The organism is Yersinia sp. 2545 StPb PI (assembly GCF_052217125.1).
Lineage (GTDB): Bacteria > Pseudomonadota > Gammaproteobacteria > Enterobacterales > Enterobacteriaceae > Yersinia > Yersinia enterocolitica_E.
Genome location: NZ_JAZGPY010000001.1, coordinates 4,145,437 through 4,376,122, shown reverse-complemented (window position 1 = coordinate 4,376,122; position 230,686 = coordinate 4,145,437). Strand labels below are relative to the sequence as shown.

Sequence of the window (230,686 nt, the reverse complement as noted above, 5' to 3'; positions counted from 1 at the left end):
ATTTCGGCGGGGAGCACGCTTTATAGCGATTATCTGCTGACCACTCCGGGCATCAACACCTCCTATTTAAACCGCCGTTATGAACAGAGTGGCATCTATTTGCAAGATGAAATGACGCTGGATAATTGGCACCTGAATCTATCAGGTCGTTATGACCGGATGAAAACTGAAAACATTAATAAGACTGCCAATAGTACCGATGAACGCACCGATAAACATGCCAGTGGGCGCGCGTCATTACTGTATAGCTTCGACAGCGGCATTTCACCCTATGTCAGCTACAGTCAGGCCATCACGCCAAGTCTGTTCCCAGATGCACAACAAAACTTATTGAAACCGATGACCAGCGAGCAGTATGAAGTCGGTATCAAATATCAGCCGCCGGGCAGCACTTCACTCTATTCCGCCGCTTTATATGACCTGACACAAAATGATGTGGCAAACCGTGCCGTGCCGGCGACCTATTTTGTACCAGCCGGTAAAGTTAATTCACAGGGGTTGGAATTGGAGGCCAGAAGCCAGGTTAATGACCGGTTAAGTGTGATTGCGGGCTATACCTATAATCGGGTGAAATTCAAAGATGCTATTGATGGTAATGATGGCAATACACCGGTGTTAGCACCGTCAAATATGGCATCACTGTGGGCGCAATATGAGGCAGGTTACGGCATCAATATTGGTGCGGGTATCCGCTATATTGGCAAGCAGTGGGCTGATGATGCTAATACTTTGCGCGTACCCTCTTATACACTGGGCGATGCCTCTGTCCGTGCTGATTTAGGCACTTGGGCTGCGTCGTTGAAAGGGGCATTTGTTCAATTGAATGTGAATAATATCGCCGACAAAAAATACGTCGCAGCCTGTTACAACACCTCTTATTGCTACTGGGGTGCTGAGCGCTCAGTGCTGGCAACCGTCGGTTATGATTTCTAACTAATAATACTGGCTTCGGTACGGTATTACACCGAAGCCAGTCTATTCAGCTTTAAGCTTATTTACTGCCATGAGAACCCTAACTCAGCGCCAGAACGGGCGGCTGTAATCCCGTTTGATATCATCCCGGCTTAGGCCAATATCCTTTAATTGATCTGAATTCAATCTTGACAGTGTATTCGCGGTTTTACGTCGTTCATTGCACTGGTATAGGTATCTGTATGCTTTCAGCCACACTTGAATAAAAATATTGTGGCGGCTTTTCGTTGCTCGAGCAGCCGACGAACAACATTCATCTATTTGATCTTCAATTATATTATTCATCATCGACTCCCCGTCATTAGGTGAGCCACTAGCATGAAACTTTGGCGAAAAACATTACAGATGCAAATGGGGACTATTATTTCCATACAGATATGCGATATATAAACTGAATGGTACAAATAAGCGCCATCTGTACTGGTCCCACTCAATTTATCAGGTGATATCAATGACTCGTTACCAACAACTGGCTGATATTCTTAGTCAACGGATTAAAGAGGGGCTGTATATTGCAGGGGAGCGGCTGCCTTCTGTCAGAGTATTGAGTGACGAGCATGGTGTCAGTATCAGTACCGTCCAGCAGGCTTATCGGCAGTTGGAAGAGTGCCTGCTAATTGAAGCGCGCGCGAAATCGGGCTATTTCGTGCGTTGCAGTTCAAACCTGCCTTCCTTACCGGCGACATGCACCCATGCCCAGCGGCCGGTAGAGGTATCACAGTGGGAAAATACGCTGGCATTTTTGACCAGGGGCGATCAAGCGAATGTTATCCATTTGGGCGTCGGTTCGCCCGACCTGTCTGGGCCGGGACTAAAAATACTCAGTCGATTGCTTAGCCGGATTAGCCTACACCAAAGCGAGGAAGTGCTGGAGTACGACAATATTTATGGTACCCCGGCTTTGCGTGAGCAAATTGCCCGGCTGATGCTGGATAGCGGTAATCATCAGTCGGCTGAAAATATCATTATTACTTCTGGCTGCCATGGCGCATTGGCTATCGCATTGGGGGCGGTTTGTCAGGCCGGTGATATTGTTGCTATCGATTCCCCCAGTTTTCACGGTGCGATGCAAACCCTGAAAGGGATGGGAATGAAGGTGATTGAGATCCCGACCGATCCGGTGGTGGGGATCAGTCTGGAGGCATTGGAAATGGCACTGGATCAATGGCCGATCAAAGTGATTCAGCTTACTCCAACCTGCAATAACCCTCTGGGCTACAATATGCCGGACGAACGCAAGAAGGCTTTACTGACCTTAGCTCAGCGCTATGATGTGGCGATTATTGAAGATGATGTATATGGCGGGTTGGCTTATCAATACCCGCGCCCACCGACCATTGCCTCATTTGATGATGATGGTCGGGTACTGCTGTGCAGTTCTTTTTCTAAAACGGTGGCACCTGGTTTACGCATTGGTTGGATTGCACCGGGGCGCTATTTAGAGAAAGCGCTGCACATGAAATATATTTCTGCTGGGCGGGTGGCGTCGTTGCCACAACTGGCGATGGCTGAGTTTATCAAGCAAGGGCATTACATGCAGCACTTGCGCCGGATGCGCCGCCAATATCAACGTAACCGCGATATTATGACCAGTTGGGTAATGAAATACTTTCCACCGAGTACCTGTCTGAGCAGGCCGCAGGGCAGCTTTATGCTCTGGGTCGAGTTGCCTCATGGATTTGATAGCTTGCGGCTTAATCGCTGCTTATTACCACAGGGGGTACAGGTTGCCGCTGGGTTTATTAGTTCAGCTTCAGGGAAATACCGCAATTGCCTGCGGCTCAGCTACAGCAAACCAATGACCGCAGAAATCGAACGAGCAGTGCAAATTGTGGGTAAGGCAATTTATGAATTGTTGGCTGATGCAGAACCGAAGGTGGCGTTAGAAAAGCAAAGCTAGCCTTAGACGGGTGAGGTTAATGGCAAAGTGCCGGCGGCGCAGAGAATAGGCAGATGGTAACATCGCCCTTGGTGGTTCGAGCTGCGCCATCCCAGGCGAGACGTTTTACTCTTTTGCCTATTCTCACGGCTTCAGATCGCATCATCGTGATTTGTCGTCAGTCTGACTGGCCGCTCGCTTTGAGCCTCGCAATGTGTATCATTTACTGGCGCAGATAGATCTGTGGTAGTGCGGTTTCAGGGTGGCGTGAAATCCCCAAATCTGCCTGATACCAGCGAGTCAGCGTCTCGGCATTGAGCACTTCCGCTGGTGTGCCACAGGCCACCAGTTCGCCCTGTGCTAGCAGCAAAATACGATCGGCATAGAGTGCGGCCAGATTCAAATCATGCAACACACAGCACACCGCCAAGGGTTCTTGGTGGGTGAGCTGGCGCAATAGGCGCAGGGTATGCTGTTGATGATACAAATCTAATGCGGAGGTCGGTTCGTCAAGGAACAACCAGCGTGGTGTCGGTTGTGGTTGCCACAATTGTGCTAATACGCGGGCTAATTGTACCCGTTGTTGCTCACCACCAGACAGTGCGCGATAGTCACGCTGTGCCAGTGACAAACAGTCCGTTTGAGCCATCACCTCTTCTAAAGCTTGCCTATTTTGTGCCGCGCCATAAGGGGCTCGGCCCATCTGAATCACTTCGCTAACACTAAATGGAAAAGCCAGACTGCTGTATTGCCGCATGACTGCACGGGTACGGGCCAATTCCTGCGGCTGCCAGCTCTTCAGATCTTTGCCGAGCAATTGGCATTCGCCATCAGAAGGGGTGAGGTAGCCGGTTAACAAGCGCAGCAGGGTTGATTTCCCCGCGCCATTCGGCCCGATAATGGCTACCATTTCGCCGCTGGCAATTTGTAGCGAAACATTCTTGATTAGCCTCTGGCCCTGCACATGATAGGCGAGCTGATTAGCCTCTAATAACGCCGGCGGTGTTACTGCCTGATTAACTCCAGCTATATTAATCCCTGCTATATCAACCACTGAGTTGCTCCCGCTGACGTAAAATCAGCCATAGAAAATAAGGGCCACCCAGTAGGCTGGTTATCAACCCGACCGGCATTTCAGCCGGGGCGACTAAGGTACGGGCCAGAGTATCGGCGGTCAGTAATAGACAAGCCCCACCCAGTGCGGCACCGGGCAGCAACCAGCGGTGGTCAGCACCGATACGCATGCGGATAAGATGTGGCACGACCAGCCCGATAAAACCGATAACTCCACTGACAGCCACCGCGGCACCGATCAAGATGGCGCTCAGTAATAGCAAACGCAGCTTGGCTTTGCGTACATTAACACCGAGGTAGTGTGCCTCTTCATCTCCTAGCTGCAACAGATTCAACTGACGCGCCTGTAATAATCCAAGAACACAGGCGGGTAGGATCAGAGAAGCCGCCACCATCAGTGTTGACCATTGAGCCTGGCCTAAGCTCCCCATACTCCAGAGTGAGAACTGGCGTAATTGCTGGTCATCACTGATATAAGTCAGCACCCCGACCGCCGCACCGCACAGCGCATTAATGGCGATACCAGCCAGTAGCAGGCGGGATAAGTTGCCATGGCCCCAGCGGCTGAGGGTAAAAATAATGGCTGAGATGGCCAGGCTGCCAATAAACGCGCCGACCATATGGCTATAAAGGGCTAATAGTGGCGGCAGGCTGAATGGCATGACAATAATTAGCCCGACACACAAAGCGGCACCACTACTGATACCCAATAGGCCGGGATCAGCCAGCGGATTACGGAATAACCCTTGCATGATGGCACCGGAAACCGCCAGCGCGCAGCCGACAACCACCGCCAACAACACGCGCGGCAGGCGGATATTCAACCAGATATGCCACATAGCATCATCTAATGATGCATGCCACAAGGTACGGAACGAGAGCGTCAAAGCCCCCATATTGGCCGAGCCGAGTGCTAATAAGATTAGAACCATCAGTAAGATGCTCAGCATCAGGCGTGGATGGATACGGCAATTCATTGCGCTTGTTCCATGCCTTTGCGCAGCAGCGCCAGCACTTGCGGCGTTTCCAAGCCAAAGCCAAGTAATGCCATGTCATCCACCACTAACAGGCGCTTATGTTGACCCGCGGGTGTCAGGGCTATACCGGGTAATTTCCAGACCCCCTCATTGCCACCCAGTGCTTTCACACCGGCACTGGTAATCAGCAATAAGTCAGGTGCACTAGCGATAACCCCCTCTTGTGACAGTGGGCGGTAGCGGCTAAAGCCTTGCATGGCATTGCTACCACCGGCGGCACGGATCATGGCATCTGCGGCAGTATTCTGACCGGCAGCCATCGGTGTCAGGCCACCGTGACTCATAACAAACAGCACTTTTACCGGCAGTGGCGTACTACTCACCGCAGCTAAACGTTGTTGGTAGTCTTTAATCAGTTTTTGGCCTTGTTCTGGCTGATGAAGCGCTGTGGCGACCGCACTAATCTTCGCCGTTACACTTTCCGGCGTGATTTGTCCCGGTACGGTAACCACGTTAACCCCGCTGTCGGCAACCTGTTTGAGTACCAATGAGGGTTGAGCCAGTTCGCTGACCAACAGCATGGTCGGCTTCATCGCCAAAATCCCTTCGGCATTGAGCATTCGCATGTACCCCACGTCAGGCAGCTTCTGCACTGCCTGCGGTTGTAGACTGGTACTGTCACGAGCCACAATCTCGCCACCAGCACCGAGTGCATAGGCGATTTCTGTTACATCACCACCAATGGTGACAATACGTTCTGCGGCGAATGTATTTAGCGGCAGAATACCGGCGCTCAGTGACAGAATGAAAGGGAGTGACAGCAGCCTTAGTCTCATGCAGCGATATCCTTATTGATCAGGCGGGCAATCTGCTCACGCCATTGATTTTGTTCTGGTTGCCCTTCGGTGCGTTGACCATAAAGTTGAGCAAGTTGGGTACCATCGGCGGCAAACAGTTCCAAACTGGTGACAAACCCATCTTTGGTTGGTTTACGGGTGATCCAGCTTTCAGCAATAGCAGTTTCAATCAGATGCAGCGTAAAGCGTTTATTGAAAACGTTAATCCAGTCTTGATGCGGGGCCACTTTCTCAATTAAACCGGTGAAAATTTGCACGCAGCCGCGGTTACCCACAAAAATCATGATTTCGTTCTGATCCTGCTGGGCGATATTCAGTAGTTGTGTCAGTGAACTGTTATCAACACGATAGGCGAGATCATCCCCGACGGCGCGGAATGCTTGCTGGCGGGTCAAATTATTGCGCTTAAGCAACTGGAAGAATTGGTGTACATCGGTCATGGCACGCCATTCGGTATCCACGGTGGCATCATCAACTGTTGGCTCGGCCACTTCAGGTGTGCTCAGTGCTTCTAATGGCAATGCTGGATTTTCTGTACTGATAAACTTCGCCAGCACGGCTTGCCAAGCCACCATATCCGTCTGTTCAGTAGCATAGACTTTATGTAACGCATCACCCTGCTGGTCAAAGAACTGGATACTATGGCGCACACCGTGGCGTGTCTCTTCTGACAGTGTGAATGCACTGGCCCACTGATTGAGGAACAACCGCAAATCCAATTCACGCGGGTTAAGGATTAAACCCGCATGACCGTTCAGATGTTGATTCTGGTAACGGCCCATCTGCTCATGCACGGCATAGGTGTTGCGGGTGATAGCTTTGGCTTCCCCCACCGCCTCCAATGCGGCCAGTAGGGTGCGGGCATCGCCTTGTAAGCGTTTTGCATCATGACCCACACGGCTATGAGTCAATTCCGCTTCTGAAATACCCATTAGTGTCGCTAAATCACGCGCGTATTTGCCTGGGTTATCCGCTTTGGCTTGTATGTACTGCTCATATATAGATTTGCTCATTAATGACATCCTCGTTCTATTGATTTTTTATATGCAGGTGACAGCGTTAAATGATAATCCGGTAACCCATAAATTGGATTACCGGATGAGTAGTTTCAGACTATCTTTTTTTAATGAATTACCACTGGTAACTCACAAATAGCTTCGCGTTGCGGCCATCTTGTGGCACGCCTTGCGGCGCGTAGTACTCTTTGTCGAATGCGTTGCCCAGAACCACGGTAGTTGTGACACCTTTCAGTTGTTCCTGGCCTTTATAGCTGACATAGAAATCATTGAGACCATAACCGGCCTGACGTTTACCGGTGCTTAACGGTTTGGAGCGGTCAGCAAATGTGGCAATCCAACCCACCGCGAAACCACTGCTGGCAACCGGGATATCCACTACGCTGGTGACGGTATCCGGGTTAATGGACTCGAGCCATTTATTGGTGCTCTGATTTTTACCCCGGGTACGGTTATAGGCCAGATCCCAGTTAAACAGGGCTGTTTTATAGCTCATGGTGGCATCCCAACCCCAGATTTTTACCCGGTCGATATTCACTGATGTGGTGGTCATCGCCGTCATATTAACGCTGGTGTCGATATAGTCTTTCGCATTGGTATCGAAGTAGCTGGCCTTGAATTGCAGGTCATCTTCAGCCATTAGCAAATCATTGAAACGTAAACCAAACCCGTACTCTTGGGTTTCATTAGTTTCCGGTTTTAGATTCGGATTGGGCACCCAGTAGTTGGTGAGTGTCATTCCCGGGCGGATAGGGATTGAGAAGTGTTTTGAGTCGTTGTACATCTCGCCCATGGTTGGTGCGCGGAAAGCTTGGGCATAGGAGCCAAACAGCATCAACCAGTCAGTGGGGGTAACACTCACTGCGCCGCGTGATGACCATTTGTCGGCATCGACGTCAGCATAGCCTTCGCTGCTGCCGCTATAGTTGTCATAACGGGTACCGGCTAAAATGGACACTGGCAGGTCGCGCAGGGTGATTTCATCTTGTAGCCAGCCGGAGCCAAACCGAATATCTGCTTGTGGGAAGCTGGTCGTCGCGCCTCCCGGCGTCTGCTCTTGTTTATAGGCTTCTGTGCCGTAAGTCAGCAGGTGTGATGCAAAGCTGTCGGTAAACAAACGCGTCCGGTTTTCCAGCTTTCCGCCTTCCGTGGTTTGTTTACGTCCCTCTTCGGTTGCACCTTGTGGCCGTGCATTGATTTCCACTTCAGAGTAGTAAACCCGTGCGGTGGCATTCAACCACTCCTGATCCAGTGGCTTAAGGTGGTAACTGAGTTGGGCATCACGTTGGATCGTTGAACGATTGGTTATGACATTGCCACTGGAAGCTGCACTGGTTTGTGGATTTTTGGGTTCTATTGCGTTGTTGTTGTAATAGCGCAGATTGGCACTCAGTGATTGAATCTGGTCAATATGCCAGGTTCCTTTTGCCAGCACATTACTGATGGTTTCGTCATTTGGTGCATCAAAACCATTACTCTGACGGATATTGCCGATATCACGGGTACCGAAGGAGAGAATGCCATCAACATCATCGGTGCGGCCATAGGCACTGGCACCGAGGCCGAAACTGTGATCACCGGTAGCCGCAGAGCTGTAAACGCGGTAACCGGTATTTTGGCCCGCTAACAGCAAGTCAGCGGCATCGACAGTTTCAAAAGAGATAACACCACCTAATGCGCCACTGCCGTACAGCAGGGCAGATGGGCCACGTACTACTTCAACACGTTTCACCAGTGCCGGATCAAGGAAAGTGGCGTTCAGATGGCCGGTATCGGTACCTTGGCGAATACCATCAACCAGAGTCAATACACCTTGCTTACCGTAGCCACGTAGTGTCACATCCTGGCCGTTGACCCGCCCGCTGCCGGTGACGGTCAGCCCCGGTATTTTGCGCAGCATATCTGCCGCAGAGGTGGCGGTCTCGCTGGTCGGCGAGGTACCTTCAATCACGGTTACCATCATCGGTGCTTCAAAACTACTGCGCTCATTACCTGTTGCCGTAACCACCATGGTATCGGTAGTGTGCTTTTTACTGCTTGTCGGCGTGGTAGTGGTATCAGCCGCTTGAACGGCCAAAGGCAGCGTGCAAGCGATTGCCAAACTGAGTGGGGACCAGCGGAAACGGTCAGAAATGAAACGAGGCATGTCGGCAATTCTCCATATTTTCTATGCGAATAAAACAGATATATAGGTTGCTGGCTGCCTTGATTCGAGAATCTGGGTGGCTTGCTATCCCCTTCGTCTTTTGATGCTACAGCAGTATTAGCGGCCCGTTACTCGGCTCTGTACGGCTGCTGTTTTGCTGTAATACCCATGACGTGGGTTCTGTGTATGTTATTTGGTCAGTATTAGTTTGCCGGCCTTGGTCTGGCGCAGTTGATAGTGTTCGCCTTGATGGACGATAAAGGCGACACCGTGCTCTCCCAGCAGTTGTTCGCTGGTGACAGACAAGGGCTTACTTGCTGTCGGATACTCGACAGCAGGTTCGTCGTTCAACCTCGGTGTTTTATTCAACTGTGTGTCCATATATTTAGCACGGAAATGATAACGAGTATCAATATAATAAGCATTATCATGTATGATCGAATGTTACATCAAGACATATTTATTGTTAATTGATTTTTTAGCTGGCGAACTAAATCTGGCTCGACAAGTGCGTAAGTTTGATGCCAGTACCATCCGTGGCTCAAGGCCGTTAATGGTTGAATCAGGCAATCGCACGCGGGTCAGTCGTTGGCTTGGTTGGATGGACGAGATAATCGCGTAGCTGTACTTAGCCAAAAAACACCCACAGCCACGACGGTCTATGGCCTTCTGACGGCACTGGCAGAAAGTGAAGAAACTAAATATAATGAGGTCATACATTAACCAGAATTATATTAAGGAGGATTACTATGTTGACCCGTGAATTGTTTCTTTATTCACTCGTCTTTAGTGATCGTGATTGCTCAAGCGTTACCGGTATCGTGCTGCGATAACCTGCTTGAGCGAAGCTAACTAACACTCTGACAACTTCCCTCCGGCTTACCGGTTATCGTCGGCTTTATTGACGATAGGCATCTCTATGCCTGTAAAACTTGAGTAAGCAATGACCACATTACTTTCTGCAAAATCTGTCGGTTACGACAACACTTTCGGCCCACTGCTGGCTGAGATTTCCTTCGGCCTGAAAAAAGGTGACCGCATTGGTTTGATAGGCCATAACGGTTGTGGAAAAAGCACTCTGCTGAAAATCCTCAGCGGTGATCTTCCCGCCACGGCCGGTACTATCACTACCGCCAACCAGTGCCTGATGGCTCGGGTTGAACAACATCTCCCCGCCGCTTTAGATGATTGCACCTTACTGGATGCGGTGCTCAATCACCTCCCCAATAGCCTGCATCAACCAGAACGTTGGCAAGCAGAGGTTTTGCTCGTCAGCTTGGGGTTTGATGAACCCACTTGGACACTGACTGCCGGTACGTTAAGTGGTGGTCAGCATACGCGTCTGTTGCTGGCACGAGCACTGATCCGCCAGCCAGATTTGTTGCTATTGGATGAACCCAGTAACCATCTGGATTTACCTACCCTGCTGTGGCTGGAGCAGTTTCTCCTGAATTGGGGGGGCAGTTTTGTACTGGTTTCACATGATCGCAGTTTGCTGGATCGTGTGACCAACTGTACCTGGATTTTGCGTGACAAAAATCTGCAATTTATCCGCCTGCCTTGCACTCAGGCACGGCAGGCATTGGCGGAGAAAGATATCTCGGACAGTCATCGCCGTTTAGCCGAACAAAAGGAAATTGATCGGGTAGCAAAAAGCGCCAAGCGACTGGCCATCTGGGGCAGCGTGTATGACAACGAAAAGCTGGCGCGTAAGGCTAAACAAATGGAAAAGCAGGTCGATCGCCTCAAGGATGATCAAACTCAGGTTACCGCCGGTAATCAGTGGCAATTGCGCCTAAATGGCGAAGCTCTGGCGGCAGACCGAGTGCTGGCACTCTCAGATTTACGGGTTCGACCAGCGGCTCAGGCACCGGTGCTATTTGAATTGGCACAATTTCGGGTCAAAAGCGGTGATCGCGTCGCACTGGTAGGCCGCAATGGTTGCGGTAAATCTTCTCTGTTGCACTGCCTATGGCGGGCTTTTAGCCAACCAGAGACCGCCGACGTGGGAGTGACGTTCCATCCTAGGGTACGTGTGGGCTATTACGACCAAAGTCTGCAACAACTGCGTGACGAAGACACTCTATCCGAGGCTTTAGCCCCCTTTGCACCCTTGACCGAAGATCAGCGAAAAATGGCGTTGATCGGTGCCGGATTCCCCTATCTTCGGCATCAGCAGCAGGTTAGCACCTTGAGTGGTGGCGAGCGTTCACGCTTGTTATTTATCGGCCTGACACTGGCTAACTATTCATTGCTACTGCTTGATGAACCGACTAACCATCTTGATATGGAAGGTAAAGAAGAGCTGGCAAATACGCTGAAAACCTTCAGTGGTGCGGTGTTGCTGGTTTCCCATGACCGTACATTGATTGAACAAAGCTGCAATCGTTTTTGGTTAATCGATAAGCAGTGGTTGGAAGAGTGGCACCATCTAGAACCGGTCTATGCCATTTTGGCCGATAAACCCGCATCAGTTTCTGTGCCCGCCTCCACATTCGAACCTGAGTCGATAATGTTAGTGGAAAGTGAAGAAGAACAGTTGTTGGCTGAGTTGTTGGAATTAGAAAGTAAGCTGAAACAGGATCTGGCACGTAAGTTCAAGCATCAGAAGCCAGAGCTGCAATGCCAGTGGCGACAACAGATAGCGCAATTAAACACCTTACTTGATTTGACGTAATGCTCAAGCCGCAAGGATGCGGCTTGTTTTTGTGGCACGGCTAATCGAACTCAGTAAGCCCATTTTAGATTATAAAAACTAATCCAAATTCCAGAATGTCGACCGCGTTACATTTATTGAAATAAACAACTGGTTGAAAGATCAAGTTCACTTCTTTTTGCTGTAATCATCACATTAATGCAGTTTTTTGTGTCGTAGCATCCTGCCGAACGAAATACATAATTCTTAGGAATTTTAATCTGCAAGGCTATGAAAGATGAAAATTTACAGTAACTTACCGATAACTCTCAATGATGTAATTGATGCACAAAAACGATTGAGAGGTCATATCTACAAAACAGGATTAGCGAGGTCGAATTATCTGAGTGAGCGCTGTCATGGCGAGATTTATCTGAAGTTTGAGAACATGCAACGTACCGGGTCATTCAAAATTCGCGGCGCATTCAATAAGCTCAGCTCACTCAGCGAAGAGGAGAGAAGGCAAGGGGTTGTGGCTTGTTCTGCGGGTAATCATGCGCAAGGGGTTTCTTTATCCTGTGCCATGTTGGGGATTAACAGCAAGGTGGTGATGCCAAATTGCGCCCCTAAATCAAAAATTGCGGCGACCAGTGAATATTCTGCGCAGGTGGTGCTACATGGTGAGAATTTCAACGATACCATAGCAAAAGCCAGTGAAATTATTGAAATGGAACACCGTATTTTTATTCACCCTTTCGATGATGAGAAAGTGATTGCTGGTCAGGGCACTATCGGGCTGGAAATACTCGAAGATCTCTATGATGTCGATAATGTGATTGTCCCTATTGGTGGCGGTGGATTAATTGCCGGTATCGCGCTGGCAATTAAATCTATTAATCCAACCATTAATATTATTGGCGTCCAGTCAGAGAATGTTCACGGCATGGCGGCATCTTATTATAGCGGTAGTATTACTAATCATCGTAAAACCGGTACGCTTGCCGATGGTTGTGATGTGACTCGCCCAGGTACGTTACCTTTTGAAATCGTCAAAACATTGGTTACCGACATTGTACTGGTCAGTGAAGATGAAATAAGAAAAAGTATGATTGACCTTATTCAGCGTAACAAGATTATTACCGAAGGTGCAGGTGCATTAGCATCCGCAGCATTATTAAGCGGCAAACTAAAAGATTATATCACCGGCAAAAAGACCGTCAGCATTATATCAGGCGGTAATATTGATTTATCGCGCGTATCACAAATAACGGGATTAGGCAGTATTTCGTAAAATATATTAATAAGGAATTTATTAATGGATATCGATAATGCTATTACAACCACTACCGCAATCGAAACAAAAACGTGGCGCAAATCAGATACAACCTGGACTTTGGGATTATTTGGCACAGCAATAGGGGCAGGCGTTTTATTCTTTCCAATCCGCGCAGGTTTCGGCGGTTTAATTCCTATTTTAATTATGTTGGTGTTGGCTTATCCGATTGCCTTTCTCTGTCATCGGGCATTGGCGCGTTTATGTTTATCTGGCAGTAACTGTTCAGGCAATATTACGGAGACCGTGGAAGAACACTTCGGTAAAACCGGTGGTGTGGTGATTACCTTCCTCTATTTTTTCGCAATTTGTCCGTTGTTGTGGATTTACGGCGTAACCATCACCAATACCTTTATGACCTTCTGGGAACATCAACTCCAACTGGCTCCGCTAAACCGTGGTGTGGTGGCGCTGGCGTTGCTATTGCTGATGGCTGGGGTGATTTACTTCGGTAAAGACCTGATGGTTAAGGTGATGAGTTTTCTGGTATTTCCGTTTATTACTTGTCTGGTATTAATCTCACTCTCACTGATCCCTTACTGGAATGCCTCGGTTATTGAGCAGGTGGATTTGAGCCAGATTTCTCTGCTAGGACACGATGGCATACTGGTGACGGTGTGGTTGGGTATTTCCATCATGGTGTTCTCTTTCAATTTCTCGCCGATTGTCTCTTCTTTCGTGGTCTCAAAGCGCGAAGAATATGAACCGGAGTTTGGCCGGGATTTTACCGAGAAAAAATGCTCTCAGATTATTAGTAAGGCCAGCATGTTGATGGTGGCTGTGGTGATGTTCTTTGCCTTTAGCTGCCTGTTTACGCTGTCGCCGCAAAATATGGCAGAAGCTAAGGCACAAAATATTCCAGTGCTGTCTTATCTGGCAAACCATTTTTCTGCCATGTCCGGTAGCAAATCGACCTTCTCCATTACGCTGGAATATGCCGCTTCACTGATTGCGCTGGTCGCTATTTTTAAATCTTTCTTCGGACATTATCTCGGTACGTTGGAAGGTCTCAATGGTCTGATTATTAAGTTCGGCTACCAAGGCGATAAAACTAAAATATCCGGTGGCAAGCTTAATCTGGTCAGTATGTTTTTCATCATGGGATCAACCTGGGTGGTGGCTTATCTCAACCCGAATATCCTTGATTTGATTGAAGCCATGGGGGCACCAATTATCGCCTCACTACTGTGTCTGCTGCCTATGTACGCCGTTCATAAACTGCCTTCTCTGGCCCGTTTCAGAGGCCGGCCAGAAAACTATTTTGTTACCCTCGTCGGTCTGCTGACCATCTTCAACATCGTCTACAAATTAATATAATTACGGCGCTTAAAAGCCCGTGTTTTGCCCAAAAACGCGGGCGGAGTAATCACATGACATTAAATCCTACAGTTTTGGTTATTAATTGTGGTTCATCATCTATTAAATTTTCAGTGCTGACCGCCGACAATTGTGAAGCGGTAATCTCCGGGATTGCCGATGGTATTGGTACTGAAAAACCTTTTTTGCGGATTGATAGAGTCACTCAATTTCAATTGGCTAAATGGAATTACGTTGATGCATTGGCAGCGATTGCCGATGAGCTGGAAAAGCGTGGCCTTAATAAATCAATTTCGCTAATTGGTCACCGTATTGCCCATGGTGGTGAAATATTCAGTGAATCGGTGCTGATTGATGATTGGGTGGTGGAGGAAATCAAAAAGGTTTCGCCATTGGCTCCGCTGCATAACTACGCCAATTTGCATGGTGTTGAGGCGGCACGTCAGCTATTTCCTGGCATTAAACAAGTCGCCGTATTTGATACCGGTTTTCATCAAACATTAAAACCGGAGGCTTATCTTTATGCGCTACCTTACCGCTATTTCCGCGAACAGGGGGTACGACGTTATGGTTTTCATGGCACGTCGTATCGCTATGTGGCAGGGCTTGCCGCGAGTTTCTTCGGATTTGATGGGAGCGATTGCGGCCTGATTATCGCTCATTTGGGGAATGGTGCATCTGTCTGCGCGGTTCAGGACGGCAAAAGCGTCGATACATCGATGGGCATGACCCCATTGGACGGTTTGGTCATGGGAACACGTAGTGGTGATGTGGACTTTGGCGCACTGGCATATCTGGCGCGCCAGACCGGAAAAAGTTTGGCAGACCTGGATCATATGCTCAATAAGGAGTCCGGTTTATTGGGGATCTCCGGTCTGTCCGCTGATATGCGGACGCTAGAGAAAGCCTATCACGAGGGGCATGAAGCGGCGCGTCTGGCGATACATACCTTTGTGCACCGCCTTGCACGACATATTGGCGGGCATATCAGTTCGCTGCGCCGCTTCGACGGCCTGATTCTGACCGGGGGAATTGGCGAAAACTCATCGCTTATCCGTCAGTTAACGCTGGAGCATCTGGCCGTTTTTGGTGTCGACATCGATCACGGTAAAAACAACCGGCTACAGCATGGAACCTCTCATGTCATCTCTACCGCCCGCTCACGGGTCGTTGCCGCAGTTATCCCCACCAATGAAGAAAAAATGATTGCGCTTGATGCGGTCCGCCTTGGCTATGCGCAACAGGACGCAGCGGTTTCCGAGGCTGTTTTTTGACCCTCAACCCCATGAAATCACCAGCTATATTCTGTTTATTGGAGTTTGTTCATGAAGATTGATGTTGATGTAAATAATAAAAAATATGCCGATGCATGGCTCGGATTTAGCGGGAACAATTGGCATAGCGAAATTAATGTCAGAGATTTTATCCAGCAGAACTATCAACCTTATGAAGGTGATGAGTCGTTTCTCTCCGGCGCCACCCCTGCGACCCAAAAATTGTGGGAGCAGGTTATGGAGGGGATTCGTTTGGAGAATGCGACTCATGCGCCGGTAGATTTTGATGATGATATTGCCACCACCATCACTGCCCATAACGCGGGTTACATTGAGCAGCGGCTGGAAAAAATCGTCGGACTACAGACGGATAAACCGCTGAAGCGTGCGTTACATCCTTTTGGCGGTATTAATATGGTACAAAGCGCATTTGACGCCTATGGCCGTGAGATGAATGCCAACTTCAAATATATCTTCACTGATTTACGTAAAACCCATAATCAAGGCGTATTCGACGTCTATTCGCCTGAGATGCTGAAATGTCGTAAATCCGGCATTTTGACCGGCCTGCCGGATGGCTATGGGCGAGGGCGCATTATTGGCGACTATCGACGTATCGCACTTTACGGTATTACCTATCTGGTGCGAGAACGTGAGCTACAGTTCGCCGATTTACAGCCACAACTTGAGCAAGGTATTGAGTTGGAAAGTGTGATTCGTTTGCGCGAAGAGCTGGCTGAGCATCGCCACGCGCTGTTGCAGATTCAAACCATGGCCGCACGCTACGGTTGCGATATTTCAGGACCGGCCAAAAATGCTCAAGAAGCTATTCAGTGGCTCTATTTTGGTTATCTGGCCGCGGTGAAATCGCAAAATGGTGGTGCGATGTCACTGGGCCGCACCGCGACATTCCTCGATATTTATATCGAGCGCGATTTAGCCAACGGGGTGTTGAGCGAGCAGCAGGCGCAGGAGCTTATTGATCACTTCATCATGAAGATTCGCATGGTGCGTTTCCTGCGGACACCTGAGTTTGATTCACTGTTCTCCGGTGATCCGATTTGGGCCACGGAAGTGCTGGGCGGAATGGGCTTGGATGGCCGAACCTTAGTGACCAAGAATACCTTCCGTTATCTCAACACGTTGGAAACCATGGGGCCAGCGCCGGAGCCTAATTTAACCATTTTATGGTCGGAGGCGTTGCCACAGGCATTTAAGCGTTATGCGGCCAATGTCTCGATTCAGACATCTTCGTTGCAATATGAAAATGACGATCTGATGCGGCCAGATTTTAATAGCGACGATTATGCGATTGCCTGCTGTGTTAGCCCGATGGTGATCGGTAAGCAAATGCAATTCTTTGGTGCGCGCGCCAATCTGGCTAAAACGCTGCTGTATTGCATCAATGGTGGCATGGATGAAAAACTCAAAATTCAGGTCGGCCCGAAATGTGCCCCGATGACCGATGACGTGCTGGACTATGAACGGGTGATGGCTAGCCTCAACGTGTTTATGGATTGGTTAGCGGTGCAATATATCAGCGCCCTGAATCTCATCCATTATATGCATGACAAATACAGCTACGAAGCGTCACTGATGGCACTACATGATCGCGATGTTTATCGCACCATGGCCTGCGGTATCGCCGGGCTTTCGGTAGCGGCGGATTCGCTTTCAGCCATTAAATACGCCAAGGTTAAACCAATCCGTGATGCCGATGGGCTGGCTGTCGATTTTGCCATTGAGGGCGAATATCCTCAGTACGGTAACAACGACGAGCGTGTCGACACTATTGCTTGTGATTTAGTTGAGCGTTTTATGAAGAAAATCAGCAAGCTGCCAACCTATCGCCATGCAGTGCCGACGCAGTCAATTCTGACTATTACCTCTAATGTGGTGTATGGACAGAAAACGGGTAATACCCCCGACGGCCGACGCGACGGTATGCCATTTGCACCAGGTGCCAACCCTATGCATGGCCGTGATCGCAAAGGGGCCGTGGCATCACTCTCCTCTGTCAGCAAGCTGCCGTTCAAATATGCCAAAGATGGGATTTCTTACACGTTTTCGATTGTCCCTGCGGCCTTGGGCAAGGACTCGGCGGTGCGTAATAATAATCTGGTCGGCCTGCTGGATGGTTATTTCCACCATGATGAGTCGATGGAGGGTGGGCAGCATCTTAATGTCAATGTCATGAATCGCGATATGCTGCTGGATGCCATCGAACATCCAGAAAACTATCCAAATCTCACCATCCGTGTTTCTGGTTATGCCGTACGTTTTAACGCCCTGACGCCCGAGCAGCAGCAGGATGTGGTCTCCCGAACCTTCACCAATACGTTATAATTGTTAGCCCCTCCCTAACAAGAGGGGCCAATAGCTTATCTCTGCGTATTTCGCACTTTAATCCGGCTTTACGTTGTAGTGATGTTGAGCATAGCCGATTCGCCCTAGTCACTGTCACTTTCTGCCTGAGGCCATTCCCGCAGTTCGTATGCAATGACTGCCGGGTTGATATAAATCATATGCCAGCTACGGGCGCCTTGAACGGGTAGATCATCATGAATTTCAGCGGGGTTGACCATGATGATATCTCCGGCTGAAGACTCAACTCTGCCGATGTTACTCCATGAATGTTGTGATCCCTGAACAAAGATACCGATGCCAAACTCGTCATGGGAATGACGGGGAAAGGTGTGCTCGGTCAATAATGACATCGCTTCGGCCCCCGGAATCACCTGATGATGCAGTTTGATTTGGTGAATTGCGCGTTTTAACGTCATCTCTCAGCAAATTCGAGAATTAAAATCAGAGAGTTAGAATCAAGCTGACGATAAAACCATTACTTCATTCGTACGTGTCTTACGCTAATATTGAAATCCGAGAATGGATTATCTTTAAAGCTTATCACTCTCTGGTTCTCAGTGAAAATACGTGCAGTATAGTGTGACAAATATAATAACCTGTTGAAAAGGCAATTTCATAATCCTCCTGATTTTAGGATGTAAAATTAAGCTGCTGATAATCCATCTTTATTTCTGTCAGAGAGTATACTATCACTTGATCGAAGTACCTTTTTTCTGCCCGATAAACAAAATGGATTTTTTGTCAAAAGTGTCAAAATAATTTTTTGATCGACTAAAAAATGATTATATCTAAACTTTATATTTATTTTGCCGATAACTCATTATCAACTGGATGATGGCTTGATATTGTCGTTGTGTTAGGCGAGATAGGGTGGTTCATCATATGACATTATGAAGATAATATTATTATCTTAAGGGATACTTATGTTGCCAACATCTCATGATAATATAAAGATTGAATTTTTATTTGGTGGGTTTATATTTTTAATCGCATATTTTTTTGTGTTAATATTTAATTTAAGTGAGGTGCTGTTTCCCTATTTGTCAAAATATAAGAAATATAATCTAGATGCGGTTTTTATTGCACTAAATGTCACCGGATTGCTGGGGTTTATCTATAGCTCATTGCGAATAAACAGAATGTCAAAGGAGATAGAGAAACGTATTGAGGCAGAAAAGAGCATCAACTGGATGTCTAGCCATGATATCTTAACGGATCTACCTAACCAAAAATTTCTCGACTCTTATATTTCACGTTCTGCTAAGAATAAAGATGCACTAAATTATGTGGTTCTAAGTATAGAGATTAATAAGTTTAAAGATGTCAACGATCTGCTCGACTACGACCACCGAAATGAAATATTTAAGCTGGTTGGACAGCGCCTCTCTTATATGTTCCCAGATAATGTCTATAAATTACGTGGTGATGAGTTTTTGGTATTAAAGTCAAATAAAGATAAAGCGGACCTATCATTGCTGGGCGAACGCATAGTGAAGACTATTTGCAGCCTTATTCAAATTGGCGGCTTTACCTTTAATATAGCCGCCAATGTTGGTATCTCCCGCTATCCTGAAGATTCTGGCGATCTTCGACAAGCTATTCAGCAATCGGCCTGTGCTTTGTACATTGCTAAGAAGGCCGGTCGTGAGGAAGTCCGAGTCTTTACTCCCTTGATGCAGAATACACTTTTATCCCGAGCCCAACTTAAGAGTGATTTTAAGAAAGCGTTGGCGAGTAATGCATTCTCTGTCTATTACCAGCCGTTAGTGGACCTGAGAACCGAAAAAACAATCGGTTTTGAAGCCCTTGCACGCTGGGAGATTTCCCCAGGCAAATTCATTTCCCCTACTCTATTCATCCCTCTGGCAGAAGAGATGGGTAAAATCTCTGAGCTGACGGAGCAGTTGTTTCGGCGGGCCTGTCTCGAAACATTAAGCTGGCCTGCTCATCTGGTACTGTCATTTAATATTTCCCCGATACTGCTGTGTAATAAGCAACTGAGCACGCGCATCATGAGTGTCATGAATGAGTTGGGGCTGCCCGCAGATCGTCTGGAGGTAGAAATCACGGAAAGTGCACTTTTTCAGAATGCCAATGTAGCCCGATTTACGCTTAAAAAACTGAGGGATGAGGGAATAAAAATTGCGTTAGACGATTTTGGTACCGGTTACTCCAGTCTTTCTCAGCTTTGCAACTTCTCATTTGATAAGTTAAAGATTGATAAGAGCTTCATCGATACTTTCCAACACAATGAAAAAAAAGAAAAAATCGTACGTGCCATTATCTCATTGGCCAGTTCTCTGGGGGTGAAAGTCACCGCCGAAGGTATCGAACACACCAGTCAACTTGTGCGTCTACAGGATATTGGGTGTGATATTGGCCAGGGATATCTGCTTGGTATGCCCGCAGCGAAAGCGGTCCTATATCCGGTGGAATCCTTATTGATTTATAAATTTTCTCCAGAAGTCGCTGAGAAAGAGAGCGCATAAAAACAGGAGGATATACCGCTGAGGTATTGGCAGTGGGCAATATTTCTCTCTGGGAGTATGAGGGGGGAATCATTGAGGGTACGCTGTGCCCTTCGCTGGCAGGCAGCGAAGGGCGGTAACATTAAAACTTAGTCCAGCCGCCCTGTTCTGCGACTAATGCGACACTCTTAATTCGTGTCTTTGGCCTGAGCAGAGGGCCTGTTGAAACGCCAGGTGCCTTTCCTTTGATTTTAAATACCGAGACAATTTCTGTTAGTTGACGAGCCTGCTCTTCCAGCGAGGCAGCAGCAGCAGCAGATTGCTGCACTAAGGCGGCATTTTGCTGCGTGACGCTGTCCATTTGAACCACCGCAGAACCAATTTGGCTGATCCCTTTACTCTGTTCGGTCGAGGCTGCGGCTATTTCGCTCATAATGTCATTTACGTTGCTGACTGAGCTCACGATTTTGTCCATCGCATCACCTGCTCGCGTCACCTGTTCAGACCCGGATTTAATATTTTTAACTGACTCATTGATCAGCACATCAATCTCTTTTGCTGCCTGTGCGCTGCGTTGCGCCAAATTTCTCACTTCACTGGCGACAACGGCAAATCCCCGGCCTTGTTCCCCTGCTCGTGCTGCTTCGACCGCGGCATTTAACGCAAGAATATTGGTTTGAAACGCAATACTGTTGATGACGCCAATGATATCGACGATTTTATGTGAGCTGCTGGTAATTTTCGTCATGGTGGCAATGACGCCACTGACAATTACGCCGCCCTGTTGTGCTTCCCGAGTGGCCTGGTTCGCCAGTGTACTTGCCTGACCGGCATTATCTGCATTCTGCTGAACGGTTGAACCGAGTTGTTCCATGCTGGAGGCGGTCTCTTCCAGCGCCGAGGCTTGTTCTTCAGTTCGGGAAGACAAATCGGTATTTCCGACTGATATCTCACTAGAACCCCTGTAAATCGAATCCGCACTGTTGCGGATTTCAAACACCGTTTTGGCCCAGTTATCCTGCATCTTGTTAATATAAGGAATTAACTGGCCAATACAGTTTCTACCCTGATCTACGATGTTGTGGTCAAGTATGCCTTGTGCCAGAGATTCAAGATGAGCTTTTACTCTGTTCAAAGGCTTAACGAGAAAGTTAACCAGATAGCGGTCGGTTGTTACCATGATCAGCACACTGATTAATAACGCACTGACTAGGATATATTGACACCACACTAGCCATTGGGAAATCCGCTGATTTGCTTCTTCATTTAGGGATATAATTTTTGCGTTGTATTTGTCTATCGCTGCACTGAAGTTCCGTCTTAACGGAAGATATTTACCTGTTTTTATTACTTCAAAATTGTTTATATTTTTCTCTCTTGCTGATTCAAACATCGGCAAAACTGCACTGTTATAGAGATTAAAAGAACTGTTATAAATATCATCTATTGTGGTTGAGTCAATTTTCCCATGATCAATAGTTTTAAATTGACTGAGCCCATTTTTAAGGCCGTCTAATTCGGTAAGAGTTGCCTTCATCTCAAGATCGAAAACTCCAGTGTCATTTTTCGCCATTGCTCCCATAGCACGTTCCATCGCTGTTGTCGCGCGGTAGTATTGTGCATTGGCACTATTAATAATATCGCCATTTTGCTGCTGAGTATGGGTTACACCTAGCTCTTGGTTTAATTGCTGAAGAGAGTATAAAGCAAAGCCTGATGCCCCGGCCCACAACAGTGAAAACACGATGAGAATGAGTATAAGTGCCGTTCTTATTTTAATATTTTGTATGAATCTCATGTTATTAAACCTCAAATGTCGGACACGGGAAAGATACCTTGGAAAGGCAGTTAATAACTAATTTCGGTGTCTATAAAACAGTTGAGTAAATTGTTTTATATTTCATCTTTATTATTATCGGCGGTTGAGATTTTATCTTGAGTTGTTTTTTTGTTATAGAGTAAATAATGTGTTTTTAATGAAGTGATAAAATTATATTTATACATTAGGCCATCAAGATTAGACCTATTAGCTCACTTGATTAAATGAGTTGGTTATAATTAGTACAATAAATAAAAGGTGAAATACTCATGTTTATCATGATCTAATGTGGTTTATTAAATTTAAAATTGAATTGCTCAATAGATATCACATAACAAATTATCAAGAAGTGTCATTCTTTATAAGACTTAATTATTCAAAAATAGGATGTGTTTTCTGAATAATTTGAATTTATGGGCACGGCCAATATCACTTTCTTCTTGGAGAAATCAGCACGATTGGAAAAGTTAAAGATCAAAGTGACATTATTTTAGGGTGGATTCACTGAGTTTTTTGAAAAACTTGCCGAAAACTTATAAATTTCATAACACAGGTATGATTTATAATGACAGAATTAAATATCTATGGGCAAGCACTGGGCAAATCATTACCCGACTGGTTGCCTCGAACAACTCCCCAACGGATTATCCTCAAAGGAGACTATTGCCTCCTTGAACCTATTGATATCAAGCATAGCAAGGATCTATTTGAAGCCTGGCACAGCATTGATGACGAGCGTGACTGGACTTACTTTCACATTAATCGCCCCATCACAATTAGGCAATGTGACCATTATATTGCCTCTCTTAGTGCAAGTAAGGACCCTCTCTTTTATTCAGTCATCAATTACTCCACCGGAAAAGCAGTAGGTTTTATCGCGTTACAACGCATTGACCCCGAGAATGGGGCGGTAGAAATCGGTTGGATTAACTGGTCACCGTTGATGAAACGTACTTTATGCAGCACTGAGGCAATATTTCTTTTGCTATCCTATGCGCTGGATACTTTGCAATACCGGCGATGTGCGTGGAAGTGTGACAGTTTGCACCAGCCAGCGATTCAAGCGGCAGAACGCTTGGGATTTCAATACGAAGGTACTTTCAGACAAATACAAGTATCCAAAGGGCATAGTCGTGACACCCGTTGGTATTCTATTATCGAGAGTGAATGGCCAGGGATTCGGCGAGCTATACAGCTTTGGCTAAGCTCAGCTAACCTGGATGACCGGGGTAAACAGAAGCAGAAATTGGCCGAGTTTATGCCAGTGACAGAAGAGTAGTTATTTTCAATTAGCGTAATGCTGGCTTCACATCACCGAAGCCAGTGTATGGCATCTTATTGTTTATTATAGTATAAATCGTAATTCTGGTTAGTTATGCTGCTCATTTAGAGGTTAGCGTCAAATCATGGGGTGATTTTACTCAATGTGAGACGTAATAGTCATTTTGGTCTTCAATCAGCGCAAGGATTGGAAGACGATGTAGAAAATAGTTTGGCTATATAATAAATTGATATTGAAAGTTATTTTTTGTGTGACTTTTCGATGATGTAGTGAGCACAAAATCTCTACATGAGTGAGTGACAGTGCGGAGTGTCCTACCATTTACTGCCGAATGGTATTTGTCAGCCTGGGTGCACAAAACGGAAATCGATAACGCCTAATGCTAGAGCTAAAATGTGGAAGCAATACCGCCATCGTAGTACTACATGAGATTTATGGTATTAATCCGCATATCAGGCGGGTGTGTCATGAATATCATGCGATGGAGAGGGACGTTTATTGCCTCAATCTTATTGGGCGTGATGAGCCATTTAGCTATGCACAGCAGAATGAGGCATATCGCTATTTTATTGAAAATGTAGGTTTTGACACATCCCATATCGTTACTCTGCTCCAGACTCTGCGGCCACAGTATGACAATCTTATCCTCGTAGGATTTAGTGTTGGAGCCACGCTTGCCTGGCTTGCGGCCAGAAGCGGGTTATGTGCAAGGGTTGTCTGCCACTACGGTTCACGTATCCGCGAGCACAGCGATATTGCGCCACCTTGTCCAGCCCTTGTCATCCTTGCCCGACATGAGGCTTCTTTCGACACGACAATCCTGCAAAGTGAACTAAAAAAATATCCTAATGTTGATAGCCGCATATTCAGCAGCCATCATGGGTTTTGTGATGGGGATAATGCCAACTTTGATGCAGAAAATGCCGATCTTGCAACTAGATTGGTACACCAGTTTATAGGGTAGCTTTGAAAAAATGGGCAAGTTTTCCATTAATACTCTAGCCCGCACGATTAGCGACTACTTTTGCGGTAGTGTATGTCCTATTACGTTAATGAGGCGCGCGGCTACTGACTTTCTTCTCTATATTATTAAATAATAAACATTTAAATTGTTAATGCCATATTTTCTACAGATACTACGACGATAGCCACTGACGGTTTTATAACTGAGTGATAACCTTTTTGAAATCTGAACAGAATTTAAACCTGATATAATACATTGTAATGTTTCATTTTCTCGTTTAGTTAATTTATTTTTAACAAGATTATCGTCATCAAGAGGTATGAAATGACCGCCATAGCGGTTGTGACATATTGTCCCTATTGTTTTTTTGATGTAAGGCATATTACTTTTTCTGTATATGACTGCATGATATATATTAGGGAGGTTAGACAGGTCAGAGTAGTTGTCACAAAATAAAATAATCCCTACATTGTGGGATGACTTTATTTTAATTAATAGATCATGAACTTCACTATGTTTGAATCCAGTAATGTCAAGTAGTATCAGCTTGAGTTTCCCATCTATATTTTTTATCAGTGAGGGAATAGAACGGTAAACCCTTATTACTGAGTCTTCTGAATGTTGGTATAGCACATCATTCAATAGTATTTTGAAAGAGAAAGACATAAGCCCGCACTGACTGAGGATAAAATAGTTCATATAATAATTCCTTTTATTTTTAACTAATGAATGAAAATAAGAAAATCCACTGCGAAATAGTGATGTATTTACTGATGATACTCTCGGAAAGATAAATATAGCCGTAGTGAACATCATTGCTAAAGGCCAAAAATCGCCATGCCTTCCCCCAATAATGCTTCGCTGGAAACAGCGGCTATCTAAAGGGAAAGTCAATTAGCCTGCCAGAAAAAGTGATAGCTAAGTTTATTAGAACTTAAGATTTCAGCTATTTGTAGCAGGCCATAATCATCTGATTTTTATTTACTTATATCTAATATAGAAATCTAGATTAGAAATTATATTTCACACCTAGCATTACAGCGGTATCACTGTAACCTTTGTTGCCGATTTGCTGGGCAACATTACCCCACAGGTTAACTTTTTTATTGATTTGGCCTTCAACACCCACTTTTAATTCACCGATATTGGCGGCCCCATCTTGCTTCACTGTCACGTTATCCATAGTGACACCAAAGTCTTTGGTATTATGGATCCAGTTTGCTTCTACAAATGGCTGAAATACTCGGTCTTTACCTTTATCCTGGCTGCTATAGCCATTCATAAAGGCTTTCACACCCAGACGGGTCTGAATATTGCCATCACCTTCACCAGAGACATTCGTGCCGTTAGCTTCTTTATGGTCGTCAGCTTTCACACCCATCCAGGTCACCTGCGCTTTAGGCTGGATAAAGTAGGTGGCATTTTTAGCGGCATTTTCACCGATTTTGAAGGTATAACCACTCTCAACCGAGGCAGTTATCCCCTTAGACTTATATTCTTCAGTATTCAAATCTTGACCGTCAACGGTGTTGTTGAACCAGCTGTATTGCGCCCAACTGTCGACATATAAGCCGGACTTATCGGCCTCGTTGGCATACCAGGTCCCGTAGACACCGGCGCTGTAACCGTCAGTTGACCCTTTAGCGTTGTAACCGGACACTTGTGAGATGGTGGTGCTTTTGCTGTTACCATACCCAGCCATAACGCCCAGATGGAAACGGTCCATGTCGTTATTGCTCCACTGAGCAATATCTCCGCCTAATTGCAGCACATAACGGTTAGCCTGTGTGCTCAGTTGATCTTGAGAATCACGGAAACGGTTATGCCCACCCTCGTTACGCAACCACATACTGGTTACTTTCTGTTCGCCAGTCAGTGCGTCGATATACTGAGTTTCGCCCAAACGATCATGCAAACGAGTGACAAACATATTATTAGCCGAGGCTAAGTTGGCAGTATAGCCGCCAGCTTCTGGACGCTCAGTCATAGCAGATGGAACTGTTGGGTCTGAAGGTGGCGTAGGAATAACAGCATTAGTCAGATACCAGTTATTGGCATTAGCATCAGAACCGCGCATCAATGAATAATCATAAGCACCGGCAACGATACGATCCTTTTGAATAAACTCACCGTCAGATAAGCCATTAACCTGAATCAATTCAATACCGTTTAACGTTGTCGCGCCAGTGCCACCCGCGTTAGTCACGCTGACGAAGGTGTTCCCTGAAGTGTTACCTTCGACGATCATTTTATCCGTTATGGAGTTGTCGTCATTTAATTCAGTATTAAACAATAAGTTACCGTTATTACCAATATAGTCACCATGGACAGTTAATACGTCGCCTGCAATAGGATTGGAGAAATTAATTGTCCCGGCGTTAGTCAGCTCAGCGACGTCAGAACTTGCCATCATATTCCACATGGCGCGACTATCAATATTCACCTGGCCGCCATTACGTGCAAGACCATTCCATTGTGTATTGTTAATGCTGAGATTAGCTTGGCTACCTAAACCTGACTGGATATCACCATTTAAAACCATATCGTTTGCATTAACATTAACGATACCAAAGTTCGCCAGGCTAGCATCGGTATCTGCATTTATTAATATGCCATTGTTAATAACACTACTGTTATCAAGGACTGCATTGATGGTGCCACCAAGAGCATTAAATGCTTTGCCGTTTTGACTATGTATATTGGCATTCTGTTGATTCATAGTCACAATTGCTTGTGTGTTACTATTCACTGCATCAGCGTTATTACCACTAGTAACTATATTGGTATTAGTCACATTAACAGTGGTCCCACTGTCATTAGCCTGAACAGCATACGCATTATTACCCACCGTACTGATGTTATTGCCCTGACTAATAATAGAACTCGCGGAACTGGCCATCATGGCTACTGCACCATTACTGGCTGTACTGATAGTGCTACCCGTAATATCAGCCTGGCCGCCTAAAACTGCCTGGATAGCAGTATTATTAGCGCCGAGGGTTTTAACCGATGCTCCTGGGTTAATAACAATTTTACCACCTGGCCCTCTCGCACTTACTGCGGTTGCCTGATGAGTGATAATTTGCGTATTTCCACTGACAGTAGCTAAAGATGATCCATTACCATTCAGTTCAGAAGAGACTAGCGCAGTACCCGCCCCGAATGTTTCCAGGGTACTGTCGATGATATCAAATTGAGTATTTGCACTATTTGTTGTTTCAACGAAGACCGCAGCGGCAGAGGCTCCACCGGTACTGGCGTATGAGCCGGTCATGCTCCCTCGTGAACCATTTGCTATTTGTAAAGCACTGGCACTTGAGCCAAGATAAGCACCTGTTGTTGTCAATCTAGAGTTATTGATAATTACTGAACTATTATTAGCAGCTATACCCTTGCCACCGGCACCTGTTGCTGAAATGGTACTGTTATTTAATGAAATTTGGCTATTAGAGACCAGTGACAGGCCTGAGGCATTTGCCCCTGAAACTGAAATATTTGCGTCATCCAAGTTAACACTGGCACCAGTTTGCGCATACACGCCGTGTGAGCCAGTCCCTGTAGTGGTTAATGTACTTCCGTGTAAAAAATCGACACGTGAGCCTGCCCCAGAAGCATATAAAGTATCAGCGGCATTACCCCCAGTCGTTAATGTGATATCACCGTCAGCAATTAATACGCCACCATTTGATACCGTTGCTGCATGCCCAGAAAAATCGTTAATCAAGCCAGTATCTACTACTGTCCCATCAGGAGCATTTACAGTTGTGCCATTTACTATAATTTGGGAAAAAGCAGGCGTTGTTATTGATGTAAAGGCAATAGCGATTAGAGTTTTTTTAAAGGCAGGCATATTATATTTCTCATTTTTTTAAGTAAAAATATGTTTATTAACAAGTAGTTATATTATTGGTGTTTTTAATGTAATTGAATCGTTCTCGATAACCATTTTTACTTTCGTAAATATGGAGTGTAGGCTACGCCACAGTGTATTTAATATTATATGGCATACTAATGATTGAGTTTTTATATCATGCTGTGATTATAGCTATAATTTATTTTGTTAAATATAGGATATGATACATATCGCTGTAGGAATTTTCTTGATTTGTTTTTTTGTAAAATGACATGGAAAATTTCTTTAGTATTATTTAACTAAATGATTAACATTTCATATCTACGAGGGGAAACCTATTTTTGTATCTAATGGGGGGATATTCTGGCGTTGACGTATTTTAACACTTATCCATTTGAGTTTTGTAGGAGAGTGAGCCAAGAACAATGTCTTCTAACTGAAAATAGACATTGTTGAGCATCAATGCTTAACGTCCTCTCAACTTGTCATTTTAAACGTAAATTATCTTATTAAAAATACAAAAACAAATGAGGAAACTATAGATGCGATAAATATAGAGATGCCGATTAGTATATCAGTCATGAGATCATTCATAATGAATCCCTGTTAAAATCACTCTAGCCTATTTTAATTTACGAATATATTGTCAACTTAGCGGCATTAGCATCCACACTATGCACCAGCGAGTAATCATAAACACCCTCCACGATCATGCCATTTTGAAAGCTCACTGTTAGAGCCAAAGCCATTAAACTTAATCAGCTCGAAACCATTTAGTGTCTTTTCACCACGATAACTAAGGTTATTTAACCTATCCGCTGTTATCTAATGGTGCTAACGTGCGATCACATAGGCTGCACATTAAACAGTATCAATTAAACAGACAGTTTGATTAAACTTTATTTAAAACTAAAATAGCCTACAGTTTTATACGTGATAGTTATGATTAACATCAGCTGTGTGGAGGATTTGAATAGTAAGAAATACTAAAATGTTAACACAGTTATAGGATTGGAAAAATAACGAGTCGTCACTCACCGATCTCATTATCTCCAGTTCCTATTATTTGCTAAAAAATGAATTTTCCTACAAAAATAACAGGAATTCCAATGTATTTATATTGCTATTTTAGCTGGAATAGTTAATTATAAATTTTTAAGTTATACCTGCGTTTATTTAAGTTCCCCTGTATTGATTGACAGATGGATTAACCACATCAATAGGGCAAAGCGTCGTGTTTATACGTCCCTTATTGTAATCAGAGAGTGAATAATTAAAAACTCATCACTATATTAACCATTGTTGCTGCATGTAGATCTCCTGCTTTGGCTCAAAATGGAGACTTTTATGAACCTAATACTTCTGCATCACAAACCAGTGTAAATGATGGTTTTATTGCATATGGCTTTCAATGTAACATCTGATAAACTGGAGCATCTCTTTATCTGGCAGGTTAATCGATACGCTAATTTCATGGTCGATATTTTCTGGGTATTATTATCCTCTGGAACCTACGCTGGTATTGCAAATAGGGTATCAACTGCCATAAACGCCAGATAATGTTCGCAGTACGTGCTACTGCGAGGGGGGAGATATTCTACGCTTAATCAATATGCCAATGAAATTGGTAGGAAATGTTAATGTCCACTTGAGGAGTTCAATGTGTCTTTGAGCAAAAATTACTTATATCAGGCTGGAGCTACCCAGGTAAGATGGGCTAGCGAGTTATTTTCGGCCTCTATTTTATTATTTTGTGGACTAATACTCTATTCAGTTAATTTGTGCGCGGCACAATCTCTTCCCCATAACGACTTACTCACTAAACCCGGCGATGTTATTCAAATTAAGCTCAGTGAGTTGCATCCGACCCAAATAACCGTAGGTAAGCTCCAGATTGCAGGTGATTTGGCTGATTATGCTAGCGATTCAAAGCACTTATTCAACGATTTGTGTAAAGTTCAAGGGGCAGGGAAACTGGCTAAATATAGCCTGTCATCAACACCGAAAGATCCCACTTCATATACCTGTAAACAGGCTATAGGAACCAATAAAGCTGATATGAACACGGTTGATATCGGACCAATGGGGAAACTTTACCTGACTGATGGTCATCATGCATTTAACAGCTTTTGGGATGCACCCGGTGGTGGCGGTGATGTGACCTTAAGCGTACTGGTCGGGCAGAATATAAGCCGTGACAACGACGGAACGTTATTTACTCAAGCTCAGTTCGAACAACAGATGACTGAACTTAAACATTTTCTCCCTATTGATGCCGAGGGGAAACCAATTACGTTCTCTCAATTGCCTGCAACCCTGGGCACGAGTGCTTTTCAGGACGATCCATATCGCTCAATACTCTATTATCTACGCGGTATATCTTACGATAAGTCTGATAAAAATCTTAACCCTGAAACGGGTAAGCCTTATAAAGAAATACCTTTCCTCGAGTTTTATTGGGGACAGCTATTACGCAGTAAGATGGATTTAAAACGTTATAATTTGCATAAGCAAGATGACTATATCAAGGCTCTGGAAGACGCCGCAACCCTGATGGTGAATGTACCCAAGCAGCAACTGATAGGGCATTCAGGTCAAACGGCAAGAGCTTTAGGCCAGCTGAACAGCATTGATGAAAAGCGTTTAGATAAACTGGCGAAACCAGATTCTCAATTAGCGAAGGCACTTAATTATCAGTCAACTAACTGAGTTATAAAAATAAGATCTTTGTTGAATAAATCGAACTTTTAGCCCTAATCAGGTTTGGATCACCACATTTCTGATGATATTGCAGTATCTCGTGGCAAAACAAAGGTTCGATATCATCCATTGGACAGCTTACAACAAGGCGCTCATCAGTCGCGGCTTGCTAACATTCTGGCTGGATGAGTCGGTCATCTAGACTTGGTGTCGATAGGAACAGGTGAGTTCGGTTGATATGGGGATGAGAATAATAAAAATAACGGAAAGATTTCAGCTGGCCCTGCCGGGCAGGGCCAAACCGTTTAGCACGAGATCAACTTAAATCGACATCCTTATGCCCGAAAAGCCACGTCAGGATAAACCCGGAAATATACGAAATAACCAGACCAGCCACATACACCAGCATCCCGGCGAAAATACCTTGGGCTGATGTCATCAGAGGAATAGATACCAAGCCAGATGGGCCAAACACGGTATTCAGGCCCACCGGTAATCCCAACCAGGCAACAAGGCCAATAAAGAAGCCGCCGACAGCACCGCCTAAACATGCGGTAATAAAAGGCTTCAGGCGTGGTAACGTTACGCCATAAATAAGCGGCTCACCGATCCCCAGTAGCCCAGGGAAAATAGCCCCTTTAATCTGTGTCCGCAGGACTGAACCTTTTGGCGAACGAGCATAAAGTGCCAGTGCCGCACCCACCTGACCGGCACCCGCCATGGCCAGAATAGGGAATAATGAGTTAAATCCTTGTGCATCCATTAAGGCGAAATAGACCGGAACAAACCCTTGGTGGATACCAAACACTACTGCAATCAGGAATAACCCTGCCAGAATGGCAGTACCAAACGGGTTACCATTCAAATGCATAAACAGCCATGACATCCCCTTAAACAGCTCGCCACCCACTGGCATGATAACAACGAAAGTGATTGCTCCTGTAGCGAGTAACGTTATCGCCGATGTCAGGATCATATCTAGATTATCAGGGATAAAACGGCGCACCTGTCGCTCAATCCATGCGCCCAAGATACAGGCCAACAGAACCCCAATGATATTGCCGCGCGGATCAATTGCCAGACCAAAGAAGTTTTCCATGCCACCGTAGTAGCCGACGGTACCTTCCGGCACATAGCGTAAAATAAATAGCGAAGCGATAATTGCGCCGTTGACCCCCGTCCCACCAAAGGCTTGCTGTGTATTAAAGCCAATCAGAATGCTAAGGAAAGTGAACAAGCCGATGCTAAATACTTTCATGTATGCAATCAGTGCCGCCAGCCATGGAGACTGAATAACGCCGTCCAATGCCAGTGTCTGCTGGAGTAATGTTGCTATCCCCAATAGTAATCCTGCGGCAATGAACCCTGGAATGAGTGGGGTAAAAATGGTGGCGAATTTGGCCAGAAAACTATGAACAGCGCTTTTTTGTTTCGCTTTCATTTGCTGTTTTGTCTGGCTGGCTAGCACCTGCAAATCAACATCCTGAGCACTTTCATGTCCCTGCTGCGGTTCAGAACCCAGGAGCTTGTTCATCATCTCGCTGGCGGTCTGGGCTTTGCCCGGCCCGAGAATGATTTGCAGTTGATCATCGCTGTTCACCACCCCCATCACTCCAGGGATTTTTTTCAGGTCGTCATGTTGTATCAGTTGACGGTCTTTTAAGGTGAGACGGAGCCTTGTCATGCAGTTTCCGCAGACAATGATATTTTTACTCCCGCCCGTGAAGAGTAAAATTTGGTCTATCGTAGTGCCGGTTATTTTCGCCATAGTTATACTTTAATCTCCTGTAGCGCTTTACCGATAAATCCCTTATTTTTGTTAAGGATAGCGCTAGCTTCCTCAGCAGACATACCACTTAGGATCATCATAATGGCTGTTTTACAGTGTCGGTTGTACTCATTTCACTATTTTGATTACAGGAAATAGCCACTACGCTAGTGCCAACATGGCGTGCATAGGCCATAGCCCCCAATACATAAGGTGTGCGGCCACTTGCTGCAATGCCCACTAACACATCATGTGCATTAAAATTGAGGTTATGCAGGTATTGCTCACCCATTTTGCGGCTATCTTCTGCATTTTCAACTGCCTGTAAAATAGCAGTATTACCGCCAGCGATCAGCCCTACGACCATTTCTCGCAGCGTACCATAAATTGGCGGGCATTCGCTCGCATCCAACATCACCAAGCGACCAGAAGTGCCTGCCCCACAGTAAATTAATCTGCCACCTTGCGCGAAAGCAGTACCTCTTTTTTGTTTTTATTATTTTGGATGGGTTGGCTAACCCCCGAGCTGCTCTTCAAAAAACGAATACACGGCTATTCTGGTAATAACTCATCCACAATATAAGGACATTGCTCATGAAGAGAGGTGTCTCCGCCGCACAAATCATCAATATGTCGAAAGATCTCTAAAATTGAATAGTTTGTTTGCGCGGGATGCTTACAGGGGGAAATCTATTGAAATCGTGTCAGTAATGGATAGGGAGTCGGAGCGGAAATAGAGCAGAATCCAGATACGAAAAAGCCCCGCTTTGCAGCGAGGCCTTATAAATAGTGGTGCCCGGACTCGGAATCGAACCAAGGACACGGGGATTTTCAATCCCCTGCTCTACCGACTGAGCTATCCGGGCAACGGGGCGCATTAAACCGTATTGGCCGCTGATCGTCAACGAATTTATGGTTTAAAACCACTAAAACTGTACTGACTGCTCTCTTTTCAGACAAAAGAACCAGAAATTATCTCAGGGCAGCGATAAAACTTAGTGGTAAATTACTTAACCCAGTGCGCCATTTTTACGGCATTGCGCGACTTCCAATACATCTTCAGCCAGGCGCTTGGCAATTTCAACATCGACGAGTTGACGTTTAACCAGCAGTTTGCTCAAACAACCTTCCAGAATCAGTTCCATCTGTTGTGCAACCATAGCTGCATCATCAGCGTCCATCTCTTGCAACAGCTCTTGGGTATAGAGTAGTGAGGCCTGTTTCTGCTGTTCAGCCAACTGGTGGATCGGGTGTTCATTATCGGGATAGAAACTGCATGCAGCAATAAATAAGCAACCGGGGTAACGCTGATTCTGCACTTGCTCACCTAGCGTCTGGTAACGCGCCAGTAACTTTTGTTTGGGTGATAAGGTCTCGTCCAGTTGCAATTGTCGCCGCCAGGTATCTATCTGCTGGCCATGAAAGCGCAGACAGTCATACAACAAAGCTTCACGATCCGGCCAGAAACGGGCCAGATCACTGACTTCAACTGACACCTCTTTTGCCAGCATCTCCAGCGTGGTGTTTGCCAGTCCTTGCTGCTCCAATAGATTGAGCGCACTGCTTAAAACTTGTTCACGTTGCACGTTGCTCTCCTCCAACCTCTTATCTGGCAAGTGTGGTTTACCACCGCCTATGGTGCAAATAGTCTATACCCTGCGTACTGATTAATAGACATCGGCAGGTATGGACATTTTCTGCCAGCAGACTCTGTACCTTATCATTACTACGGCGACATTTTTCTAACTCTTTACCCTTTAGTTGTTTGTTAATTTATAACGACAAAATCACCGCACGATTTTTGCTATTTAGCAGTCTGTGAAGCAGGGCGCATTTTATTGTGCATCTGCCTATAACGATTGGTGAATAACTCATAATTCCTGTTCTTTTGCCTGATGGTTTATTGGAACGGGGTTTCTATAATGATCATCGTGAACCGTAAATAGAAAAAATCTTACAAAACAGGCGCAAAATTAACGACTAACACCCACTGCCGTGTGCGCTGGCAACCTGAATTGCATCACGTCCTGCATCGAGCCGTCGTTCCATCCGGGCGTTCAATTATAAGGATCGAAAATGAGTCTGCAAAATTATCCTAATCAGTTCCGCCGCAACCTACAACAAGGGCAAACCCTTATTGGTTGCTGGAGTGCACTGGCAAATCATATTTCAGCCGAAGTGCTGGGCCTGGCGGGTTTTGACTGGTTGGTTCTGGACGGTGAACATGCGCCGAACGATGTTACGACGTTTATTCCGCAACTTATGGCGCTGAAAGGCAGTAATAGCGCACCGGTTGTACGTGCGCCCTGTAATGAACCCATCATTATAAAACGCTTATTGGATATCGGTTTTTATAACTTCCTGATCCCGTTTGTTGAAAGCGAAGCAGAAGCCATACGTGCGGTTGCCTCAACCCGTTATCCACCGGCGGGGATCCGCGGGGTTTCTGTGTCTCATCGCGGTAACAATTACGGCACCGTACCCGACTACTTTGCCACCATCAACGACAACATCACCGTACTGGTGCAAATCGAAAGCCAGCAAGGGGTGGATAATATTGATGCTATCGCCGCCGTTGATGGGGTGGACGGTATTTTTGTTGGACCGGGCGATCTGTCGGCGGCACTGGGTTATCTGGGGCAGCCCAATCATCCCGAAGTACAAAAAGTGATTCGTCATATTTTTGATCGCGCTAAAGCACAGGGTAAACCGAGCGGTATTTTGGCGCCAGTTGAAGTTGATGCCCACCGTTATCTCGAATGGGGCGCAACCTTTGTCGCTGTTGGCAGTGATTTGGGCGTATTTCGTAGCGCGACTCAGGCGTTATGTGACAAATTTAAAAAATAACCATCAGTCTGTTTTGACAGTTTAGTGCTGCCGTGTTGACGGCCTTCCGACTTAATTGAGGAGTAATAAATGAAAATCGGCTTTATTGGTTTAGGGATTATGGGAAAACCAATGAGTAAAAATCTGCTGAAAGCGGGCTACTCATTAACAGTCCTCGATCGTAATGCTGCGGTGCTGGATGAATTGATCACCGCTGGCGCGCGTACGGCAACGACACCAAAAGCGCTGGCAGCAGAATGCGATATCATCATTACCATGCTACCTAATTCGCCTCATGTAAAAGAAGTGGTACTGGGTGAAAACGGTGTTATTGAAGGTGCTAAACCGGGTTCTGTGCTGATTGATATGAGTTCGATTGCACCGCTGGTTAGCCGTGAAATCAGTGAAGCGCTGGCACTAAAGCAGGTTGCAATGTTGGACGCGCCAGTCAGTGGTGGTGAGCCAAAAGCTATCGATGGCACCTTGTCAGTGATGGTGGGTGGTGATAAAGCGGTATTCGAGAGCTGTTTCGAGGTGATGAAAGCCATGGGGGGATCGGTGGTGCATACTGGTGATATTGGTGCTGGTAATGTGACTAAACTGGCCAATCAGGTGATTGTCGCACTGAATATTGCCGCGATGTCTGAAGCCTTGGTGCTGGCAACTAAGGCGGGAGTGAACCCTGATCTGGTATTCCAAGCGATCCGTGGTGGTCTGGCAGGCAGTACCGTGTTGGAAGCCAAGGCACCGATGGTGATGGATCGTAACTTCAAACCAGGCTTCCGTATCGATCTACATATCAAAGACTTAGCTAATGCCCTCGACACCTCACATGGCGTCGGTGCTCAGTTGCCCCTGACCGCAGCCGTGATGGAGATGATGCAGGCGCTGAAAGCTGATGGTTTGGGCACCGCTGACCACAGTGCATTGGCGTGTTATTACGAGAAATTGGCTAAAGTTGAAGTCACTCGTTAATCGGTGGCACCGGTGCCTGCGGGTGCCGGGCTACTGGGTAACAGGGCTATACTGGTAAGCATTCCGTTATCCTGAGCGGCCGGTTTATAACGTCGGAGCCTGTGCGGTATTGGATAGCTCATGAGATTGAATCATTTATGAAAATAGTCATCGCCCCAGACTCTTATAAAGAAAGCTTATCTGCGCTGGATGTTGCGGTGCAGATTGAAGCGGGTTTTCGCACTCAATTTCCCGATGCACAATATATCAAATTGCCGGTCGCGGATGGTGGTGAAGGTACCGTTGAGGCCATGGTCGCGGCCACCACTGGCCGGATTATTCAGGTCAATGTGACCGGCCCGTTAGGTGACGAAGTTGCGGCTTTTTACGGAATATCCGGTGATGAAAAATCGGCTTTTATTGAAATGGCGGCCGCCAGCGGGCTAGAGCTGGTTCCACCAGAACTGCGCAACCCACTGAAAACCACTTCCTACGGTACCGGCGAATTGATTTGTAATGCGCTGGATCAGGGGGTCAAACATATAATTATCGGCATCGGTGGCAGTGCCACCAATGATGGCGGTGCGGGCATGGTGCAAGCGCTGGGTGTCAAACTGCTGGATAAGCAGGGTAAGCAGATTGGTTTTGGCGGCGGGAAGCTGGCTGAACTGGATGTTATTGATATCTCAGGACTGGATCCGCGGATTAAGCAGTGCCAAATCGATGTTGCTTGTGATGTCACCAATCCACTGACTGGCAGTGAAGGGGCATCGGCTATTTTTGGGCGGCAGAAAGGGGCGACACCTGAGATGGTTAGCCAACTGGATGACGGTTTGCAGCATTATGCAGGTATCATTAAACGTTATCTTGATATTGATGTTGACCAGGTTGAAGGCGCTGGCGCGGCGGGTGGTTTAGGCGCGGCATTACTGGCGTTTTGCGGTGCAATCTTAAGCCCCGGTATTGATATTGTTACCGATGCTCTTGGTCTGGATGCTTTGGTTAGGGACGCGACGTTTGTTATTACCGGCGAAGGGCGCATTGATAGCCAAACCATTCACGGCAAAGTGCCGATTGGTGTCGCGAGAGTTGCCAAACGTTATAATAAGCCAGTGATTGGTATTGCCGGTAGCCTGACAGATGATGTTGATGTGGTGTATGAGCATGGTCTGGATGCGGTATTCAGCGTGATCTACAGTATCTGTACTCTGGAGCAGGCACTGGATAATGCGGCAGCCAATGTGTTTATGACCGCACGCAATATTGCCGCCACGCTGGCGATGGGGATGGCTGTCGGTAAATCAGCGCAAGAAAGTAAATAACACGCTTTTGGTCATAACCATCCACCGGTAAATCTCTATCAGGGCTAACGATTGATTGGCCCTGATTTCCTCGTTGGCGCTCAACTTTGCCAGCAACATGCCCCCGGTCTTGCCATTTATGTGACCCGTCCCTCAACTCTCTTTCTTTGTGGTGTGAATTGGGCGTTTGTCCAATGTATTCCCCTTCCAGACCTCATATGCTGGTGCATCAGCCCAGACTGAGGCCCATTCATGAGTGTATATAATCTTGACCCCCGGCTAGCCCAGGATATTGTTACCCGTACCATGAAGATCATTGATACCAATATTAATGTGATGGATGGTAAAGGGCGGATCATTGGTAGTGGTGATGAAGAGCGCCTTGGCGAACTGCATGAAGGGGCGCTCTTGTCGCTGTCTCATGGCCGGATTGTCGATATCGATGAAGCTGTTGCTCGCCAGTTGCACGGGGTGAGGCCAGGGATCAACCTGCCATTGCGCCTTGAGGGCGAAATCGTGGGGGTGATTGGCCTAACCGGCAACCCGGGGCAACTACGTCAATATGGCGAACTGGTGTGCATGGCAGCAGAGATGATGATGGAGCAGGCGCGGTTGGTGCATCTGCTGGCGCAGGATAGCCGTCTGCGTGAAGAGTTGGTATTGAACTTGATCCGCACCGAAGAGATATCACCGGCACTGATTGAATGGGCGCAGCGCCTTGGGGTGGATATCAATGAACCACGGGTCGTAGCCGTGGTGGATGTGGACAGCGGCCAGTTGAGTGTCGACAGTGCTATGTCGGAATTACAAGAGCTGCAAACCCTGTTGACGACGCCAGAGCGCAATAATCTGATTGCGATTGTTTCACTGACTGAGATGGTGGTGCTTAAACCGGCGCTAAATAGCCATGGCCGCTGGGATGCTATTGATCACCGGCGGCGTATGGAGTCTTTGCTGTCGCGCATGACTGAGCGGGGCCGCTTGCGAGTGCGCCTGTCGCTTGGCAATTTCTTTACCGGGCCGGGCAGTATTGCGCGCTCATACCGTACCGCTCGTACTACCATGGCGGTCGGTAAGCAACGGATGCCGGAGCAACGCAGCTATTACTATCAGGATTTGGTGTTACCGGTATTGCTTGATAGTTTGCGTGGTGGCTGGCAGGCCAATGAATTAGCCTTACCACTGGCTAAATTACGGGCGATGGACAGTAACGGTCTGTTGCGGCGCACTCTGGCCTGCTGGTTCCGTAATAACGTGCAGCCAACGGCTACTGCCAAAGCGTTATTTATTCATCGCAATACCCTGGAGTATCGGTTGAATCGTATTTCCGAACTGACCGGTTTAGATTTAGCGAACTTTGATGATCGCTTGCTGCTGTATGTGGCGCTTCAATTGGGCGAGCAGGAGTAGAGATAGATGTGATAGCAAGAAGAGCAGGCCGAGTGAGTGTCACCCGGCCTGATGATTCACTGATACTTAGGTCACTGGTGCCGGATTAAACACCGCCAAGGCATTGCGCAGCCCCCATTGATCGGACCACGTCCGTTTGCGGTCACTGGCAATATCCAGAATAAATTCAAATAATTGCTGACCAACCTCTTCAATAGTGGCATCACCTGTCGCAATGGTTCCGGCATCGATATCCATCAGGTCATGCCAGCGGTTAGCCAGATCAGTGCGGGTTGCCATTTTGATTACCGGCACTGCCGCCAGACCATAAGGGGTGCCGCGCCCGGTGGTAAATACCTGAACGGTAATACCAGATGCTAACTGTTGCGTGCCGCAGACAAAATCACTGGCTGGGGTGGCTGCAAAAATCAGCCCACGCTTGGTGGGGCGCTGCCCCGGTGAAAGCACTTCCACAATGGCGCTGCGGCCGGATTTGGCAATGGAACCGAGTGCTTTTTCCACGACGTTTGCCAATCCGCCCTTTTTATTCCCGGGTGAAGGGTTGGCGCTACGATCGGTTTTGCCGGTTTCGAGATAGTCGTCGTACCATTTCATCTCTTCCAGTAACCTTCTGCCAACCTCCTCGTTAATCGCCCGCGGGGTTAACAGATGGATAGCATCACGCACTTCCGTGACTTCAGAGAACATGACTGTTGCGCCGCAACGCACCAGTAAGTCCGAAGCATAGCCCACCGCAGGGTTGGCGGTTACGCCAGAAAAAGCGTCACTGCCACCGCATTGCATACCGACCACCAATTCAGAGGCCGGGCAGGTTTCACGTTGGCGCATATTCAGGCGTTGCAGGTGCTTTTCCGCCACTTGCAGAATGTCATCGACCATGGAACGGAAGCCGACGTGTTTCTCATCCTGCAAGCGCACGATATTGCTTTCATCCAGTGAGATAACCTGCACGTCAGGTGTCCCTTCCAGCAGCCGCTCGGGTTGGAGCTTTTCACAACCGAGACCGACGACCATCACTTCGCCACCAAAATTGGGGTTAAGGGCCAAGTTATGAATAGTGCGAATGGGCACTACCGCTGCTGGGGCATTGATTGCCACTCCACAGCCATATAAGTGATTCAGTGCAACTACGCCATCGACATTGGGATATTTGGGTAGTAGGGTGCGCTCAATGATATTGACCACATAATCCACCACGCCAGCGACGCAATGTACGCTGGTGGTAATCGCGAGTAGGTTTTTGGTCCCGACACTGCCGTCAGCGTTGCGATAGCCCTCAAAGGTATAACCTTCCAGTGGTGGCAGAGCCTCGGGGACTGCGGTGGCAAGGGGTAAGGTCTCCAGTGCAGGTGCGGCAGGTAATTCAACCAACGATTCATCTATCCAGCCGCCGCGAGCGATATCCCGCACTGCCAGACCAATCACCTCAGCATAACGAATGATTGGGCCGCCTTTAGGAATATCGACCAAAGCCACTTTATGGCCTTGTGGCACATGCTCAATAAGTTCAAGGCCACATTTAAACCGGGTGCCAGCACATAGGCCATTGTTATTAACCACAATGGCAACATTATCCGCGTCCTGTACTTTAATATAAAGCGGGTTGTCTACAGGACTATTACAAGTGCTCATAATATTTCCCTTATATACCCTTTAATTTTTTTTGGGTACGATAATTATGTTGATAACATAACTGTTATTTTTATCAATACAGCCATTATTTGTCTTAAACATAATGCTCACTAGCTTGTAAATAAGTATACGCCGCTAAAAAGAGCAAGGCATTGTGCGGATGACCTAGATGCTAATGGGTTTAATGTCTATTTTTGTTCGCAAGCCCAAAAGCAGGTGAGCATTATCACGAAAAGGTCATTTATCGCCGACATACTTTGACATTAAAAACGCATATAAAAAAAGCCCTTCGACAAAGGGCTATGTTAAAAAGGGGTACGCGGGCTTTTATTATGCTGATGCTTTGATATCAAATGAGGCTATGCCAATATTAATAACAGAGGCGATATTGCGAGAAGCAGTTCTGATATTTTCAGTTGCCTGAGAGAGTGCATCGTCAAGTGTACAAATATGGTAAATAATACTGAAAATAGCATCAACACCATGTTGATGAACAATGTTGGCATCGGTAGCCAGGCTGCCGGCAATACCAATCACTGGTTTATTGTATTTTTTGGCTAATCGAGCGACACCGACCGGGACTTTGCCATTGATACTTTGGCTGTCTATCCGGCCTTCACCGGTCAGAACGAAATGACAGTCTTTGATATAGGTTTCCAGGTCTAATGCTTCCGCGACTATCTCCACGCCCTGGCGCAACTGTGCACCGCAAAATGCTAACAATGCGGCCCCCATACCGCCAGCGGCCCCCGCGCCGGGTATCCTATCTACGTCTATTCCCAGATATTGTTTAACCATCTGCGCGTAATGGACCAGGTTATTATCCAGTATCACAATCATTGTGGCCGTAGCCCCCTTCTGTGGGCCAAAAATAGCGGAAGCACCTTGCTCACCGGTCAGCGGATTGGTCACATCACAAGCGACTTCAATGCGGCAATCTTTAAGGCGTGGGTCCAGCTGCGACACATCTATCGAGGCAATGTTATGTAAACTGCCGCCACCAAAATCAATCTCTGCGCCGTAGGCGTTACGCAATTTGGCTCCTAGCGCCTGTACCATACCTGCACCGCCATCGTTGGTGGCACTGCCACCGATACCGATAATAATATGACGCACGCCTGTTTGCAGCGCCGCACGGATTAATTCACCGGTACCGTAGGAGGTAGTGTTTAACGGGTTCCTCAATTCGGGAGGGACCAATTCCAGTCCGCTGGCCGCTGCCATCTCAATAAAAGCCGACTTCCTATCACCTGATAATCCCCAGAAAGCCTGGATTTTATTACCCAGAGGCCCGGTAACATCAGTCATGATTTTTTGGCCGCCGGTTGCGCTGATCATGGCGTCGACAGTGCCTTCACCACCATCAGCCACGGGGATCTTGATGTATTCAGCATAAGGGAATATTTCTCTAAAACCTTGTTCAATAGCCTGAGCTACTGCTATTGCCGATAAACTTTCTTTATAAGAGTCTGGTGCGATGACTATTTTCATTAGGTGTCCTGTCGCTATATTTCAAACAACAAGTGCCCCATAAGAGGCACCTATTGTTATTCCCTTAAGATGTTTTCAATTCCAGACGTTTGATATCGCCTACAACAAATAAGTAGCAGAACATAGCCATAATGGCAGAGCATCCAACAAAGATTAATGCGGCATTAAAGGAGTGTAATTCTTTCACCAGATAACCGATAACCAGCGGTGTGACAATAGAGGCGACGTTACCAAATACGTTAAATAATCCGCCACATAAACCAACAATTTCTTTTGGTGCGGTATCAGCAATAACTGGCCAGCCCAATGCACCGAAACCTTTACCAAAGAAGGCCAATGCCATCAGTGCGACCACCACTACGTCACTATCGACGTAGTTACACAGAATAATGCTTGATGCCAATAACATACCTAACACGATAGGGACTTTACGGGCAAAAGTCAGAGAGTGACCACGTTTAATGAGTGAGTCAGAGAATACGCCACCTAATACACCACCGGCAAATCCGCACAATGCCGGGATAGAGGCCACCATCCCCACTTTTAAAATAGACATCCCTTTATCTTGTACTAAATAAATGGGGAACCAGGTTAGGAAGAACCAGGTAATGGTATTAATAAAGTATTGACCAAAGAAGACACCTAACATCATTCGGCTAGCCAATAATTGCTTCAGATAATCTAATTTAGGACCGCTTTTATGACCGTCAGGTTTCTTGTGGTCCATATCGACAACAGCACCACCTTGTTTTATGTATTCAAGTTCAGATGCAGACATACCCGGGTGATCGGTCGGGTTATGGATAAATTTAACCCAGGCAATGGTTAATACGAAACCTAGCCCGCCCATCACAGTAAATACATGCTGCCAGCCCCAGGCAAAGGTTAAATAACCTAATAACGGAGAGAAAAGGGCCAGAGAGAAGTATTGTGCAGAGTTAAAAATGGCTGAAGCGGTGCCTCTTTCTTTGGTTGGAAACCAGGCCGCGACAATTCTGGCGTTAGCCGGGAAAGAGGGGGCTTCAGAGAAACCTAACATAAAGCGCATGATAAACATGGAGATAGCGGCATACGCTATCGGGAACATGTCGACAAACCCTTGCGTAAAGGTAAATAACGACCAGAAGAACAGGCTATAGGTGTAGACCCGCTTGGAGCCGTAGCGGTCTAATAACCAACCACCCGGTATTTGCATTAGCAGGTAAGCCCAACCAAAGGCTGAGAAGATATAACCCATTGCAACAGCATCTAATTGCAATTCTTTTGCCACTTCGGTGCCTGCAATTGACAATGTTGCCCGGTCAGCATAGTTAATTGCAGTCACAATAAAGATAATCAATAATATTATATATCGGACGTGGGTCCGTTTTTCAGTCACAGCGGCTTCCAGACTCATTTTTATACCCTCTATAATCATTATTTAGGTTGCCGCATTTAAATTCGTTATGAATGAGATGCAATAACCTATTTTTTATTTGGTGTTATATAAATAAAAAATCAATTTTCATAAATGTCTTCGTTAGCGCCAGATACATTATATGGAGCGGAGAAATAATTCGCATTGTGCATAGGCCCAAAAAAATGCGGCTAAATTATTTAATTGTTGTGTGGCTGTACAGCGAAGTGGGGTTATCATCACAAATACCCGTCGGACTTGAGGTTGCGACGGTGCGAGCGGTCTTACCGCAACAGCAACTAGTTTGGTTATATCCCAATGAGATTATTTTTAATCCTGATAATAAACTGATCTAGATAAAAATTATCTTTAGTATTCAGATGGGGTAAATAAACATCTAATTAACATTGTCCGAGTTAAATCTCTTTATTATTGTAAATAACTGGGTAAAATAACTGTGCTTAATCGATTCTTCCCGCTATTTATTACTCTTTATCTTCGTGCATTTGCCTATTTAATTATCCCGAAATATCAGCAATGGCACGATTCTTTTGCATTAAAAATTAATTGTAATAATACAATATTATAGACACTATGTTTGTAAGGTTAATGATTTGATAGAGTTGTGAATAGTTGTTGCAAATAATAATTATTTATCCGGCAATGGCGTGACTTCTGGGAAGAAATAAGATGAATCCATTTATTGTGGCTGACGCCGAAAGTTGTATTGGCTGTCGGAGCTGTGAAGTAGCTTGTGTGGTCGCTCATCATGAGGGGACATTCCCTGATAAACCTGACTATTTCACACCTCGGGTGAAAGTATTTAAAGGTAACCAAAGTGCCACTGCGGTCTTTTGTCACCATTGTGAAGATGCCCCTTGTGCCAGCACTTGCCCGAATGGTGCCATCGTTGAGTTAAATAACAGTGTTCAGGTTATTCAGGAAAAATGTATCGGCTGCAAAACCTGCATGATCGCCTGCCCGTTTGGCATGATGACGGTGGTGACCGAGACGGTACAACCTGCGAGTCATCGTCTGGCCGATGCCTATCAACGTACTGAAGCACAGAAATGCGACCTTTGTATTGATCAGCCTGATGGCCCTGCTTGTATCAAAACCTGTCCGACGCAGGCCCTGACACTGGTTGATCAACATTATCTACTCCGGCAACAGCAGCAAAAGCGCCAGCGCACCGCATTGAATGAGCACAATGGCCGTTTGTTCAGTAGTGCTACTTCTGCTGGCGCGGCGCACTCATTCAGCCCACTGAGCAAAAATATTCGTGATGTGGCACCGGTTAATCTATTGCAGCGGCCACGAACACCGCGCCTTGAGCCTAAAAAAATCCCACTGGCGGAGCGTAAGGCAAGTTTTGCCGAGATCTATCTGCCGTTCACCGAAGGCCAAATCCATGAGCAGGCTGAACGTTGTTTAAATTGCGGTGATAAAACCATCTGTCAGTGGACCTGCCCGCTACATAACGCTATCCCGAAATGGATTTCATTGGCTCATCAGGGCCGTATTCATGAAGCAGCTGAGTTATCCCACCAAACCAGTAGTTTGCCAGAGATATGTGGCCGAGTTTGCCCGCAGGACCGTTTGTGTGAACAAGCTTGTACTTTAAACGACCACGATGGCGCAGTGACGATTGGTCAGATTGAACGGCATATTACGGAAACGGCATTAGCCACCGGCTGGCGGCCGGATATGTCGCAAGTCAAACCCACGGGTAAACGTGTTGCTATCATCGGTGCAGGGCCTGCGGGGTTAGGGTGTGCGGATATTCTGGTCCGTAACGGCATTACACCGGTGGTGTTTGATCGTTATCCCGAAATCGGTGGTTTGTTAACCTTTGGTATTCCGGCATTCAAATTAGAGAAAGGTGTGATGACCCGTCGGCGTGAGATTTTTAGCGAGATGGGTGTCGAGTTCTGCCTAAATACCGAGATTGGGCGGGATATCACCATGGAGAGCCTGCTTAGTGATTTCGATGCCCTATTCCTCGGCGTGGGAACATACCGTTCAATGCGCTCCGGGTTGGAAAATGAGGATGCTCAAGGGGTTTACGATGCTTTGCCATTCCTGATCGGCAATACCCAACACCTGATGGGGTACGCGGGCAGTGGTGCTCACCCTTATGTCAGCATGGAAAACCAACGGGTAGTGGTTTTGGGCGGCGGCGATACTGCGATGGATTGTGTGCGTACGTCGTTGCGCCATGGTGCTAGCAGCGTGATTTGTGCTTACCGCCGTGATGAAAAGAACATGCCTGGCTCCAAGCGAGAGGTGAAAAATGCGCGCGAGGAGGGGGCCGAATTTATGTTCAATCTTCAGCCACAAAAGATTGAGGTGGATGAACAGGGGCAGGTTACTGGTATCAAAATGGTTCGCACTGAAATGGGGCAGGCAGATGCTAAAGGGCGGCGGCAGGCCCGCCCAATCACCGGCTCCGAGCACATTATTCCGGCCGACGCGGTGATTATGGCCTTTGGTTTTAGCCCGCACCGTATGTCGTGGCTGGCAGAACACAATGTGGTGCTGGATAAGCAGGGGCGAGTGGTCGCACCGACGATTTCCGGTTACCCGTATCAAACCAGTAACCCAAAAATCTTTGCGGGTGGTGACATCGTGCGTGGCGCAGATCTGATTGTCACGGCCATTGCCGAGGGGCGCAAAGCGGCCGAAAGCATTGCTTATTATCTCAATGTTTTATAACCCCGGCGGCCAGGAGAGAAGATGAACCGATTTGTAATCGCCGATATGACGCAGTGCATTGGTTGCCGCACCTGTGAAATTGCCTGTGTGGTGGCACACAGTACCAATAATAACGCCAGCACCATTACGCCAGAGCAGTTCCATCCGCGCTTGAGCGTAATGAAAAGCTTTGCCGTCAGCACCCCAATTTTGTGTCATCAATGTGAGGATGCGCCCTGCGAGAACTCCTGCCCGAACGGTGCCATTGTCACAGGCATTCATGGGGTTCAGGTAATGGCATCTCGCTGTATTGGCTGCAAAACCTGCATGTTGGTCTGCCCATTCGGGGCGATGAATATGGTTGAGCAGCCAATCCATGACTCAATGGTACGGGCGCAAGCGCATAAATGTGATTTATGCCATTCCCGTGAGGCAGGCCCAGCCTGTATAGAAGTCTGCCCAACCAACGCATTGAAATTGGTGACGCCGATGGCGTTGGAAGCGCTACAGCGGGACAGGCAATTGCGCGCTGCTCGTGGTGCTGCGCCGGGTATCGTCCGGTAACCTTTGTGGTCATAAGGATAATAAAATGGAAAAGATCCTCACGGTCTGCCCTTATTGCGGTTCTGGATGCAAATTAAACTTATTGGTTGAGGATGGCGAAATTGTTGGCGCCCAGCCGGCCAATGGTGTCACAAATCAGGGGGAGTTATGCCTGAAAGGTTACTATGGCTGGGATTTCCTCAACGATACCCGGTTGCTAACCCCACGACTGACCGCGCCATTATTACGGCATAAGCGGGGTGAGGCATTTCAGCGTGTGAGCTGGCAGGAAGCCATTGCCTTTATTACCACCAAACTCAAAGCAATAAAAAAACGCCATGGTGCGGATGCCATCATGATGACTGGCTCCTCAAGGGGGCCGGGCAATGAGGCCAACTATGTGATGCAGAAGTTTGCACGTGCCGCCATCGGCACCAACAATATCGATTGTTGCGCTCGACTGTGTCATGGCCCCTCGGTAGCAGGATTGCAGCAAACACTGGGCAATGGGGCAATGAGTAACTCGATTGGTGAGATTGAAAATACCGATTGTGTGTTGGTGTTTGGTTATAACGCGGCTGACTCTCACCCGATTGTTGCCAGACGGATCCTCAAGGCCAAAAACAAGGGAGCCAAACTGATCGTTTGCGATCCGCGACATATTGAAACTGCCCGTATTGCTGATCAATGGTTGGCACTGAAAAATGGCGCGAATATGGCACTGGTGAATGCCTTTATCTATGTGCTGATTGAAGAAAAACTGTACGACGCTAATTATGTTCGTGCACATACGCGCGGCTTTGAAGAACTGCAAGCTGGAGTGGCAGATTACCGCCCAGAGGATGTTGAACACATTACTGGCTTGCCGGCACAAGCGGTACGACAGGCCATGCGCACTTATGCTGCCGCTCCGGCGGCCACTATCTTGTGGGGCATGGGCGTCACCCAATGGGGGCAGGCGGTTGATGTGGTTAAGGGCTTGTCTTCGCTGGCGTTATTAACCGGTAATCTGGGGCGGCCAAATGTTGGCGTCGGGCCGGTACGCGGCCAAAATAATGTGCAGGGCGCGTGTGATATGGGCGTGCTGCCCAATACCTTCCCCGGTTATGAGAAAGTGACTGATGATGAAGCCAGAAGCCGCTTCGCTGCTGCCTGGGGAGTGCCTGAGTTACCCGCGCATATCGGTTACTCGATTACCGATGTGCCGCATAAAGTTGCAGAAGGCAAGTTGAAAGCCTATTACGTGTTTGGTGAAGATCCAATCCAGACCGAACCTGATTTGGCTGCAATGCGCGCCGCGTTCGAGGCATTAGAGCTGGTGGTGGTGCAGGATATCTTTATGACTAAAACCGCCGAATTGGCGGATGTGGTACTCCCAGCGACCTCGTGGGGTGAACATGAAGGGGTTTATACCAGCGCCGATCGTGGCTTCCAGCATTTTAACAAAGCCATCGAGCCGAAAGGCGATGTGAAGCCTGACTGGGAAATAATTAGCCTGATATCCACGGCAATGGGTTACCCAATGGCGTATCAAAATACTCGCCAAATTTGGGATGAAATGCGCAACCTGTGCCCACCGTTCTATGGTGCAACCTACGAGAAAATGGCCGGTTTGGGTTATGTCCAATGGCCTTGCCCGACAGAAGATCACCCCGGCACGCCGTATCTCTATACTGATAGCCAGTTTGCTACTGAGGACGGTAAAGGCTTACTCAGTTGTGCACCATGGCAACCGCCCCATGAGCAGACTAACCCTGATTACCCACTGGCACTTTGCACCGTGCGGGAGGTGGGCCACTACAGTTGCCGCTCGATGACCGGTAACTGCGCCACATTGAAGATTCTGGCAGATGAGCCTGGCTATGTACAAATACACCCAGAGGATGCCAGCCAGCTCGGTGTGATTGATCAGGCACTGATCTGGATCTCTTCGCGGCGTGGCAAAGTGATCGCCCGTGCCAGTGTTACCGATCGAGCCAACCTAGGGGCGGTGTATATGACCTATCAGTGGTGGATTGGTGCTTGTAATGAGTTGACGGTGGATCATGTTGATCCGGTGTCAAAAACACCGGAATTCAAGCATTGTGCCGTTAAGGTTGAGGCGATTAGTGATCAAAACGCGGCGGAGCACTATGTTGAGCAACAATATAGCCAGATGAAAAAGCGCTTATCCGATGCGGCTACCGTGCAGTAATTGATAACCTACCGCGCCAGACCATTCGCATGGTTTAGCGCGGCATGGTTTGCTGCAAATGTGCTAAGAACTCAGCGGCGTTCATAAAACCGGTCACTCTGGCGGCGGGAACTTCTTTACCCTGCGCATCAAAAAATAGAATAGTCGGTAAGCCCAATACCTTGAGTTCTTTCAACATCGCCGCATGTTCGGCGCTGTTGCTAGTGACATCAGCCTGAATGAGCACAGTATCCGCGAGCTGGCGCTGAACATAGCTATCACTGAAGGTATATTTCTCAAACTCTTTACAGGCCACGCACCAGTCTGCATACAGATCCAGCATCACCGGCTTGCCCTGCGCTTGCGCTAATGCAGCCTGTAATTGCGGCAAATTAGCCACTGGCTGGAAGGTTAAGTGTTTGATTTCAATCTGCTGTGTGTTGCCATTAAAAGCCCAATCCTGTAACGGGCGGGCAGCGATTAACAGTGCTGCCAATAGCAACAACTGTAAGGCCCGCGCCCAGCCAGAATGAGCTTTAAGGCTGAGTACAAATGCCCAGCCGAAGAAGGCGATGGCCAGCAGGCTCCATAAACGCAAGCCCCAGACATCACCCAGTACTCTTTCCAGCAGAAATACCGGCAGCGCCAGAATCACAAAGCCGAAAGCTTCTTTGACATATTGCATCCATGGGCCGCTACGTGGGATCAGCTTGTTGCCAAACAGCGTTACAACTACCAGTGGAATACCCATACCTAACGCATACAAATACAACGTACCGCCACCGGCCAGCATATTTCCGCTTTGCGCGATATACAGCAAAATGGCGCTGAGGGGCGCGGTGGTGCACGGCGAGCAAATCAGGCCCGCCAGTGCGCCCATGGCAAAGACACCGGCCAGCGAGCCGCCACGTTGGCTGCTACTCCACTGCACCAACCGGGTTTGCAGTGACGAGGGCAGTTGCAGCGAATAGAGGCCAAACATCGATAGCGCCAATAATACGAACAGCACCGATAGCCCAATCAACACATACGGGTGTTGCAGCGCGGCCTGAAATTGTAAGCCAGCCGCCGCCACCACCAAACCGAGCAAGGTATAGGTCAACGCCATGCCCTGCACGTACACCACCGCCAGTATCAATATTCGCCGCTGGCTGTGGGGCTTTTCACGGCCAAGAATAATGGCGGAAATCAGCGGATACATTGGCAATACGCAGGGGGTAAAGGCGATGCCGATACCAATTAACAGCGCCCATAGTGGTGAGAAAGGTAATTCAGCCGGTGTGGGCGCGCTTTCTTGGGGGGGCTGTGCCGTGCCCTGTGGGTTAACGGCGGGGGTTGCAGAGCTTGCGATAACGGCATTAAGCGGCACCACCCGCACTTCTGGCGGGTAACAGAAACCAGCTTCGGCGCAGCCCTGATAGGTGACACTGATACTCGCGCCTTCCGCAGCCTGCGAAATCGGGATTTTCAGCACGAGCTGCTGTTTGAAAATCGCCACTTCACCGTAGAACTCATCATGATGCGCAATACCCTCTGGCAGAGTAAATTCCCCGAGAGTGGCGTGCTGTGGCACAATTTTTATTTGCTGGCGATACAGATAATAATCGGGATGAATCTGCCAACTCAGTGTGAGCTGGTCACCTTGTTGGCGAAAATCAAAGGCAAACGCCCTATCGACCGGAAGAAACCGGCTCTGGCTGCTTTTTTGGCCAAGAGGGGAGCTCTCACCAAATAGTGAAGCCTGTGCGCTGTGCGGTGCGAGTAAAGCACTGCACAGCAGCAGAATCAGAGTAATGAAGCGTTGAGCCATGACAGGTAATCTTTATCTCCGCCCTGTACCGGTAACACCAGTAATTCTGGCGTCTGGTAGGGGTGATGTTGTTTGATGTAACTGAGAAGGGCTTGCTGATGATCTGTATCGCTCTTAAACAAGAGTTGTACTTCATACTCTTGCTGGAGCTTACCTTCCCAGTAGTAAATCGAGGTTGCACCGGGCAACAGCGTGGCACAGGCGGCCAATTTCTCACCCAGAACCTGCGCGGCTAAATCTTGCGCGCTGGCTTCATCAGGGGCGGTGCACAATACCACAATTGCATCACAATCAGACATCTTAACCTCATCGGTCGCGTGGCTTATATGACGAAGCGGAGCGTAACGTGCTGAATATACGCGTTACCTGAATACTTGCCTGGATACTATAGCGCGAAGCGTGGGCAGGTCAGAAGATGATTTATGTAACAGTGAGATGGATTCGATGAAAGTTGCCAATGAGCGTTGTAGAGGAAAATTGTTGATGTGAGTGGGGCGCAAATGAATTGCGCCCCAAAACGCTTACAGAACCAGACTGCCCATCACAAAACCGAAGCAAACGGCCAGCGCCACCCCGATGGTGCCAGGGATGAAGAATGGATGGTTAAACACGAAACGACCAATACGCGTGGTACCAGTGTCATCCATTTGTACCGCGGCTACCAATGTTGGGTAGGTTGGCAGAATAAACAGACCAGACACCGCCGCGAAAGAAGCAATGGCTGCCAGTGGTGACACGTTCAGGGCCATTGCCATTGGCATCAACGCCTTGGCAGTTGCAGCCTGAGAGTACAACAGTGCAGAACAGAAGAAGAAGATAACGGCCAGTAACCATGAGTGGGCCTGAATCAGGCTACCCGCAGTTTCTTTAATCCACTCAAGGTTGTGCTGTACAAAGGTATCACCTAACCAGGCTACACCCAGGATACAGATACAGGCACTCATACCGGCTTTGAAGGTGCTGGAGTTCAGGATTGAATCGGTATCAACCGAGCATACCAGCGTAGTGATAGTTGCCACACTCAGCATGATGATCAGGATGGCGTTAGTGGTATTCATCAGCGGAGTTGCAACCAGACCGACACTTGGGCTGTTGATAATCGCATAGGCAACCACACAAAGAACGCCGGCCAGGAACAGCAGCACTGACGTTTTAGCCCGTGGCTTGATCACTTTTACAGTGTCGCCGCGCAGTGTTACTAAGCCTTCTTCCAAGCGTTTAATATAGATAGGGTCATCAGACAGTTTGGAGTTAAAGCACAAGGATACGATCAGCGACATCACCAGCACCGCACACAGGGTAGAGGGGATGACTATCATCAGCAGATGCAGATAGCTAACGCCATGACCTTCCATAACGGAAGACATGTAAACCACTGCCGCGGAAATCGGTGAGGCAGTAATGGCTATCTGTGCGGAGACCACTGCTGTGGACAGAGGGCGGCAAGGTTTAATGCCTTGCTCTTTCGCCACTTCTGCAATCACGGGCAGTGCTGAAAGAGAAATGTTACCTGTCCCGGCAAAGATGGTCAGAAAATAAGTGACCAGCGGAGCAAGAATGGTGATGTGTTTTGGATTCTTACGCAGTAACTTTTCAGTTTGCTGTACCAGATAATCCATACCGCCCGCTACCTGCATCGCAGAGATTGCAGCAATAACGGCCATAATAATTGAGATAACATCGAACGGAATGCTACCGGGTTTAACGCCAATCATGGCTAAAACCAAAACACCGATGCCGCCTGCAAAACCGATACCGATACCACCTAATCTGGCCCCTAAAAAAATGGCCAGTAGGACGATGACTAACTCTACGGCTATCATAGTGTTTACTCCTTGATCAAAATGAAAAATTAAAGTTAAAAAATTGTGTTTGCCAGAAAGTAAAAAGGCACGCCGTCCAGAGGAGCATGCGTGCCTTTCAGGGCTACCGGATGATTATTTTATTGTTCATTTTCATCGGTATAACGTTTCGCTTTATAAGCCGGATGCATCAGGTTTTCAACAGAGAAAATGTCGTCCAGCTCAGCTTCAGTCAACAAGCCGCGTTCTAGAACAACTTCCCGCACATTTTTACCGGTTTCTGCACAGATTTTACCCACGATGTCACCATTATGGTGGCCAATGAATGGGTTGAGATAGGTGACGATACCGATGGAGTTAAAGACGTAACGTTCGCAGACCTCTTTGTTGGCAGTAATACCGTTAATGCATTTTTCCAACAGGTTATAACAGGCGTTTGTCAGGATATGGATAGACTCAAACATAGCCTGACCAATCACTGGCTCCATAACGTTCAACTGGAGTTGGCCTGCTTCGGCCGCCATAGTAATGCAAGTGTCGTTACCGATCACCTTAAAACAAACCTGGTTAACGACTTCAGGGATAACCGGGTTAACTTTGGCCGGCATGATTGAAGAACCTGCCTGTAATTCTGGCAGATTGATTTCATTCAGACCAGTACGTGGGCCAGATGACAGCAAACGTAAGTCGTTGCAGATTTTTGACATCTTAACGGCCAGGCGTTTTAGCGCACTGTGCACCATCACGTAAGCGCCACAGTCAGAAGTAGCTTCGATCAGGTCTTCCGCCGGAACACAAGCCAAACCACTGATTTCAGATAATTTCTGTATTGCTAACTGTGAGTAGCCTTCTGGTGTGTTCAGCGCAGTACCGATAGCGGTGGCACCCAGGTTAACTTCCAGCAGCAATTCTGCGGTACGTTGCAGGTTCTTGGTTTCTTCTTTTAATAAGATAGCAAAGGCTTTGAATTCCTGACCCAGCGTCATTGGCACCGCATCCTGTAACTGAGTACGGCCCATTTTCAGGATTTTTTCGAATTCTTTGGATTTTCTTTCGAAACCTTCTTTTAACTGATCAATCGCCTCGATCAACTTCATGATGGAAGTATAAACCGCAATGCGGAAACCGGTTGGGTAGGCATCGTTGGTGGATTGGCATTTGTTCAGATGGTCGTTAGGGTTAAGGTATTGATACTCTCCCTTCTGGTGGCCCATCAGCTCCAGACCGATATTGGCCAGAACTTCGTTGGTGTTCATGTTTAAAGAGGTACCGGCGCCGCCTTGGAACACGTCAACCGGGAACTGATCCATACACTTCCCTTTATCCAGAACTTCATCACATGCCTGAATAATGATATCCGCGATTTTGCGTGGAATAGTGTGTAGCTCTTTGTTCGCCATTGCCGCTGCTTTTTTTACCATGACCATGCCGCGTACAAACTCTGGAACATCACTGATTTTGCTGTTACTGATATAGAAGTTTTCAATCGCACGCAGGGTATGAACACCGTAGTAAGCCTCTGCGGGGACTTCTCGTGTACCTAACAGGTCTTCTTCAATACGAATGTTATTTGACATGAGAACCTTCTCTATTGTGCTGTCTTGTTTTGTATTTGTTAATTTAATAATGCCGCCGTGAGCAATATGATGCCGCTATGAACCTTTAGTGCGGAAAGATTAACCACTCATCTTCTTGCTGACAGGATCATATGCTGCTTAGCGACAAAAAGCCTTGAACTGAGATCACTATATGGTCGGAATTAATCGAGATGATCTGATATCTGTGATTCTTCTCACAGTTAGATTAATTAGTAATAAAAGTATGGCTGCAACTTGAAAATAGAGCCAACCATCACCATTTTACTGTAGTCGACCCACGTTGAAGGGGGAGCTGACGCTGCAATCCGCTAATCGAGGGGAAATGGCGTGTTAGCATCAGCCGGGTCAAGGTTTTCATGGTATCTGTCAGGCAGGTTTACCTGATGAGGGATACTGAATGATTGGAATAAGGAGAATGCGGTGCGTTGGTTACCGTTAGCGCTGATATTTTTATTGGCATATATAGAAATATCGATATTTATCAAGGTTGCAGCTGTATTGGGTGTGTTGGTTACCCTGCTGTTGGTGATCCTTAGCTCCTGTGTGGGGATCTCTCTGGTGCGTAACCAGGGGATAAAAACCTTTATGCAGATGCAGCAAAAACTGGCTGCCGGGGAAAGCCCGGCGGCGGAGATGGTTAAAAGTGTGTCGCTGATCTTGGCTGGCTTCTTGCTGTTGATCCCCGGCTTCTTCACCGACTTCCTCGGTTTGTTGCTGCTATTACCACCGATTCAAAAATCGTTAACGCTAAAACTGATGCCACATCTGAATATTTATCGTGGTGGCGGTTTTACTCACAATGGTACTGGCCCAATGGGCGGTGGCAATACCTTTGATGGTGAGTTTCAGCGCAAAGCTGATGACCACTTCACCGTAGAGCATCATCCCGATGAGGATGATAAACCTACAGATAATCGTTTCAAAGATGAGAAGTAAGTTGTGGGCTTATTCTAATAGCCTGTTTATTAATCATAAATTTATAAAGTAAATCACAGGGCTTTCTGTGGTGGGTAGGCCACCTGGGGATGAGAATCTTCCTGCTCAGGGTGAAAAAAAGTGAAATTTTTTTTGTCGTCTCCCTTGAAGGGATGAGAGGCTGCCCCCACTTAGAATGTCACGGTATCGGTTATGAAGGCATACCGATATTAATCCTAAATCTGATACGGACCTTCTCATAGGAGAGCTATCAATGAAAATTCGTCCATTGCATGACCGCGTTATCGTCAAGCGCAAAGAAGTTGAATCCAAATCTGCTGGCGGCATCGTTCTGACTGGCACTGCAGCGGGTAAATCTACTCGTGGTGAAGTACTGGCAGTCGGCAATGGTCGCATCCTGGATAACGGCGAAATCAAGCCGCTGGATGTGAAAGTAGGCGACGTCGTTATTTTCAACGATGGTTACGGCGTGAAGTCAGAGAAGATCGACCATGAAGAAGTGTTGATCATGTCCGAAAGCGACATTCTGGCAATTGTTGAAGCGTAATTCACGCTCTCTAATCTTCTGAACTGAACGAGTTAAGGGAAATACCAATGGCAGCTAAAGACGTAAAATTCGGTAACGACGCACGCATCAAAATGCTACGCGGCGTAAACATCCTTGCTGATGCAGTGAAAGTGACCCTAGGCCCGAAAGGCCGTAACGTAGTTCTGGACAAGTCTTTTGGCTCTCCAACTATCACCAAAGATGGTGTTTCAGTTGCGCGTGAGATCGAACTGGAAGACAAGTTTGAGAACATGGGTGCACAGATGGTTAAAGAAGTTGCCTCTAAAGCGAATGACGCTGCGGGTGACGGTACCACTACTGCAACTGTATTGGCTCAATCCATTATCACTGAAGGCCTGAAAGCAGTTGCGGCCGGCATGAACCCAATGGACCTGAAGCGCGGTATCGACAAAGCAGTTATCGCTGCTGTTGAAGAGCTGAAAAAACTGTCTGTACCTTGCTCTGATTCTAAAGCTATCGCTCAGGTAGGGACTATCTCTGCCAACTCTGACTCCACCGTAGGTGAGCTTATCGCTCAAGCGATGGAAAAGGTCGGTAAAGAAGGCGTTATCACCGTTGAAGAAGGTTCAGGCCTGCAAGACGAGCTGGACGTAGTTGAAGGTATGCAGTTTGACCGTGGTTACCTGTCTCCTTACTTCATCAATAAACCAGAAACCGGTTCTATTGAACTTGAAAGCCCATTCATCCTGCTGGCTGACAAGAAAATCTCTAACATCCGTGAAATGCTGCCAGTGCTGGAAGCGGTAGCGAAAGCCGGTAAACCACTGCTGATTGTCGCAGAAGACGTTGAAGGCGAAGCCCTGGCGACCCTGGTGGTTAACACCATGCGCGGTATTGTTAAAGTTGCAGCGGTTAAAGCACCTGGCTTCGGCGACCGTCGTAAAGCTATGCTGCAAGACATCGCGACACTGACTGGTGGTACTGTTATCTCTGAAGAGATCGGTCTGGAACTGGAAAAAACCACTCTGGAAGATCTGGGTCAGGCAAAACGCGTTGTTATCAATAAAGATACCACTATCATTATCGATGGCGTAGGCGACGAAGCGTCAATCCAGGGTCGTGTTACTCAGATCCGTCAGCAAATTGAAGATGCGACTTCTGACTACGACAAAGAAAAACTGCAAGAGCGTGTCGCTAAACTGGCTGGCGGCGTTGCCGTTATCAAAGTTGGTGCCGCAACTGAAGTTGAAATGAAAGAGAAGAAAGCACGCGTTGAAGATGCTCTGCACGCAACCCGTGCGGCAGTAGAAGAAGGCGTAGTGGCTGGTGGTGGTGTTGCACTGATTCGTGCTGCATCTGCTATCACTAAATCGGGTCTGAAAGGTGATAACGAAGACCAGAACGTCGGTATCAAAGTTGCTCTGCGTGCGATGGAATCTCCACTGCGTCAGATCGTGGTTAACGCCGGTGAAGAAGCCTCTGTTATCGCGAACAACGTTAAAGCGGGTTCAGGCAGCTACGGCTACAACGCTTATACCGAAGAATACGGTGACATGATCGCGATGGGTATCTTGGATCCAACTAAAGTGACTCGTTCTGCTCTGCAGTACGCAGCCTCTATTGCTGGTCTGATGATCACTACCGAGTGCATGATCACTGACCTGCCACGTGATGACAAAGGCGGTGATATGGGCGCTGGCGGCATGGGTGGTATGGGCGGCATGGGCGGCATGATGTAATGCTGCCAACCTTTGAGCTGCCATTAGATTGGTAGCAAAAGGGACAAGCTGTTGATGAAAGCGAGTGGGGTGACCTGCTCGCTTTTGTTTTATCTATTGCCACCAAAATCTGCCATAACGCTACTCCGTGTTATCCTATACTCAGTCTTTTCTGGTTCAAATTTCGTAACCAACCATCATAAAAGCGGTTTTATTTCATTCAGTGTGATGATTGCAGGACTTTTTTTAGTCGTGGCAGTAATTTAATGTGTAAACTGTTAATCATTAACCATCAGGCTCGACATCGAGTATTTGGATAATTTCGGCAACGGATGCCTAAGCGGCAGCGGTGCTTTCTGGTAATCTTTAGCGTGATTCTCAACTTCGAATGGGGAAAAAAATGCGGATTAAAGTGTTACTTGGCCTTTCAGCAGCGCTGTTGCTGGCGGGTTGTAGCTCCACTAACCAATTAAGTTCGGCGGGTGAGCAAGTGAAATTCTCTGATACGAAGCCTGGTGCTGAATGTCAGTTGGTCGGCCAGGTGGCTGGTACTCAGAGTAACTGGTTCTCAGGTGGTGGCGGTGAAAGCAGTTCTATGCGTGGGGCAGCAAATGACCTACGTAATAAAGCAGCAGCAATGGGCGGCAACGTAATTTACGGTGCTACCAGCCCGAGCGAAACCTTCTTATCAAGCTTTGCACCACTGGATAGCAAAATGGTTGGTGAAGTTTATAAGTGCCCTTGATAGCTCAAGCAAGAATTTAAATAAAGCAGGGGATGCCATGGCATCCCCTGCTTGTTACAGCCGTCATCTTTCTGGCTGCACTCGTTACTCGGCCCATTCATGGACCTCGCCTCTACAAAGCCGCTGCAAGCCGCGTTCAAATCTGCTCCCGGCAGATTTGTCACCCGAATTATTCATCCTGCATCAATCGGAGATCCAGCGGGGTCTTGCTCGGTTCACCGCCGATTTCCCGTGCTAAACGGGGAACCAAATAACCGGATACGCGGCTTAGCAGACCTTTCATTAATAGCCGTGCTTCGTCATCATCGACCATAAAGTGAGCCGCACCTTGCACTTTATCCAGTACATGAATGTAGTAAGGCAGAATACCAGCATCAAACAAGGCATTGCTTAATGTTGCCAATACCTCGGCATCATCATTGACCCCTCGCAACAGCACACTCTGATTTAAGAGGGTTACACCCGCCCGTTTGAGCTGTGCCATACTGTCCCGCAAAGGCTGATCGATTTCATTGGCGTGGTTTATATGTGTAACCATTAGCACTTGTAATCGAGTATCACCCAGCCGCTGGCATAGCGCCGCAGTGATACGGTCAGGGATAACCACCGGTAACCGGGTATGGATGCGTAAGCGCTTGATGTGAGCTATGTTTTCCAGCTCATCCAGCAACCAACTGAGCTCGTGGTCTTTCGCCATGAGCGGGTCACCGCCGGAAAAGATGATCTCGTCTAGCTCTGGGTGCTGGCGGATATAATCCAGTGCCTGATGCCAATTGGCTTTGTTGCCTTGGTTATCCTGATAAGGGAAATGGCGGCGGAAACAATAGCGGCAATTGACGGCACAGCCGCCTTTTACCAGTAGCAGTGCGCGGTTGCGATACTTGTGCAACAAGCCGGGTACGACGCTGCGTTGTTCATCAAGCGGGTCATTGGTAAAACCGGGTACTGCGATAAACTCTTCGCGTGCGGTCAGCACCTGAAGCAATAATGGGTCAGACGGATCTCCCAGCCGCATACGCGCAACAAAAGCGCGAGGTACTCTGAGAGGGAATAAACGACGAGCCTCAATACCTTGTTGCAGGTTGGGGTGTTCATTTAAGGAAAGAATTCTTAGCAATTCGGCCGGATCAGTAATTACATCGGCGAGTTGTTGCAACCAATCTTCTCTAATTGGCATGTTTCGGGTTACAATACTTGCCATTTTTTAGGCTTAACTACCAGTTTCTTGAGGACCATTATGGCCACTTATTATAGCAACGATTTTCGTCCCGGTCTTAAAATCATGTTCGAGGGCGAGCCTTATGCAGTTGAAGCCAGCGAGTTCGTAAAACCAGGCAAAGGCCAAGCTTTTGCTCGTGTTAAGATGCGCCGCCTGCTGACCGGTTCACGCGTTGAAAAAACCTTTAAATCTACCGACTCAGCCGAAGGCGCAGACGTTAACGATTTGAACCTGACTTACCTGTACAACGACGGTGAGTTCTGGCACTTCATGAATAACGAGACTTACGAGCAGTTGCAAGCTGATGCCAAAGCCATTGGCGATAACGACAAATGGCTGATTGATCAGGCTGAATGTATCGTGACTCTGTGGAATGGTCAGCCTATCGCTGTCAGCCCACCAAACTTTGTTGAACTCGAAATCACTGACACTGACCCAGGTCTAAAAGGTGACACTGCCGGTACCGGTGGTAAGCCTGCAACTCTGAGTACCGGTGCCGTGGTCAAAGTGCCATTATTCGTACAGGTTGGCGAAGTTATCAAAGTTGATACCCGCTCTGGCGAATATGTTTCTCGCGTTAAGTAAGTCTTAATAAATAAGATGCGCTGGGAATGAAAGAAAACCGCTTAAACGCGGTTTTCTGCTATCTGGGCCTGTCGGATGTGGGTTTTATCGATAGCGCACTGTAGTGCTGTTAATTGAGTCGGAAAAAGTGCAATGCTGTTTTTTTGACTATCCTTATAAGGTGAGTAAGCCAAATGCCCTATAAGGAACCTTTATAATGTTAAAGAAAAGCATCGCCATTATTTTTTCATTGTTGGTTATCTCTTCATTGAGCGCCTGCAACACCACGAAAGGTGTTGGCAAAGATGTTCAAAGTGCAGGTAGTGCGATTGAACGTAGCGCTGAATAAACGTCTGTTTATATTCTTATCGGCGGCGATTGCCGCCGGATTTGTTTTTGATCGGCCATAATATTGCTGCTTATTATTTAGCGTGATAACGTATCCCTCTTACCTTTATGCTGTTCGGGACGACCTGGGCACGCATCTGTTTTTCGGGGACGACCCCGCCTGAGCGAGGTGGTTACCATGGCTTGGATTATTCTGGTTATTGCTGGTTTATTAGAAGTTATTTGGGCTATTGGCCTGAAGTATTCTCATGGTTTTACGCGGCTGACCCCCAGTGTTATCACTCTGGTAGCGATGGCGGTCAGTGTCTTTTTGTTGGCCTATGCCATGAAAACGTTACCGGCCGGCACGGCCTATGCGGTTTGGACCGGTATTGGTGCGGTAGGTACTGCTATTTTAGGTATTGCCCTGCTTGGGGAGTCTGCCAGTTTGGCGCGGGTGTTTAGCTTGGGGCTAATTTTAGCTGGAATTATCGGCTTGAAGTTGGCGTCATAACAAGGGATTTCCTTTAGCGCTCGCGGAATGAACAGCAGATCGGGTTATAGTTCGATCTGCTGTTACAGATTGAAGGCTAAAACACAGCATTATTACTTTTTAATCTCTGCGCTCGGCCCTTCCTGCTTAACCCATATCAACTTATCAACCGGGAAACCATAATTCCTCGCTACGGCAACCAAACGATCGCGGGTCTGAGTATCGATCGTTGGCGTACGGGATAAAATCCACAAATAATCCCGATTAGGGCCGGCAATTAAGGCATGCTGATATTTATCATCTAAATCAATGACATTATAGCCACCATAGAAAGGCCCAAAGAATGACACTTTAAGCGAGGCTTGTTGGGGGGAACCAATAAAATAGGCTTTGCCGATACTCTCCTGCCATTGCTGCTTCTGCGGGTTATAACCCCGGTTAATGACTTTTACACCACCATCATCTCGTGGCGTGTAATTAGCGCTGACCCTCTCCAATCCACGTTCAAAAGAGTGGTCCAACCGGGCTATTTCATACCAGGTGCCGAGGTAGCGAGGGAGTTGGAAGTTATCAACCACTTTCACGTCTTTAGGCGGGGTCACGCTACAGGCGACCGAGAGCAGAGTTGCAGTTAATACGGATAGTTTTGACCACAGGCGCATTGGCGTTCCTTAGTTTTCTGATAATTACTCTATGGTTGAGAATAGCTATCAGTTATCAGGGGCGCAAATAGATGAATCTGAGTTATTAGCTGAGTGCGGAAAAAAAACGGCCCGCTAAAGAGCAGGCCGCAGATTAGGCATGAATAATTACAGCGTCAGGACACCGATGATAGTGACCACACTCAGAATGGCTGCCAGACCATAGAATACCCATTTCCCGGCAGGGACATGGATTTTCAAATCATGCATGGCGTGATGGATACGGTGTAAACCGCACCACAGTGGCAGAATAATCATCAGCAGCAGGAAGATCCGGCCAATGAAACTCTGACAGAATGCCAGAATACGCTCATAACTCAACGCATCACCAGGGAAGGCACCCAGCGGCAGCAAAATGGCAACCAGCAGAATTACCGCCGGCGCAATGATTGCACTCCACATACCACCCGCGCCAAACAGACCCCAGAAGATAGGTTCATCGGAGCGTTTAGGGACTTGATTCATCTTGTTCTCCTCCGAGTTAGAGTAAGGCAACGGCCAGAATAATCGCGGTAGCCACGACAGTCACAACCCACAGTGCCTTGATAATTGGCTCTGGACCCATTTTTTCGCTATTAACGATAATATTGGCGGCTTTCGGTGCCAGTTCAAACCAGGTTTTGGTATGCAGCACAGCGGCCAATAACGTAATAATATTGATCAGTAACACCAGTGGGTTTTGCAGGAAACCAACGAAGCCTTCCCACCCCGCCGGGCCACTTTTCAACGCGAACACGCCGTAAATCAACAGAACACTGAACCATACTGTCGGAATCGATGTACCTTCGCGCACCATATAAAAGCGGTAGAAACCGAGCTTCTGCCACCAGTTTGGGGCCATGGTACGGACATAAGCTTTACGTTTAGTAGTCATTACTATCTCCCCTCCCTTATTGTGGTTTAAGCATGGCGATCATGAAGTCTTTAGCACTCTCGACCTTGCCTTGTTGGATAGCAGCAGCCGGATCAACGTGTTTCGGACAAACTTCAGAACAGTAGCCAACGAAGGTACAGCTCCAAACACCATTTTTACCGTTAAGCTGTGGCATACGCTCTTTTTTACCGTGGTCACGGTTATCTAAATTGTAACGGTGCGCCAGGGTAATAGCTGCCGGGCCGATAAACTCAGGATTCAAGCCAAACTGCGGGCAAGCGGCATAGCACAAGCCACAGTTAATACAGCCGGAGAACTGATGGTATTTCGCCATCTGAGCCGGAGTCTGCTTATTCGGGCCGTCTTGCGGTTTCCGCTCGTTACCAATAATGTAAGGCTTGATAGCTTCCAGGCTCTCAATAAAGTGAGTCATATCAACGACTAAATCACGTTCAATCGGGAAGTTACCCAGTGCTTCGACTTTCATTCCGCCAGTGTATTCGCGTAGGAAAGTCTTACAGGCAAGTTTTGGAACCTTATTGACCATCATGCCGCATGAGCCGCAAATCGCCATTCGGCAAGACCAGCGATAAGAGAGGTCCGGTGCCAGGTTATCTTTGATGTAGCCTAATGCATCAAGCAGAGAGGTCTGCTCATCGTAAGGTACTTCAAAGGTTTCGAAGTGAGGTTCGCTATCACTTTCTGGGTTATAGCGCATGACCTCCATTTTCAGGAGTTTCATATCAGTCATTCGCCTGCTCCTTATCCTTCAAATCTTTTGCATCTTGTGCGGTGGCTTCGCCACCATAAACACGTTTTGCCGGTGCCAGCTTGGTAATCTTAACGTCGCTGTATTCAAGGCGTGGGGCGCCACCCGGAGTATGGAAGGCCAGCGTGTGTTTGAGGAAATTAACATCATCACGCTCGGTGCAGCCTTCATCCAGACGCTGATGCGCGCCACGGGATTCTTTACGGTTAAGTGCAGAGTGGGCCATACATTCAGCCACATCCAAGCCGTAACCCAGCTCAATGGTGTACAGCAAGTCAGTATTGAAAACACTGGAGGTATCGGTGATTTTCACGCGTTTGAAGCGCTCTTTCAACTCGGCCAGTTTATCCACCGTTTTCTGCATCAGTTCTGGTGTGCGGTAAATACCACAACCTTCTTCCATTGACAGACCCATCTCATCGCGGATTTTAGACCAATTCTCGGTCCCTTCCTGTTTCATGAGATTACTTAGGCGGGTTTCCACATCACGGGTTTGTGCATCTAGCGCACTGCCATTTGCCGGGCCGGTTTCCATGGCACGCGCTGCTGCTTGTTCACCGGCAACACGACCAAATACCACTAACTCAGCCAGTGAGTTAGAACCTAAGCGGTTAGCGCCATGTAAGCCAACAGAAGAACATTCACCTACCGCGAACAGCCCTTTGATACGGGTTTCGCACTGTTGGTTGGTTTCGATACCACCCATGGTGTAATGCGCAGTTGGACGCACTGGGATGGGTTCTTTGACTGGGTCGACACCGACATAAGCTTTTGCCAGTTCACAGATGAACGGCAAGCGCTCAAGCAGTTTTTTCTCGCCCAAATGGCGCAGATCCAGATAGACCACATCACCACGTGGCGTGGCGATGGTGCGGCCAGCACGCCATTCATGCCAGAAGGCTTGCGAAACTTTATCGCGTGGGCCTAATTCCATGTATTTGTTTTTGGGTTCACCGAGTGGGGTTTCTGGTCCCATCCCATAATCCTGCAAATAACGGTAGCCGTCTTTATTGACCAGAATACCGCCTTCACCACGACAACCTTCGGTCATCAGGATGCCAGAACCTGGCAGGCCAGTTGGGTGATATTGCACAAATTCCATATCTCGCAGCGGAACGCCGTGGTGGAATGCCATCCCCATACCATCACCGGTAACAATACCGCCGTTGGTGTTATAACGATAAACTCGGCCTGCGCCACCGGTCGCCATGATCACCGCGTTCGCACGAATTTGTACACGGGTGCCTTCCATCATATTCATGGCAACTACGCCACGTGCCTGACCGTCATCGACCAGAATATCTAACACGAAATGCTCATCAAATCGTTGAATTTGTGGGTATTTCAAAGATGTCTGGAACAGTGTGTGCAGCATATGGAAGCCGGTTTTATCGGCAGCAAACCAGGTGCGCTCAATTTTCATCCCACCAAAGCGGCGAACGTTAACCGAGCCATCAGGTTTGCGGCTCCATGGGCAGCCCCAAATTTCCAGCTGTGCCATTTCTTGCGGGCAACTGTGGACAAAATGGTCAACAACATCTTGTTCGCATAGCCAGTCACCACCGGCTACCGTGTCGTTGAAATGATAGTCAAAGCTATCGTGGTCTTGTGTGACGGCGGCTGATCCCCCTTCGGCGGCCACAGTATGGCTACGCATCGGGTATACTTTCGAGATCAGAGCAATCTTCAGTTGGGGGTTGGCTTCCGCTGCGGCTATTGCTGCACGTAAACCAGCGCCTCCGGCCCCGATAATAGCAAGATCGGCGTTAAAGGTTTGCACTGCGCTTCTCCATTGTTCAAGTGAAATACCCTTCATACTTCAAGCTACATGTGCGTTGGCTGCTTTCATTCACCCGAATTATTGACTGGCGTCAACTCATCGGGACTCACTCAATTGCCGCCTTCCTGCAACTCGAATTATTTTGGATATCTAATTAAAATATATAATTTTAAATTATTATTAGGCTAACTTATTCGCCGTTAACCAGAATGATGGTATTAAGAATAGCTATTTCTTACTTTTTGTATGGGAATAATTATACCTAATGCTAAGTGCTATAAATTTGATGTGATCGATTGTTTTGTTTTATTTGAACCTACTCAGGCGCATTACTAGCAAAAACGTGATCCCAAACAGGATCTACTGGGCTAAAGTCTTTTTTGCAGCGTGAAATGCTGAATTCAAGCCAAAAATCGGGCTGATGAGTGACAGATTTGTCTGAGTGAGTAGATGCGAGTAGACTGCATCCCCTGTTTGATTTCGGAGTTAACCACCATGAGCGAAACGGCAAGCTGGCAGCCGAGTGCACCTATCGCCAATTTGTTGAAACGCGCAGCAATAATGGCAGAGATCCGGCGCTTTTTTGCCGATCGTGGCGTATTAGAAGTTGAAACGCCAACCATGAGCCAAGCGACAGTGACGGACGTTCATTTAGTCCCATTCCAAACCCGGTTTGTTGGCCCGGGCGCTGCCGATGGTATGACGCTGTACATGATGACCAGCCCGGAATACCACATGAAGCGCTTATTGGCGGCAGGCAGTGGATCTATCTATCAATTGGGGCGCAGTTTCCGCAATGAAGAAGCTGGCCGTCATCACAATCCTGAATTCACCATGCTGGAATGGTATCGCCCACATTATGATATGTATCGCTTAATGAATGAGGTTGATGACCTGTTGCAACAAATACTGGATTGTAATAGCGCTGAAACCTTGTCTTATCAGCAAGCATTCCTGCGCCACTTAGACATTGATCCATTGTCGGCAGATAAAGCACAATTACGTGAAGCCGCGGCAAAACTGGATTTAAGTAATATTGCCGATACAGAAGAAGATCGCGATACGCTATTGCAGCTGCTGTTTACCGTCGGAGTCGAGCCACACATTGGCCGCGATAAACCCGCCTTTGTTTATCATTTCCCCGCGTCTCAAGCTTCACTGGCGGTGATCAGCACTGAAGATCACCGAGTAGCAGAACGTTTTGAGGTTTACTTCAAAGGTATTGAGTTAGCGAATGGTTTCCATGAGCTGACTGATGGTGATGAACAACTGCAGCGTTTTGAGCAAGATAATCGCATTCGAGCCAAACGGGGTTTACCGCAGAACCCAATTGATATGAACCTAATTGCCGCCTTGAAACAGGGCTTGCCGGATTGCTCAGGAGTGGCGTTAGGTGTTGATCGTCTGGTGATGCTGGCGCTGGGGGCGGAAAGATTAGATGAGGTTATCGCATTCCCAGTAGGGCGTGCTTAATAACCCCTCGCCCTTGGCGCCGCAGCGGTGTTCGCTACGTTCACGAACCCGAATCACTTACTGATGTAAGCTCATCGGGATTAATGAACTTGCTGCCTTGCTGCAACACCAATGACTTTGGGTAATATTCCTGATTATTGGGCCTGACTCTTCACAGAGTCAGGCCATTTTTCTATCGATACGTCAACTTAACTTACAAGCTACCCGGTGTGCGGCCGCGCCCTGAAGTAATAGTGCGGCCAGCGCCACGCCCCAGTGTTTCCAGCCGAGCCTGGAAGGGTGGGAATGGCAGAGTAATGCCGTGCTCACGGTAACCGGCCAGAATCAACTGGTGGATTTCATGGCGCAGTGGCATACGATGTCCCATTTCGGCGGCGTAAATACGCAGTTCGAAAATCTGAATCCCTTGTTGAAGATCAACCAGATAGACCTCGGGTGCCGGGTTATCCAATATCAAGGTACAGCGGCGTGCAGCAGTAAGTAACACCTCAGTCACTTCCTCACTGCTGGTTTCAGCCGGAGCCGGCACTGTGAGTACCACACGGGTAATTGAATCCGACAGTGACCAGTTAATAAATTGCTCAGTAATAAATGCCTTATTCGGCACGATAATTTCTTTGCGATCCCAGTCAGAGATAGTTGTGGCACGGGTATTGATTTTGGTCACGCTACCGGTGAGATCACGTATGGTCACGGTATCGCCGATACGGATCGGTTTCTCGAACAAGATGATCAGACCAGAAACAAAGTTGGCAAAAATTTCCTGCAAACCGAACCCCAAACCTAAACCAAGTGCGGCAACCAACCATTGGAATTTCGCCCACTCGATCCCTAACATAGAGAAACCGAGCAAGCTGCCGAACAGGATCAACAGATATTTGGTGATGGTGGAGATGGCATAGCCCGTCCCCGGCGTCAGATCCAGATGCTGCAATAGCGCCAGTTCCAGTAGGGCAGGCAGGTTGCGCACTAGCTGGGTAGTCACAACCATCACTAAAATAGCGATCAGCAGTGATCCCATGGTGATCGCCTGCACCGACTCAATACCGTTAATGGTGGATGACACATCCCACAGGCGAATATTTTCCAGAAAACCAAAAGCTGAATGAATCTCAGACCACAATGCTATCACTGAAACCAAGGCGATCATCGTCAGGATCGATCGCACCAGACGTAGAGATTGGGCGCTGATCACATCCAGATCAATGACCGGTTCCTCAACATCAATGGACCCTTCGGTACTGTTATTGTGCGGCGTATCTTCTTCACCGCGGGCGCGCTGCGCCAGAATATCGGCTCGCCGCTGCTTAGCTCGGTCAAAAGCAATACGGCGGCGCTGAATCAGCATCCAACGGCGGATAATATGGTAAACCACCAACAAGAAGAACCAGATGGCAACCGAGGTTTCCAAACGCGCCAGTAGCGCCTGTGAGGTGGTGAGATAACCGAGCGCCGAGGCCAATGCTGCAATCAGTGGGGCAGATAGCAGTAGCCCCCATAACGCCACGTTAATGATGTTCTCGCCCGAGCCTTTTTTATCCAGATAGAGTGGAATACCGGCTCGTTTCAGGCTATTGGTCACCAGACTTAAGGCAACACACAGCAAAATAAAGCACAGGCGGCCCAGGGTACCAGCGAATTCACGGTCATTATAATTCTCGAATGTAATCAGTGCCATCATCAATGGGATAATCAACCACACTGACATGCGATAAAAACGCATTGCCCGCCCGACCTGCGCCGGTGACCAGCGGAAGTGGGTGATAAACAGGCCATGAGGATGTGCAAACGAGGCACTTATCATAAACAGCCACAGTACTGGCACGGTGGCAGTGACGGCATTACCAATGGCGATCGCCATCGGATATGACCAAGCGTTTTGCAGGCCATAGCCGAGCGCGGCCCACAATACTGGTAGCGGCAGCGCCATCAGAATTGACCAGAAAACGGTACGTAATGTCAGGGAGAAATGGTCTTGCGTAACCTTACCCACCCGGCTGCTAGCACGCTCCAGGAAGGCATGATAGTGGCGACGCAAGCTGATACTGAAACCGACAAACAGCAAGGCTGCGCTGATCGGTAGCAGTGTCTCTTGGCTGGTCATCATCATGACGAACGCGCCACTTAACTGCGAAAGTGTATCCAGCGACAGTAAGCGGGTCAGGTCATGGGCAACGTTAATCGGGTAAGACAGTGATATTGGGCTGACATCTGCGACCCAAAACAGATAACGGTGAGTTGCCTCGCGAACTTCACTTAGCGCATCCACCAACTGACTGTTGGCCACTTTCAACTTGGTTAATTCTAGAATCTGGGTGTCATAGCCGGACAGCAGAGAATTCAGCAATTCGCGCTGTGTGCGCCATTGAGCATCAAGGATCCGCTGCTGTTCGGTGGTGAGCGGTGTACCATCATTTTGCTTTAATTTGACATTTTGCTGCTGTAACTTCTCCAACATGTCTTCATATTGCAGACGTTGAACCCGCAACTGCGCCATATCACGATCCAGTTGCTGAGATTTCGGTACGTCAGGCAATCTTGCAACTTGTGCCCGCAGTGTTTCCCCCAGTGCGGTTGAAACGCCCAGCCACTGGGCCTGTTCACGAATAGTACTGAGAGCCTGCCGGACTTGTTGGGTTTGGGCTACCGCTTGCCGTTGTTGCGAAGAGATCAGATCAATGCGTTGCGCCTGTTGATTTAGCGCTTGGGATAGCTCGCGGTTGATTTGCAGTTGCTGGATGATTGACTCAGGTAAATCGCCCCCTTGTTCCGCCAGTAACTCGGTGCGCTCAAGTGCCTGTTCAGCCGCCTGCTGACGCTGGTTATTGAGATTATTACGTAAGGTTTGGAGCTGAGCATCAACCCGTTCTTGACGCTTTTTGTATAACTCGGCGCGCAGCCGTGACAGCTCTTGCCGGTTGTTGGCTGAGAGCTGAGAAAGCTCCAGTTCATTGGCTTTAGCCTTACGGGCCACGGCTTCTGCTTGTAGTAATGCAAACTGTGCCTGTGCGACCGGATTGGCGGGGTTACTTTGTGCCTGAAGGCGGGTGCTGATTTCAGTCAGAATTCGCCGAGCTTCTGATTGCTGCTGAGGCAACTGGCTGAGGGATTCACTGATTTCCCGCGCCCGATCCTGTTCTTGTTGCGACAGACGGCTTAATTCCAACAACTGGCTGCTGATTTGCAGCACTTGTTGTTCCAGTTCGGAGGTAGACATGTTACTGGGTACGGGCAGGGGTTTATCCCCTTCTTGCGCCAGTTCCTGGCGTAACTCGCGGGTCAGTTTGGGGAAGTCATCAATGGCTTTTTGATACTGCTGGGCGCGGATATCAGACTCTTTTGCATCCGCCAGCCAACTAAGAGCCGATTGCAGCGCCTGAACAATTTCGGTCTGATTTGGCATCCCTTTATTGGTTTCAGCCTGTTTCAGCTCTTGTCTGAGCTGATCTTCATTAGGCTGAGTTGCCGCATGCAACGGCAAAGACAGCAGCATGACAAATGACAGTAACAGGCCAAAAGAGAGTGATTTACCAAAAAATCGAGAAATTATTAGGCGCACGTAAGGGTTCCTTAACATCGATTACGTTTATACCCGTCATACTTCAAGCTGCATATGCATTGGCTGCTCTCGCTCACCCGAATCATTGACTAGCGTCAACTCATCGGGTTTATTCGCTTGCCGCCTTACTGCAACTCGAATTACTTAGGGTATAGCAGTAGGGACGGCTTCGGCTAATACTTCACCCATGCGGGTAACAGAACCACTGTTTAACTGTGGTGCTAAATAGACTTTACCTTCAGCAAACAGGTTAATCACTGTCGAGCCTAACTTAAAGCGGCCCATTTCTTGCCCTTTTTCCAGCACTACCGCGCCTTCAGTTCCTGCTTGCGGATAGGTCCATCGGCGAATCACACCTTCTCGTGGCGGGGTAATGGTGCCAGCCCAGACGGTTTCTATGCTGCCAACAATAGTGGCACCTACCAGAATTTGTGCCATCGGGCCAAAAGCGGTATCAAAGATGCAAATAACACGTTCATTACGTGCGAAGAGATTAGGCACATTAGCCGCAGTCAATGGATTGACCGAGAACAAATCACCTGGCACATAAATCATTTCGCGCAAGATACCGTCACACGGCATATGGACGCGATGGTAGTCACGTGGAGCCAGATAGGTGGTGACAAAATGGCCATTTTGGAACTCAGCAGCCAACATATAGTTACCGGCGAGTAGGGCTTCCAGCGTGTAGTTGTGGCCCTTTGCCTGCAAAATTTGCCCGTCATGAATTGCGCCTAACTGGCTAATAGCGCCGTCGGCAGGTTGGGCCAAGAGGTTTTCTTCCGCTACAACAGGGCGCACACCCGCGCGCAGTGGGCGCACAAAGAACTCATTAAACGAACGATAAGCAGAGAACTCAGGGTCCTGGGCTTCCTTCATATCAACATGGTAGTAGCGGGCAAATGCCTTGATCACCAGTTGGGTCAGCCAGCCACCTTGCTTATCTGCCCCCCAGCCTGCCAAACGAGTCAGGCCAAGTTTTGGGAGTAAATATTGTAATCTGATTTTGATACTGTCCAGCACGTAGACCTCTGGGTAAACATTAAAATTAATGAGGGGGCGCATAATACCCGTCGCCCTTCAAGATACAGGGGTGTTGGCTGCCTCACACCAGTCACTTACTTGAGTAAGCTCCTGAGGCTTCGCTCAATTGCCGCCTACCTGCATCTTGAAGTCACTGGGTATATATCTTTCTGCGCCCACAGTTTTTAGCTAAAGCATGTTCAACAGGACTATCGAGACATCATTTCTCGTCGCTATCAGATGTCTTACGCGGCTTCGCCTGTTCCATACTTTCCAGGATTCGATGGTAATTATCGAAACGCTCTTCAGCGATTTTGCCTTGTTCTACCGCTTCGCGCAGTGCACAACCGGGATCGGTGGTATGGCTGCAATCACGGAATTTGCAATGGCCGAGATAATCACGGAATTCGACAAATCCTTGAGTGATTTGTTCCGGTGCCAGATGCCAGAGGCCAAATTCACGCACCCCCGGTGAGTCAATCACATCGCCGCCTTGCTGGAAATGATATAAGCGGGCTGCGGTGGTGGTGTGCTGACCCAGACCTGAATTACCCGATACCGTATTGACCAGAATTTCGTTATCCGTTGGTGGTAACAGGGCATTCAGCAGGCTGGATTTACCCACGCCGGACTGACCGGCAAAGATACTGATGCGCCCAGCCAGTGCCTTTTCAAAGGCTTCCATCCCTTCACGGGTTTGACTTGAGACTTCCAGCACGTTGTAGCCAATGCGACGGTAAATCTCCATCATGCCATCAACGAATTTACGGCCATCGGCATCCAGTAAATCGATTTTGTTCAACACAATTAACGGTTCGACTTCCAGTGTTTCACAGGCCACCAGATAGCGATCGATAATATTAAGAGAAAGTTCAGGTAAGATCGCCGAAACGATCACGATCTGATCGATATTTGCGGCGATCGGTTTCACGCCGTCGTACAGATCAGGGCGTGTCAGCACGGATGTACGCTCATGTACGGCTTCGACAATGCCTTTAACCCGCACACCTTCCTGAGCTTGCAAGCCTGGGCGCCAGACCACACGGTCACCGGTAACCAGTGATTTAATGGTACGGCGGATGTTACAACGGTGTTGAACACCATCGGTGGCTTCGACATCGGCGTGCTGGCCGAAACGACTGATTACGATACCTTCTTGCGCATCGCCAAGCTGAGAGTCATCTAACTCAGGTTTTCTATCAGTGCGTAGCCGACGCTGATGGTTTGCCTGCACACGGCGTTGTTGACCTTTCGACAGTTTATTCTTACTCACTGCGCCTCACTTGAATCTGCATTAATACCCTTCATACTTGAAGCCGCTGGGGCTACTCGCTTCACTCCCCCGCATCGGTGTAATCTTATCGGGATTCGTTTGCTTGCTACCTACCTGCAACGCCAATTTCTTTGGGTATATCGCTGGTTGCGACCAAAAGGGCTATGATACACATTATTTTATCAATTAACCGTTTGTTCGGTAGTCTCACCCGCTAACAGGCAGGAAATATTATGGCAGAGAATCAAAATAATCTGATCTGGATCGATCTGGAAATGACCGGTCTTGATCCTGAGCGCGATCGGATCATTGAGATAGCCACTCTGGTCACCGATGCTAATCTCAATATTCTAGCCGAAGGCCCAGTATTGGCGGTTCATCAGTCGGATGAACAGCTTGGGCTTATGGATGAATGGAATGTGCGTACCCATACCGGCAGTGGTTTGGTGGAACGGGTTAAAGCCAGCCCATTTAGTGATAGTGATGCTGAATTACAAACCATTGAATTCTTGAAACAGTGGGTTCCAGCGGGCGCTTCACCTATCTGTGGTAACAGTGTGGGCCAAGACCGCCGCTTCCTGTTCCGTTATATGCCAGAGCTTGAAGCTTATTTCCACTACCGCTATCTGGATGTCAGCACGCTAAAAGAGCTGGCACGCCGCTGGAAACCAGAGATTCTGCCGGGTTTCAAAAAACAAAATACCCATCAAGCACTAGACGATATCCGTGAATCTGTGGCTGAGCTTGCCTATTACCGCGAGCATTTTATTCAATCTTGATCCCCTGCGGCCTTGAAGTAGCAGGGGTGTTAGCTGCGTTAGCTCACCCGAATCACTGACTGCCCGTTGACCTTAAAATAAATAGACTCATCGGGATGCGTTTGCTGGCAGCCTACCTGCTACTCCAATGACTTTGGGGTTTTGTTGCGGCCTTGAAGCAGCAGGGATAGTCGCGCTTACACTCCTGCTGTTTCAATAACTTTAGGTATATACTTTGCCCGGCGCTGGTAAAAACGCCACATTGCTGTTTTAATCGTCACTTGAACCAAAAAATGATTTTTTTGCTTTTAGGGGCTTGCGGCAAAACGGATTTCTCGTATAATGCGCACCCCGTACCGATGAAGAATTCGCAAACATGCGCAGACCGATTTAGTACGAGTTAAGTGTAGAAAACGTTGTAAAAAGTAAGACGGCACCAAGCGGGAATAGCTCAGTTGGTAGAGCACGACCTTGCCAAGGTCGGGGTCGCGAGTTCGAGTCTCGTTTCCCGCTCCAATCTTTAACCATAAAGATAGTGACCGGCAGTACAGCAGCTTTAGTTCAGAAGTCAGAAATATAAGTGATACGTTGTTATGACGTATGGCAGCGACGCGGGAATAGCTCAGTTGGTAGAGCACGACCTTGCCAAGGTCGGGGTCGCGAGTTCGAGTCTCGTTTCCCGCTCCAAAATTTATTTCTGAATAAGCAGTAAATATCAAATGCTGTCACATACAGCAGGGTGCAAAAGCATCTCAATGCGGGAATAGCTCAGTTGGTAGAGCACGACCTTGCCAAGGTCGGGGTCGCGAGTTCGAGTCTCGTTTCCCGCTCCAAAATTTTTATTCAATTCTATTATTTTTATCCACAGCTACATAACGCGCCATGCCGCGTTGTACATACAATGTATTAACTTCGTCAACAGACTTATCCACAGATTCTGCTTTTTTTATATCCAGCTCATATTTTATCCACTGCGCAACCCTCTTTCATATCTCTTTGATTTAGCGATATATATTTTTCTGTGAAAACGTTATACCGATCACTTGCGCTTTTTTTCGCACTTGATTGCCAAGGTGTTTTTATTTTTATGCACAGGAAAACTCCGAGTTCATTCATTATAAAAATACATAAAAAAAAGCCATACCAAACAGCATATAGTTTCAGGTAAAGGGGGATATCAGGCATCCCGTGGTAGGCCTTTCTCAATAGCCCGCACCAGCCTTTTTTTCTGTGGCGATTGAACATCCACAATCAGTGTAGACCGTCTTTTCAATTGTTGTGAGATTGACCACTCAATATGTTCATCTAACATTGGATCAATCCCGCGGCGCGCTTCCAGTGCCAATACGATACTGTCGAGATAGGGGGCATTGCCCAGTGCGACCGAGATATTACGTAGCCAGCGTAGGTGACCAATGCGGCGGATGGCTGAACCTTCCGTAACCCGCAAAAATTTCTCTTCATTCCAGGCAAATAAATCCAATAACTGTGGCGTGTGTAGCACGGCGCGTGGGCTGAAATCTTCCTCATCAGTTAATTGTGAGAAGCGGTTCCAGGGGCAGATAAGCTGACAATCATCACAGCCATAAATACGATTTCCCATTAGTGGACGAAATTCTTCTGGTATCGCCCCTTCAAGTTCAATGGTCAGGTAGGAGATACAGCGGCGAGCATCAACGGTATAGGGTGCAACGATAGCGCCGGTCGGGCAGGTGGTGATACAGGCAACGCAACGGCCACATTGCTCCTCTTGCGGCTTATCAATCGGCAGCGGCAGATCAATTAGTAATTCGCCAAGAAAGAACCAGGAACCCGCATCACGATTTAAAATCAGTGAGTGCTTACCAACCCAGCCAATCCCTGCTTTTGCAGCTAATGACCGCTCCATAATGGGGGCAGAATCGACAAATGGGCGGAAATTGATGTCACCGTGAGCCTGCTCCAGACAGTAACTCTGAATCATATCGCCCAATCTTTTCAGCCGCTGGCGCAGCAATTTATGATAATCACGGCCCAGCGCATAGCGACTGACATAACCTAACTTAGCATTGTTCAATGTGCTGGCAAATGCAGCCTTGGCAGGGAGATAATTCATCCGCACGCTAATCACCCGTAAGGTTCCGGGTAATAATTCATGGGGCCGCGCGCGCAGCATACCGTGGCGAGCCATCCAGGCCATCTCGCCATGATATTGTTTATCAAGCCAAGTTTGTAACCGCGGTTCTTCCGCAGACAAATCCGTATCGCAGATACTGACTTGCTGGAAACCTAGCGATTGCCCCCATTGCTTGATATGTTGGGCTAATTGATTCAGATCGAGGGGGTGTGCCATGACGGACCATAGTAAGAAACAAATCGGTGTCAGCTTACCACACTCTGTTTTTTCTGCGGACTGGGTACGCCAGAACGAGGTCGTGGCCGCGGCACACTTTTCTCTAACGTTGTTTGATCTGATGGTCAGAGCGGGCGATGCGGCCTTTGAACTGGCGCGTAAACAGTACCCAGCGGCGCGTCACTGGTTGATATTGTGTGGCCACGGTAATAATGGTGGCGATGGTTATATCGTTGCGAATCGGGCATTAGCCGCGGGGCTGAATGTTACGCTTATTGCCTGCCCCGGCAATCGGCCATTACCCGCACAAGCGCATCAGGCGCAATCCCAATGGTTGGCGGCAGGTGGCATAATTCACCAGCCTGAGACACCGTGGCCACAACATGTTGATTTGATTATTGATGCATTGTTGGGTATTGGCCTGCGAGCGGCACCGCAAGGCGTTTATGCTACGCTGATTGACACCGCGAATCGCCATCGGGCCGCAAAGATTGCCTTGGATATTCCTTCTGGACTCAGTGCCGACAGTGGTGCTGCTCTCGGATCGGTTATTCGCGCAGACCACACCCTGACTTTTGTCGCGCTGAAACCGGGTTTGCTCACCGGTCAGGCCCGTGATTGGGTGGGGCATTTACACTGCAATGACTTGGGGCTGACAGCATGGCTGCTCACTCAACCGCTACAAATTGAGCGAATGACCGCAGATCACCTACCGCAATGGCTACAGCCACGCCGCCCTTGTGCTCATAAAGGGGAACATGGCCGATTGTTGCTGGTGGGCGGAGATAAAGGGCTGGGAGGTGCGATTCGCATGGCCGGTGAAGCCGCTCTGCGCAGTGGGGCTGGCTTAGTGCGAGTGCTCACTCAAATTGAGCATGTGGCACCGATTCTGGCGGCAAGGCCAGAGTTGATGGTACAAGAGTTAACGCCGGAAACTCTTGAACAAGGTATTGGCTGGGCTGATGTCCTGGTTGTCGGTCCAGGGTTAGGGCAGTCCGATTGGGGCCGGAATGCTCTGAATTTATTGCAACAAAGTGATAAACCAGCATTATGGGACGCAGATGCGCTCAACTTGCTGGCATTAAATCCACATAGGCGTCAGAATCGGGTATTGACCCCACATCCAGGGGAAGCTGCTCGTCTGCTTGGTTGCCGCGTCGCTGATATTGAGAGTGACCGCTTACTTTCGGCCCGAAACATCGTTAAACAATATGGTGGTGTGGTGGTATTGAAAGGTGCTGGTACCCTGATTGCCAGTGAGCAGGGCGAGATGGCGATCGCTGATGTTGGTAATGCAGGGATGGCCTCCGGCGGCATGGGGGATATTCTGTCCGGTATTATTGGTAGTTTGATAGCACAAAAGCTGGTGCTGTATGATGCTGCCTGTGCAGGTTGTGTCGTGCATGGCGTTGCCGCAGACAAACTGGCTGAAGTTCAAGGCACCCGGGGTTTACTGGCAACAGATTTACTGTCAGTTATTCCGAAGTACGTTAATCCTGAGTTAGCAAGATAGATATCACAGAATGAAAGAACTCGTTTTACCTCTGCCTGATGAGGCAGCGACCGTTGCATTAGGGGCTAGTTTGGCCCATGCCTTCAATGGTGCTAGCGTTATTTATCTGTTCGGTGACTTAGGTGCCGGAAAAACAACTTTCAGCCGCGGCTTCCTTCAGGCCCTTGGCCACATTGGTCATGTTAAAAGCCCTACTTATACCTTGGTTGAACCTTATGCGTTAATTCCAAGACCGGTTTACCATTTTGACCTATATCGTCTGGCGGACCCTGAGGAGCTGGAGTTTATGGGTATTCGTGATTATTTCGATGAGCGGGCAATTTGCCTGGTGGAATGGCCACAGCAAGGTGAGGGGTTCTTACCTCGGGCCGATATAGAGTTACATTTGGCGTATCAGGCTGAAGGGCGTGAAGCCCGTCTGGTTGCCCTTTCTGATGCGGGTGCGGATGTATTGCGCCGTTTAGCTGCTGTGCAAGGATAATTTGATAATGATGCATAGCTTGATGCTAATAAATCGCTACCAACGATCGTTTACCGCAGTCATGTTGGTTATGGTGAGTTTATTAAGCCTACCTTCCGCCTTGGCTATGAAACTCACCGATATTAAGGTGAACAATGGCCCGACGGAAAGCCGGGTGACGCTCAGTTTTGATGGTAAACCGATTTATGCCTTTTTCTCGTTGAGTTCGCCTGAGCGAGTGGTGTTGGATGTCCGCCAAAGCGGTAATCTCTCTGGTTTACCCTTGGAGTTCAGTGGGCAGAATCTGCTGAAAAGAATTCGTTCCAGTACCCCGAAAGATGAGCAAAGCACCCGTCTGGTGCTGGAATTGACGCAAAAAGTTAAAACCCGCGCGGTGACACAGCAGTCGGGCAGTAACTACACGGTGGTCATTACCATGACCGCAGCCGCCCCTGCTCGTCAGGTACAAACCACGTTAAGCCCGAACAATACGTTAAGCTCAAACAGTACGTTAAGCTCAAACAACACGTTAAGCCCAAACAGTAGGCCACTCAGCCAAACCAATACCCCTAGCCCGAATGCTGGGCGTTTGACGCCGCCGGTCAATAACGTGAATACGACACCGCGCGTGACCAGTTCAAACACCACATCGGAGGCTAAAAACCCGTTTAACAATAAGCCGACTGTGGTTGTCAGCAGTGATACCGTCACCACCAATACCGCCCGCCCGATTAAAGCCAGCCGTGTTGCTAATAGCGATCGTGTAGTGGTGGCAATCGATGCCGGTCACGGTGGGCAAGACCCAGGTGCAATCGGGCAAAATGGCCTGAAAGAGAAGAATGTCACGATTGCCATCGCCCGCCGACTTGAAGCATTGCTTAATAGCGACCCGATGTTTAAACCGGTTTTAACCCGCAATGGCGATTACTTCATTTCGGTGATGGGCCGTTCGGACGTGGCCCGTAAGCAAGGGGCTAACGTGCTGGTTTCTATTCATGCGGATGCTGCACCTAACCGCAGTGCTACTGGGGCTTCGGTCTGGGTTCTGTCAAATCGCCGTGCTAACAGTGAAATGGGCAACTGGCTGGAACAGCATGAGAAACAATCTGAATTGCTCGGTGGTGCCGGTGACGTGTTGGCGAATACCGCGTCAGACCCCTATTTGAGTCAGGCAGTATTGGATCTGCAATTCGGCCACTCCCAGCGGGTGGGCTATGACGTAGCGACCAAGGTGCTGCGTGAGCTACAAACAGTAGGTGACATTCATAAACGTCGGCCTGAACACGCCAGTCTTGGGGTGTTACGTTCACCGGATATTCCATCGTTATTAGTGGAAACCGGCTTTATCAGTAATAGTACGGAGGAGCGGCTGCTTGGCAGTAGCGCGTATCAGGAGAAGATTGCTCAGGCCATTTATAAAGGCTTGCGCAGTTATTTCCTCGCGCATCCGCTACAAGCCGACCCAAAGGTCGAAAACCGTCCGCTAATAGAAACAGCGGCGGTTGATTCTTCAGTGCAGCGTTCAAATGTTAATCAGCCAGAACCGATTGTCAGCAATGCGCAAAGCGGCAGAGTTTCTGCCGTCAAGCCTGTGGCGACAGGGAAAAGCCAAATCCATAAAGTACAACGTGGTGAAACCTTATCCGGCATTGCGAGCCAATACGGCGTCAGCATGGCGCTATTGCGGCAAAACAATACGCTGAAAAATGATGTGGTGTGGGTGGGGCAGCGTTTGAAAGTGCCGGCATTGGGCAGCACGGCAGCGGCACCAAAAAACCAAACAATTGCTAAAAACAAAACAGTAAAACATCTGGTAAAACGCGGTGATACGCTATCAGCCATTGCGGCCAGATATGGCGTGTCGATGAGTGAGATTGAGCGGGCGAACAAGATAAAGTCAGGTAATGTCCAGCTAGGGCAAACCCTCACGATCCCACAATCGTAAGCGAAAGGAACTGCTATGCCGATTCATATTCTGCCACCACAGCTTGCTAACCAAATTGCCGCCGGTGAAGTGGTAGAGCGGCCTGCGTCGGTGGTTAAAGAGTTGGTAGAAAACAGTCTGGATGCAGGAGCTACCCGGATTGATATCGATATTGAACGGGGTGGCGCCAAACTGATTCGTATCCGCGATAATGGCTGCGGCATCGGCAAAGAAGATTTATCACTGGCGCTGGCGCGCCATGCCACCAGTAAGATAAGTTCGCTAGAAGATCTGGAAGCTATCCTCAGCATGGGCTTTCGTGGCGAAGCACTGGCCAGTATCAGTTCAGTCTCACGTCTGATTCTGACTTCCCGCACTGCCGAACAAAATGAAGCCTGGCAGGCTTATGCGGAAGGGCGTGATATGGCCGTCACTATCAAGCCAGCGGCGCATCCGGTGGGGAGTACTCTTGAAGTGCTGGATCTGTTTTATAACACGCCAGCGCGCCGCAAATTTATGCGCACTGAAAAAACCGAGTTCGGTCATATTGATGAAGTGGTGCGGCGCATTGCGCTGGCGCGCTTTGATGTGGCAATAAACCTGAGTCATAACGGTAAGTTAATGCGTCAGTACCGCGCAGCCCCTGACCCTTCACAGCACGAGCGTCGGCTGGCGAGCATCTGTGGCCCGGCTTTTTTGCAGCATGCACTGGCCATTTCCTGGCAACATGGTGATTTGACTATTCGTGGTTGGGTGGCTGATCCTGCCGCCAGTCGTACACTCAGTGAAATGCAGTATTGTTACGTCAATAATCGCATGATGCGTGATCGGTTGATTAATCACGCTATCCGTCAGGCCTATCAAGATTTACTCAAAGATGATCAACAACCCGCTTATGTTTTGTATCTGGATATTGATCCGCATCAGGTGGATGTAAATGTGCATCCGGCGAAACATGAGGTGCGTTTCCATCAGGCGCGGTTGGTACATGACTTTATTTATCAGGCTGTTACCACTGTTTTACAGCAGACTGCCTCGCCAGTGCTAAATATCAATGAAGATGGTGAAGAGATAGAAGCACCCCGCTGGCAGCCGGAAAACCGTGTGGCGGCGGGGGGGAATAAATATGCGCAACCAGAGCCTGCAAAAGCGCCAGCGGCAGAACGGACACGGGTTTCAGATAAAGTATCGTCTTCAGAACCCACGCTAGCGGCAGCGCGGTCTCCTGCCCGTGAACAGGCAGCACCTGGCTATAGCGCTGGGCAACCCTACCAAAAGCAGCAAGGCGAATTGTATCGTCAATTGGTGCAACCCGCCGCTGTGAGCCAAGCCGTAGAACAGCCTGCATCGGTGCCAGCCCCGCGCTTTGCATCAGCAGATGAACCACTTCATGGTGATTATTACAGCTTTGGCCGAGTATTAACGGTATTCCCACCTTGCTATGCTTTGATTGAATATAAGCAAGGTGTGGCATTATTGGCACTGACTGTTGCCGAGCGCTGGCTGAAACAAGCTCAACTGAATCCGCCAGCCGAGGGTTTACGCCCTCAGCCATTACTTATTCCATTAAAACTGACATTAGATAAGAATGAGGCCGCAGCCTGTCTGCGCCATCAGAACTTATTGGTTACTATGGGGATAGAATTGACCGTTGAGCAGACAAGAGCCACTTTACGTGCGGTATCTTTACCATTACGCCAACAAAATTTACAAAAACTGATACCGGAACTGTTAGGCTATCTGTCGCAGCATGAAGAGATATCGCCAGATGTTCTGGCCACATGGATTGCCCGCCACCTTGGCAGCGAACATGAGGTTTGGAATATGTCTCAAGCGATACAGTTATTGACGGATGTGGAACGTCTTTGTCCGCAGTTGGTGCAATCACCGCCTGCTGGATTATTACAACCTATTGATATAAAGGCTGCATTGGCAACCCTAACACATGAATGATATTGAAAATCTAGACCGGCCACCGGCAATTTTTATTATGGGGCCTACCGCTTGTGGTAAAACAGCGCTCTCCATTGCGCTTCGCCAGCGGTTACCTGTGGAGTTAATCAGCGTCGATTCTGCCTTGATCTATCGTGGCATGGATATCGGCACGGCGAAACCCAGTGCTGAAGAACTGGCGTTAGCACCACACCGGCTGATTGATATCCGTGACCCGGCTGAATCCTACTCAGCCGCTGATTTCCGTAAAGATGCATTGAAAGTGATGGCCGATATTACCGCTGCCGGGCGAATTCCGCTGCTGGTGGGGGGGACCATGCTGTATTTTAAAGCGCTGTTGGAAGGATTATCTCCGTTGCCACCCGCAGACCCACAAGTGCGCGAGCATATTGAACAGCAGGCCGCTGAGCTGGGTTGGGAGGCATTGCATCAGCAATTGGCCAAGATAGACCCAGTTGCTGCGGCGCGAATTCATCCTAATGATCCCCAACGGCTCTCTAGAGCACTGGAAGTTTTTTTTATTTCAGGTAAAACTTTAACGGAACTGACTAAAATTTCGGGTGAAACCTTACCCTATCGGGTTCACCAATTTGCGATTGCGCCTGTTAGCCGGGAACTGTTGCACCAGCGGATTGAATTACGTTTTCATCAGATGCTGGATGCAGGGTTTGAAACAGAGGCTAGGGCGCTTTTTGACCGCGGTGATTTGCATACGGATTTGCCTGCCATTCGTTGTGTGGGATACCGGCAGATGTGGTCTTATCTGTCCGGTGAGATTGATTACGACGAAATGGTTTACCGTGGAGTTTGTGCGACACGTCAACTGGCAAAGCGCCAAATGACTTGGTTACGGGGCTGGAGTTCAGTTCAGTGGCTCGACAGTGATAAGCCGGGAGAGGCTTTAGACTCTGTAATACAGGTTGTTAGTGCATAGGTTGAATGATTGTGTACAATTGATTAGTACTCAACGCGCGGATTTTTTTTACGCAGTTTATTTTCGAGCCGATAGGTTCTTAGTTAAAAACAACAAGCAAATAAGGAAAATATAGAATGGCTAAGGGGCAATCTTTGCAAGATCCGTTCCTGAACGCATTGCGTCGTGAACGGGTTCCGGTTTCTATTTATTTAGTGAATGGCATTAAACTGCAGGGCCAAGTTGAGTCTTTTGATCAGTTTGTCATTCTGTTAAAAAACACAGTCAGCCAGATGGTTTATAAACACGCCATCTCTACTGTAGTGCCTTCTCGCCCGGTTTCGCATCACAGCAATACGCCGAGTGGAAGCACCAATAATTATCATGGTAGTAATCCGTCTGCGCCGCAACAACCGCAGCAGGATAGCGATGACGCTGAATAAAGCGCATTGCTGGTCGACCATGACGGGGAACATAAACAACGGATTCGGGTTTATGTTCTCCGCACTAGCGGTTTTAATCCGTTTGAGAGGTTGCACGTTTGTTTGACCGCTATGAAGCCGGTGAGCAGGCCGTACTGGTTCATATCTATTTCTCGCAAGACAAAAACTCAGAAGATCTGCGTGAATTTGAAGCGCTGGTATCTTCTGCGGGCGTAGAAGCTTTGCAAATTGTGACGGGTAGTCGCAAAGCACCGCACCCTAAGTATTTTGTCGGTGAAGGAAAGGCCGAAGAAATTGCTGACGCGGTGAAAGCCAGTGGCGCGTCTGTCGTCTTGTTTGATCATGCCCTTTCCGCAGCGCAAGAGCGAAATCTTGAGCGTTTGTGTGAGTGTCGGGTCATTGATCGTACTGGGCTAATCTTAGATATTTTTGCCCAACGGGCCCGTACCCATGAAGGTAAATTACAGGTCGAATTAGCGCAATTACGCCATATTGCGACCCGTTTGGTACGTGGCTGGACGCATCTTGAGCGTCAAAAGGGGGGGATTGGCCTAAGAGGGCCAGGTGAAACCCAGTTGGAGACCGACCGCCGTTTGTTACGTGACCGTATCAGCTTGATTTTGAGCCGTTTGGAGCGGGTGGCAAAGCAGCGTGAGCAGGGGCGACGTGCGCGTACCCGTGCTGAAATTCCGACAGTATCTTTGGTGGGATATACCAACGCCGGTAAATCCAGCCTGTTTAACAAAATTACGGCAGCTGATGTTTATGCGGCTGACCAATTATTTGCCACGCTGGATCCTACTTTACGCCGTATTAATGTGGCGGATGTGGGGGATACAGTGTTGGCGGATACGGTAGGTTTTATCCGGCATTTGCCGCATGATTTGGTCGCTGCTTTTAAAGCGACATTACAAGAAACACGGCAAGCCTCATTACTGTTACACATTATTGATGCAGCAGACCCTCGGGTAACCGAGAATATGGCCGCAGTTGATTCTGTTTTGGCAGAAATCGAAGCGGATGAAATACCTACATTATTAGTAATGAATAAAATTGATTTGTTGGATGATTTTGTCCCGCGAATTGATCGCAACGAAGACAATCTGCCAGTCAGAGTTTGGCTTTCGGCCCAAACCGGCGCAGGGATCTCGTTGCTATTTCAAGCGTTGACGGAGCGTCTTTCAGGTGAGATCGCACACTTTGAATTACGTTTGCCACCTCAGGCAGGTCGTCTACGTAGCCGTTTTTACCAGCTTCAGGCAATTGAAAAAGAGTGGATAGACGAGGACGGAAACGTCGGTATGGTGGTCAGAATGCCTATCGTTGATTGGCGTCGTCTCTGTAAACAAGAGCAAGATTTGGTCAGTTATATTATTAATTAGTCGGTGTGGCTAATTAGTTGATTATTTGACCTTTTTTGTGAGATTAAGAGCCAGCTTCTTTGGCATGTGCTCTTGGCCTGAAGAAAACCAATCATAGAAGAATGGAGCTAAAACATGGCGTGGAATCAGCCCGGTAATAACGGACAGGACCGCGATCCGTGGGGGAGCAGCAATAATAATGGCGGCAACTCTGGCGGAAATAACAATAATAAAGGTGGTCGTGACCAAGGGCCGCCTGATCTGGATGATATCTTTCGAAAACTGAGCAAAAAACTGAGTAGCCTCGGTGGTAAAGGTGGCGGCAGCGGCAATGATAACAGTGGTACGACAAGAGGCCCTGGTTTCAGTGGCCGGATTGTGGGCATTGCTGTGGTTGCTGTGGTAGTTATCTGGGCGGCAAGTGGTTTCTATACAATTAAAGAAGCCGAGCGCGGTGTCGTTACTCGCTTGGGTAAATTAAGCCACATTGTGCAGCCTGGTTTGAACTGGAAACCGACCTTTATCGATGAAGTAACGCCAGTTAACGTTGAATCGGTACGTGAATTGGCAGCGTCCGGCGTGATGCTGACTTCTGATGAGAACGTGGTTCGCGTCGAAATGAACGTGCAGTACCGTGTGACTGATCCGGCCGCTTATCTGTTTAGCGTGACTAACCCGGACGACAGCTTGCGTCAGGCAACTGACAGCGCAGTACGTGGTGTTATTGGTAAATACACCATGGACAAAATCCTCACCGAAGGCCGTACCATCGTTCGTAGCGATACTCAACGTGTACTGGAAGAAACTATTCGTCCATACAATATGGGTATAACGCTGCTGGACGTTAACTTCCAGGCGGCGCGTCCACCAGAAGAAGTTAAAGCGGCATTTGATGATGCGATTGCAGCCCGTGAAAACGAACAACAGTATATTCGTGAAGCGGAAGCTTATACCAACGAAGTCCAACCACGGGCGAATGGTCAGGCGCAGCGTCTGTTAGAAGATGCGCGTGCTTATGCCGCACGTAAAGTGTTGGAAGCGCAGGGTGAAGTCGCAGGTTTTGCTAAGTTGTTGCCTGAGTATAAGGCGGCACCAGAAATTACCCGTGAGCGTCTATACATCGAAACGATGGAGAAGGTCCTCGGTCATACCCGCAAAGTACTAGCGAGTGATAAGGGTAATAGTCTGATGGTGTTACCACTGGACCAAATGCTGCGCGGCCAAGGTGCAGATAAGGCAGCGGATGGCAATAAAGACACAAGCCTGATTCGTCTGAATCCGCCTTCTTCTGCTAATAGCAGTCAAGAGTCTGGTGCAAGCAACGCCAATACCAGCTCAACCAGTGGCTCTATCATGGATCAGCGCCGGGCGAATGCTCAGCGTGATACTTCCACTCGCGTAGGGAGAGAATAACCAATGCGTAAGTCTTTTTTACTTATCGTCGTTGTGGTGTTAATCGCACTCTACGCTTCTCTGTTTGTGGTACAGGAAGGCCAGCGCGGCATCGTGCTACGCTTTGGCAAGGTATTACGTGATAGTGATAACAAGCCGCTGGTGTATGCACCGGGCTTGCACTTCAAAATACCGTTTATCGAAACAGTGAAAAGGTTGGATGCCCGTATTCAAACCATGGACAACCAGGCTGACCGTTTCGTTACCAACGAGAAGAAAGACCTGATTGTTGACTCCTATTTGAAATGGCGTATCAGCGATTTCAGTCGTTACTATCTGGCCACCGGTGGTGGTGATGTTTCTCAGGCCGAAGTGCTGCTGAAACGTAAGTTTAGTGACCGTTTGCGTTCTGAAATTGGTCGTTTGAACGTGCGTGACATCGTTACTGACTCACGTGGGCGTTTGACTTCAGATGTCCGTGATGCGCTGAACACCGGTAGTGTGGGTGATGAAGCTGTGACCACCGAAGCTGATGATGCAATTGCCTCTGCGGCAGCCCGTGTTGAGCAGGAAACCCGTGGCAAACAGCCTGCGGTTAACCCTAACAGTATGGCAGCGCTAGGGATTGAGGTCGTTGACGTGCGAATCAAGCAGATCAACTTACCGGCTGAAGTGTCTGATGCTATCTTCCAACGTATGCGTGCTGAGCGTGAAGCGGTAGCCCGTCGTCATCGTTCACAAGGTCAGGAAGAAGCAGAGAAGTTGCGTGCAACAGCTGACTATGAAGTAACACGTACACTGGCAGAAGCAGAACGTCAGGCGCGTATTACTCGTGGTGGCGGTGATGCAGAAGCAGCTCGTCTGTTTGCTGACGCATTCAGTAAAGACCCAGACTTTTATGCCTTCATTCGTAGCTTGCGTGCGTATGAAAACAGCTTTAACAGCGGCAATGATGTGATGGTTCTGAGCCCGGATAGCGATTTCTTCCGTTATATGAGGTCGCCGGATAACTCCAGCAAACGTCCATAACGGCTGTCGTTACAGCTCGTCTTGACCGTAACAATAAGGCCCGTTAACGCGGGCCTTTTCCATTTGAGACAAATAATGAATTCAACCATCTTGTTAGCATTGGGTCTGGTTTTGGTGCTCGAAGGGCTTGGCCCGATGCTGTACCCCAAAGCTTGGCGCAAAATGATTCAGGCGATGACCCAATTACCGGATGCCACTTTGCGCCGTTTTGGTGGCGGATTAGTGGTTGCTGGTGTGGTTATCTACTACATGTTGCGTAGCCGCATGGGTGGCTGAATGTAAGCACAAAAATTGTTCAGTTATGTGTTAAAAAGTACTGAAAGCAGCCGAATGAGATGTTAGAATCCTTTTTTAAGCAACCTGGTGATTTTTGAGATGGGTAAGAACGTCGTCGTACTGGGCACCCAATGGGGTGACGAAGGTAAGGGCAAGGTCGTTGACCTGCTGACTGAACGGGCTAATTATGTTGTGCGCTATCAAGGTGGTCACAACGCTGGCCATACTTTGGTTATCAACGGTGAGAAAACCGTTCTTCATTTAATTCCCTCAGGTATTCTGCGTGAAAACGTAACCAGCATCATCGGCAACGGTGTTGTATTGGCACCTGACGCTTTAATGAAAGAGATGACAGAGCTTGAAGCGCGCGGTGTGCCTGTACGTGAGCGACTGTTACTCTCCGAAGCATGCCCATTAATCCTGCCTTATCATGTGGCTTTGGATAATGCGCGTGAAAAAGCACGTGGTGAAAAAGCGATCGGTACTACCGGCCGTGGTATTGGTCCTGCTTATGAAGACAAAGTTGCCCGCCGTGGTCTGCGCGTCGGTGATTTGTTCAACAAAGAAACCTTCGCTATCAAACTGAAAGAAATTGTGGATTACCACAACTTCCAGTTAGTGCATTACTACAAAGCTGATGCAGTTGACTACCAAACAGTGCTGGATGAAGTATTAGCTATTGCTGATATTTTGACTGCCATGGTGGTTGATGTTTCTGACTTGCTGGACAGCGCCCGCAAGCGCGGTGATCTGATCATGTTCGAAGGCGCACAAGGCACCTTACTGGACATCGATCACGGTACTTATCCGTATGTAACTTCATCTAACACCACTGCTGGTGGCGTAGCCACCGGCTCTGGCTTGGGTCCACGTTATGTTGATTACGTCTTAGGTATCGTTAAAGCTTATTCCACCCGTGTAGGTGCAGGTCCATTCCCTACCGAGTTGAATGATGAAACTGGCGAATTCCTGCGTAAGCAAGGTAACGAATATGGCGCAACAACAGGCCGTAGCCGTCGTACCGGTTGGTTGGATATCGTTGCAGTGCGTCGTGCAGTGCAGATCAACTCCCTGTCTGGTTTCTGTATGACCAAACTGGACGTGTTAGATGGTCTGAAAGAAGTGAAGCTGTGTGTTGGCTACCGCATGCCAGATGGTCGCGAAGTTGATACTACCCCACTGGCTGCTGAAGGTTGGGAAGGTATCGAGCCAATTTACGAAACCATGCCAGGCTGGTCAGAAACCACCTTTGGTGTGAAAGAACATAGCAAGTTGCCACAGGCAGCCCTGAACTACATCAAACGAGTAGAAGAGCTGACCGGTGTTCCGGTTGATATTATCTCTACCGGTCCTGATCGTGAAGAAACCATGATCTTGCGCGACCCATTTGATGCATGATTCGTTTGATTTATGATTAAGTGGCTAACCGCCAAATAGTCAGAATTCAGACTTTAATAAACCGGGCTTAGGTCCGGTTTATTGTTTATACCCGTCATACTTCAAGCTGCATGTGCGTTGGCTACGTTCAATCACCCGAATCACTTACTCATGTAAGCTCATCGGGGTTAATGAGCCTCATCCTTGAGGTTCACCCTACGGGCTAGCATAAATGCTGTTCAAATCGGTTCCCGACCGATTTGTCTGTCTCTTGCCGCCTTCCTGCAACTCGAATTATTTAGGGTATATACCCTAAATACATTGTTAACTGCAAAGTCAGCTATTTTGGGTATAATGAGATGCAGAAGTGACCTCGGATATGCCGTTTTATACCAAAAGCGCCACCCTTCACCTAAATGATTAGCCGCAAGCTTTATGGCTGGTTTATCATTCAAAGAATATATCCGTCATACTTCAAGTTGCATGTGCGTTTGGCTGCCTTCATTCACCCTAATCACTTACTGATGTAAGCTCTTGGGGATTCGCTTAGTTGCCGCCTTCCTGTAACTCGAGTTATGTAGGATATGAGTTTTCTGAATCACACTTGGAATCGCACTTATAACCTATCCAAAAAGTGTTATTTCCGATGGGGTTAAGCCGGGTAAATTGATACTCAGGGGTATACGTGCAGTTAACAAGTTTTACTGATTATGGTTTGCGGGCGCTTACTTATATGGCCTCGCTACCGGAAGGCCAAATGACCAGCATTTCTCAGGTAACTGAGGTATATGGTGTGTCTCGCAATCATATGGTTAAAATAATCAATCAGTTGAGCCGTGTCGGTCTGGTGACCGCTGTGCGGGGCAAAAATGGTGGTATACGGTTGGGTAAACCGGCTAACCAAATTCTAATTGGTGATGTTGTGCGCCAACTGGAGCCACTGTCTCTGGTGAATTGCAGTAGTGATTTTTGCCACATAACACCCGCTTGTCGCCTGAAACAAGTGCTTAATCAGGCGGTACAGAGTTTCCTTAACGAGCTGGATAACTATACTTTGGCTGACATGGTTAAAGATAATTCCCCGCTCTACAAACTGTTACTTGTTGAGTAGATTTTTGCTTAATCAAAGATATATATACCCAAAGAACTTGGAGTTGCAGGTAGGCAGCCAGTAAACGAATCCCGATGAGCTTACACTGGTAAGTGATTCGGGTGAGAGCGCGCAGCTAACACCCCTGCGGCTTCAAGTACGCAGGGTATAAGACCTGCTGCTGACAACGGAGGAACCGCAATGTCACAAGATCCATTCTTGGAACGAGAAGCAGAAAAATATGAGTCACCGATCCCTAGTCGGGAATTCATTTTGGCTCATCTCGCGAAGCGCGAAACACCTGCCAGCCGTGAAGAGCTGGCCAATGAACTTAATTTAACCGGCGAAGAGCCTTTAGAGGCACTGCGTCGCCGCCTGCGCGCTATGGAGCGCGATGGGCAATTGGTCTTCACCCGTCGTCAGTGCTACGCCTTGCCTGAGCGTCTCGACTTACTGCGTGGGACTGTTATTGGTCACCGTGATGGTTTCGGCTTTTTACGCGTTGAAGGCAGTAAAGACGACCTGTATCTCTCCGCAGAACAGATGAAAACCGCCATTCATGGTGATGTGGTATTGGCCCAAGCAGTTGGCGCAGACCGCAAAGGCCGCCGTGAAGCACGTATCGTGCGTGTATTAGTACCGAAAACCAGCCAGATTGTTGGTCGTTACTTTACTGATGCCGGCACCGGTTTTGTGGTGCCAGATGATGGTCGATTGAGTTTTGACATTCTGATCCCGCCAGAGGCAATCAACGGTGCGCGGATGGGTTATATGGTGGTGGTCGAGTTGACTCAGCGCCCGACCCGCCGGACTAAAGCGGTAGGTAAGATTGTTGAAGTGCTCGGCGAAAATATGGGTACCAGCATGGCGGTGGATATCGCACTGCGTACCCATGAGATCCCCCATACCTGGCCGCCACAAGTTGAAAAACAAGTTGTGGATCTGAAAGAACAAGTACCGGAAGAGGCGAAGAAAGGGCGGGTGGATTTACGCAACCTGCCATTGGTCACTATTGATGGTGAAGATGCCCGCGACTTCGATGATGCTGTTTACTGCGAGAAGAAACGCGGTGGTGGCTGGCGCTTGTGGGTGGCAATTGCTGATGTCAGCTATTATGTGCGCCCACGCACCGCGCTGGATGATGAAGCTCGCAGCCGTGGTAACTCGGTTTACTTCCCGTCGCAAGTGGTTCCGATGCTGCCGGAAGTGCTCTCAAACGGCCTTTGCTCCCTGAATCCGCAGGTAGACCGCCTGTGCATGGTGTGTGAGATGACCATCTCCTCACAGGGTAAGCTGTCGTCGTATAAGTTCTACGAAGCAGTGATGAGCTCCCACGCACGTCTGACCTACACCAAAGTGTGGCGGATTATTGATGGTGAAGAGACACTGCGTGAGCAATATAAGCCGCTGGTGCCGCATCTGTTAGAACTGCATACCATGTATAAAGCGCTGGATCAGGCCCGTGCTGAGCGTGGTGGTATCGCGTTCGAAACCGAAGAAGCCAAGTTTATCTTCAACGCTGAACGGCGCATTGAACGTATTGAATCGACGGTGCGCAATGACGCGCATAAGTTGATTGAAGAGTGCATGATTTTGGCGAATATTGCAGCCGCTCGTTTTGTCGAAAAACACAACGAACCTGCATTGTTCCGTGTACATGACCGCCCAAGTGATGACCATATCTCCGCACTGCGTAGCGTGCTGAATGAGCTAGGCCTGACCTTAGGTGGCGGCTTGAAGCCCGAGCCGAAAGATTACGCTGTACTGATGGATGAAGTTGCCGATCGCCCGGACCATGAAATGCTGCAAACCATGTTGCTGCGCTCAATGAAACAGGCAATTTACGATCCAGAAAACCGGGGTCACTTTGGCCTGGCATTGGCCTCTTATGGCCATTTCACCTCACCAATCCGCCGTTATCCTGACTTGGCGATGCACCGCGCTATCAAGTACCAGCTCGCCAAAGAGCAAGGCAATCAGAAAGAGCGCTGGACACCAACCGGTGGCTGGCACAGTGAATACGAAGATATGCTGCAATTGGGCGAACACTGCTCAATGACTGAACGCCGCGCTGATGAAGCTACCCGTAACGTAGCGGACTGGCTGAAGTGTGATTTTATGCAGGATCAGGTTGGTAAAGTCTTCACCGGGATCATTGCCAGTGTTACCGGCTTTGGTTTCTTCGTGCGTTTGGATGATCTGTTTATTGATGGTTTGGTGCATGTTTCCAGCCTGGATAATGATTATTACCGTTACGACAACATCGGCCAACGTCTGATCGGCGAATCCTCAGGTCAGGTTTACCGCTTGGGTGATACCGTAGAAATTCGGGTTGAGGCGGTACATATGGATGAGCGCAAAATTGACTTTGCTCTGGTCTCCAGTACCCGTAAGCCGCGCGGTGAGGGTAAAACAGCCCGTGATAAGGCGAAGAAAGCTGATGGGCAGCGCACGATGCGTGATACCTCAACCGGTCGTGGTGGGCGTGGTAGTTCATCTGGTGCTCCGCGCCGTGATGGCGCGCCAGCCGGTGGTGGGCAGCAACGGCCTCGTCGGGCAAAAAAACCAGTGAACTTCGAGCCGGATAGTGCATTCCGCCCAGCAGATGCCGCCGCTAAACTAGACGATAAAGCACTGGCTGAGAAAAAAGCCAAAGCGAAAGCAAAACGAGCGTCCGCTAAAACCAAAAAAATTGCCGCCGCCACCAAGGCCAAGCGTGCGAAGAAGAAAACCAGCAGCGACCAGTAATGGCCTGCTGATTGTCGGGCGGCCCCGGTCGCCCGCATTCGTTTACTTATTAATACTTAATCATTTATAAAAGAGCATCATGAGCGAAATTATTTACGGTATTCACGCCGTCAAAGCCCTGCTAGACAATGATCCGCAACGTTTCCTGGAAGTTTTTATTCTGAAGGGTCGTGACGATCGCCGTCTGCAACCTTTGGTCGCGGAACTGGAAGCTGCCGGTTTAGTGATTCAGGTGGCTAGCCGCCAATGGCTGGACTCTCAGGTTGAAGGGGGTGTCCATCAGGGGATCGTAGCGCGAGTGCGTGAAGGGCGTCAGTATCAGGAAAATGACTTACCTGCCCTGCTGGAAAGTGTGGATATGCCGTTCTTGCTGGTGCTGGATGGCGTAACTGACCCGCATAATCTCGGGGCATGTTTGCGTAGCGCCGATGCCGCCGGTGTCCATGCGGTTATTGTGCCACGCGATCGCTCGGCGCAGCTTAATGCTATTGCCAAGAAAGTGGCCAGTGGTGCCGCTGAGAATGTGCCATTGATTAAAGTGACTAATCTGGCGCGTACCCTGCGGTTACTGCAAGAACACAATGTCTGGATTGTTGGCACTGCCGGTGAAGCAGACCACACCTTGTATCAGAGCAAAATGACTGGCCCGATGGCGCTGGTGATGGGGGCTGAAGGTGAAGGCATGCGCCGTTTGACCCGTGAGCATTGCGATGAACTGATCAGTATTCCAATGGCGGGTACGGTTTCTTCGCTAAACGTCTCGGTTGCCACTGGGGTTTGCTTATTTGAAGTTGTGCGCCAGCGAGCATTGAAAGCGTAATATCTCTTTTGCTATTGAGTTCAGAAAGCCAGCATTTACGGATGCTGGCTTTTTTATAGGAATTTTAATTAAATCATCAGTGATATATAGGGCTTTCATCCCCGTTTGTGATGAGCCTGCCAGCAAAAATTCGCGCCTGCACCATACTTAACCCTGATTTATGAATGCCGATGGTACAGTTATATCCAAAGTAACTGAAGTTGCAGGTAGGCGGCAAGTGAACGAGTCCCGATGAGCGCACGACGGTGAGTGATTCGGGTGAGTAAGCGTAGCTAACACCCCTGCGGCTTCAGGTACGAAGGATAGAATACCGAAATGGAGGAAGGTATGGAGTGGCAGACTCACTTGGTTTTCAATCAGCCGGAGCCATTGTCGAACAGTAATTTATTTTTGTCTGACATGGCGTTGCGGGAAGCAGTGATGCGTGAACACGCTGGTTGGGATGGAGAGACTCTCTCTTTGATCGGGCTACAATTGGGATCACAGGAGTCTCTTGAACTTGGGCGGCTGGCAAACACCAATCCTCCTGAGTTATTGCGCTACGATGCTGCCGGGCAGCGGTTGAACCAAGTGCGATTTCATCCCGCGTGGTATATGTTAATGCAAGAGCTGGTCAATCATCGCCTGCATAATCTACCGTGGCAGGAAGATGCTCGAATCGGTTCTTTTGCCGCCCGTGCGGCGCGTTTTATCCTGCATGCACAGGTGGAAGCGGGCACGCTCTGCCCAATAACCATGACCTTTGGTGCTATCCCACTACTACAGCAAACACTCCCACCACTATTTCAAAACTGGCTATCGCCACTACTTTCTGATCGCTTTGATCCCCATCAGTCCATTGGTAGCCAGAAACGGGGCTTGTTGATAGGAATGGGCATGACAGAAAAACAGGGTGGTTCCGATGTACTCAGTAATACTACCCGGGCTGAGCCGCTGGAGGGGCGGGGCAATGGTGAGGCTTATCGTCTGGTGGGGCACAAGTGGTTTTTCTCGGTACCACAAAGTGATGCACACCTAGTGTTGGCGCAGACCGATGGCGGGCTATCCTGCTTCTTTCTGCCTAAAATATTGCCGGATGGCAGCTATAACGCCATTCGATTAGAACGGCTGAAAGATAAACTTGGCAACCGCTCCAATGCCAGCAGTGAAGTTGAGTTTGATAATGCGACTGCTTGGTTATTGGGGGATGAGGGCGACGGTGTGCGCCAAATTTTAAAAATGGGGGGCTATACCCGTTTTGATTGTGCGCTGGGTAGCCATGGTCTGATGCGGCGTGCCTTTTCCGTCGCGCTGTATCATGCGTGGCAGCGGCAGGCCTTTGGTAAGCCACTGGTAGACCAACCTTTGATGCGACAAGTGCTGAGCCGCATGGCATTGCGTCTGGAGGGGCATACAGCACTGCTGATGCGCTTAGCTAGCGCTTGGGGAAAGTCAGATGAGGCTCATGAGAAGATATTTAGCCGTCTACTCACTCCTGCGGCTAAATATCGGGTATGTGGGCAAGGCAGTGGGTTTGTTGCCGAGGCGATGGAGGTGCTGGGTGGGATTGGCTATTGTGAGCAGAGTGAACTGCCACGGCTCTATCGTGAAATGCCGGTAAACAGTATTTGGGAAGGTTCCGGCAATATTATGTGCCTTGATGTGTTGCGCACATTTCGCAAACTACCGGCAGCCCTTGAGATGCTACAGCAGGAGTTCTATCCGGTTCGCGGGCAGAATCGATTGTTTGATCGTGCGTGGCGGCAATTACAGCAGCGGCTGAAAAACCCCAAAGAGGAACAAGGGCGGGCATTAACTCAGCAACTGTTCGATCTGTGTTGTGCTTCTCAGCTACTGCGTTTTGCCTCACCACCACTGGCCGATGCCTGGTGCCGCATGACCTTGGATCACCGTGATCAATATATGCTGCCGGAAGCGGTTTGCGCGCGACTACTCAGTCGCGGCAGCGGCTTTCAATAGGGGAATCAGCAGTCAGCAGCAATGAGTTACTTATACAGCAGTGCGTTGGCATACCAGGTGCCGGGATAAATGCTGTCGGACAACATAATAATCAAATAGTAGGGCGCGCCACTGGCATTAGCCCTACGTTGAATTTCGGCTTCTATATCCATCGGGCTACCAAATACCTGTGCTGAGACGGTGCCTACTTTTTGCAAATTAAGGCTCTGGGCGCGGGTAATTTCTTGTGCATAAGGCTGGATTGCAGGAGGGGGGCTGGTGTCGTATGCAAAACACTACAACCCGAAAGCCCGAGCGCCAGCAGCAAAACCCCCATCACACGTTTTATCTTCATTTATTGCCTCTTTATCAACGGCGCGGTTACCGTAAAACCCCAAGGTGAAGCGTAATATCTTGGAAGAAATTGATTTAAGACTTTATATCCTCATTTTGGCACACTGCCTTGTTCCTTGGGTATATTACGCTGGTTTTTCCTGTTTACGCGCCGCTGCATCAATAAAGGATTTTTGCCATGATTGAGATATCGCTGGAAAATATTAATGGTATTGAGGTGATTCATGCTACCCCTGCGGGTAAACGCCAGCAGCCGCTACCGACCATTTTTTTCTATCATGGCTACACCTCATCGAAAGAGGTCTATTCCTACTTCGCCTATGCCTTCGCACAAGCCGGTTTTCGCACCATCTTGCCAGATGCGGATATGCACGGTGCGCGGTTTAACGGTGATGAATCACAGCGCTTATCCTATTTCTGGGAGATCCTGAAATCAAACATTGATGAGTTGCCTGCGATTAAACAACATTATCAACAAGCAGGATTGATTGACGGTGATCGCATTGGCGTGGCGGGTGCATCAATGGGCGGTATGACCACATTGGGGGCGTTTGCTCGCTATCCATGGGTGAAAGTGGCCGCAGACTTTATGGGGTCAGGTGATTTTACCTCACTGGCCCGCTCGTTGTTTCCGCCATTGAAAGCGGGGCAGTCGGTCAACGCTGCTGAATTTGAGCGCCGTTTAGCGCCGTTGGCGGATTATGAACTGAACCATCAGTTAGAAAAGATTGCAGAGCGGCCCTTATTGGTCTGGCATGGCGAGGCTGATGAAGTGGTGCCAGCAGCAGAAAGTACGCGATTGGTACAGGCGTTAAGGGCAAGCGGGCGCGCTAATCAGCTAACCTATATTACCGAGGCCGGTATTGGCCACAAAATTACCCCAAGTGCATTAAAGGCTGGAGTCACATTCTTCAGCAGCCACTTATAAAAAAGCCCCCAAAGGTCTGGGGGCAAGGGCATATCAAAGGGCTTTTTTGGTTGTTGGTCGTCGTATTCACCGGTGTTGTATCTATACTGCTGCGTCTAACGGTAAATCTCAGCATTGACCCGAATTGAGCTGTTGCTACCCGGCTCATGCATCTGAGTAATGTGGTATGCCGTAGCGCCGCGCTCATCAGCCATTTTGCTAATTTGTGCCACGGCGTCATCCGGTGACACCACATTATGGTTAAGAGAGATCTCGCCGATACTGACACGCTGCTGCTGCATCGCTTCCTGGCGGCTGATTTCTGTGGCGGCAAACGTGTTGGCGGATAAGAGCAAACTGACTGTGGCTGCGATGATGAGTGTATGTCTCATAGGTGACTCCAATATTTTATACCCGTCATACTTCAAGTAGCAGGCGCGTTGGCTGCCTTCGTTCACCCCAGTCACTTACTGGTGTAAGCTCCTGAGGATTTGCTCAGTTGCCGCCTTCCTGCAACTCGAATTATTTAGGGTATGTTTATATACTTTGAATAACTTTCCATTAACGCTACCGCTTAATATGCGGTGGATGTAAATAATTCTAGTCGCTTTTGTTAATTTAAAAATACGTAGTAATTGATTCACTTGGTCAAAAAAAATGAATGATATTTTCACTGAGCCAATGATTTTATTGAAAGATTTAATAGACTAATGGATCTACATCCATTGGTTATTTAATGAACAAAAAATGCCTTTTTAGCGAAGTAAGGGCCAGAACAAGAATAAATCCCCGTCAGTCCTTGAGTTTCAAACCGCCCGCAAGTATAGTTACGCGTCATTTTTCAGCCGCACACAAACACGTTCCTTGCCTCCATGGGCCGCGGTTGACCCTATCAGGAGGCTGAATAATCCGTAAGGAGCAATAATCGATGCGTCATTACGAAATCGTTTTTATGGTCCATCCTGACCAAAGCGAACAGGTTCCGGGCATGATCGAGCGCTATAGTGCAACTATCACTAATGCTGCTGGTACCATTCACCGTCTGGAAGACTGGGGCCGCCGTCAACTGGCTTACCCGATCAATAAACTGCATAAAGCTCACTACGTTCTGCTGAACGTTGAAGCCCCGCAGGAAGCGATCGATGAGCTGGAAACAAACTTCCGCTTCAACGACGCCGTTATCCGTAGCATGGTTATGCGCGTTAAACACGCGGTAACTGAAGCATCACCAATGGTTAAAGCGAAAGACGAACGCCGTGAGCGTCACGACTTCGCATCAGAAGCCAATGATGATTCTGAAGCTGGGGATTCTGAAGAGTAATTGCCGTGGTGACCACTAATCGTCTGGTACTTTCTGGCACAGTGTGCAAGACGCCGGTTCGAAAAGTAAGTCCTTCTGGTATTCCGCATTGTCAATTTGTGCTTGAGCACCGATCAACACAGCAGGAAGCCGGATTTAGCCGACAAACATGGTGCAGAATGCCGGTTATTGTCAGCGGACAAAAGTCACAAGCATTAACTCACAGTATAACGGTCGGCAGTCAGTTAACCGTTGAAGGCTTCATTAGCTGCCATCAAGGTCGCAATGGGCTGAACAAATTGGTTCTGCATGCCGAGCAGATTGAATTTATAGATTCTGGAGACTAGCCAAATGGCACGTTATTTCCGTCGTCGCAAGTTCTGCCGTTTTACCGCGGAAGGCGTTGTAGAGATTGATTATAAAGATATCGCTACGCTGAAAAACTATATCACTGAAAGTGGTAAAATTGTCCCGAGCCGTATTACCGGTACTCGCGCAAAATACCAGCGTCAGCTCGCCCGTTGTATCAAGCGCGCACGCTACCTGTCTTTGTTGCCGTACACTGATCGTCATCAGTAATCGGCCACTGTCCATTAACGACTTTGAGAGGATAAGGTAATGCAAGTTATTCTGCTTGATAAAGTAGCAAACCTGGGCAGCCTGGGTGACCAAGTGAACGTTAAAGCGGGCTATGCTCGTAACTTCCTGGTTCCACAAGGTAAAGCTGTTCCGGCAACGAAGAAAAACGTAGAGTTCTTTGAAGCACGCCGTGCAGAATTGGAAGCCAAATTGGCTGGCGTTCTGGCTGCTGCTGAAGCTCGCGCAACCAAAATTAACGAACTGGGCAGTGTCACCATCGCGTCTAAATCTGGCGATGAAGGCAAACTGTTCGGCTCTATCGGTACTCGTGATATCGCTGACGCAGTAACTGCGGCTGGCGTTGAAGTTACCAAGAGCGAAGTTCGTTTGCCGAATGGCGTTCTGCGTACCACAGGTGATCATGAAGTTCACTTCCAGGTACACAGCGACGTGTTCGCTAAACTGAACGTGATCGTGGTTGCAGAAGCGTAAGTTACGCTGCTGTTAACCTGCTAAAACGCCAGCCTCGTGCTGGCGTTTTGCTATCTGGTGGTTGATGAAAATAGCCATCTGCATGTTTGGCTCAACACTAAAAGCTTAACCCGCCGCTAAAATTTCAAACTTGCACTCTTCGGCGGGAACACCTGAACACTGGTAAATTTCTAGAAAAGGATTTTGTTGGTACACCCAGAGTGGTTGCCCATTGACCGATACTGACCAAGTTTTATTACCGTAGAACATATCTATCTGCCTACCTTGCGCCTGCAAGTTATAGGTACACTTTTGAAACTCACCCTGTCCAACGATATTGTTTTTATCACTATCAATGATGATCAGCGCTTCACTAAAATTTTTAACTGAACTGTTTGGTGGAAGGGTACCTTGTAATATGCCAACCCATTCTTCATTACCTGCCGCAGGTGCATTGTAAACTCCACCAATCTGTTTAATTGTATCCACTGGCGGGCAATGCAACTGAGCTAAGGTACCAAACGAGGTGAATAGCATTAAAAAAGGTAATTTGTATTTCATATCATAGTCACTCCCTTTATTTGTCCCCGCTATCTTTCAGGCTGCTGGTGTGTTGGCGATAGTCATGACTCTTGGGGACGCTCATCGGGTTCTATGCGCTTGTCGCCTGGCTGCATCTTGAAATCTATTGGGTATATGAATGTGGTTATCAATGGTGGATGGCGTTAACCATCCAGAAAACAACCTAATTCGGAAGAGACGACGTGACAATATCAAAGAAGGTAACGGGCAGGACAAAAGTGGCTATGGATAACGGCGATTAACGGTCGCGACGATAACTGCCATCGCTCTGCCGGGTAAACAGCACTTCTGTATTATTGGTGGTTTCAATGGCCAGTGCGGCAACTACACCTTGAGCGTCCAACATAATTTTGATTTCTTGCCCAGCTTTCAGATTACTCAATGGCTTATCGCTACCCTCAACCTGTGCCATCGCAAAAACTTCATTGACCGGCAGGTTATTATCACGGAATAACTGTGCCAGTGTTTTCCCTGATTGAATTTGATAACTTTGCCAATTTCCCTGCGTCAAAGTCGGTGGTTCGGGTTCGGGAGACGCCACCGTTGGAGGTGGCGGAGCATCAAGATTGCCCTGTAATTGGGCTTGTAGTGGCGCGCTGCTGGACGGCGCGCTCACTGGGAAGGAAAGGTTGGTGTTATCCCGCGATGCGGGCCACAGCAGTGCCAGCAGCAATACAGCGGTGGCGACAATAACCCAGCGGCGATGGAACAGAGGCAAAGGTTCCATCCATTCGAAACTGTCCGGCAAATGCCAGATTTTCAGCAGCAGACCTTTGATCCCTTTTTCTGCTGTGGCGGTTGCCACGGATTCAGGGGGCACATTAACGTTTGCAGAAACGCTATCTTCGGTAGTAACAACGTTCTCCGCAGAGGCTGTGTGCTCAGGCGCACTGATTTCAGACATCAGGTTTTGCTCATCGGCAGCTTTAGAATCCGGCATGATCTTCTGCCTAATCGTCAGCCAGGTGTGCAGCAGTGGTTGATAAACCCGATTATTCTTCCTTCTCCTGGGCGCGATTCTGCCCATGGTAACCTCTCTTCAACAACGTAAAACAACATAAAATTAAATATGGGCGGTAACCCCATAGGCTTCTAAGTATATACCTTTATCCCCGTTACCTTCCAAACTACGGTTTGTTGGGTGCTTTTAATTACCCGAATCACTGGCTTGAGCCATTCAACGGGGTCCACGCGCGGGGTGTCATTGTTTCTTTTTCTTCGACAAAAGTCATCATTCACGACGCAAGATTTTACCGCGCTCCCCTGCTGCTGTTATGCTGGCAGCTTCAATATGATGAGTGACTAAAGGAAAATCCATGACGACCCCTTCTTTTGATAGCGTTGAAGCGCAAGCGAGCTACGGAATTGGTTTACAAATCGGGCAGCAATTGCAAGAGTCCGGGCTGGAAGGTTTATTGCCAGAAGCACTGTTGGCAGGTTTGCGTGACGCGATGGAAGGGAATGCACCGACCGTCCCGGTTGATGTAATACATCGCGCACTACAAGAAGTGCACGAAAAGGCTGATAAAGTGCGTGTTGATCGCCAGAGTGCGTTGGTAGAAGAAGGCAAAACCTTCTTAGAAGAAAATGCCAAGCGTGATGATGTGACCACCACTGAGTCTGGCTTACAGTTCTCCGTGTTACAGGCTGGCGAAGGCCCGATCCCATCCCGCCAGGACCGTGTTCGTGTGCACTATACGGGCCGTCTGGTTGACGGTACGGTATTTGATAGCTCAGTTGAACGTGGCCAGCCAGCAGAATTCCCGGTCAGTGGTGTTATTCCTGGTTGGATTGAAGCCTTATCCATGATGCCAGTAGGTTCTAAGTGGAAGTTGTACATCCCGCACGGCCTGGCTTATGGCGAGCGTGGCGCGGGTGCGACTATTCCACCTTTCAGCGCATTGATGTTTGAAGTGGAACTGCTGGAAATTCTGTAATTTCTGCATGCGGTGAAACCAGAAAGGGCGGCGTGATGTCGCCCTTTTGCATTTATTGATGCCGGCCATGACCAATAGCGAGATTATTCGCCTTTTAGCGCGCGCGGGAACAGCAAATTGTTTTCCAGATGAATATGTTCCATTAGATCAGTTATGAATTCATTGATACCGGTGTAGAGTGCCCGCCAGGTATTGCAGGCTCCTTCTGGTGGGGTGACATTTTGTGTTAACTGTTTTACCACTTCTAGCTGCTGCCCAACTGCATCGTGTTCCGCTTCCATCACAAATATTGGCCCACCAGCCTGAGACCCCATACCACGGGTTATCATTGGGAACAGAATTTGTTCCTCTTTGTACATATGCCGGGTTAGCTCTTCTAAAATTGCAGTAAGTTCAACCGCCAGTCCACGCGGACAGGCTGGTTTCTCGCCGTGTACCCGTTCAACTTTTTCCGCCATCAGAATTAATTCCGGTAACTGCTCACGATGGCGGTTATGGTAGCGGCTGATAATAAAATCGATGATATTAGCCAGCGACTGCTGTTGCCAATCTTCAGATGACTGAGGCTCGGATTGCAAGGCACTCAGTTGTGCTTCCAGCTCATCGATATCCAGGTTCAGCTTATTGGCTGCGCGTAGCAGTGTCTGTTTACCACCACAGCAGAAATCGAGCTGGTGGTGACGGAATAATTTTGTGGCTCGTGGAATAGCGATAGCCAGGGCACCGAGAGACTGATTGCGGTAATCCATAATGACACCTCATTGAATAGTTAAACGTCTATAACATGCATAATAAATACATGTTATAGATTGCGATATAACCACAAAGAGGTACTTGTGAAAAGTAACAGCGCGTTGAAGCGCTGTTATCCGAGATTAATTGTTCTGTAAGTCGATTTGATAAACGGCAAAGCCAATTTCATCAGTACCTTGTGCTTTCATCGGGTACTGCGCTTTTTGTTTGATAAATTCAGCGGCTTTAGCACTTGGTGACGTTTCAAAGCGGATATCCAGTGGCTGCTTACTGTCGATCGTTGCCAGACGCCAGTTATTATCAGCCTGTGGGGTAACTTGCCCGTGTTTCTTGGTTTCAGCACTGATATAAGCCGACAGTACCGCCCGGTTTTCATCAGGAGAAGCAAATGCAATATGGCTGTCACCCGTACCGGCAAATTTACCGCTATAAGCCCGATAGTTGTTGGTCGCAATCAGGAATGTGGCTTTCGGATCGATAGGTTTGCCATTAAATGTCAGGTTTTTAATCCGTTCGGCTTTATCGTTGATCAGTGCGCATTCACCGTCATAGCGCGCAGGTTGGCTGACATCGATTTCATATTTCACGCCATCGATAACATCAAAATTATAAGTACGGAAACCATCCCAGTTAATCAACGATTGTGGCTTGCTGCTGGTCACATCAATTTGATTGAATTGCGCGGCAGAGCACTCTAACCATTGCTTAACTTCCGCCCCACTGGCTTTCACTACCACCAGAGTGTTCGGATACAGATAGAGATCGGCGGCATTACGGAAGGTCAGTTCACCTTTTTCCACTTCAACAAAACTGGCGGGATCATTTTTACGCCCGCCGGCTTTGAAGGGGGCGGCGGCAGAGAGTACCGGCAGATTGGCTAAATCGGGGTCGCCTTGAATAAAGTGTTCGGTATAGGCGCGTTGAGCATTGTTCACAATCTGCACTGTCGGGTCATCTTGGATGAGTGCCAGATAGCTGTACATATTATCTGATGCTTTGCCGATCGGTTGACTGACGAAGTCACGAGTACCCTGATGGTCTGCTGCGAGCACTTTCACCAGACTGGCATCTTCGATTGCCAGCGATTTTTGTGCTGTTTTATCGTAGATCGGGCGCGCTTCAGCTTTGGCTCCAGTAACTTGCCATGGGCCTTTATCATTATTCAGGACGAAATCAACCACCCCCAGGTGATCACCCCACTGGCCCGGCATCACAGCCGGAATACCATTTAAGGTGCCTTGAGCGATATCAGCACCTTTGATGGCGGCAAAATCTTTACTAGGGAAAACGGCATGGGCGTGGCCGAACATGATGGCATCAATCCCCGGCACCTGGCTGAGGTAGTAAACTGAGTTTTCCGCCATGGTTTTATAAGGGTCACTGGAAAGCCCAGAGTGCGGGATAGCCACCACCAAATCAGCACCTTGCTTGCGCATTTCCGGTACCCATTTTTTGGCTGTTTCGGTGATGTCGTTAACGGTCACTTTTCCGCTCAGATTTGCTTTATCCCATATCATCACTTGTGGCGGGACAAAACCAATATAACCAATGCGCAAGTTATGGGTTTTACCTTCACGATCTTGCACTGGTGTGTCGACAATCAGGTAAGGCTGGAACAGCGGCTTACCGGTTTTCACATCAATCACGTTGGCATTCACATAGGGGAATTTTGCGCCAGCCAGCGATTTTTTCAGATAATCCAGACCGTAGTTAAACTCATGGTTACCGATATTCCCCACCGCATAATCCAGCGTATTCATTGCTTTGTAGACTGGGTGAATTTCTCCGGCTTTCAATCCCTTGGCTGCCATATAGTCACCAAGCGGGCTACCTTGGATCAGGTCACCGTTATCCACCAGTACGCTGTTGGTTGCTTGTTGGCGGGCAGCACTGATCAGGCTTGCAGTGCGCACCAGACCAAACTTTTCGGTAGGTTTATCTTTGTAGTAATCAAAATCCATCATATTGCTGTGCAGGTCGGTGGTTTCCAATACCCGCAAATCAACGGTAGCAGCAGTTGCTACAGACATTGAAGTCGCGACAGCAATCAGGCTGGCAAGAAGAGATAACGTCAGCGGACGCGTGATCATGGCTTTCTCCATTAAAATCTATTCGACATGTATCGCAAAAGAATATGTAACTTTAATTAATTGCTACAACAAAGTGTGAAGTTTGGCAGAAAACGCCCTAGGATAACGCGCAGAAGTTCACAGTTGTGGCAGGTTAATCCCACTGATTTTATTGGAAGTTACCGACATTGATGGCTATTTGGTAGGAATCTTATTAGTCTGCAACTCTGATGATTGAGGGCATATCCCCGTTATCTTGTAACTTGCAGGTCTGCTGGTGGCACTTGTTGCCTTCATCTGGAAATCTATTGGGCTTAGATAATTAATTTTTACGTTTGCGTTCTAAACTGTATATATGGCGAACGAGTAGCGCGAGCCACTATTGGTCTAAACAATCACTATTGGCCTAAACAATCACTATCGATTTAAACAGCCATTATCAGTATCCGGCATGACTCATAATACCAAGGGGTGGATGATGTTAGAGCAAATTTGCCAGTTGGCCCGCGAGGCAGGCGTGGCGATTATGGCGGTCTATCAGGGGGATAAACCCCTTGATGTGGCCCATAAGAAAGATGATTCGCCAGTGACAGCGGCTGATCTTGCCGCTCACCAGATTATCAAAGCCGGATTGGCGGCACTGACTCCCGATATCCCACTGTTATCTGAAGAAGATCCGCCGGTTTGGGCGGTACGTCAACACTGGCAGCGCTACTGGCTGGTTGATCCGCTGGACGGTACTAAAGAGTTTCTACATCGGAATGGCGAGTTTACCGTTAATATCGCGTTGATTGACCAAGGAGTACCGGTGCTTGGCGTGGTATATACCCCAGTGACTGAAGTGATGTACAGCGCTGAAAACGGCCAGGCGTGGAAAGAGGAGTGTGGCAGGCGCATGCAGATTCAGGTGCGTGCTGCACTACCGCCGTTAGTGGTAGTCAGTCGCTCTCACAGTGATGCTGAATTGGAAGATTATTTGTCGCAATTAGGTGAACACCAGACTGTATCAGTCGGTTCGTCACTCAAGTTTTGTCTGGTGGCGGAAGGGAAGGCGCAACTGTACCCGCGCTTTGGGCCTACTAATGTATGGGATACTGCCGCCGGGCATGCAGTAGCCATTGCTGCCGGAGCACTGGTTCACGATTGGCAGGGTAAACCACTCTCTTATACCCCACGTGAATCTTTCCTGAACCCCGGCTTTAGAGTGTCTTTATTCTAACCACATAGCCAAAGAGTGTGGCGTTGCAGGGAGGTGGCACGCAAACGAATCATATGATTCGGGTGAGTGCCCGCAGCGAATTCCCTGCAGCTTCAAACCTTAAGGGGAGATTACTGTTTCACCAGTTGGTGCAATTGATCGATCACCTGCTGTACTTCCTCCGGTGTCAATGTGCCATCTTTGGCAAATCTCACATTCCCTTGTGGGTCCAATACCACAATCGCCGAGCCCTTTTCCGCTAAACCCCAGGCCTTTTTGACATTCCCGTCGCTATCGACCACAAATTGTGACCAGGGAAAGTCGCGTTTATTACTTTCAATGCTGTTACGCACAAACACTGCCGTGCCGATGATGGCGTCATCAGTATTGACGATTGTCGTCGTTTGGTAATGTTCGTGTGGCAGATTAGCGTGCTTAATGGCTTCCACTAACGGGGCATTCAGCTCTTTTGCCGAGGTGCGGCCAGCAATATGTTGGATCACCCGCACTTTGCCGGGCAGTTGCGAGCTATTCCAGTTTTTGTAGCTAAACTGATCAGTAGCTTTATCATAATTTAATTCGCCTTTATCGCTGACACCCACCGGCGGTACCCGCTGGTTGATTTGTAGGGAGTGAGCGCAGGCCATTAGTGGTGTGAGTAGTAGTGACAGTATCAGCAGGCTATTTTTTATCATGGCATGTCCTTGTGGGATCTTATGGGTAATGTCGGGTACTAAGTCCTGCATGCAGGTCTACCCGTAGTCTTTCAAATTGCAGCTGTGTTGGCAGATTGTGTTTGCCGCTTGCCAGCATCTTGAAACCTATTGGGCATCAGTTTTCCAATAATAGGTGCAGATCAGAGGTCTGTCCTGTTTCTCTACAGTATTTATTTCTGACACTGACTAGATGGTTATTCTGTAATTAAGTCTCATTTTATCTATATGACCCTGTAATTTTGTGTAAATCCAGCAGCAATGACTGGTTTTGGCGGAACTAAAGCCCATACTCTAGGTCTATTACTCTGCAATTATATTACGTTACCTGTGATCTTGGTCGCTAAGGCACCAGAGGGAGCGTATTGATGTCATGGGAGGAAAGTAAAAAAATGAGGATCTTCCAACGTTACAATCCGGCTAAAGTGGCGATGTATGTCAAAACGCTTTTCCGAGGGAGGTTATATATCAAAGATATGGGGGCTTTTGAGTTTGACAAAGGTAAGATTTTAATCCCGAAAGTTAGGGATAAACGCCACTTTGAGGTGATGTCAGAGGTTAATCGTCAGGTGATGCGTTTGCAGGCTGATACCCTTCTTACATAATTGCTTTGGGTATGACATTAGTCTGAACAGAATTAATTGCGGCCCCTATTGTGGGGCCGCTAATGTTTTAAATAATGACTGATTTAAACTTTCATTAGGCATCACTGCTTTCGTGTGGGGCTTTTGGCAGTATTGGGGCTGGTAGGTCACTGAGTTTAGTCACCAGTAGCTGATCGATTTTGTAGCTATCGATATCGACTACTTCAAACTTGTAGCCGGCATATTTGACGAAATCCGTGCGTTTGGGAATTTTGCGCAGCATATACATCATAAAGCCGCCGATGGTTTCATAATTGCCAGACTGCGGGAACTCATCGATATGCAGCACTCGCATTACATCTTCAATCGGGGTACCGCCCTCAATCAGCCATGAACTTTCATCACGAGCAACAATTTGCTCTTCCTGCCCCTGACCGACCAAATCCCCCATCAGCGTGGTCATCACGTCATTCAGGGTAATGATACCAACCACCAGGGCGTATTCGTTGAGGATAACGGCAAAGTCTTCACCGGCGGTTTTAAAGCTCTCCAGCGCCTCGGAGAGTGTCAATGTGTCTGGCACAATCAGGGCTGAGCGAATTTGCACGCCACTGCTCAGTACCAGACTCTGGTTACCTAATACCCGGTTCAGCAAGTCTTTAGAGTCGACATAACCCACAACTTGATCGATATGACCATCACATACCAAGAATTTAGAGTGTGGGTGGGTCGAAATCTTCTCTTTTATGCTGTCTTCGCTTTCCCGCAGATCAAAATAAATCACACTTTCACGTGACGTCATCGACGAAGGAACAGTACGTGACTCCAGTTCAAAGACGTTTTCGATCAATTCATGCTCTTGTTTACGTAACACCCCGGCTAATGCACCTGCTTCCACGACGGCATAGATATCATCTGATGTGATGTCATCATTGCGTACCATTGGCAGCTTGAATAGTCGGAAGATTAGATTCGCCATCCCATTGAAGAACCAAACTAGTGGGCGACAAATCATCAGACAGAAGCGCATCGGGTTGACGATCCGAACGGCAACCGCTTCAGGTGAAATCATACCGATGCGTTTCGGGGTTAAGTCGGCAAAAAGAATAAATAAACTGGTGACCAGAACAAACGAGCAAATGAAACTCACCTGGTCGGCAAGCTCTGGTGACATGAAGCGTTCAAACACCAATTTAAAGGAGGGGGAAAACGCAGCATCACCGACGATACCCCCCAGAATGGCGACGGCATTCAAGCCAATCTGGACCACAGTGAAGAAAATCCCCGGAGTCTCTTGTAATTTAAGTACCCGCAAGGCGTTGATATCGCCTTCATCTGCCAGAAGTTTTAGTTTAATTTTGCGCGAAGCTGCCAGTGAAATCTCTGATAATGAGAAGAAGGCACTCACCGCAATTAAAAAAAGAATCAGTAAAATACTGTTTAACATAATCTGTCCGTGTCGTACCGACAATCGCGCCGGCGATCGTAAGGAAGGCCATACATTTGTTTGAATTAAAAAATACTGTTTAAATTTAAGATAACGGCAGAAAGCCGCCATCGGGCCGAGTGAACAGCCCGAATAGTATAACCCGTCTTACTTTAAGTTGCAGCGGAGTTAGCTAGGTTCATTACTCCGGCCATGCTTGAAATCCCCCTGTGGGCTAGCATAAATGCTGTTCAAACCGCATTCCAAGCGATTTGTCATTCCCTTGCTGCCAACCTGCAACTCTACGCAATTTGGGGATAATCGCAGCGATAAGAGCGTGGGCAACCTTACAAATCAGGCGGCATACACACGCCAATACCGCCAAGGTTACAATATCCATGTGGATTTTTGTGCAAATATTGCTGGTGGTCATCCTCGGCATAGTAAAACGGTAGTGCAACCGCCACTTCACTGGTAATCAACCGGCGATCAGCCGCTTGCTCCATGGCTTGCTGGAACAAGGCTTTGCTCTCGTTAGCTTGCACTTGCTGCTCAGGTGTCAAAACGTAAATGGCTGAACGATATTGTGTTCCGACATCTCCGCCTTGACGCATTCCTTGGGCGGGATCGTGATTTTCCCAGAAAATCTGCAATAGTTGCTTATAGCTGATGATGGCCGGATCAAAGACAACACGAACCACTTCTGCATGGGCTGTGCGGCCACTACAAACTTCATGATAGGTTGGGTTTGGTGTGTAGCCACCGCAATAACCTGCGGCAGTACTGTAGACGCCAGGCAGTTGCCAGAACAGGCGCTCAACCCCCCAGAAGCAACCCATGGCGAAGATAGCGATCTCCATTCCGTCAGGGATATGTGTCATGGAATGCCCATTCACCACATGGAGAGTTGCGACTGGCATTGGTGTGATTCGCCCGGGTAAGGCATTCGCCGCATCAATGACGGCAGTTTTGTCAAAATTTTGCACCAAAATAGGCTCCAATGTTTACAGTGAATTTGAAGTTTACAGTAAATTAATAACAAGATGTTTACAGTGAATAGGTATAGACAGTTGTATCTGATTGCGAGTTTGCACACAATAAGAGCCATTCTGCGTTAATGTATCGGCTTAAGGTGGAGTTTTAGGGATAACAGGTTTAAATCGGTCTTTAAGTGCGGAATGATTGCGTAAGTGATAAAAAGTCCGTCAGATCGTTTTTACAGGAAAATATACCCAATAGGTTTCAAGATGCGGTAAAGCGGCAAGGGAGAGAACCCTGATGAGCTTATAGGGTAAGTGATTCGGATGACAAATCTGCTGGGAGCAGATTTAAATGCTGCTTGCAGAGGTCAGGTCGAGTAATGAGAGTTGCCAATACACCTGCAATTTGGAAGATGGCAGGTATAAAATTAATTAGGAGTACGCGTGCCACGATACCCTATTTTGTGTTTTTTGTGCGTATTGCTCGCCACACCTCTTGCCTACGCTGCCAATGTGCGGTTGCAGGTCGAAGGTCTTAGCGGGGATTTAGAGAGAAACGTCAGGGCGCGTTTATCAACAATTGGTACGGATGAAGTGACGTCCGATGGCCGTTTCCGCTCAAGGGTGGATGACGCCATTCGTCAGGGGCTACGCGCGTTAGGTTATTACGACCCCACCATCACCTTTGATTTGCAGCCGCGCCCGGCACCTGCACGTTCCGTTTTAATTGCCAAAGTGATTCCTGGTGAACCGGTTTTGATTGCTGGTGTTGATATTGTGCTGCAAGGTGGGGCGAAAACTGATCCTGATTATCTATCATTGGTACGCCGCGATACCCCTAAAATTGGCTCAGTCCTCAATCATGGTGATTTTGATAATTTCAAAAGTTCACTGACGGGCTTAGCGTTACGCCGTGGTTATTTTGACGCCAATATGATCAAAAGCCAGTTGGGTGTTGCCGCTGAGTTGCGCAAAGCTTTTTGGGATATTGATTTTGACAGTGGCGAGCGCTACCGGTTTGGTAAAGTAGCCTTCCAAGGCTCGCAAATCCGTGAGGATTTTCTGCAAAATTTGGTGCCCTTTCATGAAGGTGAGTTTTATACTTCTGATGAACTGGCCGAATTGAACCGCCGTCTGGCTGCGACTAACTGGTTTAACTCGGTGGTGGTTTCACCGGATTTTCGCGACGCGAGAAAAACCAAAGTCCTGCCACTGGATGCGGTCGTCACTCCACGTACCGAAAATACGGTTGAATTGGGGGGCGGTTATGCGACCGATGTCGGTCCACGTCTGACGGCCAGTTGGCGTAAGCCGTGGATGAACTCCTACGGGCATAGTCTAACCACCAGTACTACACTTTCCGCGCCCGAACAGACGCTGGATTTCAGCTATCGAATCCCACTGTTAAAAAACCCGCTGGAACAGTATTACCTGTTACAGGGTGGGTTCAAACGCACCGATCTGAATGATACAAAATCTGACACCACCACCCTGAACGTTGCCCGTTTCTGGGATTTGTCCAGTGGTTGGAAGCGCTCAGTTAACCTGCGTTGGAGTTTGGATCACTTTACTCAAGGTAGTGTCACTGATACCACCATGTTGCTGTATCCGGGGGTGAACATCAGCCGTACCCGTCAGCGCGGCGGTGCTATGCCGGTGTGGGGGGATAGTCAGAATTATTCTATTGATGTGTCTGATACCACATGGGGGTCAGATGTCGATTTCGCCATATTCCAAGCGCAAAACGTGTGGATTCGTACTTTGGGTGAGAAGAACCGTTTTGTCGTTCGGGGTAACTTAGGCTGGATTGAAACCAATGATTTCGACCGGGTACCGCCGTCACTGCGTTTCTTCGCCGGTGGGGATCGCAGTATTCGTGGCTATAAATTCCGTGATATTTCCCCACGCGATAGCGAAGGTAAATTAACCGGTGCCTCTAAACTGGCAACCGGTACGCTTGAGTATCAATATAACGTTACCGGAAGATGGTGGGGGGCTGTATTTGTCGATTCGGGTGAAGCGGTTAACGATATTCGCAAGAGCGATTTCAAAACTGGCGCCGGGGTTGGGGTCCGTTGGGCTTCTCCGGTCGGTCCGATCAAGCTAGACATCGCCAAACCTATTGGTGACAACGAAGCACGTGGCGTGCAATTTTATATCGGTTTGGGGCCTGAACTATGATGTTGGTAAAGGGAGGGAGGTGGATAAAGAGACTCAGTATCGCATTTCTGCTCATTATCCTGCTGCTGGTCGGGGCTTTGGCGGGTTTGTTGGGCACCACCAGTGGTCTACATTTTGTGATAAACAGTGCCGCACGTTGGGTTCCCGGGCTGGATATCGCCAGTGTCAGTGGGGGGTGGCGTGACCTCACCTTAAAAGGCATTCAATATCAAATGCCGGGTGTCACTGTTAAAGCAGGGCAGTTCCATCTTTCATTACAGCTCTCTTGTCTAAAACGCAGTGAGTTGTGCATTAATGCCCTGACGGCACAAGATATTGATGTGGTGGTGGATACCAACGCCATGCCGCCTGCGGCCCCTGCTCCTGCCAGTAGTGAACCGATGGGGGAACTTAGTACTCCGTACCCCATTACATTGCGTATGCTGTCGCTGAATAATGTCAAAGTAACTATTGATGACACCGCGATTTCACTGGATGAATTCCGCACTGGAGCACATTGGCAACAGCGCGCACTGGCACTAATGCCGACCAAAATCAGTGGGTTATTGATAGCTTTACCAAAAACGGTGCCAGCGATGGTGCCGGATGCGGCTAAACCTGCGGTTGAAACGGCTATCGCGGTAAAAGAAGCGGTTGAGCAACAGGCAGCCGCGCCATCAGAGCAGGAAGCTCCGCTAGGTGAAACGTTAAAAGCGCTGTTTGCTAAACCGTTACTGCCAGAATTGCCGGACTTCCGTTTGCCGCTGGATTTACAGATTAAAGAGATCTCAGGGCAACAACTCCGGCTTACAGGTGATACCGACGTACTTATCAGTAGTCTTTTGCTGCAAGCCAGCACGCAACAAAACCAAATAACACTGGATAAGCTGGAGATTAAATCGCCACAGGGTGGGCTGTCAGCACAGGGTGACGCCACGCTGGCCGATAAGTGGCCAGTGAGTATGGTCATCAATAGTGCGCTGAACATTGAGCCGTTGAAAGGCGAAAAAGTAAAATTAACTGTCGGTGGTGCGCTGCGTGAAAAACTCAACGTGGCACTCAATCTGTCAGGCCCGGTGAGCGCGCAACTGGATGCAGAAACTGCGCTGGCACAGGCTGGTTTGCCACTGGCGTTAACTCTACAAAGCAAGCAACTGCGTTGGCCATTGAGTGGCGAACCTCAATATCAAATTGATAATCTTCGAATGCGCCTCAATGGGCAGGCGACAGATTACGCACTCTCGATCCGTTCTGATTTTAAAGGCACTGACCTGCCACCGGCAGTGTTCACTCTTGACGGTAAAGGGAGTGTTGAGCAATTCAATCTGACCCGTTTACGTCTGGCGGCATTGCAAGGTAACACTGACCTGACTGGCGTAGTGGATTGGAGTAAAGCAATCAGTTGGAACTCGGTATTAACCTTATCGGGTATTAACACCGCGAAGCAGTGGCCGGAGTGGCCAGCAAAACTGGATGGTAGAATTGTCACCCGTGGCAGTATCCACGGTGGTAGTTGGCAATTACAAGTACCGGAGCTGGCACTGGACGGGAATGTGAAACAAAACCGTGTGACGGCCCGTGGCTCCCTGACAGGGAATGCGGCAGGCCAGTGGCATATTCCGGGCATTAATCTGGCATTGGGCCGTAATAGGTTAGATGTGAGAGGCAACCTTAGTGACACCTGGCAGCTCGATGCCACTGTGGATGCGCCACAACTTGATGGTGCGTTACCGGGATTGGGAGGCGTGATGAAAGGGGCGCTGAAATTGCGCGGCAACCTTACAGCACCACAACTGCTAGTGGACCTCACCGCCAGCCGCCTGCAATGGCAGGAACTGACCATTAACCGGATTAAGATTGATGGCGACGTTCGCTCCACGGATCAGATTCAGGGTCAGTTGGCCGTTAGGGTTGAGCAACTCAAGCAAGCGGAGTTGGTTGTAAGTTTATTGACGCTAGATGCCCGAGGTAGCGAAAAACAGCATCAGGTGCGCCTGAATATACAAGGGGAACCAGTTTCCGGTCAGTTGGCGCTGGATGGGAGCTTCGATCGCCAACAAGAACGTTGGCGCGGTTCGCTTAATAACACGCGTTTCGATACACCGGTAGGTGAATGGCGTTTAAGCCGTGCGATGGCATTGGATTACCAAAATAGCTTACAGCGGGTCACCATCGGACCCCACTGTTGGCTTAACCCAAATGCAGAACTTTGTGTTCCTCGGGCCATTGAAGCTGGCCCGAGTGGGCAGGCGAGTGTGGTTATCAATCGCTTTGATTTAGCGATGATAAAACCATTCCTTGGGCCGGATACCACCATGAGTGGCGTGTTCACTGGCCGGGCCGATGTCAGTTGGACGGCCGGTGGTAACCTGCCAGATGTACGGGTATCGCTCAGTGGCAATGGGGTTAAAGTGCAGCAAGTGGTGCAAGGTAACCCGTTACCGATTGCTTTTGAAACGCTGAATCTCAATGGTGGCCTAACCAATGGGCAAGTGCGGGCTGATTGGTTGATTAAACTGGTGAATAACGGCCAGTTCTCCGGGCAGGTTCAGGTTGCTGATCCACAAGGGCGGCGCAATTTGTCCGGTAACATTGCTATCAGTAATATTTCTTTGGCAATGATTAACCCGATACTGAGTGATGGTGAAAAAGCCGCTGGCACATTAAACGCCAATCTGCGTTTAGGGGGGAATGCGAAGAGCCCGCTAGTCTTTGGTCGTTTGGCGCTGGATAATGTCGATGTTGATGGTAGCTGGATGCCATTTGATATTACCGAAGGGCGTCTGGTGATGAACTTCGACGGTATGACCTCAACATTGGAGGGGTTAATTCGGACTTCTCAAGGGCAGCTCAATCTCTCCGGTGATGCCGATTGGCGTGATATCAATGCCTGGCGTGCCCGAATCGCCGCAAAAGGCAATAAGTTGCGGGTTACGATCCCACCAATGGTACGGATTGATGTTTCACCGGACATTGTTTTTGAAGCGACACCGCAGTTGTTCACCCTCAATGGTTCGGTTGATATTCCATGGGCGCGGATAACGGTGCAGGAAGTGCCGGAAAATGCGGTGGGTGTCTCATCAGATGAGGTGATGCTCAATAACGATCTGAAACCTATCTCCCCACGGACGGCCAGTATTCCAATCAACAGTAATCTGGTGATTCGGGTAGGTAATGATGTACGTCTGAATGCATTTGGTTTGAAAGCCCGTTTGCAAGGTAATTTGAAAATGATCCAGGATCAGCGCGGGTTGGGCTTGAACGGGCAAATTAATATTCCGTCGGGTAGCTTCCGTGCTTATGGTCAGGATTTAATTGTCAATAAAGGGATATTGCTGTTCTCCGGCCCGCCGGATCAACCACTACTCAATATTGAAGCGATACGAAATCCAGATGCTACGGCAGACGGTGTTACTGCTGGTGTGCGGGTTACCGGGATGGCTGATGCTCCACGGCTAGAAGTGTTCTCGGATCCGGCTATGTCACAGCAGGAGGCGTTATCATACCTGTTGCGTGGTCAGGGGTTGAGTAATTCGGGGGCTGACAGTGGCATGATGACCTCAATGCTTATTGGCATGGGGGTTGCGCAGAGCGGTAAACTTGTGGGTAAAATCGGCGAGGCATTTGGTGTCAGTAACCTGGCACTAGATACGCAGGGAGTCGGTGATAGCTCACAAGTCGTGGTAAGTGGTTATGTCACTAAAGACCTGCAAGTAAAATACGGTGTGGGTATATTTGACTCGCTGGCGACGTTAACATTACGTTATCGATTGATGCCAAGGTTGTATCTGGAAGCGGTGTCTGGTATTGATCAGGCATTAGATGTGCTTTATCAGTTTGAGTTCTAACCATGCGAATTATTGTCTACGGTAGTTTACGGCGCAAGCAAGGTAATAGTCATTGGATGACGGACGCCCAGTGGTTGGGTGAACATGACCTTGAAGGCTTTGATATGTACAACTTAGGTCATTATCCGGCGGTTATCCCCGGAGACGGCACTGTGCATTGTGAGGTTTATCGGATTAACTCATCTATTATGAATGAGTTAGATGAACTTAAAAGTAATACTAAGGATTACCGGCGCGAGCTGATTCAGACGCCTTATGGTAGCGCGTGGATATACCTTTATCGCTTACCGCTCGAAGGTGTGCCACGTATCTACAGTGGCGACTGGCTAAAACGCCATGAAGAGAGCGACAAGCCATAAAATTAAGCTGTTATTAGCAAAAAAAACACCGCTCACAGGGCGGTGTTTTTACTTTTCGCGCTTAAAGCATCCTCAAGAGGCGCTTTTTGGCATGCGAAACGGGAAATTACTTCTTCGCACGTTCGAAAGAGGCCAGGATCTCGGCTTTAGCTGCGGCGGCATCTTCCCAACCATCCACTTTCACCCACTTGCCTGTTTCCAAGTCTTTGTAATGTTCAAAGAAATGTTTGATCTGCGCTTTCAGCAGTTCTGGCAGATCATTTACATCTTTAACGTGGTCGTATTCTTTGGTCAGTTTGCTGTGTGGAACCGCAACCAGCTTGGCATCTTCGCCCGCTTCGTCAGTCATTTTTAACACGCCAACCGGACGGCAACGAATCACGGAACCTGGTTGCAACGGATACGGTGTTGGCACTAGTACATCAACCGGGTCGCCATCTAATGACAGGGTGTTGTTGATATAACCGTAGTTACATGGATAGAACATGGCAGTAGACATGAAGCGGTCTACAAACAGCGAGCCAGTCTCTTTATCGATTTCATATTTGATCGGATCCGCATTCGCAGGGATTTCGATCACTACATAGATATCTTCTGGCAGGTCTTTACCTGCGGGTACTTGGTTCAAGCTCATGTCGGTTTCCTTTTATCAAACCAGAAATGGAGTGCTGGCTATTATAGCCAACTCTTTTGTGAATTCCCGCCCTTTTCACTGTCAGATAGCGGTGAGATTGCCTGAGTGAGGGCCATTTCAGTGAGATAAAATCCCGTCATTCGCTAAATGTATCTATTTTGAGCTGTTTTTCCGGTGAGAGTTCAAGCTGACATCTGTATAGCCGATAACTTAATCAAACAATAAGACCGTCCGCTGTAATGCTAACGCTTTGTAATCTTAACCATTTGCACATAACCGGAAAAAAACCGATGTTAAAAAAGATTACCATTAAGAATGGGCTTATTGCCCAGCTAAGCTTTATGTCGTTGATTTTATTAGTTGTCAGTGTTATCGGGATTAATTCAATTCAGGAAAGTTCGCGCTCGTTGCAAATAATAAATCAAATCCAGGGGGAGGAGCTGGGGTCTCTATCTAATAGCTTTAATGCCACGTTAAGCGCCAGAACTGAAGCAGCTCTGGCGATCCATCAGTTAGAAATTGGTCTGATTGAGGAATCATTACAAACGGCAAAACAGGCTGAAGGTTCACTAGCATTATCGCAAAAAGAGATGGCACGTTTTGTCAGTGCGGTATCTGACCGGGGAGACGGGCAGGGATTGGCGATAAATATCCAGAAAAGTTATAAAAATTATATTGATAAGGGCGTAATACCCATGCTGACCGCGATCAAGGCGGGGTATGCTGACGAGTATTACGCTGTATTGGAAAAGGGTATTACCGACATTAGTAAAGCCTTTAACAATGATGTCACTGCCTTTCGCAGCTATGCACTGGATGCTGGTCAATTGCAAATCGCCAACGCAAACAATGCCGCCAAAATTAAACTGACGATCATTATAGCTGCAGGGGTGATCACGTTGATCTCTGCGGTACTGGCATGGTTTGCGCTCAAATACATTATTTTGCAGCCGTTGGTGCAATCAATTCATCAGTTGGAATATATAGCTGCTGGTGATTTAACTCACAGTATCAATAGTGAGGGCAACACTGAATTGGCCCGATTGGCAAAGGCGTTACAGACGATGCAGCAATCGCTGGTGGCGTCAGTGAGTAATGTACGGGATGTGGGTGGGCAGATTGGTATTGGCTCGCGGGAATTAGCTGTCGGTAACAGTCATTTGGCTGAACGTACAGAGGAGTCGGCGTCTTCTTTGGAACAGACTGCGGCCAGTATGGAGCAGTTGACCTCAACCGTAAAAATGAATGCTGAAAACTCGGATCAGGCTAATCGCTTGGCGATGAGTGTATCGGATATTGCCAATAAGGGCAGTGAGGCCGTGAGTCATGTGGTTGATAAGATGCAGGCAATTACCACAAGTTCGCGCCGTATCTCCGATATTATTGCCGTAATTGATGGCATTGCGTTTCAGACTAATATTCTGGCACTTAACGCTGCGGTTGAGGCCGCCAGAGCCGGTGAACAGGGGCGTGGTTTTGCTGTGGTTGCGGGTGAGGTACGTAATCTGGCACAACGCAGTGCGCAGTCGGCGAAAGAGATCAAAGATCTGATTGTTGAGTCGCAAAGTCGGGTGAAGGAGGGCGCAGACATGGCCGAATCGGCAGGGAAAACCATGCATGAGATCGCTGATGAAGTTAGCCGAGTAACGGCATTGATGCGTGAGATCTCAGCCGCAAGTTATGAACAAAGTAGCGGTATTGAGCAAGTGAATGTAGCTATTGCGCAAATGGATCAGGTTGCCCAGCAGAACGCCGCATTGGTTGAACAGGCCGCCGCAGCGACGCGATCATTAGAAGAGCAAGCCAATGCATTGTCAGCCAGCATGGCAGTGTTTAAATTGCACAATCATGAGTTGGCGGTTGGAGCATAAAAAAGCAGCGGCTTAGGGGCCGCTGCTCTCTTTTTTAACTGTATTTACCCAAATTACTTGGCTTCTTCATCCGGGAATTTGGCAATAAAACCTTCCGCATCTTCCACCATGGATTTGGTACCGACAAAGAAAGGTGCGCGCTGATGCAGTTTCTCTGGCACGATATCCAAAATGCGGTTCACCCCATCCGTCGCCTTACCACCGGCTTGTTCTGCCAAGAAGGCCATAGGGTTGCATTCGTACAGTAAACGCAGTTTCCCTTGTGGGTGGCTAGCGGTGCTTGGGTAAATATAAATACCGCCTTTCAACAAGTTACGATGGAAGTCGGCAACCAGTGAACCAATGTAGCGTGAGGTATACGGGCGCTTGGTGGCTTCGTCTTGCTCCTGGCAGTACTTGATGTATTTCTTCACACCCAATGGGAATTTAATGTAGTTCCCTTCGTTGATGGAATACATGCAACCGGTTGCGGGATAACGCACTTTTTCGCCGGATAAACAGAAAACGCCCAACGACGGATCATAAGTGAAAGTATGGACACCGTAACCTGTGGTATAGACCAGCATAGTTGAAGAACCGTAGACGACATAACCTGCGGCAACTTGTTTAGTGCCAGGTTGCAGGAAGTCAGCTTCGGTAATCGGAGTACCAAATGGGGTAATGCGGCGATAGATGGAGAAAATAGTACCGACGGATACATTCACATCGATATTTGAAGAACCATCCAGCGGATCCATCAGAACGACATATTTGGCATTTTCTGCCCGGCCACCATCAAAGATAACAATATCATCTTCTTCTTCGGAGGCGATACCGGCAACTTCGCCACGCGCTTTTAGGGCCGCTTTTAATTTTTCATTGGCAAACAAGTCCAGTTTCATCTGGTCTTCGCCCTGAATATTGGAAACACCGCTGGCACCTAAAATATCAACCAGACCTGCTTTGTTGATATCGCGATGAATAATCTTCGCGCCGAGTTTGATTGCTGAAAGTAATGCAGTTAATTCGCCGGTGGCGTGAGAGAAGTCTAGCTGTTTCTCAACGATGAATTCGCCTAACGTTTTCATGACTCAATCCCTGGATCTACGGTTAAATATCGATTTATTAACAAACAACACACCTGATGGCAGCAGTGTAGCCCAAAGGTGAGAATGATTCATAGGCAATTCCATTTCTTCTCTTTGATTCTGAGCGGTAGAATGGTTACAAACTCGAAGCTTATTAATACGGAAAATTTATGCGCATTCACATATTAGGTATCTGCGGCACTTTTATGGGCGGCCTGGCAATGCTGGCCCGCTCATTAGGTCATGAAGTGACAGGAGCGGATGCTAACGTGTATCCACCAATGAGCACGTTGCTGGAGAATCAAGGGATCGATTTAATTCAGGGATATGACCCAACTCAACTGAGTCCCACCCCGGATTTAGTGATCATTGGTAATGCCATGAGCCGTGGTAACCCTTGTGTTGAAGCAGTATTAGAGCAAGGCATCCCTTATGTTTCCGGCCCACAATGGTTACATGACCATGTATTGCCAGAGCGCTGGGTATTAGCGGTGGCGGGTACCCACGGTAAAACCACCACTGCGGGCATGGTGACCTGGATTCTGGAAGCCTGTGGTTATGAACCCGGATTCGTCATTGGCGGAGTGCCGGGTAATTTTGATGTATCAGCACGTTTAGGTAATAGCCCATTCTTTGTCATTGAAGCTGATGAATATGATTGCGCCTTCTTTGATAAGCGCTCTAAGTTTGTTCACTACAGCCCAAGAACGCTGGTTATGAATAACCTTGAGTTCGATCATGCGGATATTTTTGACGATCTGAAAGCTATCCAGAAGCAATTCCATCATCTGGTACGTTTAGTGCCAGGGAAAGGGAAAATCATCGTGCCGGATAATGATAATCACCTGAAGCAAGTGATGGCGATGGGCTGCTGGAGTGAGCAAGAGTTGGTCGGCGAAACTGGCAGTTGGTCGGCGCGCAAAGTATCGACCGATGCCAGTGTTTATGAAGTGTTCCTTGATAATAAATTAGTGGGCGAGGTCAGTTGGTCACTGGTGGGTGAACACAATATGCATAACGGTTTGATGGCGATCGCTGCCGCCCGTCATGTCGGGGTTTTACCCGCCGATGCTTGCAAGGCACTGGGTGATTTTATTAATGCTCGTCGCCGGCTGGAATTGCGGGGTGAAGCTCATGGTGTCACGGTTTATGATGATTTTGCTCACCATCCAACCGCTATTCTTGCCACTCTGGCGGCACTGCGCAGTAAAGTGGGTGGAACTGCGCGTATTTTGGCTGTTTTAGAGCCACGCTCTAACACCATGAAATTAGGGCTATGTAAAAATGAGTTAGCACCTTCATTAGGCCGTGCGGATGAAGTGTTCCTGTTCCAGCCGCAGCATATCCCTTGGCAGGTAGTGGAAGTGGCCGAAGCTTGTATTCAGCCTGCACATTGGAGTGCTGATATTGATGCGTTAGTCGATATGATCGTGAAAACAGCACAACTGGGCGATCACATTCTAGTGATGAGTAACGGTGGTTTTGGTGGGATTCATAACAAATTGCTGAGCGCTTTGGATAAAAAAGCGGAGCAATAAGCTCTATCGCAGGATTAAGTCGGATAAAAAAAGCCCCCGCGATAGCGGGGGTAAAGGGTTCGTCGGATAGACGAGGGATTATTCGGATGTGAGCTGACTTCAGCCAATACTTTGTTGCAATCAATACTCTATTCAATAAGCTAAAAATTAGTATTTATCTTTATTTTCAGTCTATTGAATAAATTATCAAGGTACGAAAGTATGCCCCTCTGAGCGGGGCATTTACTTTCACTGCTGGCGCTTAATCTTATTTGTAAATCTTAGCTGTGGCGTGCCAACCATTGTCTTGATGCATACCAATGATTTTGTATGCCGTAGCGCCTTCACTATCAGCTTTTTTCGCGATGGCCTGCTCAATATCAGAAGGAGCACCGGTAATCGCGCTCACACTGACTGCGCCTAAATCAGTCATTTTGCTTGCTTGGGCGGCATTGATTGATTCCGCAGCAGATGCGCCGAAAGCAACAACAGAAAGTAAACTCAGGGCTGCCAGAGTAGTTTTGATTTTCATGATTTTTCCTTAATCAGATTCAACAATCCAAAAGTACTTTTAATGATTCTGGTACTTTTAGTTTATTGTTTTTACTGTTTATTTAATTTTTTTCGATTTGGGCTTCACGCCATTTTTGATCTATCTATTGCGAATTACTGGTAAATCTTGGCAGTGGCATGCCAGTTATTTTCTTCTCGCACTTCGATCACTTTGTAAGCTTTAGCGCCCATAGCATCAGCTTTATCAGACAGCGCCTGACGAATATCGGATGGTGCGCCGTTAAGGCCACTGACGGTAATGGTGCCCATTGGTTGTAATTTTTCAGCCTGACTCTCATTGATAGAATCCGCTGCAAAAACACCAAATGACAGTGCAGAGAGAATGCTGGCAGTTGCGATGGTAGTTTTAATATTCATGTTATTGCCTCTATTTATTCTTTATCACTTCGCATGAAGTGTGATTTACGTCACGAAAATGAGTATACATCTAGTAACTGAGAATATTAATAGCAAGCTAATAATATTTAAGGTCACTTTATCGCTAGTGACTACTTTTTAAGAACTAAAAGGAATAAAAAGTGATTAAAAAACAGCACGTTCAAGTAAAAACTTAATGTTTTCAATTGAGTAAGCGTTTTTGACTAAAAGTGCGTTAGTCAGTGGTAGGTTTGACTGTAAGGGAGAGATAAGCAGAATTATTTTGTGGTTTAGACCGAAATCAGTAGTTATATGCCCTGGTTAAAGGCTATGAAGGTATGATTAATCGGATAACGGTGACAGGGATACAGTGCGGCGCAGAAGGCCGCATCTATATACATCAGACATAAAGATGTGGAATTAAAGCTCTTGTTCGAATAGCCCAAGAATGGCTTCATGCAGTTGTTTAACCGTAAAACCTCTGGCAGGCGTTGTGAAAATGGTATCGTCACCAGCAATACTGCCTAAGATCCCTTCAGCCTTACCTAATGAATCCAGCAGGCGGGCGATCAGCTGTGCCGCACCAGGGCTGGTATTAATCACAACGACTGAATCATTATAATCGACATCCAAGACCAGATTTTTTAGTGGGCTACTGGTTGTTGGCACCCCCAATTCTGCGGGTAAGCAGTAAACCATCTCCATTTTGGCATTACGCGTTCTAACCGCACCGAATTTGGTTAGCATACGTGAAACTTTGGATTGGTTGATATTTTCGAAGCCTTCTTCCTGCAAGGCCAAAACGATCTCACCTTGAGAACTGAATTTCTCTTCTTTCAATAACGCTTTAAACGCTTTGATAAGATCTTCTTGTTTTGCGGGATTACGCATTTTCTATGCCTTGATCAGTCAATAGTGAATAGGATTATTATGCATATAAATGAATTTTTATTCAACATGACTATGGAGTATTGGCGATAAAAGCACTGATATCAAGGTGTGGTGAAATTTTCACATCATCTTACTGTTACGATTATGCTAAATCAGTTTTTATCAACATTCGGCGCGAGTAACTAAAATGTTATTAAAATGATGTTGTTCTGATGTAACAGAAGGGTGTAATGTAACCGCCGATTAACCTGTCATGAATACTTCAGTAAATTTTAGAATAATGTGCGCTATATCATTAATGAATAAGCGATTTACTCTAAAATGCATACGTCTTATGCGCCTTTTTGATGCGTGATATCTCAATCTGACTGTTAATAGATTGTGTTTAAAATCACAATAAATTAAGGTGCCTAAATAGATGAATTCACGGCAAATTTAAATTAAATATAAAAAGGAGTATAGGATGAAAGTTGCAGTTCTCGGTGCCGCTGGTGGTATCGGCCAGGCCCTCGCTCTTCTACTCAAGACCCAGCTTCCTTCAGGTTCAGACCTCTCATTATATGATATCGCGCCAGTGACTCCCGGTGTTGCGGTTGACCTGAGCCATATCCCGACCGCTGTTAATATTAAAGGCTTCAGCGGCGAAGATGCTACCCCAGCCCTTAAAGGGGCCGATATTGTTCTGATTTCTGCGGGTGTTGCACGTAAACCGGGCATGGATCGTTCAGATCTGTTCAATGTTAATGCTGGCATCGTCCGTAATCTGGTTGAGCAAATCGCGCGTACTTGCCCGAAAGCATTAATCGGTATCATTACCAACCCAGTTAACACGACAGTAGCGATCGCCGCAGAAGTACTGAAAAAAGCCGGTGTTTACGACAAGAATAAATTATTTGGCATTACGACACTGGATACCATTCGCTCTAATACCTTTGTTGCTGAACTGAAAGGTAAGCAACCTCAAGATATCGAAGTGCCGGTTATCGGTGGCCACTCTGGTGTTACCATTTTGCCATTGTTGTCACAAATTCCAGGCATTAGCTTTACCGAGCAAGAAGTGGCTGACCTGACTAAACGTATCCAGAATGCGGGTACTGAAGTTGTTGAAGCAAAAGCCGGTGGCGGGTCAGCGACTCTATCTATGGGGCAGGCTGCGGCACGTTTTGGTCTTTCTCTGGTTCGTGCTCTACAAGGCGAAAGCAATGTTGTTGAATGTTCTTACGTTGAAGGCGACGGTAAATATGCCCGTTTCTTTGCTCAGCCAATCCTGTTAGGTAAAGAGGGTGTTGCTGAACGTAAAGACATTGGCAAATTGAGTGCGTTTGAACAGCAAGCGCTAGAAAGCATGCTTGATGTATTGCACAAAGATATTGAGTTGGGCGAGCAGTTCGTCAATAACAAGTAGTAGCAGGGGCTTAAAGCTGCCCCTGAGATAATATTATCAACCGCCGAAGCTATGCATCGGCGGTTTTTTTATGCCCGAAGAATAGCCGGCCGTATCCTCACTTTTCGGTCAAGAAGAACCCCTGTTTTCGGATCAAAATAGCGTGTTGGCCAAATTTCGGAAGGATGAATCTCTAAACATTCGGCAATCAACCATTCCCCCTTTGGCCAAGAACGAGTTAACGCATTGGCAAGAGTCGAGGAACTTAACCCTGCCTCACGAGAGAGGGCGGCTAAAGTTGTGCCTTTTTTACGTAGTGCGGCAATAATGTCTGCTGGGTGCCAATCAGATTTCCTTAAAATCATCTTTAATCCTTTTTTTTCTAAGCAGCTGACGTGTTAGTGATATAAATAACAGTACATTGTTAATCGTACTGTGAACAGAAAGTGACCATTTAGAAAGATCATACCATTTATTTTCTAAAAGATTTTAAATGTTTTCTAAATATTCCTTTTTTGTGTCACAACGCATATTAGGAAGCAACACCATGAAAAAAGAGTGGTTTGCCGCTAAGGAACTGGCAGGTCTTGAGGGATTACCCTCATCACCACAAGGCATTAACCTCATGGCGAAACGTGAGGGATGGGAACAGCGCCGTCGTCGTGGCGTTCAAGGGAAGGCGGTGGAGTATCATGTTGAAAGTTTACCTTCCACCATACTGAATTCATTACATTTAAGAGAAGAGCCGGCACAGTATACGCCAGCACGGCAAGACCCATTAGCCCTATGGATAGAGGCTTACTATCGTTTTACGGAGGCTGAACGGGAGCAGATTATTACCTTTATTTTTCGTGAAGGAGCTAAAAGCCTGATCGAGCAATTGAGAATCGATTAAGCCCGCCAGATGTGCACTTTGTGCCAGGAAATTGCTACAGCAGCTCATTGATAGAGAATGGATATGAAAAAACAATGGATTACCGCTGCTGAGCTTATTGGTATTGGCGGGTTGCCTAACACGCCTGCAGGGGTTAATGGTCGAGCCAGAAAGGAAGGTTGGGAACGCAGACGTAAACTTGGGGTGCAGGGAAAGGCGGTAGAATACGCTATCGAGGGGCTACCATCTGATGTACTGTGTGTTTTACGCTTGAAAGAAACCCCCCCGGAATATGTTGTGCAGCGCAATGACCCATTGGCTATATGGATTGAAGCTTACAATCAACTCACTGATGCTGAGCGCTCGCGAGCTATTGCATTTTTGCTGCGGGAAGGGGTAGGAACACTGATGAAACGTTTGGATTAATAGCAGAAAAGATAAACCCGGGCGGTAAAGCGCGGGTTTCTTAATGATTTCTCAAAAGGTGCGTTGTACGGCAATGTGCGCTAAACCCTCAAGAGCCAGGCGGTATTCACTTTCAGGGAGAATCTGTAACGCAGCAATGGCTTTGTCGGCCTCTTCCTCTGCACGCCGACGGGTATAGTCAAGTGAGCCACACTGCTGCATTGCAGCCAATACGGGTTCGAGTAAATGGCGGCCATTGCCTTGTTCAATTGCTTGTCGAATCATGGCTGCTTGTTCCACGGTGCCATTACGCATGGCATGCAGTAGGGGCAATGTAGGTTTACCTTCATTGAGGTCGTCACCGGTATTCTTACCCAAAGTGGTGCCATCAGAGCTGTAATCGAGCAGGTCATCAATTAGCTGGAATGCAGTACCCAGATAACGGCCATAATTCTGTAACGCTAACTCCTGCGTTTCAGTAGCATCCGCCAGCACGGCCGCAGATTGTGAAGCTGCCTCAAACAAGCGAGCCGTTTTGCTGTAAATAACCTGCATATAGTTTTCTTCAGTGATGTCTGGGTTATTACAGTTCATTAACTGTAAGACTTCACCTTCAGCAATAACGTTTGTGGCTTCTGACATCAAAGTAAGAACGCGCAGTGATTCGAGGCCGGTCATCATCTGGAATGAGCGCGTATAGATATAGTCGCCCACCAATACACTGGCGGCATTACCAAATGCCGCATTAGCCGTCGCTTTACCACGGCGCATATCAGATTCATCGACCACATCATCATGCAGCAAGGTTGCTGTGTGGATAAATTCAATCAATGCCGCGACGGTGATATGCTTACTGCCCTGGTAGTGCAACGCACGGGCCACCAAAACGGCGATCATAGGGCGAATTCGTTTCCCGCCACCACTGATAATGTAATGGCCCAATTGATTGATGAGAACAACATCAGAGTTCAACTGGTCGAGAATTGTTGTGTTTACTGCCGCCATATCCGGCGCGGTTAACTCGATAATCTTTTCTAGGTTCATTGTTATATTCAGCTGTTTTTCTCTTTAACTGCGATGAGATTACCGCCCACATTATTACATGACGTTCCCTGAGACTATGATTGTACTTGAAAAATCCATCAAATAAACATGATGTAAGAAACTGTGCTTTTTTTCTTCGCTTGGGCTGATTATATACTTGTCATTCACTACATTTTTGCGTAGAATTCGCGCCCTATTGTGAATATTTATAGTGCGCTCTGGACTACAAAAGTGGAGTGCACGGAAAGCGGAGTTTTATATGTACGCGGTTTTCCAAAGTGGTGGTAAACAACACCGAGTAAGCGAAGGTCAAACCATTCGCCTGGAAAAGCTGGACATCGCAACTGGTGAAACTGTTGAGTTTGACCAAGTTCTGATGATTGCTAACGGTGAAGAAATCAATATCGGCGCTCCTTTAGTCGATGGTGGCAAGATCAAGGCTGAAGTAATTGCTCACGGTCGTGGCGAGAAGATTAAGATTGTTAAATTCCGTCGTCGTAAGCATTACCGTAAGCAGCAAGGTCATCGTCAGTGGTTCACTGATGTTAAAATCACCGGTATCAGCGCTTAAGATTTAGGAGAGCGGATAAATGGCACATAAAAAGGCTGGTGGCTCGACTCGTAACGGTCGTGACTCCGAAAGTAAACGTCTTGGCGTAAAACGTTTTGGCGGCGAAGCAGTTCTGGCAGGCAGCATCATCGTTCGTCAACGTGGAACTAAGTTCCATGCAGGCACCAACGTAGGTTGCGGTAAAGACCATACTCTGTTTGCTTTGGCTGACGGTAAAGTCAAGTTCGAAGTTAAAGGCCCGAAAAACCGTAAATTTATCAGCATCGAAGCTGTATAAGTTTTTCGCGTCCTGTAAATAGATGTAAGCCCTGCAATTTCGTTGCGGGGCTTTTTACATTTCAGGGTTAACCCCTTCGGTAAAAAATGGATACGAAGCAGCAGGCTGGTTTAGGTATTTTTTTGGCACTAACCACTGCCGTATTCTGGGGTGCCTTGCCGATCGCAATGAAGCAAGTGCTTGAGGTGATGGAGCCTTTTACCATTGTTTGGTATCGCTTCACGATGGCGGCTATCGGCTTGGGGATTATTCTGGCTTCGCGTCGTCAGCTACCCTCGCTTAAACTTTTTCGCCAACGTCGCTGGCTGGTATTACTGATAGTTGCGACGTGTGGCCTACTGGGGAATTTCATCTTCTTCAGTTCATCATTACAATATCTAAGTCCGACGGCATCCCAGGTTATCGGGCAATTATCACCAGTCGGTATGATGGTTGCCAGTGTGCTGATTTTAAAAGAGCGGATGCGCATTACCCAGGTTATTGGTGCGGGTATGCTGATTTGTGGCTTGTTGTTATTTTTTAATACCAGTCTGCATGAAATCTTTACCCGTTTGACTGATTATACGCTTGGCGTGGCATTGGGAGTCTGTGCAGCGGTTGTTTGGGTCAGCTATGGTGTCGCCCAGAAGGTGCTATTAAGGCGTATGGCATCGCAACAAATTCTATTATTGTTGTACACTTTATGTGCAATTGCATTATTCCCAATGGCGAAACCAGCCGTTATTTTTCAGCTAAATGGGTGGCAGTTTGCCTGTTTACTATTTTGTGGGGTTAATACCCTAGTGGGTTACGGTGCTTTGGCTGAGGCCATGGCGCGCTGGCAGGCAGCTCAGGTAAGCGCACTTGTCACATTGACACCGTTGTTTACCTTGTTTTTTTCAATTCTATTGGCGCTGGCCTGGCCAGAAATGTTTGCCGCACCGTCCCTCAATCTTGTGGGATACGCAGGCGCATTCGTGGTAGTGGCCGGCGCAATGTTTTCCGCAATTGGACATCGTTGGTGGCCACGTCGGACAGAAATAAACCTGGTTGCTCCGCAAAAGCAGCGGCCCGGTGAATGATTTACGGAGAAAGTAAATGAAGTTTGTTGATGAAGCTACGATTTTGGTTGTAGCCGGTGACGGTGGTAACGGTTGTGTCAGCTTCCGCCGCGAAAAATATATCCCTAATGGTGGCCCTGATGGTGGTGATGGTGGTGATGGCGGCGATATTTACCTGCTGGCCGATGAAAACCTTAACACGCTGATTGATTACCGTTTTGTGAAGTCTTTCCGTGCTGAACGTGGGCAGAATGGCCAGAGCCGTGACTGTACCGGCAAACGTGGTAAAGATATCACCATTAAAGTCCCGGTTGGTACCCGCGTACTGGATCAGGGAACGGGTGAGATTGTGGGTGATATGACCCGCCATGGTCAGGTTCTGATGGTCGCGAAAGGGGGGTTCCATGGGTTAGGGAACACTCGATTCAAATCATCGGTAAACCGTGCGCCACGCCAGAAAACCATGGGTACTGAAGGCGAAACACGTGAATTGATGCTTGAGTTGTTGCTGCTGGCTGATGTGGGGATGTTAGGTTTGCCAAACGCGGGTAAATCCACCTTTATTCGTGCGGTCTCTGCGGCTAAACCAAAAGTAGCCGATTATCCATTTACGACATTGATCCCAAGTCTGGGTGTTGTACGAATGGATCATGAGCAGAGCTTTGTGGTTGCCGATATTCCCGGTTTGATCGAAGGCGCATCAGACGGTGCTGGTCTGGGTATTCGCTTCCTGAAGCATCTGGAACGTTGTCGTGTACTGTTGCACTTGGTTGATCTGGCTCCGATCGATGAATCAGATCCGATTGAGAATGCCAAAGTCATCGTTAATGAGTTACAGCAATACAGCGAAAATCTTGCAGAGAAGCCACGCTGGCTTGTTTTCAATAAGATTGACCTGATAGGTACAGAAGAAGCTGAGGTTCGCGCTAAAGCCATTGTAGAAGCGCTGGGATGGGAAGATAAGTACTACATGATTTCCGCAGCAAATCGCGACAATGTAAACGCGCTGTGCTGGGATGTCATGAAATTCCTCAACACCCAACCTAAAGCTATGGCCATTGCAGAAAGTGCACCAGAAAAAGTTGAATTCATGTGGGATGATTATCACCGTGAACAACTGGCTGAAGTGGAAGCGGCAGCGGTAGAAGAAGATGACGACGATTGGGATGAGGAAGATGATGACGGCGTAGAGTTTATCTACGAACGTTAAATTTCCGGTTGTTGTGAGTCATAACGTTGTTATGAGTATAAATGAGGGCTGCCACTTCACCTGTGGCGGCCCTTTTATTTGAACACCTAATGGGCGACACTAGCTAAATGGAGGTAACGCCGTGCCATGGGTGACGGCAGGTATCCAGCATTGCGCCTGCAGTCCTGAACGGTCTGGGCGGTTCTCCAGTGTTAACCTGCCTTGGTGCAGTTGCACAATACGGATCACGATATTTAGCCCTAACCCACTGCCGCCATAGCGTTGATCCATACGACGAAACGCTTGAGTCAATTCACCCGCCTGTTCTGGTTTTATTCCCGGCCCTTCATCCATCACTTGCAGAATGGCACCCAAGTTTTCAGTAACGAGTTTGACTGAAATCTGGCTACCAACCGGGCTATAACGATGGGCATTTTCAACCAGATTTCGCAACATCAGGCGCAGCAGCGTGGCGTCACCTTCTGTCTTGGCATAAGGCGGGAATTCCCATTGGATAGTTTGTTGCCGAAGATCACACATTTCCTGTAATTCATCTTGCAGTGGCTGCACCACATTTTCAGTCCAATCAAGAGATTGATATAGGCCACTAGCAAAATTTTGGCCTGCTCTGGATAGTGTCAGTAACTGTTCAATAGTATGCATCAATAAGTCGATGCGACTAATCAATGATTTACTTTCAGTGATCCCTTGTTGTTCCATCAACTCAAGGTGCAGACGAATCCCGGCCAGAGGTGTGCGTAACTCATGTGCGGCATCGGCAGTGAACAGGCGTTCTTGCGCAATAGTATTAGAGAGCCGGAATAACAACTGGTTAAGTGTCGATGTTACAGAGACGATTTCTTGCATATCGCTCTTAACAATCACTGGGGTGAGATTATCGGCTGAACGTTCAGCCAGCTTTTTTTGCAATTGATCAAGTGGACGAATAATCCAACTGATCGCCCAGAAAGAGAGCAAAAGGGTGATGGCCATCATGATGAGCGACGGCGCAAGCAGTGATGCAATGGCTTCCGCTATTTCCGTATCAACCCGCTCATTACGCGCTTGTGCGCTAAGGGTTTCATCAACCAGGAAGCTGATTTGTTCCTGACTTTCATGCCATAACCAAAAGGCACTAATCAACTGGGTAACCAATAATATTAACGCCAGCATTAAAATCAGACGGCGTCGCATACTGATCATGATTGTGCCTCCAGACGATAGCCAATACCCCTTACGGTACGAATACGATCTTTGCCTAATTTGCGGCGAAGATTATGGATATGCACTTCTAGCGTGTTGGAGCCGAGATCATCATTCCAGGTATACAGATCCTGCTGTAATAACTCACGGTTAACGGTTTGGCCGGCCCGCATAATTAAGCGCGAGAGGATCGCAAACTCTTTGGGTGTGATTTCCAGCGGCTGATCCTGCAAACAGACTTGCTGTGTTGATAAGTTAAGGCTCAGGTCATCTTGTTGCACCAAATTGTCACTTTGCCCCTGATAACGACGAATCAATGCGCGAACGCGTGCCAGTAACTCGGCTAACGCGAAAGGTTTGATAAGGTAATCGTCAGCACCGGCATCCAGCCCGTCAACCCGATCTTCCAGTGCATCACGGGCGGTGAGGATAAGTACCGGTAAGGTGACATGCTGGCGCCGCCATTGACGCAACAACACGGCACCATCTTGATCCGGCAGGCCGAGATCGAGGATTACCATGCTGTACTGACTGGTGTGTAATAAACTGTGCGCTTCGGCTGCGGTACCGGCACAGTCACAGGCATAGCCCTGATTGGTCAGGGCCATAGCTATCCCGCGTTGCAGCAGTTCATCATCTTCAACAATCAGTAGTTTCATAATTTTTAATTATTCTGATAGATGTCTTTATACAGGCGGCTTTCGAAGCGAACCAAAGGTGCCCGACGATTTTTTTGATCTTCAGGTGGTACGGCGTAACCCGACAAGAATTGGACAAATGCCATGCGCTGCCCACTGGCGGTAGTAATAAATCCGGCCAGATTGTATACGCCTTGTAGTGCCCCGGTTTTGGCCGAAACTTTGCCATCAACACCCGCTTCATGCAGGCCACCACGATAACGTAATGTACCGTCATAGCCCGATAATGGCAGCATTGAGATAAAATTAAGTTCTTGATCATGTTGAGCTATATATTGCAAAGCTTGCATCATGGTTGCCGGCGAAATGAGATTATGACGTGACAAACCCGACCCATCCACGACAATACTGTTCCCCAGATCCACACCGGCCTTCTGGCGCAGAACCTGACGTACCGCATCGGCACCAGCGCGCCATGTGCCCGGTACACCAAATCGCTGATGACCAATGGTCCTGAACACGGTATCGGCAATCATGTTGTCAGACTTTTTCAACATGATTTTCAGTAAGTCATGTAACGGTGCTGACTGTGCTTGGGCTAGCACGGTGCCAGCGGCATTGGGGGTCGTCTGCCGGCGTAGGCTGCCGTCAATCTGAATATCCGCTTTTTTTAGTTCATCTTTCAAGATGGCACCGGCATAGCTGGCACCATTTTGTACTGCAAAGGCCAGAGGCAGCGGTTCACTGCGTTGTGTCAGGCATCCGGTAAGCGTGAATCGGTTTAATTCGCCTGGAACGACATCTAACTCGCAATATTGCGCATCTGGTGAACCTTTAGCTAAAGTACGTACTTCACTGAACATCTGCACCGGATAATAGGATGCAACTCGGATAAATGCCATGTCGCCCGGATTAGGCGCGCTGTATAGTGAGACTGAAAAACAGTTACGATCGACAATGGCCGCCGCAGGTGGGGCACTAAAACATTGTGTCATATCGTTCCACGGCCAACCGGGTGCTTTGTCGTGGCTGGCAAAAACCGACGTATCAATGATCAAATCACCTGCAACTTGTTTTACACCGGCTTTTCTTAGCGTAGCCACCATATTACGCAACTGCTGGCGTGTTAAAGTGGGGTCACCGTCAAAACGTGCAATTAAATTGCCGCGCAACACACCGTCGGTGATCGGGCCGTGACTTTCTAGTGTGGTATTGAAGCGAAAATCAGGTCCAAGCTGTAGCAAAGCGGCCAATGCGGTCAGGACTTTTTGCGTACTGGCGGGTAAGGCCATCTGCTGAGCGTGATAGTCTATTGCTGGAGTCGTAGCCCCGATTTTTTGTACTACTAACGCAAGATTTGCCCCATCAGGCAGATACTGTGTGTAATTTTCGACCTGAGCCGCATTGGCGTTAGATATGCTGATATTGATCGCAATAGCACAGGCCAATCCACTGACAATTCGTGAAAAATGCATAATTTCGGTATAACTGCTGAATAACGTGTTGCCATACTACGGTGCAACGAGGGCGAAAGTAAACGATGACCCTAAAGGAACTCTACGTTAAAATGCATATCAAAATGCAGAATTGATCCTGACTTGGGGTTTTGGCTCCGGGGTGATTTTTTTTGTTTATCGCCTGGAGGCGTGTAGGCTATCAAACTAGCCGCATTTTCATTCGAAAACGTTAGGATGACGGTTTTTTGAACAGGATAGATTTAGAGGTATTTAAAAGATGAAACAGATTCCGATGACGGTAAATGGCGCAGAGAAACTGCGTGAAGAGCTGGATTTTTTAAAAGGCGTTCGTCGCCCTAAAATTATTGCTGATATCGCCACTGCCCGCGAACACGGTGACTTGAAAGAAAATGCGGAATATCATGCAGCCCGCGAGCAACAAGGGTTCTGTGAAGGCCGGATTCAAGAAATAGAAGCAAAACTCTCTAATGCGCAGGTGATTGATATCACCAGAATGCCTAATAATGGCCGCGTTATTTTTGGTGCCACGGTTCGTGTATTAAATGTGGATAGCGAAGAAGAGCAGCAATACCGGATTGTGGGTGATGATGAAGCGGATTTTAAACAAAATCTTATTTCGGTTAACTCACCTATCGCTCGTGGCCTGATTGGTAAGGAAGTCGATGACGTCGTTGTTATTCGAACTCCAGGCGGCGAAGTAGAATATGAAATTCTTAGCGTGGATTATGTGTAATACTTGTCCATCTGAGCAGCTATTACGCGTTATTTCTCAAAAATGAAGTTGTAAAGAAAAGTAAAAGGCCGCTTGCGGCCTTTTATCAGAACAAAGTGCATGGCACCTTTTCTCTAAAACAAGCGTCATTAACGCGGTAAAATAATTTTCCGCTCTTTCGCTGGGCGATAGAGCACTAAAATATTACCGATGATTTGGACGTTAACGGCACCGGTCTCACGCACGATGGCATCAGCAATTAGGGCTTTGGTTTCACGCTCTTCAGCAGTGATCTTCACCTTAATAAGTTCATGATGTTCCAGCGTTTGTTCGATTTCAGCCAGCACCCCTTCGGTTAACCCGTTATTGCCCAGCATGACTACTGGCTTTAATGGATGGGCCAGGCTTTTCAGGTGCTGTTTTTGTTTGTTATTCAGATTCATCGTCTTTTTTGCTTAAGTTGGGATTGAAAACGGTTCATTCTACCGCCATCTCATGTGTATCACCAAATCGGTCTACGTCGATGGGGAGTTTACGCGAGCTAAGCAACAGATGCGCGGGCTCTTAATTAAGATAGTTGGAAAAAGAGATGTCTAATAAAAAGCGTTCGGCTAGCTCTAGTCGCTGGTTACAAGAACACTTTAGCGATAAATATGTAATTCAGGCACAGAAAAAGGGGCTACGCTCTCGCGCCTGGTTTAAACTTGATGAAATACAACAGAACGATAAACTTTTTAAACCCGGTATGACAGTAGTCGATTTAGGCGCTGCACCCGGCGGTTGGTCCCAATATGCAGTAACCCAAATAGGCGGTAAAGGGCGGGTCATCGCATGTGATCTTCTACCAATGGATCCTATCGTTGGTGTCGATTTCCTTCAGGGCGATTTTCGTGATGAACTAGTCCTGAAAGCTTTACTTGAGCGTGTTGGGGATAAAAAAGTTCAGGTGGTCATGTGTGATATGGCCCCGAATATGAGTGGTACTCCGGCAGTCGATATACCTAAATCAATGTATCTGGTTGAATTAGCTTTAGATATGTGTCGTGATGTACTTGCGCCAGGCGGAAGTTTCCTGGTGAAGGTGTTTCAGGGAGATGGCTTTGATGAATACCTACGGGAAATTCGCTCCCTGTTTACGAAAGTTAAGATTCGTAAGCCAGACGCTTCTCGTGCGCGATCGCGTGAAGTGTACATTGTAGCGACAGGGCGGAAACTGTAGTACCCTAACGCTGTTTGTTAACACAGTTGTAATATGAGGTTAATCCCTTGAGTGACATGGCGAAAAACCTAATTCTCTGGTTAGTTATTGCAGTCGTACTGATGTCTGTATTCCAGAGCTTTGGACCCAGCGAATCGAATGGCCGTAAAGTGGATTACTCTACTTTCATGTCCGACGTAACCCAAGAACAGGTTCGTGAAGCGCGTATTAATGGGCGTGAAATTAACGTCAGTAAGAAAGATAACAGCAAATATACGACTTTCATTCCGGTCAACGATCCAAAGCTGTTAGATACCTTATTGACTAAAAATGTGAAAGTTGTTGGTGAGCCACCGGAAGAGCCGAGCTTGCTGGCCTCTATCTTTATTTCCTGGTTCCCAATGTTGTTGTTGATTGGGGTCTGGATCTTCTTTATGCGTCAAATGCAAGGTGGCGGCGGCAAAGGGGCGATGTCCTTTGGCAAGAGCAAAGCCCGCATGCTGACAGAAGATCAAATAAAAACCTCTTTTGCTGATGTGGCCGGTTGCGACGAAGCAAAAGAAGAAGTCAGTGAATTGGTTGACTATCTGCGTGAGCCAAGCCGCTTCCAGAAACTGGGCGGTAAGATTCCGAAAGGCGTATTGATGGTTGGTCCTCCAGGGACAGGTAAAACCTTGCTGGCGAAAGCCATTGCAGGTGAAGCTAAAGTGCCATTCTTCACTATTTCTGGTTCTGACTTCGTAGAAATGTTCGTTGGTGTGGGTGCATCCCGTGTCCGTGACATGTTTGAGCAGGCTAAAAAAGCCGCACCTTGTATCATCTTTATCGATGAAATCGATGCGGTAGGCCGTCAACGTGGCGCTGGTTTGGGTGGTGGTCATGACGAACGTGAACAGACACTGAACCAAATGCTGGTTGAAATGGATGGCTTTGAAGGCAATGAAGGCATCATCGTCATCGCAGCAACTAACCGTCCAGACGTTCTTGACCCGGCGTTACTGCGTCCAGGTCGTTTTGACCGTCAGGTTGTGGTTGGTTTACCTGATGTCCGTGGTCGTGAACAGATTCTTAAAGTTCATATGCGCCGCGTGCCATTAGATACCGATATCGATGCTTCAGTTATTGCACGTGGTACACCAGGCTTCTCTGGTGCTGACCTGGCTAACCTGGTCAACGAAGCCGCGTTGTTTGCTGCTCGTGGTAACAAGCGTGTTGTTTCGATGGCTGAGTTTGAGAAAGCGAAAGATAAAATTATGATGGGTGCGGAACGTCGCTCCATGGTAATGACAGAAGCACAAAAAGAATCAACGGCTTATCATGAAGCAGGCCATGCGATCATCGGTCGTCTGGTACCTGAACATGACCCAGTACATAAAGTGACCATTATTCCCCGTGGTCGTGCGTTGGGTGTAACATTCTTCCTGCCGGAAGGTGATGCTATCAGCGCTAGCCGTCAGAAACTGGAAAGCCAGATCTCTACCTTATACGGTGGTCGTCTTGCTGAAGAGATCATTTACGGGCCGGAAAAAGTCTCTACCGGTGCATCGAATGATATCAAAGTTGCCACGTCTATCGCGCGTAACATGGTGACGCAGTGGGGCTTCTCCGAAAAACTGGGGCCGTTGCTGTATGCTGAAGAAGAAGGCGAGGTATTCCTTGGCCGTTCTGTGGCAAAAGCCAAGCATATGTCTGATGAAACTGCGCGTATTATCGATCAGGAAGTTAAGTTACTTGTCGAGCGTAACTATCAGCGTGCACGTACATTGCTGATGGAAAATATGGATGTTCTGCATACCATGAAAGATGCTTTGATGAAGTATGAAACGATTGATGCACCGCAGATTGATGATTTGATGAATCGCAAAGAAGTTCGCCCGCCAGCGGGCTGGGATGATGCGACCAAGAATAAATCATCTGACAATGACAGCACACCAAAGGCACCAACGCCGGTTGATGAGCCAAATGTACCAACGCCAGGCAATTCAAATACCATGTCAGAACAGTTGGGCGATAAGTAAGTCAACTGTTGGCATCTATACTCTAAATAATTCGAGTTGCAGGAAGGCGGCAAGTGAATGAATCCCGATGAGTTGACGCCAGTCAATGATTCGGGTGAGAGAGAGCAGCTAACGCACATGCAGCTTGAAGTATACCGAGTATAAAGCGTTGTGATTAATATAAACCTCGGGCTTGCCTGGGGTTTTTCTTTTTCTAAGATATAAAATTGACGTGAACTGCCACTTTTAAGGTGCGATGACATGCATTTAACTGCCAGAGATCGGGTTCTGGATCTCTCTCTCCCACACGTTATGGGTATCTTGAATGTCACCCCGGATTCGTTTTCGGATGGTGGACATCACAATAATATTGATAAAGCATTACAGCATGCCCAATTGATGTTATCAGCAGGTGCTACGCTGATTGATATTGGTGGCGAGTCCACCCGCCCTGGCGCTGCACAAGTGAGTGAGCAGGAGGAGCTTGATCGGGTAGTGCCAGTTGTCGAGGCATTAGCCAAGCGCTTTGATACTTGGTTATCTGTAGATACCTCTAAAGCGGCGGTTATCACTGAATCTGCTCAAGCTGGTGCCCATCTGATTAATGATATCCGCTCATTACAAGAGCCAGGTGCGCTCGACGCTGCGGCAAAAACCGGTCTGCCGGTGTGCCTGATGCATATGCAGGGGCAACCGCAAAGTATGCAGCAGTCACCGCATTACGATGATTTACTGGCTGATGTAAACCAGTTCTTTGAATACCATATTGCTCGCTGTGTTGCGGCCGGTATCGCAAAAAGTAAATTGTTACTCGACCCAGGCTTCGGTTTCGGCAAAAATTTGGCGCATAATTACCAGTTATTGGCGCGACTGGCTGAACTGCATCATTTTGGGTTGCCATTGTTAGTGGGAATGTCGCGAAAATCGATGGTGGGTCAGCTATTACATGTTCCGCCACAACAGCGGGTCATCGGGAGTGTCGCTTGTGCTGTCATTGCCGCTATGCAAGGCGCACAGATTGTCCGAGTGCATGATGTCAAAGAAACTGTCGAGGCGATGCGTATCGTCGAGGCAACACTTTCAGCGAAGGGATAAATAAAAATTATGAGTAACCGTAAATACTTTGGTACAGATGGCATTCGCGGCAAAGTGGGTGAGAGTCCGATTACGCCTGATTTTGTATTAAAGCTCGGCTGGGCTGCCGGTAAGGTTCTGGCTCGACATGGTTCTCGTAAAATTATCATCGGTAAAGATACGCGTATTTCCGGCTACATGCTGGAATCGGCGCTGGAAGCCGGCTTGGCCGCCGCTGGGCTATCGGCATCATTTACCGGCCCGATGCCGACCCCTGCTGTTGCTTATCTGACCCGAACTTTCCGCGCTGAAGCGGGTATTGTTATTTCAGCGTCCCATAACCCTTTCGAAGATAATGGCATTAAATTCTTCTCAATTGATGGCACCAAACTGCCTGATGATGTGGAGGAGGCCATTGAAGCAGAAATGGAAAAACCATTAACCTGCGTTGAATCTGCCGAATTGGGTAAAGCTAACCGTATCGTGGATGCGGCCGGGCGCTACATTGAGTTCTGTAAAGGCACATTCCCGAGCGAACTTAGCCTGAAAGAGTTAAAAATTGTGGTCGATTGCGCCAATGGTGCCACCTATCACATCGCTCCAAGTGTATTACGTGAACTCGGGGCAAATGTTATCACCATCGGCTGTGAACCTGATGGCATGAATATCAATGAAGAATGTGGTGCCACGGATGTTCGCTTGCTGCAAGCGCGTGTGCTGGCTGAAGATGCACATGTTGGCCTGGCATTTGACGGTGATGGTGACCGCTTGATGATGGTTGACCATCTGGGCAACAAGGTTGATGGCGACCAGATTTTGTATATCATCGCGCGCGAAGGCTTGCGTCAGGGTCAACTGAAAGGCGGTGCGGTTGGTACGCTAATGAGTAACATGGGTTTACAGCTGGCTCTAAAAGAACTGGGTATTCCGTTTGTTCGTGCCAAAGTGGGTGACCGCTACGTACTGGAAGCCATGCAAGAGAAAGGCTGGCGCATTGGTGCTGAAAACTCAGGTCATGTAATTTTACTGGATAAAACTACCACCGGTGACGGCATTGTTGCTGGTTTGCAAGTGCTTACTGCTATGGTACGTAATCACATGAGCCTGCATGATTTATGCAGTGGCATGAAGCTATTGCCACAAATCCTGGTGAACGTACGTTTCTCTGGTGAACACAATCCTCTTAAATCTGAGGCAGTTGAAGAAGTGACTCGCCAGGTTGAAAAAGAATTGGGTGATCGTGGCCGCGTTCTGTTGCGTAAATCAGGTACCGAACCATTAATCCGCGTGATGGTTGAAGGTGATGCTGAAGAATCATTGATTGCTGAAATGGCAAACCGGATCGCAGATGCGGTGAAAGCGGCAGGTTAATGGTGCTTTTATGGGGGAGGGCGTGACTCTTTCCCCCATAAATTGCGCTGAAGTTGAATAACTTGACGCTTTTTTCTGCAAATGAACTCGTGTTGTGAAATTGCCCTTGCGTGTACTATGCGCTTTGGTTAGTATTCACACCCGCTTAAGTGGGTGAATAAGTCCCCGCTGATGGGTGAAAAGCATTTGGCATGCGGTGAATCCGCAAGGATACAGGTACAACTATGTACGAAGCTCTTCTGGTATTTTTCTTGCTGATTTCGATTGGGCTAGTTGCTCTGATCATGTTGCAGCAAGGTAAAGGCGCGGATATGGGAGCCTCATTCGGAGCAGGTGCGTCTGCAACTCTGTTCGGTTCGAATGGTTCCGGTAACTTTATGACTCGCATGACGGCTTTATTGGCGACGCTGTTCTTCGTCATTAGCTTGATTCTGGGCAATATGAGCACCAACCAGGGCCATACAGGCAGCGAGTGGGAAAACTTGGGTACGCCTGCAAAAACTGAGCAGACTACAGCTCCAGTAGCACCAGCTAAGCCAAGTAGCGATATCCCGCAGTAATGTTTTGCCAGCAGTAAGTAGTAACGATAGAAAAAAGTTTTAAAATGGTTGTGACGACTTAAATAGTAAAAACAACCAGTTGAATCAGTGCCGGGGTGGTGGAATTGGTAGACACGCTACCTTGAGGTGGTAGTGCCCGATTGGGCTTACGGGTTCAAGTCCCGTCCTCGGTACCAAATCAGTCAGATAACTTGCTTTTTTGTCGTTATCAACGTAATATTTGCCACGTTTTCGGACGCGGGGTGGAGCAGCCTGGTAGCTCGTCGGGCTCATAACCCGAAGGTCGTCGGTTCAAATCCGGCCCCCGCAACCACTTTCCTAAAGTGTTTTTTTTCAAATGTTGTATTCGGTAGACCTCAGATACTTTCGATTTCAATTTGAAAAAAATACTTGTCAGAAAGTTGTACCGAAGCCGCTTTGCGGCAAACAGGGTCCAGTTGCATAAAGCCCCGAATTTCGGGGTTTTTTGTTATTTGACAGCAGAATCACTGGGCTATTAGGCCCTTTTTTTATGTCTTGGGGGTGGGCTTGTCCACATTAGAACAAAAGTTAACAGAGATAATTTCAGCACCGGTTGAGGCTTTAGGCTATGAATTAGTCGGCATCGAGTTCATCCGGGGGCGCCAATCGACGCTACGAATCTATATTGATAGTGACGACGGAATCACTGTTGATGCTTGTGCTGATGTCAGCCACCAGGTCAGCGCTGTATTGGACGTAGAAGATCCAATTACGGTCGCTTACAACTTAGAAGTTTCCTCTCCGGGCCTTGATCGCCCTATGTTCACCGCTGAACACTATACTCGTTACCTCGGTGAAGAAGTCACTTTGGTTTTGCGTATGGCAATGCAGAACCGCCGTAAATGGCAGGGCATTATTAAAGCCGTTGATGGTGAAATGATCACGGTTACTGTGGATGGAAAAGATGAAGTGTTCGCGCTGAGCAACATCCAGAAAGCGAACCTGGTACCCCACTTTTAAAGTTTGGATGAGGCAACTAGGATGAACAAAGAGATTCTGGCTGTTGTAGAAGCAGTTTCCAATGAGAAATCCCTTCCGCGCGAGAAGATTTTTGAGGCGTTGGAAACCGCTCTAGCGACAGCGACCAAGAAAAAATACGAACAAGAAATTGAAGTTCGCGTCAGCATCGACCGTAAAACCGGTGATTTCGACACTTTCCGCCGTTGGGTCGCAGTTGACGAAGTTACCATGCCAACGCGTGAAATCACGTTGGATGCGGCTCAATATGAAGATCCAACCCTCCAGTTGGGTGATTATGTCGAAGACCAGATTGAATCTGTTACTTTTGACCGTATCACAACCCAAACAGCTAAACAGGTCATCGTACAGAAAGTACGTGAAGCCGAACGTGCTATGGTGGTTGATCAGTTCCGTCAGTATCTGGGCGAAATTGTTACCGGTGTGGTGAAAAAAGTTAACCGTGACAGTATTGCACTGGATCTGGGTAACAATGCTGAAGCCGTTATTGGCCGTGAAGACATGCTACCGCGTGAAAACTTCCGTCCAGGCGACCGTATCCGTGGTGTTCTGTATGACGTGCGTCCAGAAGCTCGCGGTGCTCAGTTGTTTGTCAGCCGTTCACGTCCTGAAATGCTGATCGAACTGTTCCGTATTGAAGTGCCAGAAATTGGCGAAGAATTGATCGAAATTAAAGCTGCCGCCCGTGATCCTGGCTCGCGTGCTAAAATTGCGGTCAAAACCAACGACAAACGTATCGATCCAGTCGGTGCTTGTGTCGGTATGCGTGGTGCCCGAGTTCAGGCTGTTTCCAGCGAGCTTGGCGGCGAGCGCATTGATATTGTATTGTGGGATGATAATCCAGCCCAGTTTGTTATTAATGCCATGGCGCCAGCTGATGTTGCGTCTATTGTGGTTGATGAAGACAGACACACGATGGATGTTGCCGTTGAAGCCAGCAACTTGGCACAGGCAATTGGCCGTAACGGCCAGAACGTACGTTTAGCAGCACAACTGAGTGGCTGGGAACTGAACGTAATGACGGCGGACGATCTTCAGGCGAAGCATCAGGCCGAAGCTCATGCCGCTATTGATACCTTCACCAAATATCTTGATATCGATGAGGACTTTGCCACCATATTGGTAGAGGAAGGTTTCTCTTCTCTGGAAGAATTGGCTTACGTGCCAATGAAAGAACTTCTGGAAATCGACGGTCTTGACGAAGATACGGTTGAAGCGCTGCGTGATCGCGCCAAAGCTGCATTGACCACGCTGGCCCTGGCACAAGAAGAAAGTCTTGGCGACCAAAAACCCGCTGATGATCTGCTGAACCTGGCGGGTCTGGAACGTAGCATGGCATTCAAATTGGCTGCGCGCGGTGTGTGTACGCTGGAAGATCTTGCCGAGCAGGGTATCGACGATCTGGCAGATATTGAAGGGCTTAGCGATGAGCAAGCCGGCGAGCTGATTATGGCCGCACGTAATATCTGTTGGTTTGGCGATAACGCGTAATAAACTGTAGCAGGAAGGAACAGCATGACAGATGTAACCGTAAAATCGCTGGCAGCTGAGATTCAGACCCCAGTTGATCGCCTGGTACAGCAATTTGCTGATGCAGGGATCAAGAAGTCTGAAGTAGACTCAGTTACCCAGCAAGAAAAAGAAACATTGCTGGCGCACTTAAACCGTGAACACGGTAGTGCGCCGAATAAACTCACGTTGCAACGCAAAACGCGTAGCACCTTGAATATTCCGAGCACCGGCGGAAAAAGTAAATCGGTGCAAATCGAGGTCCGCAAGAAACGCACTTATGTAAATACGCCGGAAGCTGAACAAGCTAAAGCGGAAGAGCAGGCACAGCGTGAAGCGGAAGAGCAGGCACAACGTGAAGCGGAAGCAGCAGCGCAGAAAATCGCTGAAGAAAAAGCTAAACGTGCGGCCGAAGAACAAGCCAAACGTGAGGCCGCTGAAAAAGCTAAACGCCAAGCAGCGGAAAAAGAAAAAGTGACGAATCAACAAACCGACGAAAAAATCAAGCCAGCTCAGACCGATAAAGCACGCCGTGAAGCTGAAGCTGCCGAGCTGAAACGCTCAGTAGAAGAAGAAACACGCCGTAAGGTCGAGGAAGATGCTAAACGCGTTGCTGAGGAAGCCCGTAAAATGGCAGCCGAAAACGAAGGTAAATGGCCAGCACCTGTGGCTGAGCAGACTGAGTCTGCTGACTACCATGTAACCACCTCACAACATGCGCGCGCCGCGGAAGACGAAAACGACGCCAAAGTTGAAGGTGATCGCCGTAGCCGCACTCGTGGTGGTAAAGCAACTAAGCAGAAAAAAGGCAATAAACTCTCCGAGTCTAAAGCTGATCGTGAAGAAGCACGTGCTGTTGGCCGTAAAGGCAAACGTAAACCAAGCACACTTCAACAGAGCTTCAACAAGCCTGTTGTTGCGGTTAACCGCGATGTTGTGATTGGTGAGACTGTAACAGTTGCTGAACTGGCAAACAAAATGGCTGTTAAAGGCTCTCAGGTCATCAAAGCAATGATGAAACTGGGTGCTATGGCAACCATTAACCAGGTTATCGATCAAGAAACAGCACAGATGGTTGCTGAAGAGATGGGCCACAAAGTGATTCTGCGTCGTGAAAACGAACTGGAAGAAGCTTTGATGAGCGACCGTGATACTGGCGCTGAAGCCGCAGCCGAGCACCGCGCTCCGGTTGTGACCATCATGGGCCACGTTGACCACGGTAAAACCTCTCTGCTGGATTACATCCGCTCCACGAAAGTGGCGTCAGGTGAGGCCGGTGGTATTACACAGCACATCGGTGCTTATCACGTTGAAACTGAAAACGGCATGATCACCTTCCTGGATACCCCAGGACACGCCGCGTTTACTTCAATGCGTGCCCGTGGTGCTCAGGCGACTGATATCGTGGTGTTGGTTGTTGCAGCCGACGATGGCGTGATGCCACAGACTATCGAAGCTATTCAGCATGCCAAAGCGGCGAAAGTGCCGGTTGTGGTTGCAGTGAACAAAATCGATAAGCCAGAAGCTGATCCAGACCGCGTTAAAACCGAGCTGTCTCAGTACGGTGTCCAGCCAGAAGAGTGGGGCGGTGACTCTCAGTTCATCAACGTATCTGCGAAAGCTGGTATCGGTATTGATGAATTGTTGAACGCAATCCTGCTGCAAGCTGAAGTTCTGGAACTGAAAGCAGTTCGTACTGGCATGGCAAACGGTGTGGTTATCGAATCCTTCTTGGATAAAGGCCGTGGCCCTGTTGCTACCGTGCTGGTTCAGAAAGGTACCTTGAACAAAGGTGATATCGTACTGTGTGGCTTTGAGTATGGCCGTGTACGTGCGATGCGTGACGAGTTGGGCCGTGATATCACGTCTGCTGGTCCGTCTATTCCGGTTGAAATCCTGGGTCTGTCCAGTGTTCCTGCTGCCGGTGATGAAGTGACTGTGGTTCGTGATGAGAAGAAAGCTCGTGAAGTTGCACTGTACCGTCAGGGCAAATTCCGCGAAGTCAAACTGGCTCGTCAGCAGAAATCTAAGCTGGAAAACATGTTTGCTAACATGACCGAAGGCGAAGTTTCTGAACTGAACATCGTAATCAAGTCTGACGTACAGGGTTCTTGTGAAGCTATCTGTGATTCACTGGAAAATCTGTCTACCGATGAAGTGAAAGTGCGTATTGTTGGCTCAGGCGTTGGTGGTATCACCGAAACTGACGCAACACTGGCCGCAGCTTCTGGCGCAATCATCCTTGGCTTTAACGTTCGTGCTGATGCTTCAGCCCGTCGTGTCGTTGAAACTGAAGGTCTGGATCTACGTTACTACTCAGTAATTTATAGCCTGATCGACGAAGTCAAACAGGCGATGAGTGGTATGTTGGCACCTGAGTACAAACAACAAATCATTGGTCTGGCTGAAGTTCGTGATGTGTTTAAATCACCGAAATTTGGCGCCATTGCAGGTTGTATGGTTACTGAGGGTGTGATTAAGCGTAACAATCCAATCCGTGTTCTGCGTGACAACGTGGTTATCTATGAAGGCGAGCTGGAATCTCTGCGCCGCTTCAAAGATGACGTTAACGAAGTTCGTAATGGTATGGAGTGTGGTATCGGCGTTAAGAACTATAACGACGTCCGTACTGGTGATGTGATCGAAGTCTTCGAAATTATCGAAATCAAACGTACTATCGATTAATCGCCTCAGATCTGCTTATATCCATTTGGGGGGCCTTGGCCCCCCAATTTGTCTGGAGAATCCAAATGGCAAAAGAATTCAGCCGTTCTCAACGTGTTTCGCAGGAAATGCAAAAAGAGATCGCACTCATCTTACAACGCGAAATCAAAGACCCACGTGTTGGCATGGCTACCGTATCCGGTATCGAGCTGTCCCGTGATTTGGCTTACGCTAAAGTCTTTGTGACCTTCCTGAATGTGTTAACCGATAACGCAGACCCGGATACAGTTAAAAATGGCATTAAAGCACTGCAAGATGCCTCTGGTTATATCCGCACTCTGCTGGGTAAAGCGATGCGCTTGCGTATCGTACCGGAACTGACCTTCGCTTATGATAACTCATTGATTGAAGGCATGCGGATGTCTAACCTAGTGACTAACGTCATCAAAAATGATGTAGAACGTCAGGTTAATCCAGGTAACGACGAGGAGAAGTAATGGGGCGTCCACGTCGTCGCGGCCGTGACATTAACGGCGTTCTGTTATTGGATAAGCCGCTGGGCCTCTCCTCTAATGACGTTTTGCAGAAAGTAAAACGTCTTTTTAGCGCTAACCGCGCAGGCCATACCGGTGCACTCGATCCACTGGCGACCGGTATGTTGCCTATCTGTCTTGGTGAAGCGACCAAATTCTCTCAATTCTTGCTGGATTCTGATAAGCGCTACCTGGTGGTTGCCCGTTTGGGCCAGCGCACAGATACTTCGGATGCCGAAGGTGCGTTAATCAGTGAGCGTGAAGTTAACGTCACTCAGGCGCAGATGGATGCTGCTCTGGATAGTTTCCGCGGCGATAGCCAGCAGATACCTTCCATGTATTCGGCACTGAAGCATCAAGGTAAACCGTTGTATGAATATGCCCGGCAGGGGATTGAAGTAGAGCGCGACGCCCGTAGCATTACCGTGTATGAATTGCTGTTTATCCGCTGGGAAGGCAATGATCTTGAGCTGGAAATTCATTGCTCAAAAGGTACCTACATTCGCACTATTGTTGATGATTTGGGTGAATTATTAGGCTGTGGGGCACATGTTAGCTATCTGCGTCGTTTGCAAGTGGCCGCTTACCCAAGTGATCGCATGGTGACTTTAGAGCAGTTGACTGCCATAGTTGAAGTGGCACAGGCAGAAGAGCGCTCACCAAATCCAGAGCTGGATTTACTGTTGCTACCGATGGACAGTGCAGTATTAAACTTCCCTGAAGTCAATCTGTTACCTGCTGTTGCAGCCTATGTAAAGCAAGGGCAACCGGTGCATGTTGCTGGCGCGCCAAGCGAAGGTATGGTCCGTATCACTGAAGGCGAAGAGCGTCACTTCATTGGTATCGGCACTATCGCAGAGGATGGCCGTGTTGCACCCAAACGCCTGGTAGTAGAGGCGCAGGAAGATGCACTGTAGGCCATACTCTATATAATTCGAGTTGCAGGAAGGCGGCTACCTTGCGATTCCGCAGTGCAAAGAGTAGAATAGTGCGGCTTACATATTGGGTTGCTGAATTAGAGATCGGCGCCTGTTTTAATTTATCTATATATTTGGAGTTGTATCATGTCTCTAAGTGTTGAAGCGAAAGCTAAAATTGTTGCTGACTTCGGTCGCGGTACCAATGACACCGGTTCAAGCGAAGTTCAGGTTGCTCTGTTGACTGCTCAAATTAACCATTTGCAAGGTCACTTCTCCGAGCACAAAAAAGATCACCACAGCCGTCGTGGTCTGCTGCGTATGGTATCCACGCGTCGTAAGCTGCTGGACTACCTGAAGCGTGAAGATGTAGCACGTTATGCTTCCCTGATCGAGCGTCTGGGTCTGCGTCGCTAAGTCTGCGAGTTTCGGGAGAAAGGGGCCAAATTGGCCCCTTTTTTCTAAGAAGCAATGATAAAATACGTTAGTATATTGTTGTTGTTCTATAGGATTTGTCTACCCAATAGATTTCGAGATGTAGGAAGGCGGCAAGCGAAAGAGTCCCGATGAGCTTACATAAGTAAGTGATTCGGCTGATTGAACGCAGCCAACACAGCTACATATCGAAAGATGACGGGTATAAATAGGATCTTCCGGTGCAGAGGTTCGCGCGGCTAATGAGAGACTTTAACTCAATTAGAGTTAAGGATTGTCATTAGTCGCGAGGATGCAGTGTGAAGATATTAGTAACAGGTGGATGAGGTCGTCAATACGATCCGGCACCGCATAGTATAAGGATACTATTTTGCTGACTCCGATTATTCGTAAATTCCAGTACGGTCAACATACCGTTACCATTGAAACCGGTATGATGGCTCGCCAGGCAACGGCTGCTGTAATGGTAAGCATGGACGACACCGCAGTATTTGTGACTGTTGTTGGCCAAAAGAAAGCCAAGCCAGGTCAGAGCTTCTTCCCTCTGACCGTTAACTATCAGGAGCGTACTTACGCTGCTGGCCGTATCCCAGGTAGCTTCTTCCGTCGTGAAGGCCGCCCAAGTGAAGGCGAAACACTGACTTCACGTCTGATTGACCGTCCGATCCGCCCACTGTTCCCAGACAGCTTCTTGAACGAAGTGCAGGTGATTGCGACCGTTGTTTCTGTTAACCCACAAGTTAACCCAGACATCGTGGCACTGATTGGTGCCTCAGCGGTGCTGAGCCTGTCAGGTATTCCATTTAACGGCCCAATTGGTGCTGCTCGTGTTGGTTACATCAACGACCAGTATGTGCTGAACCCAACGACCGATGAGCTGAAAGAGAGCCGCTTGGATCTGGTTGTTGCCGGTACTGCTGACGCAGTATTGATGGTTGAATCAGAAGCACAGATTCTGTCTGAAGATCAAATGTTAGGCGCGGTCATCTTCGGCCACGAACAACAACAAGTTGTGATTGAGAATATCAACGCTCTGGTTGCTGAAGTTGGCAAACCTAAGTGGGATTGGCATGCAGAGCCAGTTAACGAAGCGCTGCACGCGCGTGTTGCTGAGCTGGCAGAAGCTCGTCTGGGTGATGCTTATCGTATCACTGAGAAACAAGAGCGCTATACTCAGGTTGATGCTATTAAAGCTGACGTCACTGAAGCGCTGTTGGCACAAGATGAATCTTTAGATGCTAGCGAGATTCATGACATTCTGGGCGATGTTGAGAAAAACGTCGTTCGTAGCCGCGTATTGCGTGGCGAGCCACGTATCGATGGCCGCGAAAAAGACATGATCCGTGGTCTGGATGTGCGTACTGGTGTATTGCCACGTACCCATGGTTCTGCGTTGTTCACCCGTGGTGAAACTCAGGCGCTGGTTACTGCAACACTGGGTACTGCCCGTGATGCGCAAAATATTGATGAGCTGATGGGTGAGCGTACTGACTCATTCCTGCTACACTATAATTTCCCTCCATATTGTGTTGGTGAAACAGGTATGGTTGGTTCACCTAAGCGTCGTGAGATTGGCCATGGCCGTCTGGCGAAACGTGGTGTACTGGCAGTAATGCCAAGCCCGAGCGAGTTCCCTTACACTGTTCGTGTGGTTTCTGAAATCACCGAGTCTAACGGTTCTTCCTCAATGGCTTCTGTTTGTGGTGCTTCTTTGGCCCTGATGGATGCAGGTGTGCCAATTAAAGCCGCTGTTGCGGGTATCGCGATGGGTCTGGTTAAAGAAGGCGAAAACTTTGTTGTTCTGTCTGATATTCTGGGTGACGAAGATCACTTGGGCGACATGGACTTTAAAGTGGCCGGTAGCCGTGACGGTATTACTGCACTGCAAATGGACATTAAAATTGAAGGTATTACCCGCGAAATCATGCAGGTGGCTCTGAACCAGGCCAAGGGTGCGCGTCTGCACATTCTGGGTGTTATGGAACAGGCTATCAGCACACCTCGTGGTGATATCTCTGAGTTTGCTCCACGTATCTACACCATGAAAATCAATCCTGAGAAAATCAAGGATGTGATCGGTAAAGGTGGTTCTGTGATTCGTGCGCTGACTGATGAAACTGGCACTACCATTGAAATCGAAGATGATGGCACCATTAAGATTGCAGCAACCGACGGCGATAAAGCGAAACACGCTATCCGTCGTATCGAAGAAATCACTGCTGAAATCGAAGTGGGCCGTATCTATGCGGGTAAAGTAACTCGTATCGTTGATTTCGGTGCATTTGTGGCAATCGGCGGCGGTAAAGAAGGTTTAGTTCATATTTCTCAAATCGCTGACAAGCGTGTAGAGAAAGTGACTGACTATCTGCAAATGGGCCAAGAAGTGCCAGTTAAAGTAATGGAAGTTGATCGCCAGGGCCGTATCCGCCTGAGCATCAAAGAAGCCACTACTCCTGACGCAGAAGCTCCGGCACCAGAAGCAGCAGAGTAATAAAGTATTCCATAGCTCCTTACCTCTGGTGAGGGGCTGTGTTATCTCGAGGGCAGGATGCTCTTGTGTTAAACAAATGGATGAAAGGATATTTATCCAATGTTTGTCTTCGGGAGTAGGAAATGAAGCCTTTCTTGCGCTGGTGTTACGTTGCGACAGCACTCATGCTGGCAGGATGCAGCAACCATGATTGGCGTAAAGACGAGGTGTTGGCTATCCCGTTGCAACCTACGTTGCAGCAGGAAGTGATTCTGGCTCGCATGGAACAAATCCTTGCAAGTCGGGCACTTACGGATGATGAGCGCGCGCAGCTTTTATATGAGCGCGGAGTGCTGTATGATAGCCTCGGGCTACGGGCACTAGCGCGAAATGATTTTTCGCAAGCGTTAGCTATTCGTCCTGATATGCCAGAAGTTTTTAACTATTTGGGCATTTATTTAACGCAGGCAGGCAATTTTGATGCTGCCTATGAAGCGTTTGATTCTGTACTAGAGCTTGATCCAACTTACAATTACGCGCGTTTAAACCGGGGTATCGCTCTGTATTATGGCGGTCGACTCCCGTTGGCGCAGGATGATCTGCAGGCGTTTTATCAAGACGATCCAAATGATCCCTTCCGTTCGTTATGGCTGTATCTGGTGGAAAGAGAAATCGATCCCAAGGCGGCTGCAGTAGCGTTACAACAGCGCTATGAAAAATCGGACAGAGGGCAATGGGGATGGAATATTGTCGAATTCTACTTGGGCACGATCAGCGAAAAAACGCTGATGGAAAGGCTCAAGTCAGATGCAATGGATAACACTTCGCTCGCTGAGCATCTCAGTGAAACTGACTTCTATTTAGGTAAACATTACCTAAGTCTGGGGGACAAGGACACCGCTTCGGCGCTGTTCAAACTGACGGTAGCTAACAACGTTCATAATTTTGTTGAGCACCGCTATGCATTGTTGGAATTGGCGCTTTTGGGCCAAGAACAAGACGACCTATCGGAATCGGACCAGCAATAGCTGACGAACAACTATTAGCCTGACTACCTTGGTTTTTACCAATGTTAATCACCCTAACAGGTGATGGCCTTTTTGTTCGTTTTATAATCTAATTTGAGCCGGTTCACACTTTTCAATGAAAATGACTGAAAATTTTCTCGACGAGTTATGTAGACTGGCTGCCATTATTAATGAGGCACGTGTACATGACTACTGAGCTTGAAACCTCTTTTGCTGATCTGGGGCTATCTGCTCCTATTCTTTCTGCTCTGACTGATCTTGGTTATGAAAAACCATCTCCTATCCAGTTGGAATGTATCCCACACCTGTTAAACGGCCGTGATGTTCTCGGCATGGCGCAAACAGGCAGTGGTAAAACAGCCGCGTTTGGTTTGCCGCTGTTACACAATATTAAAGCTGAGCTGAAAGCTCCACAGGTTCTGGTGCTGGCACCAACCCGTGAGTTGGCTATTCAGGTCGCACAGGCATTGTCTGATTTCTCTAAACACATTAATGGCGTCAACGTTGTAGCCCTTTACGGCGGCCAGCGTTATGACGTTCAATTACGCGCTTTGCGCCAGGGGCCACAAATTGTTGTTGGTACCCCAGGTCGTCTGTTAGACCACCTGAAACGCGGTACTCTTAACCTGTCCAACCTGAGCGGTTTAGTGTTGGATGAAGCAGATGAAATGCTGCGTATGGGCTTTATCGAAGACGTCGAAAACATTCTGGCGCAGATGCCGGCTGAACATCAGACCGCACTGTTCTCTGCGACTATGCCAGATGCGATCCGTCGTATTACCCGTAAATTTATGAAAGATCCACAGGAAGTCCGCATTCAGTCTAGCGTGACTACCCGCCCTGACATCAGCCAGAGCTTCTGGAGAGTGGGTGGCGGCTATCGCAAAAACGAAGCACTGGTACGTTTCCTGGAATCTGAAGATTTCGATGCAGCTATTATCTTCGTGCGTACCAAAAATGGCACACTGGAAGTGGCTGAAGCCTTGGAAAGTAGCGGTTATAACTGCGCTGCCTTGAACGGTGACATGAACCAGTCTTTACGTGAGCAGACACTGAACCGCCTGAAAGATGGCCGTCTGGATATTCTGATTGCAACTGACGTTGCGGCACGTGGTTTGGATGTTGACCGTATCAGCTTGGTCGTAAACTATGATATCCCTATGGATTCAGAGTCTTACGTTCACCGTATCGGCCGTACTGGTCGCGCCGGTCGTGCTGGTCGTGCGTTGCTGTTCGTTGAGAACCGTGAACGCCGTCTGTTGCAAAACATTGAACGCACCATGAAACTGACTATTCCAGAAGTTCAGTTGCCAAACCCCGAATTGTTGGGTGAACGTCGTTTAGCTCAGTTTGCTGCTAAAGTTGGCCAACAGCTGGAAAGCAGTGATTTGGACCTGTACCGTGCATTGCTGGCTAAGCTGCAACCAGAAGAAGAGTTTGATCTCGAAACCCTGGCTGCTGCACTGCTGAAAATGGCACAGGGCGAACGTCCTCTGATTCTGCCACCAGAAGCTCCGCGTCGTCCGCAGCGTGAATTCAATTCCCGTGATGACCGTGGTAGCGATCGTGGCCGTGATCGTGGTGACAGTCGTCGTGAGCCTCGCCCTGACAGCCGTGATGGTGGTGAGCGTCCAGCACGTCGCGAACGTCGTGATGTTGGTGAGATGGAACTGTACCGCATTGAAGTGGGCCGTGATGATGGTGTTGAAGTTCGTCATATCGTTGGCGCGATTGCTAACGAAGGCGACATCAGCAGCCGTTACATTGGTAATATCAAGCTGTTTGCTTCGCATTCAACTATCGAGTTGCCAAAAGGCATGCCGGGCGAAATGTTATCTCACTTCACCCGTACCCGTATCCTGAACAAACCGCTGAACATGCAGTTGTTGGGTGATGCGCAGCCACATGAACGCCGTGAGCGTCCTGCTGGTGGTGCTGGTGCCGGTGGTGAGCGTCGTGGTGGTGGTGGCCGTTCATTCGGTGGCGAACGTCGTGATGGCGCAGCAGGTGCTCCTCCTCGTCGTTCATTCGGTAGTGACCGTGCTCCAGCCGGTGGTGGCGAACAACGTCGTGGCAACCGTGATGGTCAGCGCTCAGCAGCTCCGCGTCGTGAAGATGCGCCAGCGCCAGCAGCAGCGGCACCTACTCGCCGTCGTTTTGGTGACGCATAAGTCTTAATCATTTCTGATGATTAAAAATAAAAACCAGCCCTTGGGCTGGTTTTTTTATGTCTATAATTTTGCTTCAGTTGGCGGGTTATAGGTGCTCAACAGCTTGTAACTCTGGCTGTAATCCGGCAACTATTTCAAATGAATATAGTCGTGCCTGATGGTCGAAAATCTGGCCATTCACCATCAATTCGTCAGCCTGGGTCTCCCGCAGTAATGACTGAAGCCCATGCCGCACTTTACTTTTATCACCAATAATAGATAGGCGTAGCGCCTGATCGACACCAAATTGTTCGGCGGGTGAGCAGATATTATCCATGTTTTCTACTGGTGGCGGTAGTTGACCTGGCGTGCCGCGGCGTAAATTGACAAATTGCTGCTGCATGGAGGTAAACAGGAAATGGGCATCGCGCTCGCTATCTGCGGCCACCACGTTCACACAAACGATAGCATAGGGTTTTGGCCATTGAATGGACGGCTTGAAGTTTTCCCGATAGAGCTTGAGCGCCTGGAATAACATATCTGGTGCGAAATGTGAGGCGAAGGCGAACGGCAGGCCCATGGCCGCAGCCAATTGAGCGCTATACAGGCTGGACCCCAGTAGCCACAATGGAACATGCAAACCCTGCCCAGGCACGGCTTGTACCGCTTGCCCCGGTTGTACTTCAGCAAAGTAGTTTTGCAGTTCGCCAACATCGGCGGGGAAGTTATCCACTTCACCGGACAGATGGCGGCGTAGTGCCATCATGGTGCGTTGGTCACTGCCGGGAGCACGGCCAAGGCCGAGATCGATACGGTCTGGGTAGAGAGAGGCGAGGGTACCAAACTGTTCGGCAATCACCAGTGGTGAGTGGTTAGGTAGCATGACGCCGCCGGAGCCGACACGGATGCTCTTGGTACCTCCGGCAATATAGCCAATCAGTACTGAGGTCGCCGCGCTGGCAATACCTGTCATGTTATGATGCTCAGCGAGCCAATAGCGGTGATATCCCCACTTTTCAGCATGTTGAGCCAGACTCAGCGAAGCATGAAAAGCCTCTCGTGGTGTCTTGCCTTGCGCTATCGGCGATAAATCAAGCACTGAAAGCGGAACTGTCTTTTTGTCAGTCATAGAATCGTCCATCTTAACCTTATGTCGAGTCGCTTGAAGGGCGAACGCACTAATTTATTAATCCAAACAGGGGGCTGGCCGCATTAATACGCACATAAGAAGCCACATACAGTGCGCGACTATCACCTATAAAAGCATAATCTAAATCGTGGTTTGGCAAGGGGGAATAAATGCGGCGGCAAAAGGATGATTGAAGCGATGAAAAAGAGAACGCCATGGACCCTACGATTCGTGGTAGTAGCTATATCGAGTGACTGGGTAAGAATGCCTGCGCATAGAGTGATACGGGCGTAGTGCTACGCCCGATGGGTTCTTATGACACCAATTCCAGCCCCGCGAGACGCCGCCAGTAGCCGTTACAGTCGGCTTTATCGGTCAAGATGAGTGGGCTCAATCCCTGCTCATTAGCCCGGAACTGCTCGATAACTGTCAGCGTATCTAGACCTTGCGGAGAGAGTCGCACGATATCCACTAATCCTTGCATGGAAATCAGTTCATTACCGAGGTTATAGCAGTAGCCACTTTGGGTTTGAATACCGTTTAGGATGAATACCTGTTGGTCTTCTTGTGATAATACCGGCCGCCCTTGTGGGTAGTTGATGCAGCAGGTTTCACACTCATCTTTGGCTCGGTCTTCTGAGCGCGCGGTGAAGCAACGGGCAGAATAAGCCAGCGGCAGGTGGCCGTAGCTCAATACTTCTACCTCAAACTGATTGCGGAACCCCAGCTCTTCGCACTGTTGCAGCACATTAACCAGCCAGTCACGTGATAGCTCAACCGGCATACACCAACGCATCATGCCCTGACGGTGTAAAATTCGCAGAGTATAAGCGTTGTAGCAATTCAGGGCATGGCCGGCAACAAAGGGTAAGCCACGTTCAGCGGCCATATTCACCGCCCCCAGGTCATTGGCTTCCAGCAAAAACTCACCGTTTTCCACATAACGTTTTAATTCATTCAACTCTGACGGTGCTTGCAGCAGCGCCAGTGTGGAAATTACCACCTGTTTGCCACTGGCAGCCACTTCTTTAGCTAGTGCCAACCAGTCACCCACCTTCATTTCACGGCGTTTGGTACAGACATTCTCACCGAGATAAATAATGTCGGCGCTGCTGTTGGCCGCAGCCTGGTAAAAGGTTTCGATATCAGTTTTTGGCCAGTAATAGAGTACTGCGCCTAAGGCGTACTTCATGTTTCCTCCGGCTACTGCCACTTACGATGATAAGCACCCAATGTAGTTTGAGTACCTTCGGACATTGCGCCCAGTTGTTCCATCCATTCCGCTTTGGCGACAAACTGCGAGGGGTTGGCCTGATAGCGGTCAATCGCCTGTCGCCAGACCTTGGCAACCTGGCTGACATAAGCTGGACTGCGTTGGCGGCCTTCAATTTTCACTGACGCAATGTTGGCAGCAAACAGCTCCGGTAATAACTCAAGCGTATTCAAACTGGTTGGCTCTTCCAACGCATGATAGCGCTGACCGTCCACCCGATAACGGCCTTTGCACAGGGTGGGATAACCGGCATTCTCATTATCTTCATAACGGTCGATCAGCACTTCATTAAGGCGAGACTCCATCCCCTGTGGGGTTTGCTGCCAGCGAACAAAGCGCGCTGGAGAGCAGGCTCCGACCGTATTGGGTGATTCACCGGTCAAATAGGAAGAAAGGTAGCAACGCCCTTCAGCCATAATGCATAAGCTGCCAAAGGCAAATACCTCCAGTGGCACCGGGCTGGTACGCGACAGTTGTTTCACCTGATGCATTGACAGTACGCGTGGTAAAACCACTCGCGCCACATCGAAATGACGTTGATAAAAGCGGATAGCTTCATCATTGGTAGCCGACGCCTGTACCGATACATGGCGCTCAACCTCCGGGTAACGTTCGGCGGCATATTCCAGCATGGCCAAATCAGCCAGGATCAGGGCATCCGCCCCAAGCTGTGCCGCCATATCCACCGCCCGCTGCCAGCGGGAATAACCGTCAGGGTGGGCGAAGGTGTTAATGGCGATATGCAGTTTACGTTTGCGGCTATGAACGTAATTGACCGCTTCCTGCAACTTTTTATCGGTGAAATTGAGGCCAGCGAAATGGCGGGCGTTGGTATCATCTTTCAAGCCAATATAAACCGCGTCGGCACCATTATCGATGGCGGCCTTTAATGCGGGTAAGTTGCCGGCAGGACAAAGCAGCTCCATAGAGTTTTCCTGAATGAGTCAACGGCTCGCCTTGCTGAGGTTACCGCTGGCAATTATTGTTCCCCATCCGAAGATGATATTCGTGGCGATGAAAATTTTATCGAGTGGCGATTCTAGTTAACCTGCTCCACCCGGACCTTGATTTAAGGCAGTTTCTTTGGCATTGGTGTCATTCTTCTGATATTTAGCAATACTTTCAGCGATAACTTGGTGCAAAATTTATCGATATAACGCGCTTTCCGGTTTTGCTAATGTGGCAAAATAGAACTTTATTTTATGCAGATTGATACCCAAAGTAATTGGAATTGCAGGTAGCCAACACCCCTGCGGCTTCAAGTACAAAGGGGATATCACCAAAAAGGAGTCTGCCTGTGTTGGGAGAACTACGAGCACGTCTGGTGCGTCAAGGGCCGGCGCTACTGCGGGGTCCGTTAAAATTGACCCCCTTTGCCTTAAAACGTCAGGTAATAGAGCAAGTGCTGGGGTGGCAACTTCGTCAGGCTCTGCTGGACGGAGAACTGGAATTTTTGGACTCCCGCTGGTTAAAAATTGAAGTGCGAGACCTCGCATTGCAATGGTTTATGACAGTAGAACACGGTAGGCTGGTCGTAAGCCAACAGGCTGAAGCTGATGTGAGCTTTAGCGGTGATGCCAACGATCTAATTTTGATCGCTGCCCGTAAAGAAGATCCGGATACGCTGTTTTTCCAGCGCCGGTTACGAATTGAAGGGGATACCGAATTGGGTCTGTATGTCAAAAATCTAATGGATGCCATTGAGTTGGAGTCCATGCCAACACTACTGCGTGTTGGCCTGCAACAACTGGCTGAATTTATCGAGGCAGGTCAGCAAGAGGGTGCGGCGAGTGCTTCCCGTACATTAGCATCGTGCTGATCCGGGTTGAAATTCCGGTGGATGCGCCGGGGATCGACGCCCTGTTGCGTCAAGCCTTCAAGCAAGATGCAGAAGCCGAGCTGGTACAGCAACTGCGTGAAGATGGCTTATTGACGTTGGGTATCGTGGCAACTGACGATGAAGGCGGTGTGGTTGGTTATGCTGCATTCAGCCCGGTTGAGGTGGGGGGTGAAGACCGTCAATGGGTCGCACTGGCACCACTGGCCGTGGAGGAGGGGTTGCGCCGCCAGGGTTTGGCTGAAAAACTGGTCTACGAAGGGCTAGACTCTCTGAATGAGTTTGGCTATGCCGCTGTCGTGGTGCTAGGCTCTCCAGCCTATTATCAGCGTTTCGGTTTTGTACCAGCGGCTCGTCATCAATTGACCTGCCGTTGGCCCAGTACTGAAGAGGCTTTTCAGGTTTATGCGTTGGCGGAAGATGCACTGGCGGGTGCTGATGGTGAAGTGGTGTTCTCTGCCCCGTTTAATCGCTTTTAACGCCAGGTAACGATAGCAACGAAGAAGGCTGGCTAATTACCAGCTTTTCTTTTTGCTGCTTATTGAGTTGCTTCACCCGATATTCTAACTTCAATGCTGTCGATCTATCCCCTGCCTCACACTGAAATACCAAGGTTAACTCACCTTTCCCTCGCAGCGCTTTCGCGCCTTTCCCTACCTGATGTTGGGCCAATCGCCGTGTTACATCTGTGGTGATACCGGTATAGAGCATGCCAGTGGGGGTGCGCAGTAGATAGAGATACCATAGGCTGTCCGACATAATTTTATTCCAGTCCGGGGGTAGCGGTGCGGAACATTATTACCGGAATCAGCTGCGGTATCCTGATTTTTTTATCGACTGGCACCTGATTGGTTAAATATGCGGGGGAAGTGACCTTCCACCCGCAGGGTTATGGCTAGTTATTTGGTTTTTGCTGCAAACTCAAAGCGTGGTGAAACCAAACCGTACAGTGTCCAACCAAGGAAGGTAACAATCGCACCCCATGTCATGGCTTCTTGCCCTGAGCTGTAAAGCGCATAGAAGCTATACATCGCACCAATGAAGGCAATGATATTGGCTTTACGCGCTTTGGCTGGTGGCACATTGGCGGTTTTCTGGATAATGACCAGCGCTGCCATCGACAGAATATAAGGGATAATATTGGTGACTACCGCCAGATTGACCAGCACGTTGAACTGTTTGTTCAGTGACGGGCTAATGGTCATCAGGGACAGCACACTCTGGATGACAACAATGGTCAGCATCCCTTTGATGGGTGCATCGGCTTTACTGACTTTTGAGAAAATTTTCGGGAAGAAGCCTTCATCAGCAGAGGATTTGAATACCTGAGCGATGGTGAACTGCCAACCCAGTAATGAACCCACGCAGGACATGATCATCAATGCCATGATGATTTTACCGACCGCAGGGGTGAACATATAAGCGAACGCCAGGCCAAACGGCGCTGTAGAGTTAGCCAAATCCATATTTGGTACGATACCGGCAATCACGTTGGTTGAGATGATATAGATAACCGCTGCACCTAAAGTCCCACCGAGTACGGCGATCGGAACGTTACGTTCAGGGTTTTCGACAGCATCAGTATTGGCACAAGCAGATTCCAGACCAAGGAAGGCCCACAGCGTCATTGAGATAGAAGAGCCGATGGCTTCAAAAGTGGGAACTGCATGTGGGTTCCAGGCCGCCATATAGGCTGAACCACTAAACCAGAACCAACCAACGATTGAGATACCGACCACTGGGATAATAACCCCCCAGATAGTAACACTACTGATCTGCCCGGTAATGCGCGCGCCACCAAAGTTAGCAACCGTTGCCAGCCACAGTACGCCAATGGTTGCAATACAAATACCCAGTGGTGTTAGTGTCGCTCCCAACAATTCAGTGCCGTAACCTACTGCTGAGATTGCAATGGCGATATTGGCAATCAACAGTGAAGCACCATAGGTGTAGTTCGCCATAAAGTTGCCAGATTTGCCGAACGCATATTCAGCATAGCCGCCCATACCACCGGATTTACGGCTGAACATCCCACATTGGGCGAAGGCATAGGCCAGTGCCATTGAACCTATTGCGGTGACTAACCATGAGACGATAGAGATTGTCCCGACTTCGGCGAGTTTGGTTGGCAGCATAATTATTCCTGACCCCATCATATTGACGGCGGTTAGAATTGTTAGCTGTACTACTCCCATCTTATTATTTGTTTTACTCATTTTTATTATCTCTTTTTTAATTTCAGAGACTGCAGGAATAATTTATTCCCGCAGGTTTGAGTTATTGGTGTCGTCAAATCCCTTTTTATTTGAAATTATAGCCTTGTTGGCGATTATCATTACTCGGTCCATCCTACTTGGACCACGCAAATAGAGTTGTCACCCGAATCACTTAATGTTAACCAGTTATTCGGGATTATTTCGTTTGCCGCCAGGCTGTAACGCCAACTAAATTGGGTATAAATTTATTATTGTTAACTTATTGCTTCATCATATAACCGTATGCACGGTTCCAACCATCTTCGTCGACTTGTAAATAAACGCCTTGTAACTCAGGCGCAAACCCTGGTAGTAAATTAATACTTTCTTCTAATGCCAGGAAATAACGCTGTGCAGCACCCCCCCAAACTTCACCAGGGACTACACACAATACTCCCGGTGGGTAAGGAAGCGCACCTTCAGCAGCAATTCGACCTTCGGCTTTACACAATGGTACTAATTCGGCATGACCACGGACGAATTCAATATTGGCATCCTGTGGATTCATCATAACTTTAGGGAAATACTGCTTGCGGAACATCTCTTTCTGTAGCTGTTTAACATCATAGCTGACATAAAGGTCATGCATTTCCTGACATAATTTGCCAATAGTATAACCTTTGTAACGTGTTTCATTATTACGATACACAGTAGGTAATACATCGCTTAACATTGCATCTTCTTCGATGAAACGTTCAAAACGGGCAATTTGTGCGACCAGGTGCTGCATTTTCGCCAAGTCTTCTGCTGGCGTTAATAAGAATAGGATCGAGTTGAGGTCACATTTTTCTGGCACGATACCATTTTCGCGCAGGAAGTTAGCCAGAATGGTTGCTGGGATCCCTGATGCTGTATATTCACCAGTATTAGTATCAATACCCGGAGTGGTTAATAATAGTTTGCATGGGTCAACAAAATATTGTGACTCTTCATAACCTTCAAATGCATGCCATTTTTCGCCAGGAATAAAGTTAAAGAAGCGTAAGTCTTGTGCCATGGCATCGGTGTCATATTGCTGCCACAGTTTGCCATCAACTTCTACCGGTACAAAAGGCTTAATCATATTACAGGTATTCAAGATCATTTTACGTGCTTCAATACCGGTCTTAACACAATCAAGCCACATGCGTTGACCACTTTTGCCTTCATGCATTTTTGCGTTAACATCTAAAGCAGCAAACAATGGATAGAATGGGCTGGTGGAGGCGTGTAGCATAAAGGCGTTATTAAAGCGTTTATGATTGCAGTAACGATCCTGACCTTTAATATGTTTATCTTTTTTATGAATCTGCGATGTTTGTGAGAAACCAGCTTGTTGTTTATGTACTGATTGAGTAACGATAATGCCCGGATCATTTTCATTCAGTTCAAGTAATAATGGTGAACAATCTTTCATCATTGGAATGAATTGTTCGTAACCTACCCAAGCAGAGTCGAACAGAATATAGTCACAAAGGTGGCCAATTTTATCCACAACCTGACGAGCGTTATAGATGGTGCCGTCATAAGTACCCAGTTGGATGATAGCCAGACGGAATGGGCGCGCTTCGTTAGCACGATCAGGTGCTACGCTACGGATTTGTTCACGCAGGTATTTTTCTTCAAAACAGTGGGCATCAATACCACCAATAAAGCCAAATGGGTTACGGGCAGTTTCCAGATATACCGGTGTTGCACCGGCCTGAATCAGCGCACCATGATGGTTGGATTTATGGTTATTACGGTCAAACAGCACCAGGTCACCACGCGCTAACAGCGCATTGGTAGCGACTTTATTAGAAGCAGAAGTACCGTTCAGTACGAAATAAGTTTTATCGGCGTTAAATACTTTTGCTGCATGTTTTTGAGCATCACAAGGTGCGCCTTCATGAATAAGCAAATCACCTAATTTTACGTCGGCATTACACATATCAGAGCGGAAAATAGTTTCGCCGTAGAAGTCAAAAAATTGGCGGCCCGCTGGGTGTTTACGGAAGAATTGACCACCCTGATGACCAGGGCAAGCAAAGGTAGAATTACCCATCTCCACGTATTTCTTTAATGTACTAAAGAACGGTGGTAGCAGCTCTTTTTCATATTTTTCTGCGGCTGATTCCAGTTGTTTACCATAAAAATCAGTATTGTCACCACACAGTTCAAATACCCCATTTAAAGAGGGTAATACATCGGTATTCAACTCTTCTTCACAGCAAACAGCGGCAAAAATTGGAATCTCTAAACCCAACTCATGAATGCTATCAATTACACCATTATTAATGTCCTGAACTGAAAGTACCACGGCTGCAATATCAGTAAAATCGGTATGTAAAACATCTACGACTTCGCGCTGTGATTCAAAGCAAGGTATTGCCGATAAACTTGCCGCGATATTTAATTTTTTCATCATAAATTCTCTTTTATTTTAAGAGGCTATTTTACTTGTCACTTTGAGGTTGAGCAGTGCTCGAAATCCTCACGTAGCCATGATTTATAAGGTCATGGTGTACGCTCCGGTTTCCATGCGCTGGTCGCACTAAAATTGCCTGTGACAATTACGCCTACATTATTTGTTGGTTTATTTAAGTTAATTTCCATTAAATTTTTGGTATAGCAGTCCATATCAATGAAATAATATTCATTAATAGTCTTGGCTGCTTTCTGCGTAACACCGTGACTGAATTTCAGACGCAGTGATCCTCTGGTCATTTAGCATTAATGACAAAGGTGACAGTAAATTTTACAGGATAGCTATGTTTCTGCTGAAAGATGAATAACACAGGCTGAGTATCGATTGGTTAATAAAAACCCACAATCAGATAAACGTATAAATATAACCGAGTGTTAGTCTCTTCGGAGAAAGCAGACAATAGTTAACTCAACGTAAAGGTCGTAAACACTTTTCGCATTTGTTAAATATTGTGCATAGACAATGACTATCCAATAAAAGTGGATGTCATCGCAGGGAGGATGTTATCTATAGTGATAATAAGAAAAGTTAAAATAACTACGATGTGCCGGCATCATTAAATGCGTTGTTCGCCTTATATGCGCCATTTTTTTGTTGTTATTTTCCATTTACGTAAGGTCTCTATTTTTTAATCAAGGTTTACGAGCAATGAACTGATGGTGGCTATTTTAGTCATAACACTTATTCATTCTGTGACTCAAATCATGTTTTCTACCGATTTTAAAAGGTGATATGACTAAAAAATGAATAAATTATCGATTTTATTCATTTTAAACGTTGTTTATTCAAAACTGTACTGTATGTTATGCAAAACAGTAAGGTTATATTTAACACGACGGATACATTGGCAGGCTTATTATTATCCAATATTAGCAATGAGAGCGGGTTCTTAATAGTTTTTGTATTTTATTTGTTAATCCATAATTATTTGTTACATCCAAATTTATACGTAAAATCTGCATATAAATTCATATGTACCTTATGCGGTAAATGTTAGCTAAATCACGTTATTAGGCTGTTTCTCGGCTAAGACTCTATTATTAGGAAGGATATGCTGGCAATGATCCCCTGCTCAGAGATAAGTATGGGGAAGGAGGGGCAATGGCTGCCCCGACACGAATAAGTTTAACTGAATAGCGGTAGGTCGGTGCGGGTAGCGGGGATTTTTATCTGTATAACCTGCTGTTGACGGGTCAATTTGAGCGACAATATCTGCCCATCATTCTCTACCTGGAGGTGCAGTAACGGATCATGGGTGTTCATATCAAAAACACATGTCACCTGAGCCTCCGGTTGACGATTACGCAAAATCAGGTAGCTGATATCACGTACTGACGGATTTGCCGGTGCCAGTCCTTGGAATAGTGTGGCATCGGCCGCCAGCCAAAGTGATAGCGGGTGTGCTGCTGTTTGATAGCAACACTGGATAACACCATTGAGTGGCTGGGCAGTAACCTGATGCAAATAGTGCATGGGGCCACTGTCATTGAAGACTGAATTCTCACCCATCAATTCTGTTGCTACTCCGTCGATATGCAGTGTCCAATCCCATTGTTGTTGATGTGGATTAGCGATATTACTGATATCAATGATGGCATCTTCCAGCCACAAAATACGGCGACGGAATTTTACGTCGCGATAGGATTCGCTGTCCCACTGAATCCGGGTATGGCTATCCAACTCGGGTGCTGTTTCTCCCCAATCAACCTCTGTATCCAGCCAACTAAAGTTAGCCGATTGATGCCAGTGATGGATAACCGGCACTGCTGGCGGTTGATTTGTTTGGTTAATACTGAGCGTATTGTGAGTTGCACTATTTTTGTAGTAGCCATAATGCAGTTGCGCACCGTAACCCGTGGTGCCTAAATCCGGCAGGATCTCGTGCCCTTGCTCAAACAGAATTAAATTTAGCCGATCATAATGATCATGTTCACCACCATATGGGCTGTGTTTTACCAGCAAAGCGCGCCCTGCTTGTGGCTGACGTAAAATTGTTAGCCCGCAATCCGGTGCATGCAGTGTGTCTGTCGGTATGACATCAATCATTTGTGGTGGCAATTCTTCAACACCGTACAGCAGGGCATCCAGATTTAAGCGCGGCTGTTGGCGATAAATATGTTGCAAGGCAGCGGCATACTCATCATTGCCATAAGTTTTAAAAGCAAATTCATATAAATGAGCGTGGTTGAGCTGCTCTTGCCCAGCGGTGCAATCGTTAATTCGTGGAAATGTCCCGTCTGGCATTAACAGTTGAAGCGGGAAACTGAGCATATTGCGGTAATAGGGCAGGGCAAGTAGGCTATAGCGGCTACCTGCAGCCAGCTTTTCAAATGACCAGAAGCCTTGCAGTGCATAAAAGTGATAATGCACTGAGCCTTCAAACCACAATCCTTCACTGAACAGCCCATGCTCCAACTGATAACGCAGGCCATAATCTGCGTTGACGGCAAACTCAATATAGTGCTCTTCTGCCAGAATCAGGCCGATCACGGCGATCGCACTGCTGATTTTAACTTCATGGTTATGTAATTGGCGGGTACGGTGTTGCATCAGGAAATCTGCGCCTTCGCGCAATAAACGCCCGGCGATGCAGTCGCGCTGCTCCTGACTGAGGGCATCGGAGATAAAATCATAACCCAAAGCAAAATCGAGCAGGCAATTGGCCTCACACAGGGTTTGTGCATTGGCCTTACCCGGCCCGTTGTACGGAATACCGCCGTGAACTTCATAATCAGGGTAGTGACGGGCATAATTAATCAGAATGTCCCGCACTTTATTGAAGTAACACACCTCCCCAGTTAACTGCCAAAGCAGACCTAGCTGATTACAGGCTTTGGCATTCAGGCCATTAAGCGCCCGCCACCAGGCACCGTCATAGGGTTCGCCACTGAATAACTGAGAGTCAACCGGGCAACGATGCTGAGTGGGTGAGTCGCGATCCCACTCCAGCCGCACACCGTGATCCGGGCAATAATAGTAATGATTCCAGGTGGCGATACCGGTGGCAGGAACCCGTGTTGCCGAGTCCAAAACCACCCGATTATCCGCAATCAGCGTGGCAATAATCTCCGGCTGTTGCACTCTATTTCCCTGTTGTCGTACAACCCGCTGGCGGATTTTAGCCATCTGCCGATCCGTAAACTGCTTCATATCTGGTGTGTCCTCGACGAGAGTTATTTTTGCGCGATCAGGGGTTGTGTGATCGGATAAAGCAGGATTTCGACGGCATCTGGGTATTTTGCTATCAGATATTGTGCTTTCTGCTGGAACTCACCGTCAGCAGGGTAAGCTCGGGCGGCGGTTATCATATTGATCAAGGCTTTCTTATCTTGTAGGCCATCCAAGTCTTTATACGGCCAGGCTTGGTCGCTATTGATAAAACCTGCCACATATTGATAGCCTTTTTTCAGGCTGTGCTCGTCCAGAGAAAAGTTCCAGATATCTTTGTCTGCAACCTCACCCAACCGGCCTAGCTTGTTGTAGGCTTCTAAATGAAAATTACTGTAATGCCAAGGACGAGTACGTTCCAACTCGGCATTTTGTCGGCCCTGCATATCAAAATGCGAGGGGATTCGACGGAGTTGAGTTATCTCCAGGCGCTTTTGAGCGGCGGCTTTTTGGTCGCTAAATAGAGCAAAGGAGGCGGCCTGCATATCAAAATAGGTGCCGTGATTATTATGCCAATTGTCTTCTTCGAAACCGTTCTGGCTGGTAGTCATCCATTGGTAAAAGTCTTTATACCAAAGTTTGATTGCTTGATAGTCGGTATCATTAAGTACATTGGCTGGTCTTATCAATTCGACAGCATCAATCACATCGACCAGTGCCCGGCTATCGATCAAACCAATCCCGCGCCCTTCATTGATACCCGGAATGGCTTGGGCATATTGTAGATTCGGGTTCATTCGGGTGTTTGGATTGACAAACCAGTTAGCCAATTGATCCCGTGCTTTCTCGGCGTACTCGGGCTTACCGGTAAAGCTATAAGCCAATGCCAAATAATAGACATCTTCGCTTAGGCTGTTCATGCGTTTTTTATCGGTGGCGTCACTATTGGCGTCTGGATTTGTTTCGCCGTCTTTACGCAAATAAGGCATGCCGTCTTTCTTGCTTGGGTCTGGCCACCAATAAGGCGGGAAGCTGTAATAGTCGTGTTTATCGCCACTGGCGGCCGACAGACTTTTATCCATAACGGAGTACAGTGGTTTTTTTAGTGCTTTATCTGCCTTATCTATCAGATTCTTATACGATTTTTCATATAACGGATTGTTTTGTTTAACCTGAGCGATGCTGTAGTTTATATCATCCATTTTTAATAGTAATGGGTAGCTTTCCGCAGCATAAATAAAAGGGGAAGACCCCAAAAGCATAGCCAGTAATAGGTTTTTATTACCTGAAATTTTCATCACTACTCTCCTTTTTCTTTATGATTTACATTATTAAAAATAAATAATTCTGATTGCTTTAATTGCTTTCCTTATTGTTTTAAAATAGAAATTTAACCTTATTAAAATAAAGTAATTAAATGTATTGGCACTCTTTAAATAAAAAATAACACTGTTTAATTTCAGATGGATTTGAATTCTATGGGAAAGTTTTTTGGCTTTTGTGATCCAAGTCTATATTATAAATTATCTGTAAATAAATAATTTAAATTGTGATGAATATCAAATTAAATCTTAGTTTTAGACGTTTTTTAGCCAATTTTAATAATTGCTTGGTTTTTTTAATTTTTAAAATGAAGGTTTTAATTTATTGTTTTATATGATTTAATTTGTTTTTATTCATTTTTTGTTGATTTTTTTAATGTGATCTCAAGCAGAAATATTTAAATGGAATTAAGTTTTGTTTTTTATGGTGTAGTTTTTTGTTTTTCTCTGGGTTCTAATGTTATCGAGTGTTTCGTGATTTTATTCTGTTATTTAATCTTCTGGGTAAATTCATAAAAATTAGATTTCAACGAGGCGATGAGATGAAGACAAAAATGATAATGTCACAAGTAAAAATAAAATCCTTGCTGTTATTAACTTATTTAGCCATGGGGATCCCTTCTCTTCACGCTGCAGAAACATTGCAAGTGTGGATCCGCGCCAGTAATGATTCCAAGAATATTTATAAAAAAGAAGCCGACACTTTTGAGAAGAAAACCGGTATCAAGATTGAATATTTCAATGCGACGACTGATTTTGAACAGCGTCTGGCACGGGCCGCAGCGGGTAATGCGCTGCCGGACCTGATTTTCAACGATGCCGTGGCTATTGGGCAGTTTGTCCAGCTTGGTATTGTCGAACCGATTGAACCGAAAAATATCATTGGCGGAGAAGATATCTTCGATACCGCCTGGAAAAGTGCCCAATATATTGATGGTAAATATTATGGGGTGCCTACTTCAGCTCAGACCTTCGCCCTGTTTGTACGTAAAGACTGGCGAGAGAAACTGGGATTAGAACAGCCTAAAAACTGGCAGGATATCAGTACATTAGCGAAGGCGTTTACTTTTAATGACCCGGACGGCAACGGTAAGAACGATACCTATGGCTTTATTCTACCGGCTTCAACCACCCGTGGTTACGCCAGTTGGTTTATCAGTTCTTATCTTTGGCAGGCCGGCGGTGATTTTATTCGCCCAACCAGTGAAGGTAAATTTAAAGCATCGTTGGAAGAGCCAGCAGCGACTGAAACGCTGAGTTTCATGCGTGGCATGGTATGTGACAAAACGGTACAGCCGGGGGCTATCAATGCCACTACCGCAGATGCCATTCCATCATTCCGTTCCGGTCAAAGCGGCATGTTCTTCTCCGGCCCATATCACATTGCTTTGTTTGATAAAGATCCCGGTAAAGAGGCTTTTGAAGTGATCCCACCGCCGGCCGGAGCAAAAGGGCAGGCAACACTGGCTGAAGGCACCACCGTATTTTTGATGAAAAGCAGTCAGAAAAAAGAAGCCGCTCAGAAATTCATAGAATTCATGATCTCACCTGAAGGGCAACAAATCGGCATGGGAATGGGCAGCAACAATATGCCGGTCGTGCGCTTGTCGATTAATAAGCAAGTTGATACTAAAGCGGTTTATAACGATCCGCGCTGGGCAATGTTTGCTGACTTATATGCCGAACATGGCCGCTATATCCCACAAGTGCCTAACTGGACGCCTATTCGTCAGGTCACTGCTGAAGGTTTCAACCGCATCTTAGCCAACTGTGACAGTGATATCCCTGCTGAATTAAAAGCCGTGAATCAGAAAGTGAACGATGAATTGGCTAAACAGAATGTCTTAGGGCTGTGAGTGAAACATGATAACGCTAACCCCCCGACTAAAACGTAATCTGGTTCCGTGGCTGTTCCTGGCTCCGGCACTGGTCATCTTCACCTGGTTTAAATTCATTCCGATGCTGCAAGGGCTAGTGATGAGTTTTTACAAGGTTAACTTTAACCAGCCAAATGAGTGGGTCGGGTTTGACAACTTCTCCCGCGCGATGGGTGATGAAGCGCTGCACTCTGCGGTGTTCAACACCCTGTTATATGTGGTGGTCACCATGGTGGTGGCCGCTTTTATCGCCTTCTTTTTAGCCATGTTATTGGAAGGCCCGGCACGGCATCTGCGCTTTATCCGCACCGCTATTTTCCTGCCGGCGGTAACCAGTGCGGCTATCGTCGCCGAAATGTGGCGAATTCTGTTTAACCCGACCAGTAATGGTGTGGTGAACCATGTTCTGTCATGGTTCAGCATTGAAGCGCAGGGGTTTTTGGCAGATACCGATCAGGCGCTGTGGACTGTAATGATGCTGCATATCTGGAAAGCAGTGCCTTACAACATGGTTATCTTTATTGCCGGGCTGGTAGGCATTAGCCGTGATTTGTACGACGCCTCGAATGTGGATGGTGCCAACTGGTGGAATCGCCTACGTTACGTCACCTTACCGGGCATGATCCCAGCACTTTCAGTGGTACTGATGCTGTCGTTTATCCGTGGTTTTCGGGTGTTTGCCGAAGTGTATGCCACCACTGGCGGTGGTCCATCGAATGCAACGGAAATGATAATGACCCATATCTACAAGCTGGGCTTTGAGCAGTTTGATTATGGTTATGCCTCTGCGGTGTCCTTCCTGCTATTCGCGTTCACTGTGATATTGACGATTTGTCACCTCACATTGAAAAAGCGCATCGCCCGTTACTAACCCGAGCCGGAGACTGGTCATGAAAACTAAAAGTTGGAACAGTATCGGCCGCTGGATAATTTATGGTCTGTTACTGATTGTATTTGTTGGCCCGTACTGGGGCATTATTGCTACCGCATTCAGCGGTGCGCCAGTTAAACCCGGTGAGCTGTTGGCATGGCCAAATCAGTTCTCGTGGGACAACTTTATTTTTGCCTGGATGGATATCGGCGTCTGGCAATATCTGCTGAACTCGATCATCGTGGTGTTCTTTGGCACGGTTCTACAGGTGTCAGTCAGTGCACTGGCGGCTTATGCGTTGGCGCGTAAAAAGTTTGTCGGAGTCTCTCTGACCAGCTTGATCATCCTGTCGACCATGATGCTGCCGGAAGAGGTGATCGCTATTCCGCTCTATATGATCATTAACTGGCAACTGCCAATTATCGATTCCTCGTTGTACAACAGCTATTTGGGCATGATCCTACCGGTGGTTGGCTGGGCCTTCTCAATCTTTGTTTTGACTGAGTTTATGGCTGCTATCCCAAAAGAGTTGGAAGAGGCGGCACGCATTGATGGTGCCAGCGAATGGCAAATTTTCTTCCATGTGATCCTGCCACTGGTTAAACCGGCTTTGGGCACGGTAGTTACCTTCGGATTTATCATGATTTGGGATCAATATCTGTTGCCGCTGATTGTCGTGAATCAGGACAGTTTGAATACCATTCCGGTGATCCTCGGCACGTTACGTACCGACGAGAGCATCACACCAAATATCTTTATTGCCATCACCCTATTGGCGATGCTGCCGAGCATCATCGTGTATCTGGGTCTGCAAAAACATTTCAATCGCGGGATCATGTCTGGCGCGGTTAAAGGTTAGGGAGAAACAAAATGGGATCGGTTGTACTTAAAAATGTCTGTAAATCTTACGGTGACACCCATGTGATCCGCGATGTATCGCTGGAAATCCCTGACGGTGAGTTCTGCGTATTAGTTGGCCCGAGTGGCTGCGGAAAATCCACCTTACTGCGTATGATTGCTGGGCTGGAAGAGATTTCCGGCGGCACGGTAGGCATTAATGATAAAGACGTCACCGACGTTGAACCTAAGATGCGCGATATCGCTATGGTGTTCCAAAGCTATGCTCTCTATCCACAGATGACGGTGCGCGAGAACATGGGTTTTGCACTGAAAATGGCCAAAATGTCCAAGGCGGAGATCAATAACAAAGTCGAAACCACGGCAGAGTTATTGGGTTTACAGGCCCTTTTGGAGCGGTTGCCGAAAGATTTGTCCGGTGGTCAGCGTCAGCGCGTCGCCATGGGGCGGGCTATCGTGCGTAACCCACAGGTATTCTTGTTTGATGAGCCATTATCGAATCTGGACGCCAAATTGCGTACTCAGGTGCGTGGTGAGATCCGCGAATTGCATCAGCGGCTGAAAACCACCTCTGTTTATGTCACCCATGATCAAATAGAAGCGATGACGATGGGGCAAATGATCGTGGTACTGCGCGAAGGGCGCATCGAGCAGGTCGGATCGCCATTGGACTTGTATGATCGTCCGGCTAATTTGTTCGTCGCGGGGTTTATTGGGTCACCTGAGATCAATCAATTGAAAGGCTCCGTGGTGCAACAGGGTGATAAATTCCTGCTACAACTGGAAGATGGCTCATTGCTGACATTGCCTGTTGGCTTGCAGTTGAGCGACGGGCAGCGCGTGGTGTACGCCATTCGGCCAGAGCAGGTCAACGTGGTAGATGCGACACACAGTGCCAGTGCACTGAAAGCGACCATTACTGCGATTGAGAATACCGGCTCGGATATGCAGCTATTTTGTAGCACTGGCGGTGGCCGCTTTACCTCGGTTTTCAAACAGCGTTTGGCGGTGAATGCAGGGGAGACGGTCTATCTGCAACCTAAGCTTGCCGGTATCCACATTTTTGATGCTGCCACCGGTTTACGGGTTGCTTGTCAGGCTACATAAGGAAGCAAATACCCATGACGCCAATGAAAACGTCTATGACGCCAATAAAATTGTATACGCTGGATCTAGATTGCCTGATCAAGGCGAAAGCGGTATTACAGCAACCTTTTTCACCATTACAACCGGCATTACGCCGGTTATTAAGTGAAGCCGATATATTGCGTGATCAGCCACCGGAAAGTGTGACTGATAAAAAGTTATTGCCGGTCAGTGGTGATATTCACGACTATTACAGCTTTGGTACTTATTGGTGGCCAAATCCGCGCAAGCCTAATGGTTTACCCTATGTGCGCCGCGATGGGCATACCAACCCGCAGAGTCAGAATGACGATACTGATACTCAACGTATCGTACGAATGTGTGATCGCTGCCTGACACTGGGGCTGGCCTACTATTTTACCGGGAATAGCCGTTATGCACAGGTGGCCGCCGAGCAGATACGTTGCTGGTTTTTAGATGCTAAAACTCGTATGAATCCGCATCTTAATTACGGGCAGGCCATTCCTGGTATCGTTTCTGGCCGTGGTACCGGCCTGATTGATACCCGCCTGATGTGGATGGTGATTGATACTCTCGGCTTGATATCACCAGCCAAGCTGCTCGATACCGAGGATACTGCGGTGTTACAGCAATGGTTCCGTGATTTTAACCATTGGATGTTCCACAGCGAAGTGGGCCATTCAGAGTATGTCTGGCACAACAACCACGGCACCTGGTATGACGTACAGCGCGCGGCCAATGCGATGTTTTATGGCGATCGCGGGCTGGTTTCCACCATTATCCAGCAAGGTATCACCCAACGGTTGGCGGCGCAGATTGCCCAAGATGGTAAACAGTGGATGGAGCTGGAACGCACCGTGCCGTTCCATTACTCGTTGTTCAATTTGGAAGCCCATCTACTGCTATGTCGCTACGGTGAACATGTTGAAATTGATCGCTGGGAGTGGATACAGGATGGCCGCAATGTTCAGCAGGGGATTGACTATCTGCTACCGTTTATTGCTGAACCGGAGCTGTGGCCCTACCGCGATTTGCGTGGCATCGACTATGACAGTGCATTGCGGTTGTTATTACAGGCCGCCCGGGGTTACCCGATGGACGCCAAACGCTATCATGCGGTGCTTGCCACCTTCCCGGTGGAAACCCTGACATCCCGTGATCGTCTGTTGTGGCAGAATTAATTGGGTCAAAGTTAATAGAGGCAAAGTTGATGTACACTCAGGGCTATTTCTAAGCCAGAGGGCGTTGTGAATAATGAGTGACGTGAATAACCCTGAGGATCTGCTTGGTATTAACCGCTTTCTGCGCCAGCAACATGTACTGACGCTGTGTGCGGGCAGTGGTATCGATATGTGGTGTGCCAACTGTTTTTACGTATTTGATGAAACGCAGATGGCGCTATTTATCATGACAGAAAAGCACACCCGACATGGTGAACTGATGCAGATAAACCCACAGGTTGTCGGCACCATCGCCACCCAGCCGCGCACAGTAGCCTTGATTAAAGGTATTCAATACCGCGCAGAGATAAGCGAATTAACGGGGGATGCGGAACACCGCGCCCGCCAGCGCTACTGCCGCCGCTTTCCGGTGGCTAAAGTGGTATCCGCTCCACTCTGGCAGCTCAATCTGCTGGAAATCAAGATGACTAATAATACCCTTGGTTTTGGCAAAAAACTGTATTGGCAGCAAGACTCTTCACTATAAATTTCCTGTTTTAATGATAACTGCTATTTTTCGATTCTATGTAATAGTGTCTCTGGTATGTATTATTCATAACAATTGATTTCAATAATTGTCTCCGCACTTTTTCGCGGCATTAGCATCAATACCAGAAGGTAGGAGGTCAGATGGCGAAGGTATTATTACTGGGCGCAAGTGGCCTGGTGGGGGGCGAATTACTGCGCCTGTTACGTTTGGATGCCAGAGTGACATCCATCATTGCACCTAGCCGTAAACCCTTGCCAGCCATAAATAAACTGATTAATCCGCAGGGTGAAAATATCGGCGAGTTGCTGAAAACCTTGGATCAACCGGTGGAGTTGGTTTTTTGCTGTTTGGGGACCACCCGTAAGCAAGCTGGCAGCCAGGCGGCATTTCGTTTGGTGGATTATCGGTTGGTATTGGCCGCTGGTGAAACCGGCTTGCGGCTGGGCGCACGGCATTTTCTATTGGTAAGCGCGATGGGGGCTAATGCCAACTCATGGGTGTTTTATAACCGCACCAAAGGTGAGGCCGAGCGTGACTTACAGGCTCAGGGCTGGCCACAACTTACTTTTGCCCGGCCCTCAATGCTGGCAGGTCAGCGCGACAAGCCCCGCTTGATGGAGAGCCTAAGTGCACCTCTGTTTGCCTTATTGCCGGATAAGTGGCGCTTGATTAAAGGCAAAGATGTCGCACAGGCGATGCTGGATCAGGCTTTTGCGCCGCCGAAAGAGGGCGTGACAATCTTAACCTCCGCTCAGATGCAGCAGCGTTGATCATAATAGGGTAATCGTCTGATTATCATGGGCGATTGCCACCTCTGCCGGTAATGGGTGGTCAAGCAACCATCGATCAAGTTGGTGGCTGGCATGGGTCAGCAACGTCTGTTGTGGCATTAGCAAATCCTTAATGGCTAACGCGATGGTTACATCATTGTGATTGCGTGGCGGCGGCGTCTGCGGCGGGTGGCTGCAATCCAGCACCAGCAGATCGATATTTTTGCTGGTCAGAAATAGCGCACTATCAGCGGGTAGCCCGACGGTATCGGTTAAATAGGCGATGGTCCGGCTGGGGCTTTGCAATAAATAGCCGAAGGTTATTTTGGAATGGGTTAGCGGCACCGGTGTGACCCGTAAGTCACCAAAATGGAGGGTCTGGAATGCGGCCATCGGCGGCTGAAAATGCAGAATTCCAGGATGTTTGAACAGGTCGTCACAGCCGTCTGGATCCGGCGGTCCGTAGATCGGGATCGAATTTCCGCATCCCCAACGTAACGGAAATAACCCCTGAACATGATCCATGTGGTAATGTGTAAGCAAAAAACGCTGAATTTCCCCCGCAGTAAACTGCTGATCCAGTGTCGGCAATCCGGCATCAATCAAGGTGGTTTCCCCCTGATATCGCAGCATGGCACTGCAAGGTTTACGGCCCAATGCGGGCTGCACTCTGGCTTTAGCACAAATCACGCAGTCACAACCAAATACCGGCACCTGCTGGGCGCAACCGGTGCCTAACAGTGTCAGTTCCATTTTTTATCCCCCATTTCTTTACTGGTTAGGGGAGCTAGCAGTAATTGTTGTAACTGCCCCAGTGTGTGGTGCAGCTCACCATCATTAGACAGTTGCAAACAGTTAACCGGTAGCTGTTGCTGATAGTGTTGCGCCCGTTGTAATCGTGCATTGATCTGTTCACTGTTCTCTCGGCCACGTTGTTGCAATCGTTGCGCTAAAATAGCCGGAGAAACCGTCAGACAGAGCGGCAAAAGTTGGTCGGAATAGCGCTGTTGTGCCTCTGGCAGATAAGCTCTGGAGCCATTAACCACCACATCTAACCCGTGTTGTAGCCAGATATCAATCTCAATACCTATCCCATAGCGATACTGATGCGCTTGCCAGTACAGCGCGAATAATCCTTGGGCCGCCCGCAGTAAAAACTCCTGTTCACTTAGCGCAACATGGTTTTCCGCCCCGGCATTGGCCTGGCGGGTGATATAACGATGTGCCACGATAATATTTGCCGGATTGGCTGCCCGCAGCGCCGACAGCAGACAATCTTTTCCGGCCCCTGATGCCCCCATCAGATAGATTAAGCGCCCCATCAGAACACCTGTATTCCCTGACGCCAGACGTTTTGCACGTAAACATGTTTACTTTGCGCACTGTCATGAGCGCGTGCCAGTATCAAATCAGCCCGTTTACCTTCGGCAATAACACCACGATCCTGTAGTCCCAAGGCGTTGGCAGGATTACGTGTTACCAAATTAACCGCTTGCGGTAAGGTGAAGCTATTGGTTGCATCGTGTGCGATACGAAAGGCCGCATCCAGCAAGCTGGCTGGGTAATAGTCAGACGATAAAATATCCAGTACTCCAATAGCGGCCAGTTGGTGTGCTGCAACATTGCCTGAATGGGAGCCGCCACGGACGATATTTGGCGCGCCCATCAATACTTGTAAACCATGCTGATGTGACGCTCTGGCCGCCACCTCCGTGGTGGGAAATTCAGCAATCACACTGCCCAGTGCTTGTGATTGTGCCACATGTTCCGCCGTGGCATCATCGTGACTGGCGAGGGCAATGCCCCGCTGAGAGCAGTGATCGGCGATCGCTGTTCGATTCGGCGCTGACCAGCGCGCTGACAGGGTGATTTGCTCTTCCTCAAACTCTGCCATTTGTTGATCATTAAGATGGTATTTGCCCTGATAATACTCACGATATTTTGCCCGGGAGGCGAATTGACGCTGGCCTGGTGAGTGATCCATCAGCGATACCAATGACAGTTCAGGCTGCATCATCAGTTCTTCAAACAGCGGTAGAGTACTTTCATGAGGTAATTCACAACGTAAATGAATCCGGTGTTCTGCCCGGTTCAGTCCCGCCCGCTGACTATCCACCACCGCATTAATCATTTTTTGCAGATTATCCAGACGATGCCCGCCATCGCGCACATCGCCAATCGCCACTGCGTCCAACACGGTGGTGATCCCACTGGCAACCATCAGCGCATCATGGCTGCTCATCGCCGAATGAGCTGGCCAATCAACGTTGGGGCGTGGGGTAAAAAACTTGTCCAGATTATCGGTATGCAGCTCGATCAATCCCGGCAACAGCCAGCCATGTTGTCCATCTAAGGCGGCAGAGAGTTGGGTTGGGCGATCACTGTAATTGTGGATAACCCCGTTTTTGATTTCGAGCGATCCGTTGACCACCTGATCTTCCAGAATAAGGTTGATGTTATTGAGGATCATGCGGGTATCTCCGGACTGGCATCGGCGGGAAAGGGCGTCATGACCAGTAAGCGATCACTGACATGGTTACGTACGGCCTCATCGTGGAAAATTCCAATGATGGCGGCCCCTCGCTGTTTAGCTTCATCAATCAGGCTAACGACTGCCGCGCTATTGGTGCTGTCGAGCGATGCCGTTGGCTCATCAAGCAGCAATATGGGGTAATCTTTGATAAAACCACGGGCGATATTGACCCGCTGCTGCTCGCCGCCGGAAAAGGTCGAGGGGGCCAGATCCCATAAGCGTGGTGGAACATTGAGGCGAGTCAGGAGATCCTGCGCGCGCTGTTGGCATATATGGCGTTCAACGCCAAGCTCCAGTAGCGGTTGCATCACCACATTTAATGCACTGATCCGTGGGATCACCCGCAAAAATTGGCTGACCCAACCCACGGTATGACGGCGTACCTCCATAATTTGTCGCGCTGGTGCTGCCACAATGTCGAGCCATTCCCCCTGATGCTTGACCCAGATATGCCCGCTGTCTGGCAGATAGTTGGCATATAAAGAGCGTAGCAGAGTAGATTTACCGCTGCCGGAATGGCCGTGTAATACCACACATTCACCGCTACTCACTTCCAGTGAGGTTTGATGCAATACCGGTAAGCGAATACCATGCTGGTGGTGTAGTACGAAGGTTTTACTGAGATTTTCAACTCTCAGTTGTGGGTGATTGATAGGCCGTTGCTGGTGATTCATAGTGAGCTCTCGTTAATCTATTCACGGGTTAACAGACAAAACAGTCAGTTTTGCAGCACCGATGAAACCAATAGTTGGGTGTAGGGATGATGGGGATCGTCTAGCACTCGATCGGTCAGGCCGCTTTCGATAACCTGACCCTCCTTCATCACCAGCAACCGGTGTGCCAATAGCCGGGCCACACCGAGATCATGAGTGACAATCACCACTGCCAGTTGCATTTCCACCACCAGATTGCGCAGTAAATCCAGTAGTCGCGCTTGTACTGATACATCCAGGCCACCCGTCGGTTCGTCCATAAATACCAGCTTGGGGTGGGTCACCAGATTGCGGGCAATTTGCAGACGTTGTTGCATGCCGCCGGAGAAGGTAGTGGGTAAGTCATCCAAGCGTGATAGTGGGATCTCGACATCCTCCAGCCAGCGCCCTGCTTGTTGGCGGATGTCGCCGTAATGGCGCTGGCCAATAGCCATTAGACGCTCGCCGATATTGCCACCGGCGGAAACCTGTGGGCGCAAACCATCCAGTGGATGCTGATGGACCACCCCCCATTCGGTGCGCAGTAAACAGCGGCGCTGACTTTCAGCCATCTGATATAAATCAACTGGTTGCTGGGCACCAGAGTGGTAAATAACCTGCCCATGCTGTGGCGGCAACCGGGCAGAAATCGATTTTAATAAGGTGGTTTTGCCAGAGCCGGATTCACCGACAATTCCCAATACTTCACCGGGATAGAGCTGGAAAGAGACGTTGCTAAACCCCTTACCTGGCGCATACAAGTGTGTGAGATTCTCCACTGATAGCAGTGGGTGAGCGGCTGCGGATGATGAAATAACCTGTTCGGAAATCATTGAATATTTACCTCTTGTGCCGCCAGTTGCTGCTGGCAAAAATCAGTATCAGAACAGACAAACATTCGGCTGCCCTGATCGTCCATCACCACTTCATCAAGATAGCTGTGGCGCGAGCCGCACAAGGCACAGGGTTCATCCCATTGCTGCACGGTAAATGGGTGATCGTCGAAATCCAGACTTTCCACCTTGGTAAAGGGAGGCAGGGCATATAACCGCTTCTCGCGACCGGCCCCGAACAGTTGCAGCGCGGGCATCATGTGCATTTTGGGGTTATCAAATTTTGGGATCGGTGAAGGGTCCATCACGTAGCGATCGTTCACTTTGACCGGATAGGCGTAGGTGGTGGCGATATGGCCGTAGCGGGCGATATCTTCATACAGTTTTACCTGCATCACGCCGTATTCTTCCAGCGCATGCATTTTGCGCGTTTCGGTTTCGCGTGGTTCGATAAAGCGCAGTGGCTCTGGGATCGGCACCTGATAGATAAGGATCTGATCTTCGCTCAGTGGTGTTTCAGGAATGCGATGCCGGGTTTGGATCAAGCTGGCATCGACAGTGCTTTCGGTGGTCGTCACCCCGCTGACGCGCTGAAAAAAACGGCGGATAGAGACAGCATTGGTGGTGTCATCTGCCCCTTGGTCGATCACTTTTAATACATCTTTGCGGCCAATCAGGCTGGCGGTCAATTGAATGCCACCGGTGCCCCAACCATAAGGCATCGGCATTTCCCGCCCGCCGAACGGCACTTGATAACCGGGGATCGCCACTGCTTTTAGCAGCGCGCGGCGTAAAGTCCGTTTGGTTTGCTCATCCAGGTATCCCAGATTATAACCGGTGAGAACCTCAGTCATGGCGTGGTTCCTGTTCTTGAGAGGATGGCTGTTGCGAGGCGAGTAAGTGCTCACGACGCAGGTGTTTTAGCAATTCCAGTTCCGCTTGAAAATCTACGTAATGCGGCAGTTTAAGATGAGAAACAAACCCCGCGGCTTCGACATTATCGGCATGGGAGAGCACGAATTCTTCATCCTGCGCCGGGCTGGTGACCTTTTCGTCATATTCGCGGCTTTGTAAGGCTCTATCCATCAGCGCCATCGACATCGCTTTGCGCTCACCACGGCCAAACACCAGACCATAACCACGTGTAAAGTGCGGAGGTTCTGATTCCGGGTTGACAAAGCCATTCACCATCTCGCATTCGGTCAGTAAGATTTCGCCGATATCAATAGCAAATCCAAGTTCTTCAGGCTGAATTGAAACGGTCAGGTGACCGGTGCGGATCTCGGCGGCAAAGGGATGGGTGCGGCCATAACCACGTTGCGTGGAATAGCTCAGCGCCAGCAGAAAGCCTTCGTCACCACGGACCAATTGTTGCAGCCTGGCCGAGCGATTGCAGGGATAAACGGGGGGATTGCGGGTGATATCTTCCGGCGGAGTACCGTCATCTTGCTCTGTCAGGGCAAGCTGCTCTTGAACTAATAAATCAAACACATGGGCACAGTTATTGCGTAATAAGTCATCGGATAATGTTTCGCCATCGTTGCGCGCTTGCGGTGCATCGCCTGCGGCCAGCAGGGTAAAATCCAGCAGCCGGTGGGTGTAATCATAGGTTGGACCGAGCACTTGCCCGCCAGGCAAGTCTTTGTAAATGGCTGAAATACGACGCTCTAGCCGCATATGCTCGCTTGCTAGCGGTTGACTGACAGCCAAACGGGGTAAGGTTGTGCGGTAAGCGCGTAGTAGGAAAATGGCTTCCACCAAGTCACCACTGGCTTGTTTAATTGCCAGTGCGGCCAGCTCGCGATCATAGATGCCCCCTTCGGTCATCACCCGATCAACCGCCAGACCGAGTTGTTGTTCAATTTGCTCGCAATCGACTGCCGGGATCTGGCTGTCGCCACGCCGTTGCTGTTCCAGCAATTGATGGGCTGCTGCAATCGCTTTTTCGCCCCCTTTGACTGCAACGTACATCAGCACACCTCCACATGGGTGGTTCGTGGGATTGCCATCAGGTTCTCGCCACAGGTAAACAGAAAATCGATGCCAGCCGGAAATGCAGCAGGGCGGTTAAGCAGATAATTCAAGACGGTGGCGGGCAGGTGTGGTGCAACAGTGCGGCTGTGTTCAATACCTGGCCCGCGTAACCGTAATGGCATGCCGTGGTGTAGGCTGTCGGTCTGAATCACCACCGTAGTGGATTGTTCCGGTGACAGTTCATTACCTGCCGGGCAGGTGGCGAGTTGCTCTGCTGTTATCTCATTATTAAATAATGAAAAAGAGGATTTATCACCGCATGTCGTTAGGGGCGCACCGGTATGAAAACGCACATTGTGTTGCACGCTGTCACTATTAAGTGCTGCGTCGAGATAGAGTGGCGTCTCTTGGTCGGCCAGCGTGAGCAAAACACTGGTGGTTGCTGGGTTCAGTGGTTGCCAGCCGGTAGCATGGGGCAGTGTTACCAGCACGCCCGGTTCACTCAACGCTTTGAGAATACGACGAAAAGTGTGCTGCGCATCATCCACCGGATGCTCAAAATGAGTTAATAAGTTCATCAGTCCTCTCCCCGCACCAAGGTGAAGAAATCAACCTTACTGGCGGTGATAGCATCAGCGCGTAATTGCCGCTGTTCTTGTTGTATTGCGGCCAGTGGGTGAATCACGGTTTTCAGCAATAATTCATTCAACCCGGCGGGTTTACCCTTGACGGTGGAGAGTTGTAACAAGGCATCCAGCACGGCGCACAGCTCGGCATGAGGCTTATTACGCCCGGCAATGTAGCTGTAACCATAAATATCCGTGCTGTCGTTAAGCTTGATAACGGCACGCGTTATGGTCATATCACCAAGGATAAAACGGCGACCAGTAGCCCCCATCCGGGCCTGTAATTGGTTTAAACCTATCTCTGGGGCGCGGATCACCTGATATTCCGGTGATAAATTCAAGGCTTGCCAGTGAGCGAGCAACTCTGCTGGCTGGCAGTGGGCTAACACCGACATCCAGTTTTGCCGAGTGGTATGGCGAGTTTCCATTCAGTGCTCCATCGTCAATTCAATCATGTCGGCCCGCGTCAGGCTGACGGAGTATTCCGCCACCTGCTGGCTATCAACACAGATATTTAAGGTTCGCACACAGAGCAGCGGCGCATGAGTCGCAATCTCGAGTAAGCGGCTCTCTTTTGCCTGCGCACGACGTGCGCTGATGCGGGTTTGGCTACGACTCAGTGGTTGTTGTAAATGCTGGGTGATGAATTGATGCAATGAACCGGAGTTGAATTGTTGTAAAGCAGGCCACCAGCGCAGGTCTGGCAGGTAGTGATCGATAACACAGACTGGTACGCCATTAACCCGCCGCAGAGTACGTAAATGGATCACGGTGGTGCCTTCTGCCAGTGAGAGCGCTTTGGCTACATGCTCTATACACGGGCGCAAGACTGCGAGTAAGCGCTCACTGGTGGGGTCACTACCTTGATCCAGCAAGTTCTGGCTAAAGCGAGCATTAGCATGCAGTGGATAGTCATACGGGCGCATTAATACCAGCGTGCCGATGCCCTGGCGGCGTTGTAGCCAGCCACGTTCAACCAGTTCATCCACTGCCCGACGCAAGGTATGGCGATTAACTTGATAGCGATCAGCCAGTTGTTGTTCAGAAGGCAGGTAATCGCCACAACGATAGGCACCACGCAATTCCTGTTCTAATTGGGCCGCAATTTGTTGATAGCGGGTGGGGTAGCTGGTCGGTGGTCTAGATAAGTGCATGGTAGATATACCCTCTCAGTGCTATCCCCCTCATGGCCGTTTCTAGCCGCAGCGAAGCAACAGAAGTAGCAAAACGGACGAGCAGATGGCGGATAGTCATAGTGATAACCGGTAAGTGATCTCACCGCTATGCTGGCTGTTTTTGATGACAGTAGGGTTAAGCTGAGATGGCGGAACGATGAAGTTTTTGCGTTTATCGGTGCGGGTTTTATTGAGAAAATAGAGATTTTTATAAGAAAAAGTTTTATCGCATTATCAAAATGATACATATCCAGCCGATAAATTTTCATTTAAAACAAAAAATAAACATTACCTTAACTTGAGTGAAACATAAGTGTCTCTTATAGTTATTTCACGCCGCTGTGGCGTTCTCTCTGGGGGGTTATGCTATGAGCCCTAATAATATCAGCCGTCTGAGCACAATCAGTTTGGTAATATTGCTTGCCAGCTCACTTGCGGCATGTAGTGGAAGTGGTGGTGGTTCTCACAATACTGCGAAGAATAATACGGGTCAGGCCGCCGGTGGAACTGGTTCTGGTAGTGATGGCAGTGGCGGCGATGGTAATGGTGGCACTGGCTCTGGTGGCGGCTCTGGCGGCGGAACGGGCGGAGGAACAGATAACGGTGGTGGGACAACCGCGAATAATTCCGCGGTCGGGAATGTGGTTAGTGGTGTCGGTACCGCCGTAGATGGTGTCGGCAATACGGTCAGTGATGTTGTCAGCCAAACACCTGTCGGCAGCTTGCCAATCGTCGGTGGTGGTTTGGTCACCGTGGTTGACAGTGCAGGTAATGCAGTCAGTGAGGTTGGGACCGGATTACAGAATGGCGTCGGCCAATTAGGAAATAATCCTAATGCTTTAGGCACGACAGCCGCCAGTGTACCGAAAGCTGTCGCTGATGTCGGTACTGGTGTTTCAGGATTGGGAGGCACGGTCTCAGGTATCGCTGCTAATACACCATTGGGCGGTGTTACTAGTACGGCAGGTGGGCTGGTGGATAAGACCGGTGGTGCGGTAACGTCCATTGGTAATGGGCTGGCGCAAGACCTGCAAACCGGTACCACCAGTAAGTTGACGACCGCAGCGACCGGCATAGTGACGCCGGTGGTGGGTCAGGTACAAGACATTACGCAAACCGTAGGTGGAACCACGGGGATTGGCGCGCCGGTTAATAACTTATTGACCGCGGTCGGCGGCACCGTTGCGGCGACGGGGACACAAGTGGGTACGAGTGTGCCAACCTTAGCGGGCGTGGGCCAGGTATTACAAGGCACCGGGCAGGCAGTTGAGAGGGCCGGTGGTCTGGTCACTCCTCCTGCGTCAACTGGCGGTTCGAATGGCTTATTGGCGGGCGTTACCACGACCTTGACTCCCAGCACCGGTGGCAGTAATAGCGGGTTGCTGGCAGGTGTGACTAACACCGTTGGTGGCATTACCGGTGGGTTGACTGCGGGCGTCTCCGCTAACGCAAATGCCAGTGCGGGGGGAGGCTTGGGCGGAATATTAAAACCAAAAACCAATTAAAAATATAATGAGATTTGCTCTCCCTTACTCTCTGGGGAGAGCCTCGCTGTCTGACGATAATAAAAATAGGCTATTAAAATTATAATTTAATGTGCGCATAAGGAAATATTCTATGAATAATAGAGTGTGGCTGTTATTGTTATTTGGCACTGGTGGTATATGGCAATATAGTGCATGGGCCAATACGGTTCCCATGTTGATTGATCAGAATAATCCGTCCAGAATATCACGTGACATTGCTAAGCCCCAAACCACACGAACAGTACCACCTGCTATTTCAGTGTCTGCTCCCAATGCTAAGTTAACACTTGAAACCTTAATTGATGTGCAGCATATTCAATTTATTGGCGGTACACGTTATGATCTTAAGTTACTTCGTGAACCGTTCAACGGTTATATTGGTAAAAAAGTACCGTTAAAGAATTTATTGGTGGCAACTCAATCTATTACTACATTATATCAGCAAGACGGTTATATTCTCTCTTATGCTTATTTACCCTCAGATAACTTTATTAATGGCACGGTAAAAATAGGCTTGGTTGAGGGTTACATTGCCAATACGCGGATTCAAAGTGAAAATGTTGCGATAGGCCGCTGGCTAACCAAGCTATCACAGCGCATCATGGCAGAGAAGCCACTGACGCAGGACACCTTTGAACGCTACAATATTTTGATGAGCCGGACCCCGGATACCAAAATCATTGCCACGGCTAAAAACCCGGATAATATTTATGGCGCGACACTACTGGACGTTAAAGCCGAACATCCACGTAACTGGAATGTTAGTACTGCGCTGGATAGTCGCAAAGGAGTATACAGTGGTGTACTTAATGCAACCTTAAGTGGATTTACACCCTATGCCGAACAATTTGGTGTGGCGACGTTATTACCGCTCGACAGTAAAAATCGCGACCAATATCTTGGTTTAAACTATCAACAATATCTAGGGAGCAATGGATTATTACTACAAACCCGTGGCAGCTATTATAAGCAGGTTCCCAAAGACTATACCGATGTACTGACATTGTATCCGCAAGATATTACCTTATCAACGCGTTCCGAGCAGACGCAATATACCGGTGGTGTGGTATTGAGTTATCCATTGCAATTAACACGCAAGCGGCAATGGACCCTGAGTGGTGGCGTAGATTATCTGGAGAAAAGTTACAATTTAAAAACTCGCGCCCGATTTAATACTGTTAATAATTATTTGCTGGATTTAGAAGAGCAGAATCAGCGAATGCGTTATCCGGCGGCTGAATTAGCACTGGCGGGTTATCAGGAATATACCCAATCTTATTGGAGCACCCGCGCCAGTGTGCGCAAAGGGATCAATGGTGCTCTGGCATCCAGTTCGGTACCGTGGGGCGACTTGGGCTTTACCCGCTGGAAACTCACCGGTGACGGGGCATATCTGATGGACGAGAAATGGCGCTTGAGTGCCTCGGCAGAAGGGGATTGGTCGGACAATGATTTACCCGAGGCCGAGCATGTCACTTTTGGCGGACTGCGCTTCGGCCGTGGTTATCCAGACAGTGACGCAACCGGGGATTATGGTTATGGCGGGCAGGTAGAAATGCGCTATCTGCATAACCGGGAACAGGGCAACTGGTTGAAGACGGTCCAACCTTATGTGGTTTTGGATACAGCCCACACGTGGTACAACTCTGCCATTTTCCCCGCGAAGAAGCTGGCTTCATATGCCGTTGGGGTGACCTTTGGTGACAACAAACACTATTCACTGTCATTGGAAGGGGCGAGGCCGATTGGCGACCTCCCCAGTGATAGCACACGCCGTGATTGGCGGTTTAATGCTACTTTGACCTATAATTTTGCCAATTAACGCAGGTGATGGATAACCTGATTACCGCTGCCACGCCAGATAAGCGAGGGATCTTTTAGATCTTGCACGAATTTGCCGTCAACCAACACGTTGATCAGATCAACCACTTGCTGTTGTTCGTCGGTCAGTTCAGCCAGGGTGTAGCCCGTCCAGACCCAAATATCTTTGCTATCGCACTCATTACGCACTCGCTTAACCAGTTGCAGTATCGCAGACAGGTTTTGCGGGTGCAGTGGATCACCGCCGGAGAGGGATAACCCTTGCCGATGGATGCGGGCGTCATTGAGATCAGCCACTATCTGATCCTCTAGTTCACGAGTAAATGGCTTACCCGAATTCAGTCGCCAGGTACTTTTGTTATAACAACCCACACACTCGTGCATGCAGCCAGAGACGAACAGCGTGCAGCGGGTGCCGGGGCCGTTGATGACATCGACCGGGTAGTATTGATGGTAATTTATAATCAGTGCCTCCCTTTGTACTTGGCGCTGCGGGGGGGTTGGCTGAGTTCGCAAACCCGAATCACTTGACTACTATGTAAGTTCATCGGGATGAGTTCGCTTGCCGGCTACCTGCAACTCCAATTACTTTGGGTAATATCGTATTAAGTGGTTAGCCCAGTTGTCCGTTCGCCAGATGTTTCACGCGCCGCTTCACTTCTTCTTGCTTACCGGCATTGAATGGTCGTGCATCCGGGCTCCCCAGATAGCCACATACTCTGCGGGTTACCGAGACTTTCGATGGCTCATGATTGCCACATTTCGGGCAGGTAAAACCTTTACTGGTACAAGAGAATTCACCGGTGAAGCCACATTCGTAGCACTCATCAATTGGCGTGTTAGTACCGTAATAAGGCACCCGACTGTAGCTGTAGTCCCAGACATCTTCCAACGCTCTGAGGTTGTGCTGCAAGTTAGGGTATTCGCCGTAACAAATGAAGCCACCGTTCGCCAATGGTGGGTAAGGTGCTTCGAAGTCCAGTTTGTCGTATGGGTTAACTTTCTTCTCAACATCCAGATGGAAGCTGTTGGTGTAATAGCCTTTGTCGGTGACGCCGTCCACCACACCAAATTCAGCGGTATCAAGGCGGCAGAAACGGTCACACAGGTTTTCACTTGGTGTGCTGTACAAGCTGAAGGCGTAGCCGGTTTCATCTTTCCAGGTGTCTGTTGCTTGTCTCATCCGTTCGACGATAGCCACGCCCTTTTCACGCAATTTTTCGTCATCAAAGACATGGGTCTGATGGCCAAACAGCGCATTAACCGTTTCATGGATACCGATAAAGCCCAGCGAGATGGATGCACGGCCATTTTTAAAGATCTCAGAAACGTTGTCGTCGGCTTGTAAGCGCACGCCGCAAGCCCCTTCCATATACAGAATCGGAGCCACACGGGCTTTAATCCCTTCCAGACGGGCAATACGGGTCATCAGGGCTTTCTTGGCTAACAGCAGGCGTTCATCCAGTAATTGCCAGAACTGGGCTTCATCGCCTTTGGCTTCCAGCGCAATACGTGGCAGGTTGAGACTGATAACCCCGAGGTTATTACGGCCATCGTGGATCTGTTTACCCTCTTCTTCATACACTCCGAGGAAGCTGCGGCAACCCATTGGTGTTTTAAAGGAACCGGTTACTTTTACTACTTGGTCGTAATTTAGAATGTCCGGGTACATGCGTTTAGTCGCACACTCCAGCGCCAGCTGTTTGATATCGTAATTGGCATCGCCAAACTTGTGATTAAGACCGTCACGGATAGCAAACACCAGTTTCGGGAATACCGCGGTTTTGCGATTTTTGCCCAAACCGGCAATACGGTTACGCAGAATGGCCTGCTGGATCATGCGCGATTGCCAACTGGTGCCTAAGCCAAAACCGAAAGTGACAAAGGGGGTCTGACCATTGGCGGTGTGGAGGGTGTTAACTTCATATTCCAGCGACTGGAAGGCGTCGTAACACTCTTTCTCGGTGCGCGACATGGCATAACCGGCGGCATCAGGAATTTGCCACTCTTGAGCCACAGATTTATGTTTGTTAAAACTTTCAGTGACAAACGGGGCCAGAATTTCATCGATACGGTTAATGGTTGTACCACCATAGATATGGCTGGCAACCTGCGCGATAATCTGTGCGGTCACTGCGGTGGCGGTAGAAATGGATTTCGGTGGTTCAATTTCCGCATTACCCATTTTAAAGCCTTGGGTTAGCATGCCATCGAGATCAATCAACATACAGTTGAACATTGGGAAGAAGGGCGCGTAATCCAAATCGTGATAGTGGATTTCACCACGTTCATGCGCTAACACCACATCCCGTGGCAAGATATGCTGTTTGGCGTAGTGTTTCGCCACAATACCGGCCAGCAGATCGCGCTGGGTGGGGATCACTTTACTATCTTTATTGGCATTTTCGTTAAGCAGCGCTTTGTTACTTTGCTCAACCAATCCACGGATTTCCTGATTCAGGCGACCACGCAGCTCCCGCGAGATATCCCGGTCATGGCGATATTCAATATAGGCGCGGGCTAACTGCTTGTATTGACCGGCCATCAGTTGGTTTTCTACCGCAGTTTGGATGTCGCGGATATCAACTTTAGGCTGGTTTTCCATCGTCTGAGCGACCACACGGGCAACAGTTGCACAATAATCTGCGTCCACAACGTCAACAGCCAAGGCTGCGCGCTCGACGGCTTCCTTGATCCGCACCTCATCAAAAGGTACCTGACAACCGTCCCGTTTAATCACTACTGTTTTCACAATGCCTGCTCCTGTAGCCGGTAATAATTATCTACAAGAAATCTTATCCACAAGGCAAGCCGCAGCGGGTAAGGGCTGCGAGGGAGGTGTGGATGGTTTTGTGGATAACTACTACATATAGATGTTTGAATTCCTACAACCACTATATATGGGTAATGGCAGAAGTGACAGTCAACTAATTTGACTTAGAACAAGGAAATCGACGTTAGGTCTATTCCCTGCTCAGTGCGTCACAAAAACGATATTTTTATGTGACTTATTGTGCGGATAAAGCGTGATGTGGGCCGAAATGTTTTAACAGGAAATCAACCCAAACACGGACTCTGGGTGGTAAATCGGCAGAAGCATAATAAAGCCATACTGGGGTCGGGGCGGGCCAGTAACTCACCAATACCGGCATAAGGCTGCCATCGGCAAAGTGTGGCGCTGCATGCCACTGTGCCACATAGGTGATCCCCATATCCGCTAATGCGGCATGTAGCAGCATATCCGGCTGGGAAGAGATCAAACGACCTGATAACTCTAAGGATTGAACCTCATTATTCTGCTGCAATTGCCATTTTACTCTCCGGCCATTTGATGGATTACGGTGTATTAAACACTGATGTTGATAGAGATCCTGTGGGTTGGCGGGTGAACCATTGCGGGCCAGATAAGCAGGGGATGCCGCCAGCAGCATTTGCATTGGGTAAAACTGACGAGCAATCAAGCGGCTATCGGGATCGATGCGAGTGCCGATGCCGACATCAAATCCTTCTCCGACCAAATTCACCACTCTGGCCTCCAGTGAAAGATCCAAATCAATCTGCGGATAACGCGCCATAAATTTTGGAATAAGTGGCATCAACAGTTGGCGGCCAAAGCCGGGAATGACACTGACCCGCACCGTACCACTGGGTTGTTGCTCATCATTACGTACCGTATCCAGAGTGTTGGAAAGTGCCTGCCACAGTGGTGCCACTCGTGCCAATAATGTTTTGCCTTCATCCGTTAGCACCACGCTGTGGGTATTGCGCTGAAACAGACGTAGCGCCAGTTTTTCTTCCAGTACACGAATATTCTTGCTGACCGCAGCAGGTGTGATACCTAGCTGCCTGGCTGCGGTGGAGAAGTTGTCACTCTGAGCTGCGGTGAGAAAAGCGGGCAGTAAACGATGAATATCCAGAGGCAGCGACATAGTGGTTGATACCTTTAGTTGAAATTAATGTGACTGATAGCAGCCTACACCGACCAGCCGGAAAATGAAAAAATAGGTTTATCAAACTGGTTGGAGAAGTGCTATGCCCGCTATTTTAGTCTTAACATCCCATCGTCACCCGGATGAGTCTCGTATTAACCGTCGGTTGATAGAGGCCATCCGCCCATTAGCGAATGTCACGGTGCATGAATTGATGCGTGAATACCCTGATTTTCAGATAGATGTGGCGCGGGAACAGGAGTTGTTGAAGTCACATGATGTGATTGTGATGATGTTTCCGTTTTACTGGTACAGCTCACCGGCTATTTTAAGTGAATGGCAGGATGCGGTATTAACCCATGGTTTTGCCTACGGCAGTGGTGGCAATAAGCTACAGGGTAAGCCGTTGCGGTTGGTGGTCTCCACTGGAGGGAAGGCTCAGGATTATACGCCACAGGGATATAACCGTTATCCGGCGTTAGATCTGTTATTGCCCTTCCATGCCATGGCGAACCTAACCGGAATGGATTATTTACCACCGTTTTTGGTGCAGGGGGCAAATGAGATGGAGGAGGAGACGTTGGATGGCTATGTTCAGGGTGTGGTGGGGTTGATGAAGGGGTTTTAGTCACTAGTCCTGGTGGTAAGTGATCCGGTTCATTATTTTGGTTGATTTGGTGATTTGGTGATTTGGTGATTCGGTGCTCGGATTTGGTTGTTAGAGTAGATCGGATCATTATTTCGGTTGATAATCGTTCAGTGCTCAATTCATTTCCGCCACCTCAACCGAGTTAAGGCCCATAAGCGTGGGCCTTAACAATCCGCGCTTGCGCACGTATCGCTGGCCTGCTGCGCAGGTACCCTCAATCATCGTTCCGGCTAACGGACGGCTTTATTCGCGTCCCTGCTCATGACGCCTCAACCCGCCGTCCTTGGCGGGTTGCCTTGCCTACTCTCTTCACTCGGCGGCTCAAATGTGCTTTTAAACATCAAAACCTAAAGAAAAGGTTTTGATTTTGACGTTGGGCGCAATCAGGAATATTGCCGACAAAGATTGCAGGCCGAATGAGCCGCATGGACGCGGCGAAAGGGGCTGTCGAGCTGGGAGCGAGTCGGCCCCGGTTCGATTAGCCTGCAAGCGGCCGGAGGGCATGGCGAAGCCACAATATTTCGCGCAAGCGCGGGATTCCACAAGGGGGCGCGCCCGCCCCCTTTGGCGGTTGAGGCGACTAGGGTTAGGTTAGCCGTAAAGTTATAACAACCGAATCCGAGCACCGAATCAACCGAAACAGTGATCCGATCTATTCTATAAACCAAAACTTAACCCTCGAGTGAACGGCAAAACGCTATCCCATAAAATGCTCAGCCAGCTCTAAATCCCGCCGGGCAAACTCTCTTACTATCTTCCCGCTCTCCATCAGGGCCGCACGTTCAGACATATGGGCCACCACATCGCTGTCGTGGCTGACCAATAAATACGTCATGCCATGTTCGCGTTTCAAGTGATTGAGCAAATTGAGGATTTCCGCCTGAACCGACATATCTAATGCTGAAGTAGGTTCATCCAACAACAACAGTTTAGGGCGCAGCAGCAAGGCGCGGGCAATAGCAATGCGTTGGCGCTGGCCGCCAGAGAACTGATGAGGGTAACGCTGGGCGGCAGAAGCAGGCAGACCTACTTGCTCTAATGCACTTACAATTCGCTGCTGGATATTCTTTTCACCGTGAATCTGTAATGGCTCACCCAATGTGCGTTGAATATTATGCTGAGGGTGCAGCGAGGCATAGGGGTCTTGAAACACCATCTGCACATCTTTACGCAGTTGGCCGGTGAAACGTTGCCCTGGCCGTAACGGCGTACCCAGCAAGGTTATCTCTCCTTGCCATTCTCGCTGTAGACCGGCCAAAGTACGTAATACTGTAGATTTACCACAACCGGATGCGCCGATCAGGCTGAAGGTTTCACCCGCTTCAACCGCAAAGCTTACTGATTCAACTGCGGTTTTCACCTGATTTCTCTGCGGAAAACTGACCCGGAGATTATTGACTTCAATCAGTGCCATGGGAACCTCCAGAGAAATCAGCGCTGCGATCTAATACTGGCAAGTCAGTGCCATAGGTACCGGCATTCGGACGGCAGGCCCATAACGTATGGGTATAAGGATGAGTTGAATAAGGCAAATCTGCCGCCGCCCCTTGATCGACCAGTTTCCCTTGATACATCACCAGCACGCGATGGCAATGCTCAGCGACCAACGGCAAATCGTGGCTTATTAACAGTAAACTCATATTGCGCTGCTCGGTTTGTTCAACAATCAATTCAAGAATTTGATTACGCAGTTTGGCATCCAAGGCTGATGTTGGTTCGTCGGCAATTAATACTCGTGGGTTATTCACCAACGCTATAGCTAACATTGCCCTCTGGCCCATTCCGCCGGAGAGTTGACCAGGATAGCTGTGGTAAGCACCTTCATTCAGCCCGACGGCGGCCAGTGCATTTAATACTCGTTCATGAGCATCGGCCCCTGAAAGAGCATTATGTAACAGCAGGGATTCTTCAATTTGCTTACCCACGGTTCGCACCGGATTCAGTGCGTAGCGGGGATCTTGCAGCACCATAGCAATTTCACTGCCACGTAACGCCCCCCACTGTTTCGGCTTAAGGGATGTCAAATCGTGTTCGACGATCTTACCGGGATTTCCTTGTTCATCGGTATTGTCAGAGTAATAACTCAGCTTTTTGGCGCTGACTTTGCCCGGTGAGCGAACTAACCCCATCAGTGCTCTGGCAGTAATGGATTTACCGGAACCGGATTCACCGACCAGTGCTACGCGCTCATGGCCGAGCTGGAAGGAGATATTATCCACCACCCGCTGTTGTTTAAAGTCGACACTCAAGCCTTCAACGGCGAAAATTTTATCAGTCATGGTGAGGGTCCAAAATATCGCGCAGGCCATCGCCTAACAGATTAAAAGCCATGCTGCTGAGCAAAATGGCGCAGCCTGGAATCGCGGCGATCCACCATTGATCGAAGATAACCTGCATTCCGTCGGCAACCATTGATCCCCATTCGGACATGGGCGGTCTGGCTCCTAGCCCGAGGAAACCTAACCCGGCAGCGGCCAAAATAATGCCAGCTAAATCCAGCGCCAGACGCACCACCGCCGAGGGGAGACACATGGGTAAAATATGGCCCCACAACAGCCGAAGACCTTTAATTCCCATCATTTCAGCGGCGGCCAGATAATCACTTTTGCGCAATAATTGGATCTCGGCTCTGGCCTGACGGGCATAGGCCGGCCAGGTAGTCAGCGCCAATGCCAATGCACCGTTAATCAAACCGGGGCCGAGCATCGCCACGAAGGCAAAGGCCAGAATCAGCCGTGGCATCGACATCACTACATCAGTGATGCGCATCAAAATGCGTTCGAGCCAGCCACCGTAATAGCCGGACAGCACGCCGACCAGCAACCCCAATGGTAGCGTGATCACGGTAACCAGCAGTACCAGCCCTAAGGTTGGGCGGGTGCCGTAAATCAGGCGCGACAGCATATCGCGGCCATAACTATCAGTACCGAGCCAGTGGTGTGCACCTGGCGGTAATAAACGGTCGGCTGCGTTTTGCCAGTTGGGATCTTGTGGCGCTAACCACGGAGCGAAAATCGCAATGATCACCAGCGAGGAGAGAATAAACAGCCCAATGCTGGTGGAGGGGGAACGCTTTAGCGCGTGGCAGAAGGTTATCATCGACATATCAACGCGTTCTCGGATCCAGCAGGCGGACCAGCAGATCCGTCACATTGTTAATCAAAATAAAGCAGATACCTAGCAGCAGTGTCCCGCCCATAATCGCGGTGGTATCGCCAGCAAATAGTGCGCTGGTCAGGTAACGGCCAATACCCGGCCAGGCAAAAACGGTTTCGGTTAACACCGCGCCTTCCAACATACTGGTATAGGCCAGCGCAATCACGGTCAGTAATGTGCCACGGATATTGGGTAGTACATGCGTCAGCAGAATTCGCATTTCGCCCGCGCCTTTCGCTCGCGCCAATGTAATGTACTCTTTATTCAACTCGCTCAGACAGGCTGAGCGGGTCAGGCGGGTGATACTGGCTAGGGCATAATAAGAAAGCAGGGAAACCGGCAAAATTAAATGGGCGATGGCATTACTAAAGGCACCAGCATCATCGGAGCGCCAGGTGTCGATCAGCGCAAACCCCGTCTTCGCTTCCACTGTATATTGATAAATATCGTCAAGGCGGCCGGGGCCTGGGTTCCATTGCAGGCGCGCATAAAACAACAGCAACATCAGCAGGCCAAGCCAAAATATAGGTACCGAGTTACCCAGCAGGGTGATAAAGCGAATCGTGGCATCCAGCTTGCTGCCTGCCCAGCGGGCGCACAACAAGCCGAGGATAACCCCCAGTGCTGCGCCAATCACTAATGACAAGGTGGCCAATTCTAACGAGGCAGGGAAAACTGTCAGCAGATCCTGTAACACCGGTTGGCCGCTGGCACTGGCAGTACCCAGATCGCCATGCAGCAGCCGCACCAAATAGTGCCAGAACTGTACGGCTAATGGCTGATCCAGCCCAAGTTGGTGTTTAACTTGCTGATAGGTAGCCTCACTGGCGTGGTCCCCCACGATTTGTAATACCCTATCTACCGGCGACAGCGCCGACAGGAAAAAGGTAATTACCAGCAGACCGAATAAGGTCAGGGCCAGGGTAAATAAACCCTGTAAAAACCCCCAAAGACGACGCCGGGATTGGGTTCCCGGCGTATTATTTAGTGCTACAGACATCGACTAGCAACTCACTATTTCACAAATAAATTTATCAATATATCAACCAGCTATGCCCAAGAACTTGGCGTTACAGGTAGGCGGCAAGTGAACGAGTCCCGATGAGCTTACACTGGTAAGTGATTCGGGTAAGTTCACGCAGCTAACAACCCTGCAACTTCAAGTACGCAGGGAATAGGCTATTTGCTGACACGGTCATAATAGACCATATCCGCATTCAGACCTTGCTGGTAGCCTTTTACGTTATCGCGCAGCACAACTTGTGCTTTGGCTTGATCAATAAAGATATAAGGCGAGTTCTGTTGCAGCTCTTGTTGTAACTGGGTATAGAGCGCAGTGCGTTTCGCCGGATCGGCTTCTGCGACGGCGGCCAGTGTTTGTTTATTCAGCTCAGGAATAACCCAACCGTTTAAACCGGCAACAGTGCTGCTCTTGCCGTCGTTATAGGCAAAGGCGCTGGCATTGGAGTGTGCATCAAAGTAATCCGGGATCCACAAGCGGATAGCTGACTGATGTTGTTTAGCGCGGACTCGACCATATACTTGGCTGCCTGCTGCTGGCAGTAACACCAGTTTCACGCCACCTTGGGCAAAGCTTGCCTGTAACGACTGAGCGATAGTGATAAACGGAGGTTTGTTCTCAACATCCAGTGTCAATGTGGCATCTTTAATGCCTGCTTTGGCCAAAATCTCTTTAGCTTTAGCCGGATCAAAGGTGAATGGATTGCTTTCGAGAGCACCTGGTAAACCGACCGGCAGGAAACTTTGATGCACGAAATATTGGCCTTTCAGCAGATCTTTGGTAATTCCTTCATAATCAACCAAATAGCGTGAAGCGAGCCAAAATTCAGGTTTGCTCAATAGTGGGTTAGCAGGGTTGGCGGTGTTGAATACCAAATAGTTTTGTTCCGCTGAAGGGATCTCAACCACCTTAACGCCAGCTTGTGTTTTCAGCGCGGCGGTCTGATCTGGTCCCAATTCACGGGCAATATCGGCATCACCCTGCTGAATAAGCAGGCGGCGGGCACTTGGGTCCGGTACGTTCTTGATAATAATATTTTTAATCAGCGGTTTATCACCCGGAGATGTCGGGTTGGCATCCAGCACGATGGCTTGGTGCGGCTGATATACCCGCATTTTGAACGGACCACTACCGGCGGAATGCATTTTCAGCCAGGCATTACCATAGTCGTTTTCTTTAACATTGGCGGTGACGGCTTTCTTATCAACAATTGAGGCGATTGGGGTTGATAAGATATTCAGAGCAACCGCTGGGCTGACATCAGCGCTCCAGCTCAGTTGAACGGTCTTGTTATCAATCTTTTTCAGATGTTGATCGATGTTGCTAGCATCCCAGCCCAGTACGTTAAGGATGAAAGCCGGTGAACGGTTCATTTTTATCGCACGGGTAAAGGAGTAAATCACGTCATCGGCCTGCACTGGATTACCAGAAGCAAATTCAGCCTGCGGACGTAATTTCACGGTAAGGGTTTTGGCTGCGGCATCACCTTGCCAACTTTCAGCAAGGATCGGCACCACTTTTGCCGGATCATCACGATCAGCCTGTACCAGCCGCTGGTAGAGACTTGGAACCGTTTGAATACTCGACAGTTCATTACTTTCAGCCGGATCAAGGCTGACGATATCATCCAGGGATTGTACTACGACCAGAGTATCTGGTGGCGTTGCTGCCAATGCACCGCCAGATAGTGCTGTCAAAACCAATAATGACAGAATTTTAGCTTTCATTGTGACTCCCCGAAATGGGCTACAACCACGAATGTTTTTCGCGTTAATAGCAAGTATAGATAGTTAACATCGCTAGGAAATTATTGTTTTTTCGACTATTTCATCGCAGTTTCTCACGATAATGGCTTTACTGTCTGTGGTCAAAGTCTCAACAGTTATTTGTTATAACAATTAGTGATAAAAAAATATTACAAAAACGTAATGATTATTAATTCGCCCAGCAGCAGCACAATCTTTATTCCAGATTAATAAATGTTAAACACTTCCCACTAAATGAACAGTGAACTGGTTATAATGAAACGTTATTTCATTTTATTTACACGAAAGGGAAAGCCATGATTACCGGAAATATTCATCATTTGGAATTGTTGCCTTATCTGCCTGCACAATTAAAAGAAGCTATTGAGTATGTGAAGAGCCATATCACCGCAGAAACCCCATTGGGTAAGCATGATATTGATGGTAATAATCTATTCGTATTGATCTCCAATGACTGCACGGATTATCTGGAAAATCGCCGTGCGGAATATCACGCTAAGTATCTGGATATTCAGATTGTTTTGGCGGGCGTCGAGGGGATGACGTTCAGTAATCAGCCTGCCGGTAAGCCGGACACTGACTGGTTAGCGGACAAAGACATCGCTTTTTTACCGGCGGGTGTTGATGAGAAGCAGTTTGTCATGCAGACCGGTGATTTTGTGGTGTTCTACCCAGGTGAAGTGCATAAACCACTGTGTGCGGTGGGGGAACCGGCTAATGTGCGTAAAGCTGTTGTGAAGATATCTGTAAAATAAGCTATTTCACTTGTCAGCTTGAACTTCGGGCAGTGCTCGCCGCCGTCACATACTCCGTGTATGCTCCGTTGGCTGCGCGCTGTCCGCACTCAATCTGCTTGCGCCAATAACGCTTATTGATTAGATGTGAAAATAATTAAAAGCCGACACATCAGATGATCGGCCCTGTTATGTTTAGTCTTGACCCAATGTCGCGACCATCACTGCTTTGATGGTATGCAGGCGGTTTTCTGCTTGATCAAATACGATGCTGTGAGCAGATTCAAACACCTCTTCGGTAACCTCCATTCCCCCCGGAAAATCATACTGTTCGGCCATTTGTTTGCCCACGGTAGTTTGGTCATCGTGGAACGCAGGCAGGCAGTGCAGGAATTTGACCTGCGGGTTACCAGTGAGTTTTACCACCTCCATATTGACCTGATAAGGTTTCAGTAAGGCAACACGTTCTTGCCACACCTCTTTCGGCTCACCCATTGACACCCAAACATCGGTGTACAGGAAATCAGCGCCTTTTACCCCTTCGGCAATATCTTCTGTCAGTGTGATTTTTCCGCCCGTTTTCTGTGCCTGCGCCCGACAAGCCGCCACCAGACTGGCCTCTGGCCAACATGCTTTTGGTGCAACCAGGCGTAGATCCATCCCGACCAGCGCCGCCGCCTCCAGCATGGTGTTACCCATGTTGTTACGTGCATCTCCAAGATAGGCAAATTTCATTTCACTCAGCGCCTTACCCGGCAAATGTTCTTGCATGGTCAGCAAATCAGCCAGTAGCTGGGTTGGATGGAATTCATTTGTCAGACCATTCCATACCGGGACGCCGGCAAATTCGGCCAACGTTTCAACGATTTGTTGCCCGTGACCGCGATATTGGATACCGTCATACATGCGGCCTAGCACTCTGGCGGTATCTTTAATTGATTCTTTATGCCCAATTTGGCTCCCACCTGGGCCGAGGTAAGTCACGCGAGCACCTTGATCATATGCGGCAACTTCGAAAGAGCATCGGGTACGAGTTGAGTCTTTTTCGAAGATGAGCGCGATATTCTTACCTGCTAATTTTTGCTGCTCACAGCCTGATTTCTTGGCTTGCTTGAGTTCAGCAGCTAGGTCCAGCAGGGCCGTAATCTCGGTGGGGGTAAAATCCAGTAACCTTAGAAAGTGACGTTTATAGAACTGACTCATCTGTTCATCTCCATTTGCCCTTCATATTTGCTGTCTGGCTACAACACCAATTATTGGGGGGATTAATTGAACTTCAATGTGAATTTAAATTCAATTTATACGTATAAATATTCAATTACAACCCTAATCAATAAATCTTTCTCGTTTATAGTGGAGGCATTAGCGTGGGTGTGGGAAAATAGCATCATACAAAGCCCATTGACTGAGGATAAAGGCATGGCAAACCGCGAAATGCTGGACGAACAACGTGACGAGACCCGCCTGATCATCGAAGAACTGCTAGACGATGGCAGTGACCCAGATGCGCTATACACCATTGAACATCACCTTTCCGCTGAGAAGTTCGACGTGTTGGAGAAGGCTGCCGTTGAAGCATTCAAGCTGGGTTATGAAGTGACAGATGCTGAAGAGCTGGAAGTGGAAGATGGCTCATTAGTGATGTGTTGTGACGTGATCAGTGAAGTTGCACTAAATGCTGAAATCATTGATGCACAGGTTGAACAACTGATTGCACTGGCCGAAACCTGTGGCGTTAACTACGATGGTTGGGGCACCTACTACGAAGACCCGAACGCCGAAGATGACGAAGACGGTGATTTCGACGGTGAAGAGTTGGTGGACGAAGACGACGACGGTAAGCGCCACTAAATTACCCTTCGTCCTTGACGCTATAGCGGTGTTAGCTGCACTCACTCACCCGAATCACTGACTTGAGTCAGCTCATCGGGATTTGCTCGTTTGCTGCCTTGCTATAGCGCCAATGACTTTGGGTAATTGCCTTGGTGCTTGATGCTATAGCGGTGTTAGTGGCTCTTACTCACCCGAATCACTGACTTGAGTCAGCTCATCGGGATTTGCTCGTTTGCTGTCTTGCTGTAGTGCCAATGACTTTGAGGAATCCCCTTTGCTCTTGGCGCTATAGCCGCGTTAGCGGCATTTTCCAGCTAATACTATCAGGGCGCTTGATGCGCCCTGAATAATCACAGTTTTTTTAGCATCGTCACTTCGCAGTCCACATGGCCGGTATTGCCCATCGAACAGTCAATATGCTCAAAACCCAGTTTCTCATATAAGCCAATGGCGCTGGTCAGGCTGGCAGTGGTTTCCAGATAGCAGCGACCAAAACCCTGCTGACGAGCAAACGCCAACGCTTGTAACGCTAACTGTTTTGCCAAACCTTTACCGCGTAATATGGGCAGGAAATACATTTTCTGCAATTCACACAGATCGGCTTCGCCACCTGACAACGGTGCTACGCCGCCGCCGCCAGCGATATTACCGTCGACCTCGATCACCCAATAAGCGCTACGTGGCTGACTATATAGCTCAAACAAGTGATCCAGATTAGGATCAGATACGGTATAGCCTTTATCTGCGGTCAAGCCGAATTCAGCCGAAACATCACGGATAACATTGGCGATAGCGAGATTGTCTGCGACGGTGATAGGGCGCACCAGCAGACGGATCGGTGTGGCAGTGGTCATGGCGTATTACTCTATAAACCAATGGGTAATAACATAGTAATAATCTGTAATACCATCTATACCCGTCATACTTCAAGCTGTATGTGCGTTGGTTGCACTCAATAACCCGAATCACTTACTACCAGTAAGCTCATCGGGATGAATGAGGCTCATCCTGCGAGCTAGCATAAATGCTGTTCAAATCGGTTCCCGACCGATTTGTCTCTCGCTTGCCGTCTTCCTACAACTCGGATTATTTATGGTATGACACTGAATGAATGTAATGATAAAAAAACAGCGGCTAAATAATTAGCTCGCTGTTCTTATCAGGCTGTCGGGACTCGGGTTAATTACAGAGCAGCGATGACTGCCTGCTGTTCAATTAACTTTTGTTTGGCTTCAGCACAGGCCGCCATTCTTTCACGCTCTTTGGCAACTACCGCTTCAGGTGCGCGCGCCACAAAGCCTTCGTTACCCAGTTTGCTTTCGATACGCTCAATCTCGGCTTCCAGTTTTGCGACTTCCTTAGCCAAGCGATCCAGCTCAGTAGCTTTATCGATCAAGCCCGCCATTGGAATCAGCACTTCTGCGCCTTCAACCAGTTTGGTCACCGACACCGGGCCTTTATCACCATCAGCGAGCAGAGTGAGAGAGGACAAGCGTGCCAGCGACTGGATGAAACTCTGGTTTTCCAACACACGGCGCTGAGCTTCAGCACTGGCTCCACGCAGTATGACTTCCAGCGGCTTACCTGGCGCGATGTTCATCTCTGCACGGATATTACGCACCGCAATGATGGTTTGCTTGATCCACTCCAAATCACTCAGGGCTTTCTCATCTACCTGGCTGGCATCATATTCTGGGAAAGGTTGTAGCATAATGGTATCTGCTGTAATGCCTTTCAGGGTTTTAACCCGCTGCCAGATAGTTTCAGTGATGTAAGGAATGATTGGATGCGCCAGGCGCAGCAATGCTTCCAGCACCTCAATCAGGGTATGACGGGTACCGCGCAGTTCAGCATCAGAACCACTGTTCATCACCGGCTTGGTCAGCTCCAGATACCAGTCACAGAACTGGTTCCAGGTAAACTCATACAAAATACCCGCCGCTAGATCGAAGCGGTAAGTATCCATTGCTTCACGGTAGGCTTTGATGGTCTGATTGAATTCCGCCAGAATCCAGCGGTCAGCCAGTGATAGCACCATTTCGCCGCCGTTCTGCCCGCAATCTTGTCCTTCAGTATTCATCAGCACGAAACGGCTAGCATTCCACAGCTTATTACAGAAGTTACGATAGCCTTCCAGGCGTTTCATGTCCCAGTTGATATCACGGCCGGTAGAGGCCAGCGCTGCCAGCGTAAAGCGCAGGGCATCAGTGCCGTGCGGTTCAATACCGTTCGGGAACTGTTTCTCGGTGCGCTTGCGGATTTTTTCCGCCAACTGTGGCTGCATCATGTTACCGGTACGTTTTTCCAGCAACTCTTCCAGTGAAATACCGTCAACCATATCCAGTGGGTCGATGACGTTACCTTTCGACTTGGACATTTTCTGCCCTTCGTCATCGCGAATAAGACCGGTCATATAGACGGTCTTAAACGGCACCTGCGGTTTACCATTTTCATCTTTCATAAAGTGCATGGTCATCATGATCATGCGGGCAATCCAGAAGAAAATAATGTCGAAACCACTGACCACAACACTGGTCGGGTGGAAGGTTTTCAAGGCATCGGTTTGCTCAGGCCAGCCCAATGTGGAGAATGTCCACAGACCGGATGAGAACCAGGTATCCAGCACGTCTTCGTCTTGACGCAATGCCACGTCTGCGCCCAGATTGTTTTCGCGGCGCACTTCAGCTTCATCGCGGCCGACGTACACTTTACCTTGCTCGTCATACCAGGCCGGAATACGGTGGCCCCACCACAGTTGGCGAGAGATACACCAATCCTGAATGTCGCGCATCCATGAGTAATACATGTTTTCGTACTGCTTAGGCACGAACTGAATTTCACCGTTTTCTACCGCTTCAATGGCAACTTTAGCCAGCGGTGCCGTGCGTACATACCATTGGTCGGTCAGCATCGGCTCGATAACCACGCCGCCACGGTCGCCATAAGGCACCGTCAGGTCGTGCGGTTTAACCTCTTCCAGCAGGCCAAGTTTATCAAATTCAGCGACGACAGCTTTACGGGCAGCAAAACGTTCCAGACCCTGGAATTGTTCTGGGATTACACCGCTGCAAGCATCGGTAGCTTCACCGTTAGTATCAAACACTTCAGCTTCAGCACGGATATCACCGTCGAAAGTCAGAATGTTGATCATCGGCAGGGCGTGACGTTTACCTACTTCATAGTCATTAAAATCGTGCGCTGGGGTGATTTTCACGCAACCAGTGCCTTTTTCCATATCGGCATGTTCGTCACCGAGGATCGGAATACGGCGGCCAACTAACGGCAGGTAAACTTCTTTACCAATCAGATCTTTATAGCGCGGATCTTCCGGATTCACTGCAACACCGGTATCACCCAATACGGTTTCCGGGCGAGTGGTGGCGACCACCAGATAATCTTTACCTTCGGCGGTTTTGGCACCATCGGCTAGCGGATAACGCAGATGCCACATGGAACCTTTGGATTCGCGGTTTTCTACTTCCAGATCAGAAATAGCGGTGCGCAGTTTTGGATCCCAATTCACCAGGCGTTTGCCACGGTAAATCAGATCTTCTTTGTGCAGGCGAACAAACACTTCTTTAACTGCATTAGACAGGCCATCGTCCATGGTGAAACGCTCACGTTCCCAATCCACAGAGTTACCCAGACGGCGCATCTGGCGAGTGATGGTGCCGCCTGACTCGCCTTTCCACTGCCAGATTTTATCGATAAACGCATCGCGGCCATAATCGTGGCGGGTTTTGCCTTCTTCTGCGGCAATCTTACGCTCAACCACCATTTGGGTTGCGATACCGGCATGGTCGGTACCCGCCTGCCAGAGGGTATTTTTCCCCTGCATGCGCTGGTAGCGAATCAAGGTATCCATAATCGTCTGCTGGAAAGCATGGCCCATATGCAGGCTGCCGGTTACGTTTGGCGGCGGGATCATGATGCAATAGCTTTCTTTACTGGTATCGCCGTTCGGTTTGAAATAGCCCTGTTTTTCCCAGTGTTCATACAGCGGCTGTTCGATTTCTTGCGGACTGTATGTTTTATCGAGGGACGGCTCAGTTTTGTCGATATTAGAAGGTGTGTTTTCCATTTTCTTTTTATTTCAATTAGTTGGCGGCGTTGCCGTAGTCAAGTGGAAGCCGACGCTGCGATAAGACTTATATCGGTCGCGCGCCAACTGTTTCAAATTTTCTTCGTAAGGGACGAAGTCTACCACTTCATGGAAAGCGGTGGCAAAACCTGCGAACTCTGGCAGCAGGCTGATAAGCAGGTCGCGGGGTGAATTACCGCGCCGTTCCGGCCAGGCAAGTTCGACTGGCGCGCCATATTTTGGCCCTTCACCGGCCAGATTGTGTGGCACAAATTGGTCTGGTGCTCGTTGCCACAGGGCTTCATCCAGCCGCTGAGCCTGTTCCTGACTTTCACAGGCGATTAGCACCCGTTTGCCCGCCCGCCAATGGACAGCTGCAACTTCGCAGGCCAACGCCTCATGAGCACGTAGTTCACCGGCGGGCGTGTCGTGTTCGAGCAGGTAGAAGGTGGCGTTTTTCATAGGTTCTCAGCACTCTTCGTCCTTGACGCCGCAGGGGTGTTGGTTGCACTCACTCACCCGAATCACTTACTGATGTAAGCTCATCGGGATGAGTTCGTTTGCCGCCTACCTGCAACCCCAATGAGCTTGGGTGTATATCAAATGGAATACATCAAACGATTAATCGTCGCCGTTTAGTCCTGCACGATTTAGCAGGAACTGAGACAACAACGCGACCGGACGGCCTGTTGCACCTTTGTTCTTGCCTGAACGCCATGCAGTGCCGGCGATATCCAGATGCGCCCAGCTATATTTACGGGTAAAGCGCGACAAGAAGCAGCCTGCGGTAATGGCTCCACCAGCACGGCCGCCAATATTTGCCATATCGGCAAAATTGGAGTCCAGTTGCTCGGCGTATTCATCACCCAGCGGCAAGCGCCATGCACGGTCACCGGCTTGTTCGGACGCCCCAATCAGCTCATGAGCTAATGGATTATGATTCGACATCAAACCGGTAATGTGGTGCCCTAATGCCACCACACACGCGCCGGTCAGTGTAGCGATATCAATCACCAGTTCTGGATCAAAACGCTCAACGTAGGTCAGCGCATCGCACAGTACCAAACGGCCTTCAGCATCGGTATTCAACACTTCGACTGTTTGGCCGGACATGGTGGTTAGAATATCACCAGGGCGATAAGCACGGCCACCCGGCATATTCTCACAACCCGCCAATACACCAATTACGTTCAACGGCAATTGCAGCTCAGCCACCACCCGCATCACGCCATAAACGGTTGCTGCACCGCACATGTCGTATTTCATCTCGTCCATGCCTTCGGCCGGTTTGATGGAAATACCACCAGAGTCGAAGGTCAGCCCCTTGCCTACCAGCACAATTGGCTTAGCGTCAGGGTTCGGATTACCCTTATATTCTATCACCGACATTAATGATTCATTCTGCGAACCATGGCCAACAGCCAGATAAGAGTGCATTCCCAGCTCTTTCATCTGCTGCTCACCAATGACGCGAGTAATGATATTGGTGCTAAACGCATCGGCCAGTTGGCGCGCCTGAGACGCCAGATACGCGGCGTTACAGATGTTGGGTGGCATATTGCCCAAGTCTTTAGCGGCTTTGATACCAGATGCCACAGCCAGACCGTGCTGTATTGCGCGCTCACCGCTGGTCAATTCGCGGCGGGTTGGCACATTGAACACCATTTTACGCAACGGGCGGCGAGGCTCGGTTTTATTACTTTTAAGTTGATCGAAGGTGTAAAGCGTTTCTTTGGCTGTTTCTACCGCCTGACGCACCTTCCAATAAGTATTGCGGCCTTTAACATGCAGTTCAGTCAGGAAGCAGACTGCCTCCATTGAACCGGTGTCATTAAGGGTATTGATGGTCTTCTGGATCACTTGCTTGTACTGGCGTTCATCAAGCTCACGCTCTTTACCACAACCAATTAACAAGATGCGCTCGGAGAGAATATTCGGCACATGGTGCAGTAACAGCGTCTGCCCGACTTTGCCTTCAAGTTCACCACGGCGCAATAAAGCGCTGATGTAGCCATCACTAATTTTGTCGAGTTGTTCGGCAATTGGAGATAGACGACGAGGTTCGAAAACGCCGACTACAATACAGGCACTGCGCTGTTTTTCCGGGCTGCCGCTCTTTACACTGAACTCCATGCACTCTCCTGAATCTTAAAGACAAAGGCGGAAGCTACCGCTAGAATGTAGCGCTCCGCAACGATCTCTCTCCGTTGTGTTAACGACGTGTGTTAACCTTAACGGCATAAGTTGTTTTGTTTTGGCGACTATAAGCATGTTCCTATAGGACACCTAAACGCTAGATGCTGTAATACTATTTTAGCTGTGAAGGTTGCCATATGATGAGAATAAATGGCGGATTAACGATGAAACTATCGATTTTCCTGCAAAAAGACAAGTTTTCACAGGCGTATTAGCGTGATCATCATTAGATATCTGGTACGGGAAACACTTAAGAGCCAAATTGCGATTCTGTTCATCCTGCTATTAATCTTCTTTAGTCAGAAGTTAGTACGGATATTAGGCGCTGCGGTCGATGGTGAAATACCGACAAACCTGGTTTTATCCCTTTTAGGGCTCGGTGTGCCGGAAATGGCACAACTTATCCTGCCATTGAGCTTATTCCTTGGCCTGCTGATGACGTTGGGCAAATTGTACACGGAGAGTGAAATCACCGTGATGCATGCCTGCGGCATGGGCAAAAAATCCCTCATAATGGCTGCATTGATTCTGGCGCTGGTGACTTCTGCTCTGGCGGCGGTTAATACCATCTGGCTTGGTCCGTGGTCTTCTAAACATCAAGATGAAGTATTGAACGACGCCCGCGCTAACCCAAGTTTGGCCGCTTTGGCCGGTGGGCAGTTTAAGTCTTCAACCGATGGCAATTCAGCCTTATTTATCGGTAATGTGACAGGCAAAGAGTTTAACCGTGTATTTTTGGCACAATTGCGGCCAAACGGTAACCAACGCCCCTCTGTGGTTGTAGCAGATAGCGGCCATATGACCGAACGACCAGATGGCTCACAAGTGGTTATTTTAAACAAAGGTACCCGCTATGAAGGCACCGCGTTGTTGCGCGATTTCCGCATCACTGATTTTGTTGATTACCAAGCAATAATCGGCCATCAGGAAGTGCAACAAAACAACAATGTGGCTGAACAGATGACTATGAAACAGCTATGGCGTGCAAATGAACCCGATGCCCGCGCAGAGTTTCATTGGCGTCTGACACTGATTGTATCGGTGATTATCATGGCGTTGTTGGTGGTGCCACTGAGTGTTGTCAATCCACGTCAGGGGCGAGTGCTGAGCATGTTGCCGGCAATGTTGCTGTATTTGATTTTCTTCCTGTTACAAAGCTCCCTGCGCTCTAATGCAGGTAACGGCAAGCTGGACCCACTTGTCTGGATGTGGACCGTAAACGGTGCATATCTGGCGGTTGCGGTGGTATTGAACCTGTGGGATGGCCTGCCGGCTCGTAAGTTACGTGCGCGATTGAGAGGTGCTGCCTGATGTTTGGTGTATTAGACCGTTATATCGGACGGACTATCCTCAATACCATTTTGATGACGTTATTCATGCTGGTATCGCTCTCTGGCATCATCAAGTTTGTCGATCAGCTACGTAAAGTCGGGCAGGGTGACTACTCAGCAGTTTCCGCAGGCATGTACACTCTACTGAGTATCCCTAAGGATATTGAGATCTTTTTCCCGATGGCGGCGCTATTAGGCGCATTGCTGGGTCTTGGGTCATTAGCGACTCGCAGTGAACTGGTGGTGATGCAGGCATCAGGTTTTACCCGCATGCAAATTGCCGCGTCGGTGATGAAAACCGCGATTCCGCTGGTATTGTTGACAATGGCGATCGGCGAGTGGGTTGCGCCTCAAGGTGAGCAGATGGCGCGTAATTTCCGCGCTCAGCAGATGTATGGTGGTTCACTCTTATCAACGCAATCGGGTCTGTGGGCGAAAGACGGTTCTGACTTTATCTATATCCAGCGGGTATCGGGTGACAATGAACTGACGGGGGTTAACATTTACCATTTTGATAAACAAGATCGCCTGCTTTCAGTGCGTTACGCCGCAACAGCCACTTATGACGACAATATTTGGCGTTTATCGCAGGTTGATGAATCTGATCTTACCAATCCTAAGCAAGTGACTGGCTCTCAGACCTTGACTGGCGAGTGGAAGACCAATCTGACCCCAGAGAAACTGGGGGTGGTTGCGATGAATCCCGACTCGCTCTCCATTCGTGGTTTATACGATTACAGTAAGTACCTGCGGCAAAGTGGGCAGGAATCGAGCCGTTACGAGTTGAACATGTGGGGCAAGATATTCGCACCATTCTCAGTCGCGGTAATGATGCTAATGGCGTTGTCATTTATTTTTGGCCCATTACGTAGTGTACCGATGGGTGTTCGGGTGGTTACCGGTATCTTCTTCGGCTTTGTTTTCTACGTACTGGATCAGATTTTTGGCCCACTTAGTTTGGTTTACAGCATTCCACCGGTCATCGGTGCGCTGTTACCGAGTATACTTTTCCTCCTAATCAGTGTTTATTTGCTGCTAAAACGGCGTTGATGGCGTTTTTTTCGACACTTAGACTAAACTTGGTGGGATAACAGTTGCATGCGGATCATTGCTAGGTATAATTCACCTCGTTCTCCGCATACTACTTCAGTGCCGAAGTGGCGAAATCGGTAGACGCAGTTGACTCAAAATCAACCGCCGCGAGGCATGCCGGTTCGATTCCGGCCTTCGGCACCATTAGTATGAAAATCAAGTCACCGCAAGGTGGCTTTTTTTTTGCCTGAAATTCAGTTCTTGCATAGTCCCTTCGTTTTCCCAATTACGAATTTTACATTATCCGAATGAATTCATACCTAGCAGATTTGCCATCTCTGTCGAACCTAGTTCAAGTTTTTTTCTGAATATTTTGATATATTCTGCTTTATCTAGAATTTCAATTGTCATACATGCCTACTTATCCGGTTTCATCCTCGGTAATGTTGGTACTGTATATCTAAACAGGCAAGATAAATTATGCTAAAAGATTTGGGTGATGTAATACATCAATGCCGTAAGTCATTTGATGCTTTAAAGCACTGTGGTGATATACACATAGACTCCATTTTAGCTTCGCTTCTGAAAAAAGCATTGTTAGAAGTTGAACCGAAATCCACATTTAATATCCAGCCATTTTCAATATTATTGATAAATGAGAATGGACTTCGTACCGATTTACCATCATCGTTACTTTGGTATGGTGCAACTTTCTGGGAGTTAGATGAAGCTTTAAGCGATCATCAACAAGAACTCAAAAAACTGAAAGATTTTTTAAAGAAAAATGGACATGATAATTCCACTATAAAGTCTTTTTTAAATACATTACCTTCTAATGAACTAAAGTACACATCTAGCATTGCTAAAGATGTCGAATTATTTATAGGTACTATGCAACCTAGTGATGCCATATTTTTCCAGAAACTTCTCACAGATCGTGACTGGTGGTTCCAGCCACTTAAAAAAAGTGACCAAACGAATGGTAAGACATTAGAGCGTAGTGATGTTTTTCAATCATCGTTTGATTTAGCAGCCCGAGTGATTGTAGCGAACTCATCACGTTTACTTACTATTGTTAAAGCATTTACCGTATCAACCGAACTAAGAAAATATTTCTCAACATTGAGCAAAGAGCCCGTCAGTTATTTAGATGACTTTAAGACAAATATTTCACTACAATCTACAATGCCAGATAAGTTAGGTAGCAACTATATTTTTTATGGTGCGCCAGGTACCGGCAAGAGCCATGAAATTAATGAACTAACTAAAGGCGCACGAAAAATCGTTACAGTCTTCCATCCAGACACACAAAATTCAGACTTTATTGGCGCGCTGAAACCAACAATGGTAGATGGAAAGATCACTTATCAATTCAGAGCAGGCCCGTTTACGATCGCGCTACTTGAAGCTCTTTGTAACCGCGAGCAGCATGTCTATTTAGTGATTGAAGAAATTAACCGTGCACCAGCAGCTGCAGTTTTTGGTGAGCTGTTCCAACTCTTAGATCGAGAAAATGGTTCTAGCAAATATGAAATTGATATTGTAGATCCTGATATGTTTGTCTATATAAATACAGAACTATCCAAGGTGGGAATACCTAATATTACAAAATTATCATTCCCCTCGAATCTTTCTTTCTTAGCTACAATGAATAGTAGTGATCAGGCAGTTATGCCTCTTGATACTGCATTTAAGCGTCGCTGGTCATTCCGCTATATGAATATTGACTTTGAAAATACAGCAATCAGTCATCAATACTTCAGTGTGATGACTTCTGATGGATTGTATGACATTACGTGGTGTAATTTTGCCAATAAGGTCATCAACCATCAGCTTAAAGAGATGAGAATTCCAGAAGATCGCCTACTTGGACCTTTTTTCCTCAACCATTTTGAACTTTTAGATAGTAAGTCTTCCTACGAGGCAATCTCTGGAAAACTTTTCGTATACCTATGGGATGATGTTTTACGCCATAAGGGGCGAAATTTTATTTTTGATAAAAATATCAGAACATTTGGTGAATTATATGAGCATTTTATTGGGTGTGAAAAAGTAGTTTTTAGTGAGCCAATAGATGAGTTGATCATCAATAACGGAACAAAAACTGATATTGCAGATGTAAGCACAAAGGAAAGTGGCGAAGATGCATAATCTTCAATTTTTTACTGACCGTTTACCTATTGGCCAATTGCCAGAAGACTTATCTATTAAGATGCGGAAACAGGGGCTTATAGCCCCAGACCATCATAGGATACGCTTCTGTGGTTTATTTTCTTGGTGTGGGGGGACCGCTGTTTTCCTTCCAGTGAATAGCAATACAAAACACCAACCAGAACTCTCTGCATACTATCTTCTTCAAACATTAAATCGTTATTATTCCGATAAATTGATAGGCATACAGGATACTAATGGTGATTCATTGATTGGGGTTAGCTTGCTTTCCTTATCTATCAGTATATATGAAGACTATATAACAAATGGACTGTATGTCAGAAGAAATAAATTTCATTCGATTAACAGAGGAAAAGTGAACTGGTCACGTACGGTATCTCGCCATATTCCATTTCCATCCGAAACTGCTACTGTCTATCTTGATCTTGAATCCTCTCAAATGCGGTATGTTTCAGACTGTGAAACGGCGAGAATTCATGCAGCAGTCATCCGAGATATTACCATAAAACTCGGTGTACTATTGTATGGAGAAGAAATGGTTTCTGATATGAAACTCAAGATACTCCCGATGCCATCAGGTGATACTGAAACTCAACTGGCATATCTAAATAGAGAGTTATCAATGAGTTATTCAGATAGGGACATTACTCTCATTAAATCATTGGAATACTATATCAATGATACTCAAGGTTCTGATGATAGTACGCTCATTATTGGTACCCGCCATTTCCATAACATATGGGAAGCCATGTTACATAAAGCTCTTTTAGGAGAGAAGAGGTTTAACCAAAAGCTACCAGTTCCTTACTACTTACAAGATGGGATATACCATGAAGTAGCAGAAAAAGGACAAAGAACCGATACAATAATAAGTAACAATACTAATCAAAATTTTGCGGTTGTTGATGCCAAATACTACACAGCATCAACACCAAAAGATGCCCCTGGCTGGCCTGATTTGGTTAAACAATTTTTCTACGAAAAGGCGGTGAGATCAGTTGTCGGTGAATATGCTAGTGTTACGACACATTTTGTCTTTCCTGGAAAAAACAAAAAATTGATTTCTGCACATGTTGGAAAAAGGGGGCAGGGGAGAATAGGATTACTGGACAAAAATGCTGGATATCCTGTCATTCATTGTCATTATTACGATCCTGTCGCCCTCATGGAGTCTTATGTCAATCATAAAAGCTTGCCAGAACTCAAGGAGCAGATATTGAATATTTAGTTTAACCGTGGCGATTCAAAGTTAAAAGTGAGCTATATCGTGCTGACATACGCCCCAGCCCACTCTCTGCTTCATCTTCCGAATATAGCAATGTGAAAATAGTTATATCAAACACTGTACGATATGCAACTTCATTCACCATTATAAGTCTCCACAGTGCATGGAGAGATATAAATGCAGTGAAGCCGACGTCAATCTGAGTTACCCCACATCAACCTGCTTGTGTATATGTAGGTTCGATAATGTTTATACTGCCGAGCTTGAAGCTAAAGCTTATAAGCACACAGATGGCGACGTTATGGTTGAAGGAATGCATAGAGAGGTAGATGAGCCATTAAGAACGTAGCTCTGTACGTGCGGCTTATATCCATAAAGCTGAGCGATCCAATGGGGGCTGATTATTTAGATGCCAACCGGGAACGGATGATTAGGCCGTTTGATTTTGCCAAGAAAAATGACCTGTAAAGATCACCGATGGCGGATAATTCTGATTAGTCAGCTGGTTAGCCATCGACAAAAGGGGCGTTAGCCCCAGTAGTTAATTAAGACGGAACTTATTTACGATCTTTATTCGCTTGTGCTAATACAGAGGCTGCTAGCTGCTTTGTCAATGCACAGGAATTTGGGTTATCAAGTGCAACCGATGCTTTATGTTCCATTTCTCCACTTGTCTGATTTGGTGTTCCTCGTTGTGAGAGAGCAGAACCAGCAAGGCTTTTCTGGATTGCAGAAGCGTTAGGGTCATTTAAAGTCTTCGCAGCAACGGAAGCTACATTGCCAGATGTTTGTTTTGTATTTTTACTCATGGCCTGAATCCTTATAAGAGAAGTATTGATGTAGCATATATGGTATCTTGTTTTTATATAGACACAATATATGGTGTTAATCCTAATATTTAGTGGTTAATTTTTCAATAGTAACTCAGACGGTTTACTGGACTAAATTACAGTTAGTAGAATGTTCAGTATTTTATGTTGAAAATATGACTTAAAATGATGTTATTTGGATTTGTTAACTACTTTATTGAGATGAGCGCACAGACTTGAATGTTTGGAGTCATAATTTAAATCTATGAAATGTGATGCTCTAATTGATCCTGGATTATGCAAAATAATTGAGCTATAAATTAAATGTCAGTAAATTATTCATATCTAATACTGACATAGCGTTTAACAGCTTCGACCATCTGGGTTCCCGCTGTAGGTTCTCCAGTCCTTGTCCAATATCGCGTAAATATAACAGCTCTCCAGGCAGGGAGGGAAGGTTATAATACAGAAAATAATACACCATCTATTAATATAAAATAATATGAGCGTGACGCAAAAATCTCCTTAGTCAATATTTTGGATATATGAATATAAAAATAGTGTGCGCATTATGTTTATATAAACGTTACTTATAGTGTATTTTGTAGTGAGAGTACGATAATGAAAGTAGGGGTAATTGAATAATAAATGGTGTTAAAAAGAAAGAAAGTAAATTAAATTGCATTTAATTCATTATTTAATATGGCTCTGATCTTTATTCTCATGGAAGAGAGATTGTAAATCCGATGGTCGGTCGGCGGTCAACTCTTCCGACTTGCGACAATACAGAAATATTTATGCTGGACTGGTACTGAAACACGGTATTGAGTGCAGACCTACTGTTGAGGATCTCTCGACAAGCTTGAGCTCAAGCTCATAGTGAGTGGTAAATAAAAACGGAACGGCCAGTTTTTGACTAGGTAGACGGTAAATGAGCATATTAAGCAATAAAATTTATGGATTTTGGGGAGGATGAGCGGCCCCCCTTTGGCAAGTTAGCCTTGCTCTACAGGTGGAGCCGTGAGTTATTGATAGGTTTCCCCGATAAAGCCCTGGTGAGGCGAAATCAGTATTTGCAGACAGAGCAGGCCAAACAGATAACATTCACGAGATAAGTTGGTATTTTTTAGCTCTGTCACATTAAATATAAACACTTAACGCCATTGTGGGAACGGGTGAAAACCACTCTTGTAACACTTTAAGAAAAGTGATATTAAAATCAGTTGGAGTTTATTAATTTGATTGCAATTTGAATTATTAATATAGGAAGGTATGTTACGAAAATGAATATTAACGTCACGGATACGCCAAACCCACAAGACGAAGAGTATGTCATTGATAGTCTTTGGGCTCACAATAATAAAACTGAAGCTGTAGACATTCATCCGCTATTCTTAACGGTTACCAACGACAACGGCAAAATTGTAGCAGGATTGGTTGCCAGAACCTGGTGGGGTGGGCTTGAGGTCCAGTATCTTTGGGTCAGTGATGAATATCGTAAAAGTGGCTATGGTCGCCAATTAATGGAAAAAGCAGAAGAAGAAGCCATAAAACGCGGTTGTCATATGGCTTATGTAGATACTTTCGATTTCCAGGCCAGAGGTTTTTATGAAAAGTTAGGCTATCGTGTCTATGGCGATTTAGGTGGATATGCCAAAAAACATACTCGGCACTATCTGGCAAAAGAAATTTAACCGGTTTTAATCGGCGAGGTCGTAATGGATTTGCCCGATAAAAATAATGAAATTTATTTCAAGGGCCTTATTGCCATGATGGAGCACCTCAGTGAGCCATGGGGCATTAAAGATCTCAATTCCCGCCATATCTATATGAACAAGGCAGCCTATCTTTATACCAATACACCATTGAACTTTGAGATAGAGGGGAAGCTGGACGATGAGTTTCCTGCTAACTGGGCTGAATTTTCTCCCGAGTTTATGGAGCATGATAAGAGAACCGAAGAGTCACAAGATCGGGTTACTGTCATAGAAACACATTATTGGTATGGTAAAGATACTCTGACCCCCTTTATCAGTGAAAAGCTGCCTATTTATAATGATAAAAAAGAAGTCATTGGTGTTATGTGGAGTGCCAAACCACTTAATACTTTATCTCCACTCAAATACATAAACCAACAAAAACCAAGCGTCCTGACCACCGAAATTAATAGTAAGACTTTTACCCGCGCTGAGCTTGACGTTATATTTTTAATGTTGCAAAGACTTTCTGTTAAAGAGATCGCTAAGATATATAACATCAGCACTAAAACAATAGAAAACAGAATATATACTATTTATCAAAAATCTGATGTCCACACGTTGCAACAGTTTGAGGAGTTCTGCAAATTTGCACATTTGGATAATTATATTCCGGATCGACTGGTAGCAAAAGGAATCCAGTTTATCTGAACTACAAGGGTGCACTTTATCGTGATCAAAATTGAAGACTATCCATTAAGCCGCGTGCCACAGGATAAAAGGGTTTCATTTTTAAGCGTTGCCATCGTTCACATGGGTATGTTGACCGCGCTGGATCAATTTATGCTTGGGGCGGTGCTGGGTAACTCTATGACACTGACTGATGCATTCACCGCAATCCTTATTGGCAGCATAATATTTGGTGTGGTGACCTACGGTCTTGGGCTGGCCGGTATGCGTGAAGGGATCTCCGGTAGCCTGTTGGCTCGCTGGTGTGGCTTTGGTCGCTTAGGCTCAGTACTGATCGGGATTGTGGTGGCCGTGAGTTTATTGGGTTGGTTTGGTATACAAAACGCTATTTTTGCCAAATCGCTTGATTTCGCGCTGGGTAATAAACTGGGATTCGGATTCGCGGCAGCTTTATCGGGTAGCCTGCTGACTATCTTGGTGGCATTTGGTTTTAAGGCATTGCGCATCGCCGCACGTATTGCGGTTCCGATGTTTATTTTGCTGGTGGCTTATATCTCTATTAGTACGCTGTCCGGGCATAATTTGCATGAAATTATGCAGTTGATACCACCGGGTGATCCTCTGTCTATCAGCGCAGGTATCACTATCGTTGTCGGGGGCGCTATCGTGGCAAGCTTGATGACCCCTGACCTAACGCGTTATTCCAAAAATGGGAAGCATGTGTTGGGTGTGACGATTTTCACCATTGTGGCCGGGGAGTTCGTGGTCAATGGCCTGGCTATCTTGATTGCTAAAACGCTCGGAACGGCTGATGTGGTGACTATTATGTCTCAGGCCGCGGGTGGTGCAGGCTTGCTGGTGGTGGTGTTCTCAACATTAAGAGTTAATGACCTTAATCTGTACTCTTCGTCCCTCGGTATCGTCAATGCGGTCGAGGGGCTGACCGGGAAAAAACTGAAATACACCTTAACCACGTTAGTTATCGGCGTGCTGGGTACGACACTTTCCGTGTTAGGGATTTTGGATCGGTTTGTGGATTTCCTTACGGTGCTAGGCGTGGTATTCCCGCCGATTATCGGCATAATGCTGGTGGACTATTTTGTGTTGCGCTCTCATCGCAATATTCTGGATAAGAGTCGACTGGAAGGGAAACTCCCTGACGAAACCCAAACACCAGTTATCGGTTGGGTTGCCATTATTGCCAGTATTGTCGGCAGTGTTATCGGATTGGTGACTGAGTGGGGGATTCCAACCATTAACTCGCTGGTTGCCGCCAGCTTGATATATTGGCTATTCAAAGTGGCAGTCAGTCGTAATCAAAAAAGTATTGAATCAGAAAAAGCGATTTAACGGTATTCTGAATACTCCTCGCAGTGCGGGGAGTATTTGGAAATCCATTCATTACCTGCTCGCGCTCAAACTACTGATACAGCCTCGGTAAACTTTCAATCTACGCCTGCTATTCCATCTGATTCTTTTTGAGGATACTTTGCCGTTGCTAGCGTTGGCCCATGCTTCTTTCTACTATCGCCATAATCAACTCAAATAGCTCAGATTTTGCCTGTGAGGCGGTGATTTCGCCGCTAGCAGCAGAACACGATAACCCTTCTGCTGCACCTAGCAATGCCCATAGGCTGGCATCTGAAATCAGATTCCCTTTAGCATAGGGCGCGAGTATATTCCGGCATTTGTGGATGTACGCCTTAGAATATTCACGTTTCATCTCATCCAGCTCAGGCGTGCCTTTTAATGCTGCAATGACCCCAGAGATTTCCTGCCCCTGAAGCAGGACACAGTCAATATATGATGAGGCGGTCACAGTGGCGATAGCAGTGAGTGTTGGCTCGCATTGCGCAATGGCCGCATCCATCAATGCGGTTTGGCGGCTATCAAACTCTTTATAAAGTTCGGCAAAAAGTCCAGCTCGGGTGCCGAAATGGTCATAAACCACCGGTTTAGTAACGCCGGAGCGCTCAGCAAGGCGGCCTAGCGTCAGGGCTTCAGTGCCTTCTTCTCGCACCAGTTGCCATGCTGTATTCATTAATTGGTGGTAACGCTCTTCACGCGATAGGCGAAGTCGTGACGATACATTCTTTTTGCTAGTTGACATGCTTATATACCAAAGGTAACTTACCAACAGTAACTTACTAATGGTATATAGATTACGCCAACGGCATTTTAATGGCAATCAGGAGTCAGATTATGCATTCACTTATCGTTACCTCACATCCGCTTCATGAATCACTCACTAACAGTGTTGCACGACAGATTGCAGCGGGGTTGGTTGCATCGGATTCTACACACACTTATGAGATTGCCGATATTGCTACCGAAGGTTTTGACCCAAGGTTTACCGCAGTGGATATTGCTGCTTTTAATCGGCAAGCTTCGCTGGCGGATGATGTGCTGGCGGAGCAACAGAGGATTGAGCGAGCAGATGCGCTGGTATTAGTGTTCCCAATTTACTGGTGGTCGATGCCCGCATTGTTAAAAGGATGGATTGATCGCGTGTTTTCCAATGGCTGGGCCTATGATGACGCGGGGGAGTTGATCAAAAAGCTGACGCATCTGCCAGTACATATCATTGGAATCGGTGCGGCCGCGCATAAGACTTATATCAATCATGGCTTTGCCGAAGCGATGAAAATACAGATTGAGCACGGTATTTTCAATTTCTGCGGTGCACCGGTGATGAGTTCAACCGTGTTACTGCTGCCAGACTTAGGTGGCCCTGGTCCGGTACTTGAAGCCGCATATAATATGGGTACCAATATCTTTGCCTGCGAGACCGCAGCAGGATGATGGCCTGAAAGTTAGTGATTCCACTTCCGTTTATCCTCCATGGAGAAGTGGAATCAACTAGATTTAATTACGCAATTGGCAACGTTTTTCGCGTTTTTTTAGGCTTCAGATAACGTGAAGGCCAGATCTCCGCAGGATGTAATTCCAGCACCTGTGCAATCAAGTTTTCGCCCTTCGGCCAATGGCGCAACAGCGTATTCGCCAGCGTTGAAGAGGCCAGCCCTGACTCTCGGGAAAGTGCCGCCATCGTTGTACCGCGTTTTTTCAAACCCGCGATAATATCTGCCGGATGCCAGTCTTGTTTATCCATAATGTTTAATCCTCCATGTGATGTGTTCGAGTAATTATCCTATTTTGGGATAATAAAGGAAATGCCGGATATTCGATTTTGGGATATTGATCAAGGTTACACCGATGGCTTCCATTTACTCCGAAGAATATCAGCAAGTGATAAAAGCTCTCCGACAGGCTCGTATTGACAGGCGGATCAGCCAACAGCAACTCGCTAAGGCACTCAGTCGTCCACAGTCATTTGTGGCTAAGGTTGAGAATGGTGAGAGGAGATTAGATTTTGTGGAACTTATTCATATTGCTCGTCTACTATCTATCGATGAATTGTCATTAATTAGCATGATTATGAGTGCAACTGTACCGATAAGGTAAGTCACGTATACTTATCCTTTTTTGGGATAATTGTGACAGTAACAGATATTCAATTCCGACAATCTAAAAGGAATTGGACAGATGGCTTCAATATATTCAGATGAGTACCAATCGGTTATCAAGTCATTGCGTGATCAGCGGATTGCTAAAGGCATTACTCAGGATAGTCTTGCTTCCGCCCTCGGTCGCCCTCAGTCTTTTATCGCCAAAGTAGAAAATGGCGAAAGACGCTTAGATGTGGTGGAATTTGTGCATATAGCTAAGCTATTGGGGGTTAAGGTAGAGGATGTATTGGGAAGGATTAGATAAAGGAAATGATATTTTTATTATAGTTACGAGTGAATTTTATCAATATTATCTCCGCCTTTCCCCGTATTAGGAAAGGTAAAAGTGGGCGCTATTCCTTGATACTCAATCTACATCCTGCTAGGAAGATTACTGCATTCTTCTATAAAATGATCAATTGAGCTTTTGTACATTTTAGCCCTGCTCGGCCCTTGACTGTTCAAACATACAGTGATAATCTCCCGGTAAATTTCCGGATAAGTAGATGGTGACTGTATGAGTTTAGCTAATAAACAATCAGAGTGTTTAGATGAGATAATATGCACATCATCTTACATCAAAGAAAAGCGTATGCGAATGGGGATGACACCATCTAACTTCGCTCTTTTACTCGATATGAAAGAGCATGGTGAACGTACTGTTAGGGGGTGGGAGAGCGGTGAACATGCGCCATCAGCTCAAAAGAAAAGACAAATAATAGAGCTCCGCATAGACCCTCCCTATTTCCAGAGTGAAAAATTTGTCGGAGATTTTACTTTCATAGATCTCTTTGCTGGTATCGGTGGCATTCGAATGGCTTACCAAAATATCGGAGGGAAATGCGTTTTTTCCTCCGAGTGGGATAAGTTTGCACAGAAAACCTATGCAGCCAATTATGGTGAACTCCCGGCTGGAGATATTACACAGATATCGTCAGCAGATATTCCAAAGCATGACATTCTGCTAGGCGGTTTTCCTTGTCAGGCATTTTCTCAGGCAGGACTTAAACGTGGATTCAGTGATACTCGAGGAACAATGTTCTTCGAAATTCAGCGTATATTAGGAACTTCCAAGCCTAAAGCGTTTATGCTAGAAAATGTTAAACAACTGAGAGGGCATGATAAAGGTAGAACTCTAAATACTATCCTTAATATTTTGGAAGGGCTGAATGAACATCAAATATCCGATGATGTTCCAATGAGCGATGAGGCTCGTGGGGCATTAACTAATTTATTGAATTACAAGGTCTTTTATAAAGTCCTGCGAGCTGGAGATTTTGGTGTTCCACAAAATAGAGAGCGTATTTTTATAGTTGGTTTCAATCGGGATTATTTTGACAGTAACACTGATTTTGAAGCTTTATTTAATTGGCCAGAACCACCTAAATCGGTAACTCGATTAGGGGATATACTTGAGGACTCGAGTACTATAAGTGAAAGATATACAATTTCTGAACGTTTGTGGGCTGGACACCAACGCCGTAAAGAAGAACATAAAAATAAAGGTAATGGATTTGGATATTCTCTCTTTAATGAAGATAGTGAATATGCTAATACACTTAGTGCCCGTTACTACAAAGATGGCAGTGAAATATTGATTGATCAATCTCATATTAATAAACGTCCTCGTAAGCTAACTCCTCGTGAGTGCGCACGACTACAAGGATTTCCCGAAAACTTCGTCACTGCTGCTGTTTCTGATGCCCAGATATATAAACAGTTTGGCAATTCTGTTTGTATTCCAGTTGTCCAGGCTGTTGCTGAGCAAGTGCTTAAAGTTTTGTCAAAATCTAAAAAGTAGAACAAATGTAAGGAGATATACTTTTGTATCTCCTTAAACATAAAACTACATTTTAGTTCTAAATGTTGTAATATTCACATAAATTTTTAAAAGATACAGGAATGCCAGACTGAGTAAGAACATCAATTCTTTCATAGTAAAATCTTTTTAAGTACTCAAGTTTAGTCTCAGCGATAGCTAAATGTATAGTTTTATGGCATTGAGGGCATAATATAATAATATTAGCTTCCACGTCTAAGGAGTACTTAAAATAAATCGATTTCGATATCGGAATTAAGTGATGAGCCTCGACATATGGCTTTCCGGAGCTATCTGAAATGAAAGTAGGATGCTGTTGATTGAACTGACATAAATTATGGCAATCATTAATTATGTTTGCTGCGAGTAATGGGTTTCGTATGAATTTTTTTACATGGTAAATTGCCGAACCAGCCTGGACCTGCGGGGAGTAAATCAGTTTTTGGTATGACTCATCACTTTCATCAATTAACTGGTTATCTTCTATTTCTGAATTTTCCATACTTGTATCTAAATCATTCCACTGCTCCCTAGTTAAAAAACCAATGTACGGTATTTCATCATCTCTTTTTAAGAAGATAAACCAAATATTTCCTGGTTCAGGATAGAATTTTGATTCTCTATTAAAGTAAAGTCTTAATTCGTTACCTTTTATTTTTGGATATTTAATAGCTAGAGAGTGTAGAACAAATTCATTTGAACTATTATCGAGTACATAAAAATTGAAATTAGATGGTTTTTCATCATTAATCGCTCCACCCGCTCGAGTAAAAGATGCTGGAGGATATAGTGAGTGAAGCACTCTTTTTTCAAATTGATCCACAGTTACAGATTTGTCTCCTGTAGACTCTCTATATGTGACTTCTGAAGCTGCTCCCAAAAACGCTCCAAATTGCTGTAAAATACTTTCTGTTAGTAACATAAGATCAACTCCATTTTATTTATATCAAATCTAGTTAACGTTATAATATTCATAAAGTAAGTATAATATGTTTTTGTTTTTTTACTGACTCGAACTAAGGCTACAAATTTTAGCATAAAACTAATGTATTCCTAATGTGTCTATTTCTGCATATATATTCCCTGCGCAAAGCCACTCCTCGAGCCTTTCAGTAATATCTTTATCATTAAGTTTTAACCGTCCTTTTAAGGCGCATTCCCAAATTACTAATATCCTCCATCTTTTCACTAAAAGTTGTTTTGTAATCAAATTATCTCGGTAAATATTTTTACCTATCTTATTAGCCCAAAATTCTGTTCGTGTCTTCGGTATTTTGGATAAATGACACTGATGCTTATGCCAAAAGCATCCATGAGTAAATATAACTGCTTTGTATTCATCAATGACAAAGTCAGGTCTGCCCTCAAGCTCCTGAACTTGAGTTCGAAAAAACACGCCAAGTTGTTCAAGAATTTCATTTAATTTTCTTTCAATAGAGGTGTTACTGTTACGGATTGCTCTCATATTTTTGCTGCGAGTAGCTGGACTATGTACATCAGTCATTTTTTATCTAAGCCCCTCTATGTGTAAAGCGAAGTTACTTACAATATATAACTCAAAAGCAGTATCAGTGAAGATAATTTCGCTAAATATGAAGGGCGGAAGCTGCGTTTACCGGTTAAGTTTTCCCCCGATGAAGGGCAGATGGCGTATCACCGCCAGAATATCTTCATAAAATAGAGCATGCTGACAAAGTGAAATGAAGGGGATACTTACTGTTGGGGCAATAGTGGCGTAAGCCACCGTGCACTCTGAGTGCGGTAAACCCTTCATTCACTGCGCCAGGAATCGCGTTGTTATAAACCTCAGTGTGTCAGGTTTATTTCAACAAGAACGACTGACCCTGTTTCAGCACTAAATCACAGGCTTTGGTTTTGATTTTTTCAGTGATTTGCTCACTGCCCAGATCGTTCAAATTCAAACTCTTACCTTCACCGGTTTTCAGTAATCCGCCTAAACCTTCCTGATAGTCCTGGCTCTTGGCATTTTCGGTACTGGTGATACCCAGTTTACTCATCAATTGGTCTTTAATCGCCGAAGTACCATTGGCCGACAGTACATTATTTTGTACGCAATATTGCAATATACCGGCAGCATTGGTCATGGTGCTGGCACTTAGCCCTTTATCGCCACCATTGAGTAAGCCGGTCAATGACGACAATGAAGATGAGCTATCACCCGATTTACTGTATTGGTCAGCAGCACTTTTTACTGAATCCAATAGGCTATTGGCGTGAACGGTAGCCGTCAGCAGCGTGGTAGAAAAAGCCAAAGCCAGCGCCAGGCGATAAGTGGTGTTCATAGAAACTCCTGTTTTACAGCGGCCTCACTGCCATGAGGCCGTGATACCACCAGAAAGACTGCTAATTATTTTCTTCGGCGCTAAGAATAACGCAAAGGAGACATTTTGCTGATAGGTGTTATCTGATAACGCGGCAACTTGCTGAATTACCACGGGCTTCATATCGCGTTTAAATTCCCCCTCTTAATGCCCATACCTTAGGCGCAAAACCTCCGGGTAAGGGTCAAAATAGCGCTGCTGGGCAAGATAGCTGTCGGGATATTCAGCTAAATAATGTTTGAGCAGGGTAATGGGGGCAAGCAGTGGCTGACTGCCTTGACGATAACGCAAAATCAGTTGTGCCAGCTCACTGCGTTGCCGGGGGCTGAGTTGGTTGCTGAAATAGCCTTGGACATGCTGCAAGACATTGGTGTGACCACGGCGCGAGGAGTGTTGGCTCATCAGGGCCATCAGCCGGTTACGGTATTCAAAAGCACATTCATTAATTGAAGGCCATTGGTCGATAGCCGCAACGAAACGCCCTAATTCACGGTAGGCAGGTTGCGAATGAGCTAGTAATAACAATTTATAGCGGCTATGGAAAGCGATCAGCCGAGCGCGGCTCATGCCTTGTTGCCATAGCTGATTAAACTCATGTAAGGCATAGATTCGTGCCACAAAATTCTCTTTCAGCTCAGGGTCACACAGGCGGCCATCTTCCTCAATGGGGAGCCACGGTAGTTGGCGCATTAATTCTTGAGTGAAAATACCAGTACCACTTTTGCGGTTATTTTTGCCATCGGTTTCATACACCCGCACTCGCTCCATGCCGCAGCTAGGGGATTTGGCGCAAACCACATAGCCGCTTAAATGCTGCAATCCCGCAATTCTTTTCGCGGAGAAGTCCTGCATGGCGCGGGTCAGGTCGGTTTCTGGTTGGTTACTAAAGCTGAGACGAATATCATCAGCGCCTGCTTTAACCAAGCGCAGCGCTGGGCGGGGCGAAGGCAGCCCGATTGCCATCTCAGGGCAGATCGGCTCAAAATGAACAAAAGGGGCCAACTCGTCCACGGCAAATGTTAGACGTTTATGCCCGCCATCGAAACGTACTTTCTCACCTAACAGGCAAGCGCTGATGCCGACGGCGATTTTGTCTGACATGGTTTTGCCTCATGATTTATCGTGATTACACTTATCTACTTTCATTATAGTTAAGGTCTAAGCATTTCCGGTACTGGTGATGATCAGTTTACTCATTAAGCATTTTGTTGATAGGTGTCATCTTATAACGCGGAATATTTGATTGTGACTAACCCAATAAATCGGGGCCAATAATCCTATAATTATCAGCCCCGGAGTAATACGAGTCAGTTTTTACCCTTCATTAGCGGCTGGCTTTGATTGGCGGAATTTACGTACTACTCGCAGGATTGGTGGCAGCACCAACACCACCACGGCCAGTATTAGCAAGCTTTTTGCAATAGGGCTCGACCACAAAATAGTGTAATTGCCATTGCTAATGGACAGTGCACGGCGCAGGTTTTGCTCCAGCATTTCGCCCAGAACAAAGCCTAAAATCAGCGGGGACATGGGGAAGTTCATTTTTCTCAGCAGATAGCCAAAGATACCCAATCCAACCATGAGCATCAGGTCGAAAGTGGTGCTGTGCACCGCATACACCCCCACCGCAGAGACTGCTGCAATGGCGGGGACCAGGAACCATAACGGAATGGTTAACATGCGGGTGAAGAAGCCAACCAGAGGTAGGTTCATCAGCAGTAATATAACGTTGGCTATCAACAGCGAGGCAATTAACCCCCAGACAATATCCGGTTGCTCGGTGAACATCGCAGGCCCCGGTGTGATGTTATACAGGGTCAATGCTCCCATCATTACCGCCGTAGTGCCTGAGCCTGGAACGCCCAGAGTGAGCATAGGAATAAAAGATCCACAGGCAGAAGCATTATTCGCCGCTTCAGGTGCGGCAACACCACGAATATCCCCTTTACCAAAACTATCGCTGTTACCACTGATGCGTTTTTCGGTCATGTAGGTCAGCGCACTGGCGATGGTTGCCCCTGCGCCCGGCAAAATCCCAACAAAGAAACCGATCACTGAAGATCGCAGTGTTGGCCCAACACATTCTGCCGCCTCTTTGCGGTTGAACATCAGGCGACCGGTTTTACGCACCAGTTTCTGGCCGGTACTGGTACTTTCCAGCATCAACAAGATCTCACTGACCGAGAACAAGCCGATCACCACCACGATAAATTGAATTCCATCAGAGAGGTGGACACTATCAAAGGTGAAGCGATAAACGCCGGTGTTGGCATCAACGCCGACTGTCGCCAACCCCAATCCGATTAAGGCGGCGAGCAGTGATTTCAAGGGATTTTGGCTCATCATGCTGCCAAGGCAGGCGATGGCGAAGACCATTAACGCGAAATACTCCGAGGGTCCGAATGCCAGTGACCACTGTGCCAGTAGCGGTGCAAACAGAATGATCCCACCAATAGCCAAGAGTGAACCAACAAATGAGCTAACTGCTGAAATGGATAGCGCTACACCGGCACGGCCCTGCTGCGCCATTGGATAACCATCAAGGGCGGTCATGATAGCCGCGGCATCACCGGGGACATTAAGTAATATGGATGAGATGCGCCCACCATATTCACAACCGATATAAACCGTAGCCAGCAAGATCAGGGCAGACTCGGCGGGCAGTTTTAGGGCAAAAGCGAGTGGCAGCAAAATGGCCACGCCGTTGATCGGCCCCAGTCCTGGGAGTAAGCCAACAATGGTACCGATAAAGCAGCCTATCAGGGCAATCATCAGGTTTTGTGGTGTTAATGCCACCTCAAATCCTTGCGATAAATACATCCAAGTTTCCATCACAGCCTCGTTAGTTCAGCCAAACGCCAAGTGGTAGGGTGACATCAAGTAAATAGTCAAAGGCATAGAATAATGACGCGCCCAGGACCACGCCGGACAGCGCAGCGACCCATATTTTTGCCTCAAATAACAATGCGATGCTAAATGTTAGCAGGGCTGTCGCCAGCGGGAATCCAAGCGACTCAAACCCCCAGGCATAGAGCACCAGCGTAATCACCATCACCAACAGGCGATGCAATACTTTGGCGTGCGGCCATGCGATAACATCTGGTTTACGCAGCAGCAATAGCACCGCGCACAGTGTCATTAACGCCAGAATTGCCATCGGGAAAGGGTGCGGGCCTAGCGGCTCATAACTGTATTCGCTTTGAATTCCCCAGCCGATAAATAAGCCGCTGATACAGAGTAGGATCCAGATACTGGCAAAAATACGATCGCTCATGATCTTTCTCCTTAATTATTTGGCCAGCCCGAATGCTTTAGCTTGTTCACGATATTGTTCAATCTGTTTTTTGACATACACATCCAGCTCTTTGCCGGTCAGGTTGAACTCAAATAAGCCGCGTAATTCGCGCTGTTTTTTGAACTCGTCAGTTTGTACCAAGGTGTTAAAGGTCTCCGTCCACCATTGATATTCGGCATCACTGACCTTCGGCCCGAGATAGAAACCACGAATAATCGGCCACACTAAATTGAAGCCTTGTTCTTTAGCCGTAGGAATATTAGCCAGTTGGCCAGGCAGGCGTTGTTCTGCATAAACAGCCAATATCCGTAGTTTGTCGCCTGCCAGATAGGGCACCATTTCACTTAAGTCCCCGGACACCGCCTGAATATGGTTACCTAACAATGCGGTAACCGGTTCACCGCCACCCTCAAAGGCCACATAGCGCATTTTATGGGGATCGACGCCCACCTCACGGGCCAGTAACGCCGTTTTCATCCAGTCCTGGCTGCCAATCGAGGCACCGGCCCCGAATACCACGCTGTTAGGATCTTGTTTAAAGGCATCCATCAGATCTGTTAGCGTTTTATAGGGAGAGTCAGCCCGCACGGCGATCATGCCGTAATCAGTGCCAACGGCCGCCAACCACTTCACATCGTCAGGGCTATAACGGCCAAATTTATTTTGTGCCAGATTAAGTAAAGAGCCGCCGGAGAACGCGACCACGGTGCCAAACTCTGCTGGCCGTTGCGCCACGATGGCGTTATAGGCAACCGCTCCGACACCTCCTGGCATATAGCTGACCCGCATTGGGCGATCAATTGCTTTAGTCTCTTGCAGGGAAACCTGAATCAATTTACAGGTAAGATCAAAGCCGCCGCCGGGTTTGGCCGGCGCAATACATTCTGTTCTGCCAGGTGCCTCGATAGCCTGTGCCATTTGTGCTGTCAGTATCAGAATCGAGGCGGCTAAAGTGCGGGTAATTATCCTTTTCATCTTATTCCCTCATTATTTTCGTCTAAATTGTGAGCCTTCCCGCGATTGCGAGGTTGCTGAATTGTTAATAGATTAACCTTTCAGTTACCTTTCAATGGGAAGGAAAAAGTACAGGATGTGATATGCGTCTCTTGTTGGTAGAGGATCACCCCGAGTTATCTCACTGGTTACAGAAAGCATTGACTCATGCGGGCTTCGCTGTGGATGTGGCAAATGATGGTGTTGCCGCCGATCATTTGCTGCAAAACGAAAATTACGCGCTGGTGGTATTGGATGTGGCGTTGCCACGTTTGAACGGGTTAGATTTGCTGGCCCGGCTACGTAAGCGTGGGCAAACGCTGCCGGTGCTGTTGTTGACCGCCAGAACGGAAGTGGCAGACCGGGTGAAAGGGCTGAACTTGGGGGCGGATGACTATTTGACGAAACCGTTTGAACTGGATGAACTGGAGGCGCGGATACGTGCTCTATTACGGCGTAGTGTCGGTGGAACCGGGCAGGCGGTGCAATTTGGTGAGTTGACCTATCACGACGAAGGTTACTTTCTGTTAGCGGATAAGCCACTGGCGCTGACACCGCGGGAATCGGCAGTATTAACCTCACTGATGCATCGCCGGGGTAGGCCAGTTGCCAAACAACAACTGTTTGAGCAGGTATTTACCTTATCCGATGATGCCAATCCAGAAAGTATTGAACTGTATGTGCATCGGGTGCGTAAAAAGCTGCATGGCAGTAATGTCTCTATCCAGACTTTACGCGGTTTAGGTTACAGCCTGGAATGCACTAATGGCATGCTCTAACACTACTGTGCCACGATGGTTTAAAGCCCCACGTTCGCTGTTTCATCAATTGCTGCTGTTTTTTGGTGTCCCACTACTGATTTTGGGCGGGATCTCTATTTATACCCATTATATCAGTGCGATGAATGCGGCTACGTTAGCTTATGACCGCACGTTATTAGCCTCTGCCCGGACGGTCGCGGAGCGGTTGGTTGTTCGTCATGGGCAGCTAGAGGTTGATGTCCCTTATATTGTCCTCGATAGTTTTGAGCGCAATATGAATGATCAGCTTTACTATCAGGTGATTACGCCAGAGGGGAAAAGTATAGCTGGCTACAATGATTTACCGCCTTTCCCGCTGAATACGCCACGATCCCTTCTCTACCCTGCATTGGTACATTTTTATGATGCCGAGTACCGAGGCAAACCAATACGTGTGGCTGCGCTTTATCAACCGGTTAATGAGTCTGGTGTTATGGGGATGGCGATGGTGCTGGTGGCTGAAACGCTAGCATCCCGCCATGATCTGGCACAGCAGATCATGATATCGGCAGTCTTGACCCAAGGTACGCTGGTGCTCTTGACGCTGGTAATGGCGTATATCTTACTCAAAGGTATCCTCAAGCCATTACGTAAGCTATCAGGCTTGATGCTGCGGCGTGATCCCGGTGAACTGACCCCGCTCCCCAAAGTGTTGCCATGGTCAGAAATGGAACCGTTGTTATTGGCCTTTGATCGCTACATCGAGCGTTTACGGGAAATGGTGGCACGTCAGGGGCGCTTTAGTGCTGATGCCTCTCATCAATTGCGTACACCGTTAACGGTGTTGAAAACGCAGGTGGCGGTGGCGCTGGCCAGTGACTCCCCACAACAATGGCGTGAAAGCCTATTGGCGATGCGCGGGACACTGGATCACACCGTTTCCCTGACGGATCGGTTATTGCAGTTATCACGGATGAAAGTACACGAGCGCAGACTACAACCGGTTAATCTCGGCCCACTATTACGCGACGCGTGTTTTGCACACCTTGCTCAAGCCCGCAGCAAGCAGATTGATCTGGGCTATGAGGGGGTGTCTGAGTGCTGGATCGAGGGGGATGCCTTATTGCTGACTGAACTGTGCGACAACCTGCTGGACAACGCGTTGAAATACACACCAAAGCAGGGCGTGGTGACGGTACGGTTGGTTATAGGCGGTGACACAGGGCGCTGTTGGTTAGAAATAGAAGACAGTGGCCCTGGTATTGCACAAGATGAAGCTGCGCAAGCGCTGATGCCATTCCACCGGTTGGATAATGTGGGTGAGCAGCAAGGGGCGGGGCTGGGGTTAGCATTGGTAAAAGACATTACGACCTACCATAAAACCCGCCCAGAGTTATTGCACAGTGAGTTACTAGGCGGTTTATGGGTGCGGATAAGTTTTAGCGTGTGCGCGTGATGTGGCTCAGTCGCTAAATTTGCCATGCGGCTCCAACATGCGGGCAGCGTAGGAAATCGGCTGCCCGTGTCGGCTAAGGCATCAGGCCGATAAATACTGTTTTCTTGCGTGGGCCGGTCATCAATCCCTCCAGTTGTTCGACACACTTCAGGTAATGGGGGGTTTGCTTATGTGCCGCCACCGCAGCTTCATCGGTATAAGCCTCATAGATATAAAAACGGGTTGGGATCGTCTCGTCCCTTAGCACATCAAAACGCAAGTTCCCCGCCTCGCGGATAGAACCCTGATGATTGGCGCGAAAAACCTCAATAAACTGCTCAACTTTGTCATCTTTCACATTAATTTCGACGAGAGTCACGTGCATATTTGTCTCCTGATTACCAAAGGTCTCCTTATTACCGAAGACCTCCTTGTCACGGCTTACCAGTCACTGACTGGCAGCGATGCCCACTCAACCTTTTTCATCTAAGAACAGCTTATAGGCTGTTTGTGCATTTTCATTTTTATGTACCACTGCATGAACCGCTTTCAGCATGGCAATTGGGGCTTCTGACTGGAAGATATTGCGCCCCATATCTACACCTGACGCTCCCTGATCAATGGCTTGATAGCACATTTCCAATGCATCGCGTTCTGGTAGTTTTTTACCACCGGCAATGACGATAGGCACTGGACAACCGGCAGCGATACGTTCAAATCCACTGTCAACATAATAGGTTTTGATCACCTGTGCGCCCATCTCAGCGGCAATTCGGGTGGCCAGAGAGAAGTAGCGCTGGTCGCGAGCCATGTCTTTACCGACGCCAGTCACGGCCATGGTAGGCATGCCGTAGCGCATTCCCTGATCAACTAATTGAATGATATTTTTAATCGACTGATGCTCGTGTTCAGTGCCGATATAGACTTGTGCCGCCACGGCGCAGGAGTTGAGCCGCAATGCATCTTCCATTGCCACCGCCACCGCTTCGTTGGATAAATCAGTCAGAATCGAGTTGGCACCAGATGCGCGCAGTACCACCGGGCGATTGGCCGACGCGGGGACGATACTGCGCAAAATGCCACGGGTACACATTAGGACATCGGCATATTCAAACAGCGGGGCGATATTGATATCAATCCGCTCCAGGCCCGTGGTCGGCCCCTGAAAATAACCGTGATCAAATGCCAGCATTACCGTGCGATTGGTTTTCGGATTGAAAATTCGCGCCAGCCGGGATTGCATCCCCCAATCCAGTGAACCCGAGCCTTTCAGTGTAAAGGCAGGATTTATCTGCGGCACGCCAATACCGAAATCTTTACCGTCTTTAATATCGTCTAAATCAGCCATCTGTTATTACTCCTTTAGTCCTGTTCCGGCCCGCCGGTGGACGGGCCGCCGAGATTAAAAATCGTATTTGTCGATGTTTTCTTTAGTGAAAATGACCCGCTGTGGCAGTAACACAATGCCGCTGCCTTTAGCCTCATGGTCATAGCCCTGAATGCTATTCGGTGCCACTTCAACCACGCCAATGTTCGGGATATCAATTTTATCGCCGACATTCAGGTCGCCTTTTTTCAGCATTTCATTGGCGACATAAACTGAAATCTTGCCTTGATTAACCACATCCCACAGACCGAATTCCTTGACCGTGCCGCGCTGAACATAAGGGCGCATCACGTTTGGAGTACTGAAGCCGACGATCGCCACATTGTCGCGTTTCAGGTTTTCTGCTGCTTGTGCCGCAGCGGGCAGGGCGTTGGCATCTGGGGCAATAATGGCATCCAGATCGCTATAAGCTTTTAAGATGCCTTCTGCGGTTTGCAGTGATTTTGTGGCATCGTTATAGCCGAACTGGGTGGTGACCACTTCCCAACCGGGGTGATCTTGTTGGATTTTTTTCTTCGCTTCATTGACCCATTGGTTCTGATCGGTAACCGTCGGGCTGGAATAGAAGAAGGCAACCTTGGCTTTATCTTTTTTCACTTGATTCGCGGCCATATCGACCAGCATCGAACCCAATTGATTCGGGGTACCTTGGTTGATGTAAATCGAGCGACATTCTGGTTTGGTATCAGAGTCCCAGGTCAAGATTTTGACGCCCCGTTGCATCGCGCGTTTTAACGCAGGGCACAGTCCATCCGGTGAGACTGCCGAAACCACAATGGCGTTGTAACCCTGATTGACGAAGTTATTGATTAACTGAACCTGGCCGGAAACACTCGGTTCTGTCGGGCCATCGTAGGTCACATCCACACCCAGCTCTTTACCGGCATCAACGGCACCTTTACCGCCGCTGGTGAAGAAGCCGACCCCGACCAGTTTCGGGATAAATGCGATGCGTTCTGCCGCTTGAGCAGTAGTGATACAGGCAAATCCAAGGGCACAAACCAGTGCCAGCTTTTTTAATCTTTGTGTTTTCATTGCTATCTCCGAAGAAGCTAGGGGTAGAGGTGTTGGCAATTTCACTACAAAAGAAAACAGGTATTAACTTAGGGTGTGTCTGCTGCGACGACGTTGCAGCCATTCATGAATCAGATGTCGGTGCAGGCTGATAGAGCGCCCAACCACCACTAGAATCAGCAATGCACCGGACAACGCACTCGATATCTGGTTTGGTGTGCCAATCATTTGCAAACCTTGCTGTAAGTAACCCACCAGTAATATCGCCAGTGCCGTCCCGAGGATGGAGCCAGAGCCGCCGTAGATGTTAGCACCCCCCAGTACCACTGCGGTGATGGCTGGCATCAGGAACGAAGCCCCCAAATCAGAGCGTGCTGAACCGAAATAAGAGACCAATAGGACCGCGGCAATCGCAGACGCCACACCCGTCAGGGCATACAGGATGCATAAGGTACGCGCGACGGGCAGGGCGCTGTAACGGGCCACCCGACTGTTTTGCCCGATAAGGAATACGTTGCGGCCGCTATGAGTGCGGTGCATCAGTAGCCAGAACAGCAGCACGCAGACCATAAAGATAACCAGTGGGACGGGCAGGCCGAACAACGTTTGGTTGGCAAAATCGGTAAAGGCTGTTGGGAAACCGCCAATGCCCTCATAGCCGGTCGCGCCGGAAATGCCGGACAACAGCAAGGCGCTGCCGCCGAACAGGTACATGGTGCCTAGAGTTATGACCAACGGGTTGACGCCGGTATACAGAATCAGCCCGGCATTAATCAAACCGCATAACGCGCCAACCACCAGTGTCAGCGGGATCGCGACACTCATGGGGACGCCAGCTTGAAACATCACGCCTAGGAATATGGAGCACAATCCGATAGTTGAACCGAATGAGATGTCAATTCCGCCACTGACAATCACCATGGTCAGCGGCAAAGCTACAATGCCGATGCAGATGAAATCACTGGTACTGAACAGCAATACGTTGATATCCAGCATGCGAGAATTCGATAAACCAAACAGCAGGATTTCCAGCACTAACAGTGCAGCCAAGGCCAGTTCCCATCCATAACGGCGATATATATTCATCGCGCCACCTCTTTTTATACCCTTCATCTTTCAAATTGCAGGTGTGTTACCTACTCTCGTTTAGCCGAATCACTTACCACTGTATGCTCATCGGGATTCTCTCGTTTGCCGCCTTCCTGCATCATGAAATCTATTGGGTATAACGTTTTTCTTCTTATCCGAAGTTGTCGACTTACCAGAAACTGCCGGGCGAGCATTAAAGCGAGCATATTTCTGCTGGCGGATATTGCGCTCAATGGCACAGCGCAGGCGGCCATCGAACACCAGCACACCCAGCAACACCAATCCGGCAATAAAGTCATTCCACCAAGCAGGCAGACGCAGTAGCACCAGCACGCTGTCGATTTGTGTTAATAGGTAAGCCCCCAGAATGGCCCCAAGAATGGTGCCGGTACCACCGAGCAGGCTGATCCCACCGAGAACACAGGCGGCGATGGCTTTCATCTCTAACCCACTGCCCGTCTGATTAGGGATAAAGCCAATTTGGGAGGCGAAGACAATCCCTGCCAGCGCGGCCATCACCCCATTCATTGAGAAGGCAAAAATACGAATACTGTCGGTGCGGATCCCCAGTTGGCGTGCACCCTGCAAGTTATCGCCGGTAGCATAGAAACTGCGGCCAAAGGCGGTTTTACCTAGCAACAAGGCCATAGCTACAATCAGCAGCATAATTAGCCAGCCGATAGGAGAGATAGAAAACAGAATGGGGGTGGATAAACTTTTCAAGTCTGCTGGCAGCCCTTCTATCCATTTCCCGCCGGTTATCAATAGCATCAGGCCGCGATACAACCCCAGCGTACCCAGGGTGGCGACAATCGCCGGGATGCGCAGCCAGGTAACCAAAATGCCATTAAAGAAGCCCGTCACCATGCCGACCAGCAGAGCAAACAGGCAGGAGATTGCCAGCCCGAAACCAGCATTGAGCGCCATACCCACAGTGACGGCACATAAGCCGGTAATGGAGCCGACGGACACATCGATATTGCGGGTTAGCATCACCATGGTGGCGCCGATGGCTAACAGGATCAGGATCTGTGCGCTGCTGAAAATCATGGTGAAGGTTTGCAAGGTGAAGTAATTACTGTCGATCACACCAAGCAAGGCAAATAAAGCCAAAATCGCCAGCAGTGCGGTACCTTCACGATTGTTTTGAATAAATTGATAGCTTTGAATAAATTTCAACATGATGCGCCCTCGCTTTCAGCAGATTGGCGCGCATCGGTATTATGTTCACCAAAGGCCAGATGCATAATGGTATCGACATTCATTTCCGCCCCACTGACTGCGCCACTGATTTCACCTTGATGCATGACCAACACCCGGGAAGCCATCTGCACTACTTCTTCCAGATCTGACGAGATAAAAATGATCGCCACATGCTGAGAGGCAATACTGCGGATCAATTGATAAATATCGCTGCGCGCTGATACATCTACGCCACGAGTAGGTTCATCAATAATCAGTAACAACGGATTGGCTTCAAGGCATTTCGCAATCAACAGCTTTTGTTGATTGCCACCAGACAAGGTGCG

206 protein-coding genes, 7 tRNA genes and 3 pseudogenes (2 of these 216 running past the window's edge) are annotated in these 230,686 nt (G+C 48.0%); 114 read left to right on the top strand and 102 right to left on the bottom strand.

Annotation, left to right across the window (positions count from 1 at the left end):
* Positions 1-933: the final stretch of a TonB-dependent siderophore receptor gene (locus V1955_RS20290; RefSeq protein ID WP_442821335.1), read on the top strand. Its footprint begins 1,200 nt before the window's first position; the window shows 933 of its 2,133 coding nt (coding positions 1,201-2,133); the start codon falls outside the window, past its left edge; it ends in the stop codon at positions 931-933.
* 84 nt (positions 934-1,017) lie between these two features.
* Here the strand turns inward: V1955_RS20290 and V1955_RS20285 are convergent, their stop codons facing one another.
* Positions 1,018-1,257, bottom strand: a complete 240-nt coding sequence (locus tag V1955_RS20285) for a DUF1127 domain-containing protein (protein WP_083163927.1) — start codon at positions 1,255-1,257, stop codon at positions 1,018-1,020.
* 166 nt (positions 1,258-1,423) lie between these two features.
* Between V1955_RS20285 and V1955_RS20280 the strand changes: the two genes are divergently transcribed.
* A complete protein-coding gene (locus V1955_RS20280; protein WP_372568551.1) occupies positions 1,424-2,872 on the top strand; it encodes an aminotransferase-like domain-containing protein in 1,449 nt (482 codons plus the stop codon).
* A 202-nt stretch (positions 2,873-3,074) separates the two neighbouring features.
* Here V1955_RS20280 and V1955_RS20275 read toward each other — a convergent pair whose 3' ends face one another.
* The 6 genes from V1955_RS20275 to hemP all read right to left on the bottom strand — a co-directional run bounded on the left by V1955_RS20275 (position 3,075) and on the right by hemP (position 9,302).
* Positions 3,075-3,881: a heme ABC transporter ATP-binding protein gene (locus V1955_RS20275; RefSeq protein ID WP_083163925.1), complete on the bottom strand. Its 807-nt coding sequence runs from the start codon at positions 3,879-3,881 to the stop codon at positions 3,075-3,077.
* 16 nt (positions 3,882-3,897) lie between these two features.
* Positions 3,898-4,902 (bottom strand): FecCD family ABC transporter permease, encoded by a 1,005-nt coding sequence (locus V1955_RS20270; protein ID WP_442821334.1) that lies wholly within the window; start codon positions 4,900-4,902, stop codon positions 3,898-3,900.
* On the bottom strand, positions 4,899-5,738 hold the full coding sequence (locus V1955_RS20265) for a heme/hemin ABC transporter substrate-binding protein (RefSeq protein WP_372568554.1): 840 nt from the start codon (positions 5,736-5,738) through the stop codon (positions 4,899-4,901). The genes V1955_RS20270 and V1955_RS20265 overlap by 4 nt, the downstream gene beginning before the upstream one ends.
* Positions 5,735-6,772 (bottom strand): hemin-degrading factor, encoded by a 1,038-nt coding sequence (locus tag V1955_RS20260; protein ID WP_372568555.1) that lies wholly within the window; start codon positions 6,770-6,772, stop codon positions 5,735-5,737. The genes V1955_RS20265 and V1955_RS20260 overlap by 4 nt, the downstream gene beginning before the upstream one ends.
* A 118-nt stretch (positions 6,773-6,890) precedes the next feature.
* On the bottom strand, positions 6,891-8,921 hold the full coding sequence (locus tag V1955_RS20255; RefSeq protein ID WP_442821333.1) for a TonB-dependent hemoglobin/transferrin/lactoferrin family receptor: 2,031 nt from the start codon (positions 8,919-8,921) through the stop codon (positions 6,891-6,893).
* 189 nt (positions 8,922-9,110) lie between these two features.
* Positions 9,111-9,302, bottom strand: coding sequence for a hemin uptake protein HemP (gene hemP, locus V1955_RS20250; RefSeq protein WP_083161063.1), 192 nt, complete (start codon positions 9,300-9,302; stop codon positions 9,111-9,113).
* Between the two features lie 82 nt (positions 9,303-9,384).
* On the opposite strand from hemP, the gene V1955_RS20245 reads away from it, so the two are divergent.
* The 6 genes from V1955_RS20245 to pflB all read left to right on the top strand — a co-directional run bounded on the left by V1955_RS20245 (position 9,385) and on the right by pflB (position 17,826).
* On the top strand, positions 9,385-9,543 hold the full coding sequence (locus V1955_RS20245; RefSeq protein ID WP_420072900.1) for a hypothetical protein: 159 nt from the start codon (positions 9,385-9,387) through the stop codon (positions 9,541-9,543).
* 321 nt (positions 9,544-9,864) lie between these two features.
* A complete protein-coding gene (locus V1955_RS20240) occupies positions 9,865-11,598 on the top strand; it encodes an ABC-F family ATP-binding cassette domain-containing protein (protein WP_083161059.1) in 1,734 nt (577 codons plus the stop codon).
* Between the two features lie 256 nt (positions 11,599-11,854).
* The gene (gene tdcB / locus V1955_RS20235) at positions 11,855-12,847 is read left to right on the top strand and encodes a bifunctional threonine ammonia-lyase/L-serine ammonia-lyase TdcB (RefSeq protein ID WP_083161057.1); all 993 of its coding nucleotides are present in this window, start codon (positions 11,855-11,857) and stop codon (positions 12,845-12,847) included.
* Positions 12,848-12,871: 24 nt separating this feature from the next.
* Positions 12,872-14,206, top strand: a complete 1,335-nt coding sequence (gene tdcC, locus V1955_RS20230; protein WP_372559960.1) for a threonine/serine transporter TdcC — start codon at positions 12,872-12,874, stop codon at positions 14,204-14,206.
* A gap of 53 nt (positions 14,207-14,259) precedes the next feature.
* The gene (gene tdcD, locus V1955_RS20225) at positions 14,260-15,480 is read left to right on the top strand and encodes a propionate kinase (RefSeq protein ID WP_442821332.1); all 1,221 of its coding nucleotides are present in this window, start codon (positions 14,260-14,262) and stop codon (positions 15,478-15,480) included.
* A gap of 51 nt (positions 15,481-15,531) precedes the next feature.
* Complete coding sequence (pflB, locus tag V1955_RS20220; protein ID WP_442821331.1) at positions 15,532-17,826, top strand: formate C-acetyltransferase; 2,295 nt, start codon at positions 15,532-15,534, stop codon at positions 17,824-17,826.
* 104 nt (positions 17,827-17,930) lie between these two features.
* Here the strand turns inward: pflB and V1955_RS20215 are convergent, their stop codons facing one another.
* Positions 17,931-18,263, bottom strand: coding sequence for an AraC family ligand binding domain-containing protein (locus V1955_RS20215; protein WP_102970489.1), 333 nt, complete (start codon positions 18,261-18,263; stop codon positions 17,931-17,933).
* 507 nt (positions 18,264-18,770) lie between these two features.
* On the opposite strand from V1955_RS20215, the gene V1955_RS20210 reads away from it, so the two are divergent.
* Complete coding sequence (locus V1955_RS20210; RefSeq protein WP_442821330.1) at positions 18,771-20,336, top strand: putative bifunctional diguanylate cyclase/phosphodiesterase; 1,566 nt, start codon at positions 18,771-18,773, stop codon at positions 20,334-20,336.
* A gap of 121 nt (positions 20,337-20,457) precedes the next feature.
* On the opposite strand, the gene V1955_RS20205 is transcribed toward V1955_RS20210, so the two are convergent.
* The gene (locus tag V1955_RS20205; protein ID WP_442821329.1) at positions 20,458-22,113 is read right to left on the bottom strand and encodes a methyl-accepting chemotaxis protein; all 1,656 of its coding nucleotides are present in this window, start codon (positions 22,111-22,113) and stop codon (positions 20,458-20,460) included.
* A gap of 586 nt (positions 22,114-22,699) precedes the next feature.
* Here V1955_RS20205 and V1955_RS20200 point away from each other — a divergent pair.
* Together V1955_RS20200 and V1955_RS20195 are read left to right on the top strand one after the other, a co-directional pair.
* Entirely contained in the window at positions 22,700-23,413 is a 714-nt protein-coding gene (locus tag V1955_RS20200) for a GNAT family N-acetyltransferase (protein ID WP_083161044.1), read from the top strand.
* A gap of 382 nt (positions 23,414-23,795) precedes the next feature.
* Positions 23,796-24,380: a dienelactone hydrolase family protein gene (locus V1955_RS20195; protein ID WP_372559955.1), complete on the top strand. Its 585-nt coding sequence runs from the start codon at positions 23,796-23,798 to the stop codon at positions 24,378-24,380.
* A gap of 117 nt (positions 24,381-24,497) precedes the next feature.
* Here V1955_RS20195 and V1955_RS20190 read toward each other — a convergent pair whose 3' ends face one another.
* Positions 24,498-25,079 carry a helix-turn-helix transcriptional regulator gene (locus tag V1955_RS20190; protein WP_442821328.1) on the bottom strand — a complete coding sequence of 194 codons (582 nt, stop codon included), beginning with the start codon at positions 25,077-25,079 and terminating at the stop codon, positions 24,498-24,500.
* Positions 25,080-25,389: 310 nt separating this feature from the next.
* Positions 25,390-27,654 (bottom strand): autotransporter outer membrane beta-barrel domain-containing protein, encoded by a 2,265-nt coding sequence (locus V1955_RS20185; RefSeq protein ID WP_442821327.1) that lies wholly within the window; start codon positions 27,652-27,654, stop codon positions 25,390-25,392.
* Positions 27,655-27,736: 82 nt separating this feature from the next.
* Between V1955_RS20185 and V1955_RS20180 the strand changes: the two genes are divergently transcribed.
* Positions 27,737-28,252, top strand: a complete 516-nt coding sequence (locus V1955_RS20180) for a hypothetical protein (protein ID WP_442821326.1) — start codon at positions 27,737-27,739, stop codon at positions 28,250-28,252.
* 1,643 nt (positions 28,253-29,895) lie between these two features.
* On the top strand, positions 29,896-30,942 hold the full coding sequence (locus V1955_RS20175) for a ParB-like protein (RefSeq protein ID WP_442821325.1): 1,047 nt from the start codon (positions 29,896-29,898) through the stop codon (positions 30,940-30,942).
* A gap of 307 nt (positions 30,943-31,249) precedes the next feature.
* On the opposite strand, the gene murP is transcribed toward V1955_RS20175, so the two are convergent.
* The 4 genes and pseudogenes from murP to V1955_RS20155 all read right to left on the bottom strand — a co-directional run bounded on the left by murP (position 31,250) and on the right by V1955_RS20155 (position 34,287).
* Positions 31,250-32,701: a PTS N-acetylmuramic acid transporter subunit IIBC gene (murP, locus tag V1955_RS20170; protein ID WP_083161034.1), complete on the bottom strand. Its 1,452-nt coding sequence runs from the start codon at positions 32,699-32,701 to the stop codon at positions 31,250-31,252.
* Between the two features lie 2 nt (positions 32,702-32,703).
* Positions 32,704-33,176 (bottom strand): annotated as a pseudogene (locus tag V1955_RS20165) (N-acetylmuramic acid 6-phosphate etherase); the annotation flags it as partial.
* 315 nt (positions 33,177-33,491) lie between these two features.
* Positions 33,492-33,567 (bottom strand) — tRNA-Phe (locus V1955_RS20160).
* 144 nt (positions 33,568-33,711) lie between these two features.
* Positions 33,712-34,287, bottom strand: coding sequence for a transcriptional regulator (locus V1955_RS20155; RefSeq protein ID WP_083161032.1), 576 nt, complete (start codon positions 34,285-34,287; stop codon positions 33,712-33,714).
* Between the two features lie 490 nt (positions 34,288-34,777).
* Here V1955_RS20155 and garL point away from each other — a divergent pair, with 490 nt between their 5' ends.
* The 4 genes from garL (at position 34,778) to V1955_RS20135 (ending at position 39,192) form a co-directional block, all read left to right on the top strand.
* A complete protein-coding gene (gene garL, locus V1955_RS20150) occupies positions 34,778-35,548 on the top strand; it encodes a 2-dehydro-3-deoxyglucarate aldolase (RefSeq protein WP_442821324.1) in 771 nt (256 codons plus the stop codon).
* A 69-nt stretch (positions 35,549-35,617) separates the two neighbouring features.
* Positions 35,618-36,502 carry a 2-hydroxy-3-oxopropionate reductase gene (gene garR, locus V1955_RS20145; RefSeq protein ID WP_083161028.1) on the top strand — a complete coding sequence of 295 codons (885 nt, stop codon included), beginning with the start codon at positions 35,618-35,620 and terminating at the stop codon, positions 36,500-36,502.
* 137 nt (positions 36,503-36,639) lie between these two features.
* A complete protein-coding gene (locus tag V1955_RS20140; protein WP_420073538.1) occupies positions 36,640-37,803 on the top strand; it encodes a glycerate kinase in 1,164 nt (387 codons plus the stop codon).
* 231 nt (positions 37,804-38,034) lie between these two features.
* Positions 38,035-39,192 carry a CdaR family transcriptional regulator gene (locus tag V1955_RS20135; RefSeq protein ID WP_019211377.1) on the top strand — a complete coding sequence of 386 codons (1,158 nt, stop codon included), beginning with the start codon at positions 38,035-38,037 and terminating at the stop codon, positions 39,190-39,192.
* Between the two features lie 66 nt (positions 39,193-39,258).
* Here the strand turns inward: V1955_RS20135 and garD are convergent, their stop codons facing one another.
* The 3 genes from garD to V1955_RS20120 all read right to left on the bottom strand — a co-directional run bounded on the left by garD (position 39,259) and on the right by V1955_RS20120 (position 43,711).
* Positions 39,259-40,824 (bottom strand): galactarate dehydratase, encoded by a 1,566-nt coding sequence (garD, locus tag V1955_RS20130; RefSeq protein ID WP_372568565.1) that lies wholly within the window; start codon positions 40,822-40,824, stop codon positions 39,259-39,261.
* 330 nt (positions 40,825-41,154) lie between these two features.
* A complete protein-coding gene (locus V1955_RS20125) occupies positions 41,155-42,315 on the bottom strand; it encodes a glycerate kinase (protein WP_442821323.1) in 1,161 nt (386 codons plus the stop codon).
* Positions 42,316-42,379: 64 nt separating this feature from the next.
* On the bottom strand, positions 42,380-43,711 hold the full coding sequence (locus tag V1955_RS20120; RefSeq protein WP_005187385.1) for an MFS transporter: 1,332 nt from the start codon (positions 43,709-43,711) through the stop codon (positions 42,380-42,382).
* 690 nt (positions 43,712-44,401) lie between these two features.
* Between V1955_RS20120 and aegA the strand changes: the two genes are divergently transcribed.
* Genes aegA through fdhF form a run of 3 tightly spaced genes read left to right on the top strand, consistent with a single transcriptional unit; the run spans position 44,402 to position 49,142 of the window.
* Positions 44,402-46,426 (top strand): formate-dependent uric acid utilization protein AegA, encoded by a 2,025-nt coding sequence (aegA, locus tag V1955_RS20115; protein WP_083161020.1) that lies wholly within the window; start codon positions 44,402-44,404, stop codon positions 46,424-46,426.
* A 21-nt stretch (positions 46,427-46,447) separates the two neighbouring features.
* Positions 46,448-46,969 carry a 4Fe-4S dicluster domain-containing protein gene (locus V1955_RS20110; RefSeq protein WP_442821322.1) on the top strand — a complete coding sequence of 174 codons (522 nt, stop codon included), beginning with the start codon at positions 46,448-46,450 and terminating at the stop codon, positions 46,967-46,969.
* Positions 46,970-46,994: 25 nt separating this feature from the next.
* Positions 46,995-49,142: a formate dehydrogenase subunit alpha gene (gene fdhF / locus V1955_RS20105; protein ID WP_420073372.1), complete on the top strand. Its 2,148-nt coding sequence runs from the start codon at positions 46,995-46,997 to the stop codon at positions 49,140-49,142.
* Positions 49,143-49,176: 34 nt separating this feature from the next.
* On the opposite strand, the gene V1955_RS20100 is transcribed toward fdhF, so the two are convergent.
* The 4 genes from V1955_RS20100 to aspA all read right to left on the bottom strand — a co-directional run bounded on the left by V1955_RS20100 (position 49,177) and on the right by aspA (position 54,310).
* Entirely contained in the window at positions 49,177-50,931 is a 1,755-nt protein-coding gene (locus tag V1955_RS20100; protein ID WP_442821321.1) for a protein-disulfide reductase DsbD, read from the bottom strand.
* Positions 50,907-51,230, bottom strand: coding sequence for a divalent cation tolerance protein CutA (gene cutA / locus V1955_RS20095; protein WP_005187404.1), 324 nt, complete (start codon positions 51,228-51,230; stop codon positions 50,907-50,909). The genes V1955_RS20100 and cutA overlap by 25 nt, the downstream gene beginning before the upstream one ends.
* A gap of 222 nt (positions 51,231-51,452) precedes the next feature.
* The gene (locus V1955_RS20090) at positions 51,453-52,754 is read right to left on the bottom strand and encodes an anaerobic C4-dicarboxylate transporter (RefSeq protein ID WP_083161011.1); all 1,302 of its coding nucleotides are present in this window, start codon (positions 52,752-52,754) and stop codon (positions 51,453-51,455) included.
* A gap of 119 nt (positions 52,755-52,873) precedes the next feature.
* The gene (gene aspA / locus V1955_RS20085; RefSeq protein WP_372557810.1) at positions 52,874-54,310 is read right to left on the bottom strand and encodes an aspartate ammonia-lyase; all 1,437 of its coding nucleotides are present in this window, start codon (positions 54,308-54,310) and stop codon (positions 52,874-52,876) included.
* A gap of 441 nt (positions 54,311-54,751) precedes the next feature.
* On the opposite strand from aspA, the gene V1955_RS20080 reads away from it, so the two are divergent.
* The 4 genes from V1955_RS20080 to V1955_RS20065 all read left to right on the top strand — a co-directional run bounded on the left by V1955_RS20080 (position 54,752) and on the right by V1955_RS20065 (position 58,238).
* Entirely contained in the window at positions 54,752-55,267 is a 516-nt protein-coding gene (locus tag V1955_RS20080; protein ID WP_083161007.1) for an FxsA family protein, read from the top strand.
* A 253-nt stretch (positions 55,268-55,520) separates the two neighbouring features.
* Complete coding sequence (locus V1955_RS20075; RefSeq protein WP_048618980.1) at positions 55,521-55,814, top strand: co-chaperone GroES; 294 nt, start codon at positions 55,521-55,523, stop codon at positions 55,812-55,814.
* Positions 55,815-55,861: 47 nt separating this feature from the next.
* A complete protein-coding gene (groL, locus tag V1955_RS20070; protein ID WP_083161005.1) occupies positions 55,862-57,514 on the top strand; it encodes a chaperonin GroEL in 1,653 nt (550 codons plus the stop codon).
* A gap of 379 nt (positions 57,515-57,893) precedes the next feature.
* Positions 57,894-58,238, top strand: a complete 345-nt coding sequence (locus V1955_RS20065; protein WP_032906818.1) for a DUF4156 domain-containing protein — start codon at positions 57,894-57,896, stop codon at positions 58,236-58,238.
* Positions 58,239-58,407: 169 nt separating this feature from the next.
* Here V1955_RS20065 and epmB read toward each other — a convergent pair whose 3' ends face one another.
* On the bottom strand, positions 58,408-59,439 hold the full coding sequence (gene epmB, locus V1955_RS20060; RefSeq protein ID WP_372568570.1) for an EF-P beta-lysylation protein EpmB: 1,032 nt from the start codon (positions 59,437-59,439) through the stop codon (positions 58,408-58,410).
* A gap of 36 nt (positions 59,440-59,475) precedes the next feature.
* Here epmB and efp point away from each other — a divergent pair, with 36 nt between their 5' ends.
* The 3 genes from efp to sugE all read left to right on the top strand — a co-directional run bounded on the left by efp (position 59,476) and on the right by sugE (position 60,862).
* On the top strand, positions 59,476-60,042 hold the full coding sequence (efp, locus tag V1955_RS20055; RefSeq protein ID WP_083161001.1) for an elongation factor P: 567 nt from the start codon (positions 59,476-59,478) through the stop codon (positions 60,040-60,042).
* A 196-nt stretch (positions 60,043-60,238) separates the two neighbouring features.
* On the top strand, positions 60,239-60,370 hold the full coding sequence (locus tag V1955_RS20050; protein WP_004392446.1) for an entericidin A/B family lipoprotein: 132 nt from the start codon (positions 60,239-60,241) through the stop codon (positions 60,368-60,370).
* A 177-nt stretch (positions 60,371-60,547) separates the two neighbouring features.
* Positions 60,548-60,862, top strand: a complete 315-nt coding sequence (sugE, locus tag V1955_RS20045) for a quaternary ammonium compound efflux SMR transporter SugE (protein WP_083160999.1) — start codon at positions 60,548-60,550, stop codon at positions 60,860-60,862.
* A 92-nt stretch (positions 60,863-60,954) separates the two neighbouring features.
* On the opposite strand, the gene blc is transcribed toward sugE, so the two are convergent.
* The 5 genes from blc to frdA form a co-directional block, all read right to left on the bottom strand.
* Positions 60,955-61,503: an outer membrane lipoprotein Blc gene (gene blc / locus V1955_RS20040; RefSeq protein ID WP_083160997.1), complete on the bottom strand. Its 549-nt coding sequence runs from the start codon at positions 61,501-61,503 to the stop codon at positions 60,955-60,957.
* A gap of 147 nt (positions 61,504-61,650) precedes the next feature.
* Positions 61,651-62,007 carry a fumarate reductase subunit FrdD gene (gene frdD, locus V1955_RS20035; RefSeq protein WP_042568697.1) on the bottom strand — a complete coding sequence of 119 codons (357 nt, stop codon included), beginning with the start codon at positions 62,005-62,007 and terminating at the stop codon, positions 61,651-61,653.
* 16 nt (positions 62,008-62,023) lie between these two features.
* Complete coding sequence (gene frdC, locus V1955_RS20030) at positions 62,024-62,416, bottom strand: fumarate reductase subunit FrdC (RefSeq protein ID WP_083160993.1); 393 nt, start codon at positions 62,414-62,416, stop codon at positions 62,024-62,026.
* A 16-nt stretch (positions 62,417-62,432) separates the two neighbouring features.
* A complete protein-coding gene (locus V1955_RS20025) occupies positions 62,433-63,167 on the bottom strand; it encodes a succinate dehydrogenase/fumarate reductase iron-sulfur subunit (protein WP_032906821.1) in 735 nt (244 codons plus the stop codon).
* Positions 63,160-64,965, bottom strand: coding sequence for a fumarate reductase (quinol) flavoprotein subunit (gene frdA, locus V1955_RS20020; RefSeq protein ID WP_083160991.1), 1,806 nt, complete (start codon positions 64,963-64,965; stop codon positions 63,160-63,162). Before frdA ends, V1955_RS20025 begins: the two co-directional genes overlap by 8 nt.
* A 495-nt stretch (positions 64,966-65,460) precedes the next feature.
* On the opposite strand from frdA, the gene epmA reads away from it, so the two are divergent.
* Positions 65,461-66,438, top strand: a complete 978-nt coding sequence (gene epmA / locus V1955_RS20015) for an elongation factor P--(R)-beta-lysine ligase (RefSeq protein ID WP_083160989.1) — start codon at positions 65,461-65,463, stop codon at positions 66,436-66,438.
* A 193-nt stretch (positions 66,439-66,631) separates the two neighbouring features.
* Here the strand turns inward: epmA and mscM are convergent, their stop codons facing one another.
* The 3 genes from mscM to rsgA form a co-directional block, all read right to left on the bottom strand.
* Positions 66,632-70,015 (bottom strand): miniconductance mechanosensitive channel MscM, encoded by a 3,384-nt coding sequence (gene mscM / locus V1955_RS20010; protein WP_442821320.1) that lies wholly within the window; start codon positions 70,013-70,015, stop codon positions 66,632-66,634.
* Positions 70,016-70,141: 126 nt separating this feature from the next.
* A complete protein-coding gene (gene asd, locus V1955_RS20005; protein ID WP_083163920.1) occupies positions 70,142-71,020 on the bottom strand; it encodes an archaetidylserine decarboxylase in 879 nt (292 codons plus the stop codon).
* A 220-nt stretch (positions 71,021-71,240) separates the two neighbouring features.
* Complete coding sequence (gene rsgA / locus V1955_RS20000; protein WP_005187493.1) at positions 71,241-72,293, bottom strand: small ribosomal subunit biogenesis GTPase RsgA; 1,053 nt, start codon at positions 72,291-72,293, stop codon at positions 71,241-71,243.
* A gap of 233 nt (positions 72,294-72,526) precedes the next feature.
* Between rsgA and orn the strand changes: the two genes are divergently transcribed.
* The 4 genes from orn (at position 72,527) to V1955_RS19980 (ending at position 73,884) form a co-directional block, all read left to right on the top strand.
* Complete coding sequence (gene orn / locus V1955_RS19995; RefSeq protein ID WP_005187496.1) at positions 72,527-73,072, top strand: oligoribonuclease; 546 nt, start codon at positions 72,527-72,529, stop codon at positions 73,070-73,072.
* Positions 73,073-73,491: 419 nt separating this feature from the next.
* Positions 73,492-73,567 (top strand) — tRNA-Gly (locus tag V1955_RS19990).
* 95 nt (positions 73,568-73,662) lie between these two features.
* Positions 73,663-73,738: transfer RNA gene (locus tag V1955_RS19985), tRNA-Gly, on the top strand.
* 70 nt (positions 73,739-73,808) lie between these two features.
* Positions 73,809-73,884, top strand: a tRNA-Gly gene (locus V1955_RS19980).
* Positions 73,885-74,228: 344 nt separating this feature from the next.
* On the opposite strand, the gene queG is transcribed toward V1955_RS19980, so the two are convergent.
* Positions 74,229-75,383 carry a tRNA epoxyqueuosine(34) reductase QueG gene (gene queG, locus V1955_RS19975; protein WP_372568571.1) on the bottom strand — a complete coding sequence of 385 codons (1,155 nt, stop codon included), beginning with the start codon at positions 75,381-75,383 and terminating at the stop codon, positions 74,229-74,231.
* Between queG and nnr the strand changes: the two genes are divergently transcribed.
* The 15 genes from nnr (at position 75,382) to V1955_RS19900 (ending at position 94,641) form a co-directional block, all read left to right on the top strand.
* Entirely contained in the window at positions 75,382-76,896 is a 1,515-nt protein-coding gene (nnr, locus tag V1955_RS19970) for a bifunctional ADP-dependent NAD(P)H-hydrate dehydratase/NAD(P)H-hydrate epimerase (protein ID WP_442821319.1), read from the top strand. The two genes, queG and nnr, sit on opposite strands and share 2 nt — an antisense overlap.
* 10 nt (positions 76,897-76,906) lie before the next feature.
* Positions 76,907-77,377, top strand: coding sequence for a tRNA (adenosine(37)-N6)-threonylcarbamoyltransferase complex ATPase subunit type 1 TsaE (gene tsaE, locus V1955_RS19965; protein ID WP_442821318.1), 471 nt, complete (start codon positions 76,907-76,909; stop codon positions 77,375-77,377).
* Positions 77,378-77,438: 61 nt separating this feature from the next.
* Entirely contained in the window at positions 77,439-79,301 is a 1,863-nt protein-coding gene (gene amiB / locus V1955_RS19960; RefSeq protein ID WP_442821465.1) for an N-acetylmuramoyl-L-alanine amidase AmiB, read from the top strand.
* Between the two features lie 15 nt (positions 79,302-79,316).
* Complete coding sequence (gene mutL, locus V1955_RS19955; RefSeq protein ID WP_083160979.1) at positions 79,317-81,233, top strand: DNA mismatch repair endonuclease MutL; 1,917 nt, start codon at positions 79,317-79,319, stop codon at positions 81,231-81,233.
* A complete protein-coding gene (miaA, locus tag V1955_RS19950; RefSeq protein WP_083160977.1) occupies positions 81,226-82,167 on the top strand; it encodes a tRNA (adenosine(37)-N6)-dimethylallyltransferase MiaA in 942 nt (313 codons plus the stop codon). The genes mutL and miaA overlap by 8 nt, the downstream gene beginning before the upstream one ends.
* Positions 82,168-82,283: 116 nt before the next feature.
* Positions 82,284-82,589, top strand: coding sequence for an RNA chaperone Hfq (gene hfq, locus V1955_RS19945; RefSeq protein ID WP_002209151.1), 306 nt, complete (start codon positions 82,284-82,286; stop codon positions 82,587-82,589).
* A gap of 98 nt (positions 82,590-82,687) precedes the next feature.
* Positions 82,688-83,971: a ribosome rescue GTPase HflX gene (gene hflX, locus V1955_RS19940; RefSeq protein WP_083160975.1), complete on the top strand. Its 1,284-nt coding sequence runs from the start codon at positions 82,688-82,690 to the stop codon at positions 83,969-83,971.
* 114 nt (positions 83,972-84,085) lie between these two features.
* Complete coding sequence (gene hflK / locus V1955_RS19935) at positions 84,086-85,363, top strand: FtsH protease activity modulator HflK (protein ID WP_083160973.1); 1,278 nt, start codon at positions 84,086-84,088, stop codon at positions 85,361-85,363.
* A 3-nt stretch (positions 85,364-85,366) separates the two neighbouring features.
* Positions 85,367-86,371, top strand: coding sequence for a protease modulator HflC (gene hflC / locus V1955_RS19930; protein ID WP_083160971.1), 1,005 nt, complete (start codon positions 85,367-85,369; stop codon positions 86,369-86,371).
* Between the two features lie 75 nt (positions 86,372-86,446).
* Entirely contained in the window at positions 86,447-86,647 is a 201-nt protein-coding gene (locus V1955_RS19925) for a DUF2065 family protein (protein ID WP_005193214.1), read from the top strand.
* A 99-nt stretch (positions 86,648-86,746) separates the two neighbouring features.
* Positions 86,747-88,045, top strand: coding sequence for an adenylosuccinate synthase (locus V1955_RS19920; protein ID WP_083160969.1), 1,299 nt, complete (start codon positions 86,747-86,749; stop codon positions 88,043-88,045).
* Positions 88,046-88,709: 664 nt separating this feature from the next.
* Entirely contained in the window at positions 88,710-89,135 is a 426-nt protein-coding gene (gene nsrR / locus V1955_RS19915) for a nitric oxide-sensing transcriptional repressor NsrR (protein ID WP_083160967.1), read from the top strand.
* A 180-nt stretch (positions 89,136-89,315) separates the two neighbouring features.
* Positions 89,316-91,862, top strand: coding sequence for a ribonuclease R (gene rnr / locus V1955_RS19910; protein WP_372568575.1), 2,547 nt, complete (start codon positions 89,316-89,318; stop codon positions 91,860-91,862).
* Between the two features lie 79 nt (positions 91,863-91,941).
* Positions 91,942-92,682, top strand: coding sequence for a 23S rRNA (guanosine(2251)-2'-O)-methyltransferase RlmB (gene rlmB, locus V1955_RS19905; RefSeq protein WP_005193288.1), 741 nt, complete (start codon positions 91,942-91,944; stop codon positions 92,680-92,682).
* Positions 92,683-92,997: 315 nt separating this feature from the next.
* On the top strand, positions 92,998-94,641 hold the full coding sequence (locus tag V1955_RS19900; RefSeq protein WP_083160963.1) for an isovaleryl-CoA dehydrogenase: 1,644 nt from the start codon (positions 92,998-93,000) through the stop codon (positions 94,639-94,641).
* 26 nt (positions 94,642-94,667) lie between these two features.
* Here V1955_RS19900 and bsmA read toward each other — a convergent pair.
* Positions 94,668-94,975: pseudogene (gene bsmA, locus V1955_RS19895) on the bottom strand (biofilm peroxide resistance protein BsmA).
* 177 nt (positions 94,976-95,152) lie between these two features.
* Between bsmA and yjfP the strand changes: the two are divergent.
* Positions 95,153-95,902: an esterase gene (gene yjfP, locus V1955_RS19890; RefSeq protein ID WP_372568577.1), complete on the top strand. Its 750-nt coding sequence runs from the start codon at positions 95,153-95,155 to the stop codon at positions 95,900-95,902.
* Positions 95,903-95,997: 95 nt separating this feature from the next.
* Here yjfP and V1955_RS19885 read toward each other — a convergent pair whose 3' ends face one another.
* A complete protein-coding gene (locus tag V1955_RS19885) occupies positions 95,998-96,273 on the bottom strand; it encodes a DUF1471 domain-containing protein (protein WP_083160957.1) in 276 nt (91 codons plus the stop codon).
* 536 nt (positions 96,274-96,809) lie between these two features.
* On the opposite strand from V1955_RS19885, the gene rpsF reads away from it, so the two are divergent.
* Genes rpsF through rplI form a run of 4 tightly spaced genes read left to right on the top strand, consistent with a single transcriptional unit; the run spans position 96,810 to position 98,252 of the window.
* Complete coding sequence (rpsF, locus tag V1955_RS19880) at positions 96,810-97,202, top strand: 30S ribosomal protein S6 (protein WP_002210153.1); 393 nt, start codon at positions 96,810-96,812, stop codon at positions 97,200-97,202.
* Positions 97,203-97,207: 5 nt separating this feature from the next.
* Positions 97,208-97,528 (top strand): primosomal replication protein N, encoded by a 321-nt coding sequence (gene priB, locus V1955_RS19875; protein ID WP_049613473.1) that lies wholly within the window; start codon positions 97,208-97,210, stop codon positions 97,526-97,528.
* Between the two features lie 4 nt (positions 97,529-97,532).
* Positions 97,533-97,760, top strand: a complete 228-nt coding sequence (gene rpsR, locus V1955_RS19870) for a 30S ribosomal protein S18 (RefSeq protein WP_002210155.1) — start codon at positions 97,533-97,535, stop codon at positions 97,758-97,760.
* A 39-nt stretch (positions 97,761-97,799) separates the two neighbouring features.
* Entirely contained in the window at positions 97,800-98,252 is a 453-nt protein-coding gene (gene rplI, locus V1955_RS19865; protein ID WP_005186343.1) for a 50S ribosomal protein L9, read from the top strand.
* Between the two features lie 105 nt (positions 98,253-98,357).
* On the opposite strand, the gene V1955_RS19860 is transcribed toward rplI, so the two are convergent.
* A complete protein-coding gene (locus V1955_RS19860) occupies positions 98,358-98,792 on the bottom strand; it encodes a DUF3757 domain-containing protein (RefSeq protein WP_442821317.1) in 435 nt (144 codons plus the stop codon).
* 259 nt (positions 98,793-99,051) lie between these two features.
* Entirely contained in the window at positions 99,052-99,840 is a 789-nt protein-coding gene (locus V1955_RS19855) for a LysM-like peptidoglycan-binding domain-containing protein (RefSeq protein ID WP_372568578.1), read from the bottom strand.
* Positions 99,841-100,129: 289 nt separating this feature from the next.
* On the opposite strand from V1955_RS19855, the gene V1955_RS19850 reads away from it, so the two are divergent.
* Positions 100,130-100,750, top strand: coding sequence for a peptidylprolyl isomerase (locus V1955_RS19850; RefSeq protein WP_083160951.1), 621 nt, complete (start codon positions 100,130-100,132; stop codon positions 100,748-100,750).
* 83 nt (positions 100,751-100,833) lie between these two features.
* Here the strand turns inward: V1955_RS19850 and ytfE are convergent, their stop codons facing one another.
* Together ytfE and V1955_RS19840 are read right to left on the bottom strand one after the other, a co-directional pair.
* A complete protein-coding gene (ytfE, locus tag V1955_RS19845) occupies positions 100,834-101,499 on the bottom strand; it encodes an iron-sulfur cluster repair protein YtfE (RefSeq protein WP_442821316.1) in 666 nt (221 codons plus the stop codon).
* Between the two features lie 126 nt (positions 101,500-101,625).
* Positions 101,626-103,605 (bottom strand): bifunctional 2',3'-cyclic-nucleotide 2'-phosphodiesterase/3'-nucleotidase, encoded by a 1,980-nt coding sequence (locus tag V1955_RS19840; protein ID WP_442821315.1) that lies wholly within the window; start codon positions 103,603-103,605, stop codon positions 101,626-101,628.
* Between the two features lie 445 nt (positions 103,606-104,050).
* Here V1955_RS19840 and cysQ point away from each other — a divergent pair, with 445 nt between their 5' ends.
* Entirely contained in the window at positions 104,051-104,791 is a 741-nt protein-coding gene (gene cysQ / locus V1955_RS19835; RefSeq protein WP_193784743.1) for a 3'(2'),5'-bisphosphate nucleotidase CysQ, read from the top strand.
* A gap of 110 nt (positions 104,792-104,901) precedes the next feature.
* Here the strand turns inward: cysQ and V1955_RS19830 are convergent, their stop codons facing one another.
* Positions 104,902-105,465, bottom strand: coding sequence for a YtfJ family protein (locus V1955_RS19830; protein WP_442821464.1), 564 nt, complete (start codon positions 105,463-105,465; stop codon positions 104,902-104,904).
* 410 nt (positions 105,466-105,875) lie between these two features.
* Between V1955_RS19830 and V1955_RS19825 the strand changes: the two genes are divergently transcribed.
* Entirely contained in the window at positions 105,876-106,088 is a 213-nt protein-coding gene (locus V1955_RS19825; RefSeq protein ID WP_032906682.1) for a DUF1107 domain-containing protein, read from the top strand.
* Positions 106,089-106,182: 94 nt separating this feature from the next.
* Here the strand turns inward: V1955_RS19825 and V1955_RS19820 are convergent, their stop codons facing one another.
* Complete coding sequence (locus V1955_RS19820; protein ID WP_083160941.1) at positions 106,183-107,514, bottom strand: hemolysin family protein; 1,332 nt, start codon at positions 107,512-107,514, stop codon at positions 106,183-106,185.
* A 326-nt stretch (positions 107,515-107,840) separates the two neighbouring features.
* Positions 107,841-108,479, bottom strand: a complete 639-nt coding sequence (gene msrA / locus V1955_RS19815) for a peptide-methionine (S)-S-oxide reductase MsrA (RefSeq protein WP_102970485.1) — start codon at positions 108,477-108,479, stop codon at positions 107,841-107,843.
* 438 nt (positions 108,480-108,917) lie between these two features.
* Between msrA and tamA the strand changes: the two genes are divergently transcribed.
* The 3 genes from tamA to V1955_RS19800 are packed head-to-tail and all read left to right on the top strand — an operon-like array spanning position 108,918 to position 114,840.
* A complete protein-coding gene (gene tamA, locus V1955_RS19810) occupies positions 108,918-110,654 on the top strand; it encodes an autotransporter assembly complex protein TamA (RefSeq protein ID WP_102970484.1) in 1,737 nt (578 codons plus the stop codon).
* Positions 110,654-114,481 carry an autotransporter assembly complex protein TamB gene (gene tamB / locus V1955_RS19805; RefSeq protein WP_442821463.1) on the top strand — a complete coding sequence of 1,276 codons (3,828 nt, stop codon included), beginning with the start codon at positions 110,654-110,656 and terminating at the stop codon, positions 114,479-114,481. Before tamA ends, tamB begins: the two co-directional genes overlap by 1 nt.
* A 2-nt stretch (positions 114,482-114,483) precedes the next feature.
* Positions 114,484-114,840 (top strand): gamma-glutamylcyclotransferase family protein, encoded by a 357-nt coding sequence (locus V1955_RS19800; protein WP_083160939.1) that lies wholly within the window; start codon positions 114,484-114,486, stop codon positions 114,838-114,840.
* Between the two features lie 106 nt (positions 114,841-114,946).
* Here V1955_RS19800 and ppa read toward each other — a convergent pair whose 3' ends face one another.
* Positions 114,947-115,474 (bottom strand): inorganic diphosphatase, encoded by a 528-nt coding sequence (gene ppa / locus V1955_RS19795; RefSeq protein WP_083160937.1) that lies wholly within the window; start codon positions 115,472-115,474, stop codon positions 114,947-114,949.
* A 290-nt stretch (positions 115,475-115,764) separates the two neighbouring features.
* Between ppa and V1955_RS19790 the strand changes: the two genes are divergently transcribed.
* Positions 115,765-117,345: a methyl-accepting chemotaxis protein gene (locus tag V1955_RS19790; protein ID WP_442821314.1), complete on the top strand. Its 1,581-nt coding sequence runs from the start codon at positions 115,765-115,767 to the stop codon at positions 117,343-117,345.
* A 53-nt stretch (positions 117,346-117,398) separates the two neighbouring features.
* Here the strand turns inward: V1955_RS19790 and fbp are convergent, their stop codons facing one another.
* Positions 117,399-118,412 (bottom strand): class 1 fructose-bisphosphatase, encoded by a 1,014-nt coding sequence (gene fbp, locus V1955_RS19785; protein ID WP_083160935.1) that lies wholly within the window; start codon positions 118,410-118,412, stop codon positions 117,399-117,401.
* A 170-nt stretch (positions 118,413-118,582) separates the two neighbouring features.
* Here fbp and mpl point away from each other — a divergent pair, with 170 nt between their 5' ends.
* Positions 118,583-119,950: a UDP-N-acetylmuramate:L-alanyl-gamma-D-glutamyl-meso-diaminopimelate ligase gene (gene mpl, locus V1955_RS19780; protein ID WP_442821313.1), complete on the top strand. Its 1,368-nt coding sequence runs from the start codon at positions 118,583-118,585 to the stop codon at positions 119,948-119,950.
* Between the two features lie 247 nt (positions 119,951-120,197).
* On the opposite strand, the gene V1955_RS19775 is transcribed toward mpl, so the two are convergent.
* The 3 genes from V1955_RS19775 to argR all read right to left on the bottom strand — a co-directional run bounded on the left by V1955_RS19775 (position 120,198) and on the right by argR (position 121,750).
* Complete coding sequence (locus V1955_RS19775; protein WP_083160931.1) at positions 120,198-120,461, bottom strand: YdgH/BhsA/McbA-like domain containing protein; 264 nt, start codon at positions 120,459-120,461, stop codon at positions 120,198-120,200.
* A gap of 134 nt (positions 120,462-120,595) precedes the next feature.
* A complete protein-coding gene (yhcN, locus tag V1955_RS19770; RefSeq protein ID WP_083160929.1) occupies positions 120,596-120,859 on the bottom strand; it encodes a peroxide/acid stress response protein YhcN in 264 nt (87 codons plus the stop codon).
* Between the two features lie 420 nt (positions 120,860-121,279).
* Entirely contained in the window at positions 121,280-121,750 is a 471-nt protein-coding gene (gene argR / locus V1955_RS19765) for a transcriptional regulator ArgR (protein ID WP_004707043.1), read from the bottom strand.
* A gap of 463 nt (positions 121,751-122,213) precedes the next feature.
* Between argR and mdh the strand changes: the two genes are divergently transcribed.
* On the top strand, positions 122,214-123,155 hold the full coding sequence (mdh, locus tag V1955_RS19760) for a malate dehydrogenase (protein ID WP_083160927.1): 942 nt from the start codon (positions 122,214-122,216) through the stop codon (positions 123,153-123,155).
* A gap of 68 nt (positions 123,156-123,223) precedes the next feature.
* Here the strand turns inward: mdh and V1955_RS19755 are convergent, their stop codons facing one another.
* On the bottom strand, positions 123,224-123,499 hold the full coding sequence (locus tag V1955_RS19755; RefSeq protein ID WP_442821312.1) for a helix-turn-helix domain-containing protein: 276 nt from the start codon (positions 123,497-123,499) through the stop codon (positions 123,224-123,226).
* A 182-nt stretch (positions 123,500-123,681) separates the two neighbouring features.
* Between V1955_RS19755 and V1955_RS19750 the strand changes: the two genes are divergently transcribed.
* Positions 123,682-124,029, top strand: coding sequence for a DNA-binding protein (locus V1955_RS19750; protein WP_372568581.1), 348 nt, complete (start codon positions 123,682-123,684; stop codon positions 124,027-124,029).
* 63 nt (positions 124,030-124,092) lie between these two features.
* Positions 124,093-124,434 carry a DNA-binding protein gene (locus V1955_RS19745; protein ID WP_372568582.1) on the top strand — a complete coding sequence of 114 codons (342 nt, stop codon included), beginning with the start codon at positions 124,093-124,095 and terminating at the stop codon, positions 124,432-124,434.
* Positions 124,435-124,485: 51 nt separating this feature from the next.
* Here V1955_RS19745 and ispB read toward each other — a convergent pair whose 3' ends face one another.
* Positions 124,486-125,457 (bottom strand): octaprenyl diphosphate synthase, encoded by a 972-nt coding sequence (gene ispB, locus V1955_RS19740; protein ID WP_442821311.1) that lies wholly within the window; start codon positions 125,455-125,457, stop codon positions 124,486-124,488.
* Positions 125,458-125,716: 259 nt separating this feature from the next.
* Here ispB and rplU point away from each other — a divergent pair, with 259 nt between their 5' ends.
* The 4 genes from rplU to cgtA all read left to right on the top strand — a co-directional run bounded on the left by rplU (position 125,717) and on the right by cgtA (position 128,555).
* Positions 125,717-126,028: a 50S ribosomal protein L21 gene (rplU, locus tag V1955_RS19735; protein WP_005186422.1), complete on the top strand. Its 312-nt coding sequence runs from the start codon at positions 125,717-125,719 to the stop codon at positions 126,026-126,028.
* Between the two features lie 19 nt (positions 126,029-126,047).
* A complete protein-coding gene (gene rpmA / locus V1955_RS19730) occupies positions 126,048-126,305 on the top strand; it encodes a 50S ribosomal protein L27 (RefSeq protein ID WP_083160917.1) in 258 nt (85 codons plus the stop codon).
* Between the two features lie 86 nt (positions 126,306-126,391).
* Positions 126,392-127,366, top strand: coding sequence for a DMT family transporter (locus V1955_RS19725; protein WP_083160915.1), 975 nt, complete (start codon positions 126,392-126,394; stop codon positions 127,364-127,366).
* A gap of 16 nt (positions 127,367-127,382) precedes the next feature.
* The gene (gene cgtA / locus V1955_RS19720; protein WP_083160913.1) at positions 127,383-128,555 is read left to right on the top strand and encodes an Obg family GTPase CgtA; all 1,173 of its coding nucleotides are present in this window, start codon (positions 127,383-127,385) and stop codon (positions 128,553-128,555) included.
* Between the two features lie 99 nt (positions 128,556-128,654).
* Here the strand turns inward: cgtA and pmrB are convergent, their stop codons facing one another.
* From pmrB to dacB, 3 genes are read right to left on the bottom strand one after another with little or no spacing between them, the layout of a single operon-like run.
* Complete coding sequence (gene pmrB, locus V1955_RS19715; protein ID WP_083160911.1) at positions 128,655-129,737, bottom strand: two-component system sensor histidine kinase PmrB; 1,083 nt, start codon at positions 129,735-129,737, stop codon at positions 128,655-128,657.
* A complete protein-coding gene (gene pmrA, locus V1955_RS19710) occupies positions 129,734-130,396 on the bottom strand; it encodes a two-component system response regulator PmrA (protein ID WP_083160909.1) in 663 nt (220 codons plus the stop codon). The genes pmrB and pmrA overlap by 4 nt, the downstream gene beginning before the upstream one ends.
* A 5-nt stretch (positions 130,397-130,401) precedes the next feature.
* On the bottom strand, positions 130,402-131,850 hold the full coding sequence (gene dacB / locus V1955_RS19705; RefSeq protein ID WP_083160907.1) for a serine-type D-Ala-D-Ala carboxypeptidase: 1,449 nt from the start codon (positions 131,848-131,850) through the stop codon (positions 130,402-130,404).
* A gap of 259 nt (positions 131,851-132,109) precedes the next feature.
* On the opposite strand from dacB, the gene greA reads away from it, so the two are divergent.
* Positions 132,110-132,586, top strand: coding sequence for a transcription elongation factor GreA (greA, locus tag V1955_RS19700; RefSeq protein ID WP_005186441.1), 477 nt, complete (start codon positions 132,110-132,112; stop codon positions 132,584-132,586).
* A gap of 128 nt (positions 132,587-132,714) precedes the next feature.
* Here greA and yhbY read toward each other — a convergent pair whose 3' ends face one another.
* Positions 132,715-133,008: a ribosome assembly RNA-binding protein YhbY gene (gene yhbY / locus V1955_RS19695; protein WP_004389225.1), complete on the bottom strand. Its 294-nt coding sequence runs from the start codon at positions 133,006-133,008 to the stop codon at positions 132,715-132,717.
* 146 nt (positions 133,009-133,154) lie between these two features.
* On the opposite strand from yhbY, the gene rlmE reads away from it, so the two are divergent.
* From rlmE to V1955_RS19610, 17 genes are all read left to right on the top strand, one after another.
* Entirely contained in the window at positions 133,155-133,784 is a 630-nt protein-coding gene (gene rlmE, locus V1955_RS19690; protein ID WP_083160905.1) for a 23S rRNA (uridine(2552)-2'-O)-methyltransferase RlmE, read from the top strand.
* A gap of 56 nt (positions 133,785-133,840) precedes the next feature.
* The gene (gene ftsH, locus V1955_RS19685; RefSeq protein ID WP_083160903.1) at positions 133,841-135,781 is read left to right on the top strand and encodes an ATP-dependent zinc metalloprotease FtsH; all 1,941 of its coding nucleotides are present in this window, start codon (positions 133,841-133,843) and stop codon (positions 135,779-135,781) included.
* 240 nt (positions 135,782-136,021) lie between these two features.
* On the top strand, positions 136,022-136,855 hold the full coding sequence (folP, locus tag V1955_RS19680; RefSeq protein WP_083160901.1) for a dihydropteroate synthase: 834 nt from the start codon (positions 136,022-136,024) through the stop codon (positions 136,853-136,855).
* 9 nt (positions 136,856-136,864) lie between these two features.
* Positions 136,865-138,205 carry a phosphoglucosamine mutase gene (gene glmM, locus V1955_RS19675; RefSeq protein WP_083160899.1) on the top strand — a complete coding sequence of 447 codons (1,341 nt, stop codon included), beginning with the start codon at positions 136,865-136,867 and terminating at the stop codon, positions 138,203-138,205.
* Positions 138,206-138,429: 224 nt separating this feature from the next.
* Positions 138,430-138,765: a preprotein translocase subunit SecG gene (gene secG / locus V1955_RS19670; RefSeq protein WP_005186467.1), complete on the top strand. Its 336-nt coding sequence runs from the start codon at positions 138,430-138,432 to the stop codon at positions 138,763-138,765.
* An 89-nt stretch (positions 138,766-138,854) separates the two neighbouring features.
* Positions 138,855-138,941, top strand: a tRNA-Leu gene (locus V1955_RS19665).
* Between the two features lie 60 nt (positions 138,942-139,001).
* Positions 139,002-139,078: transfer RNA gene (locus V1955_RS19660), tRNA-Met, on the top strand.
* Between the two features lie 215 nt (positions 139,079-139,293).
* The gene (gene rimP, locus V1955_RS19655; RefSeq protein ID WP_002222054.1) at positions 139,294-139,746 is read left to right on the top strand and encodes a ribosome maturation factor RimP; all 453 of its coding nucleotides are present in this window, start codon (positions 139,294-139,296) and stop codon (positions 139,744-139,746) included.
* A gap of 21 nt (positions 139,747-139,767) precedes the next feature.
* A complete protein-coding gene (gene nusA, locus V1955_RS19650) occupies positions 139,768-141,255 on the top strand; it encodes a transcription termination factor NusA (protein WP_083160895.1) in 1,488 nt (495 codons plus the stop codon).
* A 24-nt stretch (positions 141,256-141,279) separates the two neighbouring features.
* A complete protein-coding gene (gene infB / locus V1955_RS19645; protein WP_083160894.1) occupies positions 141,280-143,958 on the top strand; it encodes a translation initiation factor IF-2 in 2,679 nt (892 codons plus the stop codon).
* 65 nt (positions 143,959-144,023) lie between these two features.
* Positions 144,024-144,434, top strand: coding sequence for a 30S ribosome-binding factor RbfA (gene rbfA / locus V1955_RS19640; protein ID WP_032816249.1), 411 nt, complete (start codon positions 144,024-144,026; stop codon positions 144,432-144,434).
* Positions 144,434-145,387 (top strand): tRNA pseudouridine(55) synthase TruB, encoded by a 954-nt coding sequence (gene truB / locus V1955_RS19635; RefSeq protein ID WP_442821310.1) that lies wholly within the window; start codon positions 144,434-144,436, stop codon positions 145,385-145,387. Before rbfA ends, truB begins: the two co-directional genes overlap by 1 nt.
* Positions 145,388-145,534: 147 nt before the next feature.
* Positions 145,535-145,804: a 30S ribosomal protein S15 gene (gene rpsO / locus V1955_RS19630; RefSeq protein ID WP_050085613.1), complete on the top strand. Its 270-nt coding sequence runs from the start codon at positions 145,535-145,537 to the stop codon at positions 145,802-145,804.
* A 388-nt stretch (positions 145,805-146,192) separates the two neighbouring features.
* Positions 146,193-148,313 carry a polyribonucleotide nucleotidyltransferase gene (pnp, locus tag V1955_RS19625; RefSeq protein ID WP_083160892.1) on the top strand — a complete coding sequence of 707 codons (2,121 nt, stop codon included), beginning with the start codon at positions 146,193-146,195 and terminating at the stop codon, positions 148,311-148,313.
* A 122-nt stretch (positions 148,314-148,435) separates the two neighbouring features.
* A complete protein-coding gene (gene nlpI, locus V1955_RS19620; protein WP_083160891.1) occupies positions 148,436-149,320 on the top strand; it encodes a lipoprotein NlpI in 885 nt (294 codons plus the stop codon).
* A 115-nt stretch (positions 149,321-149,435) separates the two neighbouring features.
* A complete protein-coding gene (gene yrbN, locus V1955_RS19615; protein ID WP_096335046.1) occupies positions 149,436-149,516 on the top strand; it encodes a protein YrbN in 81 nt (26 codons plus the stop codon).
* Positions 149,506-151,491 carry a DEAD/DEAH family ATP-dependent RNA helicase gene (locus V1955_RS19610; protein WP_442821309.1) on the top strand — a complete coding sequence of 662 codons (1,986 nt, stop codon included), beginning with the start codon at positions 149,506-149,508 and terminating at the stop codon, positions 151,489-151,491. The genes yrbN and V1955_RS19610 overlap by 11 nt, the downstream gene beginning before the upstream one ends.
* An 85-nt stretch (positions 151,492-151,576) precedes the next feature.
* Here V1955_RS19610 and V1955_RS19605 read toward each other — a convergent pair whose 3' ends face one another.
* From V1955_RS19605 to ubiU, 3 genes are all read right to left on the bottom strand, one after another.
* Positions 151,577-152,599 carry a luciferase-like monooxygenase gene (locus V1955_RS19605; RefSeq protein ID WP_083160889.1) on the bottom strand — a complete coding sequence of 341 codons (1,023 nt, stop codon included), beginning with the start codon at positions 152,597-152,599 and terminating at the stop codon, positions 151,577-151,579.
* Between the two features lie 313 nt (positions 152,600-152,912).
* Positions 152,913-153,791 carry a U32 family peptidase gene (locus V1955_RS19600; protein ID WP_083160888.1) on the bottom strand — a complete coding sequence of 293 codons (879 nt, stop codon included), beginning with the start codon at positions 153,789-153,791 and terminating at the stop codon, positions 152,913-152,915.
* Positions 153,792-153,802: 11 nt separating this feature from the next.
* The gene (gene ubiU, locus V1955_RS19595; protein ID WP_083160887.1) at positions 153,803-154,798 is read right to left on the bottom strand and encodes a ubiquinone anaerobic biosynthesis protein UbiU; all 996 of its coding nucleotides are present in this window, start codon (positions 154,796-154,798) and stop codon (positions 153,803-153,805) included.
* 371 nt (positions 154,799-155,169) lie between these two features.
* Here ubiU and ubiT point away from each other — a divergent pair, with 371 nt between their 5' ends.
* Both ubiT and V1955_RS19585 read left to right on the top strand, forming a co-directional pair.
* Positions 155,170-155,691, top strand: a complete 522-nt coding sequence (ubiT, locus tag V1955_RS19590; protein WP_083160886.1) for a ubiquinone anaerobic biosynthesis accessory factor UbiT — start codon at positions 155,170-155,172, stop codon at positions 155,689-155,691.
* Positions 155,685-156,188 carry a GNAT family N-acetyltransferase gene (locus tag V1955_RS19585; RefSeq protein ID WP_083160884.1) on the top strand — a complete coding sequence of 168 codons (504 nt, stop codon included), beginning with the start codon at positions 155,685-155,687 and terminating at the stop codon, positions 156,186-156,188. The genes ubiT and V1955_RS19585 overlap by 7 nt, the downstream gene beginning before the upstream one ends.
* On the opposite strand, the gene V1955_RS19580 is transcribed toward V1955_RS19585, so the two are convergent.
* The 6 genes from V1955_RS19580 to V1955_RS19555 form a co-directional block, all read right to left on the bottom strand.
* The gene (locus V1955_RS19580) at positions 156,175-156,468 is read right to left on the bottom strand and encodes a GIY-YIG nuclease family protein (protein WP_083160882.1); all 294 of its coding nucleotides are present in this window, start codon (positions 156,466-156,468) and stop codon (positions 156,175-156,177) included. The genes V1955_RS19585 and V1955_RS19580 overlap by 14 nt on opposite strands.
* Before the next feature lie 140 nt (positions 156,469-156,608).
* A complete protein-coding gene (gene potE / locus V1955_RS19575) occupies positions 156,609-157,925 on the bottom strand; it encodes a putrescine-ornithine antiporter (protein WP_102970482.1) in 1,317 nt (438 codons plus the stop codon).
* A gap of 259 nt (positions 157,926-158,184) precedes the next feature.
* A complete protein-coding gene (gene speF / locus V1955_RS19570; protein WP_372569846.1) occupies positions 158,185-160,347 on the bottom strand; it encodes an ornithine decarboxylase SpeF in 2,163 nt (720 codons plus the stop codon).
* Between the two features lie 566 nt (positions 160,348-160,913).
* Positions 160,914-160,997: a leader peptide SpeFL gene (gene speFL, locus V1955_RS19565; protein WP_223300551.1), complete on the bottom strand. Its 84-nt coding sequence runs from the start codon at positions 160,995-160,997 to the stop codon at positions 160,914-160,916.
* A gap of 538 nt (positions 160,998-161,535) precedes the next feature.
* The gene (locus V1955_RS19560; RefSeq protein ID WP_083160878.1) at positions 161,536-163,560 is read right to left on the bottom strand and encodes a heparinase II/III domain-containing protein; all 2,025 of its coding nucleotides are present in this window, start codon (positions 163,558-163,560) and stop codon (positions 161,536-161,538) included.
* A gap of 23 nt (positions 163,561-163,583) precedes the next feature.
* Positions 163,584-164,819 (bottom strand): alginate lyase family protein, encoded by a 1,236-nt coding sequence (locus V1955_RS19555; RefSeq protein ID WP_193784742.1) that lies wholly within the window; start codon positions 164,817-164,819, stop codon positions 163,584-163,586.
* 563 nt (positions 164,820-165,382) lie between these two features.
* Between V1955_RS19555 and V1955_RS19550 the strand changes: the two genes are divergently transcribed.
* The 7 genes from V1955_RS19550 (at position 165,383) to V1955_RS19520 (ending at position 172,033) form a co-directional block, all read left to right on the top strand.
* Entirely contained in the window at positions 165,383-166,696 is a 1,314-nt protein-coding gene (locus V1955_RS19550) for an ABC transporter substrate-binding protein (protein WP_083160874.1), read from the top strand.
* A 7-nt stretch (positions 166,697-166,703) separates the two neighbouring features.
* On the top strand, positions 166,704-167,588 hold the full coding sequence (locus tag V1955_RS19545) for a carbohydrate ABC transporter permease (protein ID WP_083160872.1): 885 nt from the start codon (positions 166,704-166,706) through the stop codon (positions 167,586-167,588).
* Positions 167,589-167,607: 19 nt separating this feature from the next.
* A complete protein-coding gene (locus tag V1955_RS19540) occupies positions 167,608-168,447 on the top strand; it encodes a carbohydrate ABC transporter permease (RefSeq protein ID WP_083160870.1) in 840 nt (279 codons plus the stop codon).
* Positions 168,448-168,458: 11 nt separating this feature from the next.
* Positions 168,459-169,553, top strand: coding sequence for an ABC transporter ATP-binding protein (locus tag V1955_RS19535; RefSeq protein ID WP_050312219.1), 1,095 nt, complete (start codon positions 168,459-168,461; stop codon positions 169,551-169,553).
* Positions 169,554-169,567: 14 nt separating this feature from the next.
* Complete coding sequence (locus V1955_RS19530) at positions 169,568-170,734, top strand: alginate lyase family protein (RefSeq protein WP_083160868.1); 1,167 nt, start codon at positions 169,568-169,570, stop codon at positions 170,732-170,734.
* A 73-nt stretch (positions 170,735-170,807) separates the two neighbouring features.
* Positions 170,808-171,260, top strand: coding sequence for a YhbP family protein (locus tag V1955_RS19525; RefSeq protein WP_193784741.1), 453 nt, complete (start codon positions 170,808-170,810; stop codon positions 171,258-171,260).
* Positions 171,261-171,403: 143 nt separating this feature from the next.
* Entirely contained in the window at positions 171,404-172,033 is a 630-nt protein-coding gene (locus V1955_RS19520; protein WP_442821308.1) for a hypothetical protein, read from the top strand.
* Here the strand turns inward: V1955_RS19520 and phnP are convergent, their stop codons facing one another.
* The 10 genes from phnP to phnF all read right to left on the bottom strand — a co-directional run bounded on the left by phnP (position 172,034) and on the right by phnF (position 179,845).
* The gene (gene phnP / locus V1955_RS19515; protein ID WP_083160864.1) at positions 172,034-172,786 is read right to left on the bottom strand and encodes a phosphonate metabolism protein PhnP; all 753 of its coding nucleotides are present in this window, start codon (positions 172,784-172,786) and stop codon (positions 172,034-172,036) included. It abuts the gene before it with no gap.
* Entirely contained in the window at positions 172,777-173,355 is a 579-nt protein-coding gene (gene phnN, locus V1955_RS19510) for a ribose 1,5-bisphosphokinase (RefSeq protein ID WP_083160862.1), read from the bottom strand. The genes phnP and phnN overlap by 10 nt, the downstream gene beginning before the upstream one ends.
* Positions 173,355-174,503, bottom strand: a complete 1,149-nt coding sequence (gene phnM / locus V1955_RS19505; protein ID WP_420072957.1) for an alpha-D-ribose 1-methylphosphonate 5-triphosphate diphosphatase — start codon at positions 174,501-174,503, stop codon at positions 173,355-173,357. The genes phnN and phnM overlap by 1 nt, the downstream gene beginning before the upstream one ends.
* The gene (phnL, locus tag V1955_RS19500) at positions 174,500-175,219 is read right to left on the bottom strand and encodes a phosphonate C-P lyase system protein PhnL (RefSeq protein ID WP_005186537.1); all 720 of its coding nucleotides are present in this window, start codon (positions 175,217-175,219) and stop codon (positions 174,500-174,502) included. Before phnL ends, phnM begins: the two co-directional genes overlap by 4 nt.
* A 65-nt stretch (positions 175,220-175,284) precedes the next feature.
* The gene (phnK, locus tag V1955_RS19495) at positions 175,285-176,091 is read right to left on the bottom strand and encodes a phosphonate C-P lyase system protein PhnK (protein WP_372568587.1); all 807 of its coding nucleotides are present in this window, start codon (positions 176,089-176,091) and stop codon (positions 175,285-175,287) included.
* A complete protein-coding gene (locus tag V1955_RS19490) occupies positions 176,088-176,945 on the bottom strand; it encodes an alpha-D-ribose 1-methylphosphonate 5-phosphate C-P-lyase PhnJ (RefSeq protein WP_083160858.1) in 858 nt (285 codons plus the stop codon). The genes phnK and V1955_RS19490 overlap by 4 nt, the downstream gene beginning before the upstream one ends.
* The gene (locus V1955_RS19485) at positions 176,938-178,062 is read right to left on the bottom strand and encodes a carbon-phosphorus lyase complex subunit PhnI (RefSeq protein ID WP_442821307.1); all 1,125 of its coding nucleotides are present in this window, start codon (positions 178,060-178,062) and stop codon (positions 176,938-176,940) included. Before V1955_RS19485 ends, V1955_RS19490 begins: the two co-directional genes overlap by 8 nt.
* Positions 178,062-178,643, bottom strand: coding sequence for a phosphonate C-P lyase system protein PhnH (gene phnH / locus V1955_RS19480; protein WP_083160854.1), 582 nt, complete (start codon positions 178,641-178,643; stop codon positions 178,062-178,064). The genes V1955_RS19485 and phnH overlap by 1 nt, the downstream gene beginning before the upstream one ends.
* Positions 178,643-179,119: a phosphonate C-P lyase system protein PhnG gene (phnG, locus tag V1955_RS19475; RefSeq protein ID WP_442821306.1), complete on the bottom strand. Its 477-nt coding sequence runs from the start codon at positions 179,117-179,119 to the stop codon at positions 178,643-178,645. Before phnG ends, phnH begins: the two co-directional genes overlap by 1 nt.
* A complete protein-coding gene (gene phnF, locus V1955_RS19470; protein ID WP_083160850.1) occupies positions 179,120-179,845 on the bottom strand; it encodes a phosphonate metabolism transcriptional regulator PhnF in 726 nt (241 codons plus the stop codon). It abuts the gene before it with no gap.
* Between the two features lie 389 nt (positions 179,846-180,234).
* Between phnF and V1955_RS19465 the strand changes: the two genes are divergently transcribed.
* Together V1955_RS19465 and V1955_RS19460 are read left to right on the top strand one after the other, a co-directional pair.
* Complete coding sequence (locus tag V1955_RS19465; protein ID WP_442821305.1) at positions 180,235-181,371, top strand: collagen-like triple helix repeat-containing protein; 1,137 nt, start codon at positions 180,235-180,237, stop codon at positions 181,369-181,371.
* 112 nt (positions 181,372-181,483) lie between these two features.
* On the top strand, positions 181,484-183,214 hold the full coding sequence (locus V1955_RS19460) for a ShlB/FhaC/HecB family hemolysin secretion/activation protein (protein WP_442821304.1): 1,731 nt from the start codon (positions 181,484-181,486) through the stop codon (positions 183,212-183,214).
* Here the strand turns inward: V1955_RS19460 and nrdG are convergent.
* From nrdG to V1955_RS19445, 3 genes are all read right to left on the bottom strand, one after another.
* Positions 183,211-183,675 (bottom strand): anaerobic ribonucleoside-triphosphate reductase-activating protein, encoded by a 465-nt coding sequence (nrdG, locus tag V1955_RS19455; protein ID WP_083163906.1) that lies wholly within the window; start codon positions 183,673-183,675, stop codon positions 183,211-183,213. The genes V1955_RS19460 and nrdG overlap by 4 nt on opposite strands.
* A gap of 151 nt (positions 183,676-183,826) precedes the next feature.
* Positions 183,827-185,965, bottom strand: a complete 2,139-nt coding sequence (nrdD, locus tag V1955_RS19450) for an anaerobic ribonucleoside-triphosphate reductase (protein WP_372568591.1) — start codon at positions 185,963-185,965, stop codon at positions 183,827-183,829.
* Between the two features lie 256 nt (positions 185,966-186,221).
* Entirely contained in the window at positions 186,222-187,142 is a 921-nt protein-coding gene (locus V1955_RS19445; protein ID WP_083160842.1) for a LysR family transcriptional regulator, read from the bottom strand.
* Between the two features lie 103 nt (positions 187,143-187,245).
* Here V1955_RS19445 and V1955_RS19440 point away from each other — a divergent pair, with 103 nt between their 5' ends.
* Positions 187,246-187,770 carry an NAD(P)H-dependent oxidoreductase gene (locus tag V1955_RS19440; protein ID WP_083160840.1) on the top strand — a complete coding sequence of 175 codons (525 nt, stop codon included), beginning with the start codon at positions 187,246-187,248 and terminating at the stop codon, positions 187,768-187,770.
* Positions 187,771-188,488: 718 nt separating this feature from the next.
* Here the strand turns inward: V1955_RS19440 and V1955_RS19435 are convergent.
* From V1955_RS19435 to V1955_RS19415, 5 genes are all read right to left on the bottom strand, one after another.
* A complete protein-coding gene (locus tag V1955_RS19435) occupies positions 188,489-189,205 on the bottom strand; it encodes an ABC transporter ATP-binding protein (protein ID WP_083160838.1) in 717 nt (238 codons plus the stop codon).
* On the bottom strand, positions 189,192-190,070 hold the full coding sequence (locus tag V1955_RS19430; RefSeq protein WP_372557868.1) for an ABC transporter ATP-binding protein: 879 nt from the start codon (positions 190,068-190,070) through the stop codon (positions 189,192-189,194). Before V1955_RS19430 ends, V1955_RS19435 begins: the two co-directional genes overlap by 14 nt.
* A complete protein-coding gene (locus tag V1955_RS19425; RefSeq protein ID WP_005186584.1) occupies positions 190,063-190,896 on the bottom strand; it encodes an ABC transporter permease in 834 nt (277 codons plus the stop codon). The genes V1955_RS19430 and V1955_RS19425 overlap by 8 nt, the downstream gene beginning before the upstream one ends.
* 1 nt (position 190,897) lies before the next feature.
* Positions 190,898-191,947 (bottom strand): ABC transporter permease, encoded by a 1,050-nt coding sequence (locus V1955_RS19420; RefSeq protein WP_442821303.1) that lies wholly within the window; start codon positions 191,945-191,947, stop codon positions 190,898-190,900.
* Between the two features lie 179 nt (positions 191,948-192,126).
* A complete protein-coding gene (locus V1955_RS19415; protein ID WP_083160832.1) occupies positions 192,127-193,695 on the bottom strand; it encodes an ABC transporter substrate-binding protein in 1,569 nt (522 codons plus the stop codon).
* 335 nt (positions 193,696-194,030) lie between these two features.
* Between V1955_RS19415 and V1955_RS19410 the strand changes: the two genes are divergently transcribed.
* Complete coding sequence (locus tag V1955_RS19410) at positions 194,031-194,489, top strand: YhcH/YjgK/YiaL family protein (protein WP_083160830.1); 459 nt, start codon at positions 194,031-194,033, stop codon at positions 194,487-194,489.
* 174 nt (positions 194,490-194,663) lie between these two features.
* Here the strand turns inward: V1955_RS19410 and argF are convergent, their stop codons facing one another.
* Positions 194,664-195,671, bottom strand: a complete 1,008-nt coding sequence (gene argF / locus V1955_RS19405; protein WP_442821302.1) for an ornithine carbamoyltransferase — start codon at positions 195,669-195,671, stop codon at positions 194,664-194,666.
* A gap of 216 nt (positions 195,672-195,887) precedes the next feature.
* On the opposite strand from argF, the gene rraB reads away from it, so the two are divergent.
* Complete coding sequence (rraB, locus tag V1955_RS19400) at positions 195,888-196,319, top strand: ribonuclease E inhibitor RraB (RefSeq protein WP_083160826.1); 432 nt, start codon at positions 195,888-195,890, stop codon at positions 196,317-196,319.
* A 332-nt stretch (positions 196,320-196,651) separates the two neighbouring features.
* On the opposite strand, the gene V1955_RS19395 is transcribed toward rraB, so the two are convergent.
* The 4 genes from V1955_RS19395 to pepA form a co-directional block, all read right to left on the bottom strand.
* Positions 196,652-197,155, bottom strand: coding sequence for a GNAT family N-acetyltransferase (locus V1955_RS19395; RefSeq protein WP_005186590.1), 504 nt, complete (start codon positions 197,153-197,155; stop codon positions 196,652-196,654).
* A 329-nt stretch (positions 197,156-197,484) separates the two neighbouring features.
* On the bottom strand, positions 197,485-200,382 hold the full coding sequence (locus V1955_RS19390; protein WP_372568595.1) for a valine--tRNA ligase: 2,898 nt from the start codon (positions 200,380-200,382) through the stop codon (positions 197,485-197,487).
* Between the two features lie 12 nt (positions 200,383-200,394).
* On the bottom strand, positions 200,395-200,844 hold the full coding sequence (locus tag V1955_RS19385; RefSeq protein ID WP_004704882.1) for a DNA polymerase III subunit chi: 450 nt from the start codon (positions 200,842-200,844) through the stop codon (positions 200,395-200,397).
* A 159-nt stretch (positions 200,845-201,003) separates the two neighbouring features.
* On the bottom strand, positions 201,004-202,515 hold the full coding sequence (gene pepA, locus V1955_RS19380) for a leucyl aminopeptidase (protein WP_005186600.1): 1,512 nt from the start codon (positions 202,513-202,515) through the stop codon (positions 201,004-201,006).
* Between the two features lie 279 nt (positions 202,516-202,794).
* On the opposite strand from pepA, the gene lptF reads away from it, so the two are divergent.
* The 5 genes from lptF (at position 202,795) to V1955_RS19355 (ending at position 208,341) form a co-directional block, all read left to right on the top strand.
* The gene (gene lptF / locus V1955_RS19375; protein WP_083160822.1) at positions 202,795-203,889 is read left to right on the top strand and encodes an LPS export ABC transporter permease LptF; all 1,095 of its coding nucleotides are present in this window, start codon (positions 202,795-202,797) and stop codon (positions 203,887-203,889) included.
* Entirely contained in the window at positions 203,889-204,959 is a 1,071-nt protein-coding gene (lptG, locus tag V1955_RS19370) for an LPS export ABC transporter permease LptG (RefSeq protein WP_083160821.1), read from the top strand. The genes lptF and lptG overlap by 1 nt, the downstream gene beginning before the upstream one ends.
* A 101-nt stretch (positions 204,960-205,060) precedes the next feature.
* Positions 205,061-205,145 (top strand) — tRNA-Leu (locus V1955_RS19365).
* A gap of 276 nt (positions 205,146-205,421) precedes the next feature.
* A complete protein-coding gene (locus V1955_RS19360) occupies positions 205,422-207,092 on the top strand; it encodes an AAA family ATPase (protein WP_442821301.1) in 1,671 nt (556 codons plus the stop codon).
* Positions 207,085-208,341 carry an LlaJI family restriction endonuclease gene (locus V1955_RS19355; RefSeq protein ID WP_442821300.1) on the top strand — a complete coding sequence of 419 codons (1,257 nt, stop codon included), beginning with the start codon at positions 207,085-207,087 and terminating at the stop codon, positions 208,339-208,341. The genes V1955_RS19360 and V1955_RS19355 overlap by 8 nt, the downstream gene beginning before the upstream one ends.
* 554 nt (positions 208,342-208,895) lie before the next feature.
* On the opposite strand, the gene V1955_RS19350 is transcribed toward V1955_RS19355, so the two are convergent.
* Together V1955_RS19350 and V1955_RS19345 are read right to left on the bottom strand one after the other, a co-directional pair.
* Positions 208,896-209,147 carry a hypothetical protein gene (locus V1955_RS19350; protein ID WP_372557899.1) on the bottom strand — a complete coding sequence of 84 codons (252 nt, stop codon included), beginning with the start codon at positions 209,145-209,147 and terminating at the stop codon, positions 208,896-208,898.
* A 313-nt stretch (positions 209,148-209,460) separates the two neighbouring features.
* Complete coding sequence (locus V1955_RS19345; RefSeq protein WP_442821299.1) at positions 209,461-209,631, bottom strand: POTRA domain-containing protein; 171 nt, start codon at positions 209,629-209,631, stop codon at positions 209,461-209,463.
* A 799-nt stretch (positions 209,632-210,430) separates the two neighbouring features.
* Between V1955_RS19345 and V1955_RS19340 the strand changes: the two genes are divergently transcribed.
* Genes V1955_RS19340 through V1955_RS19330 form a run of 3 tightly spaced genes read left to right on the top strand, consistent with a single transcriptional unit; the run spans position 210,431 to position 212,884 of the window.
* Positions 210,431-210,841: a GNAT family N-acetyltransferase gene (locus tag V1955_RS19340; protein WP_083160793.1), complete on the top strand. Its 411-nt coding sequence runs from the start codon at positions 210,431-210,433 to the stop codon at positions 210,839-210,841.
* Positions 210,842-210,865: 24 nt separating this feature from the next.
* Positions 210,866-211,555, top strand: a complete 690-nt coding sequence (locus V1955_RS19335) for a helix-turn-helix transcriptional regulator (RefSeq protein WP_083160791.1) — start codon at positions 210,866-210,868, stop codon at positions 211,553-211,555.
* 21 nt (positions 211,556-211,576) lie between these two features.
* Positions 211,577-212,884 carry a cytosine permease gene (locus tag V1955_RS19330; RefSeq protein WP_372568624.1) on the top strand — a complete coding sequence of 436 codons (1,308 nt, stop codon included), beginning with the start codon at positions 211,577-211,579 and terminating at the stop codon, positions 212,882-212,884.
* 148 nt (positions 212,885-213,032) lie between these two features.
* On the opposite strand, the gene V1955_RS19325 is transcribed toward V1955_RS19330, so the two are convergent.
* Positions 213,033-213,575, bottom strand: coding sequence for a TetR/AcrR family transcriptional regulator (locus tag V1955_RS19325; protein ID WP_442821462.1), 543 nt, complete (start codon positions 213,573-213,575; stop codon positions 213,033-213,035).
* A 161-nt stretch (positions 213,576-213,736) separates the two neighbouring features.
* On the opposite strand from V1955_RS19325, the gene V1955_RS19320 reads away from it, so the two are divergent.
* Positions 213,737-214,336: an NAD(P)H-dependent oxidoreductase gene (locus tag V1955_RS19320; protein WP_083160787.1), complete on the top strand. Its 600-nt coding sequence runs from the start codon at positions 213,737-213,739 to the stop codon at positions 214,334-214,336.
* A 67-nt stretch (positions 214,337-214,403) separates the two neighbouring features.
* Here the strand turns inward: V1955_RS19320 and V1955_RS19315 are convergent, their stop codons facing one another.
* Positions 214,404-214,646: a helix-turn-helix domain-containing protein gene (locus V1955_RS19315; RefSeq protein ID WP_083160785.1), complete on the bottom strand. Its 243-nt coding sequence runs from the start codon at positions 214,644-214,646 to the stop codon at positions 214,404-214,406.
* 104 nt (positions 214,647-214,750) lie between these two features.
* On the opposite strand from V1955_RS19315, the gene V1955_RS19310 reads away from it, so the two are divergent.
* The 3 genes from V1955_RS19310 (at position 214,751) to dcm (ending at position 216,844) form a co-directional block, all read left to right on the top strand.
* Positions 214,751-214,999, top strand: a complete 249-nt coding sequence (locus V1955_RS19310; protein WP_032907236.1) for a helix-turn-helix domain-containing protein — start codon at positions 214,751-214,753, stop codon at positions 214,997-214,999.
* Positions 215,000-215,080: 81 nt separating this feature from the next.
* Positions 215,081-215,308 carry a helix-turn-helix domain-containing protein gene (locus V1955_RS19305; protein ID WP_442821298.1) on the top strand — a complete coding sequence of 76 codons (228 nt, stop codon included), beginning with the start codon at positions 215,081-215,083 and terminating at the stop codon, positions 215,306-215,308.
* A gap of 252 nt (positions 215,309-215,560) precedes the next feature.
* Positions 215,561-216,844, top strand: coding sequence for a DNA (cytosine-5-)-methyltransferase (gene dcm / locus V1955_RS19300; protein ID WP_442821297.1), 1,284 nt, complete (start codon positions 215,561-215,563; stop codon positions 216,842-216,844).
* Positions 216,845-216,902: 58 nt separating this feature from the next.
* Here dcm and V1955_RS19295 read toward each other — a convergent pair whose 3' ends face one another.
* Together V1955_RS19295 and V1955_RS19290 are read right to left on the bottom strand one after the other, a co-directional pair.
* Positions 216,903-217,784, bottom strand: coding sequence for an HNH endonuclease (locus V1955_RS19295; RefSeq protein ID WP_442821296.1), 882 nt, complete (start codon positions 217,782-217,784; stop codon positions 216,903-216,905).
* A gap of 120 nt (positions 217,785-217,904) precedes the next feature.
* Positions 217,905-218,366, bottom strand: coding sequence for a very short patch repair endonuclease (locus V1955_RS19290; RefSeq protein ID WP_442821295.1), 462 nt, complete (start codon positions 218,364-218,366; stop codon positions 217,905-217,907).
* 51 nt (positions 218,367-218,417) lie between these two features.
* Between V1955_RS19290 and V1955_RS19285 the strand changes: the two are divergent.
* A pseudogene (locus V1955_RS19285) lies at positions 218,418-218,543 on the top strand (HNH endonuclease); the annotation flags it as partial.
* Positions 218,544-218,682: 139 nt separating this feature from the next.
* Here V1955_RS19285 and V1955_RS19280 read toward each other — a convergent pair.
* From V1955_RS19280 to V1955_RS19255, 6 genes are all read right to left on the bottom strand, one after another.
* Complete coding sequence (locus tag V1955_RS19280) at positions 218,683-219,165, bottom strand: DUF2501 domain-containing protein (RefSeq protein ID WP_372557903.1); 483 nt, start codon at positions 219,163-219,165, stop codon at positions 218,683-218,685.
* A 24-nt stretch (positions 219,166-219,189) separates the two neighbouring features.
* Positions 219,190-219,327 (bottom strand): hypothetical protein, encoded by a 138-nt coding sequence (locus tag V1955_RS19275; RefSeq protein WP_193784736.1) that lies wholly within the window; start codon positions 219,325-219,327, stop codon positions 219,190-219,192.
* A 21-nt stretch (positions 219,328-219,348) separates the two neighbouring features.
* Positions 219,349-220,305, bottom strand: coding sequence for a YbgA family protein (locus V1955_RS19270; RefSeq protein ID WP_083160780.1), 957 nt, complete (start codon positions 220,303-220,305; stop codon positions 219,349-219,351).
* A 213-nt stretch (positions 220,306-220,518) separates the two neighbouring features.
* The gene (locus tag V1955_RS19265; RefSeq protein ID WP_083160779.1) at positions 220,519-222,036 is read right to left on the bottom strand and encodes a tripartite tricarboxylate transporter permease; all 1,518 of its coding nucleotides are present in this window, start codon (positions 222,034-222,036) and stop codon (positions 220,519-220,521) included.
* 10 nt (positions 222,037-222,046) lie between these two features.
* Complete coding sequence (locus V1955_RS19260) at positions 222,047-222,478, bottom strand: tripartite tricarboxylate transporter TctB family protein (protein WP_442821294.1); 432 nt, start codon at positions 222,476-222,478, stop codon at positions 222,047-222,049.
* A gap of 15 nt (positions 222,479-222,493) precedes the next feature.
* Positions 222,494-223,474, bottom strand: coding sequence for a Bug family tripartite tricarboxylate transporter substrate binding protein (locus V1955_RS19255; protein WP_372568625.1), 981 nt, complete (start codon positions 223,472-223,474; stop codon positions 222,494-222,496).
* 122 nt (positions 223,475-223,596) lie between these two features.
* On the opposite strand from V1955_RS19255, the gene tctD reads away from it, so the two are divergent.
* Both tctD and V1955_RS19245 read left to right on the top strand, forming a co-directional pair.
* Entirely contained in the window at positions 223,597-224,271 is a 675-nt protein-coding gene (gene tctD, locus V1955_RS19250) for a transcriptional regulator TctD (RefSeq protein ID WP_083160774.1), read from the top strand.
* Positions 224,258-225,688, top strand: coding sequence for a sensor histidine kinase (locus V1955_RS19245; RefSeq protein WP_083160772.1), 1,431 nt, complete (start codon positions 224,258-224,260; stop codon positions 225,686-225,688). The genes tctD and V1955_RS19245 overlap by 14 nt, the downstream gene beginning before the upstream one ends.
* A 73-nt stretch (positions 225,689-225,761) precedes the next feature.
* Here the strand turns inward: V1955_RS19245 and lsrG are convergent, their stop codons facing one another.
* The 6 genes from lsrG to lsrA all read right to left on the bottom strand — a co-directional run.
* Positions 225,762-226,052: a (4S)-4-hydroxy-5-phosphonooxypentane-2,3-dione isomerase gene (lsrG, locus tag V1955_RS19240; RefSeq protein WP_083160770.1), complete on the bottom strand. Its 291-nt coding sequence runs from the start codon at positions 226,050-226,052 to the stop codon at positions 225,762-225,764.
* A gap of 87 nt (positions 226,053-226,139) precedes the next feature.
* Complete coding sequence (gene lsrF, locus V1955_RS19235) at positions 226,140-227,015, bottom strand: 3-hydroxy-5-phosphonooxypentane-2,4-dione thiolase (protein ID WP_083160768.1); 876 nt, start codon at positions 227,013-227,015, stop codon at positions 226,140-226,142.
* A gap of 54 nt (positions 227,016-227,069) precedes the next feature.
* Positions 227,070-228,089: an autoinducer 2 ABC transporter substrate-binding protein LsrB gene (gene lsrB / locus V1955_RS19230; protein WP_083160765.1), complete on the bottom strand. Its 1,020-nt coding sequence runs from the start codon at positions 228,087-228,089 to the stop codon at positions 227,070-227,072.
* A gap of 63 nt (positions 228,090-228,152) precedes the next feature.
* On the bottom strand, positions 228,153-229,154 hold the full coding sequence (gene lsrD, locus V1955_RS19225) for an autoinducer 2 ABC transporter permease LsrD (RefSeq protein WP_083160763.1): 1,002 nt from the start codon (positions 229,152-229,154) through the stop codon (positions 228,153-228,155).
* Between the two features lie 87 nt (positions 229,155-229,241).
* Entirely contained in the window at positions 229,242-230,339 is a 1,098-nt protein-coding gene (gene lsrC, locus V1955_RS19220) for an autoinducer 2 ABC transporter permease LsrC (RefSeq protein ID WP_083160759.1), read from the bottom strand.
* Positions 230,333-230,686, bottom strand: the 3' portion of a protein-coding gene (gene lsrA / locus V1955_RS19215; protein WP_083160757.1) for an autoinducer 2 ABC transporter ATP-binding protein LsrA. Its footprint extends 1,206 nt past the window's final position; only the last 354 of its 1,560 coding nucleotides appear in the window; the start codon falls outside the window, past its right edge — the gene reads right to left on this strand; it ends in the stop codon at positions 230,333-230,335. Before lsrA ends, lsrC begins: the two co-directional genes overlap by 7 nt.

Bases quoted from the DNA above. Each gene is read 5' to 3' on its own strand.
- glmM (WP_083160899.1), top strand. From the start codon at position 136,865: ATGAGTAACCGTAAATACTTTGGTACAGATGGCATTCGCGGCAAAGTG.
- epmB (WP_372568570.1), bottom strand. From the start codon at position 59,439: ATGGCAAGTATTGTAACCCGAAACATGCCAATTAGAGAAGATTGGTTG.
- V1955_RS19465 (WP_442821305.1), top strand. From the start codon at position 180,235: ATGAGCCCTAATAATATCAGCCGTCTGAGCACAATCAGTTTGGTAATA.
- cutA (WP_005187404.1), bottom strand. From the start codon at position 51,230: ATGTCTGATTGTGATGCAATTGTGGTATTGTGCACCGCCCCTGATGAA.
- ppa (WP_083160937.1), bottom strand. From the start codon at position 115,474: ATGAGCTTGAACCAAGTACCCGCAGGTAAAGACCTGCCAGAAGATATC.
- phnP (WP_083160864.1), bottom strand. From the start codon at position 172,786: ATGGAACTGACACTGTTAGGCACCGGTTGCGCCCAGCAGGTGCCGGTA.
- V1955_RS20110 (WP_442821322.1), top strand. From the start codon at position 46,448: ATGAACCGATTTGTAATCGCCGATATGACGCAGTGCATTGGTTGCCGC.
- phnK (WP_372568587.1), bottom strand. From the start codon at position 176,091: ATGATTTCCGAACAGGTTATTTCATCATCCGCAGCCGCTCACCCACTG.
- orn (WP_005187496.1), top strand. From the start codon at position 72,527: ATGGCAGAGAATCAAAATAATCTGATCTGGATCGATCTGGAAATGACC.
- V1955_RS19600 (WP_083160888.1), bottom strand. From the start codon at position 153,791: ATGAAGTACGCCTTAGGCGCAGTACTCTATTACTGGCCAAAAACTGAT.
- V1955_RS20140 (WP_420073538.1), top strand. From the start codon at position 36,640: ATGAAAATAGTCATCGCCCCAGACTCTTATAAAGAAAGCTTATCTGCG.
- V1955_RS20215 (WP_102970489.1), bottom strand. From the start codon at position 18,263: ATGACGTTAAAACGCGCAATTCACCAAATCAAACTGCATCATCAGGTG.
- yhcN (WP_083160929.1), bottom strand. From the start codon at position 120,859: ATGAATATTAAAACTACCATCGCAACTGCCAGCATTCTCTCTGCACTG.
- V1955_RS20255 (WP_442821333.1), bottom strand. From the start codon at position 8,921: ATGCCTCGTTTCATTTCTGACCGTTTCCGCTGGTCCCCACTCAGTTTG.
- tsaE (WP_442821318.1), top strand. From the start codon at position 76,907: ATGAAAGAACTCGTTTTACCTCTGCCTGATGAGGCAGCGACCGTTGCA.
- phnN (WP_083160862.1), bottom strand. From the start codon at position 173,355: ATGGGGCGCTTAATCTATCTGATGGGGGCATCAGGGGCCGGAAAAGAT.
- V1955_RS20050 (WP_004392446.1), top strand. From the start codon at position 60,239: ATGTTAAAGAAAAGCATCGCCATTATTTTTTCATTGTTGGTTATCTCT.
- V1955_RS19755 (WP_442821312.1), bottom strand. From the start codon at position 123,499: ATGATTTTAAGGAAATCTGATTGGCACCCAGCAGACATTATTGCCGCA.
- rnr (WP_372568575.1), top strand. From the start codon at position 89,316: ATGTCACAAGATCCATTCTTGGAACGAGAAGCAGAAAAATATGAGTCA.
- V1955_RS19580 (WP_083160882.1), bottom strand. From the start codon at position 156,468: ATGTCGGACAGCCTATGGTATCTCTATCTACTGCGCACCCCCACTGGC.
- V1955_RS19605 (WP_083160889.1), bottom strand. From the start codon at position 152,599: ATGACTGACAAAAAGACAGTTCCGCTTTCAGTGCTTGATTTATCGCCG.
- rplU (WP_005186422.1), top strand. From the start codon at position 125,717: ATGTACGCGGTTTTCCAAAGTGGTGGTAAACAACACCGAGTAAGCGAA.
- fbp (WP_083160935.1), bottom strand. From the start codon at position 118,412: ATGAAAACGTTAGGCGAATTCATCGTTGAGAAACAGCTAGACTTCTCT.
- pmrB (WP_083160911.1), bottom strand. From the start codon at position 129,737: ATGATCAGTATGCGACGCCGTCTGATTTTAATGCTGGCGTTAATATTA.
- V1955_RS19520 (WP_442821308.1), top strand. From the start codon at position 171,404: ATGGCGAAGGTATTATTACTGGGCGCAAGTGGCCTGGTGGGGGGCGAA.
- V1955_RS19395 (WP_005186590.1), bottom strand. From the start codon at position 197,155: ATGACCACTGCCACACCGATCCGTCTGCTGGTGCGCCCTATCACCGTC.
- V1955_RS20200 (WP_083161044.1), top strand. From the start codon at position 22,700: ATGACAGAATTAAATATCTATGGGCAAGCACTGGGCAAATCATTACCC.
- V1955_RS19885 (WP_083160957.1), bottom strand. From the start codon at position 96,273: ATGAGACATACACTCATCATCGCAGCCACAGTCAGTTTGCTCTTATCC.
- V1955_RS20190 (WP_442821328.1), bottom strand. From the start codon at position 25,079: ATGAACTATTTTATCCTCAGTCAGTGCGGGCTTATGTCTTTCTCTTTC.
- V1955_RS19265 (WP_083160779.1), bottom strand. From the start codon at position 222,036: ATGGAAACTTGGATGTATTTATCGCAAGGATTTGAGGTGGCATTAACA.
- infB (WP_083160894.1), top strand. From the start codon at position 141,280: ATGACAGATGTAACCGTAAAATCGCTGGCAGCTGAGATTCAGACCCCA.
- V1955_RS19750 (WP_372568581.1), top strand. From the start codon at position 123,682: ATGAAAAAAGAGTGGTTTGCCGCTAAGGAACTGGCAGGTCTTGAGGGA.
- nlpI (WP_083160891.1), top strand. From the start codon at position 148,436: ATGAAGCCTTTCTTGCGCTGGTGTTACGTTGCGACAGCACTCATGCTG.
- rlmE (WP_083160905.1), top strand. From the start codon at position 133,155: ATGTCTAATAAAAAGCGTTCGGCTAGCTCTAGTCGCTGGTTACAAGAA.
- rraB (WP_083160826.1), top strand. From the start codon at position 195,888: ATGGCAAACCGCGAAATGCTGGACGAACAACGTGACGAGACCCGCCTG.
- V1955_RS20075 (WP_048618980.1), top strand. From the start codon at position 55,521: ATGAAAATTCGTCCATTGCATGACCGCGTTATCGTCAAGCGCAAAGAA.
- V1955_RS20270 (WP_442821334.1), bottom strand. From the start codon at position 4,902: ATGAATTGCCGTATCCATCCACGCCTGATGCTGAGCATCTTACTGATG.
- V1955_RS19275 (WP_193784736.1), bottom strand. From the start codon at position 219,327: ATGAAGCCCGTGGTAATTCAGCAAGTTGCCGCGTTATCAGATAACACC.
- V1955_RS19790 (WP_442821314.1), top strand. From the start codon at position 115,765: ATGTTAAAAAAGATTACCATTAAGAATGGGCTTATTGCCCAGCTAAGC.
- V1955_RS19255 (WP_372568625.1), bottom strand. From the start codon at position 223,474: ATGAAAAGGATAATTACCCGCACTTTAGCCGCCTCGATTCTGATACTG.
- V1955_RS19350 (WP_372557899.1), bottom strand. From the start codon at position 209,147: ATGAGTAAAAATACAAAACAAACATCTGGCAATGTAGCTTCCGTTGCT.
- V1955_RS20265 (WP_372568554.1), bottom strand. From the start codon at position 5,738: ATGAGACTAAGGCTGCTGTCACTCCCTTTCATTCTGTCACTGAGCGCC.
- V1955_RS19410 (WP_083160830.1), top strand. From the start codon at position 194,031: ATGATTACCGGAAATATTCATCATTTGGAATTGTTGCCTTATCTGCCT.
- V1955_RS19920 (WP_083160969.1), top strand. From the start codon at position 86,747: ATGGGTAAGAACGTCGTCGTACTGGGCACCCAATGGGGTGACGAAGGT.
- phnH (WP_083160854.1), bottom strand. From the start codon at position 178,643: ATGAACTTATTAACTCATTTTGAGCATCCGGTGGATGATGCGCAGCAC.
- V1955_RS19825 (WP_032906682.1), top strand. From the start codon at position 105,876: ATGAGGATCTTCCAACGTTACAATCCGGCTAAAGTGGCGATGTATGTC.
- V1955_RS19850 (WP_083160951.1), top strand. From the start codon at position 100,130: ATGACGACCCCTTCTTTTGATAGCGTTGAAGCGCAAGCGAGCTACGGA.
- fdhF (WP_420073372.1), top strand. From the start codon at position 46,995: ATGGAAAAGATCCTCACGGTCTGCCCTTATTGCGGTTCTGGATGCAAA.
- murP (WP_083161034.1), bottom strand. From the start codon at position 32,701: ATGGCGAAAATAACCGGCACTACGATAGACCAAATTTTACTCTTCACG.
- hfq (WP_002209151.1), top strand. From the start codon at position 82,284: ATGGCTAAGGGGCAATCTTTGCAAGATCCGTTCCTGAACGCATTGCGT.
- V1955_RS19390 (WP_372568595.1), bottom strand. From the start codon at position 200,382: ATGGAAAACACACCTTCTAATATCGACAAAACTGAGCCGTCCCTCGAT.
- V1955_RS19550 (WP_083160874.1), top strand. From the start codon at position 165,383: ATGAAGACAAAAATGATAATGTCACAAGTAAAAATAAAATCCTTGCTG.
- dacB (WP_083160907.1), bottom strand. From the start codon at position 131,850: ATGCATTTTTCACGAATTGTCAGTGGATTGGCCTGTGCTATTGCGATC.
- yjfP (WP_372568577.1), top strand. From the start codon at position 95,153: ATGATTGAGATATCGCTGGAAAATATTAATGGTATTGAGGTGATTCAT.
- miaA (WP_083160977.1), top strand. From the start codon at position 81,226: ATGAATGATATTGAAAATCTAGACCGGCCACCGGCAATTTTTATTATG.
- tdcD (WP_442821332.1), top strand. From the start codon at position 14,260: ATGACATTAAATCCTACAGTTTTGGTTATTAATTGTGGTTCATCATCT.
- lsrF (WP_083160768.1), bottom strand. From the start codon at position 227,015: ATGGCTGATTTAGACGATATTAAAGACGGTAAAGATTTCGGTATTGGC.
- V1955_RS19545 (WP_083160872.1), top strand. From the start codon at position 166,704: ATGATAACGCTAACCCCCCGACTAAAACGTAATCTGGTTCCGTGGCTG.
- V1955_RS19355 (WP_442821300.1), top strand. From the start codon at position 207,085: ATGCATAATCTTCAATTTTTTACTGACCGTTTACCTATTGGCCAATTG.
- rpsF (WP_002210153.1), top strand. From the start codon at position 96,810: ATGCGTCATTACGAAATCGTTTTTATGGTCCATCCTGACCAAAGCGAA.
- efp (WP_083161001.1), top strand. From the start codon at position 59,476: ATGGCCACTTATTATAGCAACGATTTTCGTCCCGGTCTTAAAATCATG.
- V1955_RS19305 (WP_442821298.1), top strand. From the start codon at position 215,081: ATGGCTTCAATATATTCAGATGAGTACCAATCGGTTATCAAGTCATTG.
- hflK (WP_083160973.1), top strand. From the start codon at position 84,086: ATGGCGTGGAATCAGCCCGGTAATAACGGACAGGACCGCGATCCGTGG.
- V1955_RS19295 (WP_442821296.1), bottom strand. From the start codon at position 217,784: ATGTTACTAACAGAAAGTATTTTACAGCAATTTGGAGCGTTTTTGGGA.
- V1955_RS19430 (WP_372557868.1), bottom strand. From the start codon at position 190,070: ATGACTGATAAAATTTTCGCCGTTGAAGGCTTGAGTGTCGACTTTAAA.
- V1955_RS20125 (WP_442821323.1), bottom strand. From the start codon at position 42,315: ATGAAAATAGTCATCGCACCAGACTCTTATAAAGAAAGTTTATCGGCA.
- pepA (WP_005186600.1), bottom strand. From the start codon at position 202,515: ATGGAGTTCAGTGTAAAGAGCGGCAGCCCGGAAAAACAGCGCAGTGCC.
- rpsO (WP_050085613.1), top strand. From the start codon at position 145,535: ATGTCTCTAAGTGTTGAAGCGAAAGCTAAAATTGTTGCTGACTTCGGT.
- V1955_RS20205 (WP_442821329.1), bottom strand. From the start codon at position 22,113: ATGAGATTCATACAAAATATTAAAATAAGAACGGCACTTATACTCATT.
- V1955_RS19320 (WP_083160787.1), top strand. From the start codon at position 213,737: ATGCATTCACTTATCGTTACCTCACATCCGCTTCATGAATCACTCACT.
- speFL (WP_223300551.1), bottom strand. From the start codon at position 160,997: ATGGCGCATATAAGGCGAACAACGCATTTAATGATGCCGGCACATCGT.
- garD (WP_372568565.1), bottom strand. From the start codon at position 40,824: ATGAGCACTTGTAATAGTCCTGTAGACAACCCGCTTTATATTAAAGTA.
- V1955_RS19325 (WP_442821462.1), bottom strand. From the start codon at position 213,575: ATGAATACAGCATGGCAACTGGTGCGAGAAGAAGGCACTGAAGCCCTG.
- potE (WP_102970482.1), bottom strand. From the start codon at position 157,925: ATGAGTAAAACAAATAATAAGATGGGAGTAGTACAGCTAACAATTCTA.
- epmA (WP_083160989.1), top strand. From the start codon at position 65,461: ATGAGCGAAACGGCAAGCTGGCAGCCGAGTGCACCTATCGCCAATTTG.
- secG (WP_005186467.1), top strand. From the start codon at position 138,430: ATGTACGAAGCTCTTCTGGTATTTTTCTTGCTGATTTCGATTGGGCTA.
- V1955_RS20195 (WP_372559955.1), top strand. From the start codon at position 23,796: ATGCTAGAGCTAAAATGTGGAAGCAATACCGCCATCGTAGTACTACAT.
- V1955_RS19245 (WP_083160772.1), top strand. From the start codon at position 224,258: ATGGCATGCTCTAACACTACTGTGCCACGATGGTTTAAAGCCCCACGT.
- ubiU (WP_083160887.1), bottom strand. From the start codon at position 154,798: ATGGAGCTGCTTTGTCCTGCCGGCAACTTACCCGCATTAAAGGCCGCC.
- V1955_RS19290 (WP_442821295.1), bottom strand. From the start codon at position 218,366: ATGACTGATGTACATAGTCCAGCTACTCGCAGCAAAAATATGAGAGCA.
- frdC (WP_083160993.1), bottom strand. From the start codon at position 62,416: ATGACTACTAAACGTAAAGCTTATGTCCGTACCATGGCCCCAAACTGG.
- tctD (WP_083160774.1), top strand. From the start codon at position 223,597: ATGCGTCTCTTGTTGGTAGAGGATCACCCCGAGTTATCTCACTGGTTA.
- ytfE (WP_442821316.1), bottom strand. From the start codon at position 101,499: ATGGATTACCGCAATCAGTCTCTCGGTGCCCTGGCTATCGCTATTCCA.
- hemP (WP_083161063.1), bottom strand. From the start codon at position 9,302: ATGGACACACAGTTGAATAAAACACCGAGGTTGAACGACGAACCTGCT.
- V1955_RS19725 (WP_083160915.1), top strand. From the start codon at position 126,392: ATGGATACGAAGCAGCAGGCTGGTTTAGGTATTTTTTTGGCACTAACC.
- garL (WP_442821324.1), top strand. From the start codon at position 34,778: ATGAGTCTGCAAAATTATCCTAATCAGTTCCGCCGCAACCTACAACAA.
- truB (WP_442821310.1), top strand. From the start codon at position 144,434: ATGGGGCGTCCACGTCGTCGCGGCCGTGACATTAACGGCGTTCTGTTA.
- phnG (WP_442821306.1), bottom strand. From the start codon at position 179,119: ATGGAAACTCGCCATACCACTCGGCAAAACTGGATGTCGGTGTTAGCC.
- V1955_RS19535 (WP_050312219.1), top strand. From the start codon at position 168,459: ATGGGATCGGTTGTACTTAAAAATGTCTGTAAATCTTACGGTGACACC.
- V1955_RS19335 (WP_083160791.1), top strand. From the start codon at position 210,866: ATGGATTTGCCCGATAAAAATAATGAAATTTATTTCAAGGGCCTTATT.
- V1955_RS20120 (WP_005187385.1), bottom strand. From the start codon at position 43,711: ATGAGTCTGGAAGCCGCTGTGACTGAAAAACGGACCCACGTCCGATAT.
- V1955_RS19485 (WP_442821307.1), bottom strand. From the start codon at position 178,062: ATGTACGTTGCAGTCAAAGGGGGCGAAAAAGCGATTGCAGCAGCCCAT.
- tdcC (WP_372559960.1), top strand. From the start codon at position 12,872: ATGGATATCGATAATGCTATTACAACCACTACCGCAATCGAAACAAAA.
- V1955_RS19385 (WP_004704882.1), bottom strand. From the start codon at position 200,844: ATGAAAAACGCCACCTTCTACCTGCTCGAACACGACACGCCCGCCGGT.
- V1955_RS20260 (WP_372568555.1), bottom strand. From the start codon at position 6,772: ATGAGCAAATCTATATATGAGCAGTACATACAAGCCAAAGCGGATAAC.
- mutL (WP_083160979.1), top strand. From the start codon at position 79,317: ATGCCGATTCATATTCTGCCACCACAGCTTGCTAACCAAATTGCCGCC.
- V1955_RS20135 (WP_019211377.1), top strand. From the start codon at position 38,035: ATGAGTGTATATAATCTTGACCCCCGGCTAGCCCAGGATATTGTTACC.
- mpl (WP_442821313.1), top strand. From the start codon at position 118,583: ATGCGCATTCACATATTAGGTATCTGCGGCACTTTTATGGGCGGCCTG.
- V1955_RS19435 (WP_083160838.1), bottom strand. From the start codon at position 189,205: ATGGCACTGATTGAAGTCAATAATCTCCGGGTCAGTTTTCCGCAGAGA.
- V1955_RS19445 (WP_083160842.1), bottom strand. From the start codon at position 187,142: ATGTCGCTGCCTCTGGATATTCATCGTTTACTGCCCGCTTTTCTCACC.
- V1955_RS19855 (WP_372568578.1), bottom strand. From the start codon at position 99,840: ATGGGCAGAATCGCGCCCAGGAGAAGGAAGAATAATCGGGTTTATCAA.
- V1955_RS19260 (WP_442821294.1), bottom strand. From the start codon at position 222,478: ATGAGCGATCGTATTTTTGCCAGTATCTGGATCCTACTCTGTATCAGC.
- V1955_RS20185 (WP_442821327.1), bottom strand. From the start codon at position 27,654: ATGACCGGCTCATACGCCAGTACCGGTGGAGCCTCTGCCGCTGCGGTC.
- V1955_RS20065 (WP_032906818.1), top strand. From the start codon at position 57,894: ATGCGGATTAAAGTGTTACTTGGCCTTTCAGCAGCGCTGTTGCTGGCG.
- V1955_RS19560 (WP_083160878.1), bottom strand. From the start codon at position 163,560: ATGAAGCAGTTTACGGATCGGCAGATGGCTAAAATCCGCCAGCGGGTT.
- V1955_RS19440 (WP_083160840.1), top strand. From the start codon at position 187,246: ATGCCCGCTATTTTAGTCTTAACATCCCATCGTCACCCGGATGAGTCT.
- V1955_RS19540 (WP_083160870.1), top strand. From the start codon at position 167,608: ATGAAAACTAAAAGTTGGAACAGTATCGGCCGCTGGATAATTTATGGT.
- V1955_RS19420 (WP_442821303.1), bottom strand. From the start codon at position 191,947: ATGTCTGTAGCACTAAATAATACGCCGGGAACCCAATCCCGGCGTCGT.
- V1955_RS19460 (WP_442821304.1), top strand. From the start codon at position 181,484: ATGAATAATAGAGTGTGGCTGTTATTGTTATTTGGCACTGGTGGTATA.
- V1955_RS19360 (WP_442821301.1), top strand. From the start codon at position 205,422: ATGCTAAAAGATTTGGGTGATGTAATACATCAATGCCGTAAGTCATTT.
- hflC (WP_083160971.1), top strand. From the start codon at position 85,367: ATGCGTAAGTCTTTTTTACTTATCGTCGTTGTGGTGTTAATCGCACTC.
- V1955_RS19340 (WP_083160793.1), top strand. From the start codon at position 210,431: ATGAATATTAACGTCACGGATACGCCAAACCCACAAGACGAAGAGTAT.
- pflB (WP_442821331.1), top strand. From the start codon at position 15,532: ATGAAGATTGATGTTGATGTAAATAATAAAAAATATGCCGATGCATGG.
- V1955_RS19525 (WP_193784741.1), top strand. From the start codon at position 170,808: ATGAGTGACGTGAATAACCCTGAGGATCTGCTTGGTATTAACCGCTTT.
- V1955_RS19925 (WP_005193214.1), top strand. From the start codon at position 86,447: ATGAATTCAACCATCTTGTTAGCATTGGGTCTGGTTTTGGTGCTCGAA.
- mdh (WP_083160927.1), top strand. From the start codon at position 122,214: ATGAAAGTTGCAGTTCTCGGTGCCGCTGGTGGTATCGGCCAGGCCCTC.
- sugE (WP_083160999.1), top strand. From the start codon at position 60,548: ATGGCTTGGATTATTCTGGTTATTGCTGGTTTATTAGAAGTTATTTGG.
- V1955_RS19745 (WP_372568582.1), top strand. From the start codon at position 124,093: ATGAAAAAACAATGGATTACCGCTGCTGAGCTTATTGGTATTGGCGGG.
- V1955_RS19610 (WP_442821309.1), top strand. From the start codon at position 149,506: ATGACTACTGAGCTTGAAACCTCTTTTGCTGATCTGGGGCTATCTGCT.
- frdD (WP_042568697.1), bottom strand. From the start codon at position 62,007: ATGAATCAAGTCCCTAAACGCTCCGATGAACCTATCTTCTGGGGTCTG.
- greA (WP_005186441.1), top strand. From the start codon at position 132,110: ATGAAACAGATTCCGATGACGGTAAATGGCGCAGAGAAACTGCGTGAA.
- V1955_RS20100 (WP_442821321.1), bottom strand. From the start codon at position 50,931: ATGGCTCAACGCTTCATTACTCTGATTCTGCTGCTGTGCAGTGCTTTA.
- folP (WP_083160901.1), top strand. From the start codon at position 136,022: ATGCATTTAACTGCCAGAGATCGGGTTCTGGATCTCTCTCTCCCACAC.
- nnr (WP_442821319.1), top strand. From the start codon at position 75,382: ATGACGGACCATAGTAAGAAACAAATCGGTGTCAGCTTACCACACTCT.
- yhbY (WP_004389225.1), bottom strand. From the start codon at position 133,008: ATGAATCTGAATAACAAACAAAAACAGCACCTGAAAAGCCTGGCCCAT.
- V1955_RS19530 (WP_083160868.1), top strand. From the start codon at position 169,568: ATGACGCCAATGAAAACGTCTATGACGCCAATAAAATTGTATACGCTG.
- V1955_RS20025 (WP_032906821.1), bottom strand. From the start codon at position 63,167: ATGACTGATATGAAACTCCTGAAAATGGAGGTCATGCGCTATAACCCA.
- dcm (WP_442821297.1), top strand. From the start codon at position 215,561: ATGAGTTTAGCTAATAAACAATCAGAGTGTTTAGATGAGATAATATGC.
- V1955_RS19800 (WP_083160939.1), top strand. From the start codon at position 114,484: ATGCGAATTATTGTCTACGGTAGTTTACGGCGCAAGCAAGGTAATAGT.
- amiB (WP_442821465.1), top strand. From the start codon at position 77,439: ATGTTGGTTATGGTGAGTTTATTAAGCCTACCTTCCGCCTTGGCTATG.
- ftsH (WP_083160903.1), top strand. From the start codon at position 133,841: ATGGCGAAAAACCTAATTCTCTGGTTAGTTATTGCAGTCGTACTGATG.
- aegA (WP_083161020.1), top strand. From the start codon at position 44,402: ATGAATCCATTTATTGTGGCTGACGCCGAAAGTTGTATTGGCTGTCGG.
- rbfA (WP_032816249.1), top strand. From the start codon at position 144,024: ATGGCAAAAGAATTCAGCCGTTCTCAACGTGTTTCGCAGGAAATGCAA.
- blc (WP_083160997.1), bottom strand. From the start codon at position 61,503: ATGCGCCTGTGGTCAAAACTATCCGTATTAACTGCAACTCTGCTCTCG.
- V1955_RS20280 (WP_372568551.1), top strand. From the start codon at position 1,424: ATGACTCGTTACCAACAACTGGCTGATATTCTTAGTCAACGGATTAAA.
- groL (WP_083161005.1), top strand. From the start codon at position 55,862: ATGGCAGCTAAAGACGTAAAATTCGGTAACGACGCACGCATCAAAATG.
- argF (WP_442821302.1), bottom strand. From the start codon at position 195,671: ATGAGTCAGTTCTATAAACGTCACTTTCTAAGGTTACTGGATTTTACC.
- V1955_RS20090 (WP_083161011.1), bottom strand. From the start codon at position 52,754: ATGATAGCCGTAGAGTTAGTCATCGTCCTACTGGCCATTTTTTTAGGG.
- rpmA (WP_083160917.1), top strand. From the start codon at position 126,048: ATGGCACATAAAAAGGCTGGTGGCTCGACTCGTAACGGTCGTGACTCC.
- lsrG (WP_083160770.1), bottom strand. From the start codon at position 226,052: ATGCACGTGACTCTCGTCGAAATTAATGTGAAAGATGACAAAGTTGAG.
- V1955_RS20210 (WP_442821330.1), top strand. From the start codon at position 18,771: ATGTTGCCAACATCTCATGATAATATAAAGATTGAATTTTTATTTGGT.
- ispB (WP_442821311.1), bottom strand. From the start codon at position 125,457: ATGAACCTAGAAAAGATTATCGAGTTAACCGCGCCGGATATGGCGGCA.
- V1955_RS20285 (WP_083163927.1), bottom strand. From the start codon at position 1,257: ATGAATAATATAATTGAAGATCAAATAGATGAATGTTGTTCGTCGGCT.
- V1955_RS19830 (WP_442821464.1), bottom strand. From the start codon at position 105,465: ATGATAAAAAATAGCCTGCTGATACTGTCACTACTACTCACACCACTA.
- rlmB (WP_005193288.1), top strand. From the start codon at position 91,942: ATGAGCGAAATTATTTACGGTATTCACGCCGTCAAAGCCCTGCTAGAC.
- mscM (WP_442821320.1), bottom strand. From the start codon at position 70,015: ATGTTAAGGAACCCTTACGTGCGCCTAATAATTTCTCGATTTTTTGGT.
- cysQ (WP_193784743.1), top strand. From the start codon at position 104,051: ATGTTAGAGCAAATTTGCCAGTTGGCCCGCGAGGCAGGCGTGGCGATT.
- lsrC (WP_083160759.1), bottom strand. From the start codon at position 230,339: ATGTTGAAATTTATTCAAAGCTATCAATTTATTCAAAACAATCGTGAA.
- rpsR (WP_002210155.1), top strand. From the start codon at position 97,533: ATGGCACGTTATTTCCGTCGTCGCAAGTTCTGCCGTTTTACCGCGGAA.
- V1955_RS19270 (WP_083160780.1), bottom strand. From the start codon at position 220,305: ATGTCAGACAAAATCGCCGTCGGCATCAGCGCTTGCCTGTTAGGTGAG.
- lsrD (WP_083160763.1), bottom strand. From the start codon at position 229,154: ATGAATATATATCGCCGTTATGGATGGGAACTGGCCTTGGCTGCACTG.
- phnF (WP_083160850.1), bottom strand. From the start codon at position 179,845: ATGCACTTATCTAGACCACCGACCAGCTACCCCACCCGCTATCAACAA.
- queG (WP_372568571.1), bottom strand. From the start codon at position 75,383: ATGGCACACCCCCTCGATCTGAATCAATTAGCCCAACATATCAAGCAA.
- tdcB (WP_083161057.1), top strand. From the start codon at position 11,855: ATGAAAATTTACAGTAACTTACCGATAACTCTCAATGATGTAATTGAT.
- V1955_RS19840 (WP_442821315.1), bottom strand. From the start codon at position 103,605: ATGGAGAAAGCCATGATCACGCGTCCGCTGACGTTATCTCTTCTTGCC.
- V1955_RS19860 (WP_442821317.1), bottom strand. From the start codon at position 98,792: ATGAAATACAAATTACCTTTTTTAATGCTATTCACCTCGTTTGGTACC.
- aspA (WP_372557810.1), bottom strand. From the start codon at position 54,310: ATGTCAAATAACATTCGTATTGAAGAAGACCTGTTAGGTACACGAGAA.
- garR (WP_083161028.1), top strand. From the start codon at position 35,618: ATGAAAATCGGCTTTATTGGTTTAGGGATTATGGGAAAACCAATGAGT.
- V1955_RS19775 (WP_083160931.1), bottom strand. From the start codon at position 120,461: ATGAAAATCAAAACTACTCTGGCAGCCCTGAGTTTACTTTCTGTTGTT.
- nusA (WP_083160895.1), top strand. From the start codon at position 139,768: ATGAACAAAGAGATTCTGGCTGTTGTAGAAGCAGTTTCCAATGAGAAA.
- V1955_RS20240 (WP_083161059.1), top strand. From the start codon at position 9,865: ATGACCACATTACTTTCTGCAAAATCTGTCGGTTACGACAACACTTTC.
- lptG (WP_083160821.1), top strand. From the start codon at position 203,889: ATGTTTGGTGTATTAGACCGTTATATCGGACGGACTATCCTCAATACC.
- pmrA (WP_083160909.1), bottom strand. From the start codon at position 130,396: ATGAAACTACTGATTGTTGAAGATGATGAACTGCTGCAACGCGGGATA.
- V1955_RS19415 (WP_083160832.1), bottom strand. From the start codon at position 193,695: ATGAAAGCTAAAATTCTGTCATTATTGGTTTTGACAGCACTATCTGGC.
- cgtA (WP_083160913.1), top strand. From the start codon at position 127,383: ATGAAGTTTGTTGATGAAGCTACGATTTTGGTTGTAGCCGGTGACGGT.
- V1955_RS19900 (WP_083160963.1), top strand. From the start codon at position 92,998: ATGGAGGAAGGTATGGAGTGGCAGACTCACTTGGTTTTCAATCAGCCG.
- rplI (WP_005186343.1), top strand. From the start codon at position 97,800: ATGCAAGTTATTCTGCTTGATAAAGTAGCAAACCTGGGCAGCCTGGGT.
- V1955_RS19310 (WP_032907236.1), top strand. From the start codon at position 214,751: ATGGCTTCCATTTACTCCGAAGAATATCAGCAAGTGATAAAAGCTCTC.
- yrbN (WP_096335046.1), top strand. From the start codon at position 149,436: ATGAAAATGACTGAAAATTTTCTCGACGAGTTATGTAGACTGGCTGCC.
- lsrB (WP_083160765.1), bottom strand. From the start codon at position 228,089: ATGAAAACACAAAGATTAAAAAAGCTGGCACTGGTTTGTGCCCTTGGA.
- V1955_RS19315 (WP_083160785.1), bottom strand. From the start codon at position 214,646: ATGGATAAACAAGACTGGCATCCGGCAGATATTATCGCGGGTTTGAAA.
- V1955_RS19345 (WP_442821299.1), bottom strand. From the start codon at position 209,631: ATGGTGTATTATTTTCTGTATTATAACCTTCCCTCCCTGCCTGGAGAG.
- tamB (WP_442821463.1), top strand. From the start codon at position 110,654: ATGTTGGTAAAGGGAGGGAGGTGGATAAAGAGACTCAGTATCGCATTT.
- phnM (WP_420072957.1), bottom strand. From the start codon at position 174,503: ATGATCCTCAATAACATCAACCTTATTCTGGAAGATCAGGTGGTCAAC.
- speF (WP_372569846.1), bottom strand. From the start codon at position 160,347: ATGAAAAAATTAAATATCGCGGCAAGTTTATCGGCAATACCTTGCTTT.
- V1955_RS19425 (WP_005186584.1), bottom strand. From the start codon at position 190,896: ATGTCGATGATAACCTTCTGCCACGCGCTAAAGCGTTCCCCCTCCACC.
- argR (WP_004707043.1), bottom strand. From the start codon at position 121,750: ATGCGTAATCCCGCAAAACAAGAAGATCTTATCAAAGCGTTTAAAGCG.
- V1955_RS19490 (WP_083160858.1), bottom strand. From the start codon at position 176,945: ATGACTGAGGTTCTCACCGGTTATAATCTGGGATACCTGGATGAGCAA.
- V1955_RS19280 (WP_372557903.1), bottom strand. From the start codon at position 219,165: ATGAACACCACTTATCGCCTGGCGCTGGCTTTGGCTTTTTCTACCACG.
- V1955_RS19820 (WP_083160941.1), bottom strand. From the start codon at position 107,514: ATGTTAAACAGTATTTTACTGATTCTTTTTTTAATTGCGGTGAGTGCC.